Annotated in this window: 166 protein-coding genes and 2 tRNA genes (2 of these 168 only partly in view); 77 read left to right on the top strand and 91 right to left on the bottom strand. The window is 72.0% G+C overall.

Annotation, left to right across the window (positions count from 1 at the left end):
- Positions 1–12, top strand: partial view of a sigma 54-interacting transcriptional regulator gene (locus tag WME79_RS16475; RefSeq protein ID WP_437536434.1) — the 3' end only. It extends 4,476 nt beyond the left edge of the window; 12 of the gene's 4,488 nt are visible here — the last part of the coding sequence; the start codon falls outside the window, past its left edge; it ends in the stop codon at positions 10–12.
- 16 nt (positions 13–28) lie between these two features.
- On the opposite strand, the gene WME79_RS16470 is transcribed toward WME79_RS16475, so the two are convergent.
- From WME79_RS16470 to WME79_RS16440, 7 genes are all read right to left on the bottom strand, one after another.
- Positions 29–763, bottom strand: coding sequence for an SCO family protein (locus WME79_RS16470; RefSeq protein ID WP_437536431.1), 735 nt, complete (start codon positions 761–763; stop codon positions 29–31).
- 52 nt (positions 764–815) lie between these two features.
- Positions 816–1,814, bottom strand: coding sequence for a heme o synthase (gene cyoE, locus WME79_RS16465; RefSeq protein ID WP_437539858.1), 999 nt, complete (start codon positions 1,812–1,814; stop codon positions 816–818).
- A 364-nt stretch (positions 1,815–2,178) separates the two neighbouring features.
- Entirely contained in the window at positions 2,179–3,069 is an 891-nt protein-coding gene (locus WME79_RS16460) for a carboxypeptidase regulatory-like domain-containing protein (RefSeq protein ID WP_437536428.1), read from the bottom strand.
- 321 nt (positions 3,070–3,390) lie between these two features.
- The gene (locus tag WME79_RS16455; RefSeq protein ID WP_437536425.1) at positions 3,391–4,668 is read right to left on the bottom strand and encodes a hypothetical protein; all 1,278 of its coding nucleotides are present in this window, start codon (positions 4,666–4,668) and stop codon (positions 3,391–3,393) included.
- Between the two features lie 20 nt (positions 4,669–4,688).
- Positions 4,689–5,192, bottom strand: a complete 504-nt coding sequence (locus WME79_RS16450) for a T3SS (YopN, CesT) and YbjN peptide-binding chaperone 1 (RefSeq protein ID WP_272098114.1) — start codon at positions 5,190–5,192, stop codon at positions 4,689–4,691.
- 44 nt (positions 5,193–5,236) lie between these two features.
- A complete protein-coding gene (locus WME79_RS16445; protein WP_437536422.1) occupies positions 5,237–6,997 on the bottom strand; it encodes a hypothetical protein in 1,761 nt (586 codons plus the stop codon).
- A 281-nt stretch (positions 6,998–7,278) separates the two neighbouring features.
- Entirely contained in the window at positions 7,279–8,124 is an 846-nt protein-coding gene (locus WME79_RS16440; RefSeq protein ID WP_437536419.1) for an SDR family NAD(P)-dependent oxidoreductase, read from the bottom strand.
- Positions 8,125–8,394: 270 nt separating this feature from the next.
- On the opposite strand from WME79_RS16440, the gene WME79_RS16435 reads away from it, so the two are divergent.
- Positions 8,395–9,183, top strand: a complete 789-nt coding sequence (locus WME79_RS16435; RefSeq protein WP_437536416.1) for a J domain-containing protein — start codon at positions 8,395–8,397, stop codon at positions 9,181–9,183.
- Between the two features lie 4 nt (positions 9,184–9,187).
- Here the strand turns inward: WME79_RS16435 and WME79_RS16430 are convergent, their stop codons facing one another.
- From WME79_RS16430 to WME79_RS16420, 3 genes are all read right to left on the bottom strand, one after another.
- Complete coding sequence (locus tag WME79_RS16430; RefSeq protein WP_437536414.1) at positions 9,188–9,922, bottom strand: OAM dimerization domain-containing protein; 735 nt, start codon at positions 9,920–9,922, stop codon at positions 9,188–9,190.
- A 317-nt stretch (positions 9,923–10,239) separates the two neighbouring features.
- Entirely contained in the window at positions 10,240–10,731 is a 492-nt protein-coding gene (locus WME79_RS16425; protein WP_437536412.1) for a hypothetical protein, read from the bottom strand.
- 28 nt (positions 10,732–10,759) lie between these two features.
- Positions 10,760–12,304, bottom strand: a complete 1,545-nt coding sequence (locus tag WME79_RS16420) for a lysine 5,6-aminomutase subunit alpha (protein ID WP_437536409.1) — start codon at positions 12,302–12,304, stop codon at positions 10,760–10,762.
- A 217-nt stretch (positions 12,305–12,521) separates the two neighbouring features.
- Here WME79_RS16420 and WME79_RS16415 point away from each other — a divergent pair, with 217 nt between their 5' ends.
- The 4 genes from WME79_RS16415 (at position 12,522) to WME79_RS16400 (ending at position 17,473) form a co-directional block, all read left to right on the top strand.
- Positions 12,522–13,118 carry an FxsA family protein gene (locus WME79_RS16415; protein WP_437536406.1) on the top strand — a complete coding sequence of 199 codons (597 nt, stop codon included), beginning with the start codon at positions 12,522–12,524 and terminating at the stop codon, positions 13,116–13,118.
- Positions 13,119–13,593: 475 nt separating this feature from the next.
- On the top strand, positions 13,594–14,136 hold the full coding sequence (locus WME79_RS16410; protein ID WP_437536403.1) for an NUDIX hydrolase: 543 nt from the start codon (positions 13,594–13,596) through the stop codon (positions 14,134–14,136).
- A gap of 400 nt (positions 14,137–14,536) precedes the next feature.
- Positions 14,537–15,229, top strand: a complete 693-nt coding sequence (locus WME79_RS16405) for an oxidoreductase (RefSeq protein WP_437536400.1) — start codon at positions 14,537–14,539, stop codon at positions 15,227–15,229.
- A gap of 93 nt (positions 15,230–15,322) precedes the next feature.
- Positions 15,323–17,473, top strand: coding sequence for a RecQ family ATP-dependent DNA helicase (locus WME79_RS16400; RefSeq protein WP_437536397.1), 2,151 nt, complete (start codon positions 15,323–15,325; stop codon positions 17,471–17,473).
- 13 nt (positions 17,474–17,486) lie between these two features.
- Here the strand turns inward: WME79_RS16400 and WME79_RS16395 are convergent, their stop codons facing one another.
- The 4 genes from WME79_RS16395 to WME79_RS16380 all read right to left on the bottom strand — a co-directional run bounded on the left by WME79_RS16395 (position 17,487) and on the right by WME79_RS16380 (position 22,172).
- Positions 17,487–17,699, bottom strand: coding sequence for a hypothetical protein (locus tag WME79_RS16395; RefSeq protein ID WP_437329659.1), 213 nt, complete (start codon positions 17,697–17,699; stop codon positions 17,487–17,489).
- 338 nt (positions 17,700–18,037) lie between these two features.
- A complete protein-coding gene (locus tag WME79_RS16390) occupies positions 18,038–19,147 on the bottom strand; it encodes a tyrosine/phenylalanine carboxypeptidase domain-containing protein (RefSeq protein WP_437536394.1) in 1,110 nt (369 codons plus the stop codon).
- Positions 19,148–19,258: 111 nt separating this feature from the next.
- Complete coding sequence (locus WME79_RS16385; RefSeq protein WP_437536391.1) at positions 19,259–20,578, bottom strand: PhoH family protein; 1,320 nt, start codon at positions 20,576–20,578, stop codon at positions 19,259–19,261.
- Positions 20,579–20,810: 232 nt separating this feature from the next.
- Entirely contained in the window at positions 20,811–22,172 is a 1,362-nt protein-coding gene (locus tag WME79_RS16380; protein ID WP_437536388.1) for a sigma-54-dependent transcriptional regulator, read from the bottom strand.
- 387 nt (positions 22,173–22,559) lie between these two features.
- Here WME79_RS16380 and WME79_RS16375 point away from each other — a divergent pair, with 387 nt between their 5' ends.
- From WME79_RS16375 to WME79_RS16350, 6 genes are all read left to right on the top strand, one after another.
- Positions 22,560–24,239, top strand: a complete 1,680-nt coding sequence (locus WME79_RS16375) for an aminotransferase class I/II-fold pyridoxal phosphate-dependent enzyme (protein ID WP_437536385.1) — start codon at positions 22,560–22,562, stop codon at positions 24,237–24,239.
- A gap of 117 nt (positions 24,240–24,356) precedes the next feature.
- Positions 24,357–25,064, top strand: coding sequence for a hypothetical protein (locus tag WME79_RS16370; RefSeq protein WP_437536382.1), 708 nt, complete (start codon positions 24,357–24,359; stop codon positions 25,062–25,064).
- A gap of 232 nt (positions 25,065–25,296) precedes the next feature.
- A complete protein-coding gene (locus tag WME79_RS16365; RefSeq protein ID WP_437536379.1) occupies positions 25,297–26,094 on the top strand; it encodes a hypothetical protein in 798 nt (265 codons plus the stop codon).
- Positions 26,095–26,208: 114 nt separating this feature from the next.
- Positions 26,209–27,663, top strand: coding sequence for a serpin family protein (locus tag WME79_RS16360; RefSeq protein ID WP_437536376.1), 1,455 nt, complete (start codon positions 26,209–26,211; stop codon positions 27,661–27,663).
- 117 nt (positions 27,664–27,780) lie between these two features.
- Positions 27,781–29,004 carry an acyl-CoA dehydrogenase family protein gene (locus WME79_RS16355; protein ID WP_437536374.1) on the top strand — a complete coding sequence of 408 codons (1,224 nt, stop codon included), beginning with the start codon at positions 27,781–27,783 and terminating at the stop codon, positions 29,002–29,004.
- An 82-nt stretch (positions 29,005–29,086) separates the two neighbouring features.
- A complete protein-coding gene (locus WME79_RS16350; RefSeq protein WP_437536371.1) occupies positions 29,087–30,151 on the top strand; it encodes an LNS2 domain-containing protein in 1,065 nt (354 codons plus the stop codon).
- 89 nt (positions 30,152–30,240) lie between these two features.
- On the opposite strand, the gene WME79_RS16345 is transcribed toward WME79_RS16350, so the two are convergent.
- Positions 30,241–31,440, bottom strand: a complete 1,200-nt coding sequence (locus WME79_RS16345) for a vWA domain-containing protein (RefSeq protein WP_437536369.1) — start codon at positions 31,438–31,440, stop codon at positions 30,241–30,243.
- A 322-nt stretch (positions 31,441–31,762) separates the two neighbouring features.
- On the opposite strand from WME79_RS16345, the gene WME79_RS16340 reads away from it, so the two are divergent.
- Positions 31,763–32,371, top strand: a complete 609-nt coding sequence (locus WME79_RS16340) for an HAD family hydrolase (RefSeq protein ID WP_437536366.1) — start codon at positions 31,763–31,765, stop codon at positions 32,369–32,371.
- A gap of 27 nt (positions 32,372–32,398) precedes the next feature.
- Here WME79_RS16340 and WME79_RS16335 read toward each other — a convergent pair whose 3' ends face one another.
- Positions 32,399–33,067, bottom strand: coding sequence for a DUF2293 domain-containing protein (locus WME79_RS16335; protein ID WP_437536363.1), 669 nt, complete (start codon positions 33,065–33,067; stop codon positions 32,399–32,401).
- A gap of 172 nt (positions 33,068–33,239) precedes the next feature.
- On the opposite strand from WME79_RS16335, the gene WME79_RS16330 reads away from it, so the two are divergent.
- On the top strand, positions 33,240–33,824 hold the full coding sequence (locus WME79_RS16330; RefSeq protein ID WP_437536361.1) for a class I SAM-dependent methyltransferase: 585 nt from the start codon (positions 33,240–33,242) through the stop codon (positions 33,822–33,824).
- 133 nt (positions 33,825–33,957) lie between these two features.
- Positions 33,958–34,767, top strand: a complete 810-nt coding sequence (locus WME79_RS16325; protein ID WP_437536358.1) for a fumarylacetoacetate hydrolase family protein — start codon at positions 33,958–33,960, stop codon at positions 34,765–34,767.
- 51 nt (positions 34,768–34,818) lie between these two features.
- On the opposite strand, the gene WME79_RS16320 is transcribed toward WME79_RS16325, so the two are convergent.
- The 5 genes from WME79_RS16320 to WME79_RS16300 form a co-directional block, all read right to left on the bottom strand.
- Positions 34,819–35,979 carry a glycoside hydrolase family 11 protein gene (locus WME79_RS16320; protein ID WP_437536356.1) on the bottom strand — a complete coding sequence of 387 codons (1,161 nt, stop codon included), beginning with the start codon at positions 35,977–35,979 and terminating at the stop codon, positions 34,819–34,821.
- A 716-nt stretch (positions 35,980–36,695) separates the two neighbouring features.
- Positions 36,696–38,156: a serine/threonine-protein kinase gene (locus WME79_RS16315; protein WP_437536353.1), complete on the bottom strand. Its 1,461-nt coding sequence runs from the start codon at positions 38,154–38,156 to the stop codon at positions 36,696–36,698.
- Between the two features lie 79 nt (positions 38,157–38,235).
- On the bottom strand, positions 38,236–40,500 hold the full coding sequence (locus WME79_RS16310) for a DUF2169 domain-containing protein (RefSeq protein WP_437536350.1): 2,265 nt from the start codon (positions 40,498–40,500) through the stop codon (positions 38,236–38,238).
- A 187-nt stretch (positions 40,501–40,687) separates the two neighbouring features.
- Positions 40,688–41,554 (bottom strand): hypothetical protein, encoded by an 867-nt coding sequence (locus tag WME79_RS16305; RefSeq protein WP_437536347.1) that lies wholly within the window; start codon positions 41,552–41,554, stop codon positions 40,688–40,690.
- A 9-nt stretch (positions 41,555–41,563) separates the two neighbouring features.
- Positions 41,564–43,180 (bottom strand): hypothetical protein, encoded by a 1,617-nt coding sequence (locus tag WME79_RS16300; protein WP_437536345.1) that lies wholly within the window; start codon positions 43,178–43,180, stop codon positions 41,564–41,566.
- 125 nt (positions 43,181–43,305) lie between these two features.
- On the opposite strand from WME79_RS16300, the gene argJ reads away from it, so the two are divergent.
- From argJ to WME79_RS16270, 6 genes are all read left to right on the top strand, one after another.
- Positions 43,306–44,481: a bifunctional glutamate N-acetyltransferase/amino-acid acetyltransferase ArgJ gene (argJ, locus tag WME79_RS16295; protein ID WP_437536342.1), complete on the top strand. Its 1,176-nt coding sequence runs from the start codon at positions 43,306–43,308 to the stop codon at positions 44,479–44,481.
- A 328-nt stretch (positions 44,482–44,809) separates the two neighbouring features.
- Positions 44,810–45,685 (top strand): hypothetical protein, encoded by an 876-nt coding sequence (locus WME79_RS16290; protein WP_437536339.1) that lies wholly within the window; start codon positions 44,810–44,812, stop codon positions 45,683–45,685.
- A 158-nt stretch (positions 45,686–45,843) separates the two neighbouring features.
- Positions 45,844–46,452, top strand: coding sequence for an OmpH family outer membrane protein (locus WME79_RS16285; RefSeq protein WP_437536336.1), 609 nt, complete (start codon positions 45,844–45,846; stop codon positions 46,450–46,452).
- A gap of 41 nt (positions 46,453–46,493) precedes the next feature.
- Positions 46,494–46,961 (top strand): 3-hydroxyacyl-ACP dehydratase FabZ, encoded by a 468-nt coding sequence (fabZ, locus tag WME79_RS16280; RefSeq protein ID WP_272098066.1) that lies wholly within the window; start codon positions 46,494–46,496, stop codon positions 46,959–46,961.
- A gap of 20 nt (positions 46,962–46,981) precedes the next feature.
- Positions 46,982–47,596 (top strand): TlpA family protein disulfide reductase, encoded by a 615-nt coding sequence (locus WME79_RS16275; protein ID WP_437536333.1) that lies wholly within the window; start codon positions 46,982–46,984, stop codon positions 47,594–47,596.
- 28 nt (positions 47,597–47,624) lie between these two features.
- Positions 47,625–48,725, top strand: a complete 1,101-nt coding sequence (locus WME79_RS16270; protein ID WP_437536331.1) for a dipeptide epimerase — start codon at positions 47,625–47,627, stop codon at positions 48,723–48,725.
- Here the strand turns inward: WME79_RS16270 and WME79_RS16265 are convergent.
- Together WME79_RS16265 and WME79_RS16260 are read right to left on the bottom strand one after the other, a co-directional pair.
- Positions 48,691–49,401: a pseudouridine synthase gene (locus tag WME79_RS16265; RefSeq protein WP_437536328.1), complete on the bottom strand. Its 711-nt coding sequence runs from the start codon at positions 49,399–49,401 to the stop codon at positions 48,691–48,693. The two genes, WME79_RS16270 and WME79_RS16265, sit on opposite strands and share 35 nt — an antisense overlap.
- A gap of 11 nt (positions 49,402–49,412) precedes the next feature.
- Positions 49,413–50,639 (bottom strand): protein phosphatase 2C domain-containing protein, encoded by a 1,227-nt coding sequence (locus WME79_RS16260; protein ID WP_437536325.1) that lies wholly within the window; start codon positions 50,637–50,639, stop codon positions 49,413–49,415.
- Between the two features lie 289 nt (positions 50,640–50,928).
- On the opposite strand from WME79_RS16260, the gene WME79_RS16255 reads away from it, so the two are divergent.
- Positions 50,929–51,078: a hypothetical protein gene (locus tag WME79_RS16255; protein WP_157906681.1), complete on the top strand. Its 150-nt coding sequence runs from the start codon at positions 50,929–50,931 to the stop codon at positions 51,076–51,078.
- Positions 51,079–51,337: 259 nt separating this feature from the next.
- A complete protein-coding gene (locus tag WME79_RS16250; RefSeq protein ID WP_437536321.1) occupies positions 51,338–52,303 on the top strand; it encodes an FHA domain-containing protein in 966 nt (321 codons plus the stop codon).
- Between the two features lie 122 nt (positions 52,304–52,425).
- Here WME79_RS16250 and WME79_RS16245 read toward each other — a convergent pair whose 3' ends face one another.
- The 7 genes from WME79_RS16245 to WME79_RS16215 all read right to left on the bottom strand — a co-directional run bounded on the left by WME79_RS16245 (position 52,426) and on the right by WME79_RS16215 (position 59,105).
- On the bottom strand, positions 52,426–53,565 hold the full coding sequence (locus tag WME79_RS16245; protein ID WP_437536318.1) for an acyl-CoA dehydrogenase family protein: 1,140 nt from the start codon (positions 53,563–53,565) through the stop codon (positions 52,426–52,428).
- A 79-nt stretch (positions 53,566–53,644) separates the two neighbouring features.
- A complete protein-coding gene (locus WME79_RS16240) occupies positions 53,645–53,788 on the bottom strand; it encodes a hypothetical protein (protein ID WP_437536316.1) in 144 nt (47 codons plus the stop codon).
- On the bottom strand, positions 53,788–54,066 hold the full coding sequence (locus WME79_RS16235) for a CcmD family protein (protein WP_437536313.1): 279 nt from the start codon (positions 54,064–54,066) through the stop codon (positions 53,788–53,790). The genes WME79_RS16240 and WME79_RS16235 overlap by 1 nt, the downstream gene beginning before the upstream one ends.
- A gap of 4 nt (positions 54,067–54,070) precedes the next feature.
- A complete protein-coding gene (locus WME79_RS16230; RefSeq protein ID WP_437536310.1) occupies positions 54,071–54,862 on the bottom strand; it encodes a cytochrome c biogenesis protein in 792 nt (263 codons plus the stop codon).
- A gap of 106 nt (positions 54,863–54,968) precedes the next feature.
- On the bottom strand, positions 54,969–56,240 hold the full coding sequence (locus WME79_RS16225; RefSeq protein ID WP_437536307.1) for a TolC family protein: 1,272 nt from the start codon (positions 56,238–56,240) through the stop codon (positions 54,969–54,971).
- A 203-nt stretch (positions 56,241–56,443) separates the two neighbouring features.
- The gene (locus WME79_RS16220; protein WP_437536304.1) at positions 56,444–57,907 is read right to left on the bottom strand and encodes a sigma-54-dependent transcriptional regulator; all 1,464 of its coding nucleotides are present in this window, start codon (positions 57,905–57,907) and stop codon (positions 56,444–56,446) included.
- Positions 57,908–57,929: 22 nt separating this feature from the next.
- Positions 57,930–59,105, bottom strand: a complete 1,176-nt coding sequence (locus WME79_RS16215) for a diguanylate cyclase (protein WP_437536301.1) — start codon at positions 59,103–59,105, stop codon at positions 57,930–57,932.
- Between the two features lie 190 nt (positions 59,106–59,295).
- Here WME79_RS16215 and WME79_RS16210 point away from each other — a divergent pair, with 190 nt between their 5' ends.
- Positions 59,296–60,264: a COX15/CtaA family protein gene (locus WME79_RS16210; protein ID WP_437536298.1), complete on the top strand. Its 969-nt coding sequence runs from the start codon at positions 59,296–59,298 to the stop codon at positions 60,262–60,264.
- A 53-nt stretch (positions 60,265–60,317) separates the two neighbouring features.
- On the opposite strand, the gene WME79_RS16205 is transcribed toward WME79_RS16210, so the two are convergent.
- Entirely contained in the window at positions 60,318–61,001 is a 684-nt protein-coding gene (locus WME79_RS16205) for a hypothetical protein (protein ID WP_437536296.1), read from the bottom strand.
- A 60-nt stretch (positions 61,002–61,061) separates the two neighbouring features.
- Between WME79_RS16205 and WME79_RS16200 the strand changes: the two genes are divergently transcribed.
- On the top strand, positions 61,062–61,637 hold the full coding sequence (locus tag WME79_RS16200) for a DUF99 family protein (RefSeq protein ID WP_437536293.1): 576 nt from the start codon (positions 61,062–61,064) through the stop codon (positions 61,635–61,637).
- A 45-nt stretch (positions 61,638–61,682) separates the two neighbouring features.
- On the opposite strand, the gene WME79_RS16195 is transcribed toward WME79_RS16200, so the two are convergent.
- Positions 61,683–63,146 carry a hypothetical protein gene (locus WME79_RS16195; protein ID WP_437536290.1) on the bottom strand — a complete coding sequence of 488 codons (1,464 nt, stop codon included), beginning with the start codon at positions 63,144–63,146 and terminating at the stop codon, positions 61,683–61,685.
- A 244-nt stretch (positions 63,147–63,390) separates the two neighbouring features.
- On the opposite strand from WME79_RS16195, the gene WME79_RS16190 reads away from it, so the two are divergent.
- The 4 genes from WME79_RS16190 to WME79_RS16175 all read left to right on the top strand — a co-directional run bounded on the left by WME79_RS16190 (position 63,391) and on the right by WME79_RS16175 (position 72,674).
- Complete coding sequence (locus WME79_RS16190) at positions 63,391–63,987, top strand: bactofilin family protein (protein ID WP_437536287.1); 597 nt, start codon at positions 63,391–63,393, stop codon at positions 63,985–63,987.
- A 169-nt stretch (positions 63,988–64,156) separates the two neighbouring features.
- A complete protein-coding gene (locus WME79_RS16185; RefSeq protein ID WP_437536284.1) occupies positions 64,157–64,987 on the top strand; it encodes an SRPBCC family protein in 831 nt (276 codons plus the stop codon).
- 506 nt (positions 64,988–65,493) lie between these two features.
- A complete protein-coding gene (locus WME79_RS16180; RefSeq protein WP_437536282.1) occupies positions 65,494–68,640 on the top strand; it encodes a PD-(D/E)XK nuclease family protein in 3,147 nt (1,048 codons plus the stop codon).
- Positions 68,637–72,674, top strand: coding sequence for a UvrD-helicase domain-containing protein (locus WME79_RS16175; protein ID WP_437536279.1), 4,038 nt, complete (start codon positions 68,637–68,639; stop codon positions 72,672–72,674). Before WME79_RS16180 ends, WME79_RS16175 begins: the two co-directional genes overlap by 4 nt.
- 71 nt (positions 72,675–72,745) lie before the next feature.
- Here the strand turns inward: WME79_RS16175 and lon are convergent, their stop codons facing one another.
- The 4 genes from lon to WME79_RS16155 form a co-directional block, all read right to left on the bottom strand.
- Positions 72,746–75,160, bottom strand: coding sequence for an endopeptidase La (gene lon, locus WME79_RS16170; RefSeq protein WP_437536277.1), 2,415 nt, complete (start codon positions 75,158–75,160; stop codon positions 72,746–72,748).
- A 52-nt stretch (positions 75,161–75,212) separates the two neighbouring features.
- Positions 75,213–76,070, bottom strand: a complete 858-nt coding sequence (locus tag WME79_RS16165; protein WP_437536274.1) for a hypothetical protein — start codon at positions 76,068–76,070, stop codon at positions 75,213–75,215.
- Positions 76,071–76,146: 76 nt separating this feature from the next.
- Entirely contained in the window at positions 76,147–78,105 is a 1,959-nt protein-coding gene (locus WME79_RS16160; RefSeq protein WP_437536272.1) for a hypothetical protein, read from the bottom strand.
- 5 nt (positions 78,106–78,110) lie between these two features.
- Positions 78,111–79,136, bottom strand: a complete 1,026-nt coding sequence (locus WME79_RS16155; RefSeq protein ID WP_437536269.1) for a PEGA domain-containing protein — start codon at positions 79,134–79,136, stop codon at positions 78,111–78,113.
- Positions 79,137–79,321: 185 nt separating this feature from the next.
- On the opposite strand from WME79_RS16155, the gene WME79_RS16150 reads away from it, so the two are divergent.
- Together WME79_RS16150 and WME79_RS16145 are read left to right on the top strand one after the other, a co-directional pair.
- Positions 79,322–80,566: an OmpA family protein gene (locus WME79_RS16150; protein WP_437536266.1), complete on the top strand. Its 1,245-nt coding sequence runs from the start codon at positions 79,322–79,324 to the stop codon at positions 80,564–80,566.
- A 61-nt stretch (positions 80,567–80,627) separates the two neighbouring features.
- Entirely contained in the window at positions 80,628–82,742 is a 2,115-nt protein-coding gene (locus WME79_RS16145; RefSeq protein ID WP_437536263.1) for a thrombospondin type 3 repeat-containing protein, read from the top strand.
- 18 nt (positions 82,743–82,760) lie between these two features.
- Here the strand turns inward: WME79_RS16145 and WME79_RS16140 are convergent, their stop codons facing one another.
- The 4 genes from WME79_RS16140 to WME79_RS16125 form a co-directional block, all read right to left on the bottom strand.
- Entirely contained in the window at positions 82,761–83,609 is an 849-nt protein-coding gene (locus WME79_RS16140) for a hypothetical protein (RefSeq protein WP_437536260.1), read from the bottom strand.
- Between the two features lie 770 nt (positions 83,610–84,379).
- The gene (locus WME79_RS16135) at positions 84,380–85,288 is read right to left on the bottom strand and encodes a hypothetical protein (RefSeq protein WP_437536257.1); all 909 of its coding nucleotides are present in this window, start codon (positions 85,286–85,288) and stop codon (positions 84,380–84,382) included.
- Complete coding sequence (locus tag WME79_RS16130; protein WP_437536254.1) at positions 85,285–86,436, bottom strand: PEGA domain-containing protein; 1,152 nt, start codon at positions 86,434–86,436, stop codon at positions 85,285–85,287. Before WME79_RS16130 ends, WME79_RS16135 begins: the two co-directional genes overlap by 4 nt.
- A complete protein-coding gene (locus WME79_RS16125) occupies positions 86,433–88,058 on the bottom strand; it encodes a protein kinase domain-containing protein (protein WP_437536251.1) in 1,626 nt (541 codons plus the stop codon). The genes WME79_RS16130 and WME79_RS16125 overlap by 4 nt, the downstream gene beginning before the upstream one ends.
- 168 nt (positions 88,059–88,226) lie before the next feature.
- Here WME79_RS16125 and hisB point away from each other — a divergent pair, with 168 nt between their 5' ends.
- Together hisB and hisH are read left to right on the top strand one after the other, a co-directional pair.
- Entirely contained in the window at positions 88,227–88,814 is a 588-nt protein-coding gene (gene hisB / locus WME79_RS16120; protein ID WP_437536248.1) for an imidazoleglycerol-phosphate dehydratase HisB, read from the top strand.
- Between the two features lie 3 nt (positions 88,815–88,817).
- Entirely contained in the window at positions 88,818–89,495 is a 678-nt protein-coding gene (gene hisH / locus WME79_RS16115; RefSeq protein ID WP_437536245.1) for an imidazole glycerol phosphate synthase subunit HisH, read from the top strand.
- A gap of 12 nt (positions 89,496–89,507) precedes the next feature.
- Here hisH and WME79_RS16110 read toward each other — a convergent pair whose 3' ends face one another.
- On the bottom strand, positions 89,508–90,437 hold the full coding sequence (locus tag WME79_RS16110) for a sensor histidine kinase (protein ID WP_437536242.1): 930 nt from the start codon (positions 90,435–90,437) through the stop codon (positions 89,508–89,510).
- Positions 90,438–90,818: 381 nt separating this feature from the next.
- On the opposite strand from WME79_RS16110, the gene WME79_RS16105 reads away from it, so the two are divergent.
- Positions 90,819–91,295, top strand: coding sequence for a pyridoxamine 5'-phosphate oxidase family protein (locus tag WME79_RS16105; protein WP_437536239.1), 477 nt, complete (start codon positions 90,819–90,821; stop codon positions 91,293–91,295).
- Between the two features lie 52 nt (positions 91,296–91,347).
- Here the strand turns inward: WME79_RS16105 and WME79_RS16100 are convergent, their stop codons facing one another.
- The 5 genes from WME79_RS16100 to WME79_RS16080 form a co-directional block, all read right to left on the bottom strand.
- Entirely contained in the window at positions 91,348–92,790 is a 1,443-nt protein-coding gene (locus WME79_RS16100) for an HAD family hydrolase (protein WP_437536236.1), read from the bottom strand.
- A gap of 106 nt (positions 92,791–92,896) precedes the next feature.
- Positions 92,897–93,640 carry a haloacid dehalogenase-like hydrolase gene (locus tag WME79_RS16095; protein WP_437536233.1) on the bottom strand — a complete coding sequence of 248 codons (744 nt, stop codon included), beginning with the start codon at positions 93,638–93,640 and terminating at the stop codon, positions 92,897–92,899.
- Between the two features lie 135 nt (positions 93,641–93,775).
- Entirely contained in the window at positions 93,776–94,813 is a 1,038-nt protein-coding gene (locus WME79_RS16090; protein ID WP_437536230.1) for an aldo/keto reductase, read from the bottom strand.
- 285 nt (positions 94,814–95,098) lie between these two features.
- The gene (locus tag WME79_RS16085) at positions 95,099–95,668 is read right to left on the bottom strand and encodes a non-canonical purine NTP pyrophosphatase (protein ID WP_437536227.1); all 570 of its coding nucleotides are present in this window, start codon (positions 95,666–95,668) and stop codon (positions 95,099–95,101) included.
- The gene (locus WME79_RS16080; protein ID WP_437536224.1) at positions 95,665–96,507 is read right to left on the bottom strand and encodes an SIR2 family NAD-dependent protein deacylase; all 843 of its coding nucleotides are present in this window, start codon (positions 96,505–96,507) and stop codon (positions 95,665–95,667) included. The genes WME79_RS16085 and WME79_RS16080 overlap by 4 nt, the downstream gene beginning before the upstream one ends.
- A 215-nt stretch (positions 96,508–96,722) precedes the next feature.
- Between WME79_RS16080 and WME79_RS16075 the strand changes: the two genes are divergently transcribed.
- From WME79_RS16075 to WME79_RS16040, 8 genes are all read left to right on the top strand, one after another.
- Positions 96,723–97,889, top strand: a complete 1,167-nt coding sequence (locus WME79_RS16075; RefSeq protein WP_437536222.1) for an FAD-dependent monooxygenase — start codon at positions 96,723–96,725, stop codon at positions 97,887–97,889.
- A gap of 169 nt (positions 97,890–98,058) precedes the next feature.
- Complete coding sequence (locus WME79_RS16070) at positions 98,059–99,177, top strand: formylglycine-generating enzyme family protein (protein WP_437536219.1); 1,119 nt, start codon at positions 98,059–98,061, stop codon at positions 99,175–99,177.
- Between the two features lie 109 nt (positions 99,178–99,286).
- Positions 99,287–100,870, top strand: a complete 1,584-nt coding sequence (locus WME79_RS16065; RefSeq protein ID WP_437536217.1) for a protein kinase domain-containing protein — start codon at positions 99,287–99,289, stop codon at positions 100,868–100,870.
- A gap of 76 nt (positions 100,871–100,946) precedes the next feature.
- Positions 100,947–101,939 (top strand): hypothetical protein, encoded by a 993-nt coding sequence (locus tag WME79_RS16060; RefSeq protein ID WP_437536214.1) that lies wholly within the window; start codon positions 100,947–100,949, stop codon positions 101,937–101,939.
- 74 nt (positions 101,940–102,013) lie between these two features.
- A complete protein-coding gene (gene hisA, locus WME79_RS16055) occupies positions 102,014–102,739 on the top strand; it encodes a 1-(5-phosphoribosyl)-5-[(5-phosphoribosylamino)methylideneamino]imidazole-4-carboxamide isomerase (RefSeq protein WP_272098023.1) in 726 nt (241 codons plus the stop codon).
- 37 nt (positions 102,740–102,776) lie between these two features.
- Entirely contained in the window at positions 102,777–104,465 is a 1,689-nt protein-coding gene (locus tag WME79_RS16050; protein WP_437536211.1) for a tetratricopeptide repeat protein, read from the top strand.
- Positions 104,455–105,111, top strand: coding sequence for a CDP-diacylglycerol--glycerol-3-phosphate 3-phosphatidyltransferase (gene pgsA, locus WME79_RS16045; RefSeq protein ID WP_437536208.1), 657 nt, complete (start codon positions 104,455–104,457; stop codon positions 105,109–105,111). Before WME79_RS16050 ends, pgsA begins: the two co-directional genes overlap by 11 nt.
- 44 nt (positions 105,112–105,155) lie before the next feature.
- Positions 105,156–105,638 carry a hypothetical protein gene (locus tag WME79_RS16040; protein ID WP_437536205.1) on the top strand — a complete coding sequence of 161 codons (483 nt, stop codon included), beginning with the start codon at positions 105,156–105,158 and terminating at the stop codon, positions 105,636–105,638.
- 154 nt (positions 105,639–105,792) lie between these two features.
- Here WME79_RS16040 and WME79_RS16035 read toward each other — a convergent pair whose 3' ends face one another.
- Positions 105,793–108,054, bottom strand: coding sequence for an MYXO-CTERM sorting domain-containing protein (locus WME79_RS16035; RefSeq protein WP_437536202.1), 2,262 nt, complete (start codon positions 108,052–108,054; stop codon positions 105,793–105,795).
- A gap of 235 nt (positions 108,055–108,289) precedes the next feature.
- On the opposite strand from WME79_RS16035, the gene epmA reads away from it, so the two are divergent.
- From epmA to WME79_RS16020, 3 genes are all read left to right on the top strand, one after another.
- A complete protein-coding gene (gene epmA / locus WME79_RS16030; RefSeq protein WP_437536199.1) occupies positions 108,290–109,615 on the top strand; it encodes an EF-P lysine aminoacylase EpmA in 1,326 nt (441 codons plus the stop codon).
- Positions 109,612–110,163, top strand: coding sequence for a hypothetical protein (locus WME79_RS16025; RefSeq protein WP_437536197.1), 552 nt, complete (start codon positions 109,612–109,614; stop codon positions 110,161–110,163). Before epmA ends, WME79_RS16025 begins: the two co-directional genes overlap by 4 nt.
- 66 nt (positions 110,164–110,229) lie before the next feature.
- Complete coding sequence (locus WME79_RS16020) at positions 110,230–110,622, top strand: DUF423 domain-containing protein (protein WP_437536194.1); 393 nt, start codon at positions 110,230–110,232, stop codon at positions 110,620–110,622.
- A gap of 27 nt (positions 110,623–110,649) precedes the next feature.
- On the opposite strand, the gene WME79_RS16015 is transcribed toward WME79_RS16020, so the two are convergent.
- The 6 genes from WME79_RS16015 to WME79_RS15990 form a co-directional block, all read right to left on the bottom strand.
- Positions 110,650–113,970, bottom strand: a complete 3,321-nt coding sequence (locus WME79_RS16015) for an efflux RND transporter permease subunit (protein ID WP_437536192.1) — start codon at positions 113,968–113,970, stop codon at positions 110,650–110,652.
- A 1-nt stretch (position 113,971) separates the two neighbouring features.
- Positions 113,972–115,240, bottom strand: a complete 1,269-nt coding sequence (locus tag WME79_RS16010) for an efflux RND transporter periplasmic adaptor subunit (protein WP_437536189.1) — start codon at positions 115,238–115,240, stop codon at positions 113,972–113,974.
- A gap of 187 nt (positions 115,241–115,427) precedes the next feature.
- Positions 115,428–116,306 (bottom strand): hypothetical protein, encoded by an 879-nt coding sequence (locus WME79_RS16005; RefSeq protein WP_437536187.1) that lies wholly within the window; start codon positions 116,304–116,306, stop codon positions 115,428–115,430.
- Between the two features lie 305 nt (positions 116,307–116,611).
- Positions 116,612–116,824 carry a hypothetical protein gene (locus tag WME79_RS16000; protein WP_437536185.1) on the bottom strand — a complete coding sequence of 71 codons (213 nt, stop codon included), beginning with the start codon at positions 116,822–116,824 and terminating at the stop codon, positions 116,612–116,614.
- A 129-nt stretch (positions 116,825–116,953) separates the two neighbouring features.
- The gene (locus tag WME79_RS15995; RefSeq protein ID WP_437536183.1) at positions 116,954–121,414 is read right to left on the bottom strand and encodes a DEAD/DEAH box helicase; all 4,461 of its coding nucleotides are present in this window, start codon (positions 121,412–121,414) and stop codon (positions 116,954–116,956) included.
- A 108-nt stretch (positions 121,415–121,522) separates the two neighbouring features.
- Positions 121,523–124,024, bottom strand: coding sequence for a protein kinase domain-containing protein (locus WME79_RS15990; RefSeq protein ID WP_437536180.1), 2,502 nt, complete (start codon positions 124,022–124,024; stop codon positions 121,523–121,525).
- Between the two features lie 350 nt (positions 124,025–124,374).
- On the opposite strand from WME79_RS15990, the gene WME79_RS15985 reads away from it, so the two are divergent.
- Positions 124,375–129,312: a hypothetical protein gene (locus WME79_RS15985; RefSeq protein ID WP_437536178.1), complete on the top strand. Its 4,938-nt coding sequence runs from the start codon at positions 124,375–124,377 to the stop codon at positions 129,310–129,312.
- Positions 129,313–129,337: 25 nt separating this feature from the next.
- Here the strand turns inward: WME79_RS15985 and WME79_RS15980 are convergent, their stop codons facing one another.
- The 4 genes from WME79_RS15980 to WME79_RS15965 form a co-directional block, all read right to left on the bottom strand.
- Positions 129,338–133,204, bottom strand: a complete 3,867-nt coding sequence (locus tag WME79_RS15980) for a protein kinase domain-containing protein (protein ID WP_437536175.1) — start codon at positions 133,202–133,204, stop codon at positions 129,338–129,340.
- A complete protein-coding gene (locus WME79_RS15975) occupies positions 133,201–134,979 on the bottom strand; it encodes a sigma-54-dependent transcriptional regulator (protein ID WP_437536173.1) in 1,779 nt (592 codons plus the stop codon). Before WME79_RS15975 ends, WME79_RS15980 begins: the two co-directional genes overlap by 4 nt.
- A gap of 816 nt (positions 134,980–135,795) precedes the next feature.
- The gene (locus WME79_RS15970) at positions 135,796–136,698 is read right to left on the bottom strand and encodes a hypothetical protein (protein ID WP_437536170.1); all 903 of its coding nucleotides are present in this window, start codon (positions 136,696–136,698) and stop codon (positions 135,796–135,798) included.
- Between the two features lie 184 nt (positions 136,699–136,882).
- A complete protein-coding gene (locus WME79_RS15965) occupies positions 136,883–137,620 on the bottom strand; it encodes a 2TM domain-containing protein (RefSeq protein WP_437536168.1) in 738 nt (245 codons plus the stop codon).
- Between the two features lie 75 nt (positions 137,621–137,695).
- Here WME79_RS15965 and WME79_RS15960 point away from each other — a divergent pair, with 75 nt between their 5' ends.
- The 6 genes from WME79_RS15960 (at position 137,696) to WME79_RS15935 (ending at position 145,047) form a co-directional block, all read left to right on the top strand.
- Positions 137,696–138,892 carry a serine/threonine-protein kinase gene (locus tag WME79_RS15960; RefSeq protein ID WP_437536166.1) on the top strand — a complete coding sequence of 399 codons (1,197 nt, stop codon included), beginning with the start codon at positions 137,696–137,698 and terminating at the stop codon, positions 138,890–138,892.
- A 68-nt stretch (positions 138,893–138,960) separates the two neighbouring features.
- A complete protein-coding gene (locus WME79_RS15955) occupies positions 138,961–139,719 on the top strand; it encodes a CDP-alcohol phosphatidyltransferase family protein (RefSeq protein ID WP_437536164.1) in 759 nt (252 codons plus the stop codon).
- A 149-nt stretch (positions 139,720–139,868) separates the two neighbouring features.
- Positions 139,869–140,273 (top strand): hypothetical protein, encoded by a 405-nt coding sequence (locus WME79_RS15950; RefSeq protein ID WP_437536162.1) that lies wholly within the window; start codon positions 139,869–139,871, stop codon positions 140,271–140,273.
- A gap of 133 nt (positions 140,274–140,406) precedes the next feature.
- Positions 140,407–141,804, top strand: coding sequence for a hypothetical protein (locus WME79_RS15945; RefSeq protein ID WP_437536159.1), 1,398 nt, complete (start codon positions 140,407–140,409; stop codon positions 141,802–141,804).
- A gap of 77 nt (positions 141,805–141,881) precedes the next feature.
- Positions 141,882–143,570, top strand: a complete 1,689-nt coding sequence (locus tag WME79_RS15940) for a L,D-transpeptidase (protein WP_437536156.1) — start codon at positions 141,882–141,884, stop codon at positions 143,568–143,570.
- A gap of 175 nt (positions 143,571–143,745) precedes the next feature.
- A complete protein-coding gene (locus WME79_RS15935; RefSeq protein ID WP_437536153.1) occupies positions 143,746–145,047 on the top strand; it encodes a UDP-glucose dehydrogenase family protein in 1,302 nt (433 codons plus the stop codon).
- A 43-nt stretch (positions 145,048–145,090) separates the two neighbouring features.
- On the opposite strand, the gene WME79_RS15930 is transcribed toward WME79_RS15935, so the two are convergent.
- The 6 genes from WME79_RS15930 to WME79_RS15905 all read right to left on the bottom strand — a co-directional run bounded on the left by WME79_RS15930 (position 145,091) and on the right by WME79_RS15905 (position 154,594).
- A complete protein-coding gene (locus WME79_RS15930) occupies positions 145,091–146,701 on the bottom strand; it encodes a sigma-54-dependent transcriptional regulator (RefSeq protein ID WP_437536150.1) in 1,611 nt (536 codons plus the stop codon).
- Positions 146,698–149,061, bottom strand: coding sequence for an ATP-binding protein (locus WME79_RS15925; protein ID WP_437536147.1), 2,364 nt, complete (start codon positions 149,059–149,061; stop codon positions 146,698–146,700). The genes WME79_RS15930 and WME79_RS15925 overlap by 4 nt, the downstream gene beginning before the upstream one ends.
- Positions 149,062–149,275: 214 nt before the next feature.
- Positions 149,276–151,246, bottom strand: coding sequence for a S8/S53 family peptidase (locus WME79_RS15920; protein WP_437536145.1), 1,971 nt, complete (start codon positions 151,244–151,246; stop codon positions 149,276–149,278).
- Entirely contained in the window at positions 151,243–152,346 is a 1,104-nt protein-coding gene (locus WME79_RS15915) for a hypothetical protein (protein ID WP_437536143.1), read from the bottom strand. The genes WME79_RS15920 and WME79_RS15915 overlap by 4 nt, the downstream gene beginning before the upstream one ends.
- A 156-nt stretch (positions 152,347–152,502) precedes the next feature.
- Entirely contained in the window at positions 152,503–152,811 is a 309-nt protein-coding gene (locus WME79_RS15910; protein WP_437536141.1) for a hypothetical protein, read from the bottom strand.
- 310 nt (positions 152,812–153,121) lie between these two features.
- Positions 153,122–154,594 (bottom strand): DUF4178 domain-containing protein, encoded by a 1,473-nt coding sequence (locus WME79_RS15905; protein ID WP_437536138.1) that lies wholly within the window; start codon positions 154,592–154,594, stop codon positions 153,122–153,124.
- Between the two features lie 107 nt (positions 154,595–154,701).
- Here WME79_RS15905 and WME79_RS15900 point away from each other — a divergent pair, with 107 nt between their 5' ends.
- The 3 genes from WME79_RS15900 to WME79_RS15890 all read left to right on the top strand — a co-directional run bounded on the left by WME79_RS15900 (position 154,702) and on the right by WME79_RS15890 (position 159,005).
- On the top strand, positions 154,702–156,306 hold the full coding sequence (locus WME79_RS15900) for a polyamine aminopropyltransferase (protein WP_437536135.1): 1,605 nt from the start codon (positions 154,702–154,704) through the stop codon (positions 156,304–156,306).
- A gap of 4 nt (positions 156,307–156,310) precedes the next feature.
- Positions 156,311–157,948, top strand: coding sequence for an FAD-dependent oxidoreductase (locus WME79_RS15895; RefSeq protein WP_437536132.1), 1,638 nt, complete (start codon positions 156,311–156,313; stop codon positions 157,946–157,948).
- A gap of 238 nt (positions 157,949–158,186) precedes the next feature.
- Positions 158,187–159,005, top strand: a complete 819-nt coding sequence (locus tag WME79_RS15890) for a PP2C family protein-serine/threonine phosphatase (protein WP_012235416.1) — start codon at positions 158,187–158,189, stop codon at positions 159,003–159,005.
- A gap of 191 nt (positions 159,006–159,196) precedes the next feature.
- On the opposite strand, the gene WME79_RS15885 is transcribed toward WME79_RS15890, so the two are convergent.
- From WME79_RS15885 to groES, 4 genes are all read right to left on the bottom strand, one after another.
- Positions 159,197–159,964, bottom strand: coding sequence for an MBL fold metallo-hydrolase (locus WME79_RS15885; RefSeq protein WP_437536129.1), 768 nt, complete (start codon positions 159,962–159,964; stop codon positions 159,197–159,199).
- 4 nt (positions 159,965–159,968) lie between these two features.
- On the bottom strand, positions 159,969–160,625 hold the full coding sequence (locus tag WME79_RS15880) for a Crp/Fnr family transcriptional regulator (RefSeq protein WP_437536126.1): 657 nt from the start codon (positions 160,623–160,625) through the stop codon (positions 159,969–159,971).
- A 196-nt stretch (positions 160,626–160,821) separates the two neighbouring features.
- Positions 160,822–162,501 carry a chaperonin GroEL gene (gene groL / locus WME79_RS15875; RefSeq protein ID WP_437536123.1) on the bottom strand — a complete coding sequence of 560 codons (1,680 nt, stop codon included), beginning with the start codon at positions 162,499–162,501 and terminating at the stop codon, positions 160,822–160,824.
- Between the two features lie 68 nt (positions 162,502–162,569).
- Positions 162,570–162,869 (bottom strand): co-chaperone GroES, encoded by a 300-nt coding sequence (gene groES, locus WME79_RS15870; protein WP_437536120.1) that lies wholly within the window; start codon positions 162,867–162,869, stop codon positions 162,570–162,572.
- 603 nt (positions 162,870–163,472) lie between these two features.
- On the opposite strand from groES, the gene WME79_RS15865 reads away from it, so the two are divergent.
- From WME79_RS15865 to WME79_RS15855, 3 genes are all read left to right on the top strand, one after another.
- A tRNA-Gln gene (locus WME79_RS15865) sits at positions 163,473–163,546 on the top strand.
- Between the two features lie 39 nt (positions 163,547–163,585).
- Positions 163,586–163,660: transfer RNA gene (locus tag WME79_RS15860), tRNA-Glu, on the top strand.
- A 145-nt stretch (positions 163,661–163,805) separates the two neighbouring features.
- Positions 163,806–164,516, top strand: coding sequence for an NUDIX hydrolase (locus tag WME79_RS15855; protein ID WP_437536117.1), 711 nt, complete (start codon positions 163,806–163,808; stop codon positions 164,514–164,516).
- Positions 164,517–164,548: 32 nt separating this feature from the next.
- Here WME79_RS15855 and WME79_RS15850 read toward each other — a convergent pair whose 3' ends face one another.
- Positions 164,549–165,520: a hypothetical protein gene (locus tag WME79_RS15850; RefSeq protein ID WP_437536114.1), complete on the bottom strand. Its 972-nt coding sequence runs from the start codon at positions 165,518–165,520 to the stop codon at positions 164,549–164,551.
- A gap of 547 nt (positions 165,521–166,067) precedes the next feature.
- Here WME79_RS15850 and WME79_RS15845 point away from each other — a divergent pair.
- The gene (locus tag WME79_RS15845) at positions 166,068–166,955 is read left to right on the top strand and encodes a DNA adenine methylase (RefSeq protein ID WP_437536111.1); all 888 of its coding nucleotides are present in this window, start codon (positions 166,068–166,070) and stop codon (positions 166,953–166,955) included.
- 34 nt (positions 166,956–166,989) lie between these two features.
- Here WME79_RS15845 and WME79_RS15840 read toward each other — a convergent pair whose 3' ends face one another.
- A complete protein-coding gene (locus WME79_RS15840) occupies positions 166,990–167,256 on the bottom strand; it encodes a hypothetical protein (RefSeq protein ID WP_437536108.1) in 267 nt (88 codons plus the stop codon).
- A gap of 295 nt (positions 167,257–167,551) precedes the next feature.
- Here WME79_RS15840 and WME79_RS15835 point away from each other — a divergent pair, with 295 nt between their 5' ends.
- From WME79_RS15835 to WME79_RS15820, 4 genes are all read left to right on the top strand, one after another.
- The gene (locus WME79_RS15835; protein WP_437536105.1) at positions 167,552–172,111 is read left to right on the top strand and encodes a DUF2339 domain-containing protein; all 4,560 of its coding nucleotides are present in this window, start codon (positions 167,552–167,554) and stop codon (positions 172,109–172,111) included.
- A 77-nt stretch (positions 172,112–172,188) separates the two neighbouring features.
- A complete protein-coding gene (locus WME79_RS15830) occupies positions 172,189–173,427 on the top strand; it encodes a choice-of-anchor L domain-containing protein (RefSeq protein ID WP_437536102.1) in 1,239 nt (412 codons plus the stop codon).
- Positions 173,428–173,562: 135 nt separating this feature from the next.
- The gene (locus tag WME79_RS15825; RefSeq protein WP_437536099.1) at positions 173,563–174,456 is read left to right on the top strand and encodes a LysR family transcriptional regulator; all 894 of its coding nucleotides are present in this window, start codon (positions 173,563–173,565) and stop codon (positions 174,454–174,456) included.
- Between the two features lie 62 nt (positions 174,457–174,518).
- Entirely contained in the window at positions 174,519–176,210 is a 1,692-nt protein-coding gene (locus WME79_RS15820; protein ID WP_437536096.1) for a right-handed parallel beta-helix repeat-containing protein, read from the top strand.
- Positions 176,211–176,245: 35 nt separating this feature from the next.
- Here WME79_RS15820 and WME79_RS15815 read toward each other — a convergent pair whose 3' ends face one another.
- Positions 176,246–177,139, bottom strand: coding sequence for a helix-turn-helix domain-containing protein (locus WME79_RS15815; protein WP_437536094.1), 894 nt, complete (start codon positions 177,137–177,139; stop codon positions 176,246–176,248).
- A gap of 156 nt (positions 177,140–177,295) precedes the next feature.
- Between WME79_RS15815 and WME79_RS15810 the strand changes: the two genes are divergently transcribed.
- Positions 177,296–178,351, top strand: a complete 1,056-nt coding sequence (locus tag WME79_RS15810) for an aldo/keto reductase (protein WP_437539856.1) — start codon at positions 177,296–177,298, stop codon at positions 178,349–178,351.
- Positions 178,352–178,390: 39 nt separating this feature from the next.
- Here WME79_RS15810 and WME79_RS15805 read toward each other — a convergent pair whose 3' ends face one another.
- From WME79_RS15805 to WME79_RS15795, 3 genes are all read right to left on the bottom strand, one after another.
- Positions 178,391–179,107 (bottom strand): type II toxin-antitoxin system RatA family toxin, encoded by a 717-nt coding sequence (locus WME79_RS15805; RefSeq protein WP_437536091.1) that lies wholly within the window; start codon positions 179,105–179,107, stop codon positions 178,391–178,393.
- Between the two features lie 220 nt (positions 179,108–179,327).
- The gene (locus tag WME79_RS15800; RefSeq protein WP_437536088.1) at positions 179,328–180,893 is read right to left on the bottom strand and encodes an aminopeptidase; all 1,566 of its coding nucleotides are present in this window, start codon (positions 180,891–180,893) and stop codon (positions 179,328–179,330) included.
- 192 nt (positions 180,894–181,085) lie between these two features.
- Positions 181,086–182,198, bottom strand: coding sequence for an S-(hydroxymethyl)glutathione dehydrogenase/class III alcohol dehydrogenase (locus tag WME79_RS15795; protein ID WP_437536085.1), 1,113 nt, complete (start codon positions 182,196–182,198; stop codon positions 181,086–181,088).
- A gap of 429 nt (positions 182,199–182,627) precedes the next feature.
- Here WME79_RS15795 and WME79_RS15790 point away from each other — a divergent pair, with 429 nt between their 5' ends.
- The gene (locus WME79_RS15790; protein WP_437536082.1) at positions 182,628–183,845 is read left to right on the top strand and encodes a hypothetical protein; all 1,218 of its coding nucleotides are present in this window, start codon (positions 182,628–182,630) and stop codon (positions 183,843–183,845) included.
- 9 nt (positions 183,846–183,854) lie between these two features.
- Here WME79_RS15790 and WME79_RS15785 read toward each other — a convergent pair whose 3' ends face one another.
- Together WME79_RS15785 and WME79_RS15780 are read right to left on the bottom strand one after the other, a co-directional pair.
- Positions 183,855–184,739 carry a serine/threonine-protein kinase gene (locus WME79_RS15785; RefSeq protein WP_437539854.1) on the bottom strand — a complete coding sequence of 295 codons (885 nt, stop codon included), beginning with the start codon at positions 184,737–184,739 and terminating at the stop codon, positions 183,855–183,857.
- 766 nt (positions 184,740–185,505) lie between these two features.
- A complete protein-coding gene (locus WME79_RS15780) occupies positions 185,506–185,928 on the bottom strand; it encodes a tellurite resistance TerB family protein (RefSeq protein ID WP_437536079.1) in 423 nt (140 codons plus the stop codon).
- 194 nt (positions 185,929–186,122) lie between these two features.
- Between WME79_RS15780 and WME79_RS15775 the strand changes: the two genes are divergently transcribed.
- Positions 186,123–187,166, top strand: coding sequence for a serine/threonine protein kinase (locus WME79_RS15775; RefSeq protein ID WP_437536076.1), 1,044 nt, complete (start codon positions 186,123–186,125; stop codon positions 187,164–187,166).
- 37 nt (positions 187,167–187,203) lie between these two features.
- Here WME79_RS15775 and WME79_RS15770 read toward each other — a convergent pair whose 3' ends face one another.
- The 11 genes from WME79_RS15770 to WME79_RS15720 all read right to left on the bottom strand — a co-directional run bounded on the left by WME79_RS15770 (position 187,204) and on the right by WME79_RS15720 (position 202,391).
- Positions 187,204–188,604, bottom strand: coding sequence for a GNAT family N-acetyltransferase (locus WME79_RS15770; RefSeq protein ID WP_437536073.1), 1,401 nt, complete (start codon positions 188,602–188,604; stop codon positions 187,204–187,206).
- Positions 188,601–189,737 carry a D-alanine--D-alanine ligase family protein gene (locus WME79_RS15765; protein ID WP_437536070.1) on the bottom strand — a complete coding sequence of 379 codons (1,137 nt, stop codon included), beginning with the start codon at positions 189,735–189,737 and terminating at the stop codon, positions 188,601–188,603. The genes WME79_RS15770 and WME79_RS15765 overlap by 4 nt, the downstream gene beginning before the upstream one ends.
- 512 nt (positions 189,738–190,249) lie before the next feature.
- Positions 190,250–191,977, bottom strand: a complete 1,728-nt coding sequence (gene ftsH, locus WME79_RS15760; protein WP_437536067.1) for an ATP-dependent zinc metalloprotease FtsH — start codon at positions 191,975–191,977, stop codon at positions 190,250–190,252.
- A 397-nt stretch (positions 191,978–192,374) separates the two neighbouring features.
- Positions 192,375–195,287, bottom strand: a complete 2,913-nt coding sequence (locus WME79_RS15755; protein ID WP_437536064.1) for a PAS domain S-box protein — start codon at positions 195,285–195,287, stop codon at positions 192,375–192,377.
- A gap of 240 nt (positions 195,288–195,527) precedes the next feature.
- Complete coding sequence (locus tag WME79_RS15750) at positions 195,528–195,953, bottom strand: DoxX family protein (protein WP_437536061.1); 426 nt, start codon at positions 195,951–195,953, stop codon at positions 195,528–195,530.
- 129 nt (positions 195,954–196,082) lie between these two features.
- Entirely contained in the window at positions 196,083–196,931 is an 849-nt protein-coding gene (locus tag WME79_RS15745) for an ABC transporter ATP-binding protein (RefSeq protein ID WP_437536059.1), read from the bottom strand.
- Positions 196,928–197,875 (bottom strand): ABC transporter permease, encoded by a 948-nt coding sequence (locus WME79_RS15740; RefSeq protein ID WP_437536057.1) that lies wholly within the window; start codon positions 197,873–197,875, stop codon positions 196,928–196,930. The genes WME79_RS15745 and WME79_RS15740 overlap by 4 nt, the downstream gene beginning before the upstream one ends.
- Entirely contained in the window at positions 197,872–199,311 is a 1,440-nt protein-coding gene (locus WME79_RS15735) for an ABC transporter substrate-binding protein (protein WP_437536054.1), read from the bottom strand. Before WME79_RS15735 ends, WME79_RS15740 begins: the two co-directional genes overlap by 4 nt.
- Before the next feature lie 4 nt (positions 199,312–199,315).
- Positions 199,316–200,311: a HEAT repeat domain-containing protein gene (locus WME79_RS15730; protein WP_437536051.1), complete on the bottom strand. Its 996-nt coding sequence runs from the start codon at positions 200,309–200,311 to the stop codon at positions 199,316–199,318.
- A 21-nt stretch (positions 200,312–200,332) separates the two neighbouring features.
- A complete protein-coding gene (locus tag WME79_RS15725; RefSeq protein WP_437329529.1) occupies positions 200,333–200,617 on the bottom strand; it encodes a 4Fe-4S dicluster domain-containing protein in 285 nt (94 codons plus the stop codon).
- Positions 200,618–200,657: 40 nt separating this feature from the next.
- Positions 200,658–202,391, bottom strand: a complete 1,734-nt coding sequence (locus WME79_RS15720) for a fumarate reductase/succinate dehydrogenase flavoprotein subunit (protein WP_437536047.1) — start codon at positions 202,389–202,391, stop codon at positions 200,658–200,660.
- Between the two features lie 497 nt (positions 202,392–202,888).
- On the opposite strand from WME79_RS15720, the gene WME79_RS15715 reads away from it, so the two are divergent.
- The 4 genes from WME79_RS15715 to WME79_RS15700 all read left to right on the top strand — a co-directional run bounded on the left by WME79_RS15715 (position 202,889) and on the right by WME79_RS15700 (position 210,172).
- Positions 202,889–207,373: a serine/threonine-protein kinase gene (locus tag WME79_RS15715; RefSeq protein ID WP_437536044.1), complete on the top strand. Its 4,485-nt coding sequence runs from the start codon at positions 202,889–202,891 to the stop codon at positions 207,371–207,373.
- Entirely contained in the window at positions 207,370–208,656 is a 1,287-nt protein-coding gene (locus WME79_RS15710) for a patatin-like phospholipase family protein (RefSeq protein WP_437536041.1), read from the top strand. The genes WME79_RS15715 and WME79_RS15710 overlap by 4 nt, the downstream gene beginning before the upstream one ends.
- 161 nt (positions 208,657–208,817) lie before the next feature.
- Positions 208,818–209,210 carry a hypothetical protein gene (locus WME79_RS15705; RefSeq protein WP_437536038.1) on the top strand — a complete coding sequence of 131 codons (393 nt, stop codon included), beginning with the start codon at positions 208,818–208,820 and terminating at the stop codon, positions 209,208–209,210.
- 260 nt (positions 209,211–209,470) lie between these two features.
- Positions 209,471–210,172: a hypothetical protein gene (locus tag WME79_RS15700; RefSeq protein WP_437536035.1), complete on the top strand. Its 702-nt coding sequence runs from the start codon at positions 209,471–209,473 to the stop codon at positions 210,170–210,172.
- Between the two features lie 78 nt (positions 210,173–210,250).
- Here the strand turns inward: WME79_RS15700 and WME79_RS15695 are convergent, their stop codons facing one another.
- Positions 210,251–212,509 carry a PilZ domain-containing protein gene (locus WME79_RS15695; protein WP_437536032.1) on the bottom strand — a complete coding sequence of 753 codons (2,259 nt, stop codon included), beginning with the start codon at positions 212,507–212,509 and terminating at the stop codon, positions 210,251–210,253.
- Positions 212,510–212,844: 335 nt separating this feature from the next.
- On the opposite strand from WME79_RS15695, the gene WME79_RS15690 reads away from it, so the two are divergent.
- Positions 212,845–213,201 carry a hypothetical protein gene (locus tag WME79_RS15690; RefSeq protein WP_437536029.1) on the top strand — a complete coding sequence of 119 codons (357 nt, stop codon included), beginning with the start codon at positions 212,845–212,847 and terminating at the stop codon, positions 213,199–213,201.
- 8 nt (positions 213,202–213,209) lie between these two features.
- On the opposite strand, the gene WME79_RS15685 is transcribed toward WME79_RS15690, so the two are convergent.
- Positions 213,210–218,360 (bottom strand): AAA family ATPase, encoded by a 5,151-nt coding sequence (locus tag WME79_RS15685; protein WP_437536027.1) that lies wholly within the window; start codon positions 218,358–218,360, stop codon positions 213,210–213,212.
- Positions 218,361–218,582: 222 nt separating this feature from the next.
- Between WME79_RS15685 and WME79_RS15680 the strand changes: the two genes are divergently transcribed.
- The 3 genes from WME79_RS15680 to WME79_RS15670 all read left to right on the top strand — a co-directional run bounded on the left by WME79_RS15680 (position 218,583) and on the right by WME79_RS15670 (position 220,978).
- Positions 218,583–219,224: an RNA polymerase sigma factor gene (locus WME79_RS15680; RefSeq protein ID WP_437536025.1), complete on the top strand. Its 642-nt coding sequence runs from the start codon at positions 218,583–218,585 to the stop codon at positions 219,222–219,224.
- Positions 219,217–220,590, top strand: coding sequence for a FecR domain-containing protein (locus WME79_RS15675; RefSeq protein ID WP_437536022.1), 1,374 nt, complete (start codon positions 219,217–219,219; stop codon positions 220,588–220,590). Before WME79_RS15680 ends, WME79_RS15675 begins: the two co-directional genes overlap by 8 nt.
- Positions 220,591–220,720: 130 nt before the next feature.
- Positions 220,721–220,978: a hypothetical protein gene (locus tag WME79_RS15670; RefSeq protein ID WP_437536021.1), complete on the top strand. Its 258-nt coding sequence runs from the start codon at positions 220,721–220,723 to the stop codon at positions 220,976–220,978.
- Positions 220,979–220,995: 17 nt separating this feature from the next.
- On the opposite strand, the gene WME79_RS15665 is transcribed toward WME79_RS15670, so the two are convergent.
- Together WME79_RS15665 and WME79_RS15660 are read right to left on the bottom strand one after the other, a co-directional pair.
- Positions 220,996–223,833, bottom strand: a complete 2,838-nt coding sequence (locus tag WME79_RS15665; protein WP_437536019.1) for an RICIN domain-containing protein — start codon at positions 223,831–223,833, stop codon at positions 220,996–220,998.
- Positions 223,834–224,622: 789 nt separating this feature from the next.
- Positions 224,623–224,757 carry a hypothetical protein gene (locus WME79_RS15660; RefSeq protein ID WP_437536016.1) on the bottom strand — a complete coding sequence of 45 codons (135 nt, stop codon included), beginning with the start codon at positions 224,755–224,757 and terminating at the stop codon, positions 224,623–224,625.
- Between the two features lie 51 nt (positions 224,758–224,808).
- Between WME79_RS15660 and WME79_RS15655 the strand changes: the two genes are divergently transcribed.
- Entirely contained in the window at positions 224,809–225,852 is a 1,044-nt protein-coding gene (locus tag WME79_RS15655) for an MBL fold metallo-hydrolase (RefSeq protein ID WP_437536013.1), read from the top strand.
- 52 nt (positions 225,853–225,904) lie between these two features.
- Here WME79_RS15655 and WME79_RS15650 read toward each other — a convergent pair whose 3' ends face one another.
- A complete protein-coding gene (locus WME79_RS15650; RefSeq protein WP_437536011.1) occupies positions 225,905–227,803 on the bottom strand; it encodes a hypothetical protein in 1,899 nt (632 codons plus the stop codon).
- Between the two features lie 305 nt (positions 227,804–228,108).
- Between WME79_RS15650 and WME79_RS15645 the strand changes: the two genes are divergently transcribed.
- Both WME79_RS15645 and WME79_RS15640 read left to right on the top strand, forming a co-directional pair.
- Positions 228,109–229,236 carry a hypothetical protein gene (locus WME79_RS15645; RefSeq protein ID WP_437536008.1) on the top strand — a complete coding sequence of 376 codons (1,128 nt, stop codon included), beginning with the start codon at positions 228,109–228,111 and terminating at the stop codon, positions 229,234–229,236.
- Positions 229,237–229,416: 180 nt separating this feature from the next.
- Positions 229,417–230,686, top strand: partial view of a hypothetical protein gene (locus WME79_RS15640; protein WP_437536005.1) — the 5' portion only. 257 nt of this gene lie beyond the right edge of the window; the window shows 1,270 of its 1,527 coding nt (coding positions 1–1,270); its start codon is at positions 229,417–229,419; the stop codon falls past the right edge of the window.

Below are 230,686 nucleotides of genomic sequence, written 5' to 3'. Positions count from 1 at the left end.
ATCGAGGCGTGACGAGGGCCCGAGCGGGTCACCTCGACTTCACGAGGGCGCCCGCGTCGCGCAGGATCGCGTCGATCCCGTCGTCGTTCGCCTCGTAATAGCCGCGGATCACGCCCTGCTGGTCGACCAGCACGAGGCGCTCGCCATGGAAGATGCTGAAGAGGCCAGGGCTCGACTCCTTCTTGCCCATCGCGATCTTGAAGCCGTCGAGGACCGTCGACTCAATCTGATCGAGGGGGCCTGTCAGGAACGTCCAGCGCTCGAGCGGGAGCCGCTGCGACGCCGTGTAGGCCGCGAGCACCGCCGGGGTGTCGTTCTCCGGATCGACGGTGAATGTCACGAGGTGGAGCGCGTCACCGAGATCGCGGCCTCGGCGCTCGATCTCGCTCATGCGCTGCGTGAGCTTGGGACAGACGGTCGGGCAGGTCGTGAAGATGAAGTCCGCGATCCACACGCGGCCCCGGAGCTGCTCCAGCCCGAACCGCGCGCCACGCTGATCCGTGAGCTCGAAGGCGGGCAGCGGGATGCGGATCGCGGGCGGCTCCGTGGCCTGGCCGTGGAGCGCGCGCCCGGCGACCCCCATGGTGATGAGCGCCACGAGCCCGACCAGCGCGAGGAGCGCGGCCCAGAACACCGGCGTGCCCACGAGCCCGCCGCGTCGAGGCCTCCCCGCGTCGCCGCGGTCGGACGGAAGTGATTGGCCGGTCGGCTCCGCAGGCGGCAGAGCGCCGCTCGCGTGGCGCGTGGGCTCCGTTGAGACCATTCGGTGACGCTTAAGGGCCTGTCTCCGGTGCGTCAAGGCGACGAGGCGCCGCTCAGGCGCCGATCATCAGCGCAGCGAAGAGGAGCACCAGGTAAACCATGGAGGCGAAGAAGACCTGACGCGCCCAGCGAGCGCCGGTGCCCGCGCGGAGACCGTAGACGCCGAGCCCGAAGAACGCCCCGCCGAGGAGGACCGCGGCGCCGAGGTAGACAGGGCCCGCCACGCCGAGCGGGACGAACAGCACCGAGGACAGCACGAGCAGCGCGAGGTAGCCGACGATGTGGCGCCGTGTCGTGAGATCGCCCTTCTCGAGCGGCAGCACCTTGAGCCCAGCGCGCTGGTACTCGTCCTGACGGAAGAGCGATATCGCGAGGAAGTGCGGGATCTGCCAGAGAAACATGACAGCGAAGAGCAGGAAGCCGGGCGCGTCGATCTGCCCTGTGACGGCCGTCCACCCGAGCAGCGGCGGGATGGCGCCGGGGATCGCGCCGATCGGCAGCGACAGCGTCGTCCGGCGTTTGAGCGGGGTATAGACGAGGACGTAGCTGAGCAGCGCCACCGCGGCGAGCACGCCCGTGGTCGCGTTCACCCCGACGAACAGCACCGGAATCGAGGCGGCCGAGAGCGCGATCCCGAACCAGAGCGCCAGCTCCGGCGAAAGCCGCCGCGCCGGCAAGGGACGGCTCCGCGTCCGCTCCATCAGCAGATCGGTGTCGCGCTCGATGTACATGTTGAGCGCGTTGGCGCCGGACACGACGAGCGCCGTCCCCAGCAACGCCAGCGCAAGCTGCGCCGGCGGCACCGCCGCGCGCTCGATCGCGGCCTCTCCCGCCAGTCCGGCGCGGAGGTAACGGCTCGCGACCCACATGCCGCCGAGCATCGTCGCGACCACCATCCTCGTGATGCGCGGCTTGGTGAGGCTCACGAGATCGGCCGCTCCCTTGAGCAGCGGGCGCGCGCTCGTGGGGACCGCACAGCCGCCCCCCTCGGACGGCTCAGCCTGGCGAACGTAGGGGACCGGGGCGCGCTCGGCGGCCTGCTCGACGCTCATGGTCACGCGTGCACCTCGCTGCTGTGCCCAGCACCCGCGCCGCGCGCTCGCGCGACATCTCCGAAGATCCCTGGTCTCGGGACAGCTAGACTGAAAAACGGCGTCATCACCGGAGCGCGGGAGGCGGGAGAAAACAGCATCGGGGCCGGGAGACTAGCGCGCACAACACGTCTCGGGGAGTCGAGTTCGTCAGTTGTCGCCCGCCTCCCTTTAGGGCACGAGTCGCCTTGCGGCAACCGTCGTGGCGTGCTCATCCGTTCTTTGCGCGTCGAGCGAGCCTGGAAAGGTCGCTCCCCCGCGCCGCTCGCCGCCAGCCGGGCGGCCCGGGGCGGGGCGACGCCTGCCCCAGGCGCTGCCGTGGATCTCACCAAAGGCCCTTGAGCTCGTCCTTGTTTTCCGCCGGCTCAGGCTCGGTGCCGGCGTACGTGAACGTGACCTGGGCGGGCTTGTCGTCCGCGACCGCGACGTCGGCCGTCTTCAGGCCATAGTGAGGGTGCCACGCCTCGAGCTTGTACTTGCCGGCAGGGACCTTCTCGATCGTGAACGAGCCGTCATCGCCGCTCACGGCGAAGAACGGGTGATCCGTCACCACGACAAAGCCGCGCATCCATGGGTGGACGTCGCAGGTGAGCTTGATGATGCCGTCCTTCCACGTCTTCGTGAGCGGCGCGGCGCCCCCCGGCTGCGCCTGGTTGAACAGCGTCTCAGAGCCCTTGTACGTGTGCACGTTGTGCAGCGTCCGGTCGCTGTTCTTGATGTCGACCTGCTGCTCGGAGACCACGCCCTGGATGCGCGGCACATACATGCAGTCCTGCTGGTCGACCACCGCGTGCGCGTCGGGCGCCTTCCAGCTGCCCGGCACGCCCCCGACCGCGATGCGGACGAAGGTGTCCTTGAGCTTGCCATCGGTGACGACAACAGCGTTGTACAGGACATCTTTGTCCTGGCAGACCGGGGCGTCCTTGCGCGCGGTGGGAACCTTCATCTCGACCGGCTTGCCCGTGAACTTGACGACCCCCTTGATGATCCCCTTGCCCTCGGGGGCAGCCGGGGCGGCCGCCTGCGCTGTGGCCTTCGGCGCTTCAGACCCCTGCGGAGCCGCTGCGGGCTTCTCGACCGAGGCCACCGGGGGCGCCGCGGTGGTGGCCGTCGCGGCCGTGCCGCCGCTGGGCTTCGAGGGCTCCTCGGGGCACCCTGCGAGCACCAGCGCGGTGAGCGCGAGAGCAGAGAGCGAGGCGAGATCGCGACGATACATGAGGACTCTCCCGCGCCCGCGGCGCGCCACGCGAGCCTGGTTCGTGCCCCTCCGAGCCTGACCTGGCTAAGCGGGCCGCATCTTCGTGCGCTACGGGCTCATCCGCGTCGTTCGGCTCGCTGCGGCGTACCTTCGTACGCCTCACTCGCCTGACTAGCGGCTGAGCCCGTATCACACAAACCTGCACCCCACTATTGGAAGGAGGGACCGTCTGGACCGGGCGGCGGCTCCCCCCGCGTCCTTCTGGCGAGCAGCGGGTGCAATGCCGCGCGCTGTTCTTCCGCACAGCGAGGGCGTGCTTAACGAGTGTCGTCGCTCGCGTCAACCTGACGCGCCGCCGGTGATGTCCGGTTTCCCGGCGCCCGGGAGCGAGCTCGAGGTGCGCTCGCGCTCGTTCGCGAGCATGGCCGCCCACAAGCCGCGCTCGTCGCGGGCCGCGAGCGCAATGCAGAGGGCGGCGATCACCAGCGACAGCGCGCCGAGCGGCACCTCCGGGGCGCTGCCCGCGACGAGCAGCAGCGCGAGCGCGCCGCCCAGCGCCGGCAGCCGCGGCGGGGCGACGAGCGCGAGCGCGGCGATCACCACCGAGAGGGCGGCGACGAAGAGCTGCATCGAGAGCGGCACGACCGGAGCGGGGCGGGTGAGCAGCCGGTCGAGCGCGCGGCGGAAGAGCGCCTCGACCATGGATGCGTCGTCGGCGGCGCCCGCGAGCGCCGCCCGCGTGGCGAACAGCGCCGACGCGAGCGCCACCAGCGAGAGCGGGCTCACGAGGCGCGGCCGCGATGGCTCGGCCTCACGCGGCCGCGCCTCGCGGCCCGCGCCGAGCGCGACCGTCGCCACGAGGACGGCCAGCGCGTCGAGCGCGAACGCGGCGGTCGCGACAGAGCTCGTCGCGCCGGCGAGCGCCTTCGAGCCACGGTCGTTCGCCCACACGGCCAGGAGGACGCCGGCGAGCCGCACGAGCGCAGAGGCGCCGACGAGCCCGAGCGCGGCCGCGACCGGCCGCACGAACGGGACGCGGAGCGCCTCCCACGCGCTGGCGAGCGCGAGGATCGCGGCGCTCACGCCGATGAGCGCGGCGGACAGATCGGGCACGCGCTGCACCGTCGCGTGCAGCACGACCAGGATGACGAAGCTGCCCGCGACGATCGCGCCGATCCGCAGCGCGTACGGGACGCGGCTCCGCACGACCGCGCTGATCAGCGCCATCGCGACGACGATGGCGCCGATCGCGAAGAGCTGTGAGGCGCCGGCGCCGGCGAGCTCGATCATGTGGACAGCGCGCTCGATGCCCACCGCCAGGCCGACCATCGCGGGCGCGACCATGCGGCCAAGGATCATCGCGAGCAGGGCGAGGACGGCGAGCGGCCGGATGAGCGCGAGCACAGGCAGGCCGGCGAGCGGAGGCCGCCCGGCGGCGGAGGACCGGCGCTCGGCGGGCGGAGGCTCGCCGCCCTCCTCGCGACGGGGCGAAGCGACGGTGTCCGGCGCGGCGGAGGGAGGAGGCTCACCGCCCTCCCCGCGAGGAGGCGAGGCAGCAGCGTCCGGCGCGGCGGAGGGAGGAGGGCCTTCGGGTGGGAGATCGATGTTGAGGAGCATGAAAGAAGAGCGCCCGTCGCTCAGCCCTTGTCCCAGGCGCGGGGGGCGTCGAGATCGGTGAAGACCGCGGCGGTCGCCGAGGCGTCGATCAGGTCCTGCATCCGCTGGCCGCCGGCCTCCTCGACAATGCGGTCGTCGTACTCGTCCGCGAGCACGGACAGATCCCGGAGGGCGACCAGGATCTCGTCGGCGTCGAGCGTCTCGCCACCGAGGAGCGTGTGGACGATGACCACACACGAGCCCTGCGCGACGTAACCGAAGGCGCCGAAGCGGATGCGCGCGTTCAGGCGGAGCAGCTTCATCGCGAGGTCCGGCGTCATCTCGACGCCGCGGGCGAGCTGCGCGACGAGCCGCACGAGCGCGCGATCGGGCGCCCATGGAAGGACATGAAGGTAGACGTACGCGGTCCCCTGGCGGACGACGTAGAACTGCGGCTCGACTCGGGTGAACGCCGGGGAATCCGCGAGCGCCGCCTCGATGCGCGCGTTGGTCACTCGAACGGCCTCGTCGGAATCCTTCGGCATGACGCGGAGGATACATCGCCGCGGTCCCGGTGCAGAGCCGGGACCTAACGCCCGAGCGGAAGCAGCGGACCTGGCGGCGCTGGCGCCCCCTCGTCGCCCGGGACGAGGCGCGGCCCCCTGCGCACCGGCGCCGGCTCGATCGGGGCGGCGCCGGAGGGCGCCTTCAGCAGGAACGGGCGGGCGTTGCGGGTCGAGCACGCGTCGTACGGATCCCGGTGGAACTCCCAGTGCAGGTACACGTTGCCGTCCGGCGAGACGATCGCGTCCGGCGCCTTGCCGAAGGGCGACGCGCGGTGCACCGAGTTCAGCGCGACGATGTCGAAGGCGGTCATCCCGCTCGGCCTCGTGACCCCGAGGCGCACGACGCTGCCGCTGTCCTTGTTCAGGACGATCTCCACGTGCGTGACCCGGTTCTGGTTGAACGCGTGCCCGGAGGGCAAGCTCTCGAGCGACGCCAGGAACTCCTCCGCGAAGATCGGGTGGAGCCGGTTGTGGATCATGTTGATGTACGTCGCGAACGGCACCCGCGCGGCGTTGAGCGAGGTCTGGTTGCCGGGCTTGACCGAGGGGTCGTAGTTCTCGATCGCGGCACGCCATTTCTTCCACTTGTCCGTCGTCTCCCACGAGCCCCGGTGTGCGCTCCTGCGGGAGGCGCCATCCGAGGCCCGCTCCGCCCTGAGCTTCTCGTTGCCGACGGCCGCCTGCACGCCGGCCATGTCCAGGTTGAGGTTGGGCCCGCCGGGGAGCCCCGGCGCGCCGAGGCCGATGGATCCGACACGGACCGGGCTCTGGTAGGGCTGCGGCGTCGCCTTCTTGCCGGCCACGCGGCTCTTGCCGTCGCCGCCCGGGTTCGCCGGATTGAGGGTGTAGCCGCCGCGCGCGCCGTCGATCACCTCGGGCGACGCCGGGCCGGAGCCGCCCGCGGCGCCCTTCTCCGGCGGCGGAAGCGCGGGAGATGCCTGCGCGACGCGAGCGCCGCCGCTCGCCCCCGGCACGCTCGGGGGGGGCGCCGACCGGGAGGCCTGCGCGGCCTGCGCCGGCGACGCCGGGCTGTGGTGCTCCGCGCTCTCGCTCTCGGGGTTCCCCTCGCCGGGCGCGTGCTTCTCGTTGCCGGCGCGCTCCTCGCTGTGGCCGCTGTGATCGTGGTCGCTGTCGCCGACCATGTCCGTCGGCGCCTTCGGCCCCGACGGCGTCCCGGGCGTCGGCTCGGGATCGTCCTGATCCTTCGAGCGGATCTGCGCCATGGTCTCCTCGTCGACCTTGTTGGCGTCGTCCGCGATCCGGTTCGCCTCGGGGTTGTCCTGCTGGTCCTTCTGGACGTGCTGACGGATGGCGATCCGTTGATCTGCCGGCGGCAGCGGCGGCGGCGGCGCCGGCTGGACCGGTACGATCTTGGCCACCTCTTCCTTGGGCGGCTCAGGCTTTGGCGGCGCGGGCGGAGGCGCCTTCGCCTGGCGCGGCGGCTCGGCCTTCGGCGGCTTCCGCGGGATCGTCGCCGCCTTGGTCGGCTCGGGCTTCGGCTGCTGCGGATCCGGCGTCGCGTCCTTGTCCGGCTCGCTGTCCGACGGTCGCTCCGGCGGCGCCAGCGGGGCGGGGGGCGGCGTGAGCGTCGCGCCGTCGGTCAGGATCTCGAACGTCGTGTCGCCCGGCCGAAGGCCATCCCTCACCGCGTGGACCATCTGGCGGAGCTGGGCGCGATCCTCGATGACCTGCGCCACCTCGACCGCGCCGCCGCCGCCCGCCATGTGCGCCACGATCGCCGCGCAGATCCACAGGGCGAGCGGGATGTGGGCGTCACGCGACACGGCGCTCAACGCCTCCGCGCTGCAGAGGCCGCACCGCGCGACATGGCGCAGCCGTAACAGCAGCGAAAGACGGTCACCGGTGGCACCTCCAGACTCCGCGTGAACGACCTGCTCGAACAGTGCGCCGATGCGCCAAACGTACCCCGGAAGCGGTTCGAACCTAGCATCCAGGGATCAGCGCAGCAACGGTCGGCTCGCGCGCAGCCCTGGGCGGGCGCGCCGGCGCCCCGGCCGCGCCCGCCCTCGGCGAGGCGCCCTGCGCCGTCGCGCCGGCGTCACGATCAGACCTTGATGATCGCGTCCCAGTGATCCGCGATCTCCTGCGCCGTCCAGACGCCGCCCTCGTCCTTGAACTTCCCGGGGCTCTGGACGACCTTGTAAATGTACATCTGCGCACCGGCGACGGCGAGGACGTTGCCGGTCTTGTCGGCGCACAGATCGGACGCGAGGAACAGCGCCGCAGGCGCCACGTGCGCCGGCGTGAGCGTGTCGCCCGCCGATTGGAACATGGGCAGATCCTCCGTCATACGCGTCTTGGCGATGGGCGCGACCGCATTGACGGTGATCCGTTGCTTCTGCAGCTCGATCGCGGCGGTGCGGGTCAGGCCGTAGATGCCGGCCTTGGCAGCCGCGTAGTTGGCCTGCCCGAAGTTGCCGAGCATCCCTGAGACGCTCGTGGTGTTGACGATCCGCCCTCCCCCGCCCTGCGCGACCATCTGCTTCGCAGCGGCCTGCGTGCAAAGGAACGTCCCCTTCAGGTGAACGGCGATGACGACGTCCCACATGCCCTCATCCATCTTGAGGAGCGTCTTGTCGCGGACGATTCCCGCGTTGTTCACGAGGATGTCGACCCGGCCGAACGCATCGACAGCGGTCTTCACGATCTTCGCCGCGCCCTCGGGCGTCGCCACGCTGTCGAAGCTCGGCGCGGCCTGCCCGCCCGCGGCCTTGATCTCCTCCGCGACCTGCGCCGCCATCGCGTCGCTCGAGCCCGACCCGTCGCGCGTCCCGCCGAGGTCGTTGACGACGACCTTCGCGCCCTCCCGGGCGAAGAGCAGCGCTTCCTCGCGGCCGATCCCGCCGCCGGCTCCCGTGATGATCGCGACCTTTCCGTCGAGCAAGCCCATCGCAGATTCCTCCTGATCCGCGCGCCGGCGCGGTGCGCCGTGCCGTTTTCGCGCGGAGCTTCGCACGGCGGGCCTCGGCCCGGGCACACATTCGTGCGCGCAAGCGCGCGCAATCGAGCGAGGGCCGAGCGAGGGCCGAGCGACGGCCGATCGCGGGCCGAGCGACGGTGCGCGCGAGCGGGCCCGTCCGGCGAGGGCGACGTCCGCGCTCCCGAGCGCCCGCGCCGCTTCCTTGGCCGATCGAGCGCGGCAGTGATAACGCCGCGTTCGATGCAACTGCCCAGCCGCCTTTCCACGTCGACCCTGGGAGACCTGCTCGGCGCGCTGCACCGCGAGAAGACCACCGGGCTCCTGGAGCTCTGCGAGCTCCGGACGCCGAGCGGCTCGACGGTGCCGGGCCGCCAGCACAGGATCCAGCTCTTCTCGGGCCTCGTGACGGCCGTCGACACGCCGCTCCGGGTGCCCCGCCTCGGCGAGATCCTCGCGAAGGAGGGCTCTGCGCCCGAGCCGTCGATCCAGCGGCTCGCCGCGCTCGTCGCCGCGCACCGGGGGCGCCGGACCGGCGAGGTGCTCGTGGCGGCGGGGCTCATCCCGGCGAGCGCCGTCGACCGCGCGCTCCGGATCCAGCTCCGCGCGCGCCTCGAGGCGCTCTTCAGCATCGAGGAGGCGACCATCTGCTTCCACACGGCAAGGCCCCTCGCCGGGTCGCTGCGCCAGACCGGCCCGCTCTCGCCGAGCGATTTCCTCCACGGCCGCCCGCGCGCGCGGGATCAGCAGCGGCGCAGCGGCGCGTCAGCGCGCGCCGCGCACAGCGGGCCGGCGAGCGCGCCGCCGCGGAGCGCTCCGCCGCGCGCCGCTCGCGTGGACGAGCCGCGTCGCCGGGCGCTCGAGGTGCTGGGCCTGCGCGAGGGCGCGACCGAGGCCGAGATCCGCCGCACGTTCCGCCGCCTGGCCGCGTCCCTGCACCCCGACCGCGCCGCCGCGCACGCCAACGACGGCGCCCAGCGCACCGCGCGGTTCGCCGAGCTCTCGGCCGCCTACCACCTGCTCGTCGCCTGACCGCCTACGCCCGGCCCACGAGGCGCTCGATCAGGAACGACGCCACGGTGATCGGCTTCGTTCCCGGGCCGAAGCCGGCGTCGAAGCCGAGCTCGACGGCGAGGTTGTGATCGATGCGCGGGCCACCGAGCAGCAGGATCACCTTGTCCCGGAAGCCCTGGCGCGTCGCCAGGTCGACGAGCGCCGCCGCGTTCTCCTTGTGGCAGTTCCGCTGGGTGATCACCTGCGAGACCAGGATCGCGTCCGCGCCGAGCGCCTTGGCCTTCTCGCAGAGCTCGGCGTTCTCGACCTGCGCGCCGAGGTTGTGGGCGTCGAAGCACTTGAAGCTCTCGAGCCCCTTCTCGCCGGCGAACCCCTTGTAGTTCAGGATCGCGTCGATGCCGACCGTGTGCGCGTCGCTGCCGGTGCAGGCCCCGACGACCACGATCTTGCGGCCGAGCTTCTTCGCCTGCGCCTCGATGTCGTCCCGCGTGAGCGGCTGGGCGGCGAGCTCCTGGACCTCGATGTCCGAGACGTCGACCCCGTGCTGGGAGTGCCCGTAAACGACGAAATACGTGTGCTCCCGGCTGGCCTGCTCCATGGCCGTGACCAGCGGATCGCGCAGGCCGTGCGACTCGGCAAAGCGCTTCGCCGCCTCGCGCGCGCGGTCGCCCGGCAGGACGCGGAGCGTGAACGACATCTGGACCATCCCGTCGCCCTCGCGGTCGCCATACGCACGCAGGATGTTTCGCGGTGTCATGCTCACCTCCGTCTACAGGCTACAGGGGGCGGACTGCGCCGATCCCTCGTTGACAGTAGCGCCAGGCGGCCTCGCGCGGCTAGGGCGATCGCGTCGCAGAGAGCGAGCGAAAACGACACGAAAGCTCAGAGAGCATGCCTTTTGAAGACTCCAGTGACGTGGCTTCCCCGAGCGGTTCGAGCCCGACTCTGGCGCTGTGCTGGGACGAGAAGGGAGTGAGACGCCAGGATGTAAGGAGGAGAGATCCAGGGGTTCCTGGCGTCCATGGCGCCTCGGCGGTCCCTTTTCCGATCGTTCCGTTCCCCTCGATCGGCGCGTCAGCGCTGGAAGGAGAGGGGCTCGTTGCAGCGCGGGCATCGACCCGACCAGTACCGCTCGTGGTGGGCCGGCTCGCTGGGGTCCGGGCGTCGGATCCGCCGCGCGCAGCGGGCGCAGTGGACCCGATCGACGAGCTCCTCGATGAAGCCGTGCGACGGGTGGGCGTCGACCAGCTTGCGCAGCTCGGAGAACACCTCGGACGAGGGAAGACGACCCGCGCGGCGCAGGAGATCCTCGGCAGCGCGGCGGACGTCGTCCCTCTTCGGCGGCTTTGCCTTCGCGGGGGGCGCGGGCGCCGGGAGGTGAGCGAGCTGAGCGCGCATCCGCTCGAGCTCCTCCCTGAGCTCGTCGATCGCGCGCTGCTGTCGGTCGAGCGCCTGCCGCTGCTCCTCGACCCGATCTGCGAGGATCTCGAGGCGCACCGCATCGGTCGCGTCGCTCCGGTAAGGCGAACCGCCGCGCCGTGTCCCCTCGGGCGTCCTTCCGCTCATGCGCCCATGCTCGCAGATTCCGGTCGGCTTATGGCCGCTCCAGCACGTCGAGGATCGGATTGACGTACTCCGGGTGCCGCACCACGACGCCCGCGTACCCCTTTCCCCCGGTGCGCGTGCGCTTGACGTCGCCGAAAGCGCCGCGCCCGATGGCGTCCCAGAGGGTCTCCCGATCGACCTCGTGCAGCAGCGCGTGCGCCTTGTCGAGGACCTCGCGGGCGCGCCGCTCGACGATGCCGCCCGGCTTCCACTGGATCTCGTCGCCGAGGTGGCGCGCCGCAGTGAAGACGTAACGGGCGCTCTTCAACGAGAGGTACCGGTCCATGAGGAGCGGTGTGTGGACCGCCTCGCTGAACATCCCGAGCAGCTCGATCGACTGGCCGGTGGTGATTCCGACCAGATTGAACATCGCGTCGTGAACATGGCTGTGGAAGATGTCGCCTGTCTTGAACTTGGTGGGCGGCATCCACTTGATCGGGTGCCGGTCGAAGATCTGCCGGACGAGCTGGGCCTGGGCGAGCTCGAAGAGGAGGCTGTCCTCGAGCCAGGGGTTGATCTCGAAGGCGTGGCCGAGGCCCATCTGCTCCTCGCGGAGGCCCGCGCGCCGCGCGAACGCCTCGTTGATGAACTGCGACGCGAGCACCGTATGGGCCTTCTCGACCGCGTCGGCGGTCGTGAGGTAGTTGTCCTCTCCCGTGTTGATGACGATGCCGCTCCTCGCGATGATCCTGCGGGAGAAATACTGATCGATGAACGTCCGCTGCATGTTGATGTCGCGGAACAGGATCCCGTACATCGCGTCGTTGAGCAGCATGTCGAGCCGCTCCACCGCCGCCATCCAGGCGATCTCGCTCATGCAGAGGCCGGACGAGTAGTTCGTCTGCGCGAGGTAGGTGCCGGTGTCGCGGGTCGCCTCGTCGGTGGCGCGGCGGATGATCCTGAAGTTCTCCTGGGTCGCGTACGTGCCGCCGTATCCCTCGGTGGTCGGCCCCTCCGGGACGTAGTCGAGGAGCGACTGGGCGGTCGCGCGGATCACCGCGACGATGTCGGCGCCAGCGAACCCGGCGGCCTTGGCCTGCACGGCGTCGTCGTAGATGTTGCCCGTCGCGACGATGACGTACTTGAGCGGCGCGACGCCGACCCGGTGCGCCGCCTTGTTGGCCTCGCGCTCGTCGCGGGCCCTGTCGATCCGGGCGATCGCCTCCCGCGTCGCGGCCTCGAGCGCGCCGCGCGCCTCGGCCGCGGAGGGCCCCGGGCCGAGGTCGGCCGCCTCGCTGAACGCCAGCATCTCCGCGGCCTCCTGCACCGAGCCGGCGCCCTCACAGAGCGCCCGGCCGAGGTGGTACGCGACGCCGCGGCCGGCTTGCCCCGCCCTGTGGATGCGATCGACCAGCGCGTTCACGAGCGGCGTCCCCTCGGCGTCGGCGCCGACCACGCCGTAGGCGCGGGCGACGGTGCGCTCGACGCCGACCGTGGTGTGGCGGTCGATGAAGCGCTGCACCTCGTCGGCGATGTCGGCGGCAAACGCGCGGCACGCCTCCACCTTTTCCTGCTCCACGGGGACAGTCGTCATGGATTTCTCCGGGGCAAGCGCTCTTAGCGCACTCTCACCGCGGCCGGTACTCCGGCGCAGGATCCATGGCGAAGCATGGAACAGCCGGCCTCGCGGGACTCAGCGGCGGCCGATGACGGCGTGCCGCGGTGCGCGATGATGGCGCTCGGGAGCGACGCCGGCGGCGGGCGGCCCCACGCGTGCGCGGCGCGACGGGCGGCGCTAGACGACGGGGGTCATGGGCAAGCTCATCCTGCTTTTCACGGCGCTCCCGATCCTGGAGCTCTGGCTCCTCCTGTCGATCGGCGACGTCATCGGCTTCTGGCCTACCGTGGCGATCGCGCTCGGGACGGCGGTCCTCGGCGCAGCGCTCGCGAAGCGCGAGGGGCTCAAGGTGCTCGCCTCGTGGCGCGGCGCGATGGCCGCGGGCCGCGTCCCGGACGAGGGGCTCACAGGAGGGCTCCTTGTGCTCCTCGGGGCGGCCCTGCTCGTCACGCCGGGGGTGCTAACCGACGTGGCAGGGCTCCTGCTCCTGCTCCCGCCGGTGCGCCGCCGCATCGCGGCGGTGGTGCGGGAGCGGTTCGAGCGGCGGGTGGCCGCGGCGAGCGCCGCCGGCATCGGCGTGGACGGCCCCGGCAACGGCGCGTTCTTCAGCATGAAGGTCATCGATCTGGGCGGCGGGCCGTTCGTCGAGCGCGCCGAGGGGCGCGCTGGCGCGTCCCGCGGGCAGCCGGCGTCATGGCAGGTCATCGACGTCGAGGCGGAGGTGACCGAGGGCGCCGAGGAGGATGAAGCCGGCGGGCCAGCGCGGACGACGCGACGACTGCCCGGCTGACACCGCGATGTCATCGAAGCCCCGGCGCAGGCATGCGCGCTCGCGCTGCCCTGAGCACCAGCGACTCTCACCCACGACACCCGAACACCGGCGTCAGGCGCTCGGCGAGACACGCGAGCAACAACGCAGGACAATGATTCACGTCCGAGCTGCATGACTGAAACGACAAAGAAACAGAGCGCATTGTACGCTCCTCAACGTCGTCGGCGCAGCCCGACATCCCAGGAGAAACGACATGAAGATCTGAACCTGCGCAACATCATGCAACAACGCACAACGACACCAACGCAGCAACCTCTATGAAAGATCCAACTCGAACCTCGATCCCATCGACCCGGCCGCGCCGCCCCGGCAGCAGCGCGAAGAACGACCCTGGCACGACGTCCAGCCCTGAACAGCGCCGACGCGCTCGCCTGAACGCCCGGCAGGCGGTGCCCCAGCGGCCCTGCCGCACGCCCTCGCGGAGGGTGCCGAGATGAGGCTCATCAAGTCGATGGCCGGCTGGCTCCTCGGGTACGTCGATCCACGGGAGCCGCTCGGCAGCTCGCTCATCAACGCTCTTTCACGGCTCCCCATCCACCTCGCCGCGGACGCCGTATGCCTCCGGAGGAACGCGGACTCTGGCGCCCTCGAGGTGCTCCTGACACAGCGCGGAGCGTCGGCGGCAGGCCCTGGAGAGTGGTGCTGCCCCGGCAGCGTCCTCTCGCCGGGCGAGCAGCCCGAGCACGTCCTCCACCGGGTCGGGATGACGATCTCCGACTTCACGTTCGTCGGCGACTACTTCTCGGCCGCCACGCGCGGCTGGATGCTCTCCCGGGTCCATCAGGCGAAGCTCGCCGAGGTCCCGGCCACGGGCACCTGGTGGCCAGTCGAGCAGTTGCCGAACAACCTGGTACCCAAGCACCGAGAGCTGGTCATCCCGATGGCGGTCAAGGCCTTCCACGCCCAGCGCGCGAAGCGCTCGCAGGCCCAGCGCGCGAAGCGCTCGCAAAAGGCCACCAGCGCGCCGCTCACGTGACGTGAGGCGCCGCGCGGGGCCCCGCGCCGCCGCGGCGCAGGAGACGGGCGCCCCGCTCAAGGCACATCTCGCACGCTCGCTCCGAGAGGCGCCCGCGAGATCACAGGAGATGTGCGATCATCCCCCCTTCAGCGTACAGCCATCTCCAGCGCCGGCAGCTCGATGGAGCTCTACGGTCGTCCGTCTATGCTGCTCCGGGCGAGCGCGGCGCGTGACTGCCCAGGGACAGCGCATGTAGCGCCCGGACACACCAGGAAAGGAAGCGTGGGGGGGCCGCGCCGTCGGTCCGCTCGCGCCGCGCACGGCCGGCCGCTATGGTTCGCGCGCCGCTTGCGTTACGCTGCGTGGTACGGCTGTGGATCCCCGCGGCGGCGCTCTCCGCGGGTGATTCCGCACGGACATGGAAGACATGACGGTCGACAAGACAGCTCTCATCGTGGGAGGAACGGGCCTCGTCGGCGGCCACTGCCTGCGCCTCCTCGTGCAACAGCCAGCGTACACGAAGGTCGTCGCCCTGCTCCGCCGCCCGGCCCCGATCGAGGACACGCGGCTCTCCCAGCGCATCGTCGACTTCGACCGGCTCGAGGGCGCGGACTTCGCCGGCGTGAGCGACGTGTTCTGTGCGCTCGGGACGACGATCGCCAAGGCCGGCTCCGAAGAGGCCTTCTACGAGATCGATTATCGCTACCCCATCACCATCGCCAGGCTCGCCGAGAAGGCCGGGGTGAAGCAGTTCGTCCTGGTCTCCTCCGTGGGCGCCGATCCGCGTTCGACCAGCTTCTACCTGCGCGTGAAGGGCGAGCTCGAGCAGGAGCTCTCGGCGGCGAGCTTCGCGGCGGTCCACGTCCTCAGGCCGAGCCTGCTCCTCGGCGAGCGGGGCGAGGTCAGGAAGGGCGAGGCCATCGGCGTCGCGGCGGCGCAGACGCTCCGGTTCACGATGAAGGGCGGCCTGCGCAGGTACCGGCCTATCGACGCGCGGACCGTCGCCGGCGCGATGGTCGCCGCCGCGCTCGACGGGCGCAGCGGTCGCCACGTCTATCACTTCGACGACATGGAATCGCTCGCCAAGGGCATCGGCGTCGTCCAGACCTGATCTCCGCCATGGCGCCGCCACCCCCCGGGCGACGCAAGCGCACGAAAATGCTAGGGCTCGCGGCAGGCACGGCGCTCGCTCGACGACGCCGCCATGGTCTTCGCTGAACGCCCCTCGCCGATCGTGACCGAGCGCCTCGCCCCCTCCCCGCTGCGCCCGCCGGAGAGCCCGCCCCCGTCGCTCGACGCCGTGCTCGCTGAGCGGTTCGGCATCGCCGCGTTCCGGCCGTGGCAGCGCGAGGCGATCGAGGCCCTGCTCGGGGGCGCGGGCCGCGTCCTCGTGGTCGCCCCCACCGGCGGCGGCAAGTCGCTCTGCTACCAGCTCCCGGCCGTCGCCCTGCCCGGCACGACGCTCGTCCTGAGCCCGCTCATCTCCCTGATGGAAGATCAGGTCCGCGCCCTCGAGGCGCGCGGCATCCCCGCGACGTTCATCGCGTCCAGCCTCGCGCGCGAGGAGAACGGCCGCCGCCTCGCCGCCCTCCGCCGCGGCGAGTACAAGCTCGTCTACGCCGCGCCCGAGCGCCTCGCCCTCGACGGGTTCCTCGAGGCGCTCGCCGCGAGCCGGCTCTCGCTCGTCGCCGTCGACGAGGCGCACTGCATCGTCCAGTGGGGGCACGATTTCCGGCCCGACTACCTGCGCATCGGCGCTGCGCTCGCGCGGCTCCGGCCGCCCCGGGTCCTCGCCTGCACCGCGACGGCGACCCCCGACGCGCGCGACGAGATCATCCGCCGGCTCGGCTGGCCGCTGCCCGCGCCCGACGGCGCGGGCGACGGCGGCGGCGACGCGGTGAGCGGGCGCGGCCCCGAAGAGCCGCCGCCCAAGGTGATCTTGCGCGGCTTCGCCCGACCCAACCTCCACCTGCAGGTCTCCGCGGTCGACGGCCCGCGCGAGGCCGGGCGCCGCACGGCGCGCGCGCTGCTGGAGGCCCTCGGTGATCCCGGGCGGCCCCGCGGGGCGGGCATCGTCTACGCGGCCACCCGCAAGGGAGCCGAGCGCCTCGCCGAGGCGCTCCGCGACGCCGGCTGGAACGCGGAAGCGTACCACGCCGGGCTCGCCCCCGAGTCCCGCGCGCGCCTCTCGGCGGGCTTCGCCGATCGCAGCCTCTCCGTGGTCGTGGCCACGAACGCCTTCGGCATGGGGATCGATCGCCCCGACGTCCGCCTCGTGGTGCACGCCCAGCCGCCGTCGTCGATCGAGGCCTACTACCAGGAGGTCGGCCGCGCCGGGCGGGACGGCGACCCGGCCCGCGGCCTCCTCTTGTTCGCGCCCGCGGACATCGCGCTGCGCCGCCGGCTCTGCCAGCTCGGCGAGGGGGGCGTTGAGGCGAACGCCGACGACGCCGCGCGCGCCTGGGGGCTGTTCCGCGAGCTGCTCCGCTACGTCGACGCCGCGACGTGCCGGCACGACTTCATCCTCCGCTACTTCGGCGACGAGGCCGAGTCGCTCGGCGGCTGCGGCCACTGCGACGTCTGCCTGGAGGTCGACGCCCTCGAGGCGAGCGACCCGGCCGCGCTCGCCCGCGACAACGACCTCGTGCGCCGCGCGCTCGCCGGCGTCGCGCGGGTGAAGGGCGGCGCCGGGATGCAGGCGGTCGCGTCGATGCTCATCGGCGAATCGAACGAGCGCGTCCGCCGCATGGGGCTCGACCGGCTCTCGACATTCGGCGTCCTCGAGGGGAAGAGCCACGACGAGGCCATGTCGATCCTCCGCGCGCTGCTCGCCAACGCCTGGATCGATCTCACGACCGGCGAGTTCCCCGTCCCCCTCATCACGCCGGCGGGCTGGCGCGTGATGCGCGGAGACGTGCCCGCGCGGGTGCGGCTCCCGGTCCCCGCCGCGCGCCGACGACCGCGCCGCGCGGCGCTGGCGGCCGCGTCCTCCACGCGGGCGCGCACGCAGCCGGCCCCGCAGGCGTTCGCGTCCGCAGCGACCCACGACGACGCGGCGCGCCCTGCGCCGGGCGCCCCCCTCCCCGCCTCGCGCGCGCAAGCGGAGCCCGGCGTCGAGCTCGAGGAGCGCGACGTGCCGCTGTTCGAGGCGCTCCGCGCCCACAGGGCCGCGCTCGCCAAGGAGAAGTCGCTGCCCGCCTACGTCATCGCGCACGACCGGACGCTCCGGGAAATCGCGCGGATCCGGCCCGCGTCGCTCGACGACCTCGCGCTCGCGCGCGGCATGGGGCAGGCGAAGATCTCGAGCTACGGGGAGGGCATCCTCCGCGTCGTCCGGGAGTTCTCGGGCCCCTGATCGGCCCGGGACCTCAGGCGAGACCCGCGACGCGGAGCTCCGCGATGAGCTGGCCATCCAGGCTGACGAAGGTCGTCAGGCGCCCCTCGACGTTGATGAACACGTCGAGCATCAGGCCCGCGCCGAGATCCAGGACATGGAGGTCCCCCTTGAGGACCACCGTCGGGGCCTCGCCTCCCCTCGGCGGCCGTCTGGGTTCCCTCTCCATGGCCTTCTTCGAGTTCATGCCCGCCTCCGCACGCCGGCCCGTCCGCGCCGCGCGCTCCCAGGACCGCCACCGCACGCCGCGCGGTCGACCTGGATGCGACCCCACGCGCGAGGCAGCCCGCCCGCCGGCCACCACGTCAAGCGCGTTCCATGCCGTGCTCGCACGGCTGGAGTGATCCTTCCCTTCACGCAGCCCCCTTTCTCGCCCGCTCCTCACCCGACCGGGGCTGCCTTCATTTCATGGGATCGGTTTCACAGGAAGGCATGAAGTTCAGCGAGGATCGGACTTTTCTTCCCGGCTTCCCATTCTCCTGGTCGAGCCGGGCAACACCAGTCGAGCTGGGCAACCGCCGTCCATCACCTCTCCGTCGCCCAGGACGAAAGCGATGCTGCGGCGCCCACCGAGACCCGGCCGGAGGCGAGCACCGGCCCCAGCGCTGGCTGCTCCACGAGCAGCGCCTCGACCCGCAGCAGCGCTGGCAGGTAGACGACCTCCCGCGCGAGGCCGCCGCCCCGGTGGACGCGCGCCGCGATGCGCAGGGCGTCCGCCGTGGAACGCGCGCCACGCGCCTCGAGCAGCCGCGCGGTCTCGACGAAGCCTGCGCCGCGCTCGACGCTCCGCGCGGCGAGGTGGCGCAACGCGAGCTCGATCCGGCGGGAGCCGACCAGGTACCCCGCGGCGCGCTCGCGCGCGAGCGCCCAGCCCTCCTGATCGTCGCCCCCGTTCGCGGTCCCGATCGCGAAGATCCCGAGCGGGAGCGCCGCGGCGCGCACGCTGGGCGCCGCGTGCCCCTCGATCTCATGGAGCACCGTGCGCTCGACGTCGTCGCGCGTGAGCATGCGCCCCCGCGCGACCTGGATCACCCCGTCGCCCGTCGCGGCGAGCGGCGCGATGTCGGCGATCACGACCCGGAGGGGCAGGCGCCGCTCCCCGATCTCGCGGCGCATCCGCGACACGAGCGACCGGGGCGAGCGCGCGTCATCGCTCCGCACCTGCTCCTCATCGCTCGGAGCGGCGCCCGCCTCCTGCTCGACCCAGGTCGCGGCGAGCGCGTCCGCCTGCTCATCGAACGCGTCGCGCGCGGCGTAGCGGCGGCGCGCGGCGGCCCAGCACCCCGCCCCGCCCGCGGCCTCGCAGATCGCGGCCTCTGCGGCCAGCTCGCCCGCGCGGCCAGCGTAGACCGCGCCGAGCTCCCCTTGCCCCGCGAGCCGCTCGGCCGCCGCCTCCATCGCCCTCCGGAGATCGCTGTGGTCCTGCGCGGGCGCGTAGGCGAACCGCGGGACCTCCCCGCCGCTCCGAGCCCAGGAGTTGGCGAGCCGCGCGAGCTCCTCGACGAGGTTCACCGGCGTGCTCGACCCGACGACGCGGATCCGCCGCGCCGCGGCGCCGAGGAGCCGATCCGCGTCCGGCACCCACGCCGGAGGCGCTGGCCGCTCGGCCGATCTAGCTCGATGACGCCGCGCCACGGCCCGCCGCTCCTTCCACGTACGCCCCCGCCCCGTACGCCCCCGCCCCGTACGCCCCCGCCCCGTACGCCCCCCCGCCGTGAGCGCGCCGCGCGCCCGGTGCCGCTCGCCTCAGAGCAGGTTCGCCGCGAGCTCCGCGAGCTCGCTGCGTTCGCCCTTCGCGAGCACCACGTGGCCCGCGATGCGCTCGCGCCTGAACCGCTCCGCCACCACGAGCAGGCCGTTCGACGCGTGGTCCACGTACGGGTTGTCGATCTGCTGAGGATCGCCGGTCAGCACGATCTTGGTCCCCTCGCCGCACCGCGTGATGATCGTCTTCACCTCGTGCGGGGTGAGGTTCTGGGCCTCGTCCACGATGAGGTACTGGTGCGGCAGGCTGCGCCCGCGGATGTAGGTCAGCGGCTCGACCTGGATCCGCCCGCTCTCCAGGAGCTCCACGAAGCCGCGCGCGTCGCGCCCCGGCTTCGTGCCGCCGTTCGAGAACAGGAACTCGAGGTTGTCGAAGATCGGCTGCATCCACGGGTTCAGCTTCTCGTCCACGTCGCCCGGAAGGAAGCCCAGATCGCGCCCGAGCGGCATGATCGGCCGGCTCACGAGCAGCCGGCTGTAGGCGTTGTCCTCGGTTGTCCGCTTGAGCGCCGCCGCGAGCGCAAGGAGCGTCTTGCCCGTCCCGGCCTTACCGATCAGCGTGATCAGCCGGACCGAATCGTCGAGCAGGAGGTCCAGGGCGAACGCCTGCTCCTTGTTGCGCGGCCGGACCCCCATCACCCCCTCCCGCCCGACGCGGAGCGCGACGATCTGCCCGCGCGCCGCGTCGAACCGGCCGAGCGCCGTGTGGCTCGGCGCGCCCGCATCGCGGAGCAAAACCGCAGAATTCGGCAACAAATCCGCGAGGTTGGCGCCGGCGAGAAAGCCGTTCTGGAAGAACGCGTCGACCTCGGCGCCGGGCACCTCGAGCTCCACCACCGACTGCTCGATGGCCGGGTCGTGCACCCGCTGGTTCTCGTACGTCTCCGCCGGGACCCCGAGCGCGTCGGCGCGGATCCGGAGGTTCGTGTCCATCGTCACGAAGATGGTCGGCCGGTCCTTGTGCCGATCGCGGAAGTCGATCGCCGTCTGCAGGATGGCGTTGTCCTGCGATCCAGACTCCAGCCCCACGAGCAGCTCCGGCCGCCGCTCCGGGATCGCGATCCGCAGCGTGCCGCCGCTCTCGAGCAGCACCCCGGTCGCGAGCGTCCCGGCGCCGCGGACCTCATCGAGCAGCCGGGCGATCGTCCTCGCGTTGCGCCCGCGCTCGGAGCCCTCCCGCTTGAACTGATCGATCTCCTCGATCGCGTAGATCGGGATGATGACGTCGTTGTCCTCGAACCTGAAGATCGCGTGCGGATCGTGGAGGAGGACGTTCGCGTCGAGAACGTAATTCTTCTTCATGGGGGAGCGGGACGACGTAGCCGCCTGAAGCGACGGGCGCAAGAGAGCTGTTGTGCCGCCCGCGCTTGGTTGCGGTCACGCGTGTGGTCACGCGTTCACCCATGCATCGGCGCGAGCCTCTCCCGGACATCTGGAGAAATAACGACCTTCGACTCGGCCGGATCTGGAACATCGCCCACAGTCGTCGCGCCGTCCGCGCCGTCACCGTCGACTCCCAGCCGGCCCGCCGTCGTCAGAGATCGATCCGGTAGTCCTTGATCTTGTAGAGCAGCGCCCGGTGGCTGATCTCCAGCACCTCGGCCGCCTTGGTCCGGTTGCCCTTCGTCTTCTGGAGCGCGCGCCGGATGAGGATCTCCTCGATGACGCGGGACGTCTTCTTGATCGACAGCTCGCCGCTCGTCAGCTGCATCTGGATCGGATCACGCGCCTCGCGGATCCGCTCGGGCAGGTCGGCCTCGCCGATGCGCTCGCCCTCGCAGAGCACCATGGCGCGCTCGACGGTGTTCTCCAGCTCCCGCACGTTGCCCGGCCAGCGGTACTCCAGGAGCAGCCGCCTCGCCTCGGGCTCGAAGCCGCGGATGTTGATGCCGAACCGCGCGTTGTTCCTCGCGAGGAAGTGATCCATGAGGATCGGGATGTCCTCGCGCCGCTCGCGGAGCGGAGGGATCGCGATCGGGAGCACGTTGATCCGGTAGAAGAGGTCCTCGCGGAACCGGCCGGCCTGCGTCTCGGCCATGAGGTCGCGGTGGGTCGCCGCCAGGATGCGGACGTCGACCTTGATGTCCTTGCCGTCCCCCAGCCGGCGGAGCGTCTCCTCCTGGAGCACCCGGAGCAGCTTCACCTGCAGCGCGAGCGGCAGCTCGCCGATCTCGTCGAGCAGCAGCGTGCCGTGGTTGGCCTGCTCGAACAGCCCCGCCCTGTCGTTCACCGCGTCGGTGAACGCGCCCCGCTTGTACCCGAAGAGCTCGCTCTCCAGCAGGTTCTCCGGGATGGCGCCGCAGTTGACCGCGACGAACGGACCGCCGCGGCGGCTCGACCGCCGGTGGATCGCCCGGGCCACGAGCTCCTTGCCGACGCCGCTCTCGCCCGTGATGAGCGCCGTGGTCTTGTAGTCGGCGACCTTCGCGATCGTCTTGAAGATCACCTGCATCGGCGGGCTCTTCGCGAGGATCTCCTCGAAGAGGTTCTCCCGCCGGATCTCCTGGCGCAGGACCCGGTTCTCGCGGCGGAGCGCCTCCCGCTCCTCGGCCTTGCGGAGCGTGAGCAGCACCTCCTCGGCCTTGAACGGCTTCTGGATGTAATCGTACGCGCCCGCCTTCATCGCCTCGATCGCCAGGTCGACGTTGCCGTAGGCGCTCATCACGATGACCGTGGCCTCGTTGCCCTTGGCCTTCAGCGTCGCCAGCAGATCGAGCCCGCCCATCCTGGGCATCCGGACGTCGGTCAGGATGACGTCGGGCCCGAACGACTCGACCATCGCGAGCGCCTCCTCGCCGCTCGAGACCGCCTCGACCTCGTAGCCATCCCGCTTGAGGAAGGTGCGCACCACAAGGCGCAGGTTTTCTTCGTCGTCAACGACTAGGACACGGCGCATACACCCTGAAAACTTTTCCTACACCGGCGCGCAGCACTCCGCAACGAGTTGCGCCTTTGCCCTTGCCGCAGCCTGTCATCCGCGGTGTTTGGGAGTCGGGTGAAGCGCGCGCGGGCCCCCGGCGGGCGAGCTCTGCGAACGTCGCCGCGCACCACGCGAACGCCCCTGCGCGACGCGGAATGCGCGTGCGCGGCGACGGCGCTTCGCGGCGGTCGTGGCACGCCCGGACGACGCGGTTGTGGCAGTTGACGCGGCTCGCGCAGGCTGCTTTAGCGGCGACACGCGCAGGGAATCAGCTGGGGCCCGAGAGGCCTCGATCCTGCACACCGGAGCGGCTTTCGCGGACAGGACCGCGCCCCTTAATTCGATCGCGTGAGGAGCCAGGGCATGAGGATGAAGGATCGTCTGGTCGACCAAGCAAAGAAGCTCACCTCGTCGGGCGTGGTCGTCCGTGTCGTCAGCAACGATCGCGTGATGCGGCTCGCCACGGGGGTCATGGACGCGAAGAACCGCCTGCGCGCCGCCCGGGAGCGAGCGGCGGAGGCCTGGGACATCCTGCTCAACGGGCACGCGCTCCCGAACATCGATCCCGCGCTCGACGACGAGGCCGGCGTCCACGGGGCGACGCCGGCGCGCGCGCCAGCTCGCCAGCCCGCCGCGCCCGCCGCAGGCGGCGCGGGGCTGTCGGTCGTGGAGGACACGGCGAGCAGCGAGTCCCCTCGCGAGCGCACCGCCGCCCGCCCGCACGTGAACGGCGTGGGCGCGAACGGCGCCGGCACGAACGGCGCCGGCACCTACGTGGCCGCGGCGGCCGAGCAGCAGCTCGCGACCCAGATGGCGGCGCGGACGTCGCTGTCGCGGATCGGCGGGCGCGACGTGTTCGAGAAGGCGTACAAGTTCATGACCGCGGACAACGCCCGCGCCATGGGCGTCTACCCCTTCTTCCGCCCGCTCGACTTCAACAACGGCCCCGAGGCGCAGCTCGAGGGACGGACCGTGATCATGCTCGGCTCGAACAACTACCTCGGGCTGACGACCCACCCGAAGGTGCGGGAAGCCGCGCGGAACGCCATCGACAAATACGGCACCAGCATGACCGGCTCGCGGCTCGTGAACGGGTCGATGCGCCTCCACAACGAGCTCGAGCAGAAGCTCGCCGCCTACCACGGCAAGGAGGCGGGGCTCGTGTTCACGACGGGCTATCAGGTGAACATCGCGACCATCTCGGCGCTCCTCAGCAACAAGCGGAGCGTCGCGATGATCGACAAGGACGATCACGCATCCATCTACGACGGCGTGCGGCTCGCGCAGGCGTCCGGCGCCCGGATGGTGCGCTACAAGCACAGCGATCCCGCCGCGCTCGACAGCGCGCTCTCCGAGATCGCCGACACCGAGGGCGCCCTCGTGATCACCGACGGCGTCTTCAGCGCCCAGGGCGAGATCGCGAGTCTGCCCGGGATCGTCGAGGTGGTGAAGAAGCACAAGGCGCGGCTCCTCGTCGACGACGCGCACGCGCTCGGCGTCATCGGCCCGGGGGGCCGCGGCACCGCCGCGCACTTCGGCCTCGGGAAGGAGGTCGACCTCATCGGCGGCACCTTCTCGAAGTCGCTCGCCTCGATCGGCGGCTGGCTCGTCGGAGAGCGCAAAGTGCTCGATTACATTCAGCATTTTGCCTACAGCTTCCTCTTCGCGGCGAGCGCCGCGCCGCCCTGCGTGGCCGCCGCCATGGCCTCGCTCGAGGTCATGCAGGAGGAGCCCTGGCGCCAGGAGAAGCTCCGCGAGAACTTCACGTACATGCGCACGGAGCTGCAGCGGCTCGGCTTCGAGCTCGGCAAGACCGAGACGGCCGTGATCCCCATCTACATCCGCGACGACCTCAAGACCGTGATGATGTGGAAGTCGCTCCTCGACGACTACTCGCTCTACGTGAATCCGTTCATCACCCCCGGCGTCCCGCCCAAGCAGCAGGTCCTCCGGACGAGCTACATGGCGACCCACGAGCGCAAGCACCTCGATCACGCGCTCGAGGCGTTCGAGAAGGTCGGCAAGAAGTTCGGCGTCATCTGAGGCGGGTGAGGCGGGAGCGGCGCCCTCCGGGCCCGCTCCCCGTGCTCAACGTGATCGACGCGCGCCCGCCATGTTCGGCATTTTCGCCGCGCGGCGGGCGTGGTCAGCTGAGCGGTCATGGATCTTCGACCGTTCGTGCAAGGTGTCGCCGGTGCGCTGGGGCCCGCGCTCCGCTCTTTCTTCCTGACCGCTGCGGCCATGTCGTTCCTGGCCCTCGTCCTCGCCGCCTCCTCGTACGCCATCGCGGCCGACGGCTCGGCGATGCGCGGGGCGCTGGCGGCCGTCGCGGCGCTCGCGCTCTCCGCTGTGATCGGCTTCACGCTGTCGTGGAAGCGGGCGCTCGGCACCGGCATCCTGCAGATCGTGCGGGCGAAGCGCCTCGGCGGGATGCTCGTCACCGCCGTGTTCGAGCGGCTGCTCGGCCTCTCCGATCAGGCCGAGGCGGGGGCCCGCGGCGGGCGGATGGCGCAGGCGGTGGAGCGCGTCCCGCTCAACGAGGCGGTGAAGCGCCTGCGCCTCGCCGTGATCCACAGGGTGCAGGCGGCGCCGACAGGGGGCGGCGTGCGAGGGTTCCTGCGGCGCAGGATCGAGGCGCAGCTGCTCGGGACCATCGAGACGCTGACGCTGGCGCGCTTCCGCAACGAGGCCAACCAGGCAGGCGGCATCGACATGCTGAAGGTGCGGGACGAGCTCGCCCAGGGCGTCGACGGCCTCGTCACGGACCAGATCGAGGGGACGCTGCTGAAGGTGACGCTGCTCCTCGTCGGGGCCGCCACGGTGGCGTCGCTCGGCGCCGCCGCGGGCATCCAGTACATCCCCCTGTGATCCTCCTCTCAAACCAGGTGGGGTCTTTTGAACCGCCAAGCGCGCCGAGGACGCCAAGGTGCGCCGGCGCGGGCAGGCCACGCCGCCGCGCGCCGCTCGGGGGCTCCCCGTGCACATCGGCTTTGCCTAATTGCTCTCCATTACGTTAGTGTCACCCGACTGCCGTTACGTTTCATGTTGCTCTCACGTTTCATGTTGCTTTCACCTCATGCTGCGCAGAGGAGGCAATTCGATGATGGAGAACGATATGCGGAGATGTTGCTCGGCGCTCGCTTGCGTCGTCGGGTTGCTCGCGTCGCCGGCCGCCTGGGCTCAGGATCCCGCGCCGCCCCCGGCTGATCCGGGCGCAGCGGCCGCGGCCGGGGCGACGGCCGCGGCGGAGCCCGCCGCGCCGGAGCCGCAGGCGAGCCAGATCCCGAGCTGGTTCCGCTTCGACGCAGACAGCCTCGGTCTCCAGCTCTGGGCCGGCGCCACGCACCAGGTCGGCTCCATCAGCCTCTCGAGCGACATCTACCTCACCACGCTGGGAACCGCGGAGTTCGACATCGGCCCCGCCTTCACGATGGGTCCTGTCATCATCAACCCGATGGTGGGTTTCTCGTTCAACTTCACGACGATGGAGCCGGCGGCGCTGGTCGCCCCGCAGCTGTTCACCTTCGTCGACTCAAAGCCCGTTTACTTCGAGTCGTGGATCCTGGGGTCGTTCTCCAGCATATTCAACGAGAGCGTCCAGAACTACGTCTACACGCGGGACTTCCTGCTCTACTACCCCATCGACGACTTCGGCATCGGCCCGCACCTCGAGGCCACGATCGACCTCAACGAGGTCGCGCTCGAGGACGACCCATTGACCGCCGGTGCGGACGTCGACGAGAGCGGCCTCGCCAGCCTGCAGGTCGGCGGCGTGATCGGGCTGAACTACGGCACGGGAAACAAGCTGCTCCTTTACCTCGGCTACGAGACGCAGGAGGAGAGCCAGATCGGCGGGAACAAGCTCGCTGGCCGGTTCACGTTCGTCCACAACTTCTGACGACGCGCGCCGCGCGGCGGCGCCCGCCGGCGCGGTAGAAACACACGCGCTCTCCTGCCTTCCGTCCTTCCGGTCGAGCTTCCCACCGGCCTCGCGCGCTGGTACCGCAGCGCCATGGCCAGACCGATCTCGTTCTTCACGACCGCGCTGTGCACGCTGCTGGGGCTCGGGTGTCAGGCCCGGGATAGCGTCCCGCCGGCCGCGCCGGCCCCGAGCACGTCCGCGTGCCAGCCCGCCGACTGCGGCCCCCTCGCGATGATCGCCCGCGTCTGCGACGATGGCTCCACCGGCACCCCGCAGTGCACGCGCGCCGAGGGCGGGGCGTGCCGGTGGGAGCACGTCTGTCCCGGCGCGAAGCCGGCCTCCGAGGCGGCGGCCCCTGGGCCGAGCGAGCCTGCCCCGCCGGACGCTCAGCAGCCCGACCCGCCGCCGGCTCCGGCGCTCGCCGACACGAACGCCGCGTTCGCGCAGCGCCTCTACGGCAAGCTCGCCGCCACGAAAGACAAGCTCTTCTTCTCGCCTGCGAGCATCTCCACGGCGCTGGCCATGACCTACGCCGGTGCCCGCGGCGAGACCGCGGCTCAGATGGCGAAGACGCTCGAGTTCACCCTCCCGCCCGAGGCGCTCCACCCCGCGTTCGCCGGGCTCCTCAAGGAGCTGGCGCTGGCGACCGGGCCCAAGGGGCCCGAGCTCCGGATCGCCAACCGGCTGTGGGGCCAGGCCGGGCTGCCGATCGAGCCCGCGTTCCAGAGCACCACCCAGCAGCACTACGGGGCGGGGATCGAGCTCGTCGACTTCAAGGGCGGGAGCGAGCCGGCGCGGGGGCGCATCAATCAATGGGTCGAACAACAGACGAACGGGAAGATCAAGGACCTGATGCCCGCCGGCAGCATCACCGGTCTCACACGGCTCGTCCTCACGAACGCCGTCTACTTCAAGGGGAAGTGGGCGACGCCCTTCGACAAGCAGGCCACCAAGAACGAGCCGTTCACGGTCAAGCCCGGGACGGCGCCGGCCGTGCCGATGATGCGCAAAACGCTCCTGGCGGGCTTTGGCAAGGCCGCTGACGCGTCGGTGCTGGAGCTCGCGTACGAGGCGCAGAGCCCCGAGCGCCGGCTGGCCATGGTCGTCGTCCTGCCCGCGCAGGTGGACGGGCTGGCGAAGGTGGAGCAGCGCCTGGCAGCGGGGGAGCTCAAGACGTACGTGGAGGCGCTCCATCCGGCGCGGGTCGACGTGGCGCTCCCGCGCTTCAAGATGACCGCCGAGCTCGAGCTGTCGGCGACGCTGAGCGCGATGGGCATGCCGCTCGCGTTCGACGAGAAGAAGGCCGACTTTACCGGGATCACGAGGGCGGAGCCGCTCTACATCTCCCAGGTGCGCCACAAGGCGTTCGTGGAGGTCAACGAGGAAGGGACCGAAGCCGCCGCGGCCACAGGGGTCGTCGTGGCGACACGCTCAGCCCCGGCGCAGCCCCAGGTGTTCCGCGCGGATCACCCGTTCGTGTTCCTGATCCGCGACGTGGCGACTGGCACCGTGCTGTTCATGGGCCGCGTGACCGACCCGCGATGACGTTCCTCCCGGCGGAGGGGGCCGAAAGTCCGCGCGGAGCTCCAGAACCGCCGTACGATGAGCCGTTTTGCCGGGCCTTCACAGGCTCCCCCGACCCCTGATCTCAAGGAGCGAGCGATGAAGAACGAAGACGCCGCGAAGCTGCTGCATGCCGTCCGTGACCTGGCCCCCGCGATCGCCTCACGGAGCGCGGAGATCGAGGAGGCGCGGCGCCTCCCGGCGGATCTCCTCGGCCAGCTCAAGGCCGCGGGTTGCTTCCGGATGTTCCTGCCGAGGAGCCACGGCGGCCACGAGGTGGATCTGCGCACGGGGATGGACGTCCTCGAGGCGCTCGCCCGGGCGGACGGGGCCACCGGCTGGACCGTGATGATCGGCTCGGAGAGCCCGCACCTCTTCTCGCTCCTGCCGCGCGAGCGCTTCGACGCCATCTACACCGGCGGGCCGGACGTGATCATCGGCGGCGGCTTCAACGCGCAGGGGGAGGCCCACGCGACGGACGGCGGCTACCGGGTCACCGGGCGCTGGAGCTTCGCGAGCGGCTGCGAGCACGCCAGCTGGCTGTTCGGGAACTGCGTGATCATGGACGGCGGCCGCCCGCGGATGGGCCCGGCGGGCGATGCGGGCGAGGTGCGCGAGGTGCGCGAGGTGCGCGAGGTGCGCGAGGTGCGCGAGGTGCCAGAGATGCGGGGCATGCTGTTCCCGGCGAGCGAGGCGCGCATCATCGACACCTGGTCCGTGCTCGGCCTGCGCGGCACGGGGAGCCACGATATCGCGCTGGAAGGGGCCTTCTGCCCCGAGGCGAACACGTTCGATATCTTCCGGGGCCTGCCGTCGGTGACCGGGCCGGGCTTCGTCGCGCCGGTCCTGCACTTCGTGCTCCACATGGGGGCCGTGGCGGTGGGGATCGCCCAGGGAGCGCTCGACGACATCGTGACGCTCGCGAGCTCGGGCAAGAAGCGGCTGTATGCGCGCGCCCAGCTGGCAGACTCTCCGCTGTTCCAGGTGAACCTCGGCCGCGCCGAGACGAGCGTCCGCGCCGCCCGTGCCCTGCTGCGCGACACGGGGGACGAGTTCTGGGACGCGTGCGTGAACAACCCTGGCGCCACCCTCGCGATGGCGCCGCGGATCTCGGGCGCCCTGGCCTGGGTGACGGAGGTGACCGCCCGGGCCGTGGACGCCTGCTATCAGGCGGGCGGAGGCGGCGTCGCCCGGAACACCTCGCCCGTGCAACGGCGGTTCCGGGACATTCACACCTTCTCTCAGCACGCCGCCGCCGCAGAGGGCTGGTTCGGCCAGGTCGGCGCCGCGCTCCTGGGGCAGCCGACGGGCTTCTGGACCTGAACCTGAGCCTGAAAGGGGCGCGTTCCCGCGGGCGGCCGCGGCGCGCGACCTGGTCGCGTTGCGGCGCGCCGCCGCGGTATACGTGGACGTATTGCGCCCCTCCCCGCTCGCCCCGCTGGTCCTCGCCGCCGTCTCGTTCGTCGCCTGCGCCGGTGCTCCGCGCCAGGCTGATCCTCCCGCGCCGTCGCGGCCCCGGGCGGGTGCCTGCCCGGCCCGTCCGGCCTGCGACGCGCCGCCGCCTGCCGCCCTGCCGCGCGGGTTCAGGCACACACGCTCGCGCCTCGTCGCGGCCGGGTGGCCGCGCCACCGCGGACGCGACCTCTTCGCCCGCGCCGACGGGCCCCAGTGGGCCATCGCGAAGTTCGCTTACGGGCCGCAGGACGACGATCTCGAGGACGAGGACGTCGAGGCCTATCTGCTCCGCGGCTGCAGCGGCGCCTGGGAACGGCTCGGCACCTTCCGGACGAGCGACGATGACCACCCGCACCCGACGACGGAGGGGATCCCGGACACGGGCGGGCGCGTCTACATCGACCTCGCCGCGGGTCGGCACCTCGAGGTCGGCCGGCACCGCGTCCACCTCGCCGTGGCCGGCGACGCCACGAGCGCGGACCTGTTCATCGAGGTCCTCCCGTCCGGCGCCCAGGTGGCCGTGACCGACGTCGACGGGACGCTCACCTCGAGCGAGGTGGCGGTCGTCAGCGAGCTGGTCGGCGGCGCGCCGCCGGCCGCCCACCCCGGCGCGGCGGACGCGATGCGCGCCCTCGCCGAGAGCGGGATCTACCTTTTCTACGTGACCGCGCGCCCCGAGTGGCTCGTGGGCAGCACGAGGGTCTGGTTGCGAGAGCAGGGCTTCCCGCCGGGCATCCTCCACACCACCATCGGCGTCACCGGCGCATTCGGCGGCGCAGCGGCCGAGTACAAGACGATCGAGCTTGGATGGCTCAAGGCGCGCACGGGCATCGTGCCCGCCTTCGGCTTCGGCAACATGCCGAGCGACGTGGCGACGTACACGGCCGCCGGGATCCCCGCCTCGCGGTGCTACTATTACAAGCTCGGCGGCGATCTCCGCGGCGGCGTGCCCCACGACGACTACCGGGGCCTCGCCCCGGCGCTCTTCAGCCCCCACGCCGCCTGCGCGCCCTGAAGGAAGGAAGCGCTCGCGACGCGAGCCTGCGCGCCCCGCGCCACGGCAGCGGCGGGCGCCCCCGGCTCAGGGAGCGCCCCCGCCGCCGATCACTGCGGGATGTCGATCACGTCCTCGCAGGTGAAGTCGACGCCCAAGGAGGCCTCGGGATCGGACTGTATCGCGTTACACACGCTCTCGCAGAGCTCGATCTGCGTCGGGTTCGATGGATTGTCATAGCGCCAGGCGTCGTCGCTCGCGCACTCCTGATCGTAGGCGACGGCCTTTGGCTCGCCTCCTCCGCTCGTGTACGTCACGCGCACCCGCTGCTTGTCGAACGTCCTCCCATCGGGCGCCGCCGGGATCGCGACGTTGCACGTCACGGCGGCGCCGCGGATCTGGTCGATGGCCGCCCTGAACGCGGTCGCTGTCGCGTCGGGGTTACCGGTCTCGATGATGAAGGCCTGCCCTGTGCCGCCCGCCACGGCGATGTCGCGCAGGTTGTCGACGTTCCCCGGCTCGTCGTCCGGCGGGTTCGCCACCCCGATCACGTAGGTCGGGACGTTGTCCTGACGCGCTCCCTCGACGCGCTCGACGACGGCCTCGATGCTGTCTGCATCTCCGCCGCAGCGCTGCGGGTAGCCGTCGGTCACGAGCACGAGCGCGTACTTCCCGGGGTTCTCCTGGCGCTGCTCCTCGATGAACGTCACCGTCCCATCGACCACGAACGCTGTCGGCGTGCTCGTGCCCCAGTCGTCGTCGTTCTCAGGCGTGACGTCGTCGATCGCCGCACCGAATGTCTCGGAGGGCAGCGGCGTCATCTCGACGTCCGGCGTGCGGTAGGTTCTAGCCTCGCACATCCTCCGCTCGCCGGGGAAGAACGTGAGCGAGGCGGTGAGCCCCGCGGACGCCGGATCCATGAAGAACTGCTTGGTCGCGGCGACGACGGGATCCCACTTGAGCTCCTTGCTGTGCGAGGGCCTATCGTTCATCCCCATGCTGCCTGATACGTCGAACGCGACAGCCAGGTACACGGGCTGGAGCCCGGCCTGGGCCGTTTGCGTGGCGCACGCCTCGCCAGCGCCGGTCGAAGGGCCTGCGCCGCTGCTGGGGCTGCCTGCGCCGGCGCCGCTGCCCGAGGTCACACCCGCTGAACCGAAGCCGCCGTCGTCGCCTCCGCTCCCATTACCCGAGCTGTTCCCGGCGCCCGAGCCGCTCTGAAAGAGATTATCGCCGTCATCGCCGCCGCCGCACGCCGCGCTGGCCACGGCGACCGTGAACAAGGCAATGCCCATCGCAGGCAATCTCATGGCCTGACTCCTTTTTAAGTAAGTGCCGGCGCTGCGCGCCGGTAGATAAAGCAGACCACCACACGATTCCTCAGGAGCCGGCGCATCGCCGGACCACGCTCCTGAGAACTCGCCACCCATGCCGAGTATAAGCCATCGCGCAGCGCATGGCGAGATGCGCTTTCTCAAAGTTCGTATCAGTTTCGTGACATCGTGTCGGTTCGCGCCGGTTCGCGCCGGTTCGCGCGCCCTCAGCGCAACTCACCCGTGTGGCCGCACGCCTGTGCGCCGGTGTGACCTGCGTGCGCACACACACGCGCGCCGGTGCTACGGTTCGTGCCTGATGGTCCGCGCAGTGTGTTTCGATCTGATGGATACCGTCCTCTACGACCCGTACCGGGAGGCGCTCGCCGCGGCGATCCGGTCCGCCGCGCCCGCCGCGCGCGCCGAGATCGCGAGGCACCGCGATCCCACGTGCTGGCCTGCGTTCGAGATCGGCGAGATCGATGAGGCCGAGTTCGCTCGCCGGTTCTTTCGTGAAGGCGCCGAGGGGTTCTCGTTCGACATCGACGCGTTCAACCGGGTGCGCCGCGCGGGATATCGCTTCTTGCCCGGCGTGCGGGAGATCGTCGCGTCGCTCGAGGGCAACGCGCTCAGGTTCGTGGCGAGCAATTACCCCGTGTGGGTCGAGGAGGTGCGCGAGGCGTTCGCGCTCGACGCCCTGTTCGAGGGTGTCTATTCGAGCCATCACCTGGGCGTGCGCAAGCCGGCGCGCGAGTTCTTCGATCGGCTCATGACGCGCATCGGGGTCGACGCGGGCGAGTGCCTGTTCGTCGACGATCGCGCGGAGAACTGCGAGGCGGCGGTCGCGCTCGGGATGCGCGCGCACGTGTTCGACGGGGCCGCGGGGCTGCGCGCGCGGCTGGTCGGGGAGGGGCTGCTCGGCGCGTGACGGGCTCGCCCCGCTCCGCCCCGCGCGTCAGAGCGCCGCGCAGAGCGGGCACGACGCGCCCGCGTGCGGCGCGTCGCCGCGATGGAGATCGAGGATGGCGCGGGAGATCTGCGCGAGCTCGCGCCGCACCTCGCGGCGCATCCCCTTCACGCGCGGGATGGACATCGAGTCGTAGGCCGTGGTCTGGTGCCGCATCCAGGCGATCACGGCCGACTCGGCGCGCTGCGCGACCGGGATCCGCTCCGTGCGTGCGACGGTCCCGCTGCCCACCGGCGTGGCGTGCAGCGTCACCTTGGTCGCGACCGCCCGCGCGAGCGCCGCGTAGTGCGGCGAGAACCGGAGGAACGCGGCCACGGCGGCCTCGAACTCACGCACGTACTCCTCCTGGTCGCGCTCCCTCCGCCGGGCGTCCGCCTCCCGCTTCTTTGCGTATGCAGGCGTGCTGCGCTCGGCCTCGAGCGCCGCGCGGGCGGCCTCGATGGTGGCGGCCGGCGCCCAGAGGCCCCGGGAGAACGTCTTCCTCCCGCGCTTCTCGACGACCATCCAGGACGGGCCCGCCAGCTTCACCCGGCGGGTGAGCCCGGCGTCGCCCGGGGGCAAGCACGCCCAGCCTTCGGGCGGCGAGAGCAGCGCGCCGTCGGGCGCGCGGAAGCGGCGGGGATCCGGGGTCGGGGCCAGGGTCAGGGACTCGGACATGGCAAGCGGCCGGCGTGCTAGGCCAGGTCATGCCGCGCGTCCAGCAGCCAGCCGCCGGCCGGCGCCGTCGCCCCGCGCCAAAGCGGCCTCGCTGGAGGATGGTACGCTCCGCGCCAGCGAGGGCGCTCGCCGGTGTCCGCGCCGGCGCGACCAATGAGGACAGGAGGACAGCGTGTCCGATGACGATCGCACGAGGTGGGACGCCCGCTATCGCGACGGCGGCAGCGATCCGGGGGAGCCCTCCGCCGTGCTCACGGCGCTCGATCCGCTCCTGCCCCGGCGCGGGCGCGCGCTCGACCTGGCGGGCGGCGCGGGTCGTCACGCCCTGTGGCTCGCGCGGCGCGGGCTCGACGTGACGCTGGCTGACATCTCCGAGGTCGGGCTCGGCATCGCGCGGAGCGCCGCGGCGAAAGAAGGGCTCGCGCTGCGCACGGTGGCGCTCGATGTGGAGCGCGACCCGCTCCCTGCCGGGCCGTGGGACCTCCTCCTGATCTTCTACTTCCTCGAGCGCAGGCTCGCCGCCTGCGCGGCGGAGCTCGCCCCGGGCGGTCACCTCGTCGTCGTGCACCCGACGCGGTCGAACCTGCTGCGGCACGCGCACCCGAGCGCGCGCTGGCTGCTCGATGACGGCGAGCTCCCGGGGCTCCTCGGCGAGGCGCTCGAGGTGGTCCGTTACGAGGAAGGATGGCTCGAGGAAGGGCATCACGAGGCTCGCCTCGTCGCGCGACGCCGGGCCGTCGCGGCGCCTCCTCCGTGACGGCGGCCCGCCGCCGACGTCGCGCGACGACCACGACACACGAGCTCCGCGCTGGCGGGCGCCCTGCGCTCGTGCGTCGCGGTGCGCGGGTCCCAGGCTTGCCGCGACGCGAAGATCGCGCTTTGCTCGCGCCATGCGCTTCGCTCGCCTCGCACCTCCGGATCAGGATCGTCCAGCCTTCTTCGCCCGCCTCGACGGCGCAGCCGCGCTCGTCCTGGACGCCCCGCCCTGGCTCGGCGGCAAGACCACGGGTGAAGCTGTGGCGTGGACCGACATCGATCTCGCCTGCCCCGTGGTCCCCACGAAGATCGTGTGTGTGGGGCGCAATTACGCAGCGCACGCGGCGGAGCTAGGCAACGACGTCCCGGTCGAGCCGCTCCTCTTCCTCAAGCCGCCCTCGGCGCTCATCGGCCCTGGCCAGTCCATCGTGCTCCCTCCGGAGAGCCAGCGGGTCGAGCACGAGGCGGAGCTCGGCGTGATCATCGGCCGCCGCGCCCGGGCCGTGCGGCCGGAGCACGCGCTGGATCACGTGCTCGGGTACGCCTGCCTGGGCGACATCACCGCGCGGGATGTGCAGCGGAAGGACGTGCAGTTCACGCGGGGCAAGGGGTTCGACACGTTCTGCCCTGTGGGGCCGTGGATCGAGACGGAGCTCGATCCTGGGGCGCTCCGCGTGCGGGCTGTCGTGAACTCCCAGGTGCGGCAGGACGGGATGACGGCGCAGATGATCTGGGGAGTGCCTGAGCTGGTCGCGTACATCAGCCGGGTGATGACCCTGGAGCCTGGCGACGTCATCGCGACCGGGACGCCCCAGGGCGTGGGGCCGCTCGTGTCCGGCGACGAGCTCGTCATCGATATCGCCGGCGCCACGGCCGAGGCGCGCGGCATCGGCGCGCTGCGGGTGTCCGTGGCCGCGCGGGGAGACGGCGCGAACGGGCGCTAGCTCAGCGAGCGGCCCGGGGGCGGGCCGGGATCGACGCTCGAACCCCGGCGCTCATCTCATGGTCATGCTCACATCAGCCCTTCCATTGCTCTGATACCCTTCCACGAGCATCGAGACCTCGTACAAGCTCCCCAGTTTCATCCCCAACTTCTCCCATGCGTCGAAGTGGTTGGCGACGGTGATGGTCCCGCTCGTGCGCTTCTGCGTACGGACGCTCCAGAACTGATAATACGTATTGATGCCTTCGATGGAAAGATGGTTGACTCGCTGGGTCCGATAGATGTCATAGGTGCCGCCGTCGGTCGTGACGGTGCCCATGCGTCCCGGTTCGCCCGGGGGACGCCATGTGCCCCAGCTATCGACGATGTGGTATTCCACGAGCGGGCTCTTCGTCCACCCGTAGACACCCAACCAGGAATTGCCCCCTGGCTGGAAGTCAGCCTCGTAGGTCACGATCTGATTCCGTGACCCGGGCCTCAGCCCCTTGCCACCCAGCAAATTAAAGATATCGCTCCATTCCACGCTGAAGCCATCCGCCGTGTTCGTCAGGCATCCGGTCCCCTGGTCCTTCCAGATTTGGTAGGTGAAGCCGCAGTGGCTTCCAGTTTCATTGCCACAGACCGGCTGTTCGGATGTCGTGCACGTGTCCGGCGTGCCGCCGGCCCCACCCTCCCCGTCGGCGCCGCCCGCCCCGCCGCCGCCCGTCCCCGAGCTGCTGCTCGATGACGAGCTCGCGCTGCTGCTCGATGACGAGCTCGCGCTGCTGCTCGATGACGACGAGCTGCTCGCGCCTCCGCTGCCGCTGACCGAGACGAGCGAAGGCTTGCCGGAGCCGTTCGCGCAGAATCCGAACGTCGTCGAAGCGCTCGGCGACAGATTCCCGTTCCAGCTCATGTTCGAGGCGGTGAGCTGCCCGTTCGATGAGGCGAAGGTCGCGTTCCACGTGTTGGCCACCTTCGTGCCGTTGAGCCCGACCACCACACGCCAGCCGGTGGTGGTCTGCTGGCTCGTGTTCTTGACCGTCACGTTCGCGCAGTAGCCACTCTGCCACTGCGACGGAAACGTGATCTCCGCGGACATCGTGCCGTCCGCGCTGTTCAACGCGGAGTTGCGGGCAGCGAGGTCCTCTTCCATGGTGCGCTCGACGTTGCACGCCAGCAGGCTGCATGCGATCGAAGCGGATAAGTAGCCAAGCAAGGGAGCGACGCGCATTGAAGGTTTCTCCATGATGGACCGGTGGAGCCGCGGGCCTCTGCTCGAGATAAATTGTTGAACCGTCGAGACGCCTGGGCGCCCTCGAACCATTGGTTAATGTTCAAGATTTTCGGCCAGCGCGCTCGTGCCCCCGGCGATCACGAATGCACCCGCTAGCCTGCGCCGACCCCACGCCTGGCGCTCACGACGCTCATCAAACAGACGCTCACACACGGATACGCCGCGTGAGGACGCCGGGCATCACCTTGGAGAAAGCGAGAGCGACTCGGACGCGCAGTCTCAAGAAGCAAGCAATCCCGGCAGTAGCTTCACTCGGAGTCGGCCCTTGAGCGATCCTGCAACCGACCGCGGCGCCCAGCCGAGAGGTCCGGACCACCAAGGGAAGTCTGGAATACTCTTACAACCATGAGGCGAAAGTCAAGGGTCCTTTCTTCATCGCGGCCGCCTCGCCCCCCGCTCTTCTCGCTCCTCCCGCAGCGACTTGTGACTTGTGACTTGTGACTTGCAAGATACAGTCACGCTGCGCGCGTGGGTTCGATCATCGACCATCGACCCCTGATTCGTAGGATTCGTTCACTCTCCTGAAAAATCGACGGTATCTCGACAATCGATCCATGCCGTCGCGGAGCCCTCTCCTGGGAGCTCGCGACCTCACGAGCAAGGACCAACGAGCGCCGCGATGACGCCGCACCACCTCCCGAGAGGACGATCGCTCAGACCCCAGCGCCCTCCCGGAGCACGATCGTCACGTGCGATAGCCCGGTCCCGCCGAGGAGCATCGCCTTCACGAGGAACTCGACCATCGTGTCGAGGCACTCGGCGGGTGAAAAGCCCGCCCTCCCCGCCCCGAGCAGCGGCAGCGCCATGCTCCGGAGCTTCATCGTGTCCGCGTGATAAAAGCACCCTTCCAGGAGCCGCAGGATGAGGTCGCGCGTCGGCCTGTAGGTCGCCACGTGATCCCAGTCGAGCGTGATCGCGTGGAACACGAACCGCGCGGTCAACCTTCCAGCGGAGCTGACCACCACCCCGCCGTGACGCACGGGAACGTACTTTCGCGTCTCCATGTGGCACACGCCGCCGCTCGCGTGGTTCAGGGCGAGCGCCACGCCGCCTGACATGGTGAGCTGCCCGTCGTCGGCGCTCACGAGCGCGTCGGCCGACACGCCTGCGATGTTCGCGCGCACGATCGAGAGCGTCCTGTCCCCGTGGAACTGGAAGGCAGTGACCGGCCCTGCAGGGCCGCCCGACAGGAGGGCGGGCCGGAAGCGCTTGTACTGCTCCATGTACACGCGGAGCGTCAGGTCGTGCGGGTCCCCCCAGCGGGTGCTCTGGGCGCCCACGAGGGCGGTGTCGATCTCGTCGAAGGACTGGAAGCGGTCCTTCGGGTCCTTGGCCAGGCAGCGCTCCAGGACGATCTGCACGTCCTCGTCGAGCTCGGGGCGGAGCGCCCGCGGCCGGGCCGGGATGTCCTGCCGGTGCGCGAGCAGGAGCGGCAGGAGCTCCTGCTCCTCGAACGGCCGCTGTCCCGTGGCCGCGTGGTAAAACGACGCGCCATAGCTGTAGATGTCCGCGCGCGTGTCGCTCTCCTGCGGGCTCCACGCCTGCTCGGGCGCCATGTAGAACGGCGTCCCCAGCACGGTCCCCATCGCGGTGAGGGGCTGCTCCCGGAGCGCGGACGGCCCCGTCGTCGCGGTCAGGCGCGCCAGGCCGAAGTCGGCGACCTTCAGCTCTCCTGACGGCGCGATCAGCATGTTCGACGGCTTCAGGTCGCGGTGCATCACCCCGAGCTCGGTCGCGGCGGCCATCCCCCGCGCCGCATGCAGCATGTAGCGCCGCAGATCGTCGAGCGGCAGCGGCCCGCTCTGGAGCCGCGCGGCCAGCGACGGGCCGCCCACGTACTCCATCACCATGAACGGCGATCGGCTCGAGAGGAAGCCGAAGTCATAGCAGCTCACCACGTGCGGCGACTTGATGAGCGCCGAGATGCGCGCCTCGCGCAGCATCCGCTCCCCGGCGTTCGGATCCGTGTGCCCGGTGAGCACCTTGATCGCCACGACCCGCGCGAGCGCGAGGTGGCGCGCGCGGAAGACGGCGCCCATCGAGCCCACGCCGAGCAGCCCCTCCACGCTGTACCGGCCCGCGAGCTCCTTGCCCAGCGTCGACGCGTCGATCATGAATGGACCATCGCTTGCACCAGCGATGATGTTCGGAACCCCGCGCGCCGCGGTCAAGGGGCACGGCGCGCAGCGCAGATCAGACGGCGTACGCCGCAGGAGCGCCGCCCTGCGCGCGTTGGCGCGGCGCCTCGCGCAACCTCGCGATCTCGGCCTCGACACGGGCCCTGAGGCGCGGATCGTCGGCGAGGCGCCTGGTCCAGTGCCGCTTCATGCGCACCCACACGGTGCGTCGGATCGCGCGCTCACCGAGCGCCGCCGCGCCGCCGCTGCGCTCGGTCGCGACGATCAGCCGGGCATAATCGGCCGCATGCAGCGGGCCACAGACGGTTTCCCACGCGCCGACATAGGCCGCGTCGAACCTGTCGCAGAGCGCTCGCTCGCGGCGCCTGACCTCGTCGGCCATCGACTCCCGCCATCGCCGCTCGGCCTCTGCCCAGCGCGCCTCCGACAGGCCGTGCGCCCTGAGCACGTCGGCGCGGGGGACCGGCTTCTCGGCGAGCTCCGCCGTGACGATCGCGCACCGCTCGAGGCTCACCTCGTCGCCGTCGCCGAGCGGCGGAAGCGACGCGGAGGGCGTTTCGTCCTCGCGCCGGAGGACATGAAAGAAGCGCGACGCGGCGGGTCGCTCAGGCTCACGCGCGAGCACGCCCGAGGCCGGGGCGGCGTAGGACGAAGACTCGACGGGCGGCGGCAACACCTCGGCGGACGGCGGTAACACCTCGGCGGATGGCGGCGGAGCATCCTCCAGCGCGAGCGTGGCGAGCCCCATGGACGGGCCGGGCGCCGGTGAAGCGAGCGCGCCAGACCAGGGCGCGCCGGGGATCGGCGCGATGAGCTCGAGGCGCGGCGCCAGCCTCGGGTCGAAGAAGAACGGCATCGCGGGCCGCTCGCCAACGCGCACCTCCTCCTCGCTCGACAGGGCGAGCGTCGCGCTCGCGACGGCATCGATCTGCGGTCGCGCTGGCTCGGGCCGGCTCTGCCTCGCCGATCCCGGCGCGGCCGCAAACGGAAGCGCCGGCGCGCGTACCCCCGCCTCGCCCTGCTCGTCGATGAGCGTCGCGCTCGCGATGGCATCGATCTGCGGTCGCGCTGGCTCGGGCCGGCTCTGCCTCGCCGATCCCCGCGCGGCCATAAACGGCAGCGCCGCCGCGCGCACCACCGCCTCGCCCTGCTCGTCGGAGAGCGCGACCGTCTGCAGCGGCGACGGGCGCTGGATCAGGTCGATGATCTCGATCTCGTCGTCCGAGAGGTGGATGGTGCGCCCCGGATCCACGTCCCGCTGGCGCGCCTGGCCGGGTGCGTCCTCGATGTGCACGGTCCCTTGCGGGCCGATCGGGAGCGCATCCGGAGCCGCTCCCGCGGCGCACGAGGCTCGCCCGGGGCGCAGTTCGGGCCACGCGAGCTCCTCGCCGTCGACCGCGACGCCGGCGGCGATCCGCACGGCCGCGAGGGCGTGATCGTCAGGGACGGGGACGATCTGACGCCACACGACCGTACAGCGCTGCTCGGCGCCGTCGATCCGCAGCGTGTCGGCGTTGAGCTCGATGACGTCGCCCCCTGTCGCAGGAGGCGTGGCGAGCCCCTGGATCCGCGCCATGCCGCGCGCTCGGGGCAGGCGCATCTCCAGCCGGCGAGCGGCCGGGTGCAAATTCTCGAGCACGATCCACTCGTCGCCACGCAGGTAATCGATCCGCTGGTCTGAGGGCGCCGCCTGGAAGTACGACCAATCGAAGCCAGCGGGGATCTCCGCGTTCGGGCCCTCGAGCGTCTCGCGCCGGAGCTTGCCGAGCAGCCGCTTGCGCACAGGCCAGGCGCGCGCGATCGGGCCTAGCCCCGCGGGCCGCGCGGGGTCCTGGGGATCGAGGACCCTGGCTTCGCCGTCGCTCGCGTCGATGCCGAAGGGGTTCTCCCACCCGTTCGCGCCGCGCGCTGCCTTCTCGTACACGAGGGGCATCCGCTGGAACGGCTTCTTGTCGCGGACGAAGAGGCGTTTGTCGAGCGCGCAGCCGCTCGCGCCGAAGACCGCGAGCCGCACCGGCAAGGACTCGACGTGCGCCCCGTCAGGGGCGTGCGCGTCGCCCGTGAAGAGCACGTCCGCGCGGCCCAGGTAGGGCGCGAGATCGCCGGTGAACCGCACGCTCCGCGCGGGGTTCTTTCCGTGATGGACCTCGGCGCGGAGGATCTCCTGCGGCTCCGTTCGCCACATGGCCGCGCCGGGCGTGAACGCGAAGCTCGCCTTGACGATGATCGTGATGTAGCGCTGGCCCTGGGTGCGCCATGAGACAGCGGCGGCCTCGGCGCCCGGGAGCGACGCCACGGCGTCGGGCGGCAGCGCGCTCACGACCGCGTCCTTCTGCAAAAGTACCTCACCACGGCTCGCATCGCGTAACGCATCGCTCTGCGACAATTGAACCCGCTCAACGTGAACACCGCGTTGCAGTCGCGTGATCCGCGTGTGGAGCCAGCGCGGCGGCGCGGGCGTGGGCGGGCGTGGGCGGGCGTGGGCGGGCGTGGACCGGAGCCGCCGCTCACCCGCGGCGCGGTACCGCCCGGCATACCCGGACGAAGCCGATCTCGCTGTGCCCCGCCTCGATCCGGTCGATCCACCAGGCGAGCCCCGGGGCCCTGGTCCGGATGAGCTCCGCCTGCTCCGCGACGCGCGCGGCGTCTCCCCGCGCGGCATACAGCTCGGCGCGGAGCGCGCAGGCCTCCGGCTCGTAGACCCCATCGAGGACGTCGAGCACGGTCGGGTCCACCTCGCAGAGCGACTCCGGCCCGTACATCAGGTCGCGCAAGATGCGGTTGAAACGGAGCGGATCGCCCCGCTCGACGCGGCCCGGGGCCGGCGCGGCGCGCGTGTCAGCCGGAGGGAGGCTCGTCCAGCGGCCCCACGATCCTGCGCGGGCGATCTCGGGCGCGAGCCGCGTGAGCTCGCGCTCCTCCTCGGGGCCCGGCGCCGCGAGCTCGATCGGCACCTCCGGGCTCTCCACGAGATCGAACGGCCCCGCGTAGACGATCACCAGCCCGTAGCGACCGGGCTCGATCCCGGAGGGCAGAAACGGGGAGACGTCGACGAGCATGCGCCGGCTCACGCCCGGCGAGAGCTGGAACACCGGCGTACCGACCTCGTGGACGACGATCCCCGAGGGCTCGGCGCTCACGACCTCCTCGCCGGAGCTCGCCCTGGCAAGGCGGATCCCGATCGCGCCGGCGTTTCCTGCCCAGCTCGGGCGCAGCAACCCCCGGATGCCGGCCCCGGGGTCGTCGGCGCACACGGTGATGGCCACGTGCAGGGGAAAGCCGAGCACGTAGCGGCGATCGTGATCGATCGAGCACAGCGAGAGGCCCGGCGGACGGGCCGGCTCCCCGCCGCTCCACGCGCGGTCATCCGACATGGCGGCCCCTCATCTCCATCGGAGTCCTCTGTTGTTCTCCAGGCGCACGCGCCGCGTCTCCTTCATATGGCGCCCGCAGAGACCTTCACCGACCTGCCCGGCGGTCCCCGGAATGAGCTGCTGGTCGGCGCCGATCATCCAGTGGGAGCGATAGTTCATGCAGCACGTCGTCTGGCGCGGCGTCCGATAATCGAAAAAACCGCACTTGTGCGGCATTCCGAACGCGTGGGTGAGCTCATGGACGATGGTGTGGAGCGTGCGCTGCTCGTAGCCGCTCCGCGGCTGCGCTCGCTCGGGATCCCAGAAGGCCCTGTGATGGGTGAAGAGGATGGTCCTGCCCGCGAAGTACCTCGTCGACCCGAGCTCGATCGTGGGGCTCATCCCGGCGGCGTAGGCGGCGCCTTCACCCCGCACCTCGACCTGGACACGCGCCGGGATGCCGTAGCCCGGGGGCTCCCACGCCGCGCCGCTGCGGCGGGCGCGCGGGAAGAAGAAGAGGCGGTCACGGTACGCGTGGGCCAGGGACCCGTCGCCGGCAGTGAACTGGCTCTGGATGTCGTGCGGCTCGAGCCAGAGCCGGGTCCGCGGCGGATCGGACAGGGCGATCGCGCTCGCGACCCCGAAGGCGATCTGATAGCCGTCCCAGCGGAAGCTGACGGAGCTCGCGTCCGGGTGATCGCCGGGGATCTCCACGAACTCCCTGCGCCTCTCGCCCTCGCCGCCGTCCAGGATCGCGACCGTCCCGCGGAACAGCACCTCGCCAGGCGCATCGGGCAGGGGGTGCGGCTCGAGCGCGGCGATCAGGCAAAACCAGCCAGGCTCTCCGGCGTGAGAGAAGATCTCGCTCACGAAGCGCGAGGCCTGCTCGCCGAGCGCGCCCGCGTCGGGCGCCAGGTGTTGCCGGTCCTCGATCACCCGCTCCTCGGAGAAGTCGAACTGGGTGAAGACCTGGTCGAGGTGCGCGGGCACCTGCTCGAGCGGCAGCGCCGGCGCGCTCTCCATCCTGATGTACTCGACGTCGATCCGGCGCCAGAGCGTCATGATCCCGGTCTCGTCGGCGGCGCCTTCCGCGAGGCCCTCGGCGTCGATCTCGGCGCGGAGGATCAGGTTGTCTCCGGCGATATCGGTCATGTGGCGCCGGATCGTGCTCCGCCCCCCCACGATCGCCGTGCTCGCCGTGGTCTCCGTCGCGTCGGACAGCGCGTAGCCCTCCACTTCTTCCCAGCCAGGGCTCGAGTCCTCCGTCCCCTCGTTGTCCTCGCCGGTCGGCCCCACGTAGGCTCCCTCGGCGCTGTAGTCGTTCTCATCGAGGGTAGGAGCCCAGTCCGGGTGCACCTCCGGCCGCTCGTTGAACGGATCGTCAGGATCGCGCGCTCTCCAGCGGATCCGCGCCCCCTGCGCGAGTTCGCCATCCGGGCTCGTCACCTCGGCCGTGATCTCGATGAGCTGTGTATTCCTCGTCCATCGCCCGTCGAGATCTCGATTGATGTAAACGCGTCCCTGGTTGTCGAGGCTCGTGTATCCGGGGCTGTATCCCGCCGCACGCGTCGTCCCTGGCGACGCCGAGCCACCTGGAAAGCCCGGGGAATACAGCCCTTTGATATCGACGATCCGGACGGCGATCATCGGGACGAAGCATTGCAAATGCCGCGCTCAGCCCGGCCGCCTCCAGGCGTCTCATCCCCCCGGGCGCGTGCCCTCCGCTTGTCGCTTTCTCCCGGCGCGCGTTCGTGCGTAGACTCCGCGCCCTCATGAGCTTCGAGCCAGTTGCAGGTTTTCGTTTCGGCGCCATCAGCGCCGGGATCCGGAAAGACGGGCGCATCGACGTCGCGCTCGCGGTGGCAGATCAGCCGGCGGTCGTGGCCGGGATGTTCACGCGGAATCTGGTGCGCGCGGCGCCCGTGGACATCGCCATGCAGCGCGTCCGGTCGGGGCGCGCTCGCGCCGTCGTCGCCAACAGCGGCTGCGCGAACGCCTGCACAGGCGAGGCAGGCTGGAAGGCGACGCTCGACACGACGCGCGCCATCGCCGAGTCCATCGGCGCCTCGGAGGACGAGGTGCTCCCCGCCTCGACCGGCGTGATCGGCGCCGTCCTGCCCGCGCACAGGATCATCGAGCGTGTCCCCGAGCTGTCGGCGCGCCTGTCGCCGAAGGGCTACCTCGATTTCGCCCAGGCGATCTGCACGACCGACCGCTGGCCGAAGCTCGCGCAGCGCAAGCTCGGCGCGGGCGCGACGCTGCTCGGCATCGGCAAGGGCGCCGGGATGATCCACCCCGACGTGGGCCCGCCCCACGCGACGATGCTGGTCTTCCTGTTCACCGACGCCGTGCTCGACGCCGGCGAGGCGAACGACGCGCTGGCGGCCTCGTGCGACGTGACGTTCAACGCGTGCAGCGTCGACGGGGACACCAGCACCAACGACACGGTGCTCCTCTTGTCCTCCGGCGCGTCGCAGCGCCGCGTCTCGCGCGACGAGCTCTCGGCGGGCCTCACCGAGGTCTGCGGCGAGCTCGCGCGCTCGATGGTGGCCGACGGCGAGGGCAGCACGCACGTCGCCGAGATCCGCGTCCGCGGGCTCGCGACGCGCGACGGGGCGCGCGCCGTCGCGCGCACGGTGGCCACGTCGATGCTCGTGAAGACAGCGCTCTTCGGCAAGGACGCGAACTGGGGGCGGCTGCTCGCCGCCGCGGGCCGCGCCGGCGTCCCCTTCGACCCGCGCGAGGCCCAGATCCTCGTCGGCGGGATCCCGATCGTGCGGAACGGCGCGCCGGTCGGGGCGGAAGCCGAGCTCAAGGCGAACGAGGTGCTCGCGCGCGACACCTACGTCATCGAGCTCGTGCTCGGCAGCGGCCCCGGCGACTTCGCGTACCTCACGAGCGATCTCGGACACGGCTACGTCGACGTGAACGCGGGGTACCGCTCCTGATCCTCGCGGGGTGACCGGCCGGGCCGCTCGCAGGGAGCGCCCCGCGCCTTCGCCCTGACCGGAAGCGCCCGCTGCAGCATTCCACATCACTCCCGGGCCCAGAGCGCCGGCCGTCCCCCGCCTCACGCCGCACGATCCCGCCGATCAGTGAACCTCGCGCGACGAGCGCAGGTGAACGCAGGTTCACAAGCGGGTTCACAAAATGAGCGCCTCGTCGGGCTTCCCGGCGCTCCTCTCCGGCCGCCCCGTGGCACGCTGCGTGTTAGCGCGCGTCATGGTAGTCGTGCGGGAAGGCCGCGCCGGTGCCGGCCGCCGCTGGAGGACTTCGATGCTTCTTCATTCCCCCCTTGCGAAGATCCTGGGTCGAGGCGCGCTGTTCCTGATGATCGGCGCGACCGCGACGGGCTGCGGCGGCTGTGGCGATGCGTCGCTCCAGTGCGACCCCGATGGCGACAACTGCTTCCTCTGCGACGGCTACGGGTGTCGCCCCGTGGAGCCGGACATCGACGGCGCCAGCAGTGGGGGGTGGGGCGGTTCGGGTCCGGCAGACCCGGGTCAGGGCGGCGCGGGCCAGGGCGGCGCGGGAGGCGCGGAGGCCGAGTGCGACGCCGAGCTCACCACGTGTCCCTGTGACGGCGACGGCGCGTGCGAGGACGGCACGCGGTGCGTCGACGGGCTCTGCATCGCGGCGTGCGAGTTCAGCTACGAGTGCGGCGACGGCAGGGTGTGCGTGAATGGCGAGTGCGCTGACGGCTGCTCCAACGCCTCGCCATGCGCGGAGCCCGGCACGCGCTGCGACCGCGGGGTCTGCGTCCCCGACCCCGCGAACCCCGCGTGCAGCGACGCGGCCCCGTGCGAGGGCGGCGCCGTCTGCGTCGACGGCGCATGCACCACCGGCTGCGCGACGCACGCGGACTGCGCTCCCGGCGAGGTGTGCAACGCGGCCACCGGCGCGTGCATGGACGACCCCTCTCCTCAGCCCGGCTGCGGCGCCAAGGCCTGCGCGGCGCAGGGCCAGGAGTGCATGGATGACGGCTACTGCCACTACCCGTGCGAGAACACGCGGGCCTGCCAGCTCATCGACAGCCGCTTCGTCGGCTGCACGGACGGGTTCTGCAAGACGCGGGAGGAGGTCGCGCCGGAGTGCTCGCTCGACGAGCCTTGCCCCGACGGCGAGAGCTGCATCTCGGGCAAGTGCCTCTGATCCCCGGGAGGAGGCCGGGCCCCTCGCGCCGCCGCTCCGGCGGCTGCGGCGAAACGATGCTCGATGCCGACGGACGAGGGGCCACCCCCGCCCCTCACCTCCCGCGCTCCCGCCCCGCACACCTTGACCGTCCGTCACGCGGCGGGTAATCGCCTCCAATGGTCTCCCGCTCTCCTGTCCATCGGCCCGCGCATCGGCCCGCGCCGTTCTTCGCCCGGATCGCCCGCGCCGCCGCCGTGTCGCTCGCCCTCGCCGTGCCGGGCGTCGCCGCCGCCGAGACCCGGATCGCCGTCGTCGACGTGCAGCACGCCGTCATGCAGACGGAGGACGGCATCCGAGCGCAGGCCACGCTGAAGAAGCTCTTCGACCGGCGGCAGCAGGAGCTCGACGCGAAGCAGACCGAGCTCCAGCGGGCGCGCGAGGACATCGAGAAGCAGTCGCGCGTGCTCTCGCGCGAGTCGCTCCAGAAGCGGATGGAGGACTGGCAGCGCCAGATGGTCGAGCTCCAGACCGTGTTCGTCGACTACAACAAGGAGCTCCAGAAGAAGCAGGGCGAGCTCACCGGGCCCATCCTCAAGAAGATGATGCTCATCGTCACCCGGATCGCGAAGAAGTCGGGCTACGAGATCATCTTCGACAAGCAAGCGGCCCCGTACGTCCGCGCCGATCTCGACCTGACGGAGCAGGTCATCCAGCTCTACAACACCGGCGGCGGCGAGGACGACGCCAGCGGCGACAAGGCGGAGAAGAAGGACGACGCGAAGTAGCGCGCCGCCCGCGCGCTCCCCACCGCGGAAAGGAGCAGGCCTTGCCTGACCGAACCCAAGCGCCCGTCACGCTCGACATCCACCAGATCCTGTCGATCCTGCCGCACCGTTACCCCCTCGTGATGGTCGACCGGGTGACGGAGATCACCGCCAACAAGTGCATCCGCGGCTACAAGTGCGTCGCTTACAACGAGCCCTGGTTTCAGGGGCACTTCCCCCAGCGGCCGATCATGCCCGGGGTGCTGATCCTGGAGTCGCTCACGCAGCTCGGCGGCATCCTCGCCTATGCGTCGGATCCGTTCGACGCCACGTCGAACCTCATGTTCTTCCTGGGCATCGACAAGGCGAAGTTCCGCCACACCGTGACGCCCGGCGACCGGCTCGATCTCTACGCCGAGGTGCTGCACCACCGCTCGAACGTCTGGAAGCTGCGCGGCGAGGCGAGCGTCGACGGGACGCTCTGCGCCGAGGGAGAGATGCTCGCTTCCATCGTCGATCGCGAGCCCTGATCGGGGAGGGAGATCTCGTCATGAGCCCCAGTCCATCGCCGTCGTTCGCTCGTGTCCTCGCGGCCCTCTGCGCCTCGCTCGCCCTCTCGCTCGCAGGCGGCTGCGGCGGCGCCGCGCCCATCGCGCCCCCGGCGCCCGAGACGGGCGGCGGCCTGATCGGCTCGGCGGCGCCCGAGCTCGCGGCCGAGGTCGTGAGCGGCGAGGGGCCCTCCACGCTCAAGGACGCGCGCGGCAAGGTGGTGATCGTCGATTTCTGGGCGACCTACTGCCGCCCTTGCAGGAAGTCGTTCCCCAAGTACCAGGCGCTCGTCGACCGCTTCGGCGGCAATCTCGCCGTGCTCGCCGTCTCCCTCGATGCACCCGAGGACGTCTCGACGGAGCAGATCGCGGGGTTCGCGGACGAGGCGGGGGTCAGGTTCAAGATCCTCTGGGACAAGGACCAGAGCGCGGAGAAGGCGTACAAGCCGCGGAGGATGCCGACCGCGTTCGTCGTCGATCGGGGCGGCGTCGTGCGCCATATCCACGCGGGCTACGAGGACGGCGAGGAGGACAAGATCTCCCGGGAGATCGAGGCGCTGCTCGGCCCGGCCGGGGCGCCGCCCTCGCCGAGCGACGGCGACCGCCGATCTCCTTGAGGTTCCCGAGGAGGCGACGCTCGTCTTGATGACCCCCACGCTGATCCGGCGCGTCTCGGTCGAGGCGCTCGACATCCCGCTGCACGAGCCGTTCGGGATCGCCGGCGGCGCGCAGGAGCGCGCGGCGAACCTCCTCGTCACCGTGGAGCTCGCCGACGGGACGCTCGGCTTCGGCGAAGCGGCGCCGCTGCCCGCCTTCAACGGCGAGACGCAAGACGGGTCGCGCGCCGCCGCCCTCTCCCTGCGAGAAGCCGTGGTGGGCTCGGACGCGCGCGCGTGGCGCGCCGTCGCGCGCGCGCTCCGCGCGGCGTCCGGCGGGGGCGCGGGGGCGGCGCGCTGCGCCATCGAGACCGCGATCCTCGACGCGCTCGCCACGCGCGCGGGCATGCCGCTCTGGGCCTTCTTCGGTGGCTCCGGGACGGCGCTCACGACCGACATCACCATCACCACCGGCTCGCCGGAGCGCGCCGAGGAGGCCGCGCGGCGCGCCTCGGCCATGGGCTTCCGCACGCTCAAGGTGAAGGTCGGCGGCCACCTCGCCGCGTCGGACCCAGCGCGCATCGAGGCGATCCACGCGGCCGCGCCCGGGGCGTCGCTGATCCTCGACGGCAACGGCGGGCTCAACGCGGGCGAGGCGCTCGCGCTCGTCGCGCACGCGCGCCAGCTCGGCGCGGACGTCGCGCTGCTGGAGCAACCGGTGCCGCGGGACGACTGGGACGGCATGAAGGAGGTCACGCGGCGCGCCGGCGTCGACGTGGCCGCCGACGAGAGCGCCGCCTCCGCGGAGGACGTCCTCCGCGTCGCGGCGGAGCGCGCGGCGACCGTGGTCAACATCAAGCTGATGAAGGGCGGCATCGCCGAGGCGCTCGACATCGCGGCGGTCGCCCGCGCCGCGGGGCTCGGGCTCATGATCGGCGGGATGGTCGAGTCGGTGCTCGCGATGACGGCGTCGGCGTGCTTCGCCGCAGGCCTCGGCGGGTTCTCGTTCGTCGATCTCGATACGCCCATGTTCCTCGCCGAGAACCCGTTCGACGGCGGCTTCGTCCAGCGAGGTGCGGCGCTCTCCCTCGAGGGGATCCGCGCCGGCCATGGCGTCACCCCGAAGCGCCGCGATCCAGGGGCGGGCTAGCGGTCGCGTCAGCGACGGCGCCGATCCACGCCGGCACGCCCAGCTGATCGAACGGGCCTCGCAGGTCGTCGGGCAGCGGCGCGGAGAGGCGCAGCGGCGCGCCCGTCTCGGGGTGGGCGACGGCGAGCTCGGCCGCGTGGAGCGCGAGGCGGTGCAGCGCATACCGCTCGCGGAACAGGCGGTTGTGCTCGCCCTTGCCGTAGTTCACGTCGCCGATGATCGGGTGGCTGATGTGCTTCAGGTGCCTCCGCACCTGGTGCAGGCGGCCCGTGCGCGGGCGCGCCTCGACGACGGCGTAGCGCTCGAGCGCGTGGAGGCGCTCGAAGTCGGTGACGGCCGGGACGCGCGGGCCCCCCTCGCGCCGCGGGATCGGGTGATCGATGCACCCGCGCTCGGGGGGGACGCCGCGGACGAGCGCCAGGTAGCGCTTCCGCGCGAGGCCCTGCTCGAACTGCGCGCCGAGCAGCGCGGCGGCGGCGGCGTCGAGCGCGACGAGCAGCACGCCGCTCGTCGCCCGATCGAGGCGGTGGACCGGATAGACCTTCCGGCCCAGCGCGCGCTCGGCGAGGTCGACGAACACGACCGGCGCGTCGCCCCAGCCGCGGTGCACGAGCAGCCCGGACGGCTTCGCGAAGGCCGCGACGCGATCGTCCAGGTGGAGCAGGGAGAGCTGCATCGCGGCCGCGCTCATCCGGTCCCGAGCGCGAGGTACCGCGCGAGCCGCTGGTACAGGGCGGCCGCGAGATCCGCGTCGTGCTCGCAGACCTCGGCGAAATCGTCCTTGCGGATCCGGATGAGCCGCGTCCGCGCCGCGGCGACGGGCAGATCGCCCTTGCGCCGCGCGCCCACGAGCGACTCGGGGAAGAGCAGCCCGGAGGACACGACCCGCCGCCCGTCCGGCAGATCCACGGCCCCGTCGAGCACCAGGTACGCGACCAGGTCGCTGGCGACGTCGCGCGGGATCCGATCCCCCGCGCTGAGCTCGACCTCCACGCCGGCCGCGAGCGCCCCGAGCACCGCCGCGGGGCTCATGCCGGCGAGGAGCGGGCACGCGGAGAGCACCGACAGATCGCGCGAGGACGGGCCGGCGTCGTCCGCGCGCTTCACGAAGCGCTCCTTGATGTCGATGACGATCGCGCTCGCGTTGTCGTGGCCCCCCCGCTCGCGCGCGTGGCCGAGGAGGCCGGCGGCGACCTCCTCGGGCCCGCCCTTCGAGCAGAAGCGGGAGAGCGACGCCTCGCTGTCGACCGCGTTGTGCACCCCGTCGGTGCAGAGGAGGATGCGGTCGCCGCGCGAGAGATCGACGAAGACAGTGTCGACCGCGACGGTGCCCGCGAGCCCGATCGCGTTCACGAGCGGGTTCCGTTGCGGCTTCCTGGCCGGGGTCGGGTTGCCGGCCGCGCGGAGCGTATCGTAGAGGGCGTGGTCCTGGGTGAGCTGGACGGTGGTCGTCGGGCGAACCAGGTACGCGCGGCTGTCGCCCGCGTGGGCGAAGAACGCCCGGCTGTGCGCGAGCACGACGAAATCGAGCGTCGTGCCCATCCCCTGGTAGCTCGGCTCCATGCGGCGCGCCTCCAGGATGGCCGCGTGCGCGGCCTCGGTCACGCGCCGGAGCAGCGCGAACACCTCGCGCCGCGCCTCGATGTTCGGGTCGGCCACATACGCGTCGAGGATGGCGGCGGCGGGCGGACGCAGCACCTCGGCGCGCACCGTATCGACGGCGATCTGAGCCGCGACCTCGCCCGCGGCGTGGCCGCCCATCCCGTCGGCGATGCCGAAGAGGGCGAGCTCAGGGCAACAGAGGATCCGGTCCTCATTGCTCGGGCGGACGAGGCCGACATCGGTCGATGCGGCGAACTCGATGCGATAGTCGAAGCGTGGGAGGATCCGGGACACCGCGACCAGGATAGACACCGTGCGGGCGGCGTCAAAATGGCGCTTCTGTTGACGACCGCGCGGAGGCTCCACGCCCGCTCGCCTGCGTCCGCCAGCGCTCGCCCCGGGCCCCTGCCGCGAGCGCGCTGGGCGCCGCCCCGCTGCCCCCTGGCGCGGCGGCGCCCAGCGCGGGCATCGCCGTGGCCCCGCCGACGCGGGCCGGCGCGCCCTGCGCACCGGCCGCGGCGAGGCCGTGCCTCCGGCGGACACACCAGCGTGCAACGCGCACGGATCCACCGTTGGCCCGACTCTCGCGTCTTCGGGGAGCATGCAACTCATCGAGGTGGACGTCGGGCGCTTTCGGCTCGAATTCGGCGGAGGGCTCGGGCTGGAGGTCATCGTCCTGTTCAGCCGCTCGGTGGCCTTCTGGCGCTGGGGCGGCGAGCTCGTTGCGGAGGTCAGCGTCGGCGTGAGCTGAGCCGGACAGCCGTCGTCTCGACCTGAGCCCCGCCGGCCACAGCAGATTCGGGGCGCGCAGCGAAAGAGCCCCAGACGAAAAATTCCGGTAGGATTCGGCTCGACCGCATGAGGCCTCGCTGCTGTCTGACATCCACCACGCTCGCTCCTGCCGCGGCTCTGCCGGAGGCCTGCGCAGCGACTCCGCCGTTCACGCTCGAGCTCGGCGGTCCGACGCGGACTGCGGGGCGCGCGACCTCGCGCCGCTCGTGGAGCGCGCGATGACGGTAGAACCGAGGATCGACGTCGCCACGATGCGGCGCGCCCTGTCCACCGCCGAAGCGGTGATGGCGCTGAACCCTCCCGAGTCGCCGATGAGCGAGGGGTACCGGCTGTTCCGGGTGTCAGGCGGTGACGTCGCGTGGCTGGACCTGCCCGCGAACAGCGGCGCGTATGCCGTCTTCGGCTCGCACCCGCGCTGCGACATGAAGTTCGCGTCGGGCGACGATGTCTGCGTGCGCCACCTGGTCGCCACCTGCTGCAACCTCCCCGACGGCGGCTTCGGCCTGCGGCTCATGGATCTGCAGACCTCGATCCCCTTCTTCGTGGACGACGACGTGCCGCGGCGGTCGATCGTCGTCAGCGGCCCGCTGCTCGTGCGCATCGGCAAGCACGTGGTCGGCGGGCTCCCGGTCGGGCCGCGCGCCTCGTCGAGGGCGCTGGAGGTGAGCTCGTGCGGGATGAGCGAGCCGCCGCGTGGCCTCGAGAGCATCGCGGACAGGGCGATCAGCGAGGGCGCCGCGCCGCCGCCGGCGACCGAGGGCATCACGACCAGCCACCGCTTCGCCCGCGGAGAGATCTCGCACATCACATCGGTGCGCCCCGTCTCGCACATCGAGGAGATGGTGGCTCCGCGCGCGAAGAACGGGTACGTGCGGCTCACGCTGCAATCGAGCGAGCGCAGCGCCGCGGTCGAGCTGCCCCAGCAAGCGCTCGACGACGGCGTGCTGCTCGGGCGCGCCGACAACTGCCTGGACCGCGGCCTGCGCGCCGTCCTGAGCACGCACATCTCGCGGACTCACCTGCTGCTCCTGCGGGACGGCGCGGAGATCATGGCCCTCGATCTCTGCTCGACGAACGGGACGAGGTTCGCGGGCCAGAAGGTCCGCCGCGTGATGGTGCCCGCCGAGGGCCTCGCCCTCACGCTCGGCCCCGAGCTCACGCTGATCTGGCACCCGCAGACCTGACACGCTGGCCGCGCCTGGCGGCCGCTGGCCGCCCTCGCGGCGAGGGGCCCGGTGGTCCCCGAGGTGCGGCACGTTCAGCCGAAGTACCGCACCCCAGGCCGCGCCTCGCGGCGCGCTACACGCTACGCTAGCAGCTGGCGCGCGATGACGAGGCGCTGGATCTGGCTCGTGCCCTCGTAGATCTGGAGGACCTTCGCGTCGCGCATCATCTTCTCGACGGGGTACTCCTTCACGTAGCCGTTGCCGCCGAACACCTGCACGGCGTCCACGGCCGTCTGCATCGCGCTGTCGGCGCCGTAGGCCTTCGCGAAGCTCGAGACGATCGGGTCCCGCACCCCGTGATCGAGGTTCCACGCGGCCTTCTGGTAGAGCAGGCGCGTCCCCTCGACGCGGATCGCCATCTCCGCGAGCATCCACTGGATGAGCTGGTGGCTGCCGATCGGCTGGCCGAAGGTCTTGCGCTCCTTGGCGTAGGCCACGCACTCGTCGACGCAGCGCCGCATCAGGCCTGTCGCGGCCGCGCCGATGTCGGGGCGGGTCTGGTTGAAGGTCTCCATGGCGAGCTTGAAGCCCTGCCCCTCGGGCGCGAGCAGGTTCGCCTTCGGCACCTTCACATCATCGAGGAACACCTGGGCGGTGTCGCTCGCCCGCTGGCCGAGCTTGTCCTCCTTCTTGCCGACGCGGAGGCCGGGCGTGTCGCGGTCGACGATGAACGCCGCGATCCCCTTGTGCCGCAGCTCCGGGTTCGACGTCGCGAAGATCACGTAGTAGCGCGCGTAACTCGCGTTCGTGATCCAGCACTTCTGCCCGTTCAGCACGTAGTCGTCCCCGTGCTTCGTGAAGCGCGTCTTGAGGCCCGCGACGTCGCTGCCCGCGTCCGGCTCGCTCGTGCAGTAGCTCGCCATGATCGGCTCGGCCGTGAGCATGCCGAGGTACTTCTTCTTCTGCTCCTCATTGCCCGCGAGCTTGATGGGCGTGAGCGCGAGGCCGTTCGCGAGGAAGCTCGTCTGGATCCCGGTACACCCGTACGAGAGCTCCTCGGCGAGGAGGGCGTTCTCGAGCTCGCCCATCCCAGGTCCGCCGTACTCGGCCGGGCAGGTCGGGTTGACGAGGCCGATGTTCCAGCCCTCCACGAAGACATCCATCGGGAAGTACGATTTCTGATCGCACTCGGCCGCGATCGGGAGGATGCGCTCCTTCGTGAAGCGACGCGCCGTATCGATGAGAGCCTTGTGCTCTTCGCTCACAGAGAAATCGACCACCTTGTGACCTCCGGCTAGTGGGGCGGGGACGGCGCTCACCGGGCCCGCCAGCTACGCGGGACGGGGGCCTGCGCCCCCGTCACTCCTTCATTCTGCGCCTGCGTCGATCGAGCTCGGCGCGCACGGCGCGGCTGCCCAGAATGTAGCCGACGATCAGCCCAAGCATCAGCACCACGGGGATGTAGAGCGCGTGCTGCGGGGTCATCTCCCCCAGGTTCGGCATCAGCTCGCCCCCTGGCCTGCCCCGGCCCGCGCCTTCTGCACGGCGGCCTCGAGCGCGTCGATGCGCCGGTCGATCTGCTTCTGCCGGCGCCAGGAGAGGAAGACCAGCGCGAAGAGGATGAGCCAGATCGCGGCGTACGCCTCGACCAGCAGCTTCTCTCCGCTCTGCATGTCGTTCCCCCCTTGAACGGGGCGGAACGCCTGCGCCCGGTCGTCCGACGTGGTGCTCGTCGGCTGCTGCAACGCCGCATGGGAGAACAAGGAATGATTGGAATTCACGTTGTCAGTCCTCTCCGATGCCGGCTTCGAGGGCATCTTGCTCGATCTCCGCGAGCCGCGCGGACGCGAGATCGACGCGGTAGCGCGCCCACACGAGCGCGAGGGTGAGCAGGGTGAACGAGAGGAAGCCGAAGCCGAGCGCCATCTTCATGTCAGGGTGCCCGAGGCCGCCACCTTTGCCCGTGATGACCGTGGGGTGGTTACCGCCCCACATCTTCACCGAATAATGGATGATCGGCAGGTTGGCCGCGCCGAGGACGCCGAGGGCCGCCGCGAACTTGCGCTCGGCGTCGCTGTCGCCGGTGAAGGCGCGGAGCACGACGTAAGCGATGTAGATAAGCACGCTGAGCAGCGACGTCGTGAGGCGCGGATCCCACGTCCAGTACACGCCCCACGCCTTGGCGGCCCACAGCGGACCGGTGACGAGGACGATCAGCCCCATCGCCACGGCGACCTCGGCGCCGGCCTTCGCCAGCGAATCCCAGCGCTGGGTGCCGCGCGCGAGGTAGCCCGCGGAGCCGATGAAGCAGACGGTCGCGCCGATGTACATCGCGTACCCGGCGGGGGCGTGGAAGTAGAAGATCTTCTGCACGATCCCCATCGTGGCCTCGGTCGGCACGACGTACGCCACGAAGTGGAGAGTGCCGATGATGGCGAGGGCCGACGCCGCGAGCAGGACGTAAAACGCGATGCTGGCGCCTGCGGAGACCCCGCTCGTCGCGCGCCGCGCCGCATCACCGTTCGCTGCCAAAGCCACCTTGTCCGGCGCCCGCTCGACGTTGACGTTGGCTCCCATGCTGTCGCGCACCGTACTGCCAAGGACGGTCGCGTTCAAGCCGGGGTGAAGCAGAGCCGAGCGACGCAGCGCGTACCTCAGCGCGGCCGCCCCCTCGCTCCGTCGCTCAGGTGCCGTCCGGCGCGATGGCGTCCCAGCCGGTCGCCTTCGCGAGCCGCGACATCGCCATGTCGAGATCCATCGTCGCGTTCAGCTGGTTAAATCGGTTCGTGGCATATGCCTTGGCCGGATCGATGAGATCCTTGTCCGTCATCGTCCCGACGTCGATTCCTTGCTGCACCATCACGAGCCAGCGCTTCCCGTACTTGGCCGCCTTGGTGTAGGCGTCGAGCCGCTTCTGGGCCTCCACGACCTCGGCATAGGCGGTCTCGACCTCGGTCGCGACCCCGCCCATGGCGAAGCGCTGCGTCGCGGCCATCTCCTCGAGCTGCGCCTCGGCGGCGCGGATGCGCGCGGATTGCGGCAAGAGGTCGAGCTTCCACTGCAGCGCGAGCGCCGCGCTGTAGTGGAAGAAATTGCCGGGGTCGCTGGTGAACGGGTTCAGCTGATCCGCGACCTCCGGGGCGGCGCTCACCCCGACCTGCAGGGCGATGCCGATGTCGGGGAACAGCTGCGCGCGCGCGAGCCGCACCTGCGCGGACCTCGCGTCGAAGCCCGCGCGCGCCTGCGCGAGCTCCGGCCGGTACAGGCGCGCCGCGGTCAGGTAACGGGTGACGTGCCCGAGCCGGTGCTTCGGCGGGCGGATCGGGAGATCGGGGATGTCGAGATCCGCGACGCCCGTATAGAAGCGCAGCCCCGCGAGCGCGACCGAGATGTATTTGTCGACCTCTGCCCCGCGCGCCTCGAGCTCGGCCCCGAAGGTCTGCAGCTTGAGCAGCTCGATGGGATCGCCCTCCTCGCGCTCGACCTGCTCCTCCAGGCGCCTGAGCGCCTTGTCCATCTCGGCCCTCACGTCCACGAGCAGGCTCCGGGAGTCGCGCGCGAGCTGGAGGCCGAAGTAGGCCTTGCGGACGTCGAGGCGCACCGCGTCCCGCTCCTTCTCGACGCTCGCCTGGTTCACCCGGACGTTCGCCTCGGCGGCGTCCCAGAGGTTCGTGATCTTCCCGAACGTCCAGAGCGGGACGACGCCGTCGATGTTCACGCGCCAGCCGACGCCGAGGCTCGAGGTGAGCGAGACGTCGGTGTTCGGGCTGAAGACGTTGTTCCCGCGGACGGTCGGCGCGAGCGCGACGCCGCCCGTCAGCTTGAACTGCGAGAACGGGGCGTACCGCGCCTCGTCGAGCTGCGCGCGGACCTGGTCGAGCTTCGCGCGGGCGACGGCGACGTTCGGGTGATTGCGGTCGGCGAGCGCGAGGACGCCGGGGAGATCGTGGACCACCGCCGCTCGCCGCCCGGGAGCCCCGCCGGCGTCGGCGGCGGCAGCGGGGAGCGGCGCGAGCCGGACCGCGAGGGAAACGGCGGCGGCAGCAAGGGCAGCTCGTGCAGCGCGTCGGGCCATTTTCGGCGCAACGTAGCACGAGCCGGCCGCGCGCTTGCGCGAGGTGCGCGCGCGACGTGCGCCTGGCGCGACGTGTCCGCGCGTCAGCCCGCGTCGCCCTTGCTCGGCCCCGCCCCGTCGCTCTCCCCCTGCGCTGCCTCGTCCCCGCGCGACGCGACCTTCTTCTTCAGCCTCCGGAAGTTCGAGCGATCCATCCCCGCCTGCCGCGCCGCCTCGCTGAGGTTGTTGCCCGTGCGCTCCAGCAGGCGGCCGACGTAGATCTGATCGAACGCGTCGACGGCGCGCTCCTTGGCCTCCGCGTAGGGGAGATCGCAGAGCTCGGCCGGCAAGACGAGCGCGTCCCTCGGAGGGCGAAGCGGCGGCCCGGAGCGCCCCGACACCGAGGGCGGCAGATCCGCGGGCAGGATCGCCTCGCCGCGCGCGGAGATCACGGCGTGCTCGATGGCGCTCTCGAGCTCGCGCGCGTTGCCCGGCCACGCGTGCTCGCGGAGCAGGCGCGCCGCCTCGGGGCCGATCCGCTTGACGTCGCGCCCGTGCCTGCGCGCGCACCGGTTCAGGAAGTGGCTCGCGAGCAGCGCGACGTCCTCCCTGCGCCGCCGGAGCGGCGGCAGCTCGACCACGATGACGCCGAGGCGGTACGCGAGATCCTCCCGGAGCTGGCCGGTGGAGGCGAGCTCGCGGAGGCCTTCGCACGTCGACGCGATCACGCGCACGTCGACGCGGCGCGGCTCGCCCCCCGCCCTCGCGATCTCGCCGTGCGTGAGGACCCGGAGCAGCCTGGCCTGGGCCGCGAGCGGCAGCGCCGAGACCTCGTCGAGGAAGAGCGTGCCCTTGTCCGCCGCCTCGATCAGGCCGCCGCGGGCGCGCCCGTCCTGCGAGGCGTCGCCGCCTTCGCCGAAGAGCTCGTCCTCGGCCCGCGACGCCGGCAGCGCGCTGCAGTCGACGTCGACGAACGGCCGCGCGGCGCGCGGGCCGCGCCGGTGGACGGCGCGCGCGACGAGCTGCTTGCCCGTCCCGCGCTCGCCCATCAGCAGGAGGGGCGCGCCGACGGCCGCCACGCCGAGCGCCTTCCGGTAGGCGTCCTGCATCGCGGCGGAGCTCGTGATCACCTCGCCGAGCTGCTCGTGCTCGTCGACCCGCTCCTCGAGGGCCCGCGCGCGGCTCTCGAGCCGCCGGCGCTCGATCGCGCGCTCGATCGCGATCGAGACCGCGGCCTCCGCGTCGACGGGCTTCGTCACGAACCCGTATGCGCCGGCGCGCACGGCCGCGATCGCGGCGTCGAGGTCGGCGTGACCGGCCATCACCACGACCTCGACGTCGGGGTACGTGGCCCTGATCCGATCGAGCACCTCGGCGCCGCTCATGCGCGGCATGGCGAGGTCGAGCAGCACCGCCTCGACGCGGGTCGTCGCGAGCAGCCCGAGCGCCGCGGGGCCGTCCTCCGCGGTGAGGACGTCGAAGTCGCGCACGAGCGCGCGCGCCAGGCCGCGGCGCAGGGCCGGCTCGTCGTCGACGAGGAGGATACGGGCGCGATCTGCGGCGTTCACGAGGCGGAGCGGCGAGACAGGACTACAGCGGCTTGCGTGAGGGGAAGGGCGGGAGGTCGGTGCCCCGGCGTGTCTGCGGCTCCCTCGGCTCGTCGGTGGTCGCATGCGCCGCATGCGCCGCGTGCGTCGCGGCGAAGGCGGGATCGCTCGAGCGCCGGAGCTTCCCTGGCGGGGGCGAGGACTGCGGCTCGCCGCTCGCCGTCGGCGTGTAGATGTGGCCGTGCTGCTGGAAGACGCAGATCCGGTTGCCGCCCTCGCGCTTCGCCTGGTTGAGCGCGCTCTCCGCGGCCCGGATCAGCGCGTCCTTGGAGCGGACGTCGCGCGAGGGGTAGAGCGAGACGCCGATCGAGACGCTGCACGGCCTCGCCTCTCCGCCGAACTCGACCGGGTTGCCGGCGGCCTCGCGCCAGATCCGCTCGGCCACCGTCAGCGACCCGGCGAAGTGGGTGCTCGGCAGGACGATGAGGAACTCCTCGCCGCCATAACGCGCGACCACGTCCACCTCCCGGACCGAGCGGCGGATCCCATCGGCCACGCGCCGGATCACGGCGTCGCCGAGCGAGCGCCCCCCGGTCTCGTTCATCACCTTCAGCCGATCGATGTCGACGAGCACGCAGGCGAACGGCTCGTGGTAGCGCTCCGCGCGCTTGAACTCCTCGTTGAGCCGCGTGAAGAGGTAACGGTAGTTGTAGAGCCCCGTCAGCTCGTCGTGGATGGAGAGCTGCTCCAGGTAGGCGCGCTGCGCCGCGACCTGGTCGTGCAGCCGCTTGATCCGGAGCATCGCCCCGACCCGCGCGAGGAGCTCCTCCTCCTCGAACGGCTTGCAGACGTAGTCATCGGCGCCGATCTTGAGCCCCTCGACCCGGTTCGCCGTGTCGCTCTTCACGGTGACCAGCACCACGGGGAGGAACGACTCCGAGGTCATGCTCTTGAGCAGCCTGCACGCCTCGAGGCCGGTGAGCCGGGGCATCACGATGTCGAGGAGCACGAGATCGACCCCTCCCCGCCCGATCAGCTCGATCGCCTCCTGACCGTCGTCGACCGCCTCGACCTGGAAGCCCGCCTTCTGAAGGATGCTCACCAGCATCTGGCGCGCGAGGCGGTCGTCGTCGGCGACGACGATCCTGGCCGGTCGACCGCTCGGGAGCTCGATCGGCGCGGAGAGCGGAGCGCTTCGGATGTCGTCGCTGTTCGGCACGGGCACATCCTCCCTTCAGCCGGGGCCGGGCGCAACGAGATCGCGCTGCGGCGGACGCCGCCTCGCCGCCGGTCGCGCGCTGTCGCGCGCGATGGCGCCGACGATCGCAGGAGTTGCCCGGGCAAGTTGCCCGTGCATCGCCGATCTCGCGCGGGCTGCCGTCGCGCAGGTTTCGCGGTAAGGACCCGGCATGACTCAAGCGCGGTTCTGGAAGCTCGCGGCGCTCGCGCTGGCCTTCACGCTCGGCGTGATCCTGTGGGGCGCGTTCGTGCGCGCGACCGGCTCGGGGGCCGGCTGCGGCAGCCACTGGCCGACGTGCAACGGCGACGTCATCCCACGCTCTCCGAGCGCGGCGACCTTCATCGAGTTCACGCACCGCGCCACCTCGGGCGTCGCGTTCCTGCTCGTCGCGCTGCAGGTCGTCTGGGCCTTCGTCGCTTATCCGTCGGGCCACCCGGTGCGCGGCGGCGCGGCCGCGTCGATGCTGTTCATGATCACCGAGGCGGCGGTCGGCGCCGGGATCGTCCTGCTCGAGTACGTCGCCCACGACGCGTCGGCGGCCCGCGCGCTCTGGATGGCCGTGCACCTCATCAACACGTTCCTGCTGGTGGGCGCCATGACCTGCACCCTCTACTGGGCGCGCGGGGGCCGGCGCGTCCGCTTGCGCGGCCAGGGGGTGACGGGCGCGCTGCTGGGCGCCGGGCTCGCAGGGGTCCTCGCGGTGGGCGTGACCGGGGCCATCGCCGCGCTCGGGGACACGCTCTTCGCCGCGGCCTCGCTCCGCGAGGGCCTGGCGCAGGACTTCTCGCCCGCAGCGCACTTCCTGCTGCAGCTGCGCGTGCTGCACCCGACCGTGGCGGCGGCCGTCGGCGTCTACCTCCTCTTCGCCCGCGGCGCCGTCGCTGCCCGGCGCCCCTCGCCCGAGGTCGCGCGGCTCTCGGCGGCGACCGGAGCGCTCGTGCTGCTACAGATCGGCGCGGGGCTCCTCAACCTCCTCTTGCTCGCGCCGGTGTGGATGCAGCTCGTCCACCTCCTGCTCGCCGATCTCCTGTGGATGGCCCTCGTCACGTTCGCCGCGGCGGCGATGGGCGAGCAGGCCTCGGCGGCGGACGCGGGCCCGCCCGGGGAGAAGGCCCGGCGGGAGGCGGTCGCCATCTAGTTGCCCTCTGGCGGTGAGCTCGGCCGCGGCCCGGGCCCCGGCCAGCCGGAGTTCTAGAGATCCGAGCTCTCGTCGCTCCCGGGGTCCTGCGAGATCGTGCGGCGTTCCGAGCGCTTGCGCGCGCCCTCGGCCGGCGCCGCGGAGCGCTGCTCGGGGATGGACGGGGGGAAGTCGACCTGGAGCACCATCCCTTGATCGGTCTCGAGCACGCGGTAGGTCGCGTCGGCCTGGGTGCGCAGGTCGATCACCATGTCGAGATCGTTGCCCTGGCCGACGAGCTGCACCTGGGTCACCGGGGTCGCGAAGAACGACGTCACGAGCGGGAAGCGGTTCGTCTGGATCGCCCCCGCGCCCTTCAGCCGGTAGACGAGGCGTCCGGCGGCCTTCGACTCGGCGACGTCGACCTTGCCGCCGTGGATCTGCACGAACACGCGCGAGCCGCCGGCCGGGAGCATGCGGAAGCCGGGGAAGGTGGCGACCGGCCGCCCGACGAGGCTCGCCTGCGTGTCCTTCTTGGGCTTGCGCGCGCGCCCGGGGCGCTTCCGCGCGGCCGCCGGCGCGCCGGCGCTGCCGCCGCGCGGCTTGTTGACCGCCGGCTTCTGCGGGGCCGCGGCCTTCTCCGGCGCCGCGGCGGCCTTCGGGGCCGGCTGGGCGGTGGCGCCCTGCGCGAGGGCGAGCGACGAGGCGAGGCCGAGGGCCAGCGAGAGGCTCAGCGAGAGGTGCCTGGGAGGTCGCATCCTACCAGTACAGCACGACCGCCTGGCCCGGCAAAGACGGCAGCACGTTAAGCTCCGCGTGTGCCGGCTCGCGCTCCACGCTTCTCCCACGTCATCGGCGTCGACGACGCGCCGTTCGCCCGCGACCACCGCGGCGACGTGCAGGTCGTCGGGACCGTCTTTTCGGGGCTGCGCCTCGAGGGCGTCCTCTCCACCCGCGTGAGGCGGGACGGGCGGAACGCCACGCCCGCGATCGCCGCGATGATCCGCGGCTCCCGCTTCTACCCCCAGGCGCAGGTGGTCATGCTCCAGGGCATCGCGGTCGCGGGCTTCAACGTCGTCGATCTCGCGGCGCTGCGCGAAGCCCTCGCCCTGCCGGTCGTGGTGGTGGCGCGGCGCCGCCCGGACCTCGACGCGATCCGCGACGCGCTGCTCTCCCGCGTCCGGGGAGGGCGCCGCAAGTGGGCGCTCATCGAGCGCGCCGGCCCCATGGAGCCCGTCGCGGGCGTGTACGTGCAGCGCGCCGGGATCTCGCTGGACGACGCGAGCGCGCTCATCGCGCGGCTCTCGGTGAACGGCCACCTCCCCGAGCCCCTGCGCGCCGCGCACCTCATCGCCGGCGGGGTGACCACCGGCGAGAGCCGCGGGCGCGCGTAAGGGGACGCTGACGAGCCGCTGACGGGCCGCGACGGCTCGCGCGCGTCAGAGCGTCTGCCGGCGCGAGGCGCTCGCGGTGCCTGCCTTCTCGGCCTTCTTCCCGCGGCCGGTGACCTTCGAGTAGATGACGTCGAGGTTGGCGTTGATGTCGAGATAGAACTGAGCGTCAGGGCTATAGAAGAAGTTCCTGCGCTGGCCGTCCTCCCCGAGCTGCCCGGTGGTGTTGTTGTAGCCGAGCGTGACGTCGACGACCTCGTAGACCGGGTGGCTCACGTTGATGTCGAACGCCGTGTTCGGGAGGTAGGTGGCCCCGTGGGAGTCATACCCGGCGCAGCCGGTGCTGATCTCGACGCATCCCTCTCCGAGCTCGGGCTTGAACCGGCTGAGCAGCGCGAAGCTCGCCCCCAGCGAGAGGTCCTTGTAGAGCGGCACGTCGAGATCGAGGCTCGTGGTCAGGCGATTGAGGGCCTGAGCATACCCACTCAGCTGTTCGTCGCGCGCGACCTCGCCGCTCGGGTTCTGCCGGAGTCGTCGGATGTCCGGGTTCACACGCATGATCGATCGGGAGAACAGGTGGGCGTACGTCACGCCGAGCGTCGCCGTCACATGGCTGAGCCCGTCGGCCTTCGAGCCGAGCACCTTGATCTTCTGGGTCACCTGCGGGCCAAGGGACACGGTGAAGTAGTCGCCTGAGTTCCAGCTCTGCGGCGAGGTCGGCAGGGTCACGCGCAGCCGCATGGCCGCGTCCGTCTTGTACTCGCCTTTGTTCGCGCCGCCGCTCTCCCAGAGCGCGCGGCTGTACCGGGCGCCGAGCGTCGTGTCCTTGAGCTGCGGCTCCCGGTACGTGGCGGTTGTGTCGCTGTTCGTGAGCTCGACGAGCCAGCCGATCTCGGCCGACAGCGACACCTTCTCCTTGGGGCGGTCAAGCAGGTAGTAGTTCGGCCGCAGCGTGAAGTCCCAGCCGTAGACCTGGATATCGGGCGTGTACTCGCCGCCGACGCCGAAGAGGGTCGTGCTGCCGGCCTGGTTCCAGGTGAAGCTCGTCCCGCGCCAGCGCAGGTTCGTCGCTTCGTCCTCCTCCTGCACGGCATCGGCGCCGGTGGCCAGATTCGACCGCACCACCAGGGGGACCGCCGCTGCGTCCCGCCGCGGAGTCTCCGGGGCGGACGGCGGCTCCGCCGGAGGCTCAGGCTGCGCGGGGGGCGCTGGCTCAGCGGGCGGAGCGGCAGCGGGCGCAGCAGCCACGCCCGGCGCAGCCGCAGGGGCGCCGGGAGCCGCGGCAGGAGCGCCGGGCGCAGCAGCGGGAGCGCCGGGCGCAGCAGCAGGCGCTCCAGGCGCAGCAGCAGGAGCGCCGGGAGCGACCGGCGCCGGGGCGGCCGGTTGCTGCGGCGGCTGGAGCGGCGTGGGATCGGCCGGCGGAGCTGCCGGCGGCGCGGGCGGCGTCTGCGCGGACGCCACCGAGATGCTGCCCAGGACACCGGCAGCCACAAGCAACGATCGGAACGTCATCTCCACTCCCTCTCCTGGTCGCCTCGGACCCTCACGCTCCCACCGCGCGCTCGGCCAGACGTCGGCCGAGGCTCCGCGCGCCCCCCAGCGATCAGCACGCCGGGACACCAGCTCGGTCCGCCCCCTCTGCAGAAAACGTACCCTGCCGCAAATCGGACCCAAGCATTGGAAATAATTGGACAACCACGGCCACTGCCGCGCGCCCGTTACGCCACTGACGCGCACCCCCGTTGCGAATGTGACGATGCCTGAAGTAAGCCAGCAGGCGATGGAGCCGATGTCCTTCCCGGGCGACAGGGATTCGCCCCTCTCGCCGCGATCCCCAGGAAGCCCCCGCGGCGACGACGGCGGGGGCCACCGGCCCACCGAGATCAACGCCCTCCTGGGCCGCGGCACGCACTTCGAGGGCAAGCTCTTCTTCGAGGGCCGCGTGCGCATCGACGGCAGCTTCCGCGGCGAGATCCGCGGCGAGGACGTGCTCGTGATCGGCGAGGGGGCGCTCGTGATCGGGGAGATCCACGTCGTCACGTGCATCGTCACGGGCGGGGAGGTCCAGGCGAGCATCCGCGCCCGCGATGCCATCGAGCTCTACGCTCCATCCAAGGTGACCGGCGCCCTGCACGCGCCCGCCATCTTCATCGACCGCGGCGTGCAGTTCGACGGCTCCTGCAAGATGGCGCCGCTCGACGAGGAGCCAGGCGAGCGGCCCCTTCGGCCGCCCGCGGTGTCGTCCGAGTCCGACGCCGACGCTGCCGGACAGCAGGCAGCGAGCGCTGGCGAGGACAGCGGCGGCAACGCACAGCGCGGCGCGAGCGCGAAGCGCGCCGACGCCGATCGCTGAATTCCGACCTCGTCCGAAGAAAGCATGTTTTCTGTAGTGCGCAGGCGTGCGGCCGCGTGCTCACCGAGTTACATGTAGCGAGGGGCTGCGGTCTCGCCGCCCGAGGCGCATGTCCGCGACGTGGGGGGGAGCCCGCGTGCCGACGGACGTCGCTCGAACAGGAGAGTCCATGAAGAAACTGTGGTCCCTGTCCTTGATCGCCTTCTCGCTCGCCGTCCTCGCCCTCTCCCTCTCGCCGCGCGCGGCCCGCGCCGCCGACGCCGAGTCGGAGAAGCTCGCGTCGCTCGGAAAGGCGCTCCGGTACACGCTGAAGACCACCGGGCCCGTCGCCGCGATCGACACAGGGGGCGCGGCGATCCTCGTGAAAGCGCCCCTGCCGACGGTGCGGAAGATCATCACCTCCTACGGCAACTACAAGACGTTCATCGGCTCCTTCGATCAGAGCCGCGTGCTCGCGAAGCGCAAGGGCACGAGCGAGGTCTATCTCCAGGTGCCGATCCTGAACGGCGCCGCGCACATCTGGACGGTCGCCGACATGTCGCCTCCCACCAAGGACGGCGCCGACGAGGTCATCTCCGGCCGCCACAAGCGCGGCAACGTCTCCGACTTCCGCGCCCGCTGGCGGCTCCGCGCCGTCGACGAGCACCACACGATCCTGAAGCTCGAGCTCTTCGTCGCCCCGAAGCTCCCTTTCCCGCCGTCGGTCGTGACGACACAGCTCGTCAAGGCGGCCGACAAGGCGGTGACCGCTGTGCGGAATCGCGCACAGTCCGAGGCGCCCCCCGGCGCGCGGGCGACCACCGCTGCCGTCCCCGATGCGTCGCCGGGCGCCGCGGCGAGCACGCCCGCCGCCGCGTCCGCTGACGCTGCCGCCGCCGCGCGAGGCGGCGACCAGAGCAGCGTGACGCCGGCCTCCGCCCTGCTGCCAGCGAGCGTGTCCGATCTGCCGCCGGCCGACGACACCAGCGTCCAGCGCGACAAGGACGTGGCGCGCCGCTAGCTCGCCTCGCAACCGACGCAACCGACAGGGCGCCTCGCGACGGAGCGCCCAACCCCCTCCTCCCCCTCCCTTCTTCCGTCCGCCCTTCCCCGCTCGGTCTACCGAGGGGGCTCGCGCCCCCGTCGTGACCCCCGGTCGCCCCGCTCGCCGCCGCCCACCGCTGAGCCTGTTGAAAACTGCAGAGCGCCCCGGGCGTGCTCTAGCCCGACCTCACTGCGTGCAATTCCGCAGGTCTACGGGGCGCTACGGCCCGGACCGTCCGGGGTTCTCAACAGGTTTTTCAACACGCATTCCCATTTCCCCACAAGAATTCCCACATTCCGCGTGACTTTTTCAACAAGGCGCGCCCCCGGCGGAGGTTGCGAGGGGACGGATGCATGAAGTAAAGCGTCTGCCGTGAGGTACCCCTTGCTGGACGTGCATTCAGATGCGCCGGCGCCCTCTCAGCCTCATGCCGTGGCAGGCGCCTGCGCTTCCCGGGAGCGGCGCTCGGCCGTCTCGCGGTGGTGAGCAGAACATCGCTCCTCGTTGTCCCGACCGAGCGGCACGTTGAACGCGAGCTCGCCTCTCTCGATCTGCGCGACGCGCGCACCGCAGGTCTGGAAATCCGCTCACGGTGGAGCTTCGTCTCCGAGGCGCTCGCCCTGCTGGCGCCGGACGCCGCCATAGCGAGCCCTCACACCACCCGCCTCGCCACCCGGCTCGCCCTCGACGCCCTGCCGCCGGATCGGCTGCGGCAGCCGGCCGAGCCCGCCGCGCGCGTCGCGCTCGCGCACGCCCTCGACCGCGCCCTCGGGAGCTTCCGGCGCGCCGGGACCTCCCCGGCGGAGCTGCGGGCGCTCGGGACCACGTACGCGATCGCCATCGCCGAGGTCCTCGATCGGGCGGACGCCGCCCTGCGGGCGGCGCGCCTCGTCGACCCGCGCTGCGCGGGGTTCGTGCTCGCGCGGGCGCTCCGCTCGGCCGGCGCGTCCGCCGCGCTCCCGCTCCCGCGCAAGGTCACGATCCGCGGCGCCGTGGCCTGGGAGCCGGACGATCTCGCCTGGGTCGAGGCGCTCCACGCTGCGGTTCGCGCCCGCGGCGGCGCGGGCGTCACCGTCGAGCTGCCCGCCCTCCCGGACGACCGCGCGGCGCCGATCGCCGACGCCCTGGAGCGGCGCTGGGCCTCGCTCGAGGACGCGCCGGAGATCGCGTGGTTGCCCGACGGGGGAGCGGAGCCGCTCGCCGCCATCGCAGCGAAGACCCCGGAGGGCGAGGCGCGCGCCGCCGCCGCCGAGGTGGCCGCCGCGCTCGGCCGCGGGATCCCGCCCGAGCGGATCGCCCTCATCGTGCCGGCGCTCGACGACGCGGCGCTCGAGCCCCTCCGCGCCGCGCTGGCCGACGCAGGCGTCCGCTCCTCCGAGCCGCGCGGCCGCGCCGCCGCGAGCTGCCCCGACGGGCGCGTCGCGCTCGCCATCCTGCGCCTCGCCGTCGGGCCGGTGCGCCGCGAGCAGGCGATCGAGATCCTCCGCGCCCCGGGGGTCCACGCCGGCGCCTGGATGGACCGCACGTCCGCCACGGAGGCGGAGCGGCGATCGACCGACCTCGCCCACCGGCTGCGCGACGTGCCGGTCGAGGTGGATCGCACGGGCCGGTTGCTCATCGACGGCCTCATCTCGGTCGTGGCAGCCCGCCGCGCGGACCGCCGCGCGGGGACGGCGCGGACGCCGCCGGCGACCGCGCAGGAGGCGCTGAGCGACGCGGAGCTCGCCCTGGGCCTGGAGGTGCTGGGGGGCCTGGGCGGCTCGCCCGTCGAAGACGACGGCGACGACGAGGCGTGGATGCCGCACGCGCTGGAGCGGCTGCTCGCCAGCGCCCGCTGGATCGGCGAGGCGACGACGCGGCCCGAGATCGTGCGGCGCTTCCTGTCGCTCCTCGACAAGCTGGGCTTCGGCGAGCCCGGGATCGAGGAGCTCCGCGCCGCGCTGCGCGGCGAGCGGCGGAGCGGCGGCGCGCTCGCGCTCGAGGCGATGGGGGCGATGGGTCAAGGCGCGCGGGCCGCGCGCGCGGTCCGCGAGCAGGCCGAGGCGCTCGCGCGGGCCGCGTACGACCTCGGCTGCGAGGAGCGCCCCGCCACCGTGGCCGAGATCTACGCGGAGCTCGAGCGGGCCGCGGCCGAGCAGGGCGCCGGGCCGCGCGGCGACGCCGGCCGCGCTGGCGCGGTGCGCATCGACGTCGCCGCGGGGTTCACGGCGCTCGATCACGACGTGGTGGTGGTGACCGGGCTCGACGCGCGCGCCTACGGCGGCAGCCCCGGCGCGGACGAGACGTTGCTCGGCGAGCCGCTCCGCGCGAGGCTGCCGGCGCCGAGCCGCCCGGCGTCGGGGCGCGAGCGCCAGGCGGCCCAGCGCGCGGAGCTCGGCTGGGCGCTCGCCGGCGCCCGGCGCGTCGCCCTCTGCTTCACGCGGGGGGACGACGACGAGCCGAACGAGCCGCACCCGCTCTTCGTCGCGGCCGCCACGGCCGGCGCGCGCCAGCGGACGGAGCCCGCCTCGCGCGTCGCCCCGGACGCGGCGCCCCTCGGCCCGCGCGACGCGGAGCTCATCGCCCTCGCGGGCGGAGGGCGGCCGGCGGCGGACCTCGCGGAGCGGATCCGGATCGAGCGCGCCCGCGCGGACTTCTTCCTCGATCCGCGCGCGCCGATCGACCTCCACACGGGCCGCGTCCTCGTCGACGGCGATCCCGCGCTCGCCGCGCAGCTCAGGGCCGCCATCGGCGGGGCGCACCCCGACAGGCCGATCGCCGTCACCCACATCGAGCGCGCCGTGGGCTGCGCCTTCGCCGCGTTCGCCCGCCGCGTCCTGCACGTGCGCCGCGACGAGGATCTCGCCGAGTCGGCCGACGCGCGCGAGCGCGGCACGCTGATCCACCGCGCCCTGCAGGCCTCGTTCGAGGCGCTGCGCGAGCTCAGCCCGGAGCGCGATCCGGCCGAGCAGCTCGCGGCGGCGCGCGCCGCGGCCGAGGCGGCGCTCGGCGTCTCGGCGCCCATGGCCCCGCTCCGCCGCGAGGCGGTCGAGAAGGCGATCTCGGACGTGATGGAGGTCGTGGTCCGCACGCTCGACGGAGACGGGGAGGACGCGTCGCCGGAGCTCCGCTTCTTCCTGGCCGAGCGGCGCTTCGGCGCCGGAGAGCCGCCGCCCTGGCAGCCGCTCGAGCTCCCCCCGTCCGACGACGAGGGCGGCCCGAGCCTGTGGGTCGACGGCCAGATCGATCGGCTCGATCGATCGACCGACCAGCGCGTCGTGCGGGTCGTCGACTACAAGACCGGCAAGCTCCCCGACGCCAAGGAGCGGCGGAGGGCGCTCCAGCTGCCGCTGTACAGCGCCATCGCGGCGCGCGCGCTGGGCGCGGAGGAGGTGCGCGCCGTCTACATCGGCGTGCGCCAGCGCGGGCTCATCGAGCTGTGGCCGCACACGGCCGACGAGCAGCGCGCGCTCGCCGAGGGCTGGGCCGAGGCCGCGCGCACGGCGCGGGCCGCGGTCGTCGCGCTCTGGGAGGGCAAGGCCGCGCCGCGGCCGACGCTCTCGACGATGTGCGCGCGGTGCGACGCGCGCGACGTGTGCCGCCGCCCCGCGGTCGTGCCGAGCGACGAGGCCGCGGAGGAGGTCGCGTGAACGCCGCGCTGCGCGGCGCGGAGCTCGCCGAGGGCGACGCGCTCATCTACGCCTTCCGCCGCAACGTCGTGGTCGCGGCGAGCGCAGGCACCGGCAAGACGCACCGCCTCACGGCGCTCTACGTGCTGCTCACGCTCGGCCTCACGTCCCTCGGCCTGCCCGACGCCGCGTCCGCCGCGCCGCCGGTGCCGCCGGACCGCATCGTCGCGACGACGTTCTCGCGCGCCGCGGCGCGGGAGATCGCCCACCGCGTCGAGCGATCGCTCCGCGAGATCGCCCGCTGGAACGGCGAGGCGGACATCCCCTTCGCCGACATCCTCCGGGCGCGGCAGGCGGCCGTCGCCGGTCTCCCCGGCGCGTCGCTGCCCGTCGCCGAGCTGCGCAAGCGCGCGGAGGAGGCGCTCGCCCGCCTCCCCGCCGCGCGCATCGACACGCTCCACGGCGTCGCCAAGCAGATCGTGGACCGGCACGCGATCGCGATGGGGCTCTCGCCCTCGGCCCGGATCCTCGACGAGGAGGAGGCGCAGGCGCTCAGCGACCTCGCGGTCGACGAGGCGCTGAGCCGCGCGCTCGCCGAGGGGGGCGAGCGCGCCGAGGCCGCGCGCGCGCTCATCGCCGCGACGGGCGGCGTCGAGGCCGCGCGGAGCGAGGTCACGCGGCTGCTCGACCGGCTCGACGAGGACGGCCTCGCGCCGCGCCGGCTCGCCGTGACCGACCACGCCGCCGAGGCCAGCGCGCTCGCGCGGGAGCTCCGCCGCCTCGCCGCCGGGAGCGCCGCGCTCGGCAGCGCCGCCTTCCGCGCGCCGGCGGCGGCGCTCGTGGCGGCGCTCGGCCGCGAGGACGGCGGCGCGCCCTTCCCCGCGAGCGCGGCGAGCGCCCCGCTCATCGAGCTCCTCACGCAGCGCAAGCCGCACAAGAGCAAGTCCACGCCCGCCGACGAGGCGCTCATCGCCTTCCGCGAGGCGCTGCCGGGCGAGAAGCACCGCGACAAGGCGCAGCAGCTGATCGGCTTCCTCCGGGAGGCCCCGGCGCTGTCGCGCCGCGAGGCGCGGATCGTCGAGCTGCTGGAGGAGATCCGCGAGCGGCTCTCGGCGATCCGCCGCACCGAGGGCGGCCTCGGGTTCGGGGATCTCCTGCGCGCCGCCCGCGACGGCCTGCGGGACGATCCGGCGATCGGCGCGGCGGTCCGCGGCTCGGTCGACGTGCTGCTCGTCGACGAGTTCCAGGACACGAGCGCGGTGCAGCGCGATCTCGTGTACCTCCTGCGGGAGCGAGACGACGCCGCCCTCTCGCGCCCGGCCGGCGTCGCCCCGACGGCGGCCAGCCTGTCCGGTCACGGCCTGTTCCTCGTCGGCGATCGCAAGCAATCCATCTACGGGTTCCGCGGGGCCGACGTCTCCATCTTCTGCCGCGTCTGCGCGGAGCTCGCCGGCGCCGCCGCGGGCCGCGCGCTCGAGCTCGCGCCCGCGCTCTGGTCGCCGGATCCGAGCGCCGATTTCGTGGCGCTCCGCGAGAGCCGCCGGTCGACGCCCGAGCTGCTCGCGTTCATCAACGCCTTCTCCGTGCGCGATTTCGCCCAGGATCGCGGCGCGGGCGACGGCGGCGCGGGCGACGGCGACGCGGGCGCGCGCGAGGCTGGAAGTCCGCCGCGCGAGTTCGAGATCGCCTACAGCGCGGCGGAGCACCTCGTCGCGGCGCCGGGCCGGGCCGCGGAGGGCCCGACGGACGTCGTGCTCGTCAGCGACGGCGGCGGCGCTCCGGACGGGGTCGACGCCCTCGTCCGGGACGCGCGCGGACAGCTGCGCGAGGCGCTGATCGCGGCCGCGTACATCGCGCGGCGCGTCCGCGGCGCGGGCGGCGAGGCGACCTGCGATCTGCGCTTCCGCGACGTCGCCGTGCTCACCCGGCGGAGGAGCACCATCCCGCTCGTCGAGCTGGCGCTCGCGCGCCTCGAGATCCCGTACGTGGTGGCCGGCCGCGCGCTCTTCGACGCGGCCGAGGTCCGCGATCTGGCCGCGATCCTCCGCCTCCTGCTCGATCCGCGCGATCGCCTGGCCCTGGCGACCGTCCTCCGCGGCCCGGTGGTGGCGCTCTCCGACACGTCGCTCGCGCTCCTCGCGCCTCCTGGCCGCGGCCTCGCGGTCCCGTTGCTCGGCCGCTGGCCCGCCGCCGCGCTGGCGCACGGGCTCTGGTCGCCCTCCCCGGACGAGGCCGAGCTCGACGACGGGCGCCCGCTCCCCGTCCTCGCGCGCCTGCCCGCGGGGGATCGAGAGCGCCTCGAGGCGTTCCGCGCCCGCTATGCCGGGCTGCGCCGCGCCGCGCTCCGCTCGACGCCTGGCGAGGCGATCCGCGCCGCGGTCACCGCCTTCGATCTCGACCGCGTCCTCGCGGCGCTCCCTCGCGCCCAGGCCCGCCTCGGCAACGTCGACCGCCTGGTCTCCATCGCCCGCCGCCGGGGCGGCTCGCTCGCGAGCTTCGTCCGCTGGCTCGATCGCCGCATCCGCGACGAGGCGGACGAGCCCGAGGCCGCTGTCTTCTCGCCCGACGACGACGCCGTGCGGCTCACGACGATCCACGCCAGCAAGGGGCTCGATTTCCCGGCCGTCGTGCTCCTGGATCTCAACGCGGAGCCCCGCGCGGCTCACCCTGGCCTGAGCTACGTCCCCGCCACGGGGGACCGCCCTGCCGCCCTGCTCGTGCGCCACTACGCGCGGGTCATCGACGGGCGGTCGCGGACCGGCTCGCTCCACGACGCCGAGGCGTCGGCGCGCGGGCCGGCGTGGCCCGTCAGCACGCCCGCGCTCCAGGCGGCGCGCGCCGAGGTGCGGGCGCGGGAGCGCGCTGAGCGGCAGCGGCTCACGTACGTCGCGATCACGCGCGCCCGCCGCGAGCTCGTGCTCGTCGGCGCCGAGGCGAAGCCGCGGAGCGGCTCGGCGTGGCTCACGCTGAAGACGGCTGTCGACGCCGAGCCCCGGGCCGCGGCGGCGGCCGACGCCGAGCCCCCCATCGCCGCGGCGGACCTCGACGTCCAGGCCCCCACGACGCTCGCCGGCACCCTCCGCGCGACGCTCGACGCCAGCTCGCTGCTCGCCGGGGCGAAGGCGCCCGCGCCCGGCACCGACGCGTACGCGCGCGCCGCGCCGGCCCCCCGGGCGCCGCCGGCGATGGGGCCAGCGCGCGCGCAGACCGTGCTGGTCGCGGCGGCGTCCCTCGCGGCGTTCCAGGCGTGCCCGCGCCGCTTCCGGCTGCGCCACCTCCTCGGGATCGGCGAGCCTGCCGGCGAAGGCCAGCTCGGCCTGTTCGACGTCGAGGGCCCGCCCGAGCTCCCGGGCGAGGAGCGCGTCGAGCTCGAGGACGGCGCGGACCCTCGCCCTCCCGGTCGCGCCGTGCACCGGGTGCTCCAGCGCTGGCCTCGCGCGCGCTGGGGTGAGCCGACCGAGGCCGAGGAGGTCGTCGCCCGCCTCGCCTTCGAGGGGTTCCCGCCGCACGGCCCGGACGTGCTGCGCACCGCGGAGCGCGTCGCGCGCTTCCTGGACGGCCCCTACGCGCGGCAGGTGCGCGGCGAGGAGGCGTCGCTCCTCCGGGAGGAGGCGCTCGTGCTCGACGTCGAGCCCCAGCGCACCGGACGGCGGCGCGGCGCGAGGCTCGCGCTCTCGCTCGCCATCGATCTCGCCGTCCTGCACCCGGACGGCCTCATCGATGTCGTCGAGTACAAGCGCGCGCGCCCCCGGGCGGATCTCTCGCCGTACGAGCTCCGCCTGCGCGCGTGTGCGCTCGCGCTCAAGAGGCGCCACCCCGACCGCCCCGTCCGCGCAGGCGTGCTCTTCGTCGGCGCCGAGGTCGAGCCCGTGTGGCTCGCGGCCTCGGGCCCCATGGGGACCCTCACCGACGACGAGCACGCGCGGTTCGAGCGCGAGCTCGCGCGCCTGGCCGAGCGCTTCGCCGAGGCGAGGGCCGAGGATCGCTTCGACGGCGTCCCGGTCGAGGCGTGCCGCAAGCTGCGCTGCGGCTTCGTGCGGGCCTGCCACGGCTAGCGTCGCCGCGGGCCCCAGGACGCGCTCGAAATCGGACGAAGGCGGGATGGCGCTCGTGAAGCGCCCTCCCGCTACACCCCCGCCTGCTCCTCGAGCTCCTCCGGCGACGCGCTCTGCGCCGGAGCGCGCCGCGGCGGCTCCAGCACGAGCGGCAGGATCTCCTCCATCGACGACACCATCGTGATCTTGATCTGATCCTTGACGTCCTGCGGCACGTCCTCGAGGTCGCGCCGGTTCTTCGCCGGGATGAGCACGTGCCGGATCCCGGCGCGGTGGGCCGCGAGCAGCTTCTCCTTGACGCCGCCGACCGGCATCACCCGCCCGCGCAGCGAGATCTCCCCCGTCATCGCGACGTCGCTGCGCACCGACGCCCCGAGCAGGAGCGACGCCACCGCGGCGAACATCGTCACGCCCGCGCTCGGCCCGTCCTTCGGCGTGCCGTGCTGCGGGATGTGCACGTGCAGATCGATCTCCTTGAGCCACTCCGGATCGAGGTGCAGCCGATCGGCCTTGCTGCGCACGAAGCTCACCGCCGTGCTCGCCGACTCCTGCATCACGTTCCGCATGTTGCCGGTGAGCACCACGTTGCCCTTGCCAGGCATCTTCGTCGCCTCGATGAAGAGGATCTCGCCGCCCGCCGGCGTCCACGCGAGGCCGGTCGCGACCCCGGGCTGGAGCGTCCGCTCGGCGATCTCGGGGCGGTGCTTGTGCGGGCCGAGCACCTGCTCCACGTGCTCGGGCGTCGCCACCTCGCGCACGTCGTGGCCCTCGGCGACCTTCACCGCCGTCGCGCGGCACACCGCCGCGATCTGCCGCTCCAGGCCGCGCACGCCCGCCTCGCGCGTGTAGTGGTCGACGACCGCCTCGATGCCCGGCTCGGTGAACTCCAGGCGCTCGTCCGTGAGCCCGTGCGCCGACAGCTGCTTCGGCACCAGGAACTCCCGCGCGATCCCCAGCTTGTCGGTCCGCGTGTAGCCGGGCACCTCGATGACCTCCATGCGGTCGACGAGCGGCCCCGGGATGCCGTCCCAGTTGTTCGCGGTCGCGAGGAACATCACCTGCGACAGATCGAACGGCAGGTCGAGGTAGTGGTCCTGGAACGTCGAGTTCTGCTCCGGATCGAGCACCTCGAGGAGCGCCGCCGCCGGATCGCCCCGCAGGTCGACGCCCATCTTGTCGACCTCGTCGAGCACGAGCACCGGGTTCTTGGTCCCCGCCTTCTTCAGCGCCTGCAGGATGCGCCCGGGCAGCGCGCCCACGTACGTGCGCCGGTGCCCGCGGATCTCCGCCTCGTCGCGCACGCCGCCGAGCGCGATCCGCTCGTAGCGGCGCCCCATGCTGCGCGCGATCGACTTGCCGAGCGACGTCTTGCCGACGCCGGGCGGCCCGATGAAGAGCAGGATCGGCCCCTTCTTGTCCGTGCGAAGCTGCCGGATCGCCGAGTACTCGACGATCCGCTTCTTCACCTTCTCCAGCCCGAGGTGATCCTCGTCGAGGCAGCGCCGCACGCTCTCGACGCTCAGCTTGTCCACCGTCGTCTTGGACCACGGCAGATCCGCGATCCACTCGAGGTACGTCTTGGTCACGTTGAACTCGGCCGACTGCTGCGCCATCGAGCGCAGCCGGCTGAGCTGCTTGCGGACCACCTTGTCGACCTCCGCCGGCACCTTGGCGCGCCGGATGCGCTCGCGGAGCTCCTCGATCTCGTCGTCGTCGCCGCCCTCGCCGAGCTCCTCCTTGATCGACTTCATCTGCTGCCGGAGGATGTACTCGCGCTGCGACTTGCCCATCTCCTCCTGCACCATGGAGGAGATCTCCTTCTTGACCCGCAGCACCTCGAGCTGGCGGCCGACCATCGCGAGCACGAGGCGGACGCGCGCCTTCACGTCGAACGCCTCGAGGATCTCCTGCTTGTCGCCGACCGAGGCCTGCGCCTGCGGGAAGTTCGAGGCGATCAGATCGGCCAGCGCGCCCGGCTCGCGCACGTTGTCGAGGATGCCCGCCGTGTCGCGCGGCAGGTTGGGCATCAGGCCGAGCACCTCGCGCGTCGCCTCGCGCAGGCCCGCGCCGAGCGCCTCGAGCTCCACGTCGCGCACGAGCGACTCCGGGATGCGCTCGATCCGCGCGCGCATGTACGGCTCCAGCGAGAACGCCGACTTCACCCGGAAGCGGCCGAGCCCGTTCAGCACGACCGAGTAGTTGTTCGGGCCGAGCCGGATGACCTTCACAACGCGCGCGACGGTCCCGACGGAGTAGAGCTCCTTGAACGTGGGCTCGTCCACGTCGGGCGACCTCTGGCTGATCACGCCGACCAGCGCGCGCTCGCGGCCGAGGAGATCCTCGACCAGGCGCACGCTCCGCGGCCGGCCGACGTTGATCGGCACGACCGACATCGGGAACAGCACCGAGTTGCGCAGCGGGAGGATCGGGACGCTATCCGCGTCGGGCGAGGGAGGCGTTCGCGAAGAAGGATCGCCGGTCGGCATGCAGACAACCCTAGTACAGCGCTCTTCTCGAAGCCATGACGCGGGCGCGCCGCTAGAAGTCCTTGATCTTCCAGACCCCGTGCTCGCGCGTGAAAGCGACCGTGCCGCCGGCGCCATAGGCCATGGACGCGCTGTCCCCGGTCTCCTCGATGGTCGCGGTCGGCAGCGCCGCCTTGATCGCCTGGACGACCCGGTTGATCTGCTCTTTCTGCGGCCCCTCCCAGGCGCTCTTCAGCTTCTCGGGCGTGAGCTGCGCCGCGGCGGCCGCGGCCTTGACCGTCCCGGGCCGACCTCCCGGCTTCTGCGCCGCGTCAGCTCCCGCGGTCCCCGGCGCGGCTGCGGCTCCAGGTCCGGCGGGCTGCGCCGGGCTCTCGCCGCTTGCGCGCGCAGAGCCCGCCTCGCCGGGCGCTCCTGCCTCATCGGCCGCGGCGCCCGCGGGCTCGACGAGGCCTTCCTTCTCGGCGTCGGGAACGTAGCGCATGATCACGTCGTAGCGCCTCCGCTCGAAGGCCCGCAGGAACCCCACCAGCGCCTGCCGGGGCGTCGCCTGACCGTAGAGATCGACCGCTGCCGCGTCGAGCCGCCAGCGGCCGCCCTCGAAGACGAGCAGGAGCTCCTCGCCGTTCGGCATGGTGACCGTCGCGGTCACCACCGGATCGGCCGCGGGCCGCGCGATGGCGCGGGCGATCTCGAGCGCGTCGTCCGGGTTGTCCCGCACCGCGCGCCGGAAGGCCTCGAGCGACATCGACCGCTTGGCTTCGTCCGAGAGCAGCCGGTACGCCGCGTCGACGCGCCCCTCCTGGAGCGCCTGCGCGTAGGCCCGGAGCGTGTCGCTCGGGCCCTGCTGTGCGTAGCTCGATCCGCACGCGGGGAGCGCGAGGGCGACCAGGAGAAGCGCCGTGCGTTTCACGGATCGGCCCATAGCACACGCGGCGGCGAGCGCGCAGACGGCGCGGCGCCGCCCCCTGCGCTCTCCGCCGCCCCCGTCACTTCGCGAGCTTCAGCACCGCCCCGTCCTTCACCGGCGCGCCGCCGCTGCCGTCCGGCGATCCCTCGTTGATCCAGTAGACGGTCGCCTCGTCCACCGCGATGTCGCCCGGCCGCGCCTGCCCCGAGGCCAGCACCTCCTGCTCCCCGCCGCCCTTCGGCATGCGCACGACCGCCCCCGCGTCGCGCCGCGTCCAGTACACGTGCCCCTCGTCCACCGTGAGGCCGTTCAGCTGGCCCTGATCCGACACGATCTCCTCGGGCGCGCCGACCTCCGCCCCGCTCAGATCCGCCCGGAAGACGCTGCCGCCCTCGAAGCTCGCCCAGTAGACCGCCGCCGCGTTCCCCTCCCCGTCCACGTCGAGCGCGATCTCCCGCGGGGTGAGCTGCTCCGCGGCGATCGTCACCGAGGCCTCTCCCACGCGGCACGCCACCGCCCCGTCGGTCCTGCCCAGCGTGCCCTGGTACGTCCAGCACACGGTGTCCCCCGCGCTGGCCACGCGGTAGGGCGACGAGAACGCCGTGCCGGACGGCGTGAGCTCCTCCGGCGCGCCGAGCTCGACCTCCGCGCCACTGCCGCTCAGCTGCGCCCGGAACACGCCGCCTCCCCAGAGCTCGGTCCACGCGAGCGCGCCGCCCGAGAGCGCGAGCCCCTCGGGCTGCTGCAGATCCGCGAGCAGCACGCGCGGCTCGCCGCCCGCGAGCGGGACCACCATCAGCGTGCCGTCCTCCGCGTTCGTCCAGAAGGCCACCTGCCGCGCCTCGTCGATCGCGAGATCCCGCGGCGACGCCTGCGTCGCGCCGAGGACCAGCGGCTCGCCGCCGTCGACGGGCGCCGTCTTCAGCTCCCCGTCCTCCTGGGCCATCCCATCGCCGTCGAACGTCGCGCCCGCGATCCACGTCACGCCGCCCGCCGCCACCTGCAGCGACACCGGGTGGACCTGCGCCACCGCCACGGGGACGGGCGCCGACGCGTCGGGCTCCGTGGACTCCCCGCCCTGCAGCGCCGACCACGGGCCGCACGTCGGCAGGTCCGTGCCCTTCCTGCGGCACGTCCCCTCGCCCGCCGTCGCGATCGCGAGCCCCGCGAGCTTGCCGCTCTGCGCCCGCCGGCACACCTCGACCGGCAGCCGGAGCACGTTGCCCTCCTCCACCCGGAAGCCCGCGTCGCTCTCCGCGTCGAGCGGCACGAAGCACGCGCTCTCGCCGCAGATGCCGCCGCCCTGCGTGAGCAGCGCGACGTTCACGTCGCCGCTCGGCGCGGCGGCCCGACAGACGGTGCCGTCCGCGGCGAACGCCTCGAGATCGACAGGCGCCGACGCGGCGGCGGCGAAGCACTTCAGCGTGTCGAAGCAGAGCCCATCGCCGTCGCCCGCCCCGCCGCCGAACACGGCCACGGCCTCGTAATCGGGCAGCTCGCGCGAGTCGACCTCGCGCGGCACGCACGAGCCCGCGACGCAGCTCTGCCCCTCGGGACAGCTGTTCTTGACGACCACGTTGCCCTCCCCGTCGCGCAGCGCGTTGCCCTGCTCGTCGCGCTCGACCTCGGCCGAGCCGTCGCACAGGAACTGGATGGGCATGTGCAGCGTCGCCGTGCGCCCCTCGGGCACGGTCGTCAGCACCTCGCGGAGCAGGCGCACCCCGTCCTTCCCGCCGCGGCTCGCGATGACGCGCACCCGGAGCGACTGCGACGGGTCGTCGGGCGTGAGGAAGCCCAGCGTCGCCGGCAGGCGGATCGCCCCATCGGTCCCGAGCCGCTCGAAGGTCTCGTCGTAGACGACGGACCCGTCGAGCGTCGCCTCGATCCGGACCGTATCGATGTCCTTCGGCAGCGACATGTCCGTCTGGAAGACGACCATGAGCTGCCCCTTCTCCCCGCCGCAGGCCGAAAGCCCCGCCGCCGCGAGCGCCAGCAACGCCACCGCCGACATCGACCTGGTCCGCTTCGTCCGTTTCATCCGCATCAACGTCTCCCTCCGAAGCCGAGCGGGACCGTGCCCAGGCTGCCCTGCTCCACCGGTGTCCCCGGCTCGAAGAGCAGCGCCCCCGCGACGAGCGCGCCCGCGAAGATCGCCGCGCCGCCGCCGATCCAGAGCCACTTGCTCGCGCCGCCCCGCGCCGCGGCGCGCTCCAGCGACACGTCGATCCGCCGGCGCTCGTCGTCGCGGACCAGGATCTGCGCCTCGTGCGGCGTCATCCCCGGCGCCGTCACCCGCAGCGCGTGGGTCCCGCTCTGCACCGAGCCCTCCCAGCGGCCCTTGCCCACCACCTTGCCGTCGATCGCGATGAGATCGTCCTGCCCCGCCGCGATGGCGAGCCGCCCCCGGTGCAACGCCCGGTCGAGCCGCGCCACGAGCGCGACGCTGCCGCCGCCCACGACCTTCTCCTGCCGGACGAAATCGACGAAGCCCGGCTTCGACACGCGGATGCGGCGCTCGCCGATGTCGATCGGCACCGGCGCCGCGAGCGGCGTCGTCCCGACCGGCTCGTCGTCCACGAACACCTCGGCCCCCGGCTCGCTCGCCGTGATCTCGAGGAGGGACACGAACGCCCCGGCCGCCTGGATCAGGTCGGCGATGTCCTGCTTGTCGCGGGCCGACAGCGCGGCGCCCGCCTCGGCCTCCATCCGGCGCAGCGTCGCGATCATCTTCGCGTAGCGCCGCAGGTTCTTCTGGCAGAGCGCCACCTTCCAGAGCAGGCGGTGATCGCGCGACAGCTCGTAGGCGCGCTCGTACCGCGCGAGCGCGCCCGCGTAGTCGCCGTCGTCGAACAGCGCGGCGCCCGCTCCATGCTCGGCCCTGGCCATCCCGGTCAGCGACTCCGCGAGCGGCGTCTCCGCGGGCGGCGTCGCGGCGGGCGGCGTCGCGGCGGGCGGCGTCGCGGCGGGCGCGGTGCGAGCCGGCTGGGCCGCGGCAACCCCCGCCACGAGCCCCACGCCGAGCGCGGCCGTCATGGCGCGCCCCCAATGGCCCAGCTGCTTCCCTCGCATCGATGCTCCTTGCTGGCGGAAGCACACCGCGATGGCCGTGCTCCGACTCTCCGACTCTCCGAGACGCTCCACCTCGGATTACCGCGATGCTACCCGATGCACGCGCCGCGCAAGCAACTGTTGGAAACGTCTCGGACAAATCGGCTTTGCTCCGCTTGCGGTGGCGGGGATACCATCCGGCGCCCATGAGAGGCTTCATCACGGTGGGCGCGGCGCTCGCGGGCGCGCTGCTCGGCATCGCCCTCGGCCCGTCCTCCGCGCGCGCGGAGGGGCCCGGCGCCGTCGCGCTCAGCCGGTTCGAGCCGACACCCGCGGGTGATCCGCTCTTCGGTGTGCCGTCGCCGTTCATCGGAGGGCACCTGGTCCCCCGCGGGCTCGCCCTGTTCGACCACGCGGAGGATCCGCTCACCCTCTCCAACGGCGCCTCGTCCGAGCGGGTGATCGTCGGAAGCCAGTCGCTCCTTCACATCGGCGGCTCCCTCTCGCTGTGGGATCGGCTGCTCGTCTCGGCCTCGCTGCCGCTCGCGCTCTCCCAGAGCGGCGACGGCGCCGCGGCCGCGGCCGGCGCGGGTGCGCCCGAGGCGCCCTCGTCGCCTGCGCTCGGCGATCTGCGCCTCGGCGTGCGCGTCCGGCTGCTCGGCGACGACGGCGACCCCTTCCAGATCGGCACGAGCGCGTCCCTGCACCTGCCCACGGGCAACTCGGACGCGTACGTCGGCGAGGGCGCGGTCCGCGTCACGCCGCAGCTCCTGCTCGGCGGGCGGGTCGCGCGCGTCGTGTGGAGCGTCGCGGCCGGCGCGGTGATGCGGAGCTCCGAGAGCCCCTCGACGCTCGCTTATGGCGGCGGCGCGGGGGTGCTCCTCTGGGACGAGCGGCTGCAGGTCGGCCCGGAGGTGTACGCCGAGACCATGCTCCAGGGCGGCTCCCTGTCGCTCACCGCGCGCGAGCGGGTCGAGGTCGAGAGGACGACGAGCGCCGAGCTCCTGCTCGGCGCCCGGCTCCGCCCCCTCGCGGGCCTTGTCGTCGGGGCGGCCGCCGGGCCGGGCATCGGCGACGCGATCGGCACGCCGTCGTTCCGCGCGATGGGGACGGTGGCGTGGGCTCCCCCGGCGCGGCCGCCCGCCGGCGCGGCGGCGAACACCGACGCGAACGCGGACCCGGACGTGGACGGCATCCCCGGCGCGCGGGACGCGTGCCCGTACGCGCATGGCCCCGCCAGCGCCGACGCGAAGAGGAACGGCTGTCCCGTCGAGGACGAGGACGAGGACGGCGTCGCCGATCAGGACGACCTCTGCCCCCGGGCGGCCGCGGGCTCCGGGGGCGGCGACCCGTCGCGGCGCGGCTGCCCGGCGCAGGCGCAAGGCGAGCAGCAGGAGCCGGCCGCGGGCGGCGCGGTGCAGGAGCCGGCCGCGGGCGGCGCGGCGCGGTGACGAGGACGAGCGCGATCGGGCCATGCGACGCGGCCCCGTGGGGCGAGAGAGGGTGAAGAGGATGAAGCGAACCGTCATGGCCACCGCGCTCGGCGTCACGCTGGCGCTCGCTGCGGCGCCGCGGAGCGCGGCCGCGCAGTGCGCCGCCGTGGGCCCCTTGCAGGACCTCATCGATGGTCTCTCCTTCCGGTGGGACGTCGGGATGGACGGGGTGATCGGCGACGGGACGAACGACGCCTTCGACACCGGCATGGTGCTGCGGGTGGATGGGAGCAGCTTTCCCTCCTCGACCCGGGCCGAGGAGATGGACGGGCGGCAGCTCGTCCACGGGCCGGCGCTGATGGGCGAGCTCGAGGTCACCCGGAAGATCTACGTGCCGACCGACGAGGGCTGGGCGCGCTTCCTGGAGATCCTCCGCAACCCCACCGCCAGCGAGCGGACGGCGGTCGTGCGGATCGAGACGAACGTCGGATCCGACAACAGCACCACCATCACGCAGTCGACCACGGGCGATCTGGAGTTCACGCCGGCGGATCGATGGCTCGCCACGGACGACTTCGACGCGGGGGGGGATCCGAGCCTCCATTTCAACTTCTACGGGCCTTCCGCGGCGATCCCGCCGGGGAGCGTCGGGATGACCACCTTCGACTGCGCGGCGACGCAGGGGCCCGTCGTCGAGTTCACCCTGAAGCTGCCCCCCGGGGGGACGCGGATCGTCATGCACTTCGGCGGCCAGCGCGCGAGCCGGGCCGATTCCCACGCGGGTGCGGCCCACCTCGACGCGCTCCCGGCGCCGGCGCTCGCCGGGATGTCGGTGCGCGAGCGGGCCTACGTCGTCAACTGGGACGCGGACGGCGACGGTGACGACGACGACGACGGCGTGAAGGACCTCGACGACAACTGCCTGTCCGCGCCGAACCCGGATCAGGCCGACGCGGACAGCGACGGCGCGGGCGACGTCTGCGATCCCGACGACGACGGTGACGGCGTGCTCGACGGCGACGACAACTGCCCGCTCACGCCGAACCCCGATCAGGCGGACCTCGAGGGCGACGGCGCGGGCGACCCCTGCGATCCCGACGACGACGGCGACGGCGTGCCCGACGAGGCCGACAACTGCCCGTCGACGCCCAACGCGGGACAGGAGAACAACAAGGACGAGTCGCCGCCGGACGAGAGCGGCGACGCGTGCGACGACGACGACGACAACGACGCCCTAGGCGACGAGGTCGACAACTGCCCGCTCGCCCCCAACCCCGATCAGGCCGACGCCGACACGGACGGCCGGGGCGACGCGTGCGATCTGAACGCGCTGGACCGGGACGACGACGGCGTCGAGGACGGCGTGGACAACTGCCTCTCCGTCCCGAACCCCGACCAGTCCGATCTCGACCGCGACGGCGAGGGCAACGCGTGCGACAGCGACGACGACGGCGACGGCGCGCCCGACGACGGCGACAACTGCCCGCTCATCGCGAACCCGAGCCAGAGCGACGGCGACGACGACGGCTACGGCGACCGGTGCGACGACGACGACGACGGCGACGGCGCGCCCGACGCCGCCGACAACTGCCCGTTCCTCTCGAACGAAGGGCAGGAGGACGCGAACGGCGACCACGTGGGCGACGCGTGCGACTGCAACGCGCCGGCGAAGCCCGACGGCACGCCCTGCGACGACGGCGACCCCTGCACCCGGACCGACGCCTGCGACGGCGGCGTCTGCAGGGGCAGCGATCCGGTCGTGTGCGCGCCTTCCGGGAACGTCTGCACCTCCGCGCAGTGCCACCCGAAGCACGGCGAGTGCGCGCTCTTCCCCAACGAGGGCGCCCGCTGCCCCGGCGGCACCTGCGTGGCCGGCGGCTGCGTGCCCGATGACGCCGGCAGCGGAGGCGGCGGCGCGGGCGGCGATGCGGGTGTGGGCGGCGGCGACGCCGGTGCGGGCGGCAGCGACGCGGGCTCGGGCGGCGGCGACGCCGGTGCGGGCGGCGGCGGAGGCCACGGCGGCGAAGACGGCTCGGGCGGCGAGGGCGCCACCCCCAGGCCGCTGCGCGGCGACCCCCGGGCGCACGGCAACGGCTGCGGGCTCGCAGCGGGGACCGACGGGGCGACGGGCTCGGCTGCGGCGTGGCTCGCCGCCGCGGCGCTCCTCGCGCGGTGGCGGCGGCGGCGCGGGTGACGCGCGCCGCCGGCCGCGTCACTCCACAGGCGGGCTGACCCCGGCCGCGCCGCCGGCGGCGGCGCCCCCCTCCCCCGCTGCCGCAGGCTGGCGAGGCCCTTCGGCGCCGGCGCCCCCGGTCTTGCCGCTGGCGTAGCGCCTCCCAGCTCGCTCGGACGCCTTCAGGATGGGGCCGCGGATCGTCTCGATGGCTTCCGCGGGAGCGCTGGAGATCTCGAGGTTGGAGAGCACCGCAGCGACGACGCGGAGCCATTGATTGCGCGCCGCCAGGATCGTCGCGTTCACGACCGGCGCGGTCTTCTCCTTGGCGGCGAGCGCGTCCCGCCGGTGCTCGATCGCTGCGAGCTCCTTGCCCGACGCGATCCACCGCTGGACGGTGTGGAGCAGCGTCGTCTTTCCCGGCGCCGGGATCGCCTTGAGGAACGCCGCGGTCGCGGGCTCCTCGTCGAGGAGCAGGGCGATCCGCGCCGTGTTGCCCGACTCCGCGGTGGGCGACGCCTTGATGATGGCGAGCCCGGTCGGGAACAGGCTGGCCTGGGCCCGATCACACGCCTCCGCCCCCCCGACGTCCGGCGGCTCCTCCGCCAGACAGTGCTCGCGGTGCGCGTCGATGCCGTACGAGACCGCCTTGGCCAGGTGATCGTGCCGCTCGTCGACCTTCACGAGCTCGTCGTTCAAGGCCGTCATCCCGGCCGACACGCCCGTCTTGCTCGGACGAACCGCCAGCACGGCGCCGTGGACCTCGACCACCTTGTCGTGCAGCCCGGCGATCTCCGGGATCGACAGGAACAGCCGCTTCCGCTGGGCATCCTCGATCCACGGAGCGACGAGGGCGACCATCTCTTCAATCATCAGGTGTTTCAACATGGGACAGACCTCCACGTGGGGGACAGCGCGTCGTGCCAGGGAAGCGCCGGTCTCGTGTCCTGTCGATGACACCCGATTACAGGAGCAACCGCGAAGCGCGCAGCGTGGCCCCAAGGCGCGTCTTCGGGGTGACCGACGTGTGGTGACGGCCCTCACCGGCGCCCGTCATGGGCCGAGGCTCACAAGAGCCGGGGGGAAGGCGGCCCCGATCTGGCGCGCAGCGTAATTTTGAAGGGAAGCCCAGGTGTGGATCTGGGGTCCGCGATCCCAGCAAGGTCCTGGGAAGGTCGCGATCTTGGCGACACGTTGAGCTCCGGCGCTCGGGCTGATCGCGACCTGGGCGAGCGCCTGATCACAGGCGTCAGCTCAGGTCACGTTCTCGACGGGACACCCGATATCGAGCGTCCTCCCAGAACGCGACCTGCCGGAACGCCCGACGACGAGCGTCAGCTCAGGTCACGCTCTCGACGGCACGTCGATATCGACCGCTTTCCCAGATGGCGACCTTCGGGAACGCCGGACGATGAGCGTCAGCTCAGGTCACGTTCTCGACGGCAGGTCGATATCGACCGCTCGCCCAGGTCGGGACCGCCATCGGTGTTAACCAAGCTCGTTCGGTCGCACTCAGGGCCCCAAGCCCGCCCCCCTCCACCCCCCAGCGGTCACCAACGTGAACGTGGTCGTGGACGTGGACGTCCACGTCCACGTTGACGACTACGACCGCAGCAGGCGCTGGCGGTCGCATCCCACCGGGGGATGCGACCGCGCCATCACGGCTTCGCGGAGCCCGACGCCGACCACGGCCCGCACGTCGGCAGGCCCACGGTCTTCTGGACGCACGCGGTCGTCACCGGTGACGTCACGACGGCCGCGATCTTCCCCGCGGCCACCTGATCACACACGGCGGTCGGCAGCTGGATCCGCCCGTCCTCCGCCACCCGGAAGCCATCGGCGCTGCCGGCGTCGAGCGCCACCAGGCAACGGTCGGCGTCATCGCAGATCCCGTCGCCCGCGGCGGTCTCCAGCGCCACGTTGAGCGGGACTCCGGCCTCGCCCGCGATCGAGCACGCCGCGTCGACCTCCGCAGGCGCCGTGCCCTGGAAGCAGGCCGTCACGTCGAAGCAATCGCCGTCGCCGTCGCCGTCACCGCCGCCATAGACGTCCCCGGGCGCGTAGTCGGGGAGCGCGCCCGCATCGACCTCGCTCGATGCACACGCCCCCGCGACGCAGGTCTGCCCTTCCAAGCAGTGCTTGTTCACCACACCGCCGCTCTCGTCGCTCTCGCCCGAGTCATCGCAGAGGAAGTTGAGCGGCAGCGTCAGCAGCGCGACGCGGTTCTTCGGGATCTTCGTGACCGCCTCGCGCAGGATGCGCGGCGCGCCGAGCTCGTCCCCGATGAGGGCGCTGACCTTGATCCGGATCGAGTCGCCCCCGCCGCTCGAGGAGTAAAAGCCGATCGTCGCCGGCAGGCGCGCGGCGGCGTCGGACTCGCCGAGCCGCTCGTAGGACGACGAGAACTTGGGGGTTCCGCCCTCGAACACCTGCACCTGGAGGGCGCTGAAGTCCTTGGGCATCTCGAGATCCGTCGAGACGGCGAGCATGATCTCGTCCGGCGGAGAGCACCCGCAGGCCACGACAGCGGCGAGCGCGGCCAGCGCCGCCCGGGAGACGGCGCTCATCGGCCACCCCCGAAGGGGATCGTGAACGTGGCGCCGCCCTTCCGGGACAGGGAGACCGAGCCGGGCGACGTGCGGCCGTTGACCGGCGGCTCCGGCCCGAAGACCCCCGTGGCGACAAGGACCGCGCCCGCGAGCACCAGCACACCGCCGCCGATCCAGAGCCAGGTCTCGACGTTGCTTTGCTTGGGCTGCGGCACCAGCGTGACCTGCACGCGGCGCGTCTGGTTGTCCTGGATCATCACCTCGGACTGGTGCGACACCATGCCGGACGCCGTGACGCGGAGCGCGTGACCGCCGCTCGGCACAGGACCGTCGTAGCCGCCGCGGCCGACCACGCGACCATCGATGGAGATGACGGCGTCCGGCGCCGCCGTGACGATGAGCCGCCCCTGGTGGACCTCTTTCTCCAGCGTGGCCGTGACCGTGACCTCGCCGCCGCCCGTCACCTGCTGGGAGACCTCGACGTCCTTGAAGCCCTTCTTGGTCACCCGGATCTTCCGGGTGCCGACGTCGAGCAGCACGGGCTCGCTCAGCGGCGTCTGGCCGACCTCCTCGCCGTCGACGAAGACCGTGGCGCCCGCCTCGCTGGCCTTCAGATCGAGCCGGCTCACGTAGGCCTTCGTCGCCTCGATGAGCGCAGCGGCGTCCTTGCGATCCTGCTCCCCGAGCTGGGGGCCGGCGTCCCTGAGGAGCTTCTCGACCGTCCCGAGGAGGCGCGCGTAGCGCTTCAGGTTCTTCTGGCAGAGGGCGATGTTCCAGAGCAGCCGCGGGTCGCCGGAGAGCTCGAAGGAACGCTCGAACTTGATGATGGCGTTGCGGTAGTCGCCGTCGTTGAAGAGGATCCGCGCGGCCTCGTACTCGGCCTTGGCCTCGCCGGTGAGCGTCGCGGACAGCGGCCCCTGCGCGGCAGGCGCACCCGCGGCAGGCGCGCCAGCGGCAGGAGCGGGCTGCACCGCCGCAGGCGCCGGCTGCGCTCCCGCAGGCGCCGGCTGCGCTCCCGCAGGCGCCGGCTTCGCTGCCGCCGGCGCCGGCTGCGCTCCCGCGGGCGCGAGGGCCGTCAGCACGGCGCCGCCGAGCGCGACCGCGGCGCCGACGCGCCGGCTCCTGCTGCTCCACAGCGGGAGCCGTTCGCTTCCTGGCCAACTCATCTGGGCTTACCTTTGTCGTTCAGCACATCGAAGATGCTCCCCGGCTGCGCGGCGGTCGCGGTCGCGGTCGGCGCGGCGGTCGCGGCCGGTGGGACCGAGGGCGCGGCGGTGGGCTTCGGCCGAGGCCCCGTGGCGACCGGCGTCGCGCTCGCCGGCGCCTTCGGCCCGGCGGTCGAAAGCGGCGCCATGGTGGCCACCGGCGCAGCGGTCGCCACCGGGGACACGGTCGCTGACGGCGCCGCGGTCGCGGGCGGCTGCGGCTCTGCGGTCACCTCCGGAGGAGCGACCGGCGGGGGCGGGGCCGGCGTGGCGGGCGCCGAGGGCTCGGCGGAGGCGGTCGCCGACACGGCCGACGGGTCGGCGGGAGGAGCGTCCGCGCCGCCATGGAACGTGACGAAGCGCAGGATCCCGCCGATCACCACGGCGACGCCCACCACGGCCAGCGCGAGCACAACGCCGCTCCGCGCGCGCGCCCCGGGCGCGGCGCCCCCGGCCGTCCAGCCAGGCGCGGTGCCCGCCGGGCCGGCGGTGTGGCCGACCGCGCCGCCCGCGCCGCCCGCCGTCGCGCCAGCAGGCGGCGCCGCGCTGTGCCGCGCCGTCGCCGCGGGGACGCCGCTCGCGCGGTCCTGCGACGTCTGCCAGGCGGGCGGCGTGCTCATGCGCTCGCGCACGGAGCTCGCCCGGTCCCGGAAGGAGACCGCGGGGACGAGCCCCAGCGTCCGCTCGATCCGCTCCAGCGAGGCCAGCGCGAGCGGAGGCCCGAAATCGACGATCGCGCCCGCGAGCTCGGCGATGGACTTGAAGCGCTTCGCGACGTCCCTCTCGAGGCAGCGCAGGATCGCCGCCTCGAGGCCCGGCGGCAGGTCGCTCCGGAACGTGGTCGGGGGGGGCGGCGACTCGGTGTTGATCATCAGGATGAGCTCGGACAGCGAGCTCGCGTCGAAGGGGACGCGCGCCGTGAGCAGTTGGTAGAGGATGGCGCCGAGCGACCAGATGTCCGCGCGCGCGTCGACCGAGCGCGCGGAGCGCATCTGCTCGGGCGCCATGTAGAGCGGCGAGCCGAGCACCATCGCCGTCTTCGTCAGCCCGAGCTCCGGCTCGGCCCCGGCCGTCGACGGGTCCGCGAGCGCCTTCGAGATGCCGAAGTCGAGCACCTTCACCATGCCGCTGCCGTCCGCCGCGCGCGTGAGGAAGAGGTTCGCCGGCTTGAGATCGCGGTGGATGATGCCGGCCGCGTGCGCCTCGGCGATGGCCTCGCAGGCCTCGAGCACGTAGCCCACGGCCTCCTCCAGCTCGAGCGGGCCGCGCCGCCGCAGCGTCTCCTGGAGGTCGCTGCCATCCAGGTACTCCATCACCATGAACGGCGCGCCCGTCTCGAGCGTCCCGACGTCGAGCACGCGCGCGACGTGCTCGCTCTTCAGGCGCACCGCCGCGCGCGCCTCGCGCACGAAGCGCTCCACCATCTCTTCGTTGGCGCCGGGATGGAGCAGCTTGATGGCGACCCGCTGGTGGAGCTGCTCGTGCAACGCGGCGACGACGACGCCCATGCCCCCTTGCCCGAGGATGCGCTCGACCCGGTATTTTCCCGATAGAATTTGACCTTCGGTGACCGGTGAGCTCACGGACGCTCCTGCGCTGGGGCCGCCTCAAGGGCGCCACCACCGCCACGTTATCCAGGGGGCCACCTTATGCCATCCGACGCTGGCATCCAAGGCCATTGCCGCGTTACCTGCCGCGTCATCGGGCTCACGGCGCTTCCCTTGCCGCGAAGGGCGACTACCCTACGCGCCATGCCCCGCATCGCCAATGTCGAGCGCAAGACGCGCGAGACCGACATCCGCATCGAGATCGATCTCGACGGCCAGGGCCGCTCGTCGATCAAGACGCCGCTCCCCTTCCTCACGCACATGCTCGATCAGATCGCCCGCCACGGCCTGTTCGACCTCACCATCCACGCCGAGGGCGACGTCGAGATCGACGGCCACCACACGACCGAGGACTGCGGCATCACCCTGGGCACGGCCGTGCAGAAGGCGCTCGGCGACAAGGCGGGCATCGCCCGCTACGGCGAGGCGACGCTCCCCATGGATGAGGCGCTCGCGCAGTGCGCGCTGGACCTCTCCGGCAGGCCCTACTTCGTCTGGCGCGTGCCGCTGCCCAAGGCGAAGCTCGGCACCTGGGACGTCGAGCTCGCCCCGGTGTTCTTCGAGGGCTTCGCGCGCGGCGTCGGCGCGAACCTCCACGTCCGCCTCATCGAGGGGGACAACCTGCACCACATCGTCGAGATCTGCTTCAAGTCGTTCGCCAAGGCGCTGATGAAGGCGACCCGGATCGAGCCGCGCGTCGCCGGCATCCCGTCCACCAAGGGGAGCCTCTGAGCCATGCAAGCCATCGCGCTCGTCGATTTCGGGATGGGCAACCTGCGCTCCGTGGAGCGGGCGCTCCTCCAGGCCGCCGAGGACGCCGGCGTGCCGTGCGCGGTGACGCGCACGGGCGACCCGGAGATCATCGGCCGGGCCGACAAGGTGGTGGTGCCCGGCCAGGGCGCCTTCCGCGACTGCGCCGCGGCGCTGCAGAACGGCATCGGCGACGCGCTGCGCGCCCAGATCCGGAAGGGGACGCCCTACCTCGGCATCTGCCTCGGCATGCAGGCGCTCTTCGACGGGAGCGAGGAGGCGGAGGGCGCGCGCGGGCTCGGCGTGTTCCCGGGCACCGTCAAGCGCCTCACCCCTCAGCCGAGCGCGGCCGAGGCGGACGCAGCCCCCGGCCAGCCCTGGGTCGGGATCAAGATCCCCCACATGGGCTGGAACCGCATCGCGTTCGCGCGCGAGGTGGCGGGCCCGCTCGGCGTGTTCGCGGGCGAGCGCCCCTTCGTCTACTTCGTCCACAGCTACCACGCCGTCCCGCTCGACCCCGCGCTGGTCGCGGCGACGACGGAGCACGGCCCGCACCGCATCACCGCCGCGATCGAGCGGGACAACGTCACCGCGACGCAGTTCCACCCCGAGAAGAGCCAGGCCGCCGGCCTGCGCCTGCTCGCCCGCTTCCTGAACGGCTGACCCGCCCGCGCGTCAGTGCGGGCGCAGCAGGCGCTGCTGGTGCACCTGCTTGACCTGCGCGAGCTTGAGGTGCGCGCCCAGCGGAAGCTCGGGCGCGCGCGCCGCGCCCACGCCGCGCCCGCGCCGCGCCCGCGCCGGGCTCGAGGGGGGGATCGACGAGGAGCGCCGCGCCGCCCTCACCCGCTGCGGCCGCCGCGGGGCGAGCGGGAGATCGACGATGAACACCGCGCCGCGGCCGAGCTCGCTCTCGACGCGGATCGCGCCGCCGTGCGCGCGCGCCGCGACGTGCGCGATGTACAGGCCGAGCCCCAGGCCGCCGAACCGCTCCACGGGGACGGCCCGCTCGAAGCGCGCGAAGATCCGCTCGTGGTCCTCCCGCGCGATCCCCATGCCGTGGTCGCGCACGATGAGCCGCGCCCGCGCGCGCGTCGCGCGCACCTCGATCGAGATCGGCTTGCCCTCGCCGAAGGTGAGCGCGTTCTTGATCAGGTGGAACGCCATGCGCTCGAGGTGGGACCGGTCCCACCAGCCGATCACCGGGCCCTCGGCCGTGACCGAGATGGCGCCGCACGCGGCCGGCCGGTGCGCGACCGCCGTCGCGACCACCTCGCGGATGAGCCCGACGAGATCGACCGGCTCGCGGGTCGGGGCGCCGTGGGCCAGGCCGCCGTGCCTCGCCTGGAACATGTCGTCGCAGAGCCGGGCGAGACGGCCGAGTTGACGATCGAAGACGGCCAGCATCGCCGCCGCCCACGCCGGGGTCTTCTCCGGCTCCTGCTCGCTCATCCGCTTCGTCAGCTGGAGCTGCAGGAGGAGCGAGGTCACGGGCGTCCTGATCTCGTGCGCGGCAAGCACGAGGAAATCCTCCCGGATCCGGGCGGTGTCGTCCCGGATGGAGACGGCGGGGATACGAGGGTCGAAGTCGTCCAAAAACGCGGTCATGGCAGAGCCTGCTGGGCGGAGTTGTGGTGTGCCCCCGCGCCGGCGAAAGCATGGACTGTGCCGGCCCAGGAGGGCCCGCGGATTGGCACTTCTGGCGGCAGGAGAGCGCCCCATCTGCCGAGCGGACGCGCGTCAAGGCGTCGCATCGCGCCGTCCACTGCGCAAAACCCCGCGAGGTGAGCCGGACCGCCTGGACCGTCCCGCAGCGCGCGGCGCCTCGGGTCACGCCGGAGCGCCGCCAGGCCACGGCGGTACACGGGTCAGGGCGCGCCCCTGCTTGCGGGCCAGGGTCCGCGGAGCAGCTTTGTCCGCATGCAACACCAGAGTGAAGAGCAACACCGGAGTGTAGAGCCGGGAGCCAAGGCTCAGGTCCGCGGATCCATGAGCGAGCTGCACGCGCTCCTCAGGGAGTTCGACACCGCCATGCTCGTCACGATGACCCCGGAAGGGCTGATGCGGGGGCGGCCGATGGAGATCCAGGAGCCGGCCGAGGTGATGGACTGCGATCTCTGGTTCGTGACGGAGGACGAGGCGGCGAAGACAGGCGAGATCACCCGCGAGCACCAGGTGGCGGTCTGCTGCTACAGGCCGCGGGATCGGGCGTACATATCGATCTCGGCGCGCGCGAACATCGAGAGGAACGAGGAGAAGATCCGGAGCCTCTGGAAGCCCTCGTGGAAGGCGTGGCTGCCGGCCGGCCCCACCCACCCTCACGCCGCCTTCCTGAAGCTCTATGTCGAGCGCGCCGAGTACTGGGAGCCCGAGGGCGGCCGGCTGCGGGTCCTCTACGAGAAGGCCAAGGCGCTCGTCCAGCGGAGGTCGGCGGAAGACAAGCTGAACCCGCCGAAGCACATCTGAGCGGCGTTCGGGCTGCGGAGCCGCGGGCCGGGGGCGGCCGGTGCGTTGCGCGTCAGTACACGTTGTCGGCCTGGTCAGGGATGACCGCGCCGGCCTCGTCGAGGCATGGGCCGGCGGCGCCGGCCTCGTCGACGCAGGCGGTGGTCGAGCAGGCGTACCCCGAGGCGAGATGGCCCTTGGGGAGGATGAACATCGGGTTGATCAGCCAGGTCCCGGCGTGGTTCCGGTAGGCATTGCACATCAGCTCCTTCTTGTTGCGGTTGATCGCGAGACGGAGCGCTGTGGCGTCCTGGAGGAAGCTCAGATCGGTGTCCGAGTCGCCGGCCCCGAAGACCGGCCGCTTCGACGCGTCCGGGTTCTTCTCGAGCGCGGCCGGGCCCGATTCGCCGAAGATCACCTTGTTGATCCAGCACCGCTTCCCCTCGATGAAGGTGATCAGGCTGTTCCCGGTGAACTCGCCGTCACCCGCGTTGGTGCCGTCGGGCACCGGCCCGCACCCCTGCAAATCGTACGTCAACACCCCCTCTTCGGTCGTCACTTGACGGATCCCGATGACCCGATCCGCGGCGATGTTCACCCGCTCCGCGAACGGCTCGACCACGGATTGCGGAGAGGCCGACACCACCCAGACGTCGAAGCCGTTCTTCTGCATCGCGCCGATGAGATCCCGGATCGGATCGTAGATCCGGAGCCACGCCGTCAGCCCCGCGCGCGTCCCCACCGTCTGGACGGCGCCCTCCTCCGCCGCCAGGCTCTCGCGGATCGCCGAGCCGGCGAAGGCGGTGATCTCGTCCGCCGAGTACCCTGCGCCGAGCTGCGCGAGCCACGCGTACGCGGGCTCCATCGTGCGGTGATTGTAGCCGGCGAAGGCAGGCTCGCCGGAGGTGGTCTCCCCGTCGACATAGACGCTCAGGATCTCGTCGGCGCAGGCGGGCGATGAGCCCGTGGGCAGCGGCTCGCCCGGCTCGGCGGCCGCGCCGCACGCCTCGCCGAGCGACGCGACCGCGGCGGCCGTGAGGTAGGGGCTCGTCAGCGCCCAGTTCCCGCCCGGGGGCTGGAGGATCTTGTCGTGCAGGAGCATCCAGAACATCGTCGCGTCGCCGACGTCGTTCTTGATGACGGTGTTGTCCCAGTCGAACACGGCGACCGGCTTTCGATCGGGATCGTAGTCGGGGCCCGAGGCGCCGTGCTCGTCGATCATCCCGTCGAGCCGTTGCCGGTTGTCGCCGTACCAGTCGAGCGCTGGATCGAGATCGGGCAGCGCGCCGCCGCCGCCGGCTTCGTTGCCGCCATTGCCGCCGTTACCCCCGCCACCGCCGCTGCCGGTCGACCCGCCTCCGCCACCAGCACCCGTCGTGGCGCCGACGGTCGTGGCGGAGCCCGCGGTGGTCCCCACCGGATCCACGGACTCGTCGTCACCGCAGTGAAGGAGCAGCAGCGAGAGAGGCGCGAGGATCCATGCGGCCAGGTGCGTATTCAGCGCTCGTCCAAGCATATCAACTTACCTCCTGCGATGAGATCTCCCATAGCAGAGGAGGGGCGTTTCGCCGACGACGATGCACAGGCCAGGACGCGGACGCGCGTCACCCGAGCCCGGAAGATCAACCAGTTGCGTCGGCCGCGGCCTGTGTGCGCGCCCCGTGGGGGGCGCCGTCGCCCGAGAGCGCCGCGCAGATCTCGGCAAAGCTGTCAAAAGGTGTGCACGGTATCCCGTCGCGAGAGCAGAGCACGTGGAGAGCGCTGTCCCGCACCGCGAACACGCGATCGCAGCACCGCGCCGCGGGGTAGTCCAGCCGGCCGTCGCCGATGTAGACCGTGGAGGTCTCGCCGGTGGCCGCCTTCAGCTGATCGAGCACGCGGATCTTGAAGTCCTCGCCGGGACGGAGCGGCACCGTCTCCGGCACGGTCACGCGCCAGCGCCCATCGAAGGCGGCATCGAAGCAAGAGAACGCGGTGCCCGGCGGCAGGAACTCGCGGATGTAGAACGGCAGGCCGTGGCTGATCACATGGAACACCCACGAGCGGTGGGCGCACAGGGCCAGAAGATCCTCGAAGCCTGAGCGCAGATCGGCGTGCGGGCGCAGCTCGGCCAGGAGCTCTGCGGCCGGGCGATCCACGTCGGCGTAGCCGCGGCGGAGGAGCTCGAACGGCGTGAGCTCGCCGCCGACGGCAGGCGTGAGCAGCACCTGCCGCCAGTCATAGCGAAGGTGGGCGTCCCAGATCCGGTTCGTCAGATCGTCGCAGGTGATGGTCCCGTCGAAGTCGCAAAGAATGAGCACGACCGCTGATTTGCACGCCGCCACGCCGGACGCCACCGCCGCGCTGCCCTGAGCGGCCCTCGCCACGGGATTGCCTTCCACGGCGAGGGCGCGGTGCGCGCCCGGCGCTGGGCCTCCGCGCAGGAGCGGCGGCCCGGGTGGTCACAGGTCGTCCATGACCGCAGCCGCCGTCAGTCGCCGATCGCGGCCAGGCCGCGACCGTCACAGCGCGACAGGGAACGGATTGCGCTCGCTGAAACCGGCCTGGTGAAAGTAGGGATACGGCAGCTTCGTCTTGCTCGCGGCATCCAGCTTCGCGATGTGCTCGGGCGCGAGGTTCCAGCCGACGGCCCCGAGGTTCTGTCGGAGCTGCTCCTCGTTGCGAGCGCCGATGATCACGTTCGCGACGCTCGGCCGCTGCAGCAGCCAGTTGAGCGCGATCTGCGGGACGGTCTTGCCCGTCTCCTTCGCCACCCCGTCGAGCGCGTCGACGACATCATAGAGGTACTCGTCGTCGATCTGGGGCCCCCCATCGGTAGACAGCTTGTTCCGGAGCCGGCTGACCTCCGGCAACGGCTGCCCGCGCCGGATCTTCCCCGTGAGCCGCCCCCAGCCCAGCGGGCTCCAGACCACCGCGCCGACCTTCTGATCGAGCGCCAGCGGCATCAGCTCCCACTCGTAGTCGCGCGCCACCAGCGAATAATACGCCTGGTGCGCCACGTACCGAGAGAGACCATATTTCTCCGACACCGCCAGCGACTTCATCAGGTGCCAACCGGAGAAATTCGAGCAGCCGAGGTAGCGGATCTTCCCCGCTCGCACGAGATCGTCCAGCGTGCCGAGCGTCTCCTCGAGCGGCGTGACCGCGTCGAAGCCGTGCAGCTGAAAGAGATCGATATAATCCGTCTGCAGCCGGCGCAAGCTCCCCTCGATCGACCGGATCAGGTGATACCGCGACGAGCCGACGTCGTTGGGGCCCTTACCGCTCCGGAAGGTCGCCTTGGTGGAGATGATGACCTTGTCGCGCCTGCCCTTGATCGCATGGCCGAGGATCTCCTCGGCCAGCCCGTCGGAGTAGATGTCGGCCGAATCGAACATGTTCATCCCGGCCTCGAGCGAGACGTCGACCAGCCGAGTCGCCTCGGCCACGTCGCTCGCACCCCACCCCCGGAAGAACTCGTTGGAGCCACCGAACGTCCCCGTCCCGAGGCTCAGCACCGGTACCTTGAACCCTGACCCGCCGAGCTGCCTGAACTCCATGAATCGCCTCCGCGCCAAATGGGGACAACCTATGAGCGCAGCGGAGAGGAGCGCCGGACATCAGGCTCTCGCCCCCTTGCCGCGGTCGTGTGCGGTTAGGAACTCCAAAGCGATCCGGAAGTCAAGCCCCACCGCGTCCAGCGCGCGGAGGTGTAGGGAGCGCCGCAGCGGCCCGCCAGCGCGGCCCGTCTGGCGCGAGGGTCCGGCGACGTGAGGAGGAGCCGGCGCCGCGGGAGGGGCGTCGCGGCGGCACGCGTCGACGAGCGCGAGCGCCGCGCTCCGCGATCACAGCCCGAGATCGAACCGGAACGCCCGCAGCGCCTCCGCGCTCGCAGAGCACCGGAGACGCTCGTCACGAGGCATCTGCCCCAGCGTGCGCGTGTGCCCGGCCGGGATGAACATCGGCTCCCAGTGGATGCCCTCGTCTCCCCTCCGCTCGACGGCGATCTCGCCGAGGATGCTGCCCGTGTAGACACGGAGCGTCCGGCCGTCGCAATAACAGACCTTCTGGACAACGTGCGCTGCGCGCGACTGCCCTGGAGGGATGAGGGAGCAAATCCGGTCCTGCAGCCGCTCCCAGAACGGCATCACGAGCGGGCCCGGGAAGCCGTTCAGGTGCTCGATGAAGAGCCCGCCGTGCTCGACGAAGAGCGGCACGAGGGAGAGCCGGTAGGCGGCGAGGGCCTCCTCGCGTACGACGGTGTCGAGATCCGACGAGAGGATCTGGGGCACGTCGAGCCGGAGGACGCGGAGCGGCGTCGGGGCGTCCTTCCATACATACGTCATGTCCGCGACCTTGCGGTGGCTCGAGGAGACGAAATAGACCGTGACCATCGCCCTCACCCGTCCCCTCACGCGTCCAGAGCGTCGAGCAGGTCCACGACGCTCTTCGTCTTGTCGTTCGGATCGAGCTCGATCACGTCGATGTGCCAGTCCTCGAGCAGCGCCGGCTGGACGAGCCCGGCGCCGAAGGTCGCCCAGTAGCCGCGGCGGTTCGACACGCGCTTCGCGAGCTGCGGGCTGCCCTCGATGCGCATCTGCTCCATGCGGTACCAGATGTACCGGATGTCGACGTCGCCGAAGCTGTAGCCGAGGAAGAGGAAGCTGTTGCTGAGCAGATCGGCGCGCAAGCGCTGATCGGGCGCCGCCTCGAGCCGGAGGCGGCTGAAGTACTGGGATTCGGTGAGCACGACCGTCTCGGGCCACTCGAGATCGCCATGAAACTTGATGACGTGGCACGCCCCCTGCGCCGGGCACCGCGCGAAGTCGTCGAACCTGGCGAGCGCCACGGCCTGCTTGCCTGCGTCCCGCAGCGCCTCCTCGATGTGGTGCTCGAAGTTGGTCGTGTAGATGGTCGAGAAGTCGCGGCGCGCCAGGGCCTTGTGCTGGCACGAGCTCCTGCGCCGCTCGTCGACCTCGCGCGCGTGGAAGCGCGCGCGCATCTCGGCGATGAAGCTGTCGAGGCCGCCCGCGCACTCCCGGGCGAAGAAGCCGGCGAGCTGCGGGGGCAGGCCGTGCAGCTCGAAGAGCGCTGGCTCGAAGCCGAGCGCGGCGCCCATCCACCCCATCAGCTCCTTCCACATCGGCAGCCGGAGCGGGGCAGAGAAGCCCGCCCCAAGAAAGGGAATGAGGCGGCCTTCCCGGTACGCCTGCCGGAGCGGGATCGCCGCTTGCTCGAGCGTGAGTACAGCCATCTTCAGCGAGCGATGGTATCTGCCCGACGACCTCGCGCAACCAGCGCCCGCCCGGCCGGAACGGCTCGCCCCGAGCGGATCGGCGGCAGAGCGGGCCCTCTCGCGGGCCGAAATGTCAGTAGACTCCTGCGCATGGAGATCCTTGGGACGGTGGCTTGGCGTCCGCTGCGCGCGGCCCGGTCCGCTCTGGTCGAGCGCCTCGGAGCGCGGCGCTGATGCCGATCGCAGCGCGGGCGCTGGTGATCGGAGGAGGGATCGGCGGGCTCGCAGCGGCGCTCGCGCTGGTCCGCCGGGGCGTGGCCGTCGATCTGGTCGAGAAGGCGGCGAGCTTCGAGCCGGTCGGGGCGGGCATCATCCTCTCGGCGAACGCGGTGGCCTGCCTCCGCGCGCTGGAGGCCGATCCGGTCGGGCAGGGACGGATCCTCGAGGAGATGTGGTTGCGCGATCGGCGCGGGAGGCCGCTGCAGCGGCTCGCGGTCGGCGAGCTGGCCGAGCGCTGCGGGCCGTCTGTGACGCTGCGCCGCGCGGCGCTGCACGCGCTGCTCCTCGACGCGCTCGGGGGGCGCGCGACGCTGCGCCTCGGCACGACGGTGGCGTCCCTCGATCCCACCGAGGCGGCCGTGTCCGTGGTGCTCTCGGACGGCGCCCGGGAGCGGTACGACATCGTCGTCGGCGCCGATGGGCTCCGCTCCGCCACGCGCGCCCGGCTCACGGCGCGCGATCCGATCCGCTACAGCGGCACGACGTGCTGGCGCGGCCTCTGCCCGAACCCAGGCGTCGAGGAGGTCTGCGAGTACTGGGGGCACGGCGCGCGCGTCGGGCTCGTCCCGCTGCCGGAGGGGCAGATCTACATCTACCTCGTGCGGAACGCGCCGCGCGGGACGAAGGGGTCGTCAGGCGGTGCGGCCGAGGTGGTGTCGCGCTTCGCCGACTTCGGCCACGACGCGCCGCGGGCCCTGTCGGCGCTGTCGAGCGCGCCGCTCGTGCAGCACGACCTCGAGGACCTGGACGCGCCGACGTGGGGCGAGGGGCGCGTCTTCCTGCTCGGCGACGCCGCGCACGCGGCCCTCCCCAACCAGGGTCAGGGCGCCGCGATGGCGATCGAGGACGCGCTCGCGCTCCGTGACGCGCTGGGGGAGCCGACCGTGGCGCGCGCGCGGGAGGCCTACGTCGGCGTGCGGCACGCGCGCGTCGCGGCGCTCATGCGCGACGCGCGGAGGATCGGGCGCGCCGCGCACTGGGAGCATCCGCTCGCCTGCGCGCTGCGGGACGGGCTGCTGCGCGCCACGCCGCGCGCCATCGGGAGCGCCCAGCTCCGGGCGCTGGTCGAGCCGGGCGTGCGGCTCGCGGCGCAGCGCGATCTCCCAGCTCCGGCCTCCTGATCGCCCCGGGATGGCGGGGCGAGCTTCTCGACACCGGCCCGAGCAGCCGATCGACGGCGCGCGTCGCGCCCTGAGCCCTGCCTCAGGCGCGCCGCGGTCCGCTGCAGCAGGCCGCTCGGGCCGCGATGATCCAGGCAGCAGACGGAACGATGGCCGTAGGGAGAGAGAGATGACGAAGAGCAGGTCTGCGGTGGCGATGTGGACGGGGGCATGCCTCGTGATCGGGGGCTGCACGGCGATCGTGGGCGTGGACAAGCCGTACCACCTGGCAGACGGCGCAGGCGGCGGAGGCGGAGGCGGCGTCGAGACGTGCACGCCGGAGGAGGTGCGGTGCGCGCAGAACAGGCCGCAGACGTGCGACGAAGCCGGAGCGTGGCAGGATGACGCCGAGTGCCCGGCGGAGGCGCCGTTGTGTGACGATGGGCGCTGCACCGTCCCTCGGAGCTGCGCAAAGATGGAGGCGATCTGCGGGCCGCGCGGAGACGAGGGCTGCTGCGGGAGCCTTGTAGTGCCCGGAGGCACGTTCGATCGGGGCGACGCCGAGCCACGCCTGGCGACGGTGAGCGACTTCCGGCTGGATCGATTCGAGGTGACGGTGGGGCGGTTCCGGGCGTTCCTGTCGGAGTACCCGGCGAGCTGGCCAGCGGTGGGGGCAGGAGCGCACCCGAAGATTCCGGACAGCGGGTGGCGCGCCGCGTGGGACGCCAGCTTGCCCGTGGACCGGGCGGCGCTGTCGGCGTCGCTGCACTGCGAGGATCCCTATTTCTCATGGACCGACGAGGTGGGCGACCACGAGCTCCTGCCCGTGGCCTGCGTGAGCTGGTACGTGGCGTTCGCGTTCTGCGCCTGGGACGGCGGTCGGCTGCCCACGGCAGCGGAGCGGCGCTACGCGGCCGCCGGCGGGGACGAGCAGCGCACGTATCCATGGTCGAGCCCGGAGAGCGCCCCGGAGCCCGACGAGAGCTACGCGGTGTACGGGTGCGGCCTCGATGGGTCGTGCGAGATCGCGGACCTCCAGCCGGGCGGGTCGAGGTCGCCGCGGGGAGATGGGCGGTGGGGACAGGCGGATCTGGGGGGAAACGTGTGGGAGTGGGTGCTGGATTCGTTCGCGGCGGACACCCCGCTCGATTGCGAGGACTGCACAGTCCTCACCCTCGACACGAACCACATGATCTGGGGCGGAGGCTGGCGCAGCGAGAAGGCGACATTGCTCACCTCTGCCTTCCAGGAGCGCTCGCCGGACGGCCACTTCGCCGGCGCAGGGCTGAGGTGCGCGCGAGCGCGGTGATGCGCGTAGTCGGACGTCGCGGCGTCGCGGCCGCGGCTCCGCGCAGCGCGCGCCCTCCGCGGGTCCCTGGATCCTTGACGCGACAGCCGCCGCGCGCGACCCTCCCGCCGTGTCGGGCCCGCTCGCGGACGGAACGGTCTTCGCGCACCGCTATCGCGTGGCGCGCCTCCTCGCCGTGGGCGCGATGGGGTCCGTCTACGAGGCGGTGCACATCGAGACGAACCGCCGCCGGGCGCTGAAGGTGATGCACGCGTACCTCTTCCAGAGCGAGGAGATGCGCAGCCGCTTCAAGCGCGAAGCGCAGATCACGGCGGACATCGAGAGCGAGTACATCGTCGACGTCTTCGACGCGGGCATCGACGAGGCGACAGGCATGCCGTTCCTCGTGATGGAGCTGCTCCGCGGCGAGGAGCTCGGCCAGCGCCTCAAGCGCCTCGCCAGGCTGCCTCCCGGCGAGGTCGCGACGTACCTCCAGCAGACGGCGTCGGCCCTCGACCGGACCCACGCGGCGTCCATCATCCACCGGGATCTCAAGCCCGAGAACCTGTTCGTCACCCACCGGGACGACGGGACGCCCCGGATGAAGATCCTCGATTTCGGCGTGGCGAAGCTGCTCGCCGAGGGCGGGACGGCGGCCGGCATCACGCGGAGCCTCGGGACGCCCATCTACATGGCGCCCGAGCAGTTCCGCGTCGACACGAAGCTCACCAGCGCCGTGGACATCTACGCGCTCGGGATGATCGCGTACACGCTGCTCGTGGGGACGCCGTACTGGAGCCCGGAGGCGCTCAGCGCGAGCGACGTGATCGCGTTCGCGCTCGTGGTCGTCCACGGGCCGCAGGAGCCGCCGGTCCACCGGGCGATGTCGCAGCGGGTGGTGCTGCCGCCGAGCTTCGATGGCTGGTTCGCTCGGGCCACGGCCGTCGATCCAGCGGCGCGGTTCCGCCTCGCGAGCGAGGCGACGCAGGCGCTCTCCGAGGTGCTCGGCCTCGCCCCGGCCAGCAGCGGGCGTTCACCCCGCCCGAACACACCGCCCTGGGCCATGGCGAACCCCTCGGCGCACGCGCTCGCCACGCCAGCGCCCGCGATCACCGCACCGTCGATCACCGCGCCTGCGCTCACTGCGCCCGCGATCGCCGCGCCTGCGCTCACCGCGCCCGCGATGATGCCGCCGGTGGCGACGAGCATCGGCCCGATGGGGCCGGAGCACCCGTCTCGCTCCCCGGCCGCGCCCCTCGCGGCGACCATGGAGACGTCGGTGACGTCCGTCCCTTCAGGGAACATCGCACCGAGTGCGCCAAACCGAGCCCCGCTCGTCGCCGCCGCGGTCGTGCTCGGGCTCGGGGTGCTTGGCGCAGGGACCTGGCTCCTGATCCGCGCCGGGGCCCAGGCCGAGCCGGCGGCGGCCGCACCGCCGGAGGGCCTTGCGCAGGACGCCGGCTCGGCGAGCGCCGCCGCCACCGCCGCGCCGAGCACGACGGCGTCGCCGGAGCCGTCGGCGCCGACGCCCATCGCCTCCGCGCCAGCGCTCGCCGCGGAGCCCACCCAGCCTGCGTCCAGCGCGAGCGCCAGCGCGAGGCCGGCCGCGCGCGGGGCGGCGGGCGCTCCCCCGAAGGCGACGCCGAGGCCCGCTTCGACCGAGCGAAGAGGCGCCTCCGCTCGCCCCAAAGTCCCTTTGCTCGGGCGAGATTGAGACCGATGTCCGCCGCGCTGCCGGTCCGATCCTCGCCGACACCGGTTGACACCTTCCTTTGTGGATGCCCCAGAACATGACACGTCGCCTGCGCCGATTGGCTCCTCTCGCTCTCATCCTCTGGCCGCTCGCCGCCGCGACGCCCGCCGCGGCGCAGGACAGCGCGACCGCGGAAGCCCTCTTCGACAGGGGCCTCGCCGAGATGGAGGCAGGCCGGTACGAGGCGGGCTGCAACGCGATCGCCGAGAGCCATCGGATCGAGCCCAAGCCGGGGGCGCTCTTCACGCTGGCGATCTGCGAGTCGAGGTGGGGCCGCGTCGCGACCGCGTTCGCGCACTTCGGGGAGTACCTTGCGCTCCACGAGCAGCTGACGCCGGAGCAGAAGCGCCGGCAAGGAGAGCGGCCCAAGGTCGCCAGGGAGGAGCGCGAGAAGCTGGCCCCGCTCGTGCCGGAGCTCGCGCTCTCCCTCCCGCCGGGAGCCCCCGCGGGCACGGTGGTGAAGCGCGACGGCCAGACGGTGGACAGCGCCGCGCTGGGCGCGAGCGTGCCGGTGGATCCGGGAGAGCACGTCGTGTCGACCCAGGCGCCGGGAGGGCCTGTCCAGGAGACGCATATCCACCTCGCTCACGGCGAGAAGAAGCGCGTCGAGCTGCAGGTGAGCGGCGCCCCGGCGCCGCCCGCCGAGAGCCCTTCAGGCCGGCGGGCGGCCGTGTACGCGGCCGGCGGCGTCGGCATCGCGGGGCTCGTGCTCGGCGGGGTGGCGGGCGCGCTCACGCTCGGCAAGAAGAGCGTCGTCCGCGACCACTGCGGCAGCGGGATCGGCCTGAGCGACCCGACGGCCTGCGACCCGACGGGCCTGGACGCGGCGGAGAGCGCGAGCACCACCGGGCTCGTGAGCACGATCGGCTTCGGCGTGGGGCTGGCCGGGCTCGGGGTGGCGGCGGTCCTCTACCTGACCGAGCCGAAGCAGAGCGACATGACCGCCGGCGCGACGTCAAGGCGGATCCGCGCAGGGGTGCTCGCGGCAGGCCCGGAAGGGGTCGTGCTCGGGGCGAGCGGGTCGTGGTGACGCGGCGGCGTCACCGACCTTCGCCGCCTTCACCGCCTCTACCCACCGGCGCAGAGGCGCGCTAGACCCGCCGCGTGCAGCTCATTCCCGCCATCGATCTCCTCGGAGGCCAGGCCGTGCGCCTCCATCAAGGGCGCTACGATCAGGTCACCGTCTACGACCAGGACCCGGCGGCGCTCGCCGCTCGCCTCCGCCGTGCCTGCGCTCGGCTGCACGTGGTCGACCTGGAAGGGGCCCGCGCCGGCCTGCCCGTCCAGGCCGACGCCGTCCGCGCCGTCATCGCGGCCTTCGGCGTGGAGGGCGGCAGCGTGCAGGTGGGCGGCGGCATCCGCTCCGCCGCCGCGGCCGAGAGCTACCTCGCGCTGGGCGCCGATCGCATCGTGCTCGGGACCGCCGCGGTGAACGATCCCGCGCTCGTACGCGACCTCGCCGGCCGCTTCCCGGGGCGGGTCGTGGTCGCCGTGGACGCCAAGGACGGGCGCGTGGCCGTGCAGGGCTGGGAGCAGGTCTCCTCCGTCACCGCCCTCGACGTCGCCCGCGCGCTCGCCGGCGCCCCCGTCGCGGCGCTCCTCTACACCGACGTCTCCCGCGACGGCACGCAGGTCGGCCCCAACCTGGAGGCCACCCGCGAGCTCGCCGCCTCGTGCGGCTTCCCCGTCCTGGCTTCCGGCGGAGTCGGATCGCTCGCTCACCTGCGCGCGCTCGCGCAGATCCCCGGCGTCAGCGGCGTCATCGTGGGCCGCGCGCTCTACGAGGGGGCCTTCACGCTCGCCGAGGCGATCGAGGCGGCGAGCGCCTGACGGCGTGTGTGCGTTTTCGTGTACGATCCCTCCGACAATGCACGAGCGCGACGACCCACGGCCCTCCACACGCGAAGTCGCGGCGGAGGAGTTCCTGTTCCACCTGCACCGGGGCAGCGAGCTCCTGCAGGACAACCGGGTCCACGCCGCGAAGGCGGAGCTCGAGCGCGCGCTGTCGCTCCAGCCGAGCGATCCCAAGGGGCAAGACCTGCTCGGGATCGTCTACTTCCGGCTGGGGCTCTACCCGCGGGCGATCGCGATCTATGAGCGGCTGATCCAGGCCCACCCGGAGGCCGTCGAGCCGCGCATCAACCTGGCGCTCTCGTACCTCAAGACCGGGCAGCCGGCGCAGGCGCGGTCCGAGCTCGAGAAGGCGCTCGAGCAGAACCCGAAGCACCAGCGCGCGTGGGGCTACCTGGGGCTCGCGTTCCAGCGCATGGGCGACTACGAGCGCGCGAGCCACGCGTTCGCGGCGGGCGGCCACGACGCGATGGCGCGCCGCCTGCTCGACATGACGGGCGGCGGCGCCACGGGCCGGTACTCGATGGAGCCGCCCGACACCGAGGATCAGCCGCCGATCGAGGCCAAGGCCGAGGTGCAGCGCGCCGCAGGCGAGGCGGTGCAGGCGCTCGATCGCGCCGGCGCGGGCTTCCGGCACGACTCGGATCTGCCGCGCATCCCGTCAGGGACATGGTCGGCCATCGAGCCTGGCCGCGAGATGATGCCGACCATCCCGGCGCCGCCGTCGCTCAAGAGCCTCGGGGCGGACGGCCGCCTGGGAGGCGCGACGAGCCCGCCCGGCGCGAGCAAGGCGCCCGGCTCCCGGGTCGGCGCGGCGCCGACGGTCCCGTCGATGCCGGCGGTGCAGGCGCCGCCTGGAGGGAGCGTGGCCCCGACGGTGCGCCGCAGCACGGTGGCGCCCGAGGAGCCCTCCGCGACGGGCCGCTTCGCGATCGCCGTCCCCGCGGCGGCGGACGCGGCGGCGGCGAGCAAGAAGGCGGCGGGGCGGCCGTCATCGTCCTCGCTGCCGCCTCCCACGGCGGCGCCCGCCGCGACGCCGCCGGCCGCGACGCCATCCGCAGCGCCGCCGCTGGAGACGCTCTCGGCGCTCGCGCGCGAGCGGCTGCTCGTCTTCCCGCGCGAGGCCGCGGTCACGCGGCACCCGAGCGGCGTCGTGCTCGTGCAGTCAGCGAAGGGCTTCGTCGCCCGGCTCGACGCGCTGCGTACGATGAGCGTGCACTCAGGGACGGCCACGCACGTGCTGAAGCGGCAGGCGCGCGGGCGCATCTTCGACGAGCCGCTCGGCGGGCCGAACACGCCCTTCGTCGAGATCGGCGGGCGCTGCGAGCTCGTGCTCGGCGCGCCAGAGGGGCGGCGGCTCCACCCCGTGACGCTCGGGGAAGAGCCGATCTACCTGCGCGAGGACGTCCTCGTCGGCTTCGATCTGCCGATCGGCTACGAGAACGGCCGCCTGCCGGCCGGCGAGGGCGAGGCGGTCGCGATGGTGCAGCTCCGCGGCCGCGGCCACATGGTCCTGTCGGTGCCCGAGCGCGCTGCCGCGCTGGAGATCACCCCGTCGCGGCCGACGTCGACGCGCGCGACCGCGGTGCTCGGGTGGATGGGCCGGCTCCTGCCGCGCACGCTGCCCGCCTCCGAGGCGCCTGGAGGGATGCAGGGCTTCGTGACGTTCGGCGGAGAGGGGATGGTCCTCGTCGATGGTCGCTAGCGCGGGCACGTCTCTGCGGGGCATCAAGGCGCAGCGGCGGCGCACGCTCTGGGAAGACGCGCGGAACCTCCCGAACCTGCTCACGTTCGCCCGGATCCTCATGATCCCGGCCGTCCTCTTGCTCCTGTCGAGGGGCGCGCCGCGCGACTGCTTCTGGGCCGCGGGCGTCTACTCGCTCGCGGCGATCACCGACATGCTCGACGGCTACCTGGCGCGGCGGCAGGGCCTCGTGAGCGTGCTCGGCAAGTTCCTCGACCCGCTCGCCGACAAGCTCATCGTCGCCGCCACGCTCGTGTGGCTCGTGCCGATGGGCCGGATCCCGGCGTGGGCGGTGGTGCTGCTCATCTCGCGTGAGATCACGATCACGGCGCTCCGCTCCATCGCCTCGACCGAGGGGCTCGTCATCGCGGCGGGCGACGGCGGGAAGATCAAGACAGCGCTGCAGATGATCGGGATCGTCTGCCTGATCCTCGGCTACCCGTACCGCATCCACCTCGGCGTCGACTTCGGAGAGGTCGACGTGGTGCACGTCGGACGTCTGCTCATCTATCTATCGCTCGTCTTCTCGATCACGAGCGCCGCGCAGTACATGGGCCTGTTCATCGACGCCATCGACGCGAAGAACCGGTCGGCCCCTCCGCAGTAGATGGGCAATAGGCAAGCCCGCCTGGTTCTGCTAGACCAGCGCGCGTGAAAGCCCCGAAGACATCGCGCAACGCCTTGCGCCCCGCGCTCCTCCTGGCCGCGCTCGCCGCGGCGATCGTCGCCTCCGCCGCGAGCTGCAGCCGGCAGCAAGAGGGCGAGCCCTGCGAGATCGCGAACGGCAACGATGACTGTGCCGATGGCCTCGAGTGCATGGGCATCGGTCAGCAGCAGCAACAACATCGTTGCTGCAGACCGGATGTGACCACGCAGGTCTGCGATCCCAACCAGAATCCGACGACGAGCGGCGCGACCAGCACGAGCGGCGCGACCAGCACGAGCGGCACGACCAGCACGAGCGGCAGCGGCGGTGGCACCGGCGGCGACGGGACGGCCGGGGGCGGCGGTACAGGGGAGGGCGGAGGCGGCGGCGGTACGGGCGGCGCCGGTGGTACGGGCGGCGCCGGTGGTACAGGTGGCGCCGGTGGTACGGGCGGCACGGGCGGCACTGGCGGCGCAGGCGGGCGCTAGCGCAGCGAGGGCAGCCCCCGCACCACACCCACAGAAGCGATACGCGCGAGCGCTCCAAGCCTCGCGCTTCTGTAGAGGGCAGGCGCCACGGCGGCGCGCGTCGACACGTCGCCCGCCCCGTGACGCCAGCGGCCTCAGGCCTCAGGCCTCCACTTCAGCCCACCGCGCGACGCGCCCGCGCACGCCGCCTGAGCACGGCAGCTCCGGCGAGCGCGACCCCGGCGAGCGCCGTCCACGGCGCGACGGGCGCGCTCGGCTCGGCGGCGCGGCAAGCGCACCCCACGACCGTCGTCTCCGGTCCGGGATCCTCGATCGGATCCGTCGGATCCGGCGTCGCGCCGCCCGTGGCGCCGGCGGGCTCCGGCTCGACGGGCTCCGTCGGATCGACCGGCGGCTCCACCCCGAGATCTTCGCTCTCCACCGTCACGGACGACGACGGACAGTTCTTGTGACCGATCACCAGATAGTACGTCTGCGTGGGATCGAACGGCGGATCGGAGGTCTCGTCGATGACGAGCTCACCGCTCGTCTCCGTGATCCCCTCGACGCTGTAATCGTAGTTCGTGGCCTCCGGCAGGAGCTCGCCCAGCGTGAAGCCGACGTGCCGGCCGGCCCTCACGTAGATGCTCCACTCGACGTCGTTCCCGCGGTCGGGATCGAGGTCCACGGTGAAGCGGATGCCCTTCGCGGCCCGATCCGTCTTGCTCTTGAAGTGGAAGAGGCTCTGCAGGCTGAGCTGCGAGCGGTAATCCGCGCACGACGCCCCGGTGCCGAAGACCAGCGAGTCGATCCCGAACATGTTCGTCGTCTGCGACTTGCCCCCGGTCAGATCGAGCACCTCCTCGCAGTCGTTGAGGCCCCGGCTCTCGATCAGCGCGTCGACGGCGCTGGCGTCCGCCGCCGTGAGCTCGCCCGCGGTCACCAGCTTGTCGGTCGCCCTCTTCAGCGCCTTGGCGAAATCGCCGAACGAGGCGTTGGGGGTCAGCAGCGTCACCGTGCCCCAGACGAGCTTGTCGCCCACCTTGGCCCCGAATTTCTCGCGCAAGGACCACGCGAGGCTGCCGATCAGCTCGCCGTCCTCGTGCACCTCGCCCACCAGATCGCCGGGGCAGGTCTTGGTGTCCTTCGCGAGGTCGCGCGCCATGCCGAAGGGCGCCAGCGTCGCCTCGCCGAGCGTGGAGTCGCCGTTCACGGTGCAGGCGAAATAGTCCGCGATGCCCTCATCGATGCTGCCGGCCCAGGGGGAGAGCCCGTATTCGTTGACCGCGAACTGGCCCCCATTGTAGCCGACCGCGTTGGCGGAGACGTAATGGGTGAACTCGTGGAGGAACACGTCGGAGTCGTCCGAGAAATCGAAGAACGAGCCCTGTCCGATGGCGATGAGGTTCGGCGCGCGGAAGGGCTCGCCCACGCCCTCTCCCGAGAAGAACGCGTTGTCCATCGGCCGGCCCGCCTCCAGCATGTTGGCGACCGCGACGAGCTTCCAGCCAGGCGCCCCCATGTCGATCTGGTGGGTCGACACGAAGTAATCGCGCATCCGGGTGAGGTGGTAATAGATGCCGACCTGCGCGAACTGGTCATGCGCATCCTCCGCGCTCGTGGGCGGATCGTAGAGGAAGTCCTCCCCTGCGTTCGGCCCGACGCTCTGCTCCAGGGTGAGCGGGACGCCGGCGGCGAGATCGCCATCCACGTAATTCACCACCTTGAAGTTGCCGTTCCAGCCGCTCAAGGTCTGGGGATCCGCCACGTCGAGGCTGCTGAGCTCGAGATCCTGGACCTCGGGCGTGACCGCCGAGCTGATGGGGTAAACGCGCCCTCGCGCATGCACGGCCAGCGAGCGCCTGTGGACGAGCTTGCCTGTGTGCGCGTCCACGAGGTAGCGCTCCCCGCCGCGATCCGACCGGACATCGACGACCCAGACGAGCTTGCCGCCCGTCTCGGCCTCGGGAAACACAGCGAGCGCCGCGTTCGGCCGCTCCGCGAGCGTCATCCCGTAGGTCGCCTCGACCGCGCGCCGCGCGGCCTCTTCGCCGTACGTCGGCGTCGTCGCGACCGACAGGTCCCGCGCCACGTCGAGCACCACGACCTCCGCGCGGTTCTCCCGAGTGACGTCGATCGCCACCGCGGCGCCGAGCACGGGCAGTCCGGCGTGGACCTGCGCAAACCGGACAGTGCGGTGATCGCCATCCACGAGCTCGCTCTGGTAACGCAGCGAGACGCCCTGGAGGCGGAGCTCTGAAGCGGCGGACTTCAGAGCCGCCTCCGCCGCGCCCTTCGCGCCATCCGCGCCGCGGAGGGACAGGGCCGTTGCTGGCGAGCCCTTCCGTAGCGTGTGCCACTCGGACGCGGCGGCGGGCCCCGCAGAGGCCAAGGCTGCGAGTGCGGTCAACGGAAGCAAGAGCGGCAGTCGTCTCATGGGTTCATCTCTCCGGCTGGATTTCTGCTGGCTTTCTGCAAGCAGCGCTCGCGTGAGGCGCGGCAGGGCCGGACCGACGAGCGCGACCAACGTAACGAGTTGCGTTGGCTCATCAAGGAGAAGCGACGCGACGTCCTCGCGGAAAATCAAGGAGTTGTAGCCGTGGTTGCCTCGTTACGTGACCTCCTTGGTCAACCTGCGTGGTATGTCTCCGGCACCTTCAACGCAGGCTCCCGTGGCTCTCTCTGAAACAAACACCTCGATTGGGTTCCCGGCGACGTTCGCCCCGAGCGACATCGTCTCCGCCTGTTCCCCGTGCTCCGCCGGTCCCTCCGGTGCGCCGCTGCCCAGCAGGGTTCGCGTCGGCGGCCGCGTGCTCGAGGTCGCGGAGGGCGCGGTCGTCCTCGGCGACGCGTTCAGCGCGCTGCGCGTCACGCTCGAGGGCGCGCTCGCGCCGCCGCTCGAGGTCGGCGATCTCGTGATCGTCGAGGGCGCGCCGGCGCCGGCGCCGACCGACTGCGCGCTCGCGTCCGCGCGGCTCGTCGAGCGGATCGCGCCCCGGAGGCCGCCGCGGACGCGCGCGGGCGCCGCGGCGCCGCCGTCGAGCGAGACGGAGCGCGCGATCCATCGCGGGCGCGGCGCGGCGCTCGCGCAGCGCGCGGCGGCGCTCGCCGCGGTCCGGGCGCTGTTCGCCGAGCGCGGATTCCTCGAGGTGGAGACGCCGAGCATGGTCCCCTCCCCCGGGCTCGATCTGCACCTCGACGCGTTCGCGGTGCAGGCGGCGCGCCCGACGTTCCTGATCACGAGCCCGGAGTACCAGATGAAGCGGCTGCTCTCGGGGGGTGTCCCGCGCTGCTTCCAGCTCGCGCGCTGCTTCCGGCGCGGGGAGCTCGGGGACAGGCACAACCCGGAGTTCACGATGCTCGAATGGTACCGCGCCTTCGCCGACGTGGACGAGGTGATGTCCGACACCGAGGCGATCGTGCAGCGCGTCGCGGGCGCGCTCGGCGCGGATGGCACGATCTCGACGTCCGGCAAGCAGGTACGTTTGGAGCGGCCGTTCCCGCGGATCTCGATCGGCGAGGCGTTCGCGCGCTGGGCGGGCGTGACCGCGGACGACGCGATCGCGCTCGCGTCGAGCGACGAGGAGCGGTTCTTCCGCCTGCTGGTGGACGCGGTGGAGCCGGCGATTGCCGCGCTGCCCCACCCGGTGTTCCTGGTCGATTTCCCTGCGCCATTCGCGTCGCTCGCGCGGCTCAAGCCGAGCGATCCGCGGGTCTGTGAGCGGTTCGAGCTGTATGTCGCGGGCGTCGAGCTCTGCAACGGCTTCGGTGAGCTGACCGACCCGGTCGAGCAGCGCGCGCGGCTCCTCGCCGATCAGGCGGCGCGGGCCGCTCAGGGCAAGCCGGTCTATCCGATCGACGAGCGCTTCCTCGACGCGCTCGAGGAGGGGATGCCGCCCGCGGCGGGCAACGCGCTCGGGGTCGATCGCCTCGTCGCGCTGTGCCTCGGCGCCGCGTCGATCGGCGACGTCCTCGCGTTCCCCCACGGCTGGCTGTGACCGGCGCGGCGGTCCCCGACGGCGACGCGCGCCTCTCACAGGAGGTCCTGTCGCAGCTCGCCCGCAAGTACCTCACGCTCGCGGAGCTCCGGCGCGCGCGGGCGGCCGGGGAGCCGATCCCGGGCAAGGAGGTGTTCCGCGCGCTCGCGGGGGAGTTCCCCGGCGCGCTGAACGAGCTCGACAACCTGCCCTTCGACGAGATCGAGCGGCGCCACGACGCGCTCTCACGGGCCCTCGCCGGCGGCCCGGAGGAGCGCTGGATGGCGTGGATGCACGGCTACCACACGCTGATGCGGGCGGCGCTCTACGTGAAGATCCGCGTCGCGCGTCGTGAGGAGCTGTCCGACATTGCGGCGGCGGCGCTCGCGGAGCGGGCGGCGAGGCACGCCGGCACCCCCGTCGACGTCGCGTTCGTGATCGCGGTCAAGGCGCCGCCGGACGGCCGGCTGAACCGCCTCGTCCTCGGTCGGCTCGCGACGACGTTCGGCGCGTCGATGGCGGAGATCCGGGGGACGATCTTCCCGCGGCGGCGGGCGGAGGGCGGCTGACGCGCCGCGCGCTCAGCCGAGCGCCCCTCGTGACGATCGCCGGCCATCGGCTAAGCTCCGCGCCCGATGGAACGTCTCTTCTTCCTGCTCTCGGGCGTCTACGGGTTCCTCGCGGTGGCGCTCGGCGCCTTCGGCGCCCACGGGCTCAAGTCGACGCTCGACGCGCAGGCAGACGGCGCGCTGCGCCTCTCCTGGTGGCAAACGGGCGCCCAGTACCACCTCGCCCACGCGCTCGCGCTGGCGCTCGCCGCCCACCTCGCCGCGCGCACCGGCGGCGTTGCGGCGACGGTCGCGGGCTTCTGCTTCGCGGGCGGCGTGCTCCTCTTCTCCGGCAGCCTCTATGCGATGACCCTGACCGGCGTCCGCGTCCTCGGCGCGGTCACGCCGTTCGGCGGGCTGCTCATGCTCGCGGGCTGGGGCGCGGTGGCCGTGGCCGCGTTCGGGATGGCGAAGGGCTGAGGCGCCCGCCGGAGGGCGGCGCCGCGCCTACGTCGTCCTGCGCGCGAAGAGCCGGCCGAACCGCGCGGACGCGCGCTCGCGGAGGGAGGCCACGCGGGACCGGACCCGCCCCCAGCGCTCGCTGCGCGCGAGATCGTCGAGCAGCGAGTACGAGACCGGCGTGACGATCAGGGTGAGCAGCAGGCTCAGGGACTGGCCGCCGATGACCACGACGGCGATCGTCTGGCGCTCCTCGGCCCCGGGCCCCGTGCCCAGCCACAGCGGGAGCATGCCGGCGACCAGGGCCAGCGTCGTCATCAGGATGGGCCGCAGCCGATCGCGGTTCGCCTGGAGGATCGCCTCCTCGCGCGGCACGCCCTCGCTCCGGAGCTTGTTCATGTGGTCGACCTGGAGGATCGAGTTCTTCTTCACCACGCCGAACAGCACGAGGAAGCCGAGCGCAGAGTACAGGTTCAGCGTGTTCCCGGTCGCCCACAGGCTGAGCAGCGCGAACGGCACCGACAGCGGCAGCGAGAGCAGGATCGTCACCGGGTGCACCAGGCTCTCGAACTGCGACGCCAGGATCATGTACATGAGCACGATCGACAGGAGGAACGCCCAGATGAACTCGCCGAACGTACGCTCGAGCTCCGCGCCGCGGCCGCGCACGCTTGTCGTGTACGCCGCGGGCATGTCCATCTCCCGGGCGGCGCCGCGCAGCGCCTCCAGCCGGTCGGCGAGCGCGTAGCCGGGGGCGACGCCGGCGCGCAGGCTCGAGACCCGCTGGCGATCGAGCCGGTCGATGCGCGACGGGCTCCTCGCCTCCTCGATGCGCACCAGGTTGTCGAGGCGCACAAGGTCGCCCCGGAGCAGCGGCGTCCCGACCGAGGGCGCCGTCGCGCCGCCGGCGCCGCCCGGCGACGGCGCAGCCGACGCGCGCGCCGTCCGCGGCACGTACAGGCGGCGGACGGCCGCCACCCGATCGCGATCCTCCTCGATAAGGCGCAGCTGCACGTCGTAGTTCTCGTTCTCGGCCTCGTCCCGGAAGCGCGAGACCGCCTGATCTCCGCCCACCATCAGGCGCAGCGCGGTCGCGATGTCCTGCGTCCGGACCCCGAGCTGCGCCGCGCGATCACGCTCGATGAGCACCCGGAGCTCCGGCCGGTCGATCTTCAGCGTCACGTCGGCGTCCACGATGCCGCCGAGCTTCGCGGAGCGCTCGCGGAGCTCGTTCGCATAACGCTCGAGCTGCTCGATGTCGGGGCCCTGGATCGCGAAGTCGATCTCGAAGTTCCCGCCGCCGATGTTGAACGACGGCACGTTGCGCACCGAGATCCGGAGATCGGAGTACTTGCGCAGCTTGCGCCGCACCTCCTGCATCACGTCCTTCTGAGAGTAGTTGTCCTTGAAGGCGCGCCATGGATGGCCGGAGAACGTCTCCCGGAGCAGCCGTGTCAGGGAGAACGTGCGCTCGTCGTGCGGGGCGATGCGCACGAAGGCCTCGCCCGCGCTGACGCCGCCCACGAAGCCGCCGCCCGCGGTGGCGAGCACGCTCCGCACCCCGCGCACCCCGCGGACGTCGTCGCTGATCTGCCGCATCACGTCGTCCATCGCGCCGATGCTCGCGCTGAGCGGGGCCGTGACGCGGATCTCGAACTCCGCGTCGTCTGCGCCCGAGGGGATGTACTCCTGCTTCACGAGCCCGTAGAGCGGCACGGCCGACGCCATCACCAGCGCGCCCGAGACGGCGACGAGCGCCCGGTTCCGCATCGCGAACGCGAGGGCGCGCGTGTACCTGGCCTCGAGCCTCCCGTAGAAGCCCTCTCGCGTCGCCGCCTCGCCCCCGCCGCCCGGCCCCCCCGCCTCGCCCGCCCCGTGCGCGCGGGCGCCCTCCTCGCGGAGCAGGCGCGCGCTCATCATCGGGGTCAGCGTGAAGCTGACGAGCAGGCTCACGAGGATCGCGACCGTGGCCGTGATCCCGAACTGGAACAGGAACCGCCCCGAGATCGACGACATGAACGACACGGGGACGAAGATGACGACGAGCGACAGCGTCGTCGCGAGCACGGCGAGCCCGATCTCCTGCGTCGCGGCCCTGGCCGCCTCGAAGGAGTCCATCTTCTTCTCCTCGACGAAGCGGAAGATGTTCTCGAGGACGACGATGGCGTCGTCGATGACGATGCCCACCATCAGCACGAGCGCCAGCATCGTCACGCTGTTCAGCGTGAAGTCGAGCAGCCACATCATGCCGAACGTCGCGACGACCGACGTCGGGATGGCGACGCCCGCGATGATCGTGGACCGCCACGACCGCATGAAGAGCAGCACGACAGCGCACGCCAGGATACTGCCGAGGACGAGGTGCACGTTGATCTCGTGCAGCGCCGTGTAGATGTAGCCCGACTGATCGCGGATCACCTCTAATCGCACGTCCTCGGGCATCTGCTCGGAGAGCTTGGCCAGGTTGGCCTTCACGGCCTCGATCACCGCGACGGTGTTGGCGCCCGACTGCCGCACCACGTCGAGGACGACGGTGGGCTTGCCGTCGAGGCGGGCCAGCGAGCGCTGCTCGTAGGTGCCGTCCTCGGCGCGGCCGATGTCGCGCACCCGGACGGGCCGCCCGTCGACGGTGGCGACGACCAGATCGTTGAACGCGCCCGCGTCCTCGATGCGGCCCATCGTGCGCAGCGTCCGCTCCTCCTCCTTCCCGGTGACGTTCCCCGCGGGGATGTTCGCGTTCTGCTGCACGATCGCGTCGCGGACGGCGGTGATCGGGAGGCCGTACGCGGCGAGGCGATCGGCGTTCAGCCAGATCTTGATGGCGCGCTCCTGCCCCCCCACGACGCGCACCTCGCCGACGCCCGACGACCGCTCGAGCTGCAGCCGCACGAGCTTGTCGGCCAGCTCGGTGAGCTCCCGGATCGATCGATCGGCCGAGAGGGCGATCGACATGACCGGGGTCGAGTCGTTGTCCTGCTTCGCGATGACGGGCGGCTCGGTGCCCACGGGGAGGCGGCGCAACGCCGCCTGCACTCGATCGCGGACGTCCTGAGCCGCCGAGTCGATGTCGCGGTTGAGGTTGAAGGTGGCGACGACGACGGAGGTGCCGCTCGTCGAGACCGACCGGAGCTCGGTGATCCCCTCGACGGTGTTGACCGCCTCCTCGATCTCCTCGGAGATCTCCGACTCGACGTCCTCGGGCGCGCCGCCGGGAAGCGTAGTGCGGACCGAGACCGTCGGCAGATCGACGGCGGGGAAGCGATCCACGCCCAGCTTGAAGTACGCCACGGCGCCGACCACCACGAGGGCGAGCGTCAGCATGGCGGCGAAGACGGGCCGCTGGATGCAGATCCTGGCGAGCGCTTGCACCCTAGCCCCCTTCCACCACGCGCACCGGCTGCCCTTGCTGGAGCGACCCGGGCCGGGCGACGACGGACTCCCCCGCTGCGATACCGGACACGATCTCGACCCGATCCCCCGCCGTCTTTCCGGTGGTGACTTGCTTCTCCTTCGCCTTGCCGTCCTCGACCGTGATGACCTTCGCGAGGCCGGCGAACCGGACGACGGCGGTCGCCGGCACCGTCGGCACCGGCCTCGAGCTCACGACGATCTGCGCGCTGACGAGGCTTCCCGGCCGCAGGTGACCGGGGTTCTTGATGTCGCTCTCCACGAGCAGGGTGCGGCTCTGCGGGTCGAGCGCGGGCGCGAGGCGCGCGACCGTCCCCGGATAGGTGGCGCTGTCTCCCTGGAGGGTCACGCGCACGGGCTGGCCCGCGCGCACGCCGGCCGCCTCGAGCTCGGGGATGGCCACGCGCAGCCGCAGCGGGTCGATCCGGACGACATCCACGATCGGCGCCCCGGCGGCGAGGTACTGGCCGACGTTCGCTCTCCGTATCTGGACGACGCCATCGAGCGGCGACCGCACCTGGGTGTCGGCGAGCTGCTGCCGCGCCATGCGCAGCTCGGAGCGCCGCTGGCGGACCGCGGCCTCGCGGATACGCACCTCCTCCCGCGCCGACTGCACGGCGGTCTCCGCGCGGACCGCCGCCGCCTCGGCCGCGTCGAGGTCCATGCCCGACATCAGCCCTTCCCTGGCGAGCCCCCGCGCCCGGACCTGGTTGGCCTGCGCTTCCTTGAACGTCGCGAGGGCCTGCCTCACGATCGCCGTGCCCTCGATATCGAGCTCGCTGTCAGGCCCGTCCGGGGGCAAGCCGAGCTGGGCGCGGCTCTGCGCCAGCGCGGCCGTGGCCTGCTCGATGCGCAGCTCGTAGTCCCGCGCCTCCAGCTGAGCGATGACCTGATCTCGCTGGACCGGGCTCGCCAGGTCGACCGAGATCGAGGCGAGGCGTCCGGCCACCTTGGCCCCGAGCGTCACCTGCTCGTCGGCGTCGAGGGTCCCCGAGATGTCGACGGCCTGTTCCATGACGAGCTCCGTCACGGGGGCGAGCGTCACCTCCTTGACGCTGGCCGCAGGCTTCTCCGGCTTCGCGCCGCCGGGCTGAGACGCTCCCTGGTTGCATGCGAGGCACTGCAGAGCGGCCGCGAACGCGACCGGCAATGTCCAGAACACCCTTGGCGGGCCGGAGGCGCGGTGACGGGAATTGGCGGGCTGGCGAAGCTCGGGAAGGACAGTCCACATGGCGGCGGCCTCAGATGACCAGGAACGCCCCCCCGAGCGCGTGTTCGCCGCAGGATATTGGACGCATCAGGGCTGCAGCGCAACGTGCGCTCGGGCACGCCGAGGCGGTGCCCGCTTCACGAAAGCGGCTGGGATCGGGCTCTCGACGTGTCGGATCGGCCTCCCGGCGTGTCGGATCGGGCTTCCGTCAGGTCGATTCCGGCTCAGGCGCTGCCGGTGTCGGGTTTGAGCCGCTCGTCTCGGCCTCATCCCGCTTCACTGTGCGCTGACGCGCGCGGGCGCGCGCCCCCGAGGCGCGGAAGAGCGCGAGCACCTTGCGTTCATCGCGGTAGACATAGCGGCCTGCGGCGCGGATCTCGTCCATGGCCTCGCGCAGCCACCAGAAGGCGCGATTCCGGAGCGCCATCGCGGCGTTGCCCTCGGGATCGACGGCGCGCTCCGCCGCGCCGCTGCTGAGCGCCGCGGCGAGCTCGCGGGCTCGCTCCGGGGCGCGCTTGGGAAGATCGGCCCTGGCCAGCGCGTCGCGGTGCTGCTCGAGGAGCTCGGCGAGCTGATTCAGATCGCTCACCAGGTCGGCGACGCCGGCGCCAAGGACGATCCCGTCGACACGCCGCTCCACGTCCTCGTCCGCCGCGAGGAAGTAGCGGAGCGCCGCGATGGCGTCGCGCTTGAGGGCCTCCGCGTCCTTGCGCTGCGCGCGCAGGTCCGAGGAGAGCGGGAGCGTGCGGACCTCGGTCCAGGCGGACTCGGCGGCGGCGAGCAGGTCGCGCCGGGCAGAGATCGAGGTGCCGACCTCCTTCGAGAGCCTGCTCTTCTTGTAGATCTCCTTGCCGAGCTTGCTCAAGGCGACCTCGAGCTCCCGCGCCTCCTGCAACGTATCGGAGACGGGGTGGTCGATCGGCGCTTCATAGGCGGGATCGAGATCGAGCAGCTCCTGCCGCTGGGCGGCCGTGAGCGCCGATTTCTTCTTGCCGCCGCGCGGCGGCTCGGAAGAGGGCTTCTCGCCCTGCGTGTCCGCGTCCGATGCGGCCTCGGTTCGTGATTTCTTTTTCTTTTCGCTGGCCATCGGCGTGAGAGTACGGCAGCTCGCGCCATGCGGTCGAGCGTCAAGGACGCCTGCGGCCCGGCGGCCTGCTACGCGCCTCGATGCCCACCGCGGAGAGACTCGCGCTCGGCTCGTTCATCGCACCAGGTCAAGGTGCTCCGGCCTGGCGCGCGTCGGCTGCCTGCGCGGCGCGCGTGTGACGAACACATCACACGTCCATCTCGCGAAGCTTGCGCTGCCGGCGCGGGTGAAGTTGCCCCGGTGCAGCAGAAAACCGCCATGACGCCAAGAGAAGAGAGGGAGAGTCGTCACGGCATTTTCCGCGCCTACTCCCCTGGTTCCTTGGCGCCCTTGGCGCCCTTGGCGTCATGGCGGTTCGCTTCGTCGCCCGACTTCCCGCAGTGGTGATAGCTGATCCGGATAGAGGAGATATCCCGGGCGTCGTCGATCGAGAGGTGAACGAGCCGCGCCGCAGCAAGGGATTCGCGTTCGGGCCCAAGCCCGCCGAGCAGCGCCGAGTTGCGCTCCGCGTCAGCCACCCTCTCTCTCAATCAATCGCCCAGCCCCGAACCAGACCATCGCAGGCGAACCCGCGCTCCCCGTTTGTGTCAATCTCGAGTCCATCCCAGGCTTCCTTGATCGAGACGAGAAGGCTGGGACGGTCGCCCTCACATCGCTGCGCCCTGGGCCGCGGCCATCCCCTGCCCCAGCCCGCCCGGCGCGGCCGTGGCCACGGGCAGGAGCGGCACGCCGTCGCGGTAGATGACCACGTTCCCGAGCGCGGCCGGCACCCTCGGCCCCGGCGTGACGATGCCGACCAGGTTCAGCGGGTCACACGCCGAGAGCTGCACGATCTCGCCGGACAGGGGCTCTCGCCGGACGGCGCGGAGCGCGTCGAGCGCCTCGGGCAGCGCGAAATGCTCGCCCACGAAGCCGGCGATGAGGTGCCCTCCCCGGAGCTGGCCCGCCATCTCGAGCCGCCGGTAGACCCGGAGGAGATCCCGCCACGCGGGCGGCCGCGGCTCACGCGCGAGCAGTTCGCGACAGACCACGCCGTAGCGGCGGAGGTACTGGTGCGCGAGCGCCTCGACGGCGTCGGGGCCCTCGGCGCCCTCGCCGGCACCGCCGGCAGCGGGCGCGAACGCGTCCGGGCGCGATCGCAGGAGCGCCCACCTGCCCGACGCGACGGGGCCGCCCCGGCGCGCCCCGCCGCGAAGGCGGCCCGCGCCCAGCGCGACGGCCGCGCCGCCGCCGCCCAGCAGGAAGCGCAGCGCCGCGAAGCCGTCGCCGGTCACGAGCCCCGCGGCGACGAGCTCCCAGAGCGCCTCCTCGACCTCGTCCCGGGAGCGGGCCGCGCCGCCCACGCCGCCCACGCCGACAGCGAGGTCGTCGAAGAACGACGCGCCCGCGCGCGTCAGGAACGACAACACGCTCTGCGCCGCCTCGGAGAGCGACGCTGGCGGCGGCGCGCCGTCGGCCTCCCGCGGCGCGAGGAGCCACGGGAGATCGCGGCGCAGCGCCAGCGTGATCGGCGCCGCGCGCGTGGGCGCCGCCGCGTCGCGCGGGACCACGCGGCCCCACGCCACCTCGCCAGACAGGCAGAGCGCGTCGAGCAGCCCCTCGTCGTAGCCGGCCACGCGCGCGGGCAGCACCGCCTGCTCCCACGCGCCGGCGGCGAGCTCGAAGCCCTGCAGCTGCTCGATCACCCGCCCGAGGCCCCCCGGCCCGCGCGCCTGCGTGCCCGGCCGGACGCCCTGCCACGCAAGGAGGAACCGGAGGAGCTCCGCCGCGGTCGCGGGCTCGATCGCCTTGCGCAGGCCGGTGACGGTGCGGCGGTGGATGCGGGCCAGGAGATGTCGGTCGCACCACTCGATCGACAGATCGCACAGATCGCCCGCGCCGCCCGCGACGGCCTGCGCCGGCCGCGACGGCGCGCTCGGCAGGAAGCGCCCGCGAAGCGCGCCGCCGGCGAGCTCGATCCGCGCGAGCGCGGACAGCGCCTCGTACGCGGGCACGTCGAGCCGCGACGCGAGATCCTCGGTCGAGATCGGCCCCGCGGCGCTCAGGAAGCCGCGGACGAGCGCCGTGATCGCGGCGCCGCGATCGACCGCCCCGGCGGCCCCGCGCACGGCGGGCGGCACCGCGACGTCGGGCGCAAACAGCGCCTCCGGCCAGATCACCTCCACCAGCGGCCGCCGCTCGGTCGCCACCCAGCGCGGCGCGCGCGGTACGCCGCCGCCCGGAGCCGCGCCCACCGCGGCAGCGCGCCCCGCGGCGCAGAGCGCCTCGAAGTGCCTCGCGAGGCCGCACCGGATCCCCTCCTCCGCGGGGAGCGCGACCCGGTCGAGCAGGAGCTCGTGCAGCTCGTCCGCGTCGCGCACGTCCGGCCGCGCCTCGGCGACCACCTCGGCGACCACCTCCGGATCGAGCCCGCCCAGGCGCTCGGCGACCTCCGCCGGGAGCCCGCGCCGCACCCGGACCGCCCTCGCGCGGCGCTCCTCCAGCGGGGCGTCGTCGAGGAACGCGTAGGGGTTCGCGTTCAGGATCTCGTGCGAGAAGACGCTCGGCTCCGGCGTGTCGAGCGCGACGACCCGGATCGCCCCGCTGCGCAGACCGACGAGCAGCGCGCGCAGCCCCTCGACATCCATCAGCTCGGTCAGGCAGTCGCGCAGCGCCTCGCGGACGAGCGGGTGATCCGGCGGCTCGACGTGCGCGAAGAGCCCGTGGTTGTCCTGGCAGCCCTGCTGCTCGGGGAAGATCGAGAGCAGGAGGTCGTCGGCGCGCATGCGCTGGAGCGCCGGCGGCACCCGCCGGCCCCCGCGGAACCGGAGCAGCGCGAGCGCGCGGGACGCGGCCCAGCGGAAGCGCGTGCGGAACATCGGGCCCTGGAGAGCGGCCTGGACGAGCACCTCCTCGAGGCCCTCGGGGCGGACCAGATCGAGCACCTCGTCGATCGGGAGCCCGTGCTCCGCCGACAGCGAGAGCAGCACGCCGTCGTCGGTCGCCGCCGCCTGGAGCTCGAAGTCGAACGAGCGGCAGAAGCGCTTGCGCAGCGCGAGCCCGAGCGCGCGGTTCACGCGGCCGCCGAGCGGCGTGTGGACGACGATCTGCTGCCCACCGGCCTCGTCGAAGAAGCGCTCGACAACGACGGTCGCGCCGCCCGGGACCGCGCCGAGCGCCGCGCGCCCCGCCTCGATGTAGTCGCGCACGAGCAGCGCGCCCCGCGCGTCGAGCGCGCACGCCTCCATGAGCCAGCGCGCCGCCCGGGACCGCGCCGCCCGCGCCTCCTCGCCGCCCTGGCCCCGCTCGGCCACCTGCCGCGCTCCATCGGCCCGCTCCTCGTCGAGGCGCGCGGCGACGTCGGCGCGGAGCGCTGCGACCTCGGCGGAGAGCTCCGGCGTGCGCGCCGGCGCCTCTCCGAGCCAGAAGGGCACCGTCGGCGCAGCGCCGTGGGCGTCCTCGACCCACATCTGGCCGCCCTCCAGCCGGAGCACCCGCCAGGAGGTGTTGCCCAGCAGGAAGACGTCGCCCCCGGACGACTCGATCGCGAAATCCTCGTCGAGCGTGCCGACCTTGGTGCCGTCGGGCTGGAGCACCACGTCGACGGCCGCGATGTCCGGGATCGCCCCGCCCGAGGTGAGCGCCGCGAGCCGCGCGCCGCGCCGCCCGCGCAGCCGGCCGCCGATCGCGTCGCGGTAGACGAGCGACCCGGCACGCTGCCGCGCGCCACGGGCGGCGGACGCGCCGTCGTCCGCCGCGCCCGAGGCGCCGCCCGAGACCATCGCCACCACCGCGTCGAAGTCGCGGCGCGAGAGGCCTTCGTAAGGCGCGGCCCGGCGGACGAGCGCGTAGAGCCCCTCCTCGTCCCGCTCCTCGCACGCGCACGCGGCGATGATCTGCTGCGCGAGCACGTCGAGCGGCCCCTCGCGCGACGTCATCCGATCGAGCTCGCCGCGGCGCGCGGCGCGCACGATCGCCGCGCACTCGACGAGCTGGTCGCGCGTCAGCGGGAAGAGCCGCCCGCGCGGCGTCGCGGCGAGGGCGTGGCCCGAGCGGCCGATGCGCTGGAGGGCGACGTTGATCGACCGCGGCGAGCCGACGAGGCAGGCGAGGTCGACCGCGCCGACGTCGATGCCGAGCTCGAGCGACGCGGTCGCGACGACGACGCGGAGCTCCCCGGCCTTGAGGCGCCGCTCCGCCGAGAGCCGCCGGGCCCGCGAGAGGCTGCCGTGGTGGGCGGCCACGACGTCCTCGCCGAGCCGCGCGCCGAGCGCGTGCGCGACCCGCTCGACGAGGCGGCGCGTGTTGACGAACACCAGCGTCGACCGCGCCCCCTCCGTGAGCGCCGCGATGCGGTCGTAGATCTCGGTCCACTGCTCGTGCGTACAGACCGCGCCGAGCTCGTCGCGGGGCACCTCGATGGCGAGGTCGAGATCCCGCCGCTGCCCGACGTCGACGATCTGGGGCAGCTCCCGCGCGCCGGCGACGAGCCGGGCGGCGATCTCGATGGGGCGGACCGTGGCGCTGAGGCCCACGCGCTGCGGCCGGGCGCCGCCCTGGCCGACCACGAGGTCCTCGAGCCGCTCGAGCGAGAGCGCGAGGTGGGCGCCGCGCTTGTCGCCGGCGATCGCGTGGACCTCATCGAGGATGACCGTGCGCACCCCGGAGAGCGCGCGCCGCCCCGACGCGCTGGTCAGCAGGATGAACGCGGACTCCGGCGTCGTGACGAGCACGTGCGGCGGCCGGGCCGCCATGGCGCGCCGCTCCTGCGCGGGGCTGTCGCCCGTCCGCACGAGGGCCCGGATGCCCGGCGCGGGCAGGCCCGCCGCCTCCATGGCCGCCGAGATCTCGGCGATCGGCTGCTCGAGGTTGCGGTGGACGTCGTGGGAGAGCGCCTTCAGCGGCGAGATATAAAGGACGTCCGTGCGGTCCTCGAGGGCGCCTCGCGCCGCGTCGCGGACGAGCCGGTCGAGGCAGAAGAGGAAGGCGGCGAGCGTCTTGCCGGCGCCGGTCGGCGCGCTGATCAGCGCGTCGCGGCCGGCCGCGATGACCGGCCAGGCGCGCTCCTGCGCGGGGGCGGGGGCGCCGAAGCGGCCCTGGAACCACCGGTCGACCACGGGGTGAAACATCCCGTCGAGGGTAGCCCGCCGGGGGGAGAGGCGGAAGCGAGAGGGGGCAGCGCCGCGCGCGTGTGGCCCACGAGCGACCGCGAAGCCGTCGCTGGAGCGGCCGGCGATCTACGATCCGGTCGTGCGGCCGATGAATCTAGTTTTCCCTACCGGGCCCAATCTCCGATGACTGGCGAGCACCGTCGAATCCTGCTCGCCTGCCATTTCGAGCCACGCCGCGGCCAGCACGTGTCCGCGCGCGCGGTCTGCCACCGTCAGCGTGCTGTACGTCGCCTCACACACGATCGTCTGTCGAAATGCGAGCTCCTCCTCCCCCGGAAAACGGCTCGTCGCGTGGCGCTCAACCAGCTTGTGCGCAAGGAGCGTGTCGAGCGCGCTCTCCGCAAGGGTCACGGAGCCGCCCTCGCCGAGCAGGTGGAGCACCCCGCTCATCCAGAACACGTCCCCGAAGATGCTCGCCGCGCGCAGAAAACGCCGTTCCACCGGCGGGAGCGCGACGAGCCGCGCCTGCTCCATCGCGAGCACCGCCTCGGGGAGCTCGCCGTGGCGCCCGTCGCTCGCGGACCGGAGGAGCTCCTCGAGGTAGAACGGGTTGCCCGCCGCGCGCTCGACGAGCATCGCGACCTCGCCTGGGTCCAGGCTGCCGAGCGCATCCTGGACGAGCCGGGCTGTAGAACGCGGCGACAGCGCGCGGAGGTGAATCTGCTGGGCGCCGCGCTCGGCCCAGAGCCCGGGGAAGCGCTCCTGGGCTTCCGGACGGGCGAACGCCAGCACGAAGAGCGGGCGGTCCTGGAACGTTCGCAGTGCACGCTCGATGACTTGCAACGAAGGCTCGTCTGCTCGGTGCAGATCCTCGATGACCAGGACGAGCGGCCGCGCCTCGACGACCGCCTCGACGAGCTCGACGAACTCGTGCCCGAGCGACGAGGGCTGCGGCGACGACCCTCGGGCCCCGCGGATCAACGAGCCGAGCACCTCGAACGGCGCTCCCGTGTCGGCGCGACCCGCCCAGACCTCCGGGGCGGTGCCGGCCTGCGTCCGGCTCTCGGAGATGCGCTGCATGGCTTCGTGGCGCAGCCTCGACTTGCCGATGCCGGGCGGACCGAACACGAGCGCGGCCCGGGCGAGCCCCTCCTCGGTGCACTCCTCGAAGAGATCCACGAGCTGGCGCAGCTCCACGTCGCGATCGAGAAATGGGCCGGGACGGCCCAGCCCCCAGAGCGCGTCGCCGCCGATCTCCCGCTCGCCGCAGAGCACCCAACCCGAGGGCTCGCGGCGGAAGTCGAAGCGGGTGCCCAGGAGCGCCCGCGTCACGTCGTCGACGTAGGCCACCCCGGAAGCAGGCACCGGCGCGGCGAGCAGCGCCACGGCGCGATCCAGCAGCTCGCCGGCGGGGGGCTTGCCGGTGATCTCCGTGCTCCCCGTGACGACCGCGATCCTGGGCTTCGCTGCGCCTTCGCTCTCGGCGAGCGCCGGGCCGAGCGCGAGCGCGTGCCGCGCCGCGCGTACGGCCTGCTCCGCCGGGCTCTCGGCCTCCTTCTGCGTCACGAGCAGCCGGCCGCCCGCGACCAGATCCACGCGCGCGCCGAGACGCGCGAGCGCCGCCGCGAGCCGCGCGCGCCGGGCGACATCGGCGTCGACGCTCACCGTCTCGGCGAGCCTGATCTCGGCGGCGGGCTCCCGCTCGGCGACGACGATCGAGCACACGCGCTGCTCGGCGCTCGAGATCGGCCCGAGGCGTCGGGGCTCTCCGGGGCGCGCTGAGGTGGCGGCGGCCTCGCCTGCCAGCGCGCGGAGCGCCTTGGCGACCGCCGCCGCGCTCTCCGGCCGCGCACCCCGGTCCTTCGCGATCATCCGCGCGACGAGCGACGCCAGCCCCCGGGACACGTCGTCTCGCAGCGCGCACACGTCAGGCGGTTCGTCCAGCATGGTCCGCGTGAGCACGGCCAGCATGCCGCCACCGGCGAACGCGGGCCGGCCGGCGAGACATTCGAAGAGCACGGCTCCCAGCGAGAACACGTCCGACCGCGCGTCGAGCGGATCGCCGTTGATCTGCTCCGGGGAGAGGTATCCCGCGGTGCCGAGGATGGTGCCGCTGCGGGTGAGCGCCCGTGTCGCGCCATCACGGCGAGCGATGCCGAAATCGACGAGCTTGATGTGTCCCGGATCGCCGCCGAGGAGGAAGATGTTCGACGGCTTGACGTCGCGGTGGATCACGCCGGCGGCGTGGGCTGCGTCGAGCGCGTCGGCGGCCGCAATACCGAGCGTGAAGGTCTCTTCCATCGCGAGGGGGCCCCGATCGAGCCGGGCCAAGAGATCCTCGCCCTCGAGCCATTCCATGGCGAGCCACTCTCCGGCGACCGCGTCGTGGCCGGCGCCGACGAACCGGACGATGCCGGGATGCTCGAGCTGGGCGAGGATCCGGGCCTCCCGCGCGAGGCGGGCGGCGTGCTCCGGAAGCGCGTCGCTCAGGAGCTTGAGCGCGACGAGGCAACCGCGCTCCTGATCCAGGGCCTTGTAGACGGTCCCCATGCCTCCTGAGCCGGCGAGGCATGCGGTCTCGAAGCGACCCGCGACGACGGCTCCTGGCTGCAGCTCCGACGAGGTCATCGATCCGGACATGCTACACCATGACGGAGCGTAGCACACCGCACATCCAACCAGACGAGGCGACCCCCGGCGTCGTTCCCGTGCCCGCCTCCCTCGGCGACAGCACGCGTCTTTCAGGGAACTGGCGCCTCCCGGCCGGACCACCCCGGAGCGCCCACGCGCGCCGGCGTCGGGGAGCTGGGCTGGGCATCGCGCCGGCTCGGCGTGAGATTTTCTGCGGGAAAACCGGTGCGAGCCGCGCGGCCTCGGGCCCGGACCCCCGGGGCGGCATGGCACGGCACGACACGTGCTCTAGTGCTCAACGACGGGACCGGCAGCGTCGTGGTGGGCTGCCGATCGAGGAGGAGCAGATGAGAGGGCGTCGATGGACGGAGATCTCGGTGTTGGCCTGTGTGGCGCTCGCGGGATGCAGCGAGCCTGAGGTGGCGCGGGATGAGAGCGAAGACGTGGGGCACGTCTCGCAGGCGGTCATGACAAACAATACCCTGTCGACCAACACGCTCACCGACAATGCACTCGTCGCGAACACGCTGTCGCAGAACACGCTGTCGCAGAACACGCTGTCGCAGAACACGCTGTCGCAGAACACGCTGTCGCAGAACACGCTGTCGCAGAACACGCTGTCGCAGAACACGCTGTCGCAGAACACGCTGAACGACAGAACGATCGCGTACGACACCGTGTCAACGCGAAGGGGCCACCTCTCGCGCGAGCTCCTGAGGTACATCTACAAGTGCGCGATGCCCAAAGACAAGACGATGACGCTCACCCTCGATGATCTGGAGCATCCGGGAGAGACCGAGCAAGTCGATTTCTATGGTGAGCTCGGGCTGGCGCCGGAATGGGAGACCAGCGCGTGCGACGAGGACTGCGAGCAATGGGTCTCGGCCTGCGTGCTCGCACGGGTGAATGGCTACCACGTCAAGGTCGACATCTCGCTTCGAGGCGACCATCCGCGGCTCGGGGCCTCGAACGCAGAGATGGCCGAGTACAGGAACTTCGAGGGGCGCTTCTGGGGCAATATCTTCGACACGTCCACGCAACAAAACCACCGGGCATGCAAGGGCCCCGGCGCCACCCTCGGCCACATCACGGGCCGCATCTGCGCATCCAACGGCGGGAACTGCTCGTTCAGGGTCGATGAGGATTGCAGCCAAGCATGTCCGGACGGCAACACGTGCGAGGGGATGCGCTCGGTCGAGGTGTGGCTCAAGGATCCACCTCCCTCCGATTGCGGCAACGGCGTCTGCCAGACGGGTGAGGACAGCAGCGAATGCTCCGTGGACTGCCCGGCGAGCGTATCGATCATGGATCATGAGACGGCCGGCCACTATGTGAAGGTGGTCGCGGCGGACGCCTTCGACACGGACACCGTCATCTACGCCGGGTTCACCGATGCACCCACGATCGCCGGGCTCGGCGCGCTCGATCCGAACCAGGAGTCGAGCAAGGACATCTTCGTGATCAAGGCCAAGGCGAACGGCACGTACCTGGCTGCGAGACGGTGGGCAGCGGGGGACGGCGATACAATCACCGGCGTGGATGCAAACCCTGAGAACGGGTATGTCGCGATCGCGATCAACAACGAGAGACGACTCCTGGACCCCACCACGCTCGTGGATCTCACCACGCCGGAACTCGGCGATCCGGAGGCAACCATCCTTCTGGACGACGTGCGAGCTATTTTCACGACAAGCGACGTTCCGGAGATCGCCGACCCCATACTCGTGGCTACCCTGCCGGGGGGCGTCGTCGCCGCCACCAATGGGACAAAGACGCGATCCTTCATCGGGCGGGTGGCGTCTGGCAGGCCCTACTATAGTAAGCCCTCCTGGGCATGGGTCAAGCGATTCGAATCGCCGAACCCGGAGGGCGAGGTCAAGATCACCTCCGCCGAGGTGCATGGCCAGTTCGTGGTCGTCGCGGGGGAGTTCAGGGGTCCGATCGATTTCGCAGACGCGATTTTCTCTCCCGGCCCAGACAGACGGTTCGGCGTGAACGCGAAACGAGACGCGTTCATCGCCGCCTATGACCTCACCACGGGCGCGCCGCACTGGCTGCGATCGTATGGCGGCCCAGACGACGACGATGCGCTCGATGCGCTCACATTCGATCACAGCGGCCGGCTGTGGGCCTTCGGCACCCTCGAGGAGACCCGCATCTTCGACAGCAGCAGATGCTTCCCGGAGGACTGTCCGCCGAGCATATGGTTCACGAATCATAGGACGGCCGGCCATTATGTGAAGGTGGTCGCGGCGGACGCCTTCGACACGGACACCGTCATCTACGCCGGGTTCACCGATGCACCCACGATCGCCGGGCTCGACTACCTCAATCCGAACCAGGAGTCGAGCAAGGACATCTTCGTGATCAAGGCCCAGGCGGGCGGCAGGTACCTGGCTGCGAGACGGTGGGCAGCGGCGGACGGCGACAAAATCACCGGCGTGGATGCAAACCATGAGAACGGGTATGTCGCGGTCGCGATCAACAACGAGAGACGACTCCTGGACCCCACCACGCTCCTGGATTTCACCACGCCGGACGTCCGCGATCCGGACACAACCACCGTTCTGGACGACGTGCAAACTATTTTCACGACAACCGGCGTTCCGGGGATCGCCGACCCGATACGCGTGGCTACCCTGCCGGTGGGCATCGTCGCCGGCACCGATGGGACAAAGACGCGATCCTTCATCGGGCGGGTGGCGCCTGGCACGCCCGACTGGCCGTATTATAATCGGCCCTCCTGGGCATGGGTCAACCGATTGGAATCGACGGACCCGGAGCACGAGGTCAAGATCACCTCCGCCGAGGTGCATGGCCAGGTCGTGGTCGTCGCCGGGGAGTTCAGGGGTCCGATCGATTTCGCAGGCACGATTCCCTCTCCGCTCCCCGACAGACGGCTCGGCGTGAACGCGAATCGAGACGCGTTCATCGCCGCATATGACCTCACCACGGGCGCGCTGCGCTGGGTGCGATCGTATGGCGGCCCAGGCGACGACGATGCGCTCGATGCGTTCACATTCGATCACAGCGGCCGGCTGTGGGCCTTCGGCACCTTCGAGGGGACCCCCACCCTCGAGGGCCAGGTTGCGCCGGGCACCGACGGAGATCAGGGGACCGACTCGATGCGATTGATCGTGGGACCGCTCCCCTTGAACGAACAGCAAGCCCTCGCGGTCACGTGGTCTGGGATGGTGGCGACCCGGACGGACGGCACGCTTTGGGCTTGGGGTTCTAACTACCCGTCTACGCTTGGTCCCAACGGTGCAAATAGCCCATGGAGCCCGCTTCCCATCGAGGTCCCCTTCTCCCGTGCCGTCGTCGGTACGGCTGCCGGCAGCTTCCATAGACTTGCGCTGGACGGCGCGGGTGTCGTATGGGGCTGGGGCGACACTTCGTTTGGCCGGATCGGCTACCAGGGTTTTTACTCAGTGCGTTTGTGGCCCTCGCCGATTCCTGGGCTCGATGGCATCGTGGCCATTGCGGCCGGCGATTCGCATTCGCTCGCGCTCAGGGGCGACGGCAAGGTGCTGGCCTTCGGCGATAATCTGCATCGCCAACTCGGCAATGACGCGGCGTTCTTCAACGAGACCCCAACCGTGGTCTCAACTCTCGACCGCGTCGTAGCCATTGCAGCCGGCTATGAGCATTCGCTCGCACTCAGGAACGACGGGACGGTCTGGGCCTGGGGCAGAAATCTGGAGGGTCAGCTCGGCGATCTCACGACGATGGATAGACAGGTTCCGGTAAAAATCAGGCTAGATGATGTTACAGCCATTGCGGCCGGTGCCTATCACTCGCTGGCGGTGCGCCGGGACGGGACGGTCTGGGGCTGGGGCAGTAATTCGTATGGTCAGCTCGGTGGGAATGACCAGCCCACCAGGCCGCAGCAGGTCTGGGGGCTCAACCAGGTGCTCCGTGTCGCCGGGGGCATCCACCACTCCCTGGCATTGAAGGCAGACGGCACGGTCTGGTCGTTCGGCTATGATTTCTCGAGGGGCTCTTACAACAACTCGCCGGCGCCGGTCAGCGGCATCTCCCGCGCTATCGCCGTCGCTTGCGGCGGACCTAGCTCGGCGGCGCTCCTGTCGACGGGTGATATCCGCACGTGGGGCGAAAATTGGTATGGGCAGCTTGGCATCGGCCTCTCCCAACAGGGTCGCTTCCTCCCCGCTCGCGTGAGGGGGCCCTTCAGCTCTCAGAGAGTAGGAATAGGCAACCAAGCCGTCGCGCTAATGAAAGACGGAACGATCGAATCGTGGGGACAAAATGGCGTTGAACAAATTGAAGATGACGCCCAGCACACTAGCCGACCCGAGCCCAAGCGGGTACCTGGAATAAGCGGCGTCAGAAGCATCTACGTCAACAATTCATCTGCGTTTGCTATCAAGAACGATGGATCTGCTTGGCTTTTGGGATCGAACAACGAATTCAATGAAAATTTCGAGGCATACAACAATCAAGAATTGATACACTCACCCGCACCAACACGATTAGACACTAATTCATACAAGATCCTCGAGATTAAACAATCCGATTCTCTCAGGATAGCTCTAACGGATTCCAATCGCGTGCTTACATGGGATCTATCATACCCACATGAAGACATAGAACATGGGAGCATGGCAATCAGCTCACTTGACGGTACCGTCTCCATCGATGCTGGCAGTGGGTTTGGGCTGGCGCTCGACGATTTGGGGAATCTAAAGGCATGGGGCAAAAATGATCATGGCATGCTCGGCGATGGCACTCGCATAGATCGAGATCAGCCGGAACGAGTCCGTATTGAGTATGACATGCAGGTTGTTCAATTTGGCGCAGGCAAACACTTCGCCGCCGCGCTCACGACGGATGGACAAATCTGGACTTGGGGGGATAATTCTTTTGGACAACTCGGCCGCGGGCGCCGTTCCGATGACGATGATTGCTATTATTGTGAGTACCCATATCCCATCTCCCGCATCGAAAATGAAAATAGGTTGCCGTTCGTCGATCTCGCCGTGGGAGAGAATCACGTATTGGCAATCAGATCAGATGATACAGTGTGGGCCTGGGGCCGAAATCATGCCGGGCAGCTTGGCGACGGCACATTCAAGGATCGTTACGCGCCTCAGCTGGTGCTGTCCTCCGTCGGAGCAGCGAGGGTCTATGCGTCTTCGGCCAATTCCGTGATCGTCACGACAGACGGGAGCATCCTGACGTTCGGCGACAACACCTATCAGCAGCTCGGACGCCGGGTGAGCATGGACCCGACGAGGCCCCTGAAGTTGCTAGATATCCAGTAACCAGCAACGCACGCTCGCTCTCCCCTCAGCCCGGCCCGAGCCGCTGTCGCGCGAGCGCCCGCGTCCGCGCATGCTCGGGGACCCGCTCGAGGAAGCTGTCCCGCCACCGCGGATCCTGGAACCTGGCCGCGCGGGCCATGAGCGCGTCCGCCGCCGTCGCGATCGCCTCGTCCGCCTCGTCCCGACGCCCCGCCGCGGCGAGCGCCTCCGCGTAAACCAGCCGAATCAACGACTCCCCCTCCTCCACACCGCCGAGCGAATCGAGGGCAGCTTGCGCTTCACGCGCCCGCTCCAGCGCCTCGTCCGGCCGCCCCAACCCGAGCAGCGCCTGCGCCAGCCGCGCCACCGCCGCGGCGCGCAGCGGCGGCGCCACCTCGAGGACGTCCACCGCAGCGCGCGCGTGGCGCTCGGCCGCCTCGACATCGCCGGCGAGCACAGCGATCTCGGCGAGATAGGAGAGCGTGTTGCCCATGACGCGGGTCATCCCCATGCGGCGCGTGGCTTCCAGCGAGGCTCGCTCGGCAGCCTCGGCCTCCACGAGCTTGCCTGCCTGGGCGAGCGCATAGCCGAGGTTGTTCTGGATGATCGCCTTGACCTCGTGGAGCTCCATCAGCTCCGACGCCGCGAGCGCCGTGCGCAGGAGCGCCTCCGCTCCGGCGAAGTCCCCGAGCTCTGCATGGAAATGGGCGAGGTTCATGCGCGCGGTGCAAGCGTTCCGCCGGTCGCCGATCTGCTCGAACGCCGCGAGGACGTCGCCGAAATTCCGCAATGAGGCCTCCGGATCGCCCGCGAATGCCGACCGCAGCGCGCGCGCTTGATGGTACAGCGCGAGCGCGTCCGGATCCGGCGCAGCCGCGCCGCGCAGCCCCTCCTCGGTGGCCCCGAGCAAGGCGTCGGCGGTCGCATACTCGCCTCGAAAGACCATCGAGCCAGCGCACTGGCTGAGGCACGCGGTCCTGGCGCCGAACGCCCCGGCGCCCATCGCCGCCTGCAGCGCGACGGCGCTCCAGCGCACACAGTCGTCCCCTTTGCCGAGCTTCTCGCATGAATTCATGACGTGCGTCACCGCGAGGAACCAGCTCGCGCTCCCCGCCTCGACCCGCCTCGCCGCCTCCGTCCCCCGCTCCTCCGCGAGCGCGAGCTCTCCCCGCCACACATGCGCCTCGGCCTGCGCCAGCCGCAGCGCGCCCACCACCTCCTCGGACGGTGCGCACGCGATCCCCCGATCTGCCCGCTCGATCGCCGCGACAAGGTCATGCCCGCGCAGCGACTGCTGCGCGGCTCGCAAATAAGCCGCCGCCGCCCGCGGCGGCGCCGCGCCGCGCTCGAAATGCCCCGCGAGCACCATCGGGTCCACGTCCCCCGTCCGCTCCAGCCAGTCGCCGGCGAGCGCGTGCCCCGTCCGCCGATCCTGGTCCGTCAGCATGCGATACGCCGCCTCCTGCAGCAGCGCATGCCGGAACCGATACTCCACGTCCTCCTCGCGCCGGTCGCCCGCGCGCCGCACGAGGAGCTCGCGCTGCTCTAGATCGTCGAGCCGCACGGCCACCGCCGCCGCGCCGACCAGCGCCTCGACGCCGCCTTGCCGGAACGCCTGCCCGAAGATGCTGGCCGCGCGCAGGAGCTGCCGTGCGCTCGGATGCAGCGCCTCGATCCGCGCCTGCACCATCACGAGCACCGTCTCCGGCAGCGCCGCGCCCGCGTCCTCCATCGCCGCCCGGATGAGCTCCTCGAGGAAGAACGCATTGCCCTCGGCGCGCTCGACCAGCCGGGCCACCAAGCCGTCGTTCGCCCCGCTCCCCAGCGTCTGCCGCACGAGGCGCTCGCTGGCCCGCCGGGCGAGCGGCATGAGGCGGAGCTCTTGCCGCAAATAGCCATCCCAGAGCCTCGGAAAAAGATCGTGCACCTCCGGGCGCGCGAGCGCGAGCACCAGGAGCGGCTGGTCGCCGATGCGATGCAGCGCCGCCTCGATCAACGTCACCGTCGGCAGATCTCCCCAGTGCAGATCCTCGAGCACGAGGACGACCGGCTGCACCGCGCATTCGGCGCGCAGGTACGTCACCAGGGCGACCCGGAGCTGATCGGCCATCAGCATCGGGCTGCGCCGCGCGGCGCGGAGCTGGACGTCGTCTTCGTCGGGGAACGGAGCGCCGACGATCTCGCCGAGAAAGGCGGCGACCCTCGGCGCGTCCAGGCCCGCGTGACGCGAGACGCGCGCGAGCACCTTCTCGCGGCGCCGGGCGAGCGGCTCGCCCTCGACGATGCCGAAGCCGCTCCGGAGCGCGCGCGAAAGCAACGCGAAGGCCGAGCCGGCGCTCATCGGGTCGGCCAGCCCGACCCAGATCGCCGGAGGCGCCTCGGCGCTCCGCGCCCTGCGCAACAGCTCGTGCCGCAGGCGCGACTTGCCCATCCCCGGGGCGCCCGTCACGAGCACCGCCGTCGGCGCCCGGTCCTCGACGCAGCGCTGGAGCTCGGCGAGAAGCGTGGAGAGCTCCCGATCCCGCCCCACGAACTCGGTCGCCTTCCCGTGAACGCCGGCGGCTGGCCTGTCGCTCCGCTTGACGTCGCGGAGCGCGCGCCCCGCCGCCTCGGGCGAGAGCTGGAACCGCGACTGTAGAAAGGGCGCGACCACGTCGTCGACGAGGATCTCCCCCGCCGCCCCGCGCTCGCGGCTGTCCGAAAGAAGCCTGACGGCCCGCTCGATCAGCTCGCCCGTGTGCAGGAGCGCGTCGGCCTCGGATCGACCGAGAACGACGGCCATGGGGGCATCGCCGATCACCTTCGCCATCGCGAGCGCGCAATGCGCCGCGCGCGCGGCCAGGTCCGTCGGCGCGACAGCGCCCGAAAACGAGGCGAGGAACCATCGATCCTGCAGGCGATCGAGCCTTCCCCCGTGGCCCTCCGCGATCTCGCGCAGCGCGTGGTGGTGGCCGGCCCCCACGCCCTCCGGCCCGGAAGTCGCCGGCGCGTCGTCCGCGAGGACGAGGCAAAGGAGCCTTCGCTCGCCGGTCGTGATCCGCGGGTCCGCGGGCGGCGGCCAGGAGCGCGCCGCGCCCGAAGCGAGCGCTCCTCCCGCCGCGCCCCGGATCCACTCGGCCACGACCTTGGCGTCCGCGGGCCGGCGGTCCGGCTCCTTGGCGAGCATCGCCGCGACGAGCTCCTCCAGCCACGCAGGCACGGACGCGCAGAGCTCGCCGAGCGGCGGAGGGTCCTCCAGGACGACCTTCATGAGCAGCGCGAGCGGGTCGTTCGCGAGGAAGGCCGGCCTGCCGGCGATGCACTCGAAGGCCACGCACCCGAGCGCAAAGACGTCGGCCCGCGCGTCGATGTGCTCCTCGGCGCGCACCTGCTCGGGCGCCATGTAGCCGGGCGTGCCCAGGATGACCCCCGGCTGCGTGAGCTCCCGCCGTAGCCCGGAGACCCGCGCGATGCCGAAATCGAGCAGCGTGACGCGCTCGATCGCGCCGTCCAGGAGCATCATGTTGCTCGGCTTGAGGTCCCGATGGACGACCCCGAGCCGGTGGATCGCGCCGAGCGTCGCCGCGGCTCGCGCGAGCAGATCCACGGCCTCGGAGACCGTCAGCGGCCGCTGTTCCAGCCGCTTTGCGAGGGTCTCTCCGGCGAGCCATTGCATGGCGAGGTAAGGTCTGCCCGCGCCTGTCGCGCCGTGCGCGAGGTACCGGACGATGCCGGGAACCTGAAGGGCCGCGAGCGCCCGCGCCTCGTGCTCGAAGCGCGCGCTGTCCGCGAGGTCCGAGCCGATCAGCACCTTGATCGCGACGGGCTCGCCGGACTGACCGTCGCGCGCGAGGAAGACCTGTCCCATGCCGCCGGCGCCGACGTGGCGCTCGATCGTGAAGCGGCCGTCGATGACGTCTCCCGGGCGCGTCACGCCGGCTCCTCCGGCGCGTCGAGCAACGCGGCGAGGCCCTCGTCGACCGTGCCGCCGACGAGGCTGACGAGCTCACGCACGCGCTCGATCTCGCGCCTGTAGGCCCGATGATGGTTGCGGCTCTTCACCAGCGGATGCTGCCCGAGCAGCGAGAACGCCGCGTCCCGGCCGCCGCGGCGCGCGACCGCGGCGGCGAGCACGAGACCCCGGATGGCCTCGCTCATCTCGAGCGTGAGCGGCGCGCTCTCGCCGCCCTCGCGGCGCTCTGCCTCCGCGACAAATGCCTTCGCGGCGCGCCAGAGCAGGTCGATGAGCGCGGCGTCCTCCGCGGCGGCGTCGTAGTCGAGCGCGCGCTCGAGATGGCGCCGCGCGAGCACGAGATCTCCGCCCCCGCCCCGGCGTTCCGAGAGGGCGAGCGCGTAGCCCCGGCGCACGATGTTGTCGAGCTGGCGCAGGTTGCCGGGCCATGGAGTCCTCGACAGGAGCTCCAAGCCCTCAGGCTCGATCCGCGCCGCGCCGTGGCCCCCCGACTCTCCATGCCTGCGCGCGAGCATGTACTCCGCCCACAGGGGGAGCTCGTCCAGGCGCTCTGATAGCGCGGGCAGCCGCACGGGCAGCACATTGATGCGGTAATACAGATCCTCGCGGAATTTCCCTGCGCGCACGCACGCGCGCAGGTTGGCGTTGGTCCCGATGATGAACCGCACGTCCGCCCGGCGTGCGCCTCCTTCGTCGCCGAGCGGCCGATAGCGCCGCTCCTCGAGCACGCGCAGGAGGCCCGCCTGGGCCTTGAGCGAGAGTTTGTCGATCTCATCGATGAAGAGCGTTCCGTTTGCGGCGCGCGCGATCGTTCCGGCGGAGTCTTTCATCGCGCCGGTGAAAGCGCCCCGCTTCCATCCGAAGAGCTCGGCCATTTGCAGGTCCTCTGGCACGCTCAGCAGGTCGAGCGTCTCGAAGCAGCTCCCTTTGCGCGGTGATTGCTCGTGGCACCAGCGCGCGAGCCGCGATTTTCCGGCGCCCGTGGGGCCGCTGATGAGCACGGTCTCTTCCTGCGCGGCGAAGACCCGCACGAGGTCGATCAGGCCCGCGGTGGCGCGTCCGATGACGGGCAGGAGCTCGTCCGTGGCGACCTTCGGGGCGGCGCGCGGCGGCAGGGCGCCGAGGTGCGGCGCCGCGATGCTGGCCAGGAGATCGAGCATCTCACGGCAACCCTCCCAGACCGCCGCTCGCTCGATCGCGCCCTTGCACCTGGCCTCGAGCGTGATCATGCCGCTCACGCTGCCGCCGGGAGCGCACAGCGGGACGACGTGCACATGCGTGACATCGCGGCCGAGCATCTGGTTGCGGGTCGCCAACCCGATCACGCCCTCCGTCTCCGGCGGCTCGTCGTGCAGGGTGGCGTCCTCCGGGCGCTCGGTGGCGCCCTCCGGTAGATAGGTGCTGAGAACGCCGAGCTGCACGCCGATGGAGACCGCACAGCGATGCTGGTTGACCCAGCGCCAGACATTCGCGGACGTGACGTACCCCGTGCTCTCGAGCGCCGCGCCCGTCGGATGCTCGACACCGAAGAGGCGCTGGTAGCCGTCATCGGGCCGGAGATGGACCGTCGCGCGGAGAAGGCGGGGGCTCTTCACAGCGGGGTTCCCGGCGAGCGCCGGCGATGCGCAATCGAGCATGGCCTTGAGCGCGGTGGTCGCGGCGTCCTCGAAGGAGGTCGCCGCCCTCAGGCGGGTCACGAGCGTCGCGACCAAGGCAAAGGCGGCGGCGTCAAACATGAGGAAATCCTAGCGGAAAGGAGAGAAGGAGCGGTAGGACGCACGAAGCTCGGTGACGGCCGCGTGAAGCTCGTCCAGGGCCACGCCAAGTTCGGCGATGACGGATCCAGCAGCGGCGAATCCTCGGTCGCGCGCGGGTGGGCCGCATCACCAGCGGGCCGTCGACGGGGGCGGCGGGCCGCGTCGCAGCAGGGACAGCGCGCCCGGCCGCACGTGCTCAACCGGCGGCGCCGGGCGTAGGCGCGTGAGATCTGCGGCGAGCTGGGCGAGCTCCTGCAGAAAAAATCGACCGACCCCTGTCGGGTTCTTCTCTGGCCCTTCGGATGAAGGAGTGAAGCGCGCAGCAGGCGGGGTGAGACGCCCCCGAGACCGCTCATGCTGCCGGAGCGAGACGCACGGAAGGCCTCTCTCCAACCCCGAGAGGAGAACCGCGATGTCTACCCCCACCACGGCCGAAGTGAAGCTCCCCGATATTCAGCCCCAGCGCACCGAGGCCGTGTACCTCGCAGCCGATGAGTCGCTGATGCAGTTCGTGGTCGACTACTACTACCGTCGTTATGACGAGTACTTCGAGCAGCAGGGCACGCTCCCGGAGCTCGGCGTGAGCTATCTGTACTCCATCCCGGAGTCGCCAAGGCTCAACCTGGCGCTGCTTCCGCCCCAGGTCCATGCCGGCAGGTACAACACGCTCTATGGACAAGGCCGTGGCCACCACACAGGGCCAGGTGGATCCCGTCGCGACCCAGGTGCTCGAGAGGATGTCAGCGGGCAAAGCCCCTTTGATTCATCGCCTTGTTGGGCCGCATCCGTCGGCCATCACGAGAGCACGTCGGTGGCGGTCTTCGCCCCAAGGACGTTATCGCTCCAGCGATCGAGGGTCGCGATGTCCGTGCATGCCTGGATGCGCGCGCGCTCGCTCTCGGTGAGCACGATCCCTGCACGCGCAAGAAGCCGAAGCAGCGTGTCCCTCTTGCCCTCACGTATGCCCTCGAGCTTGCCCTCCCGTAGGCCCTTGAGCTCGCTGCGATCCATGAGCTCCCGCACGAACGGAAACCTCACCTCGTCTTCGATCTGCCGTTCCATGACCAACGCCTCCAGAGCCCGCCGCATGGGCTCACGCAACCCGCTCCAGATGACCTGAAAGTAGACCATGGCGTGCTCCTGGTCGAGCCGGCCAAGCGCAAGGAGCGCGGCCTTGAGCACGGTCAGCCCGTTCGGCCCGTTGCCGTGCGCCACCGCCGAGAGCACGGCCAGCTCGGTGTCCTTCTCCGCGTCGGCTGGGTCGGTGATCTCGGGTACGACGGCCGGGCCGAGCACCAGCGGCTCGACATGGCCGAGGCCCAGACCGAGGTCGATGTTCTCCGCCGCCCAGGCAGCCACACCGGCATCCGGCGCGATCACGAGGACGACCGTGCCGCAGCGCTTCTTGGCGCGCACGACCGTGACGTACGTCGGCCACGAGAACTTCTTGTCCGGATCCACGTCGCGCTGGACCTCGAGGACAATCGCCAGCGCGAGTTTGCCATTCGCGTCTCGGAGCTCGAGCACCAGGTCAGCCCGGAACTCCACCGGGATAAGCTGGTCGAGCGACGACTCGACAACCGCGACCGACGCGTGCGGCGGCACCTCGACGTGGAAGAGCGTCGCGAGCAAGTGAGGCGCGAGCTCCGGGCGCTCACGGAACATCTCGACGAGGGCGTTGTGCTCGAGCGTCGGCATGACGCTCGCCCACGAGCACACCCCACGCCAACACGAAACGACGGGAGAACGCGAGGAGAGGGCCGGCGCAGGGGTGGCGGCGCCATGGCGGAGAACGGCGGCCTCCACGCCCCACTCCATGGCAGGCCGGCCCAACGAGGCACTGCGCCACAAAGGCTACCGCCACACGTGCTGTGCGGCGCCGTCAGCGCCCGCCGCGGCCTCGCCGGGCCGCGCGATCCGCCTCTTCCTCGCCGAGCTCCTCGAACTCCGCCTCTTCCGCGTCGAGCGGCGCGACCCGCCGCCTCCGCGGCGCGTCTTCGACCGGCGCCGGCGGCGGCGGCGGCGCGCTCCCGCGGATCTCCTGAGCGATCCGCGAGAGCACCGTCGCGACGCCCTCCTCGACGGCGTGCCCGAAATCCTCCGCGCTCTGCTCGAGGCGCTGCTTGCGCTCGAGGCTCTCGGCCCTGCGCTGCTCCATCAGCCGCCGGTGCTGCTCTTTCCGCGCCTGCGCGGCGCTGCGCTCGATCTCCCGGCGGATCTGCCGCGGGGACACGTCGCTGGAGAGCGCGCCGAGCGCATGGAAGGCGAGCCCCAGGCCGCACCCGAGCAGCGGCCAGAAGAACCACCACGGCCCGTCCGTGAGCGCGTTCACCGCGAAGAGGAACGCGTTCACGAGGAGGTACGAGAACAGGTGCGTCCGGAATCCCTTGCGCCGGCGCGCGAGGAGGGTCGCGCGCGCCTCCTCCTCGCCCCGGACATGCTCGATGTCGCGCGACGCGGCCTCGATCGCGCCCCGGGAGATGCCGATCTCCGCGGCCGCCGCGACCAGCTCGTCATGGCTCACGTCGGGCGTCTGCGCCTCCCGGAGGGCGCGCTCCAGGATGGCCCGCACCTCGGCCTCTGTGTACTGCCGCCCGCTCTGCTTGCCCGGTTTCGTCATCGCTCTCCTCGCGACCGCGCGGAGCATACGCTTGACCGCGTGCGGCCGCGCCGCTTCCATGAACGCAAGGACCCCATGAGCAGCGAAACCGCCTCACAACGCGTGGGGACCACGATCCGCAACAAGTGGACGCTGGAGCGGCTGCTCGGCGCCGGCGGCATGGCCGCCGTCTACGTCGGCGTCCACCGGATCGGCCGCCGGGACGCGCTCAAGATCCTGCACCCGCAGGCCGCAAAGTCGAAGGAGATCTGCGACCGGTTCGAGCGCGAGGCCCAGGCCGCGAACCGCTTCCGCCACCCGGGCGCCGTCGAGATCCGCGACATCGACGTCGCCGAGGACGGGGCGCCGTTCCTGGTGATGGAGCTCCTCGAGGGCGAGTCGCTCGCCGAGCGCGAGCGCCGCCTCGGCGGCCTCCCGCTGGCCGAGGTGCTCCGCTTCAGCGCGCAGGTGCTCGACACGCTCGCCGCGGCGCACGCGCAGGGGATCATCCACCGCGACATCAAGCCGCCCAACCTGTACGTCGTCGGCGACGGCGCAGGGGACACGCCCGCCCACGGCGGCGGCCCGCGCATCAAGGTCCTCGATTTCGGGCTCGCGCGGATCCGCCAGGACTCCAGCCTCCAGGGGGAGCTCACGCGGATGGGCCTGGTCCTCGGCACGACGCCGTACATGCCGCCGGAGCAGGCGAAGGGCCGCGACATCGACGCCCGCGCCGATCTGTTCGCGGTCGGCGCCACCATGTTCCGGCTGATCGCCGGCCGCCACGTCCACGAGGCGAGCACCGACTTCGACCTCCTGCTGAAGATGGGCAGGGAGCCGGCGCCGCCGCTCGCGCAGCGCGCGCCGCACGCGCCGCGCGACGTGTGCCTCGTCGTCGATCGCGCGCTCGCCTTCGACCGCGATCAGCGCTACCCGGACGCGCGCCAGATGCTGGAGGACGTGCGCGCCCTCCTGCGCAGCGAGCCGCCGCCGTGCGCGTCGCGGTTCGCGCACGCGCTCGCTCCGGACGCGATCACGCTGCGAGAGCAGCCGTCGCCCCGAGGCGCCGCGGACGAGAGCGGGCCCGCCACGATCCCGGTGCACCACGCGAGCGTCTCGACGTCCCTCGATGTCATCGCCGTCGACTGGAGCGACGAGCCGCCCGTGAGCGGCGGCTCCATCACCAAAGAGTGGGTGCGCCCCGAGGCCGCGAAGGAAGACTCGATCGCCGTCGACTGGAGCGACGAGCCGCTGGACGCGGGCGCGCCCGCCTCGCGCCCGGTGCGGCGCTGACCGGGCGGCGGGGCGAAGGTGCCGCCGCCCGAGCAAGACGAGAGCCGCTCGGCTAGGATGCGCCGGCCATGCTCGGCGAAGCGAAGCAGATCTACCTGGCCACGCGGAAGAAGCACGATCAGCTCTTCAACACGTACCTGATGCGGCCGCTCGCCGGCGGAGTGGTCGCGCTGCTCGCGCGGACCTCGATCACGCCGAACCAGGTGACGTTGCTCAACCTCGCCGTGTTCGTTGTCGCAGCGGCGCTGCTCGTCGCGCTGCCCACGGCGGCGGGGGGCGTCGTCGCCATCGCCGTGCTCGAGCTGAGCTACCTGCTCGACTGCGCCGACGGGATGCTGGCGCGCCACAAGCAGCTCGCGTCGAAGGAGGGCCACCTCTTCGACTTCTTCACGGACGAGCTCAAGGCGGTGCTCCTCTCGGGCGCCCTCTCGATGCGCCTCTTCAGCGCCGGCGGCCTCGGGCTCGACGGCGGCCGCTGGCCCGGGGGAGACCCGCGCTTCCTGGTCGCCGGCGTCGTCGGGGTCGCGGTGATCGCCTCGGCGATCTCGCTGACGAACTTCGTCCGCCGCCCGGAGATCAGCGGCAAGGAGACGTCGGTCTCCGCCTATTACGAGACCGCCACGGAGGAGCGGCCCCGGTCGCCCGCCGCCCGGGCGGCGGCGCTCGTGATGACGTTCCTGCGCTTCCTGAACCACTACCCGAGCCACATCTGGGCGTTCGCGCTCGCGGACCGGCTCGACGTGTTCTTCTGGATGTATGTGCTGATCAACCTCCTCTACCTGGCAAAGGGCTGGCTCGGGCTGCTGCTCAGGTTCGGACGGTCGTAGCCCCTCATCGCCCCACGCCGCAGGGCCATGTCATAGGGCGAATGCGTCGAGACAACCTACCCTGCGTTCATGTGTACGATGACCGAGCAGCGTGATCTGCCTCGACGGACTGATGGAGATCCTGGGCCCGTTTGCGGTATGAACGCGCGATGGAGATCCAAGATCTGTCCGACTTCCTGCGCGCCGATCCTCGCTTCACCACCCGTCGCAAATGGCTGATCCTGAGCGAGTTCGTGTACACGTCCACGGGTGAGAAGGTGGAAGAAGGCTTCCGCTACTTCACCTGCCCGATCGGAGCGCTCACCGCCGCCCTGGAGAGGCGGGACTTCGCCGCCATCGCGAAGCTCCCCTTCGCCCTGGACGAGGAGGGCGACCCGGACACCTCCGCGGTGCGCCTGGATCTCGCCTACACCGCGTCCGGTGCGCTTGCCGCCTTCCAGCCCGTGGAGTTTCGCGACCACGCGCCCACGCCCCTCTCGGCGCCCGTGATCCTGGAGCGTGCCGAGGCCCAGGCGCTCCGCGAGATGCTGCGAGAACTCGACCAGTCTGCCTAGTACTTCAGCCCCGGTTAGACGGCAGCACCTTTGGCGCGCACGCAGCCGGGTGCTGCTCCACCGCTCGCGCCGCGCGGCTCTGCTGGCAGCCGCTCCTTGCAAGCTCCCCGGAGGCTCGATTAAAGCGCCTTCGATGCGGAGATCCCTTCCCTGGCTGGCTTGCTTCACCCTCGGCCTCGGTCCTGTCGGCTGCGGCACAGAGCGCGATGACACGACCCCGGCCACACCTTCGGAGTACAAGCACCCTTTGCCGGAAGGCGAGAGCATCTGTGGGCGAGCCGACTTCGAGGAGATGTTTCCTTTCTCCCTTCGATCCTCGACGCTCCCCGTGCTCGTCCACCATTACAAGGCGGAAGAGCGCGACACAGCGCGCCAGGTCCTCGCGTTCGTCGAGGAGGGCTGGGACTATCATGTGCACCAGATCGGCATGCGCCCGCCCCTCGGCGATGGTGGAGAGTGCGGGCCGGACGACGCGCTCGATGTGTTCGTGTGGAGAGGCCACCGCAGCTGCCTCGTCGACGTCCTTGGAGGCGAGCCGTCGACCTCATGGGACGACCGGCACCCCTACATGATCGTCGATCCGTGGGGGCCTTACGGCGGCTCCGCTCTCGAGGAGACCGTGGTGCATGAGATGGCGCACGCCTCGCAGGCCGCCGACGACTGGAGCGAGAGCCCCGTCGTCTTCGAGATGTCGGCGACGTTCCTCGACCAGGTCCGCGCAGATCGCTATACGGGCGAGGGCCTGGCCGATTTCCAGAGGCACCCGGACTGGGCGATCGACCACAACGACCATTACGAGACATGGTCCATGTACGGCGCCTCCATGGTGCTTCTCTACCTCAAAGATCGGTTCTTCGACGGCGATCCGAGGTTCGTCTCACGCATGTGGCTCGGGTCGCGCGACGCCCCCGCCGCAGGCGACGGCGCGCAGCCCAACGAGCCTGACTTTGTCGATGCGCTCGATGCGATGCTCCGAGAGGCGGCGGGCATGAGCTATGTCGAGGCCGTCCCCGAGCTCGCGCGCTGGCGCTGGTACACCGGTGATCACATCGACGACCGCCATTTCCGGCACTTCGCGGGCGGCCTTCAGAACCTCGCGGCGGCCAAGCTCTCGCTGGCGGCCCAGGTCGAGGCCAGGCCGGGCAGGATCGACATCCGCGAGCGCGCGCCGATGCTGCTCGGCACCAGCTATATCGAGCTCTCGGCGGGCGCGGACACGCCACGCTCGCTCCGGGTGTCGCTCGAGGCGCCCGACGACGCGAGGCGCCGCTTCGTCGTCCAGGCCGTCCCCGGCCTGACGCCCGACTCGGACGGCGAGCTCCTGGACGTCTCATCCGGCGCCGCGGAGCTGAAGCTCGCAGCGGACGGGAAACGAACGCTCGTGGTGACCGCGCTGCCCACCGGGGCCTACGATCCCGACGCGAGAGGTGAAGAGCGGTATCCGTTCACCCTGATCGTGCGCGACGACGCGGCCGCCGATCCCGCCGTGGAGGCGCAGCGAGGGCGGCTCTCGACGCCTGATCCGATGTGAGGCGCCGAGAGCCCACCTCCATCCGATCGCCGAAAACTGGCCCTCCTCCCCCTCCTGTGCACTAGGGTCGGCGCGCCATGGACACGCCGCCTCGAACGCGCGCCGCAGCCACGCTCGCGGCGAGCCGCCATGCGCTCGCGCTCCTCACGCTCGCCGCGTCCCTCTCGGCCTGCGGCCGCTCCGGGAGCGCCGCCGACGCGCCCATCGAGCTCCCCGGCGCCGCCGGAAGCCAGAAGGCCCAGGGCGCCTCCGCCGCCCTCGCCTCCCCCGCGGCCCTCGCCTCCCCCGCCCCGGCCGAGGATGAGCCGCCGCCCGGCCTGCCCGCGAGCCCGCCCCTCGTCTCGCTCGGCGGCGTCGCCACCCCGCCGACGCCGATCCCCGAGGGCCGCCCGCGGCTCGCCAGCACCTCGATGCTCACCCGCGTCCATGCGCGGCCCAGCGCCGACGCGAAGCCCGTCGGCTTCCTGCGCGCCGGCGCGGTCGTGGAGATGGATCCCGAGCCCGCCGGCACGTCCGGCTGCCCCGGGGGCTTCCGCAAGATCAAGCCGTTCGGCTACGTGTGCGTCGGCCCCGATGCGACGCTCGACCTCAACGACGAGATCGTCCGCGCCACGGCCCGCCGCCCCGACGTCACCCACAAACTCCCGTACATGTACGGGACCGTCACGCGCGGCGGCCCCGCCTACGCGCGCATCCCGACCGAGGACGATCTCGCGCGCTTCGAGCCCAACCTCAAGAAGCACCTCGATCGCTGGGCCAAGGACGAGGAGAGCGGCGCGACCTACGGCCTCGACGTCTGGCTCAAATGGAGCGCCGAGCCCGCCCCGGCCGCGCTCGACGCGCTCGCGCAGCGCATCACCGATCGCGAGATCCCCTGGTTCTTGCGCGACGGCCGGCGCGCCCCCAACCTCTCCGGCCGCATCAAGGCCGACGACGCCGTGAAGATCGACGAGGTCTCGCGGCGCAACGGGATGGCCTTCCTCGAGTCGTTCCTCCACGAGGGCCGGCGCTACAACGTCACCACCGATCTGCGCGTCGTCCCGGCCGACAGGTTCCGCCCCATCCGCGGCTCCGAGTTCCACGGCGTCGAGATCGGCAAGGAGATCGACTTCCCGTTCGCGCTCGTGCGCCGCGCCGGCGGCAAGCGATGGCGCGTCGTGGGCAAGAAGCTCGTCGAGGGCGGAGAGCTCGAGTGGCGCTCCGCCGTGCCCCTCACCGGCAAGCAGCAGTTCTTCGGCGGCAAGCTGCACTACGAGACGAAGGACGGCGACTGGGTCGACGACCGCCACGCCGGCCGCATCGACCCTGCCAAGAAGATGCCTGCCTGGGGCAAGAACGGCGAGAAGTGGCTCGACGTCAACATCACGAAGCAGGTGCTCGTCGCCTATGAGGGCACGAAGCCCGTCTATGCGACGCTGATCTCGAGCGGTGAGGCGGGGCTCGAGGACCACGAGTCCAGCACAGCGACCAAGCGCGGGATCTTCCGTATCCACACGAAGTTCGTCACCAGCACCATGGACTCGGACGCCGTCGGCGAGGAGTTCGAGCTGCGCGACGTGCCCTACGTGCAGTACTTCGAGGAGGGGTATGCGCTGCACGGCGCGTACTGGCACGACAAGTTCGGCCGGCCCAAGAGCCACGGTTGCATCAACCTGTCTCCAGAGGACGCCCGCCGCCTGTTCTTCTGGACCGAGCCGGCTGTCCCGCCGGGATGGCACGGCGCAGCGCGCTCGCTGACCGGCACCGTCGTGTTCGTTCACCCCTGAGCCGCGCGGCGCCTGGGCAGTAGAGCGCGCGGCAGCCCCCTTTGCTCAGCGGGGCAAGGGCAGCACGAACGCTCGACGCGCTCGCACGCGAGAGGAGCGGGACAGATCGATCGGGGGTCACACTCCGTGCGACTGCCGGCTCGAACGGCGCCGGGGTCGTGGTAGCGTCCCGCCCATGCAGCTTGCCGTCGTGGGAACAGGGTATGTCGGCCTCGTCGCCGGCGCGGGGTTCGCGGATTTCGGGAATGACGTGGCGTGCGTCGACGTGTCCGCTGCCAAGATCGAGATGCTGAAGCGCGGAGAGGTGCCGATCTACGAGCCCGGCCTCGACGTGCTGATCGCGAAGAACACGCGCGACGGCAGGCTCCGGTTCTCCACCGACGTCGCCGGCGCCATCCGCGACGCAGAGATCGTCTTCATCGCCGTCGGGACGCCCCAGGCGGACGACGGCTCCGCCGACCTCTCCGCCGTCGAGGCCGTCGGCGAGACGATCGGCAAGAACCTGAATAATTTCAAGGTGATCGCCACGAAGAGCACGGTCCCCGTCGGGACGGCGGACCGGCTCCGGCAGATCATCGGCGCGAACGCCACCCAGCCGTTCGCTGTCGCGTCGAACCCGGAGTTCCTCAAGGAGGGTGACGCGGTCAACGACTTCATGAAGCCCGACCGCGTGATCATCGGCTCGGACGACCCGAAGGCCCGCGAGATCCTGCGCCACCTGTACAACCCGTTCGTGCGGGCGAGCGACCGCATCCAGCTCATGGACGCGCGCTCGGCCGAGCTCACCAAGTACGCCGCCAACGCGCTGCTCGCGTCGCGCATCTCGTTCATGAACGACCTGGCCGTGCTCGCGGAGAAGCTCGGCGCGGACATCGAGCTCGTGCGCAAGGGCGTCGGGGCGGACCCGCGCATCGGCACGAAGTTCCTGTTCGCCGGCCCGGGGTTCGGCGGGTCGTGCTTCCCCAAGGACCTCTCGGCCATCCTCTACACCGCGGGTTCCGTCGGGCACGATCTGGAGATCGTCCGGGCGACGGAGCGGATCAACGCGCGGCAGAAGCGGCTGCTCGCCAGCAAGGTGAGCGCCCACTTCGACGGCGCGCTGAAGGGGAAGACGATCGCGGTCTGGGGGCTCGCGTTCAAGCCGCAGACGGATGACATCCGCGAGGCGCCGGCGCTCACGCTCATCGACGCGCTGCTCGAGGCGGGCGCGACGGTCCAGGCGCACGACCCGCAGGCGATGCCGAACGTGCGCGCCATCTACGGGAGCCGCATCCTCCTGAGCGACGGCATGTACGGCGCGGCCGAGGGCGCGGACGCGCTGGTCGTCGTCACCGAGTGGCACGAGTACCGGCGCCCGGACTTCCACCGGCTGAAGCGCATCCTGAGCTCCCCGACGCTCTTCGATGGGCGCAACATCTGGGAGCCGGACGAGCTCCGCGGCATCGGGTTCATCTACACGGGCATCGGCAGGAAGTAGCGCGCGACCCCGAAGGCGCGGCGCGCCGGTGGCGCCGCGCCGCTCAGGCGTCGTCGTGGCCTGGCGGCAGCACCTGGCGGCGGGTGGTCGGCGCTTCCTCGCCGACGTACCGCGGCAAGTTCGCGGGTGTCTGGTTGCGGTTGCCCGATAGCTCCTCGCCGAGGTGCCGCGTCCCGTTCGCGGGCGTGTGCCGCCGGCTGCTCGGCGGCTCCTCGCAGAGGTGGCGCGCGGCGGTCGGCGTCGGCAGCGACATCCGCCGGCTGCTCGGCGGCTCCTCGCCGGTGTGCCGATCCCAGCGCCGCTCGAGCATCTTCCGATCGACGCCGATGAGGCGCGCCGCGGCCGCCTTGTTGCCGCCGCAGCTCTCGATCGCGTGGTGCAGCACCGCGCGCTCGATCACGCGGAGCTTCGATCCCAGCCGCTCGGGCAGCGCGAGCAGGGCGCGCGCCAGGCGGTCGATCTCCGCGGTGGCGTCCACGACCGGCCGCTCGCGCGCGAGCTCCTCGAGCGTGGGGACGTCGATGAGATCGTCGTCCGCGAGAAGCGCCAGCCGCTCGACGACGTTCCGGAGCTCACGCACGTTGCCGGGCCAGGACCGCCGGACCAGCCACGCGATCGCGTCGTCGGTGTAGCGGAGCTTGCGCGGGAGCTCCGCGCTGAACGCGAGCAGGAGCTCGATGAGATCGGCGTCGCGCTCGGCCAGCGACGGGACGTGCACCGTGACGACGTTGAGCCTGTAGAAGAGGTCCTCCCGGAAGCGCCCCTCGCTGATGCGCTTCTCCAGGTCGACGTGGGTCGCGGCGAGGACGCGGGCGCGCAGCGGGATCTCCGACTCGGCGCCGAGGGGGCGGAAGCGGCGATCCTCGACGACGCGGAGGAGCTTCGCCTGGAGCTCGCCGGGCATCTCGGCGATCTCGTCGAGCAGGATGGTGCCCGCGCCCGCGAGCTCGAGCTGGCCGCGCATGCGCTTCTCGGCGCCGGTGAAGGCGCCGCGCTCGTGCCCGAAGATGAGCGACTCGATGAGCGTCCCCGGCAGCGCCGAGCAGTTGACCGCGACGAACGGCTCGCCGCGGCGCGAGCTCATCTCGTGCAGCGCGCGGGCGACCATCTCCTTGCCGCTGCCGGTCTCGCCGCGGATGAGCACCGTCTTGTTCGACTCGGCGACCCGCTCGATGATCCGGCGGACGCGCTCCATCCCCGCGGACGAGCCGAGGAGCGCCTTCGTGCCGAACGTGCGGTCGACCCGCTCGCGGAGCCGCACCACCTCGCCCTTCAGGAGCAGCCGCTCGCGCTGCCCCTCGATGATCGGCAGGAGCATCTCCGGGCAGAGCTCGTCCTTCAGCACGTAGTCCTGCGCGCCGAGGCGCATGGCCTCCCGGATCTCGGAGAGCTCGCTGACCGACGTGACCATCAGCGCAGGCGTGCTCCGCCCGGAGGCCCGCACGCGCCGCAGGATCTCCAGGCCGCCGCGGTCGCGCGGATCGTCCGACAGGCGCACGTCGAGGAGCAGGAGGTCCGGCGCGCTCCGCTCCACGACCGCCATCGCGTCGTCCAGGCCGACCGCCTCGAGCACCTCGACCTCGTCGAGCGCGGCCAGGATCTGCCGCAGCGTGCGGCGGCCGCTCCGCTGATCATCGACGATCAGGATCTTCACGCGACCTCTTCCTCCGCGGTCATGGAGACATCGGCGGCGGGGATCGAGATCACGAACCGCGTCGTGCCGTCGCGCCGCTCCGGCTCGATCAACCACCCGTGGGCCCGGACGATGCGGTGCGTGATGGCGAGCCCGAGCCCGGTCCCACGGGGCTTCGTCGTGTACCAGGGCGCGAAGAGGCGCGACGCGTCTCCCGAGATGCCGGGCCCCGTGTCCCACACGACGAGCTCGGCGCCGCTCTCGGTGGTCTCCCAGATGACCCCGATCGTCCCTTTGTCGCCAGCCGCGTCGAGGCCGTTCGAGAGGAGGTTGACGAGCACCTGCGTGGCCTGATCGGGATCGCAGCGGAGCCTCGATCCCGCGCTCACGCGCGCCTCGATCCGCCGCTTGCCGAGCTGATCGCGCAGGAGCATCTCCGCCCGGCTGACGAGCTCCTCGACCGCGAGGCGGCGGCGCTCGAGCTTCCTGTGCGTCACCCGGCGCAGCCCCATCACGAGGCGCTCGAGGCGCTCGACCTCCTCGCAGCCGATGTCGACCTCCTCGGCGTCCAGGCTCTGGTTGCTCGATCCGCGCTTGAACACGGAGCGGAAGAAGTTGATCGGGTAGCGCACCTCGTGGGTGATCTCGGCCGCGAGCGTCTCGATGAGCGCCGCGCGCTCGTCGCGCCACGCGGCGGCCTGCTCCCGCCGCCGCCGCTCCAGCTCCGCGTAGCTGTGGGCGTGCGCCATGGCGAGCGCGGCCTGGTTGCCGATCGTGCGGAGCAGGTCGAGATCCTCGCTCGTGAACAGGGCGCCGCCGCGCTTCTTGCCCACCTCGAGGACGCCGAGCAGCTGGCCTCGGAACATGACGGTCAGCGACAGCTCGCTCGCGCTCGCGCTCGCGTCGGAGCGCTCGACCTCGATGACCCGCTCGCCGCTCGACTCGTCCGCCCTCGGCGCCGGCTCGCTGGGCGCGGCGCCGGCGTTGCCCGCGCTCGCGCCGTCGGCCGCGTCGACCGCGATGCGACGGAAGGTGACCCACTCGCAGGAGAGCCAGCGGGCCACCGTGCGCTCGACCGCGAAGGCGACCTCGTCGGGATCGGCGACGAGCGTCAGCTCCTCGCTGAGCTGCTCGACGGTGGGCTTGTACTCCGCGCGCGCCGGGAAGAGCTTCCGATCGCCGGCGCCGAGCGCAAACACGACGAGCGCCGCGCTGACGACGGCGGCCGGCGCCGCGACCTTGATCGCGCCGAGCAGCGGGAGGCCGGCGTACCCCGCGCACGCGGAGCAGAGGATCACCGTGAGCGCGACCATCATGCAGGCGATGATGACGCGCGTGAGCGGGCGCGACAGGAGCGCGCGGCTCCCCCAGAGGTCGTAGCGGATGAACGCGACGACGCTCGAGACGGGCGTGAGGGCGAGCGCGGGGATCGCGAACCACGCGAGCGTCGACGCCGGGGCGCCGAGCATGGCCAGCATGAAGCCGAGGGCGATCACCACGTGCGGCGGCGCCATCGCGAGGAGCAGCGCGCGCAGCGTGCGGCGGCGATCGCCCTCCGCCGCGACGAAGCGGAGGATCAGCGTGGTCGCGAAGAAGAAGAACGACGCCACGAACAGGATCGCGCAGACGCTCCGGAGCGCGACGGTGGTCCAGCCCATAGCGTGCGAGGCGAGCAGGGCGGCGGCGAGCAGGCCGCCCAGCCCGTGCGCGATCCGCGCGAAGACGGGGTAGCGCGCGATGAGCGGGACGTCGTCCGGCAGCCGCAGCGCCAGCGTGAAGAAGCTCATCGGGACGAGCGCGTAGGCGACGTGGAAGAACGGAACGAGGTGGCGCGAGCTGTGGTAGTCGAACAGCGCGAACTGGAAGAGCGCGGCGAACAGCGCGGCGCTCGCGAAGGCGCGGGCGAGCTTGCCGTGGGGGCTCGCGCTGAGGGCGATGAGCGCGGCGCCCACGTAGAGCGACGCGACGACCATCAGCCCGCCAGCGTAGAACCACCAGGCGAGCGCGTCGAAGGGGACGAGGGAGAGCTCGACGTCGCGCAGCCCCTCCGCCGTCTCGACGCGGGCGTGCACCGAGCGGTGCCCCTCGCGCGCCGCCCGCTCGACCGCGGCGTCCCAGGCGCTGGCGCGGTAGCGCCCCGCGGTGCTCTCGAGGCGCCAGCCGTCGACCTCGACGACGCGATCCGGGTACCGGAGGCCCTTCTGGAAGCCCTCCCAGGACGGCAGGCCCACGCTCGAGACCACGCCGTCCGGATCGACGAGCACGCCAGGGAACGGGCGCTCGTACCAGCTCAGAGCGCTCCTCATCCCCGAGCCGCCCAGCACGAGCGCCGCGAGGACGACCACCGCGAGGAGCCAACGCCGATTCTCGATAGCGGGCATCGGGAGAGCCGACGGCGCGCAAATTGCGCCGCCAGCCACTCACGATACGCTGGAACTCCGGGTGAACCAACGGGGCTCGCGCGCCGGAGGGGGCGCAACGCGCCCGTCACCGGCGATCCCGGCGCCCCAGCGGGGCTACTACGCAATGATTATTACGTTTTCCCGCGAAGATGAGAGCGGGATCACGCCGCGACGGGACGGGACGGCAGCGCGTTCAGGCGGCGCCCTCGTGCGCGTCGCCGTCCGTGGCGTCCGCGAACACGATGTCTGCCAGCGCTCCGAAGCGCGACTCGACGTAGGCGACGGCGGCGGCGTCGGTCGCCGATCGCTCGAGCCGGTCGAGCAGGGCGGTGATTTCGTCCCGCACGCGCGGCGAGGGCGGCGGGGCCGCGCGGCTCGCGGCGAGGGCGCGGACGAGGAGCGAGAGCTGCCGCAGCACGGCGCCAGCGCCGTGGGCGCGCCGGCGCCGGGGGTCGCCCGCGGTGAGGCGGGCATGGCGCACGAGCGCGCAGACGCCGTGGCAGAGGCTCGGGTCGGCGAGCAGCGCCCGGACCGCCCAGCGCGCGAGGCGGCGCGAGTACAGGCGGCGGACGAGCGGGCCCTCGGCGCGGGCGTCGTGCCAGATGCGCGCGGCGCCGTCCTCGCCGACGAGCACCAGCGCGAGCGCGATCGGATCTCCGGCGGCGAGGCAGGCTCGACCGGCGTCGATGCGACCATAGCCGTGCTTGGCGTTGTGGCCGTCGCGATCGCGTCCATCGGGGAGCACGTCCCACGGGTCGGCGATCGGCTCGGCCGACGCGGGCGCCGCGGGAGGCACCGCGGCGAGCGTGCGCATCACGAGGGCGTCGAGCTCGGGCAGGCGGAGCGACGGGTTCTGCGACAGGATGAGGAGCAGCGAGCCCGCGGCGAGGGCCGAGGCCCCGCTCGACTCGGCGTGGCAGAGCCGCTCGAGCGCGGGGGTCGCGCTGGACGCGGACGGGAGCGGGCAGGCGAGGTCGTCCCCTGGCGCGAGCCACCGCACCGCCGGGCCGCGGTTGGCGAAGGGGCGGCTCCGCCCCCGGCGGTCCCGCCAGAGGAACCACCCGTCGCCGCGGGCGCCCGGGCCGACGCAGAACACGCGCGGGTCGCTCGCGGGCTCGCCGAACCCGAGCGAGAAGCTCGCGTGCAGCGACTCGGGCGGGCTCGATGCTTCACGGCCCGTGGGGAACACGACGGGACAGCCCCGGCCGCGGCGCCCGAGGCGGGCGGCGAACTCGAGCGCGTCGTCGAGCATGGGCGTCGTCGAGCCCTCGACGTACGCGGCGCACACCACGACGTCGGCGCCGTCGCTGACCGCCCGGACGATCGCGACCGGGAGGGCGAGGATGCACGATCCAGGCTTCGGGATCAGGTAGAGCCGGGGCGACGCGTCCGGCGCGACGCCGCGGAACCCGCCGGGGCGACGGCCCCCGACGGCCCACGCGACCATGAACGCGCCGTGCGCCTGGCTGCGGGGCGGCTGCTCCATCATGACGAGCACCTCGCGCTCGAGGCCGAGCTCGTCAGCCGTCCAGGCGTCGTCGTCGATGACCCCGAGGCGCATCCCGGCGCCGCCCCCGCAGCGGCGGCGATCGACGCCGATCCCGCCGCCCTCGTCGCGCAGGAACCAGCGGCCCGGGGTGACGAGCTCGTCCTCGACCGACGCGCTGCGCGCGGTCCAACCCTCCGGGCGCGCCGCGGCGCCGGCGGCCGCGTCGAAGCGCGGGGCGACGGCGGCGCTCGGGCGCCGGGCCGACGCGACGTAGCGCACCGGCAGCGCCGCGGCCGAGAGCGCCGCGGCGACGTCGGCGCGCCGCCCGCGGTCGGGGGATCGGACGCGGAGCCAGAAGATGGGCGTCCGTTCGATGACGCGCTCGACCGCGACGCCAGACCAGCGCGCGCCGAGCGCCGCGGCGACCGCGTCGGGCGCGATGGCGCACCGCGAGGCGACGACGACGTCGAGGGGACCGCCGTCGTCGTCGCCGGCGGCGGTGGGGACCGGGGCATAGCCGAAGTCCCACGGCGGGCGCCGCGGGCGGGCCCTGGGCGCGGCGGATGACGCGGGGGGCGGCGCGCTCTTGCGGCCGGGCGCCGGACGCGCGCGCGCGGACCCCTCCTCCGGAGAGCCCGCCCCCCCTCGCGCGGCCGCGCCGCGGCCGCGGCTCATGCCAGCACGGCCTTGGCCCAGGCGTTGAGCGCGTGGGCGCGGTTGGCGAAGCCGGGGCTCTCGGCCTCGCACCGCGCGAGCTCCTGCGCTTGCCCCTCCCTCCCCTCCGCCCAGGCCGCGACGCGGCGAGCGCCGAGCACCGCGGCGCGCCGCCGCGCGGCGCGGAAGCACCGGCGCTCGCCGTCGAGCATCGCCGCGAGGACGCCGGACTCGAGGACCATCCGGCGGACGGGGAGCAAGGACGAGGGCGCGTCGGGGGTCGGCGGCTCGCTCTGCGCCTTCGGCGTCACCGCGATCCCCCAGGGCGGCGTGCCGAGCGGTCCGTACGCGACCGCGCCGCGGTGGCGCGGATCCGAGGCAGGCTCCCGATCGCGCTCTTCGGCCCGGGGCTCTCCGTGCGCGCGCGATCGGAGCTCCGAGGCCAGGACGACGGCCCACGCGCCGCCTCGCTGGTAGTCGTCCTGCCAGTCCATGACATCGTCGTGGAGCTGCAGCCCGAGCCACACCGATGACAGCAGCCGCGCGAGCACCTCGCGCCGCTCGGCCGTCCAGCCGGCGGCGTGCGCGAGGGCGATCGACGCCGGGAAGCCGACGCTCTGCTTGCCGAGAGAGAGCGCGTAGTAGCGGCTGAAGCCGGCGGGCCCGCCGCTCGCGAGGAGGCTGCGCTCGGTCTCGATGGCGAACAGCGTCGCGTCGTCCGCGCGCGCGAAATCGATGGCTGGGTCGTCGACGCCTGGCGCGACGCGGCGGAGCGCCTCGTCTCGCGCCCGCCGAGCGTGCGCCAGGATGGCCTCGAGCTGCCAGGTCGGGCGGACCTGCTTGTCCTTGATGCGATCGGTGCCGAACGCCTCGATGACGGCGAGCAGGTGCGCGAGGAGCGCGTCCTGCACCGTGGCCCCGCGGACGCCCGGCATGGCCTCCGCGAGCAGCGCGGGCGCGGCCAGCGTGATCTCGTTGCTGAACACGGCGCTCCAGGGCACGTCGCGCGACGGCGACAGGCCGAGCGTGTAGGCCAGCCCCTGCGCGTCGGCGTGCAGCATCCCGGGGAGGGTCCGCCAGAACGCCTTGTAGAGCTCGTCCACCCAGAGGGCGTCATCCATGCGCGGGCACCTCCCTTGCCCGGCGCGGCGCGCCGGGCTCGGCGCTCGCGGTGCGTGGCGCGCTCCGGGCGCCGGTAGATGGCACCGGGGCAGAGCCGCGCCGGTGAGACGTACGCCGATGGCGGTGCAACCCCGCCTGTCGCCTGCGCCGCAGCATCAATAGACGTTCGACTCCTTCCAGGGCGACAGGCACACGTTGAAGCGCTCCTCGACCACGATCGCGCGCCACTGGAGCACCTGGGAGGCGCTCAGCCCATCAAAGAAGCCGCCGATCCAGGAGCGGATGCGGCTGTTGAGCTGCGCGCGGATCCGGGCCGCGTCCACGGGCTCCTCATCTGCCTCGGGCGCGACGACGTAGAGGGCGAGCAGCTGCTTGAACTCGTCGAAGTGCTCCTGGTGTCGGAGCAGGGAGATGTAGAGCGCGCGCAGCTGTGCGTGCGGGTCGATCGAATTCACGGTTTGCATGGGCCTCCGCCGCCGGTCCACCGCCGGCGTCGGACGGCACATTGCACGTCACGGGCCGCCGTGGGCCAGCGTGTAAGCCATTGAAATTACTCGATCGTCAGCGGCGCCCGGAGCTGGGCGATACCCGAAACCGACCATCATCTGCCCGAATCCGACCGCTCCCCTCGACGCGATGTCGCCTTTCCACGGAGGTGGACATAGACATGTCCAGTGCTGCACGTGCCCGACTCGACACCAGCCGGGATCGCAAAAGATGCACCGGCACAGGCCGTTCATTTCACACGTAGCCGAATCGAGCAGTGAAGCTGGATCACTTCCCGCCGCCGAAGCTCGGGCTGCCCCCCCCGCTCGGAATGAAGATGACGCCGCCGCCGCCTCCACCGCAGTCGCTGAGCGCGATGAGAATGAGGAGGACGACGATCAGGACGACGACGATGACGACGACCCTGCCGGCGCTGGCGCCCGTCCCGTCGCCGAACGAGGGGCTCGGCGGGGGTGGCAGGTTGAAGGCGGCGGCGAGCTCCTTCCCTGGAAGCGGTGAGCAGAACGACACGCTCACCTCGGTCGGGGCCTGCTCGATGCTGACCTTGCCACCTTCGCCCTGGTACTCCGTGGCCTGCACCGCCTCGCCGATCTCGACCTTCCAGTAGAACTCGCCGATGACGTACTCCACCTCGGCGTGGACGCTCTGCTTGAGCGCATACGTCCGCCCTTGATAGCTCGCCGTCGAGCCCATCGGCTGGACCTCGCCGGGTGAGAGGGGCGTCACGAGCTGCCACGCCCCGTCCTCTTCCATGAGCCACAGGTAGCCGACGCTCGGTCCGCCATAGAGCAGGTACTCGCGCCAGCGGTAACGCTCGCCCTCCACGGTGCAGCCCCGGATGACGAAGCCGATGCAGAGCACGCGCATGCCGCGGAGCTGGCCCTCGGCGCCGAGCGGGACGTACGGCTCCATGGGCGGCCTGGGGACCTGGCCGAGCGCGACGAGCGCGCCCTTCGTGAGGTCGCTCGCCGTACCGCAGTACCGGCAGACGATGCGCTCCGTGGTGCCGGGCGCGGCGAGCGGCAGGTTGCCGCCGCAGTTCGGGCACGCGACGGCCGACACCTGCGCTGTGGGCTGGTCCACAGGGGCGCCGGTGTCGAGCTTCATGATGGCCGGGTCGATCTGCCGGCCCAGGTAGAGCTTGGGCGGGGTCGTCCGCCCGTCGCCGTAATCGAGCGTCCCGAACTCGCCCCTCGGCCCCGCGATGTCGACGAAGCCCGTCACAACGCCCGGCGCGGCGACGTAGGGCATCTCTCCTTCGGCGGAGATCACGCGGCGGCGGCCGACCTCGACGACGGTGAACATGCCGTGCCCCTCGAGATGGACACGGCCGCCCGGCTGGAGGGAGCTCCACTGCGGCAGCCCGTTCAGCGGGAGCGGCGCCTCGGTGGTCGCGTACCAGCGCCCCTGGGCGAAGGCGACCCACGTCCAGCGGCCGCTGGCCGGGAACGCGATGAAGATCTCCTGCCAGGGCGCGCCCGGCGCGCTGGCCCGATCGAGCTGGACGCGGCCGTCGACCACGAACGGCTCGTTGCCCCAGCGCCCGGTGACCCCGAGCTGGAGGGGCGTGGGAATCTCGACCAAGTCGGCGACGCGCCCGACGGCGCGGAGGTCCCGATCGGTGCGCGCGATGACGAACTTGCAGTGCTTGCACACCTGCGCCATCGCGCCCGCGAAGCGAAAGGTGATCGGCGCGCCGCAGGAGGGGCACGCGGCTGCTCGGTCGAAGGGCGTGCTCACGCGAGCACCATACTAGAAGCCTCGACCACGGAAGAGGAAGCGTTTCAGGCGCGCCCGCGAGCCCGAACAGGCTGTGGTCCAGCGCGAGCGGTGCTAGGACCGCGCCGATGTCGGCCATCGAGGAGAGCCCTGTGGGAGCTCGGGGCGCGCCTCCCGGGGACGCTCCGGCGCCCTTCCCTGCAGCGCAGCCGCTGCCCCGGCTCGTGCACCCGGCGCTCCTCGCGAGCGTGTTCGTCATCGCCACGTCGGGGCTCGTCTACGAGCTCATCACCGGCACGCTCGCGAGCTACGTCCTCGGCGACTCGGTGACGCAGTTCAGCTTCGTCATCGGCCTTTACCTGTTCGCGATGGGGATCGGCTCGTACCTCTCCCAGTACATCGAGAGCCGGCTCCTCGAGCGCTTCGTCGAGATCGAGCTCGGCCTCGCGCTCGTCGGGGGGCTCTCCGCGCCGATGCTCTTCCGGGTCTACACCGCGCTCGGGGCGTTCCGCGCGCTGCTCTACTCGCTCGTGCTGCTCATCGGGATGCTCGTGGGGCTCGAGATCCCGCTGCTCATCCGGCTGCTCAACTTCTCGCTGGATCTCAAGCGGCTCGTCGCGCGCGTGCTCACGCTCGACTACATCGGCGCGCTGGCCGCGAGCCTGCTCTTCCCCTCGCTCCTCCTGCCGCGCCTCGGGATCCACCAGACGAGCCTGTTCTTCGGCATGCTCAACGCGGCCGTCGCGCTCACGAGCACGTTCCTGTTCCCGCTCGATCGCGCCGTCGTCGTCCGGCTGCGGGCGCTCTGCCTGATCGTGATCGCCGGGCTCGGGGTCGCCTTCGCGCTCGTCTCGCGGTTCGTCGAGCGCTCGGAGGCGCTCTATTTCGGGGCGCCCATCGTCTACGCGGCGCAGTCGCCGTACCAGCGCCTCGTCATCACGAGGAGCCCGCGCACGACGCGCCTGTTCCTGAACGGCAACCTCCAGTTCTCGTCGGACGACGAGCACCGGTACCACGAGGTGCTCGTGCACCCGGCCGTCGCCGCGCTGGGGCGCGAGCCGCGGCGCGCGCTGATCCTCGGCGGCGGCGACGGGCTCGCCGCGCGCGAGCTGCTCCGTTACCCATCGGTCGAGCAGATCCTGCTCGTCGACCTCGACGGCGCGGTCACCGGCGCCTTCCGCGATCTGCCGCTCGCCGCGGACCTGAACCAGGGCTCGCTCCGCGACCCGCGCGTCGCCGTCCGCAACGAGGACGCGTTCAAGTACCTCGAGGAGTCGACCGAGTCGTTCGATCTCGCGATCGTCGACTTCCCCGATCCGGGCAACTACGCCGTCGGCAAGCTGTACACGGACGCCTTCTATCACCTGCTCCGGCAGCGGCTCTCCGTGCGCGGGCTCGCCGTCGTCCAGGCGACGTCGCCCCACTACGCGCGCGAGTCGTTCTGGTGCGTCGTGACGACGCTCGAGGCGGCCGGCTTCAAGACCGCGCCGCTCCACGTCTACGTGCCGAGCTTCGGCGAGTGGGGCTTCATCCTGGCGGGCGGCGAGGGGCTCGCCGCGCCTGGCGCCCTCCGGATCGATCCGTCGAGGCTCCGCTACCTCGACTCGAGCGGCCTGCCGGAGCTCTTCCGGTTCCCCCGCGATCTCGGCCGCGTCGAGGCGCCGATCAACCGGCTGAACGACCAGAAGCTCGTCTCCGTGTACACGCGCGAGTGGGCCGAGTGGACCCGGTGATCCGGTGAACCGCCGCGGCTTCCTGAGCTCCGTGGCCGCGGGCTGGGTCGTGCACACGGCCTCGCCGGGGCGCGCGCCGCTCGCCGGCGAGATCGTGGGCGCGGCCCACGGCGCGGGCCACCTGCTCCGCGGCGGCTCGCTGCCCGCGGCGAGCGGCCCCGCCGAGCGCGCAGACGTCGTGATCGTCGGGGGCGGGGTGAGCGGGTTGTCGGCCGCGTGGCGGCTCGCCGGCGCCGGGCTCGATCTGCGGGTCCTCGAGCTCGAGCCGAGGCCGGGCGGCACGAGCGCGTGGGGCGACGACGGCGTCGTGCCGTATCCGTGGGGCGCGCACTACCTCGCCGCGCCGAACATCGAGGCGCGCGCGACGCTGCGGCTGCTCGAGCAGATGGGCGTCGTCACCGGGTGGGACGCGGCGGGGCGCCCCACGTTCGATCCGCGGCGGCTGTGCCACGCGCCGGGCGAGCGGCTGTTCTACGAGGGCGCGTGGCACAGCGGCCTCGCGCCGATCGACGCGCTCTCGAGCGAAGCGCTGGACGAGCTCGAGAGGTTTCACGCGCTCGAGGAGGAGCTCACGGAGCTCACCGGCAGCGACGGGCGACCGGCGTTCCAGATCCCGATCGAGCGCTCCTCGCGCGACCCCGAGCTCCTCCAGCTCGACCGGATGAGCATGGCGGCGTGGCTCGATCGCGAGGGGTACCGCACGCCGTTCCTGCGCTGGTACGTGCGCTACGCGATGCTCGACGACTTCGGCGGCGCGCCTGAGGAGATCTCGGCCTGGGCGGGGCTGCACTACTTCGCGGGGCGCAAGGCGCGCACGCCCGAGCTCGCAGGCAGCCGCTATCTCATCTGGCCCGAGGGCAACGGCCGGCTCGTGAAGGCGCTTCTCGAGCGCGCGGCGCCGCGCGTGTCGCTCGGCGCGCTCGTCACGTCGGTGCGCCCGCAGCCGAGCGGCCGCGTCGAGATCGACTACGTCGACGTGCAGCGCGGCGAGGCGCGCCGCGTCGAGGCCCGCGCGGCGATCGTCGCGGCGCCGGCGTTCGTCGTGCGCCGGATCTTCGCGGGGAGCGCGGCGGGCGAGCTGCCCGAGCGGGTCGCGTCGGCGTGGCTCGTGGCGAACCTGCACGTCGAGCGGCCCATCGATCCCAACCACGCGTGGGATTCCGTCCTCTACGGCGCCGAGGGGCTTGGCTACGTCGACGCGCGCCACCAGCTCACCGATCTCGCGGCGGCGACGACGCAGCGGTCGCGCCTCGCGACGCCGGTGCAGCGCACCGTGCTGACCTACTACCGCGCGTTCGGCGGGCCGGACGTCACCGCCGCGCGCGCGGCGCTGCTCCGCGCGCCGTGGGAGTCGCTCGCCGACGGCGTGCTGCGCGATCTCGCGCCGGCGCACCCGCACCTGCGCGACGACGTCGAGCGGATGGACGTCATGATCTGGGGTCACGCGATGCCGCGCCCGCGCCCAGGCTTCCTCGGCCCGCGGCCGTTCGAGCCGCGCTGCGCGCTGTCCGAGCGCGTCGCCTGGGCTCACGTCGATCAGCCGGGGATGGCGCTCTTCGAGGAGGCGCACGCCTGCGGCGTGCGCGCCGCCGAGACGATCGCGGCCTCGGCGGGGATCGCGATCGGCGAGAGCTGGCTCTGAGCTCGAGCGCTCGTCGCCTCGGCGCATGCCGCGCGGCGGGGAACCCCACGTCCTCTCCCATCTTTCAAGAGCAAAGTGTGTCCGGCGAGCGGGCGCCTCCGGAACGGTCCTCTACCCCTGCCGCCGGCCGCTTCCAGCGGCCATGGAGCGGCCGCTGTGGGAGATCCGGCCCAGGATTTCAGCTTTGCCCTCGCCTTGAACTTGCGCTGCCCCCCTGCTCCGCGTCTACTCTCTGCCCATGTTGCGGACCCGGTTTGCCGGGATGACGGATACCGGGCTCCTCCGGGACCACAATGAGGACAACCTCCTCGTCAGCGAGGAGTACCGTGTCGTGGCCGTGGCGGATGGAATGGGCGGACACCGCTCGGGCGACGTCGCGAGCCAGCTTGCCGTGAGCACCCTCTCGGACTTCTTGTCCGTGACGGTGGGGAGGGACGCCACCTGGCCCTTCCCTGCCGATCCGAACCTGACCGAGGAGGAGAACTACGTCGTCACCGGCCTCAGGCTGGCGAACCGGCGCATCTTCGATCGCTCACTGAAGACGCTCGCCGACTTCGGCATGGGCACGACGATCGTGGCGGCGATGTTCTCCAAGGACGCCGAGCACGTGACGGTGGGCCACGTCGGGGACAGCCGCTGCTATCGCCTGCGCGACAGCCAGATCACGCAGCTCACGCGCGATCACTCGCTCGTCAGCGACGCGGCGCACATGGCGCCGTGGATGACCGAGGAGGAGGTCCGGCAGCTGCCGGCCAACGTCATCACGCGCGCGCTCGGCATCCGCGAGGACGTCCTCGTCGATCTCGTGACGGACGAGACGCGGCACGGTGACGTGTACCTCCTCTGCTCGGACGGCCTGTCCGGGCTGGTGAGCGACGATCAGATCCTCGAGCTCGTGATGTCCAGCGGCTCGCTGGACGCCGCGTGCAAGGCGCTCATCGATCGGGCGAACTACTTCGGCGGCACCGACAACATCACGGTCGTCCTCGCCCGCGTCGAAGAGGTGCCCGACGGCAAGCGCCCCTTCAACGACGAGCCCACCCAGGAAAGCCGCTAGCCCGCGCCGCCGCGCTGCGGTCGCGCGCGAGCCCCCGACGCCGCCGCGCAGGCCTCACCTCCTGCGCGGCTCGCTCGGAGCGGCGAGCCATCCCCCTCGGGCCGCGCAGCTCGGCGCCACACTCCCGTCGAGCGCAGCGCCACCATCACCCGCGCGCGACGCCCCGCGCCGATGCGTTGGCTACGCGTCGGCTACAGGACGAAGTGATCCATGAGCTGAAGGACCTCCAGGTTCAGCCCCTTCAGCGCGGCGCACTCCCGCTCCACCTCGGCCTGGAAGACCGGCTTGATGTGGTAGAGCATCGTCGGCAGATCCCTCGGCGCGCGGAACTTCTGGAGCTCGACGGCGAGCGTCTGCGGCGTGTGGTGGCCGCTCACGGTGGCGAGGCGCTGCTCCCGGTTGGGGAAGCTGACCTCCATCAGCAGCGCGCGGAGGTCCTGCTGCTGGTTCAGCACCTCCCACAGCCGCTCCGTGGGCCCGGTGTCGCCGCTGTACGCGATCGCGCCGCCGTCCCCTTCGATCACGAACGCCGACGCGTCGATCGTGTGCGTCACGTGGACCGCGCGCACGAGCCGCCCGGCGACCGGCGTGGGGCGCTCCGGCTTGAGCTCGAGGTACTGGATGGTCGGCTGCCCGGCGCTCGGGATCACCGCGAAATCGGGCCAGAGCACGTTGTTGAAGAAGTGCTTCTTGAGCGTGCGCAGCGTCTCGCGCGTGCCCGCGATCACGAGCGGCGGGCACCCGAGCTGGCAGCGGTTGTCCGCGATCGTGGCCAGGTCGCGGATGTGATCGAGGTGCGCGTGGCTCACGAGGCACGCCTCGATCCGCGCCTGGTCCTTCACCTCGAGCCCGCTCGTCAGCGAGCCGGCGTCGATCGCGAGGATGTCGTCCACGACGAACGCGCACGTGCGATGCCTGGGGGTCTCCCCGCCGTGGCAGCCGATGACACGCAGCTCCACTGGTTCAGCTCTCTCCGCCGAACTTCTGCGGCATGTCCAGGAACTCGATGAAATCCCGGAACCTGCGCATGTCGGTCACCATGATCGCCGCGGGTCCAGGCGGCCCGTACGAGAGGAGCTTCAGCCGGCGGAGCCGCTTCATCACCTCGTCCACCGTCTCTTGCTCGACGTCGACCTCGCGCGCGATGTCCTCGGGAGAGGAGCGGACGCGTATGCCTTCAGGCGTCTCCTCCCCGAAGGCCTCGGCGTGACGCGCGAGCGCGAGCATCACGCGCGCCTTCGGGTCACGGTGCATGAGGATCTCGACGAGCGAGTTCGCCGCGTCGAGCCGCTTCGCCAGCTTCTTGAGGAGACGGAGCGCTATCTCGACGTCGCGCTGCAGCATGACCTCGAGCTTCCGCGCGTCGATCACGAGGCAGCGGGACGGCTCGCTCACGGTGGCCGTCGCGTTCCGCGGCTTGCCGTTCAAGATCGCCATCTCGCCGACGAACTCGCCGGGCCCGAGCACCGCGAGCACCTTGTCCTCGCCGGCGACCGACTTCGTGATCCGCACGGCGCCCGACTGGATGACGAACATGACGTCGCCGGAGTCACCCTCACGAAAGAGCACGTCGCCCGGCACATACTCGCGGCCATAGCGGGCGAACGACGACTCCGACATTGCCCGGGAGTCTAGCGCCCCACGTGACCGCGGGTCAAAAACCCGGGCAAGAGCGCTGGCCCTCACAAAACGCGAAGGGCCCCCCAAGCCAGCATGCTTTGGAGGACCCCTCGGCCCGCTTCGTCGGGCGCAGCGCGCTCAGCGGGCCGGCGCCGCGCGGAGGCGGCGGCAGCCCGAGAGCGGCGCGGACAGGCGATCAACCCATGTCGAAGTCGCCCATGCCGCCCATGCCGCCCATGCCGCCCATACCCCCCATGCCGCCCATGCCGCCGGGAGCCCCGCCGGCCGCGGCCTTCTCCTTCTTGGGCTTCTCGGCGACGAGGGCCTCGGTCGTGAGCATCAGCCCGGCGACGCTGGCCGCGTTGGTGAGCGCGTGCCGCACGACCTTGGCCGGGTCGATGACGCCGCCGGTGAGCAGGTCCTCGTACGCGTCGGTCGCGGCGTTGTAGCCGAACGTCGGCGCGCCCGACCGGACCTTCTCCGCGACCACCGTCCCGTCGACCCCCGCGTTCTGGGCGATCTGGCGGAGCGGCGCCTCCACGGCGCGGCGCACGAGCCGCACGCCGGCGTCGCGCTCGTCGTTGAACTTGAGCGACTCCAGCGAGGCGGCCGCGCGGAAGAGGGCCACGCCGCCGCCGACCACGATGCCTTCCTCGACGGCCGCGCGGGTCGCGTGCAGCGCGTCCTCGACGCGCGCCTTCTTCTCCTTCATCTCGGTCTCGGTCGCGGCGCCGACCTTCACCACCGCGACGCCGCCGGCGAGCTTCGCGAGCCGCTCCTGGAGCTTCTCGCGATCGTAGTCGCTCGCCGTGTCCGCGATCTGCTTGCGGATCGTCTCGATGCGGGCCTTGATGCCGACCTTCTCGCCTTGGCCGTCGACGATGACCGTGTTGTCCTTGTCGATCTCGACCCGCTTGGCGGTCCCGAGGTCGCGCACCGTGGCGCTCTCGAGCTTCTGGCCGAGGTCCTCCATGAACGCCGTCGCGCCCGTGAGGGTGGCGATGTCCTTCAGCATGTCCTTGCGGCGATCGCCGAAGCCGGGCGCCTTCACGGCGGCGACCTTGATCGTGCCGCGCAGCTTGTTCACGACGAGCGTGGCGAGCGCCTCACCCTCGATGTCCTCCGAGAGGATGAGCAGCTCGCGCCCCTGCTTCACCACCTGCTCGAGCAGCGGCAGGAGGTCGGCCATGGCCGAGATCTTCTTCTCGTGCACGAGGATGAGCGGGTTCGTGAGCACCGCGGTCATCTTCTCGGGGTCGGTCACGAAGTAGGGCGAGAGGTAGCCGCGGTCGAACTGCATGCCGTCGACGGTCTCGAGCTCCGTCGTCATGCGCTTGTTCTCCTCGACCGTGATCACGCCCTCCTTGCCGACCTTCTCCATGGCGTCGGCGAGGATCTGGCCGATCTCCTTGTCGCCGTTGGCGCTGACCGTGGCGACCTGGGCGATCTGGTCCTTGTCCTTGGTCGGCTTGGCCGCCTTCTGCACGGCCTCGATGACCTTGACGACAGCCGCGTCGATGCCGCGCTTCAGATCCATCGGGTTGTGGCCAGCCTCGACGAGCTTGAGGCCCTCGCCGAAGATCGCCTGGGCCAGCACCGTCGCCGTCGTCGTGCCGTCGCCGGCCTTGTCGCTGGTCTTCGAGGCGACCTCGCGCACCATCTGGGCGCCCATGTTCTCGAGCTTGCCGGCGAGCTCGATCTCCTTGGCGACCGTGACGCCGTCCTTCGTCACGACCGGGGAGCCCCAGCTCTTCTCGATGACGACGTTCCGCCCCTTCGGCCCGAGGGTCACCTTGACCGCATCGGCGAGCGTGTTCACGCCCTTCAGGATCGCGGCGCGGGCGCCACGGCTAAAAACGATCTGCTTCGCAGCCATTTCTCAATCCCCTCGCGGCCGCGCGGCCGCGTGTACTAACGCTTGCGTTCGGTTGCCTCAGACTTGGTTCACGTCGCGGCGGACTCGGTCACGGCGAGCACGTCGTCCTCGCGGATGAGCACGTGCTCCTCGCCGTCGAGCTTCACCTCGGTGCCGCTGTACTTGCCGAACAGCACCTTGTCCCCGACCTTCACCTCGAGCGGGCGAACCTTGCCGTCCTTCAGGACCTTGCCGTTGCCCACCGCGACGACGCGCCCCTCGATCGGCTTCTCCTTCGCGGCGTCGGGGATGATGATGCCCCCCTTGGTCTTCGTCTCGCTCTCGACGCGCTTGACGACAATCCGATCCTGCAGCGGCCTGATTTTCATGCTGGCTCCCTCGTCCTCGCCTTGTTGACTGACCATCGGCTCGCCGGAGGTCCAGTTCGCCCCCCCGCTGGGGCATTCCGCCCGCACGACGAGAGCCAAGTGCCTGAGATCGCAGTGTCTTGGCACTCTCCTAGGCCGGTGGCTAAACCGCGGCCGAAAGTAAATCAGTCACCCGGCGCGTCAAGGGCGCGCAGCAGGGAGCTGCGACTTTTCCGGGGCCGAAAGTCCCGAGCGGCGAAGCCGAGATGCCTGGAGAAGCGACGGCGAGGGGCGCGGTCGCGACGTCGGGATGCTCGTCCAGGGACGAGCCCCTCTCCGACGGCACGCAAACAATCTGGACGGATCATGGCGACAGCGTGACGACAGCAACGCGGCGAGCGACTGACAACGGACGGCATGCAACGAGGACGGAGCGGGTTGCGCGAGACGCTGAGCAAGGGGGGGCCTTGCTCAACCCGCGAAGCGCGCGAAACATGCGAAAGTTGGGCGATTTTTGGCGGTGAGCATTTTTCTTCGGCGGGTCCGATTCTGATCGCTTGACAATACAGGCAGCCCGAGTAGATTCCGCGGCCCGTGGCGCTGATGAACACGGCGCTGACCCCTTGGGGGATCGTCTAACGGCAGGACGCAAGATTCTGGCTCTTGCTATCAAGGTTCGAATCCTTGTCCCCCAGCCAGGCCGCTCAGCTCTGCTGTCGGTCTTCTCCACAGAACCAGGTCCCATCGTCTAGCGGTTAGGACATCGGCCTCTCACGCCGGTAACGCGGGTTCGATTCCCGCTGGGATCGCCACTTTCACCCCCCTCGCCTCGTTTCCTGCTGCTTCCGCTTGATGTCGTGCCTCGAGCACGACGCGAAGCACAGCGTCATCTGACGAGCGAGCACGTAGAGCAGCCAAGACGTCTTGCTCCGTTCACGTTGCGCTACCCTCTGGCGCATGGCGGCGCAGGACGGAGAGGAGCTCTTCGACATCCTCGATGACGGCGGCCGGCCGCTCGGCGTGCGCAAGGCGCGCAGGCTCGTCCACCGCGACGGCGACTGGCACCGGAGCGTTCACGTGTGGGTGCTCCTCGAGCGGGGGCCCGATGGCCTGGAGCCGGACAGCCGCCAGAGCGCCGCGGAGCCCTGGGTGCTCTTCCAGCAGCGCAGCCCCGACAAGGACACCTGGCCCGGCGCGCTCGAGGTCGCCGTGTCGGGGCACTACCGCGCCGGAGAGGATCTCGCGGGGGCGCTGCGCGAGGCGGAGGAGGAGATCGGCCTGCCGCTCTCGCCGCGCGACGTGGTCCGGCTCGGCACGCGCCGCAGCCAGGACGATCACGCGCGGGGCATCGTCGATCGCGAGCTGCAGGACGTGCTGCTCGCGACGACCCGCCGCGCGCTCGAGGAGCTGCGTCCCGATCCGCACGAGGTGACCGCGCTGCTGTCGCTCCCGCTCGGCGCGGCGCTGCGCCTCGTCCGAGGCGAGGTGCCCCGCGCGAGCGGCCTCGTGCGACGACCGCCGGACGCCGCGGGCGCCGTGAAGGTCGAGCCGCGCGACGTGCGGCTCGACGAGTTCGTGGTCGCGCGCGACGGCTACTTCGAGCGCGCGCTCGACACGATCCGCCGGCGCCTCGCGGGCGAGGTGCCGGCGCCGTGGCTCCTCGGCTAGGACGCCGGCGCTCTCTCCTCGCGCCCGTGCTGTCAGCCTGAGCCGCGGCGCCCGTCCGCCGGCCGTCGGGGCTTCTCGGAGGGCACCGCCGACGCGACGAGGAACCCTTCGGCGCGGTGCGGGGCGAGCCCGCAGCGCGCGTTCATGCGCTTGGCGATCTCGTCGCCGGCCCTGACGAGCGCGTAGAACCACCGGATCCCGAAGCGATCGTGCCCTTCCCGGAGCGCCGCCGCCTGGAGGGGGGCCCCGAGCCCCCGTCCGCGGTGGTCCTCGCGCAGACAGGTGCAGATCGGCATGGCCGTCCACGAGGGCGCCTCGCCCACGTCGGAGATCCAGAGCGGCGGGGCGCCCAGCAGCCCGAGCTGGGCGAGCGCCTCGCGCCCGCCGATCTCGGCAGGCTGCGGCCGCGTCACGACGCACAGGGTGGTGCAGCCGATCAGCGCCCCCGCGGCGTCGCGCAGCGCGAGCGTCAAGGAGCGCCCCTCGCCGCCGCGCAGGTACCACCCCGGGAGCGGCGCGTGGCCGCCCTCGGCCTGAAGCTCCTGGATCGCGCGGATCGAAGCGTCGTCGTCGTCCGGCGACACCCTGGACAGGCGCAGGCCCGGCGGGAACGTGCGAAACCGGCTGAGCCCCTGCACGGCGGCGCGCACCTCGCCAGCCGGGGCGCCCATGATCGAGAGGTCCTCGTCCACGGAGAGCCCCGCCTGGCGCAGCGACGCGGAGAGCGCGGCGAGCTCCGGCCGGGGGGCGTGCAGGATGACGCGCTCGAAGCAGCGCACGAGCGCCTCGCGCCGCTCCGGCGGCGTCCGCTGGGCGTGCAGCAGGATCAGCGAGCGACCGTCGGTGGTGATGCCGTCCTGCTCGCCGATCCAGTCGCGGGCGGCGTACAGGATCCGCTGAGCACGGTAGTCCGCAGCTTCACCGAAACAACCCGGTCCGTCCGCCGGACCGGGGCCGCGCTGCTGCGGGGCGTCGTCGCGATCGAGGTCGAAGGCAAGCATCATGGCGGCATCCCTCCTGTCGAGAAGCAACGGCGGCTTCCACGCATGGCGGCCCGTCGAGGAGCCGCCACCCGGCGCGGGACGCCCGCGCCCAGCGCCCGAGCGAGCCCCTGCCGCGCCGCGCAGGTCCACCGGCGAGATGGCCTGACGCGGCGGTGCGCGAATGCGGGAGAACTCCGCTCCACCAGCGGCTGTTCAGCCCGCGTGTCGAGACTTCAACTTATCCCTGCTCGGCGATCGCGCAAGCGGCGACATGCCATGATCCGGGCAGCGCTCCAGCCGGGACACGCGCGCTCACGCGTGCTTACAAGCAATCGGAATCACTAATGAATCAGACCAACATCCACCGTTGCCCACAAGGCACCTCGCGGCCCGACGGGGCCGGGGCGTGGACATAGAACGACCTAGCCTGGAGAGACGCATGGCCCCGGGCACCCGCGCGTCGGGGGCGGACCGGCGAGGCGCGTCGGACCAGGATGGTCGCTCGCGGTGGCCTTCGGCGGTTGAGGACGATCGCGCGCCCTGGTAGGTTGGCGTCCAGTATTGCGCGATGACCACCGCCCTTGTCACCGAAGCCGACGACGACGCGCCCGTGACGCCACGCCCGTTCCTCAAATGGGCGGGCGGCAAGGGCCAGCTGCTCCGACAGTTCCAGCCGCTGCTCCCCGCGTCCTACGGGCGCTACTTCGAGCCCTTCACGGGGGGGGCCGCGCTCTTCTTCTGCTTGCAGCCGAAGAGCGCGGCGCTGACGGACGTCAACGCGGAGCTCATCGACTGCTACCGGGCAGTGCGCGATAGGGTCGAGGAGGTGATCGCCGCGCTGGGCGGCCACGCCTACGAGGAGGCCCACTACTACAAGGTTCGCGACGTCGATCCCGCCTCGCTCACGCTGCCCGAGCGCGCGGCGCGGACGATCTTCCTGAACAAGACGGGGTTCAACGGGCTCTACCGGGTCAACAGCGCCGGCCGCTTCAACGTGCCTTTCGGCCGCTACGTCAACCCGTCCATCTGCAACCCGCCCCAGCTGCGGGCCTGCTCGGCGGCGCTGCAGGGCGTCGAGCTCGAGGTCCGCGACTTCGAGCGCGTGCTCGACCACGCCAAAGAAGGCGATTTCGTGTACCTGGACCCGCCGTACTCGCCGGTCTCGTCGACCGCGAACTTCACGTCCTACAGCGCGGGCGGCTTCGGCTTCCGCGACCAGGAGCGCCTCGCTGCCCTCTTCGCGGAGCTCGACGGGCGAGGCGTCCAGGTGATGCTCTCGAACTCCGATGTTCCGGAGATCCCGCCGCTCTACAAGCGGTTCAAGATCGACCGCGTCGCGGCGCTCCGGAGCATCAACGCGAAGAGCGATGCCAGAGGCCGCGTGGGGGAGATCGTGATCCGGAACTACGGGGCCAGGCGGAGCCGCAAGGCGGCGCCCGCGGACAAGGCGGGCTGAGCCCGGCGCCGCCGCGCGGCGCGCGGCGCGCGGCTCAATCGACGGTCTTCCCCTCGTGCTTCTTCGGATCGGGGGCCGCGCGCTCCTCGGCGTACGCCATCGCCACCTCGATCTCCTCGTGGATCTCGCGCGAGGTGACCTTGTTCCCCGAGGGATCGACGGCCTCCCACACGAAGCCGCGGAGCTCACCCGGGCGCTCGGGTATCCAGCGGACCCGCAAGGTCCAGCCGTGCAACTCGGCCGTATAACCACCTTCCTCGTGATCCCGCTGCCATGCAGAGACCGTCGGGTGCTTCACCATCGCGAGGTCTCCGGCGCAGAAGGTCGAGAGGACAGAAGAACTGTTCCCGAATGGCCGCGCTCCCCCCCCGAGCAACGCCGCCGTCCGGGAACACGGGGAAGATAGCAGGCGCCCGACGCGCGGCGATCAGGCAGGCGTGTGTTCCTCATGCGGATGCACCTTACCCGAATCCCAGCGCGCGCCGAAAGGTCCTCGCCTTCCGATGGGGCCGTCAGCGCGAGCAGCGTGAACAGCACAGGCATCATCGCGCGGACGGGCGGCGCCTGCGATGCGCACCCCATGCTACGAAGCATGCATGGGGGCAGGAATCGTCGTCTTCTTCGGGCTCGCGCTCGTCGCCTATCTCCTGGTTGCCCCGCTCGTCGCCTTCGTGTTCGCCGTCCGGGCCAACCGGCGCAACGAGGACCTGCTGCTGCGGATCCACGCGCTGGAGCACCGGGTGGCCGAGCTCTCCGGGCAGCGCGGCCGCGCAGCGCTCACCGCGGCGGCGGAGACCCCGCGAAACACACACGGCCTGGAACAAGAGCGGATTGCCCAGGGCACGATCCCGCCCCCAGCGGCGGCGCAGCCCGCGCTCGACGCGGCAACCGCCAGCGCGCCGCCCGCGCTCGATGCGGCAACCGCCGGCGCGCCGCCCGCGCTCGACGCGGCAACCGCCGGCGCGCCGCCCGCGCTCGACGCGGCAACCGCCGGCGCGCCACCCGCGCTCGACGCGGCAACCGCCGGCGCTCCTCCTGAGATCGCGCATCCGACAGCCACCGCGCCCCCAGCGGTCGCGTCCACGGCGTTCGCTGCCGCGGAGGCCGCGGCGCCCCCAGCGGCCGCGTTCCCGGGCCCCGCCGCTCTTCCGACGCCTCGCCCCGCGGCGACGCTCGACGCAAGCGCGTTCGGCGCCAGCTCGCCCGCGCACCGCGACGCCCCGGAGCGACCCTCCATCGAGGAGCGGCTCGGCCTCACCTGGCTCACCCGCGCAGGCGCGGCCACCTTCTTGCTCGGCGCGCTTTTCTTCTTCAAGTACGCCTCGGACAACGCCTGGATCGGGCCGTTCGGTCGCGTCGCGATCGGCGCCGCGATCGGCGCTGCGCTCCTCGCGATCGCCGAGGTGCTCCGCGGGCGCGCGCAGCGTCGCTTCGTCCACACGCTCATCGGCCTCGGCCTCTCGGTCCTGATCGCGTCGGTGTGGGCGAGCGCCGCGCTGTACGAGCTCGTCCCGATCCCCGCCGCCTTCGCGGCGGACACGGTGCTCCTCCTGCTCGGCGCCGGCCTCGCGCTCCGCCACCGCGGCGAGGCCATCCTGATCCTCAGCCTCGTCGCCGGCTTCCTCAACCCCGTCGTGCTGTCGACGGGGCAGGACCGGCCGCTCGTCCTGTTCGGCTACCTCCTGCTCATGACGAGCGTCGCCCACGCCGTCGCAGCGAGGCTCGGCTTCCGCGTCGCGCCGTGGCTCGCGCTCGCAGGCCACACGGCGCTGTTCTGGGGCTGGTACGCCACGCACTTCGACGCCAGCGCCCCCCCGGCCGGCGGAGACCCGGACGTGGCGCCCTGGCTCGACTCGCCCGCGCAGGCGCTCCCGGGGCCCTACTTCCCGCTCGCGGCGCGCGCGGCGCCCCTCGCGTTCGTCGCGCTCGCCGCGGCGCAGGGCATCCTGCGCGCGCTGTGGCTGCGCCGCGCGCCCGCCCCGAGCCCCGACCGAAGCGCCGCGCCGACCGGCGCGGCAGCGACCGGCGTCCTCCGCGTCGCGGCGCGCGCGGACGCCACGGCGACCGGCGTCGCCGCGCTCGTGCTCGCGCACGCGGGCGCGGCCGCGCTGCTCTTCGACGCGCCGCGCGCGCTGACAGCCAGCGCGATCACGCTCGCGCTCGCGGCGCTGGTCGTCCTGCGCGCGCCCGACGAGAGCAGCTGGCTGCTGGCGCCGATGGGCGCCGCCTTCCTCGCCTTCGCCACGACGTTTGCGGACGCGCCAGCCGCTCACCGGACGACGCTCGTCGCGCTGGTCGCGGCCTGGACGCTCGTCTACCTCGCGGGGTGGCTCCGCGGCGCCGGGCTCACGCGTTCGCTCGATCGGAAGACCGCCGTCGCGTGCTCCGCCGGCGCGGCGCTCTTCGCCTGCACGGCGGGCATGCTGCTGATCGAGGCCGATGCGGCGCTCTTCGCGCTCGCGCTCGCGAGCGCGGCCGCGCTCGCGGCGTGGACGGCCGCGCGCGCCGCGCTCCCCGCCCTGCTCCTCGCCGCGGCGATCGTCTCGGCGGGCGCGCTCGCGGCGGCGGCGCATTTCGCGCTCGCGCCGGCGGACGCGGGCGCCTCGGCGGCCGTCGACGCCGCCGACGCCGTCAATGCCGTCAACGTAAGCTTCCTCGGCGCGTCAGCGCTCGTCATGCTGGTGTTCCTCGGCGCCGCAGGCGCCTCGGCGCGGCGCCCGCGCGAGCCCGGCGCGCCGGCGCTCTCGTGGTCCGACGCGCTCGCCGCGTGCGTGGCGACGCTCGGGTTCGTCGCGGCTGCGCTCGGCGCCACGCCTGAGGACACGCCGACGCTCCGCGCGCTGCTCACCGCGGGCGCCGGCGCCCTGGACCTGGCGCTCGGCGCCGCGCTCCTCCGCGCCGGCGTGACCCGCGCCGGCGCCGCGCCCCCCGCCGATCGCATCGCCCTGCTCCTCGGACAGTCGCTCGCCCTGTTCGCCGCGGCCGTCGCGTTCGGGCTCGGCGGCGCGACGGTCACCGTGGTCTGGAGCATCCTCGCGGCCGTGGCGGCCGCGATCGCGGCGCGCACCGGCGAGCGCGCCTGGCTCGCCATCACCCTGCTGCTGTTCGCCGCCGCCCTCACGCGGGCGCTCGTCGTCGATCGGGCCGAGGCCGAGGCGCTCGTGACGACCTGGTTCGCGACGCACGGCCGCGACGGGACCATGGCGGTTCCCGTCCTGCTCAACGCGAGGACCTATGCGTTCGCGGGCGTGAGCGCCGCCCTGCTCGCCGCGGGGCGGCTGCTGTCGCGCGGGGCGTTCGCCCGCCCCCCGGACGCCGCGCGCGCCGAGCTGCGCGGCGCCGCGGTCGCGGCGCTGGGCGCAGGGTATGCCCTGCTCATCACGACCGTCGTCCTCGAGGTGCGGAGCGCGATCACCGCGCTCCCCGCCGCCCCCCCTGCCCCGCTCGACGCGGCCGAGTTCGCCGAGCTCACCGTGCAGCACCGCGCCGCGCTCGAGGGCCAGCAAGGCAGCCTCGCGATGGCGACGACGCTCGTGCTCGCCCTCGCGGCGATCGCGCTGCTCACCGCGGGGTTCGCGGCGCGCGACGCCTTCCATCGTTACGCCGGGCTCTCCCTGTTCGCGGTCACCATCGCGAAGCTCGTGACGTGGGACGTCTGGCACGTCGAGCGCATCTACCAGATCGCCCTCTTCACGGGCGTCGGTGCGCTGCTCGTCGGCGGAGGGTTCCTCTACGCGCGGTTCGGCCGGCGCCTCGTGACGCTCCTGCGCGCCGGATCGCGGGGCGCGGCCGGGCCGCTCGCGCTGCTCGCGGCGATGAGCCTCGCGCGGCCCGCCGAGGCGCAGACCGCCGCGGCGCTCCCGACCGAGAAGTACGCGCTCGTCCGGCCCATCGAGGGCGTGGACGCCGCCGGCGACCACCGCGTCGACGTCGATCTCGACCTCTACCGCGAGAGCCGCGCAGAAGAGCTGCTCGCCGACGTCCGCATCGCCGGCCCCGACGGCGCCGAGGTGCCCTACGTGATCCGCGAGCCAGGCGCCGCGCACGCCTCCGGGCGGATCGCGGCCACGATGCTCGATCCGGGCGTCGACGCCGCCGGCGTGGCGCACGCGACCTGGGCGCTCGACGCGCCCGGCACGCGCCACTGCCGCGTCGAGCTCAGCGTCACCGGCGGCAGCTTCCTCCGCGAGGCGCGGGTCGAGACCGGCGCGGATCCGAGGGCGCTCAGCGAGGTCGCGCGCGGCGCCTACGTGTACCGCATCCCCCAGGGCTCGGAGACGGTCGAGCACCTGTCGGTCCGCTATCCCCTCTCGCGCGCCGCGCTGGTCCGGATCCGCCTTGTCCCCGAGGGCGCCCCGGCGCGCGACGCGGCAGCGGACGTCCGGATCACGGGCGGCGCCGTCTCGTGCGAGCCGCAGGCCCCCACCGAGTCCCCCGCGCTGCTGCCGCTCGCGATCGTCGAGACGCAGCGGGACACCGAGGCGAAGACGACGCTCGTCACGCTCGACGCCGGCGCCGACGGCGCGCCGCTGGAGGCCGTCCTCCTCGACGTCGCCACGCCGGAGTTCAGCCGCCGCGTCGACGTCGCCTCGACCACGTACCGCGCGGTCTGGCCGGCCGTGGGGAGCGGCATGATCCATCGCATCCGTCCGCACGGTGAGTCAGGGCCCTCGCTCGCGTCGACGCGGATCCCGCTGAACCCCACCCGGAAGCGCTTCCTCCGGCTCACGATCCACGACGGCGACTCGGCGCCGCTCTCCCTCTCGGGCGCGCAAGGCGAGGTGCGGGCGCGCGAGGTCGTGTTCCGCGCCGCGCAGCCGGGCCCGCACCGGCTCTACGTCGGCGACGCGCTCGGCAAGCGCCCGAGCTACGATCTGGCTGACCTCCTCGACCACACCGTGCGCGAGCGTCCCCCCGCCGCGAGGCTCGGCGCCGCAGCAGCAAACCCGGAGCTCGGCGCCGCCCCGGTCGCGCGCGACCTTCCGTTCACCGAGCGGCACCGCGCGCCGATCGGGGGCGCGCTGGCCGTCGGGCTGCTCGCGCTCTCGTTGTGGGCCGCGCAGCTCCTGAAGCGAGGAGAACGGGAGCGAGGCGCGCCGCCCGACGACCCCGCGCCGCCACGGCAGCGCACAGCAGACAGCGAGCCCAGGCCGTGATGTGCTCGCATGTTGCCGCGGGTCGCCGGGAACAGGGCGCTCCGGCGGTCCGGACCAACCATCGAGGTGGATGCACCATGAGAGGCGGGCGCTTCGTCTACTTGGGTCTCTGCGCGAGCGTCGGGGCGGCGCTCTGGGCCTCGGGCGCGTGCTCCGCGACGGCGCGCGACCAGCAGGCGCCTGGCGAGGGCGGCGGCGGTGGCGCGACCAGCGCCACGACGGCGGAGGCGGGCGCCGGTGGACGGGTAGAGTCGACGGGCTCCTGGGCTGATTTCGGCGGCGGCGCGCCGGCGGAGGAGGGCCCGTCGCCGGACGAGGACGGCGACGGGTTCACCATCGAGGACGGCGACTGCAACGACGGCGACACGAACGTCAACCCAGGCGCCGTCGAGGTCGTGATCACGGAGCCTGACCAGAGCGGCGCGGTGCCCGAGCCGGCCGACGAGGACTGCGATGGCGTGATCGACAACGCGCCGCCGGCCTGCGACAGGAACATCGCTCCCGCCGACTTCGACGCCATCCACGGGGCCCAGGCGATCGACCTCTGCGCCAAGGCGTCGCCCGGCGACAGGAAGTGGGGCGTGCTGAGCGCGGCGTATGTGCGCGGCGACGGCTCGCCCGCGGCGCCCTCGCCCGCGGTGGGCGTGCTCGACTCCTTCGGCCCCAACGTGCACCCGCAGGGCGGGACCCGCCTGCTCGTCCTGTCCTCGGGCCGCGCCCGGATCGCCCGCTGGCCGGGCGCGTGCAACGCGGACAGCTGCAAGAACTACGGGCCAGGCGAGGCGCCGCACGGCTTCCCGCAAGACAACCCCGAGTGCCCTCCCTCGGCGAACATCAACGACGACATCGCCCTCGAGCTCGTCCTCCGCACGCCGACGAACGCGACAGGCTACGAGTTCGCGTTCAAGTTCTACACCTTCGAATACCCCGAGTTCGTCTGCGACAGCTTCAACGACCAGTTCCTCGCGCTGGCGACGCCGGCCCCGCCAGGGTCGCTCAACGGCAATCTGTCGTTCGATAGCGTGGGCAACCCCGTCAGCGTCAACATCAGCTTCTTCGAGGTCTGCGAGGGGTGCCCGCTCGGGCCGGACGAGCTCGATGGCACCGGCTTCGGGCTCTGGAACGACGCCGGCGCGACCGGCTGGCTGCGCACGCGGGCCCCGGTGAACGGCGGTGAGGAGCTCAAGCTCCGGTTCATGATCTTCGACACCGGCGACGAAAGGCTCGACTCGACAGCGCTCGTCGACGGCTTCAAATGGGTCGCGAACGGCGGCACCGTCCCGCTCGAGACCACGCCCGTCGAGGATCCCCGGTAGCGCCCCGGAGTCCGGACCACCCGAGCCCTCCGGATCACGCGCGCCGGCCGCGGCGCGAGGTGGACCGCGCGCCGTGGCCGGCGCGATCCCGTATTTCGTGGCCGGGATTGTTGCGCTGGACGATACAATGCCGCGATGCTGCTCCCTTCCTTGGAGAACCTCGCCTGCTTCGAGGCCGCGGCGCGGACGCTGAACTTCCGGACCGCAGCGCGCGCCGTCGCGCTCAGCCCCGCCGCGTTCGGCCAGCGCATCCGGCAGATCGAGGAGCAGGTCGGCGCTCCGCTGTTCGTGCGCACTACGCGCCGGGTGCAGCTGACGCCGCGCGGGCTCGCCTTGCTGCCGCGCGCCCGCCAGTGCCTTGCGCTCGCCGAGGACTGCCTCCGCAGCGCGATGGGCCCCTCGCCCGCGCCGATCGAGCTGACGCTCGGCACGCGGTTCGAGCTCGGGATGTCGTGGATCGTCCCCCAGCTCGGCGCGCTGACGCGGCGGCGCCCCGAGCTGACGCTCCACCTCTATTTCGGCGCCTCCGACGACCTGCTGAAGCGCCTCTACGACCGCAGCGTCGATTGCGTCGTCACCAGCGCCCGCTGGAGCGCCACGAGCCTCGCGGCGGAGACGCTGCACGAGGAGCGCTATGCGTTCGTCGCCTCCCCCAAGCTGCTCCGGCGCGAGGCGTTCGCCCGCCCGGAGCACGCGTCGCGGCACTGCCTGCTCGACATCGACCCGACCATGCCGCTGTTCCGGTACCTCGCGGATCAGGCGGGCGGCGTCGGCCGCTTCGCGTTCGCGCGGCACCGCTGGGTGGGGCTCGGCGCCGCCATCAAGGCGCTGGTGCTCGCCGGCGAGGGCGTCGCCGTGCTGCCGCGCCACATGGTCGCCGCCGAGCTCCGCGGCGGCAAGCTGAAGCGGCTCCTGCCGTCCGCGCCCCTCGCGCGCGATGATTTCCGGCTCATCTACCGGCGCGACGACCCGCGGAGCTCGCTCTACGCGAAGCTCGCCGAGTCGCTGCGCGCGGTGCCGATCCAGTGAGGCGCGCGCTCTCCAGCGCAGCGTGGCGCGGGGTGAACGGCGTAGACTCCCGACCGAGGACCATGAGCGAGCTCCCCGGCGCCAGCGCGCGCCTCCCCGCGACGCCGATCACGGCGCAGGACATCAACGGCGGACCGGACCCGGAGCGCCGCGTCCCCTTCGTCATCACGGCGCCCGGCGTGTACACGCTCGTGGAAGACGTCGACTGGGTGGCGCAGGACGCGAACGCGCGGGCCATCACGATCGCGAGCGACGACGTCACGCTCGACCTGCGCGGCAGGACGCTGCGGCAGATCGACCCTCCGGCGCCCGTCGTCGCCCCCGACCCGGGCGCGAGGCCTTGCCGGGGCGAGGTCGTCTCCGGGAACGTGGGCGTGTTCGCCGAGGGGAGGACGCGGCTCGTCATCAGGAACGGCAGCGTGCTCGGGATCCAGGGGGTGGGGATCGCCGCCAGGGCGTGCAGCCAGCTGGATCTGCTCGATCTGTCGGTCCGGCGCTGCGGCGGCGACGGGGTGATCGACACGGGCTTCCTGTGCCGCAACGGCGGGATCTTCGTGATGGGCGCCCGGGACGCGACCGGCGACATCGCCTTCGCGGAAGGCATCCGGATGATCAACTGCGTGTGCTCGGAGAACACGAGCCGGCTCGACTTCGTCGTGACGCTGGGCGCGCTCGTCCTGTTCTGCGACGACGTGCAGGTCAAGGGGTGCGTGTTCAACCGCACGGCGAACACCAGCGCCCAGCCGAGCGGCGTCCAGTTCAACGTCGTCGGCGCCGACTTCGTCATCTGCCGCAACGTGCTCGTGGAGGACTGCGAGGCGCACGACAACACGTCGGGCGGAGAGCCGGCCGGCTTCTTCGCGTGGGGAGAGAACTACAAATTCCTGCGCTGCAGGGCGAACCGGAACTTCACGCTCACCGGGAACCGCGCGTGCGGGTTCAACATCTCGACCACGAACAACCTCGAGATGGTCGAGTGCGAGGCGGACGGGAACTACAACGCAAACCCGGCCGCGTCCGCCGATGCGGTCAAGGACTTCTCCGCGCTCGGCTTTCGCATCGGCAGGGCGGTGTACCGCGGGCTGCTCGAGGGCTGCCGCGCGATCGGCAACCACGGCGCGAGCGCGAACGCGCCCGCCGGCGGCTTCGCGCTCCACTCGACCCGCCACGTGGTGCTGAGGCGCTGCGTGGCCGTGGGGAACAGGAACGCGAGCGGGACCGCCGAGGACGACGGGCTCGCGGCCGGCTTCATCGCCTCGACGCCGCTCGCGGATCCGCAGGGCGGCCTCGTGGGCGGCGAGGGCAACGCGTTCGTCGACTGCATCGCCGACGGCAACACGGTCCACCGCACGCCCCTGTTCGTGCAGCCGCCGGCCCCCCCGGTCGACGACGGTCCGTCGCGCGGCGACCCCCAGAAGGGCGCGGGGTTCCTGCTCGAGAGGCAGAGCGACGCGAGGATCATCGGCTGCCAGTCCGCGAACAACGACGGCAAAGGGATCTGGCTGAGGGCCTGTGCGCGCGCGCTGGTCGAGGGAAACACGCTGTCGAGGAACACGCTTTATGGCATCCAGAACGAGGATCCCGCAGGGCTCAGCGCCTTCACCGGCAACCGGGCGCACCTCAACGGGTCCCGCCACCGCCACAGCTACGTCGGCCTGCCGCCGGGCACGCCGGTCCGCAAATGGACGCTCGGCTCCCCTCCCCTCGACGGCCCTTCGGACGGGATAGACAACCTCAGCATCCGGCTGCCCTGAGGGGCCCGCGAGCGCCTCGCGCCACCGGGCGGCGATCACCGGCCACGGGCGAGCGCGCCCGGGGTGATCCCGAACCTCCGCTTGAAGAGCCGTGTCAGGTGGCTCTGGTCGGCGAAGCCGAGCGCGCGCGCCAGCTCCCCGATCGGGCGGTCGCCGGCGAGCAGCGCCTCGCGGGCGCGATCGAGCCGCCGCCGCGTCACGTAGGCGAGCGGCGGCTCCCCCAGCGCTCGCTTGAACTCCCGCGCCATGTGCGCGGGGCTCAGGCCGGCCACGCCGGAGAGCGCCTCCAGCCCGAAATCGTCGCCGAGGTGCGCCTCGATGTGGTCGAGCAAGCGCCGCAGCGTCGCAGGGGAGAGCCCGCCCCGAGCCGGCCGCTCCGCCCGGGCCGCATGGCGGGCGCCGAGGCGCGCCGCGAGCCCGGAGAGCATCGCGTCCGCAAAGAGCGCGCCCGTGGCGCCGCCGCGCGAGACCTCGACCAGGAGCGCGCGGAGCACGTGCTCGATCTGGGCGTCCACGAGCCCCACGCAGGGCTCGAGCGGCAGCTCCCGCACCCCTGCGAGCCGCGCGAGCCGCGCGGGGTCGAGCACGAGCGCTCCATAGATCGTGGGCTCGCTGACGCGATGGGAGAAAGGCACCTCCGCGGGCTGGAGCCAGAGGCTGCCGGGCGGCATCTCCACGCGCTCGAAGCCGCGCTGGCCCTTTCGCTCGAAGCGCAGCGGCGCATCCGCGAGGTTGATGGCGATGTAATGGCCGGCGACGGCGAGGTGGTCTGTCTCCCAGGACGGGTTCACGCCGAGCTCGGCCACCATGCCGGTCCAGCGCAGCGAGCGGCTCGACGCGCGGATCTCCGCCTGCCGGAGCGCCTCGATGGGCTCGCGGGTGCCGGCGCGGACGAACGGGATGGCGCTGCGGGAGGCGCGGGAGATCATCAGAGAGCCGGCCCCAGCATGCGCCCGCGGCGCGGGGCCGGTCAACGCAGCAGCCCGGTTCCAGGGAGCGCAGCGGCGTTCTATAGCGCCCTTCCCGCCCGCCCTACGCTGCCGGTCGCCGGGCGACGACTTCGCCCGAGGAGGACGACCATGGACATGCGTTACAAGCTGCTCGGCGGCAGCGGGCTCAAGGTCTCGGAGATCAGCCTTGGCACCATGACCTTCGGCGAGGACTGGGGCTTCGGCGCCTCGGCCGAGGCGTGCCGCGGCATCCTCGAGGCGTACCGCGCCCGCGGCGGCAACTTCATCGATACCGCCAACAAGTACACGAACGGCAGCGCCGAGCGGATCGTCGGGGAGCTCGTCCGCGGCGACCGCGGCGCGTGGGTCATCGCGACGAAGTACTCGCTCTCCATGAACGACGCCGATCCGAGCGCGAGCGGCAACGGCAGGAAGAACCTTGTCCAGTCCGTCGAGGCGAGCCTCAAGCGCCTGGGGACGGACTACATCGATCTGCTCTGGGTCCATGCGTGGGACTGGACGACGCCGGAGGCCGAGCTCATGCGCGCGCTCGACGACGTGGTGCGCGCGGGCAAGGTGCTCTATGTCGGCATGTCCGACGCGCCTGCCTGGGTCGTCTCCCGGGCGAACGCGATCGCCGAGCTCCGGGGCTGGTCGCAGTTCATCGGCATCGAGATCGAGTACAGCCTGATCGAGCGCACGGTGGAGCGGGAGCTCGTCCCGATGGCGTCCCGGCTCGGCCTGGGCGTGCTCGCGTGGGCGCCCATGGCCGGCGGCGTGCTGACCGGCAAGTACACGCGGGGGGGCGGCAACGACGCCGCGCGCGCCGCGATGAACCAGGGGCGCCTGGACGAGCGGGGCCTGCGCGTCGCGCGCGCGGTCGACGCGGTGGCCGAGGAGCTCGGGTGCTCCTCGGCGCAGGTGGCGCTCGCGTGGCTCAGGTCGCGCCCGGCGCAGGTGATCCCCATCATCGGCGCCCGGAAGCCCGAGCAGATGCAGGACTGCCTGGGCTGCCTCGACGTCGTCTTGCCCGCCGCGGCCCTCGACAGGCTCGACGCGGCGAGCCGCGTGCCGCTCGGCTTTCCTTACGAGTTCCTGGGCACCCCCGGCACCGAGCGGGTCGTCTACGGCGCCACGGCGGCGCGGCTCGACGTGCCCAACCCCGTCCGGCGGCTCGCCTCGGGCGGGTGACGCCGGCCGCCCCGCCTCGCCGCCTCGCTCGCGCGCGCGTCAGCGATTCCCGTCCTGCGCCTGCTCGACGCGCGCCCGGATGGCTGCGACGGCGCGCGCCGACCCGTCCAGGTTCTCCGCGTTGAGGAGGCTCTTCGGAAGCGGCAGCTTCGGCCGGAGGAACACCTCGAGGGACAGGCGCGTCGACTGGGCGTCGATCTTCTCGAGCCGCCAGGTGGCCTGGAGATCTTGCACATTGCCGGAGATGAAGCGGGACGCGTAGGTCTCGACGCCATCCTCGACGACCGGCTTCTGGATCTCGATGCGCGCCCACATCGTGACTGCGCCCGAAAGGGCCTCGACCTCCATGTAGAGATCCCACCCGCCCGCGGGCGTGCGCCCGAGCAGGCGGCACTTCTTGTAGTGCGGCATGAACTCCGGATAACGCTCGAACGAGAGCACCGCGGCGCGCACGCGCTCCAGCGGGCCCTTCACGACCACCGTCGACCGTCCACGCGCAAATCCGGTGCTTCCGATCGGGACTGCCATGCTCGTGATCCCGGTCGTATCGGGCGCCGGCTGCGCGCGTTCGGCCTGCTCGCCGTCGCTCGCCGGCAGGACGTCGCCTCTGTCGCGCTGTGCCGGCAGGCGCGGTACATCCAGGTTGATCCCCCGTTCCCCCGTGCTGCACGCGGTGGCCGCGAGGGCGAGTCCCCCGGCGAGCGCGCGCGGGATCGGTGCGCGATGGCCGGTCGTGGTCGAGCGAGTTCTCCGCATGACGGCCCAGCTTGCCAGCGACGTGCCGGCCGCCCCCATCGCCCCGATGATACCGCGCAACACATCCGCTCGGGCCGCCCCCACCCGGCCACCAAGAACGGATCACCCGCCCATCGAGCGCTCCCGATTCTCCACGAGAGCGCGGATCCCCCATCTGGTCCTTCCCGTCCTCCCGCCTCTCGCCCCCTTCCCCTCGACCCAAACGTCGGCGGGTCAGCCCCTAGGACTCACCAGATAGATAGGCTGTTAAGCTTGGAATGGGGACGCCGGTCGGGCGGCCGAACTGCCAGTCCGCCGACTCGACGCCGACGCCGCCGATGTCGAGGTGGATGAACGGCAGCGCGCCCCCCTTGAGCCCCGAGGCGATGTCGAGGAACGCGAAGGGGAACTGGTGCCCGCGCGGCGTGTTCACCGAGGCGAGGCGGTTCGAGGAGACAACGTCCTCGGCGCTCGACCGGGGCGCCACGAACGCGTAGTCCTCGCGCCGCGGCCGGACGCGCTCCATCGGCTCGCCCCAGCGCTCTGCGAGGACGTCGAGCCTGTCGAGCTCCGGCCGCGCAGCGGAGTTGCCGATCGCGCCGGTATAAGGCCCGTGGGCCCGGTAGACGTGCCCGGTCAGCGTCGCGACCGAGAACACGATAGGATCCGGCGCGCCGCTCATGGCGAGCTCCCGCCCGAGCGCGAGCAGGTCCGCCAGGATGAGGCGCCCCTCGGCGTCGGTGTTGCCGATCCGCACGCGCACGCCGGCGCGGCTGCGGATGATCTCGTCGCTCACATAGGACTCCTCGCCGATGCTGTTGCGCACGAGCCCGAGGAGCCCGACGATGCGCACGCCCTCCAGGCCGAGCGCCGCGGCCGCGCGCACGAGGCCGGCGACCGCGCCGGCGCCGCCCTTGTCTCGGGACATCCCGGCCATGTGCCCGTCGGTCTTCAGGTCGACGCCGCCCGTGTCGTAGGTGACGCCCTTGCCCGCGAGCAGCACCGTCCGCCGGATCTCCCCGCGAGGCCTGTAGTCGAGCCGCACGACGCACGGCCGGTGCCGCTCGACGACCCGCGACGCCCGCGAGACTGCGCTGATGAGCGGATAGTCATCGACGTTGCGCTCGATCTTGACGAGCACCCCCGTCCTGGCGAACGCCGCCTCGCACAGCTCGGCGACGCGGCGGGGCGCCATCCGCTCCGGCTCGGTGCCCGTGATGTCGCGGCAGAGCGCCCGACCGACCTCGATGGCCGCGATCTCGCGGGCGCGCGCCTCCGACAGCCCGAGCACCGCGACCGACTCGGCCGAGCGCGGGGCCATCTCGGCCTCCCGCGCCTCGAGCGGCGTCCACTGGCTCCCGAGCGCGGCGAGCGCGCCCACCTCCACGGCCCGCGCGAACCGCGGCGCAGCGCCGACCGGAGCGCGCACGACGAGCAGCGGCCGGCTCGCCCCCGCGTCCACCGCCCGCGCGAAGCCGGCGGCCGCGGCCTCCGCGACGGAGCGGACGTCGTCGACCTCTTCCGAGAGCGGCCCCATCGGCGCGAGCACCAGGCGCCCGCCAGGCACCCCCGGCGCCGGCAGGACGAGCGGAGCACTCTTGCCCTCGAGCGCGGAGTCGACGCGCGCCGCAGCCTCGACCACCGCGCCCACGGCGGACCCGAGCCCCCCCGCGTACTTCGCGATGGGCGATGGCGCGACGAGGACGACAGCATCGCAAGCCGCGATCGCCGAGGTCGACTCCGCGAGGGCGTTGGCGGGCAGCCCCGCCAGGGAGGTGACATGGACCATGGCGGCGAATGATGTCACATGGGTCAGCATTTTTGCAGCACCCGTCGCCGCCGATAGGGCACTGACATGGCACCGACATGCGCCCCGAGGAGCAGGCCTGGCGCACGCGCCGCGCTCGGCGCGCGCCATGCCCGCGCGCCGAGCGGCCTAGTGGGCTCGTCCGCCCCTGCGGTCACGCGCGAGACGGCCGGCGTCGAGCTCCGCGCCGCTTCAGGAGAAGAGCACGACGCTGCGGATCGACTCGCCTTCGTGCATGAGGTCGAAGGAGTGGTTGATGTCGTCGAGCGGCATCGTGTGGGTGATCAGCTCGTCGATCTTGATCTTGCCCTCCATGTACCAGTCGACGATCTTGGGAACGTCGGTGCGCCCCTTGGCGCCGCCGAACGCGGTGCCCTTCCAGACGCGCCCGGTGACGAGCTGGAAGGGGCGCGTGGCGATCTCCTCGCCGGCCCCCGCGACGCCGATGATGATGCTCGTTCCCCAGCCCTTGTGGCAGCACTCGAGCGCCTGGCGCATCACCTTGACGTTGCCGATGCACTCGAAGCTGAAATCGGCGCCGCCCCGGGTCAGGTCGACGAGGTAGGGCACGAGATCCCCCGCCACCTCGCTCGGGTTGACGAAGTGGGTCATGCCGAACCTCTCGGCCAGCTCGCGGCGCTTCGGGTTGATGTCGACGCCGACGATGATGTCGGCGCCGGCCATCCGGGCGCCCTGGATCACGTTCAGCCCGATGCCGCCGAGGCCGAAGACCACGACGTTGTCGCCGGGCCTCACCTGCGCCGTGTTGATGACGGCGCCGATACCCGTCGTCACGCCGCAGCCGATATAACAGACCTTGTCGAACGGCGCGTCCTCGCGGATCTTGGCGACGGCGATCTCGGGCAGGACGGTGAAGCTCGAGAAGGTCGACGTGCCCATGTAGTGGTGAATCCGCTCCTTGCCGATCGAGAATCGGCTCGTTCCGTCCGGCATGAGCCCGCGCCCCTGCGTGGCGCGGATGGCCTGGCAGAGGTTGGTTTTTCCGCTCGTGCAATACGAGCACTGCCGGCACTCGGGCGTGTAGAGGGGAATCACGTGATCGCCTTTCTTGAGGCTCTTCACGGACGGCCCGACGTCGACGACGACGCCCGCGCCCTCATGGCCGAGGATCGCAGGGAAGAGGCCCTCCGGATCCTTGCCTGAGAGCGTGTAAGCGTCGGTGTGACAGACGCCCGTTGCCTTGATCTCGATGAGGACCTCGCCCTCGCGAGGGCCCTCCACCTGAACGTCCTCGACCGTCAGCTTCTCGCCGGCCTTGTGGGCCACGGCTGCGCGCGCTTTCATGATCGGTGGTTCTCCTCCCGCAAGCGGGGCGTTCGGGGCCCGAGCGGCGCCCGAGCCCCTCCAATAGCCGGGCGGGGAAGCAGGTTTCAAGGGGAACCCCGCTGACGCCGCCCCGCGTCGCCCGCCGTCCAGCCTGCCCGCATTGCGCCGCCCAGCCTGCGCAGCCCGCTCGCTGCCCGCGCGCCCATCCGAGGCGAGCCCAGTCCGTGGGCCTGGCGCCCGCCTCTCACTCCATCCCACAGGCGACGCACAACGGACGACACGCACTGTTCGTGGGGCGGACAACCGGTATCGCGAGGGCATAGCGAGAGCGCCTTCTCGCGACGTCGCCAATCTCGCCAATCTCGCCAGGCGCTGTCCTCGACCGGCGCAACAGGGAATCCGATGGCGTTCGCGTGACAGCACGCGTACCATCACTCCGCTGTCGTTATGAACACACTCCGTTGCCCACCCGGTCTCCGCGCGCTCATCGCAACAGCCGCGCTGGTCCTCGTCGCCTGCTCTGGCGTGAGCCCGCCCGCTGGCGGGGCGGCCGGCAAGGGCGCTGGCGGCGCTGGCGGCGGCGGTGGGGAGAGCGCCTCCTCCGAGGGTGGCCACGGAGGACAGGGAGGCGCTCCGATCGACACCATGGAGTGTGTCGACGAGTGCCCCGCTGAGAGCGCTGGTATCACGATCGGCTGCAAGAAGCGCTTCATGTTCGGAATGAACTATGCGTGGCACAACTTCGCCGGCGACTTCGGCGGCATCGCCGCGTGGGACAAGCACGGCGTCACGGCCGAGGCGGAGACGCACGCGAAGAACCTCGCCGACATCCGCGCTCACGGGGCCAGCGTCGTGCGGTGGTGGATGCTGCCGGAGATCCGGGGCGAGAGCGTCGTCTTCGACACGAGCGAGAACCCGACCGGCCTCGGCGGGACGACGCGGCGCGACGTCCAGAAGGCGCTCGAGCTCGCCGAGCAGGCGGACATCAACCTGGTGTTCTGCCTGTTCTCCTTCGACAACTTCCACCCGACCCGGCTCGACGCCGACGTGAAGACCGTCGGTATCACCCCCATCGTGAAGGACGCGAAGCGGCGCGCGAAGCTGATAGACAAGGTCGTCCGGCCGATCGCCAAGGCCGTGGCGCAGAGCCCCTACCGGCACCGGATGGTCGCGTGGGACGTCATCAATGAGCCCGAGCTGGCCATGACCGGACCGAGCCCGGACGAGGGCCCCCGCTACGAACCCGACGCCCAGGTGGATCCGATCGAGCACGCGCAGATGGCGGCGTTCCTCGGCGAGACCATCCAGGCGCTGCGCGCGGAGAGCACGGCGCTCGTCACGATCGGCTCGGCGTCGATGAAGTGGGCGCGGTCCTGGCGAGACACCGACGTCGATTTCTACACGTTTCACATCAACGACAAGGTCAACCTGTACTGGCCCTACAACCAGTCGCCCGAGGACTACGGCATCACCGACAAGCCCGTCATCATGGGGGATTTCCCCATCGCCGGCCTGGCGACTGCCGCTTTGCCGACGCTCCTGGAGAGCTGGTACAGCCAGGGATACGCGGGCGCGATCAGCTGGGCTTACAGCGACGCGACCACGACCGAGCTCGAGGCGATCAAGGCCTTCGCCGACGCGAAGGGCTGCGACGTGAAGTACTGAGAGGCTCTCTCAAGACAGCCAGTAGTCGACGAGGGACGCGCCCGTCACGTCGTGGGCGACCCCGGCCGCGATCGCCCACTGGGCCAGCGCGCGGCCGAGCGCCGCCATGGTCGTGAAGCGCCCGTCAGGGTCCTTGGCCAGGCCGCGCTCGATGATCTCCCAGAGCCGCGGGTGCAGCTCGAGGGCCTCCGGGCGCGGCGGGGCGGCGCGCAGCACGTCGTGCACGATGGAGATGCTGCTCGGGCCGCCGAACGGGCGGCGGCTGCTCACGAGCTCGTAGAGCACGACGCACGCGCTCCACACGTCGGCGCGCGCGTCCGACTCCTGACCGCCGCGGACCTGCTCGGGCGCCATGTAGGCCGGGCTCCCGACCAGCGTTTCCCTCCGCTCGTTGCCCGCCGCCGTGAAGGCGATCCCGAAGTCGATCAGCTTGGGGACCGTGCGGCGGCCCTCGCGCACGAGGACGATGTTCGCCGGCTTCACGTCCCGGTGCACGACCCCCGCGCCGTGCGCCGCGCCGAGCGCGCCGATCACGGGAAGGAGCAGCTGGACCGCAGAGATGGGCGACATCGCGCCCGACTCGGCGAGCACCTGGGCGAGCGACCGGCCCTGGAGGAGCTCCATCACCGCGAACGGCTCTCCCTCCTCCGTGAAGCAGAGATCAAAGATCCGCACCGCGGCGCGGTGCGACACCCGCGCCGTCGCCTGCGCCTCCCGCATCAGCCGCGAGGCGGCCTCGGGGACGGCGCAGTCGCGACGGATGAGCTTCAGCGCGACATCGAGGCTCAGGGCGAGATTCCGCGCCTTCCACACGGCGCCCATGCTGCCCTCTCCGAGGAGCTCTGTGAGGCGATAGCGCCCCCCGAGGACGTCGCCTGGGGCGTAGCGCCGCAGCGCGGCGGAGCGGGGGTCGATCGCAGGAACCGCCCGGGCGGCAGCGGGGGGCGCGCCAGCAAGGCCGGTCCGCAGCGTGGCGGGCGGTACGCTCGCCGGGGTGGCCGGAGCGTCGCTCGGCGTCTCCAGCGGCGCGACGTCCCCGCCGTGACGAAAGGCCGAACCAGACGGCCGCGACAGGCGGCCCGACGTCCGGAGGTCGACGGGCTCGAACGGAGGGCGGTGAGAGGAAGGCCAGCGCGGAGACCGCGGCGAGCGGTACGCACGCTGAGAGGCTCGGCCCCCACTCGGAGGGCGGGATCGATTCGATGCGGGATCCATCGAGGCGCCATGTGGCGTCGTGGAGCTGTCAATTCGGTGGCTGTCCATGTCCTGTGCCCACACGTGCTGCAAGGAGCAGGCCGATGAAAATCGCCGCAGATCCGCCTCTTTCCCGCCCGTCGCGGCGCCGAGGTTGCGGTGTGGAGGCATCAGATCCGGCGCCCGCGGCCATCGGCTTGCCCGGGGGAAGCGCCGTCCACCGCAACGGGCGCGGCTGGCGCGGCTGTTGACCAGCGCGCGGCGCGCCGTCCGCCGGCGCGGTCCCGGGACGAGCGCGACCGATCCGCCGGCGCAACGGTCGTCGCACGGCGCATTCCCTGCGCGCCACACCGGCGCTCCACGGGTACATCGACAGCGGATGTCGGTCAGGATCGCCCGATAGCCAGCGAGGCACCGCGCGGGGCGCGCGCCGAGGTCGCCGAGGCGCGGTCGCCCCTCGCGACGCTCAGCGGGCGGAGCCGGGCACGACGCGCCCCTTGAACGCGATCGGCACCTCGAGGGCCCTGGCCGCCTCGACGAGCAGCGCGTGCTCGCTCTCGTGGATCACGCCGTCAGCGGCCACGAGGCGGACCGCCAGCTCGATCGCGGCCTCGCGCATCCGCACGTCGGGCAGGCGGACACGCAGCGCCGCGAAGCGGCCGCTCCTGCCTTCGTCGCGCACCGAGCGCTCGATGATCGAGATGAGCGACTCGACGAGGTCGGCCCCGACGCGCCCCTCGCTCATGGCCGCCACGTGCCGCGCGAGCTCGGCGCGCTCGGCCTCGTTGATGGATCCGTCAGCGTATGCGGCGAGGAACATGATCTCGACCATCGCCTCGAGCCTGCTGATCTCGAGGTGACGAAACGAAAGCTGCGTTTCTTCCATCATGAGGTCCTCAGGATAGCGTATCACGGCCGCGCTTGACACAGCGCCCCTGGGCCCGCCCGGCAACGGCGCTCGCCCGCGCGGCAACGGCGCTCGCCGCGGGGTAACGGCGCTCGCCGCGAGGCGACGGCCTCCAGGAGCGCGCCGCGAAAGTTCTCGTCGAGCGCGACGCCGGTCGGTGCTCAACTCTCCCCACCATGAGCACCACCACCCCGACCGACCTCTTCCTGTCGCTGACTCCGCACAAGGTGATCGAGGCCGTCGAGGCCGCGGGCGTCCCCTGCAACCGCGTCTGCTACCCGCTGAACTCGTTCGAGAACCGCGTGTACGAGGTCGAGCGCGAGGACCGCACCCGCGTCATCGCCAAGTTCTACCGGCCGGGGCGCTGGACGCGGGAGCAGATCCTCGAGGAGCACCGGTTCCTCGCGGAGCTCGCGGACGCCGAGATCCCCGTCTGCCCGACGCGCATGTTCCCCGACGGCGAGACGCTCAAGCAGATCGACCACATCCCCTACTGCCTCTTCGAGCGCATGGGCGGCCGCGCTCCCGACGAGCTCGGCGACGAGCTGTTCGTGCGCCTCGGCAGGCTCGCGGCCCGCATCCACAACGTGGGCGCGGCCAGCGCCGCCGAGCACCGCGTCCGGCTCTCCGCCGACACCTACGCGCGCGACGACCTCGGCTGGCTCGTCGAGCGCAAGCTCATCCCCGCGACCGTCGAGCGGCGGTACCTCACGGCCGCGCGCGCGGTCGCGGACGCGGCCGAGGAGCGCCTGCGCGGCGTCGACGTGCACCGCATCCACGGCGATCTGCACCCGGGCAACCTGCTCCTGCGCGACGGCGCGCTCCGCGTGCTCGACTTCGACGACATGGTCGTCGGCCCCGCCGTGCAGGACCTGTGGCTCCTCCTCCCCGGCCGCGACGAGACCGCCCGGCAGCAGCGCGAGCTCTTCATCGAGGGCTACGAGGAGCTCCGCCGCTTCGACCGCTCGACCCTCGGGCTGATCGAGCCGCTCCGAGGGCTCCGCATGATCCACTACGCCGCATGGATCGCGCGGCGATGGCACGACCCCATCTTCCCGAGGACCTTTCCGCACTTCGGCACGGAAGCGTACTGGCGCGAGGAGACGAGCTCGCTCGAGGAGGTGCTCCAGCTGACGCGCGACGGGGACGCGGGCGGCCCCGGCGGCGGCGCGGACGAGCCGCCGCCGAGCGGGGGCAAGTACTTCTGGGATCTGAATTGAAGCTGACCCCGCTGAAGGCAGCCGCGCGCGGCGTCGCTCAGAGGCGCTTCAGCACCAGGATCAGCCGCCACGCCGCGGCGTGCTCGAACGGCACGTCGACGTTGAAGTCGCCGAGCGTCGCCACCAGCGAGAGCTCCGGCACGCGCTCCGCGACGCGCCGCCACCCGGCGAGGTCCGGGACGTACCACGTCGCCTCCTGCCGGATCGACGAGAGCTCCCTCGGCGCGCCGCCGTTGCGCCGGGCCGAGCACACCACCTCGAGGGTCACGGGCACCACGCGATCGGGCGTCGACCGCTCGATGTGGATGCGGAACCGCGCGTCGATCGACTGCTCGCCGCGCAGCTCGGTCCACTCCGTCCTGTTCACGCCGGACGGCGTGAGATCGGTGGGGTGGGTCGCCTCGATGACGTGGACGCCCCCCGGCAGGAGGAGCGAGGCGGCGAGCCGAAGGTGGCGCTCGAGCGCCGCCGGCGTGGCCAGCTGGTGGATCGCCGAGAGCGGCACGAACGAGAGATCGACCGGCGCGACGTCCGGGCGCTCGTCGAGCTCCGCGCACGAGAAGCGGATGCCCGCCCCGGCGCCGCGGGCGCACGCTGCGCGCTCCGCAAAGGCGATCATCGCCGCCGAGCCGTCCGCGCCGGCGCAGCCGACGCCGAGCTCCGCGAAGGCCTCCAGGTGCCGCGCGGGCCCGCAGGCCCACGAGAGGACGCGCTGGACCGGGCGGCCGCCGAAGCGGCGCGCGCACGCGAGCAGGAAGTCGCGCTCGGCGGCGTAGTCGCGGTAGCCGAACGCCGCGTCGTAGAGCGCAGGCTCGCCCGGCGGAGGCGTATCGCTGCGCGCGGCCGCCTCGCCGCGCGCAGGCGCCTCGCCGCGCGCCGGTGCCTCGCCGCGCGCGGACGTCTCGCCGGCCGAGGGCGCCGCCGAGGCGCGCGCCGGGGCGACCCGCTTCGTGTAGATCATGAGATCGTCGCCCGGGGCGTAGAAGTCGTCGAGGACCGCGGCCCGCGTGAACTGCACCGCGTCGTAGAAGCGCACCGCCGCGCCGTGCCCCTCCCGGCTGCCGGTCTCCACGCGCACGAGGCCGCCGCCCTCGCGCGCGATCTCGCTCTCCATCGTGGACACGAGCCCCCGCGCCACCCCCGACCGGGAGAAATCAGGCGAGGTCGCGATCCAGTACAGGTCGTACGTGGACTGCGTCATCGGCGTGCGGCCATAGCAGAGGTACCCGAGGAGCCGCGGCGCCCCGTCGCCGCCCGGGGCGCCCTGGAAGCTCAGCACGAACCGGTAGCCATAACCGTCCGTCGAGGGCTGGCTGAGCGTCACGTCGACGAGCTCAAGCGCCACCGCGCGCTCGTCGTCGGTGAACGCCGGGACCGACTCGAGCAGCGCCGCGATGAGCGGCCGATCTTCCGCGCGGAGGCCGCGCTGGCTGATCACGGCGCCTCAGGGGCGGCGGCGAGGGCGCCGCGGGCAGCGGAGCGCGCCGCGGCGCGGCCGCGCGCCGGCGCGCGGCCCCGCGCGCGGAGCAGATCGTCGTGGCGCGCGCCGCGGGCGAGCGCCGCGCGGAGGATCTCCCAGATGACGTCGGCGTACGACAGGCCGGCGCGCGCCGCCGCCCGCGCGAAGCCGGCGTCCGGCGAGAGATCGCAGTTCGGGTTGACGTCGATGACGTACGGCGTGCCGCGCTCGTCGAGCCGCACGTCGACGCGGCCATAGTCGCGCAGCCCGAGCACCTCGAAGGCGCGGCGGCCCACGGCGACGACCCGACGCAGCTCCAGCGGCCGCAGCACCGCAGCCGAGGAGGGCGTCCCGATCGACGCGGCGGTCTCCGGGCGCCACTTCGACTCGTACGTGACCACGTGCGGGTGCCCCTCGGGCAGGCCCTGGAAGGTGATCTCGCCGGGCGGCAACACGCGCGGCGTCGGCCACCCGAGCAGCGAGACCGAGATCTCCCGCCCGTGCACGTAACGCTGCACCACCACGGGCTGGCGGCACTGCGCGACGACCGCGGCGACCTGGTCGCGGAGGGCCTTGCGATCGTGGACGACCGAGCCCCGATCGATCCCCATCGAGCCGTCCTCGCGCTCCGGCTTGACGATGACCGGGAACGCGACCTCCGGGATGTGATCCGGGCATTCGACCCGCACCGTCGCCGGCACGCGAACGCCGGCGCGCGCGAGGATCCGGTTCGCCTCGGCCTTGTGCAGGCAGCTCCGGAGCGCGACGTGATCGCTGCCCGTGAAGCGGAGATCGAGCCCCGCGAGCAGCCACGCGCACATGACCTCGTGGCGGCTGTCGCCGTCGAGCGCCTCGCACAGGTTGAAGATCACGTCCGGGCGATGGTCGCCGATGGCCGCGAGCACCTCGCTCGGCCGGAGCACAGGCCGGTGCGCCACGCGCACGCCCGGGGCCGCGGCGAGGGTCGCGAGCACGCTCTCCGCGACCACCGCGCTGCCGTCCTCGCGACCCATCCGGAGCCGCCCGCTCCCCACCCGCTGCGCGAGTGGCGGCTCGTCGACGGCTTCCTCCGGATCTCTGTTGGACAGGATCAGTATCCGAGGCTCAGGCACCGCACGCCTCCGAGCCTACGCGGGGCAGGAGAGCCCGCGACGGACGCGCCGAGCTCAGGGAGCGGCCGGAGAGAGGCCTGGCCATCGGAGAACGCTGAGAGGGTGCCCTGTCGAGAGACACGCGAACGAAACGGAATCCATGCATGCAAGTGGCCACACTTCACCAGCTTGCCCGGCAATCGCAAGGGGAGATTTGCCCTCTCCGGACGGAAAGGAAGGCGCGACGCGCCGCGGCTCAAAGCCCCGCGCTGGATCGGATCCGGCGCGCGCGGCCGGGAAGCGAGCTTTCCGAGCACAACGTATCTCGGACAACAGGCTCTTCACACGCCAGCCACACGCGCGGGAGCGTCGGAGACGAGAGGAGACGGCTGGGCTGCAGGGGGATGGTTCGAGTCCGGCGGGCGAGAGGGGAGAGCGGAGAGCGCCGGACGCGCTCGCGGCGAGCGGGGCGGCCTGTCGCCGAGGACGCCAGAAAAGGACTTCCCTTCCCGGCGTCCTCGAGCCTCCGCCGGTCAGGCGGCCTGGCCTTCGGGGCGCGGCCTGCGATCGGCCGGGAAACAGGCCTGGATCTCGTCCACGCCGAGCGTCTCCTTCTCGAGGAGCGACTTGACGAGCGCCTCGATCTCGCCTCGCCGGGAGCTCACCATCTCGATGGCGCGCGAGAGCTGCGCTTCCGTGAGCGCCCGCGCCGTCTCGTCGACCCGGTCGAGCAGGGCCGGGCTCCGCGAGGGGTGCCCGTCGCCGACGCAGATGGGGCCGAGGTGGCTCATGCCGAGCTCCGCGACCATCTTCCACGCGATCGTCGAGGCGCGCTGGATGTCGTCCGAGGCGCCCGCCGTCATCGTCCCGAGGATGACCATCTCGGCGGCGCGGCCGCCCATCAGCATGCAGATCTGATCCTCGAGGTACTCCTTCCGGTACATCAGCCGATCCTTCTCAGGCAGCGCCTGGGTCACGCCGAGCGCGCGGCCCCGCGGCAGGATCGACACCTTGTGCACAGGATCGCAGCTCGGCGCGAGGAGCCCGACCGCGACGTGCCCGGCCTCGTGGACGGCTGTCGCATAACGCTCGTCCTCGTCGACAAGCACCCCCTTGCGCTCGAGCCCCATGAGCACCCGGTCGCGCGCGCGGTCGATGTGCGTCGGGTCCACCGCGTCGGCGCCCTCGCGGGCCGCGAGGATGGCCGCCTCGTTCAGGAGGTTGGCCAGATCGGCGCCCGAGAAGCCCGGCGTACCGCGGGCGATGTAGCCGAGGTCGACCTCCCCCTGGAGCGGGATCGGCCCGGCGTGAACGTTGAGGATCTCCTCGCGGCCGCGCACGTCGGGGAGCGGCACGGTGACCTTGCGGTCGAAGCGCCCGGGCCGGAGCAGCGCCGGGTCGAGCATGTCGGCGCGGTTGGTCGACGCAATGACCACGATGCCGGTCTCATGGTCAAACCCGTCCATCTCGACGAGCAGCTGGTTCAGCGTCTGGTCGTGCTCCGCGGAGGCGGAGTCGCCGTGCCCCTTCGCGCGAGCCCGCCCCACGGCGTCGATCTCGTCGATGAAGACGATGCACGGCGCGGACTTGCGCGCCTCGGCGAAGAGCGCGCGAACACGGGAGGCGCCCACGCCGACGAACATCTCCTGGAAGCTCGACCCCGACGCCGAGAGGAACCGCACGCCCGCCTCGCACGCGACGGCACGCGCGAGCAGCGTCTTGCCGGTCCCGGGCTCGCCGGTCAGCAGCACGCCGCGCGGCGGGCGGCCGCCGAGGCGCGCGAAGCGATCGGGGCTCTTCAGGAACTCGACCGTCTCGGCGAGCTCCTGCTTGACCTCGTGCATCCCCGCGACGTCGGCGAAGCGCACGGCCGCCCGCGCGGCCCCTGCCTTCACGTCGGAGAAGACCTTCGGGCTGCGCCGCCGGCTCACCGTGAAGAGCGCGAAGCCGACCGCGGCCAGCACGACCACCGGGAGCACCGCGGACGCGGCGCGCGACGGATCCTCCCGAGAGGCGAAGTCGACCGAGGCGCCAGCGCCCGCGAACCGGGAGACCAGCTCCTGCCGGAGCGTCGGCTCGTCGACGACAGCCGTCACCACGGCGCCGCCCGCCTGACGCACGAGGAAGCGATCCCCGCTCACCTCGACCGCGGTCGCCTGCCCCGCCTGCGCGATCTGGAGGAGCTCGGTGTACGTCGCCGCACGCTCCTCGGGCGCCGCGCGCAGCGCGAGCCCGAGCGTGACCGCAAGCACCACCCCCATGAACCCAAGCACCCAAAGCCGGCGCCCCGCGGGCCCCAGCCGCTTACCCACCTGCAAGAACCAGGAATTCACTGCTGCGCCACCTTACTGCTCCGGCGTCGGGCCGGAGCGGATCTCAGGTGTAGCAAGGATACGAACCTCAGGAAGTTCCTTCTGCAATCATTCTGACGATCTGAGCCGTAGAAACCTGCGAAAGGATGGCAGCACCGCAAAACGAAATAGGGAGAACGGACAGCGACAGGACAAACGTCTCTTCAACCTTGGGAGGATCGGGAGGACCGATTGACGAGCTCGACGTTCGCGGATTGACGAGCTCGCCTGAGAGCCCCCTTCTCGGGATGCGGTCGCCGGTGGAGCAGAAAGCAGGAGAGAGGGGCAGAGAGGCGCTGCCTGCGCGCTATGCCCCGGCGGTTCGCGCGAACTCGGGCGCGAACGGCAGCGAGAAGCGGAATGTCGTCGCGCCGTCGGGGCTGCTCGCGACGGAGATGCTGCCCCCGTGAGCCTCCACCAGGCCCTTCGTGATGTAGAGGCCGAGGCCAACGCCGCGGACGCTGCGCGGGACGGCGTCGGGCGCGCGCGAGAAGCGCTTGAACAGGTGCGGGAGGGACGCCTCCGGGATACCGCCGCCCCAGTTGGTCACCGCGACGTGCGCGCTGGCCGACCCGGCGTTGACCGCGACCACGATGTCGCCCTCCGGTCGACCGTACTTGGCCGCGTTGGAGAGCAGGTTGGTGACGATCTGCTCGAGCCGCCCGGGGTCCGCCAGGACGGCGGGCACGTCGCCCTGCACCACCAGGCGCACGGCGTGGCCCGCGGTCACATCGGCCGATTTCTCGAGGATCTCGCCGAGCTGCGCGCAGAGATCGACCGGCGAACGATCCAGCGTGAGCTGCCGCGCCTCGATGCGCGAAGCGTCGAGCAGGTCGTCAATCATGCGGCGCAGCCGCTCGATGGACGAGGTGATCCTGTCGAGCTGTTTTCGGCAGTCCGCGACGGGCTTCTCGCCGGCCGCGCGACCCAGGAGCTGGCTCGCGGTCGCGATCACCTGGATGGGTTGGCGAAGATCGTGAGCGATGACGCCGATCCACTCCCGGCGCTGCCGCTCCATCTCCTTGAGCACCGAGATGTCCTGGAAGACCGCGACGGCGCCCTGGAGCTCGCCGTCGTCCGAGCGCACCGGCGCGGCGTTGACCAGCACGGGCACGAAGCCCGCGTCGTCGCGCCACAACAGCCCCTCGGCGCCCGTCACGACCTCTCCGCGCTGAAGGGCCCGGATCAGCGGGCGCTCGTCCCAGGCGAGGGGCCTCCCCGTCGGCGTCCTGTGCTCGAAGCGCACCGGGTTGCCCCAGGGATCGGGGTTGTCCGCGGCGCTGGACGCGTACTGGAGCGCGACCCTGTTGCACGTGATGAGCCGCCCCTTGGTGTCGACCAGGATCGCCGCTTCAGGCAGCTGCTCGACGACCGCCTCGAGCCGCTTTCGCTCGTTCGCCTCGGCCCGGTACAGCCGCGCGGTCTCGAGGACACCGCAGGTCCGGTCGGCGAGCAGCTCCGCGACGCGCTCGTCGTCCTCGGTGAACGACGGGAGGCCGGGGCGCTTGCCGAGGTACAGGTTGCCCACGCTCCGGCCGTGAAACCGAAGCGGCACGCCCAGGAATGCCTCGATCGGGTGGTGGTGCGGCGGCAGGCCGATATAGGCGGGGTGCGCGCGGACGTCGGCGAGCCGGATCGTTCGGCCCTCGCGGACCACCGCGCCGAGGACGCCCACGGGCCGCGGGGGCGCGCCGATCTGTGCGATCCGCTCCGCAGGGACTCCGCTCGGGACCCAGGCGTCGAACGGCCGCTGGCCGTCCTCTCCGATGCCAAGCGCCGCGTAGTCGGCGCCCACGATCTCCTTCGCGTGCCGCGTCAAGACCTCCAGTACGGAGCGCACCCCCGGCTCGGAGCGCGGCAGGTTCGCCAGCGCCTCCGAGACCGCCGCGCTCGCGGTGCCGATGGCCTCGAGCTGCGAGCGGATGCGCCGCTCCGCCTCGTGCGCGCTCGCGATCTCGGCCTCCATCGCCTTGCGGCTCCCGATGTCGCGGCAGATCATCGAGACGCCGGTGACGCGGCCCGACGCGTCCACGATCGACGACACCGTGACCTCGATATCGATGCTCTCGCCGCCCTTGGTCCGGCTCACGGCCTCGAAGCGCTCGACGCGCTCGCCGCGGCGCAGGCGCGCGAGGACGGCCTCCGCCTCGCCGGCGCGCTCGGGCAGGCACAGGAGGGGCAGCTTCTTCCCGATCGCCTCGCAGATGCAGTAGCCGTAAAGGCGCTCCGCCGCCGGATTCCAGCTCAGGATGGTCCCGTCGAGGGAGATGCCGATCACGGCGTCGTCCGAGGCCTGCGCGACGGTCGCGAGGAAGACGCGCGCCTCCTCGGCGCGCTGCCGCGCCTCGTCGAGCAGGTTCATGCGCGCCGCGCTGACCCAGAGCATGGCCCCGAGCAGGAGCGTCGTGATGGCGGAGGCGAGCGATAACGACGCTGCGATGGGGTATGCCCCGCGATCCGCGCCGAACAGGAACAGGCGGCCGATGACGAGCGGAACGAGGACGACGTAGGGCAGGAAGCGCCGCAGCAGGATGCCTCCGGACCGGCTGGCCGTCAGCGTGGCGAACGCCGTGCAATCGGGCCGCGCCATGAGGAGCCCGGCGCAGAGGGCGAGGAACGCGATCGCCGCGTGGATCGCCATGCCCGTGAACGGAAATAGCGGCGGCAACCCGTAGAAGTAGCCGACGCCGAACACGTAGCCGGTCAGCGCCGTCAGCGCGAGCGCCGCGGCCAGGAGCGCGCTCCATTCCGAGATCAGGCACGCTCGCCGCGTCTTCACGCGCAGCGAGAGGAGCGAAGAGCCGATCAGGACGCAGCAGAGCGCGGTGTTCGGCGGGGGCCTGCCGGGGAACTTGCTCGGGAAATCCACGCGCCCCGCGAACAGCACGCGATCGATGCCGAGATCCCAGGCGAAGATGTACTGAGCGAGGACCGCGAGGCCGAGCGCGAGGATGACGGCGGCGCACCCCTGGCCCAGCCAGCGGAGCGGCGCCGGACACTCTCGCACGCCCAGCGCCCAGAGCGACACCCCCGCCAGAATGAGGGCGAAGGCGGTGTTGGGCACCATGCGCGGCAGGCCGGCCACGATGGCAACGAGGGCGGTCGCCCCGATCCACCAGCCGAGCAGGGTCACGCACCCAACGGCGAACGAACAGGTCGCTGCGATGACGACACCGCGCCGCGCGCTGCTCGACGACGCCATCGCCTCGGCGCCTCTCATCGGGTCCTCCCGACGGGAGCATAGTGCCGGGCCACCGGGACGGCGCGGCTTCACACGCGCAATTCAAACGCGCAAACCGGCCGGCGCACGCGCTGTCCGACCCAGATGGATCAGGGCGCTCCAGCGCGTGCCGACCTCATCCGCCATGCAGAACGCAGCAGGGCAGCGCGTCTCAGATCGGCCGCGCGAGCTCGGGCGGCGACGCCCTCGCGCGGGCCGCGCGAGGGCGCGCGCGAGCGCTCAGCGCTTCGTCCCGAAGATCGCCGCGTCGGCGGAGAGCCTCCCTGGCCCGACGAGGAGGAGCGCGAGGGAGATGCCGAGGTAGACCGCCGCCGGCTCGTAGGAGTGTCCGCTCATCGAGACGAACGGATCGCCCTGCGACACGTGCATCAAGGTCGCGACGGCCATGGTGACGGCGAGGCCCAGCGACGCGACCGGCGTCAGGAGGCCGATGATCCAGGCAAGGCCGCCCCCGAACTCCGAGAGCGCGGCCAGCGCCTGCAGGAACCCTGGAACGGGCGCGCCGGCGGGCATCCAGCTGAAGGGGTGCTGGATCTTCCCCCAGCCGTGAAACATGAACGCGACGCCGATAACGACGCGAAGCGCGAGCAGCCCGACCGAGGCCGAGAACGGCACGTCGGTCACCCGCAGGAATCTCTTGAGCATCGGGATCACTCCTCTCGGCTCGGTAGTAAGGAGGAACGCCCGGGACATCAAGCGCGACCGCGAGGGCTGGTGCCGCCGGCCCCGAGGCGCCGCGCCCCCGCGGCCCGGGCCCGGCGCGCCGGCCCGGCCTCACGCGCTGGTCTGGGCCTCCAGATCGTGGCGGTGCGCGGCGGCCGCGCGCTCGTCGCGGAGGGCCTCTAGGCACCGCCGCTTGATCGCCGCGAACTCGCCGGAGCCCACGATCGCCGCGGTCCTCGGCCTCCCGAACGGCACGGCGATCTCCGCGCCGACGCGGCAGGGGCGGCGGGTCATCAGGGCGATGCGGTCGGACAGGAAGATGGCCTCGTCGATGTCGTGCGTGACGAACAGCACCGTCGTGCGCACCTGGCGGAAGACGTCGAGCAGCAGCTCCTGCATCGAGAGCCTGGTCTGGGCGTCCAGCGCGCTGAACGGCTCGTCCATCAGCACGACGCGCGGCTCCGTGATCAGCACGCGCGCGATCTCCACGCGCTGCTGCATGCCGCCGGAGAGCTGCGACGGATAGGCGTCCTCGAACCCCGACAGCCCGACCAGCGAAAGCAGGCGCCGGGACGCCTCCCTGCGCTCGCGCTCGGGGACGCCGCGCATCTTGAGGCCGAAGCCGACGTTGTTCAGCACCGTCTTCCAGGGGAGCAGCGAGCTCTGCTGGAAGACCATGCCGCGCGCCGGCCCCGGCCCGTCGACCCGCTCGCCGCCGACGACGATGCTGCCGCGCTCCGGCGCCACGTACCCGGCGACCGCGTTCAGGATCGTCGACTTCCCGCACCCGGAAGGGCCGAGGAGGCTCACGAGCTCGCCGCCCTCGACGCGGAGGTCGAGATCCCGCACCGCCTCGACGCGGCGGGCGCCCGTCCCGAGGGCCACGGACAGGCCGCGGATCTCCACGGCGCCCCCCGGGCTCTCCCGGCGCGCCGCCGCGCGGCTCGCGTCGAGCGTCATCGGCCCTTCTCCTGGGGCTGCTGCCACGGGGTGAGCCACGCGCCGGCCCGCAGGACGAGCGCGCTGCTGAGCATGCCGAGCAGGCCGATGAGCAGCATGCCGAGGACGATGTCCGGATAACGCTGCAAGTTGTACGACTCCCAGGTGAAGTAGCCGATGCCGTACTGCCCCCCGATCATCTCGGCGGTCACGAGGCAGAACCAGGACGTCCCCATGCCGATGCTCATCCCCGTGACGATGCTCGGCAGCGCGCCCGGCAGGACCACCTCGAGGAACAGGCGGAACGGGCGCGCGCCCAGGCTGCGGGAGCTCGCGATGAGCCGCGGATCGAGGGCGCCCACGCCGTGGATCGTCGCGATCAGGATCGGGAACAGCGCCCCCATGTACGTGATGAAGATCATGCTCAGCTCGGCCGACGGGAACATCAGGATCGCGAGCGGGAGCCAGGCGACGCCGGGGATGGGGCGCAGGATCTCGAGCGGCGGCAGGAGGGTGTCCTCGGCGAGCCGCGACCTGCCGATGAGGAGCCCGAGCACGACCCCCGTGGCGCCCGCGGCCGCGAACCCCGCGAGGACGCGGAACACGCTGTTCCCGAGGTGCTGCCAGAGCTTCGGCGAGGCGAAGAGCTCCCGCGCCGCGACGAGGACGTCGGTCGGCGCGGGCACGTTGAGGAACGTGACGACGCCGAGATCCGCGCGTGTCATCGACGCCCACTGCCAGAGGCCGACGCACGCCGCCACGGACAGGGCGCGCAGGACGGCGCGGCGGAGGTCGCGGCGCGGGCGCGCCTCGCGGGGCGCGCGGCCCGGCGCGGGGGACGCGCCCCGCCGGGCCGCGCTCGGCGGGGCGGGCGCAGCCTTCGCGCTCGGCGGGGCGGGCGCGAAGGCCGCGCCGCCGGCGAGCTCCGCCCCGGCCGGCGCGCTGCGCTCGGAGATCATCGTCATGGCGCCGCCGCCGTGAGCTTCGCGCGCTCGGCCCGCAGGGTCGCGAAGTCGACGACCGCCGCGCCGTTCTCCGCGGCCCACCGCTCCGCGTCTTCCTTCGCCAGGAACGCCGACAGGCCGCCGTCCGGGCGCCTCGCGTACCACGCGCGATCGGCGAGGAGCTTCACCCCGCTCGAGCGATCGTGCACGAACACCGCGCGGATCTCCTTGCCCTCGGTCTTCAGCTGCCCCAGCGCGGCCAGCGCCGTGCCCGGGCTCGCGTACGCGCGCACCTTCGGCTCGCCCGCGACCCAGATCTGCGCGGCCAGCGTCGGCTCGGCGATCGGCTCCCCGGACAGCGCGTCTTTCCCGGACAGCGGGAGCTTCGCGTAGCTCGCGAGCCGCGCCTCGTAGTCGAGCCCGAGCTCCGCCGCCGCGCGCCGGATGTACCGGTCGTCCACGAACGTCCCCACGTCGAGGGTCGTGTCGGTGCGCTTCAGCAGCGTGAGCGTGTCCACCGCGACCTGGAGGGCGCGCCGGGCCTCGGGCTTGATCGTGAAGTCCCGCGTCTGGATGCCGAGCGGGCCGTGGAACATGTAGGCGACCTCGGCGTCCACGCCGGTCACCTTCTCGATGAGCTCGCTGTACTTCTCGGGCTCCTCCGCGAACAGGCGGTCGGCCTCGAGCGCCGCCTTGAGGAAGGCCACGACGATCTCCGGGTATTTCTCCGCGTATGCCTCGCGCACCAGCACGCCGTGCACCGTCGGCACCTTCACGCTGGAGCCGTCGTAGATCTTCCGGGCGAAGCCGCGGAAGGGGAACAGCTCCGCGAACGGGACGAAATCCGCGTGCGCGTCGATCTTGTTCGCCTTGAGCGACGAGCCGCCCACCTCCGGCGACTGCGAGACGAGCGTCACGTCCTTGTCCGGATCCCAGCCGAGATCGCGGATCGCCCGGAGCAGCATGCCGTGGGCCGATGACCCGAACGGCACCGAGATCTGTTTGCCCTTGAGGTCCTTCAGGCCCTGGGCGGGGGAATCGCTCGGCACGACGATCCCGTTGCCGCTCCCCAGCGCGCTGCCGGAGAGCGTGGAGATGAAGTGGCTGCGGCTCCCCTGCTTCTGGAACGCGACGCCGTTCAGCACGCCGGGGAAGTCGGCCATCGCGCCGATATCGAGCTTCTCGGCCACCATCTCGGTCGTCAGCGGCGGCCCGGAGGTGAAGTCCTTCCACTCGATCTCGTAGGTGACGTCCTTGTACTTGCCGTCCCTCGGCAGGTGCTTCTCGAGCAGCTTGAGCTCCCGGATGAGCAGCCCGCCGGTGGCGCAATTGATGGTCGTGTCCTGCGTCCCGATCGCGATCCGGATCGTCTGCTTCGCCTCTGGCTTGCACGACAGCCCGGCGAGGACCGTTGCGAGCAACGTGAGGAAGGCGAGCACGCGAAGTGCCTTGGTCATCGGTTCAATCCCTCGCAAAGGTCTCATGTCGTGCGTTTCCTCGTCCGATTCCCTCCCGGATGGCCTCGAGCGCGCGGCCGGCCGCCTTCCGCACCTCGACGTCGGCGTCGCCGAGCAGCCGGCGGAGCGGCGCCTCCGCGGCCGCCGCCTCGATCTCGCCGAGCGCCTGCGCGGCCGCCTTGCGCAGATCCGCGAGGTCGCTCCCGAGCAGCCCGATCAGATCCTCCGTGGCCGAGGCGGCCCGGAGCCGCCCGAGCGCGAGCGCCGCCTCCTTCCGGACCTGCCAGGCGCTGTCGTCGAGCGCGCTCCGGAGGTGCGGCGCCGCGAGGCCGTGCGCCGAGCGGCCGAGCACGATGGCGGCCTCCACCCGGACCCGCCAGTCCGGATCGGAGAGCAGCCCCACGAGGTCCTGGACGAACGCGGTGTCGCCCCGCGCGCCGAGCGACTCGAGCGCGCCGATCGCGACCTGCCGCACCCGCGCGTCGGGATCGCGCAGGCTCGGGCGGAGCGCCGGCGCCGACTCGGGCCGCCGCAGGTAGGCCAGGGAGAGGACCGCCTCGCGCCGCACCTCGGGATCCGGGTCGCCCAGCGCCCCTTCGAGGGGCGCGAGCGCCCGCGGATCGCGGATCTCGCGGAGCGCCACGATCACCGAGGTGCGGACGAACGGGCTCGTGTGCCCCAGCGCCTTGATGAGGTGCGTGGCGGCGTCTGCCCCGCGGATCTCGCGGAGCGCCGTGGCGGCCGCCTCCCGCACGCGGGCGTCCTCGTCGTCGAGCGCCCCGACGACGGCGGGTACCGCGCGGGCGTCGCCGAGATCCTCGAGGTGCCCGAGCGCGAGCGCCCGCACCGTCGGATCCTCGTCGCGGACCGCCGCGATCAGGGGGTGGATGATCTCCGGATCCGAGAGATCCTCTATCTGCGTCAGCGCCAGCTGGCGCGCGCCGGGGTCGGGATCCCCGAGGATGCCCTCGAGATCCTGCGCGAGCGAAGACTGTGTCATGTCGTCTCTGCCGTGGTGTCGCTATCGGATAAGAAAGGGGATCTTCACGGTGATGGCCTCTTTGGGGCAATCGATCTCGCACGCGAGGCAATACCAGCACTCGTCGTAGGCCATGTGGGCCTTCTTCGTCTCGGGATCGATGGCAAGGCAATCGACCGGGCATGAGTCGATGCAGATGCGGCAGCCCTTGATGCACGACGCCTCGTCGATGACGACGGGCAGATCGAGCCGCACGGCGGCCTCGGCGTGGCCCACGGACCTGGCGCTCTGCGCCTTGACGGATTCGCGGTTGAGCAGGTGACCCATCGCTTGATTGACCTCGTGTTCTCGCGTTCTCGCGCGCTCGTCAGACCGACGCGCGCTGCTCTTCGGCCGGGATGCGCAGCCGGTGGTAGGCCGTGCGCTCGCCGTCGTCGATCGGGAAGAGATAAGGATCGATCGGCCTCTTGAAGGCGACCATCTCGCCGCGCTCGTCCTTCTTCAGGTTCACGTGCGTGAACCAGTTGCGGTCGTCCATCTCGGGGTAATCGAGCCGGTAGTGGTAGAGGCCCCAGCGGCTCTCGGTCCGGTACAGCGACGCGCGCGCCGCCATCTCCGCGCAGTCGCGGATGAAATGGCACTCCATCACCCGCATGAGCTCGTGGGGGCTCTCCGCGGTGACCTCCTCGAGCTCCTCCTTCGCACGCAGGAAGTACTCGAGCCCGAGCGTCATCTTGTTCCCCGTCTTGGGCGGCTGCAGATAATCGTTCACCAGGCGCCGCACCTTGTATTCGTACTGGTGCGGCGCCACCCCGCTTCGCCGCGAGAGGGGGGCGAGGATGCGCTCTCGCTCGGCGTCGACCGCGGCGGCGAGCGGCTCGACCGCGGGCGCGCGCTCGAGGTAATCGAGCGCGCTCTGGGCGCAGATCTTCCCGTAGGTGAGCGCGCCGAGCAGGTAGTTGTGCGGCACGCACGCCATGTCGCCGGCGGCGTAGAGGCCGGGCACCGTGGTCTCGCCCTTCTCGTTGACCCAGACCCCCGACGCGCTGTGCCCGCTGCACAGGCCGATCTCGGAGATGTGCATCTCGACGAGATCGTTCGCGTAGCTGTGCCCCCTCCCCTCGTGGAAGCGCCCGCGGCTCGGGCGCTCCGTCTGGTGCAGGACCCGCTCGACCTCGGTGATCGTCTCCGGGGCAAGGTGGGTGAGCTGCAGGTACACGGGGCCGTTCGCGGAGTGGAGCTCCCGGTAGAACTCGAGCATCATCTGCCCGCTCCAGTAATCGCTCTCGATGAAGCGGTGCCCGTTCGCGTTGACCGTGTGCCCGCCGAGCGGGCCTGTCACGTACGCGCACGCCGGACCGTTGTAGTCCTTGATGAGCGGGTTCACCTGGAAGCACTCGATACCCGAGAGCTCGGCGCCCGCGTGGTACGCCATCGAGTAGCCGTCTCCGGCGTTCGACGGGTTCTCGTACGTGCCATGGAGGTAGCCCGACGCCGGCAGCCCGAGCCGCCCCGAGGCGCCGCAGCACAGGATGACCGCCCTCGCCTTGATGATCTCGATATGCCCTTCCCGGGTGTCGAAGCCGATCACCCCGGCGACGTGGCCGTCGGTCACGAGGATCCGCGTCGCCATCACGCGGTTGACGACCTTCACGCCAGCGCGCTTGACCATGCGCGTCAGGATCTTCTTGAGATCGTAGCCCTCGGGCATCGGGAGGACATAGCTGCCGTTGTGGTGGACCTTCTTGACGTCGAAATCGCCCGATCGCGTCTTCTGGAACTTCACGCCCCAGGAGTCGAGCTCCTGGATCATCGCGAAGCTGTTCCGCGCATATTCATAGACGGCGCGCTGGTTCACGATGCCGTCATTGGCCACCGTGATCTCCTTCACGTACTGCTCCGGCGTCGCGTGCCCTGGTATGATGGCGTTGTTCAGCCCATCCATGCCTATCGCGATGGCGCCGCTCCGCTTGATATGCGCCTTCTCGAGGAGGACCACCCTCCCCCGGGGCAACCGCTGTTGCGCCTCCACCGCTGCAGTGGAGCCTGCGCTGCCGCCGCCCACGACGACGACGTCCGCCTCTGTCACGCGAATGTCCATTACAAGCCCTCAAGGTTTCAGGCGCGCGCACACGACGACCCCACCGCCTCTCGGCCCAGTGGCCAATGGCCAGCGGCCGGGGTCGGACGCCCGGCGTCTCTCATCACAGACGCGACATCCGTTTTAACAGACGACCTCTGCTTCGGCAACAGCTTTGTTGCTGCTGGCGCAGCACCCGCCGGACGTCACGTGCCGCGCGCCGTGGGCGGGCGTCTTGCAAGCGAAACGTCAGGGCCGGGGGCCGGCGGCGCCGCTATCGCGGATGTGCGGCGCGCGGGCGGGCTCACCCCCGGCGGGGATCCCCGAGCCACCCAGAAAGATTCGCCTTTCCACCCTGGTTGTCTCCCCGGAGACGCGGGCGGGACGCTACCATGCGGGTCAACCCGTAGTCCTCCCATGGATCGGGGGAACCGAGCGCGGACCTTGTTCATCACCGGTCACCCGATTCACCGCGCCCGGCGCCTCCCAGCCAGGGCGCCCGCGCGCCGCTTCGCTGCATGGCCAAGCACCCATCCCAGCTCGCCGACCTAGAGATCCAGCGCCGCCTGGGCGCTGGCGGCATGGCGGAGGTCTTCCTCGCCAAGAAGCGGGGCGCCGAGGGGACGTACAAGCTCCTCGTCGTCAAGCGCATCCTCCCCGCGCACGGGGCTTCGCGGCGCTTCCGCGCGATGTTCGTGGAGGAGGCCCACCTCGCCACGCGCCTGAACCACCCGAACATCGTCCAGGTCTACGAGTTCTCCGACCACGGCGAGGACGGGCTGCTCCTCTCGATGGAGTACGTCGAGGGCTTCGACCTCGGCAAGCTGATGCGGGCCGCCCAGCAGAAGGAGTCGCGGATCCCGCCGCTCGTGTCGGCGTTCATCGTCTCCGAGGCGGCGAAGGGGCTGCACTACGCCCACGAGCGCAAGGACGAGGGCGGCATGCCGCTCGCCATCGTCCACCGCGACGTCTCGCCGCAGAACATCCTGCTCTCGCTCGAGGGCGTCGTGAAGATCGCCGACTTCGGCATCGCCAGCGCCAACCTCTTCCGCGAGGAGCCCGGCGTGCTGAAGGGCAAGTTCGGGTACATGTCGCCCGAGCAGGCGCGCGGCGAGCGCGTCGACCGGCGCAGCGACATCTACGCCCTCGGCGTCGTGCTCTACGAGATGCTCGCCATGCGCTCGCCGTACGGCAAGCTCGACGACGAGGCGCTCCTCCTGGCCGTGAAGGAGGGCCGGTTCGACCCCCCGTCGTCGCACGCGCGCGACATCCCCGCGGAGCTCGAGACGATCGTGATGCGCGCCATGGAGCGCGAGCCCGAGGCCCGCTTCCAGACCGCGCGCGACCTGGCCGGGGCGATCGCGCGCGCGCTGCTCGCGAGGCAGGAGCTCGTCGACAACGCCTCGGTCGAGCAGACCGTGGCCCACCTGCTCGGCCGCGACCGCGCGGAGGAGGCGCGCGAGGGCGCCGCGCGGCGCGTGGAAGGCGTGGAGGGCGCGGAGGAGCAGCCCGCGGACGACGGATCGGTGGCGCAGCCGCAGACGCTCGCGGCGGTGCCGGCCGCGCGCACGGGCGGCGACGTCGAGGGCACCGGCGCGCCGCGCGCCGTGCGCGAGGTGCGCCACGTCGCCGTGGTCACGCTGCGCATCGAGGGCGTCGACGCGCTGCTCGGGGCGCAGGGCCGGCTCGCCGGCAAGCGCAGCGGGCGCTCGATCCGCACGACCCTCGACGCGATCGCCTTCAAGCACGGGGCGATCTGGTCGTGGGAGTCGCACGCGAGCGCGCGCGCGGTGGTCGGGCTGCTCGCGAACCCCTCGCGCGCCGCGGCCGACGCCGCCTCGCTGGCGGTCGACGTGCACGAGGCGCTCGCGGGCGCGTCGGAGGACCTGCCCGTCGAGCTCCGCGCCGCGATCGGCATCGTCCGGGGCATCGCGTACGGCGAGCGCGACGAGCAGGGGCACCTCATCAACCACGCGCTCAAGGAGCCCGCGAACTTCCTCGCCGAGCGCATCGGCAGCCGCACCCCGTTCGGCAAGACCTGGGTCGCGGGCGGCGTCTACCGCCTCGTCCGCCGCGACTTCCGCTGGGGCGACGCGCCCTCGCTCGACCTCGACGACGCCCGCGGCTACCCGGTCCCGCACCAGATGCGGCTCTACGCGCTGCAGCGCCCGCTCACCCGCGAGGAGCGGATGGCGGAGATCGCGCTCTCGCCGAACGACCTCGTGGGGCGCGACGCGGAGCGGGCCGATCTGCACGCGGCCTACCACCGGGCGATCTCGCCGCCCGTGAAGGGCAACGTCGAGCCGCCCGCGCGCTTCGGCGAGAGCGAGCCGCCGGGGAGCCGGCAGAGCAAGCCCCCGAGCCGGCCGAGCAGGCCCTCGAGCCCGCCGATCGGCGCGCTCCGCGGCCAGTCCGTGGCGCGCGTCATCGTCGGCGAGATGGGCATCGGCAAGAGCGCGCTCATCTCCACGTTCCTCTCGGAGCTCCCGGGCGACGCGCGCGTGCTCCACGTCGAGTGCTCGCCCGTGAAGAGCGAGCTGCCGCTCGCCACGGTCTGCGACGTGCTCCGCGACGTCACCGGGATGGGGCTCGACCACGCGATCGACGACGCGTCCCACGTGATCCGCGCCCTGCTCGGGCCCATCGCGCGCTCGCCGCTCGGCGCGCGCATCGTCACGCGGCTCGCCGAGCTCGTCACGGGCAAGCAGCTCGAGCACCCCGAGGAGGACGCGGCCGCCTACGGCCGCGACGTGGTGGTGCGGGGCGTGAAGTACCTGCTCGGCTCGCTGGCGCGCCACCAGCCGCTCGTCGTCGTCATCGACGGCCTCCAGTGGGCCGACCGGCCGAGCCTGGAGCTCCTCTCGGAGCTCCTGAAGCAGCGCGCGGAGCGGCTCCCGGTGCTCGTGCTGCTCCTCACGCGCCCCGAGGAGCGCGTGACCCCGTTCATCGAGGGGCTCGTGCGGATCGAGCTCCGCGGCCTCAGCGCCGAGGAGCAGATGCGCCTCGTCGAGGCGCGCCTCGGCGTGCGCGACGGGGTGGCGGCCGTCTGCGGCGAGCTCGTGCCGCGCGTCGCCGGCAACCCGTTCTTCCTGCTCGAGATGATCGACGCGCTCCTCGAGCGGGGCACGCTGGAGATCGTCGAGCACCCGGGCGGGCAGCACGAGCTCGTGCGCCACGACCGGACGGGGGATCGCGGCGAGCCGCTGCCGTCGACGCTGGAGCAGCTCATCGGCGACCGCCTGCGCGAGCTGCCGCCGGCGGAGCACGACGTCGTGAACTGGCTGGCGGTCGCCGGGGGGCCGCTGCTCAAGGACGACATCCTGAACCTGACGCGGCTCGCCGACGACGAGGCGGTGACGCGCCTCTGCGCCCGCGGCCTGTGCGATCGCCGCGCCGGGGCCGTGGACTTCCGGCACCCGCTCGTGCGCGACGTCGCCTACCTCGCGCTCGACGGCGCGAGCCGCGTGCGCATGCACCGCCGGCTCGGCGAGCACCTGTCGACGACGCCGCTCTCGCAGGGGCTCTCGGCGGCGATCGTGGCGCAGCACCTCGCGCGGGGCGAGGCGCCCGGGCCGGCGGCGGAGCTCTACCTCGACGCCGCGCGGGCCGCGCGGGCGGGGCACCAGGCGCAGCTGTCGCGGCGGTACTACGAGCGCGCGCTGTCGCTCCTGCCGGCCGGCGACACCCGCGTGATGATCGCGCACGAGGCGCTGGAGGCGGTCTTCCGCCACCTCGGCCGCCGCCGCGACCGGCGGAGGCACCTCGCGGCGCTGCGCCAGCTCGCGAAGGACAGCGGCCAGGCGCGCTGGGCGGCGCTCGCCCTCGTGCGCACCGCGCGGTTCGACCTCGACGACGGCTACCTCGCCCGCGGCCTGCCGGTGGCGCAGCGCGCGGCCGAGATCGCGCGCATCGCGCGCCGCCCCGCGCTCGAGGTCGAGGCGCTCACGATCCTGTCGGAGGTGCTGCGGGAGCTCGGCGACGTCCAGGGCGCGATCAGCGCGGCGGATCGCGCGCTCCGGGTGACGCAGGCGGGCGGGCTGACGCCGCGGGCGCGCGCGGAGGTGCTGCGCACGAAGGGCGTGCTCCTGCGCCGGGTCGGCCGCGTGCAGGAGGCGGTGGAGGCCTACGCCGAGGCGATCGCGGTGTTCCGCGCGGTGGGGGCGCGCCGCAGCGAGGCGCGCGCGAAGAACTCGCTCGCGGTGGCGATGTTCGTGCTCGAGCGCTTCGAGGACGCGATCGCGGTCGGGCTCTCGTCGATCTCCATCGATCTCGCGATCGGCGGCCGGTTCCAGATCGCGAAGACGCTGAGCAACATCGGCCACGCGTACGCGAAGCTCGGGGACGTACCGCGGAGCCTCGCGTACATGAAGCGGGCGCGCGAGGCCCACGAGCGCTATGACGATCAGGATGCGCGGGCCGACACGCTCCTCTGCTCGGCAGGGATCCTCCTCGAGGCGGGCGACGTGGACGCCGCGCACACGCTCTGCGCCGATGCGGGCGCGCTCATCGCGGTGACCGGCAGCGTTTACGACATGATCCACGAGCGCAACGTCCGCGGCCTCCTGGCGAGGGCGCGAGGCGACATCCAGGGCGCGATCGCGAACGCCTCCGAGGCGCGGCAGCTCGCCGAGTCGCAGGGGTTGATGAGCTACCACGCCCACGCGACGGCGATCGAGGCGGCGTCGCGGGTGGACGCGGGCGAGGTCCACTCCGGGGTGCTGCTCGCGCGGACGGCGCTCGGCGCTGTCGAGGCGGGCAGCTCGGAGTACGGCATCGAGGTGCGCGATCTCTGCTGCGAGGCGCTGCAGAAGGGCGCGCCGGCGAGCTCGACGGACGCGTACCACCGCGCCGCGGCGCACGTGCGGCGGGTGGCGGGCTACATCCGCGACGCGCGGCTCAGGGCGCTGTTCCTGGAGCGCACCGTGGTGCGGCGGGTCCTCGCCGCCGAGGCGGACGGGCCGGCGGCGGGGCACGACCCGCTCCGCCGCGGGGAGATGGCATGACGGGAACGGGCGCGAGGACCGGGGCGAACCCGCGGCGCAAGGTGGCGGTGATCCTCTCGGGCGGCGGCGCCCGGGGCGCGTACGAGGTCGGGGTGCTGTCGTACGTGCTCGACGCGTTTGCGCGGCTCCGCGGGGCGCCGCCGCGCATCGACATCCTGTGCGGCACGTCGGTGGGCGCGGTGAACGCGTGTTACCTGGCGGCGCACCTCGACGATCCGACGCTGGGGGTGCGGCGGCTCGTCAACCTGTGGACGCAGCTGAAGCTGGAGACGGTGCTCGGCTTCGGGGTCCGGCAGGCGATCTCGATGCCGAAGCTCCTGTTCGGGGGCGGGTCGGAGGGGGTGGGCCTGTTCGACGTCTCGCCGATGCAGCGGCTGGTCGAGCGGGAGATCCCGTGGCGCGCGATCGCGCGGACGCTGCGCCACGGCTACCTCTCGGCGGTGAGCGTGTCGGCGACGGAGATCGCGACGGGGCGGACGGTGATCTTCATGCAGACGGGCCCGGATGGGGCGCTGCCGACGACGGCGCCGCCGCGGACGATCATCCGGGGGGCGCTGATAGGCCCGCAGCACGCGCTCGCGTCGGCGGCGATCCCGATCCTGTTCCCGCCGGTGCGGATCGGCCGCGATCTGTACATGGACGGGGGCGTGCGGCAGAACACGCCGATCGCGCCGGCGCTCCGGCTGGGGGCGACGCACGTCCTGGCGATCGGGCTGTCGCGGGAGGTGCGGAGCATCGACGCGGGGGACAGCGGGAAGCCGCCGGGGATGGCGCTCGTGCTCGGCAAGGTGCTGAACGCGTTCCTGCTCGACCACATCCAGACCGATTTCGAGGTTCTGACGCGGGTGAACCACATGATCGAGGACGGGGAGCAGGCGTTCGGCCCGGATTTCCTTCAGTCGATCAACGGGGCCGCGGCGCTGCGCGGGGCGCTGCCGTACCGGAGGGTGGAGACGCTGGTGGTGAGGCCGAGCGCGGATCTCGGGCGCCTGGCGGCGGAGCACGTGAGGGCGGGCAAGCTGCAGGGAGGGCCGGCGATGATGCGGAGGCTGCTCTCGCTGGTGGATGTGGGTGCGGAGAACGACGCGGATCTCGCGAGCTACCTTCTGTTCGATGGCTCGTTCACGCGGAAGCTGATCGAGCTGGGGCGCGCGGACGCGGAGGCGAGGCGGCACGACGTCGCGGACTTCTTCGGGAGCGCGGCGGAGGAGGCGGAGCCGAGGCTGTCGGACAGCGCGGAGTGGTCGATCCCGCCGCCGGTGGGGCCGGGGAGGTCGGTGTAGCGCGGCAGCGGCGGAGGTCGCCGCTGAGGGGGTTGGAGGGAGCGAGGGAGGGAGTGCCGAGCTGCCCGGCCCCCGTGGATGGGCAACCAAGGAGGACCTTCGGCGACGTGGGCCCTTGGCGCGGGCAGTCGGCGCGTGTCGCGGCCCCGGCAGCCCCCTCCATGGACTCGATCCGTTGCGACCCCCCGGGCGACGCCCCCTCCCAACGGAGCCGGTGCGCCACGACCCCCGGCGGAGCCTCCAGGCCGAAGGCGAAGTATCTCGGAGACAACGATCTCAACGAGATCGTCGACGATATCGCCCTTGTGAGTGACATGCTTGTCGAGGGGCATGGCCTCGACGTGCAAACGCTGGCCGACAGCCCGCATCGTCACGGCGTCGAGGCCGGCCTCATCGGCGAAGCGAAGCACCGCAACACCCGATCCCGCGACAGAGGCATGCGCGGATCGGCCCCACCGCCACGCTCCTGCGCATCCATCGGCCGAGCCTTGCTCGGCGTCCGTGGCGAGCGCTCCCGGGAGTTCGACCCACGCCTGCTGGGTATGCCTTCATGACGCCATGACCTCTCCCTGCTTCGCCGTTGACAAGATTTCACAATAAACCCATTGTCTATCGCCTCGTCACTCGAAGGCTCACACAACGCCAGCACGCGTGTCCTTCACCGAGGCTGACGCCGCGCCGAGTGCCGGTGTGACGGCGTTCAGAGGCTGCACGACGTCGGGAAGAGCCGCGCTGGCGAACGCGTACTCGTCGGCGTGCGCGGCACGATCGTCATTGCCGTCACCGGCTGACGGCTCGGATTGGAGCGAGAACCATGACCATCAACTCGAAGATCCTGATCACGGCGCTGGGAGTGGGAATACTAGGTTGGTCTTCCGTGGCGCGCGCCGAGGCTCCCTCCGCAGCACCCGAGGCGGATAGCGCTCCGAACGAGTTCGCCCCGGCCCTGCGCCGCGGGGAATGGCTCTCGTCTCTGGGATTGCACGCTTCGCTCGGCCTCGCCTTCGGCGGCGATGAGCTCGCCGAGCTCACGTACTCGGACGGCTCCACGACCACCGTCGACGCCGGAGAAGGGGTCTCCCTCTCCGGTGGACTGACCTGGACGCCGCTCTGGCTCGGGGATCGCGTGGGACTCGGTCTCGGGCTGGACGCCGGGTGGAAGTACAAGAGCACCCTCGTCGACGCCGATGGCTCGATCAAGCTGGAGCGCATCCCCTTGATGGCCTCCGTCCGAAGCCTGGTGGCAATCGACAGCTCGTGGCACGGCGTCGTGGCCGCGGGCGGGATCCTGGAGCTCAACCCGCACCTCTATGGCGACGGCGTCCTCGGCGGCGCCGACGTTCGGTTCGACGACGCCGTGGGCGGCATGCTGGAGCTGGGCGTTCTGTGGGGTCGTCCGAAAGGCTTCGGATTCGAGATGACCGGGCGCTGGACAATCCTGAGCTACGAGTACATGGGCGAGAGCAGCAACGCCAGCAGCGGGTCCGTCAACCTGACAGCCCACTTCTTCCTCTGAGGAGGAGAAGAAGGAGCCGAGCCCGGATTCGACCGGTTCAGGGCTGCCAACCCGGCTGGTTCCGCCCGGCCGCGCCCCTCAGCGCTCCTTGTCCTTCTTGCCGCTCCCCTTCTCGCTCTTCTTCTTGGCGTCGTCGCCCTTCTTCTTCTCGTGCTTCTCGTTCTTCTCGGGCTTCGACTTCGACGCGACCTTCTTCGATTCGCTGCGGCCGAGCGAGATCTCCAGGCGATCGCCGCGCGCCTTCGCCTTGTAGGCGGGCACGCCGTCCTTGAACTGCAGGGTGACCTCCGCGCCGTGCGCCGTGTTGACCACGCGCACCGACGCGATGCGCTTGTCCTTGCGGGCGAGGCCGCTGCCCGACGACAGCGCGCGCCGATCGGGCAGCGATACGGTGAAGCCCATCGCGCCAGCCGCGCCGTTCAGCTCCTCGATCGGACCGTCCATCTTGAGCTTCAGCACGATGGGGTTCCTCACCGACCCCTGCCCCCACTCCCGCGGCCCCTCCTGGTCGCCGTCGTCCGCCGCTTCCACCTCGTCTTCTTCGCCCGGGCCGCCCGGGACCGCCGCGCCGGGCGCGAGCGCGTCTCCTGCCAGCGCGCTCGGCTCCGCCGGCGGCGTCGGCGGCACAGGCTCCGTCGTCGACAGCGGCGTCGCGCCGAACAGCGGGACGTTCGCCGTCAGCGCGCCGCCCGGCGCGCCAGCCGTCCCCGCGGCCGCCGCGAGGGCAGGCGCTCCAGAGGACGCCGGCAGCGCCGGCGCACCCGCGGCCGACTCGGCCCCGGTCGAGGGCGCGTCGCCGCCCCGGAGGCCGAAGAAGCGCGCCGCCCCGAACACCACGAGCACCGCCGCCAGCCCAAGGAAGCTGCCGACCGCGGCCGCCTTCTTGTTGAAGCGCGGCGGCTCGCCGCCCTCGCCCGCCGCCTCCTCGGGGTCCTCGCGCACCAGCCGGCGACCGCCGGACTTCAGCGCGCCAGCCGGCGGCGGCGCCGTCTTGCGGCGCGGGCCGCCGTCCTTGCCCGATCCGTCGCCTGCGCGCGCGGCGCGCCGCGCCTTGATCCCCGCCACGAGGCCCGCCATCGCCGTGGCGGCACGCGCCCCGGCGCCGGCGAGCGCGGGCGCGATCTTGCCCGCCACCGCCTTGCCCGCCATCGCGGCCTTCTCGCCAACCTCACGCAGCCGGCCCGGCTGCGCGTCGGCAGCCGCCTCGGCGCCCGCCTCCTCGGCCGCGCTCCCCGCGGAGGACGGCGCCCCGTCGTCCGCAGAGGGCGGCGCCCCGTCGGCGCCAGCGCGCGCCTCGCGGGCCGAGAGCGCCGGCGACACGTCGCTGTCGTGATCGTCGTCCGCGTGGGCCGCGGCGCCACCGCTCGCGCCCGAGGGGGCGCGCTCGCCCCGAGGCTCGGCCGCCGGCGCCGAGGAAGGCCGCGCCTGCGCGCGTTCGCCTTGATGATCGCGCGCCGGAACGGTCGGCGCCATGGAAGGCCGCGCAGCCGCGCGCTCGCTTTGATGATCGCGCGCTGGAACGGTCGGCGCCGACGACGGCCGCGCCGCCGCGCGCTCGCCCTGCGGCGGCGACGACGGCGCCCGCGCCGCCGCGCCGGCGTCGTGGGAAGATCGCGCCGGGGGGAGCGCCTCGGGCGACGAGGGCCGCGGCCGCGGCGCCTTGGCCGCGCGGGGCGCCTCGTAGCACAGCGTGACCACGAGCTGCGGCACGCTCGTCGCCGGGTCGACCTCGACCTTCACGTGATCGATGTACGCCTCGCGGCGCGTGCCCTGATCGACCTCCTCCAGCTCGAGGGAGCGGCCCACCTTGAGGAACTCCAGGTTGGAGCCGACCTCGAGATCGTCGAGCCCGCCGCCGCGCACGCGCGCCTTCATGGGCGAGCCCAGACCCTCGATGTGGAGCCGCACGCGGGAGCCCCGCTGCGCGGCCCCGGGCGACGCGGCGCCGGCCTGGACGGCGAGCGCCGGCGCGGGGCCCGCGGCGCCTGCGCCGCCCGCGTCGATCGACGAGCACATCGCGCGCACCGCCTCCTCCGACTCGGCGTCGAGGCCAGTGAAGCGCAGGCCGAACTCGCCGCCGCGCGCCTGCTCGGCGCGCCAGCAGACCTCACCCTCGACGACCAGCTCCTTGCCGAGCCCGTCGAACCGGCAGATCAGGGCGTCGCCGATCCGCGGCAGGTACGCCGTGCGCAGGCGCATCCCCTCGGGGGACATGTCGATCGACTCGGCCTCGAAGCCGCCGCCCGACGTCTCGCCGACCGCGACGAGCGCCTCGATGCGGACCCGCTGCCCGGCGCCAGCGCGCCGCTCACCGCCGCCCTCGCGCTCTCTGTCCAAGGATTCCGGCGCCTTGCGAACGCCCTCTCCCTCTGCGCCTCGACCGTTCATACGCCCATTCCTCCGCCGCGAAGCCGCGTCCGCCATCGCGAGCCCTCCGCGGATGCAGAGGGCCCATTGGCCGGCAGTACGGCGTAAGCCCCGCGCTGGCCAAGTTTTGGAGGCCCCGGCCACGCGCCACGCACGACGTGCCATGTCAACGCGCGCCGCCGTGATGCGCAGCGTTGCGGCGCTGGGAGCGGCGAGAGCGGGGGCGGTGTGTGATGGGCAGCGGGCGGCGATCGATCGCCCGCTTCACCTGGCGCTCCGGGGGGCAAACGTGGGAAACTCTCCCGATGGGCAAGGACGAGCCCCCGCAGAACCAGGACACGCCCGCGCCCGCCGCGAATCAGGATGTCGTCTTCATCCACAGCCCCGTCGAGCAGGGGGAAGGCTTCCGGGTGATCCGGAGCCGGGAGGACCGGCTCGAGATCGGCGAGCTGCGGCCCACCGAACACGGGCGCCCGCTGAACGGGGAGCTCGTGAAGCTGACGCAGCGGTCCGATCACGCGCGGCTCTTCGACGTGGAGGTGCTCCTCCCGGCGGCGCGCGAGTCGTCCCGGTCAGGCCCCGCGCAGGTCGCCACCGACGCCTACCGCTCGAACTGGGAGGCGATCTTCGGCCCGCGAGAGGCGAACAAGCTCGCCAACTGAGCGGGCAGTCAGCGAGGGGCCATGACGGCGAGCTGCCTCGCCTGGCCAGTCTTCCGGAGCGCATACGCGATCCCGCGCTGGAGCGTCCCCTGGACGACGGTCTCGCGGAGGTCGATCCCGAGGCCGACCAGCGTCTGCGACACGTGGCCTCGGATCCCGGTGATCACCGCCTCGGCGCCGAGCAGCCGCAGCGCGGTAGCGGCCCGAACGAGCGTCGCCGCGACGGTGCTGTCCACGCCCTTCACGCCCGTGATGTCCAGGATGACGACCTGCGCCGACGTGTCCGCCACGCCGCGCATCGCCGTCTCGAGCGCCTCGTCCGCTCGCTCCGCGTCCAGGGTCCCGATGAGCGGCATGACCATGATCCGGTCGGTGATCGGGATGAGCGGCGTCGACAGCTCGGCGAGCCGCTCGCGCTGCACGCGGATGAGATCCTCCTGGAGGGCGGCGCGCTCCCGCTCGGCGCTCTCCCGCTCGACGAGCTCCACCTCCAGCTGCACCTTCGCCGCGGAGAGCTCCGCGGTGCGGGCGACGACGGCCGCCTCGAGCGCGTCGTTGGCCCTGCGGAGCTCGTCGCTCGCGGCCTGGACCCTCGCGTAGAGCAGCGCGTTCTTCACGGCGACGGCGGCCTGCGCGGCGACGAGCTCGAGCACGTCGAGGCGGGCAGGAGAGAAGATGTCCGGCGCGGCGTTGTTCTCCAGGTAGAGGACCCCGGAGAGCTCCCCCTGGCTCGCCATGGGCAACGCGAGCACGGATCGCGGCTTTCGCCCCGCGACGTAGGGATCGCCCGTGAACCGCGCGTCCTGCGCGGCGTCCCCCACGACGACGGAGCTCCCGGTGCTCATCACGAGCTCGATCACGGAGGCGGCCGCGGCGCCGCTCTCGTGGACGGGCAGGGACGGGCCGACGCGCACCTCGCCCTCGTCCTCGACGACGGCCTCCACGCGCGGCCCGGCCTCGTGCGCCAGGATCAGCGCGGCCCGCTGGGCGCCGACGCTCTCGGTGGCGAGCCGGAGCAGCCGCGTCATGACGCGGCCGAGATCGACCTCGCGCGCCACCGCCTGCGCAGCCCGGATCAACGCCGCCGCGTCGAGCAGCGCCACGCGCCGCGCGACCGTGTCCGTGGTCGCCGAGACCACCGAGGTCAGGTTGAGCAGCAGGTTCGCGGGCGCGGGCTGCGACGTGCCCACGCGGGGCAGCAGCTCCACGTACGCCTCCTCCATCTGCCGCAGCTTGGCCGTGGCGCCCCAGCGCGCGTACGCCTGGTACGCGTCGACGAGGCACGATCGCGCGAGCCACTGCATGCGCCTCGAGGCCAGGAACCTGCCGCAGAGCTCGCTGACGAGCGCCCGGTAGCGCACGTACCCCGCCTGATCCGCTGCGTCGATCGCCTCCTGATAGAGCGCGAGGACCGGCTCGAGCCCCTCGCCGGCGACGCGCGCGCGCTCCGCCCGGACGAGCAGCTCCAGGTGCCGGAGCTCCGGGCAGTCCCGCGCGAGCACGGCGAGCTTGTCGTGGTTCGAGGCGAGCAGCTCGTCGAGCCGCTCGCGCTTCTCGCCGGCCGTTCCAGCCGTTCCGTTCGCTCCGTTCGCGCCAGGATCGAGCGCCAGGATCGAGAGGCAGGTATAGAGCGGCAGATCGACGATGCCGCTGTACTGGCCGGTCAGGGCGAGGGCCCGCTCGTGCGCGCGGCGCGCCATCCGGAGCGCGGTCTGGTGGTCGCCATAGAGGAACGCGAGCGAGAGCCTGGCCGTGTAGTAGATGGCGGCCGGGCTCGCGAACCCCGGCGCCTCCAGCGTCGGCTCGAACGCGTCCTCGTCGAAGCCGGCGTCGCTCAGCGTGCCGCGGGCCAGCGTGCGCCCCTCGAGGTTGAGGATCACCTGCCGCGCGGCGGTCTGAACCGCCGTCGCCCCCGCGTCCTTCGTGCGGCAGGCGAAGCGCAGGTGCCCGCCGATCTCCTCGCGCACGCGCCGGAGGTCGTCGGCCACGCTGAGCTTCATCTGCGCGAGGATGTTGCATGCGGCCGACGCGAACATGAAATCGCCCGTCTCCATCGCGGTGATCCGCGCGCGCTCGAGGTGCTCGAGCGGCTCGCGCTGCGGCCGGCAGAGGTTCATGATCGCCGCGAACAGGAAGTCGAGCCTCGCCCTGAGGCCCTCGACCCGGTAGCGGTCGTTCAGGGCGACGCCCATGCGCGCGATCCTGTAGCCCTCGCGCGGCTTCCCCATGGTCGCGGCGAGGTGGAAGCCGTAGTTCACGTAGGCTTGGCCGGCCAGCGGCGAGCTCCCGTGCCGGAGCGACAGGTTCGTCATCTTGACGGACAGGAGCGCCGCCAGCACCGGGTTGAGGTAGTAGGCCGACGGCGTGAGGTGGGCGAGCAGCTCGATCGCGGCCAGGATGCGTGGATCCGCGAGCTCCGGGCCCGCGCCGATGTCCTCGATCGCCTGGTCGCTGAACCTGCTCGTGGCCTCGGCGAGCTCTTCCTGGAGCGCGGCGTCGAGCGCCGGGCCCTCGGTGGGGATCGCGATGCCGAACAGCCCGAGGCCCCAGAGCGCCACCGCGAGCGTGTCGGTCGGGCGGTGCGTCGCGTTGTAGAGGGTCATCCTGAGGACGCACACGCGCGCGCGCTCCCGGTCCGAGGCGGCGCTGCCGAGGAGGACGTCGAAGAGCGCCTCCGCCTCGTCGTAGCGGCCGCTCAGGGACGCGCACTCGGCCTGCGCGGCGCGGAGGTCGAAGGCGAGCTCCGGCTCGCTGGCCAGGAACGCCGGGTCGAGCGCGGACGCCGCGGCGGTCAGGTAGCCGAACGCGGCGTCGTACGCGGTCGCCGCCTGCGCGCGCCGGCCTGCCGCCAGGTTGAGCCGGATGAGCTGGCCGCGCTCGGCCGGATCCTGGATCAGGGGCGCGCCGAGGTTCAGGTGGCCGGCGATCGCGAACAGCTCCTCGTCGCTCGGGTCGTGGCCGGCGCTCGCCGAGAGGAGCCGGCCGATGCGGTGGTGCAGCCGCGTCCGCTCGGCCTCGCCGATGAGCGCGTACGCGGCCTGCTGGACGTGGTCGTGCTGGAACCGGTACGACACGCGGAACGCGAGATCCGCGAGCAGCCTCTCCACGGCGATCGCGTCGCCGTCGTGGAGGAAGCGGTAGTCGGGATCCAGGGGCACGACGAGGCCCTCCCGCAGCGACTCCCAGAGCGCCGCGGCCACCTCGGCCGGGGGCCGCTCGTCCACGAACGCGAGCGTCCGGAGGTCGAACCGGTGGCCCACGCAGGCCGCGAGCCGGAGGGCGCGCTGCGCGTCGGGGCCGAGCCGCCGGATCTTCGCGGCCACCAGGTCGACCACGCGGTCGGCGCCCGCCGCGGTGCGGGCGCGATCGAGGCTCCACGTCCACGCGCCCGCGGCCGGATCGAAGCGCACGATCCCCTCCGCGGCGAGGGCGTGCAGGAACTGGTGGAGGAAGAACGGGTTGCCCGCGGTCCTCTCGAGGATCAGCGCCGCGAAGGCGTCCGCGTCCTCGGGGCGGCAGCGCAGGGCGTCGGCGACGAGCCGGCGGATGTCCTCGAGCCCGAGCGGCCCGAGCCACACCTCGCGGACGGGCGCGCTCGCCGCGCGCAGGTCGCGGAGGAGCCTCGGCAGCGGGTGGGCGTCGTCGACTTCCTGGTCGCGGTAGGCGCCGATCACGAGCGCCCGCCGGCCCTCGGGCTCGGTCATCAGGAGCTCGAGGAGCTTGAGCGAGGCGGGATCGGCCCATTGCAGGTCATCGATGAAGAGCACGAGCAGGCGCTCCTCGGTGATGGCGCGGACGAAGGCCTGGAAGGCCAGGCTGAAGCGGTTCTTCGACTCGGTCGGCCCGAGCGGCTGCACGGGGGGCTGTGGGCCGATGATGCGCGCGAGCTCGGGGATGACGTCGACGACGACCTGGCCGATCGATCCGAGCGCGGCGCCCAGCCGTGCCTTCCAGCGCGTGAGCTCCTCCTCCCGCTCCGATCGGATGCGCTCGCACAGGTCGCCGAAGGCCTGCGCGATGGCCGAGTAGGGGGTGCGCTGCTTGAGCTGGCCGAACTTCCCCGAGACGAAGTACCCGGGCCGCTGCGCGAGCACCTTGTAGACCTCGCGGACGAGCGCGGATTTGCCGATCCCGGCGTGGCCGGAGATGACGAACAGCTCGACGGCGCCGGCCGCCGCGCGCTCGCAGGCGGCCATGATCGCCTGCGTCTGGGCCTCGCGCCCGTAGAGCTTCTCGGGGAGGCGGAGCCGGCCGCCTGCGTCGTGCTCGCCGAGCGGGAAAGGACCGATGCGCCCGTCGGCCTCGTACCGCCGGAGGCACTCCTCGAGATCGGATCTCAGCGCCTCGGCGCACTGATAACGATCCTCCGCCGCCTTGGAGAGGAGCTTCATGACGATGTCGGAGAGGACGCGCGGGACCTCGGCGCACGCGATGTGCGGCGGCGCCGGCGACCTGGCGAGGTGGCAGTGCACGAGCTCCATGGCGCTCGGCGCCGTGAACGGCGGGGCGCCCACCAGCATCTCGTAGAGGGTGACGCCCAGGGAGTAGAGGTCCGTCCGGCAGTCGAGGCTGCGGTTCATCCAGCCGGTCTGCTCGGGCGACATGTACGCCAGGGTCCCGTCGGCGGCGTCCGGGTTCCCGGCCCTCGGCGCCTCTTGCGACAGGCGCGTGGCGATGCCGAAGTCGGCGACCTTGACCAGGAGCGGATCGAGGCGGACGAGGAGGTTGTGCGGCTTGATGTCCTTGTGAATGACGCCAGCGTGGTGCAGCGACGCGAGGGCATCCGCGACGTGGATGCCGATGCGCAGGCTCGCAGACAAGGTGAGCCTTTTCCTCCGGAGGAGGATGTCGAGCGACGTGCCGCCCAAATCCTCCAGCACGAGCACGGGCAGGCCCTCGACCTCCTCGACGTCGAGGACGCGGAGGACGCCCGGGTGCGCGATCTCCCTCGTGATCGCCTGCTCGTGGCGGAGCCTCACGATCGTGCGCGGCAAGGCCCGCCCGGGGATGGGCCCCTTCAGCACCACGGGCAGCCCGTCCGAGGCGCGGAGCGCGCGGCAGACGATGACCTCGGGCCCCTGATGGAGGGTGTCGCTCACGACATAGCCTTGCAGCGGGCTCTCGGATCCAGCGCCCGAGGCCGCACCCAGTTTCGTCATGAACGCATCCTATCGCCGCCGCAGTACCTCCAGGGCCGACGTTCCGCGTCGCATCGACGGCCACCGTGCCGCATGACGCGGTAGCGCCGCGCACCGCGCGCCCCTCGTGCCGAATCTTGAGCCGCGGAGGCCTCCCGGGGAACACTGCTGGGCGTGGTCCAACCCCGCCGGTCGACCGTCCCGCCCTTGACAGCGGTCGCGCCCTTCGCGCAAAGGCGGGGCGTGCAGGCGCTACCGCTGACCGCGACCGACGACGAGGCGCTCGCGCGCGCCGCCGCGCAGGGGCACCCGGGCGCTGCGCCCATCCTCTGGCAGCGGTTCGCGCCGCTCGTGCGCCGGATCCTGACGCGCACCCTCGGGCCGGGCGACGAGGTCGACGACCATGTGCAGGACACGTTCCTGCGCTTCTTCCGCGTGGCCAAGGACCTCAGGGACCCTTCGCTGCTCTCGAGCTTCATCGTCGGCATCGCGGTGCGCGTGGCGCGCGCCGAGCTGCGGCGCAGGCGCGTGCGGCGCTGGCTCCAGCTGTCGCCGTCGGGCGAGCTCCCGGACATGGGGGGCGCGCATCAGGATCCGCAGGGGCGCGCGGCGCTCACGCGGCTCTACCGCATCCTCGACCAGGTCGACGACAAGTCCCGGACGCTCTTCGTGCTGCGGTTCATCGAGGGGCTCGAGCTCACCGAGATCGCCGCCGCGCTCGGCTGCTCCCTGGCCACGACGAAGCGCCACCTCGCGCGCGCGTCCCACCGGATCCTCACCGCCGCGGAGCGCGATCCCGCGCTCTCGGCCTACCTCACCAAAGCCCCGCAGGACCTCGATCGGCCTGGGACCCTCCCCGCCGACGGAGGAGATCGCGATGAATGAAGCGGAGAAGCTGAGTCGGCTCGCGGACCTCGTGCGGAGCGGCGTCCCCGCGGACGTCGACGCGGCGCACGACGCCGCCGAGCGCGCCCGCTTCGTGGAGGCGGTGAGCCGCGGTACGGGCCGCGCGGGAGCCCTGGGCCGCGTGGGCGCGTGGCTGCGCTCCTTGCCCGTGTGGAGCGCGCTCTCCGGGCGGCCGCGGTGGAGCTTCGCGCTCGCCGGCGCGGCGGCGCTCGCGCTCGCGCTCGTCGCGCTCTGGCCGGCGCGGCCGCTCGACTACGCTGTCGAGGGCGCGCCCTCGACAGCGGGCCGGTACATCGCCGCGACGGCCGGCGGAGAGGCGCGGCTCCGCTTCACGGACGGCACCTCCGTCGCGCTCTCGCCGGGCAGCGCCATGCGCGTGGTGGACGTCGACGCGGCCGGGGCGCGCATGCTGCTCGAGGACGGCCGCGCGTCGCTGCGCGTCACGCGGCGGCCGAAGGCGCGCTGGTCCGTCGAGGCGGGGCCGTTCGCGGTGCTGGTCACCGGCACGGTGTTCGACGTGTCCTGGAGCCGCAGCGACGGCACCCTGCGCGTCGATCTGCGCGAGGGGAGCGTGACCGTGCGCGGGCCGCTCGCGCCTGACGGGCTGCCGCTCCGCGCCGGACAGCGGCTCGTGGCGCGGATGCGCGAGGGCGACGTGCAGATCTCGAGCAGCGACGCCGCGAGCGCGGCGGATCCGGCGCAGAAGGGGCTGCCGCCCGCTGGCACGGCGGCGCAGCCCCGAGAGGAGAAGACCATCGGACCTGGCGACGCCGCGGACGGCGCCGCTGGGGCCGTACGGCCGGAGGGCTTGCGGGCAGAGGGGGCGCCCGCGAGCCCTCCGACGGACGGTGCGGGGCCGGCGGCGCCGGCCGGCGCGGCGGCGGCGCCGAGCTGGGCCCAGCGCGTGGCGGCGGGGGATTTCCGGGCGGTCCTGGCCGAGGCGGAGCAGCGCGGTCTCGGGGGGGTGCTGGAGCGCGGCTCGCTGGACGACCTGGTCGCCCTCGGGGACGCGGCGCGGTACGCGCGGCGCGGCGACGTGGCGCAGCGCGCGCTCTCGGCGACGCGCAAGCGGTTCCCGGGGACGAGCCATGGCAAGGCGGCGGCCTTCCTGCTCGGCCGCCTGGTCGACGACGGCGGCTCGCCCGAGGCGGCCGTCGCCTGGTACGACACGTACCTCGCCGAGTCGCCCGGCGGCCCGTTCGCGGCCGAGGCGCTCGGCCGCAAGATGGTGGCGGTCGAGCGCACGGCCGGCCGGGCGGCGGCGCGCCCCATCGCGGAGCTCTACCTGAAGCGCCACCCTCGCGGCGCGCATGAGCCTGTGGCGCGCGATCTGCTCACACCGTGACGCCCGGCGGGTGACTCACGCCGTTCTGGCATCCATCGGTTGATCCGATCGGGAGAACGTTCAGCGTGGGCTTACCCCCACAAGCGTCAACCAGGCTTCGCGCGGCGTTCTCCTACATCCGAACGTTTACGTGGACGTAGACGTAAACGTTTACGTGGTCGTTTACGTGGTCGTGGTCGTTTACGTGGTCGTGGTCGTGGTCGTTTACGACCTATCGTTGACGACCACGTCCACGTCCACGTCCACGTTCACGTTCACGTTGGTGAGCGATGGTGGGGTGGAAGGCCGAGGCCCGAGGGGGGCAATCCGGCACGCCCTCTCGCGCGCCGCGCTGCCCACTTCGGGCCGGTCGGCACGCCGCGCCCTATCGCGCGGCGTGCACGGATGAGCTCGGGCGTGAAGGTGCTAGTTCGAGCGGCTCAGCGGGTACTTGTAGAAGTTCTGCGCCCACTCGATGGTCCAGATCGTCGGCTCCACGTACACGTTCTTGTCCGCGCCGAGGGCCATGCCCCGCTTCATCTTCGCCATCGCCGTCAGGAAGACCTTGCGATCGTCCTCCATGCGCGGCCGCATCACGGTCGACGGCGGATACAGCTCCTTGACCTGAGCCACCGTCGCAGCGTCGTTGATCCACCCGTCGACCCCGTGCTCTCCCTTCGGGAGGCGCGAGCCGCCGGCGTCCAGCCAGTCGCGCAGATCGTTGTTGCCTCGGTTCATGCCGTCGGCATGGCAACCGATGCACGAGCTGCCGGTGTTCAGGCGGCGGTCCTGGGTGGCGAAGCCCACCGTGCTGTTGATCTGCGCGTCCGAGGCGGTCTTCTGGAGGCGCGGATCGCGCACGATGTTGACGAAGGCGTCGACGCGGCGCTGGTTGATGCCGCCCCAGAGGGAGTATCCCTGCAGGCCGTTCGGCAGATCCCAGATCACCTCTTCCGCCGACTGCTGGAGGCCGTCGGTCCCGGTGTAGTAGCGGCAGTTCAGGTAGCTGCCGCCAGCGTAGCTCGGCTGCCCTTCGCACCCCGCCGGCTCCGTGCCGTTCGGCTGAGCCAGCGTCGCGATGAAGCTGAAGTTGTTCGCCGAACCGCCGGCGCCGCTGATGAACTTGGGGATCGGGTGCGCCCAGAAGGGGAACCGGATCTGGCCCGTCTCATACGCCTGCTCGATGGTGTTCACGCCGGCGTCGAGCTGCCCGCTGAAGACGTCCCACGTCTTCCAGTAGTACCCGCCGCTCTTCGTCTTGGCCCTGAAGTACATGCGAGAATCGACAGTGATGGCCTGCTTCGTGAGCATGTACTCGTACGACTTCATCCCCGCGTCGTGGTTGACGCCGAGCTCGGCCTCGAGATCCTGCGCGTACCAGGGGATCGCCATGATGGAGTTGTAGACGTCCGGGCGCGTCAGCGTGTAGACGAGCTGGCTCGCCTCGATGTAATCCGTCTTGAAGCCGTTGACGTTGGGCGGGAGCACCTGGCTGTCCGTGGCGCCCTCCACATTGCCGGCGAGGACGCGCCCCCAGACGAGCCTGGCGAAGCTCGGATCCACCTGGACCGTCGAGGTGTATCTGTAGCGCTCCCTGAACGTGACGTCGGAGCCGACGGGCTCACCCAGGTAGTTGACCGACGTCCTCCCGAAGAAGACGTCATCGTCCGATCCGCCGAAGTGGAGCTTCGTGACCCCCTTGTTGTAGCCCCAGTAGTTGCGGGTATCGAAGCGGTAGACCATGCCCTTGCCGTTGATGTCCACCGGATTGACGATCGTCGGGGCCCAGCGCGCTGTCGAGTTCAGGGCCTTCGACAGCCCCACGCGTGCGACGTTGAGCTCCTCTGCGCTGACTCCCGCGTTGTGGAGCTCGTGCAGCGAGGCGTACTTGATGAACTCCGCGTCCGCCGCGGCGACGGTGGCCTTGTCCGTCGCGATCCACGCCTTGACCTGGTCCTCGGTGACCTTCTCGCCGGCCGCGACGGGTCGCGGGGTGACCGGCAGGGTCGGCGCGACGGCGTTTGCCCACGCCGTGACGGCGCTGAGCATCTGCGTGTTCGCGTCCTTGCAGCTCGTCCCGAAGCAGTTGTGCCGATCGATGCCCATCCGGACCACGAGCTTGGAGTCCGCCGGCTTCTTGAAGTTGACGCGCGTGAGCGCGTACTCGTGGGCCAGCGCCGGATCGACGTCGGAGTGCATGGGCGCCTGGGCCTTGCCCGTCGAGCTGTGGCAGCCAGAGCAGTTGGCGGTCAAGAGCGGGTAGACCGTCGTCTTGAAGGCCTCCAGCGACGCGGCCATGTTGAAGTTCATCTCCTTCGGAAGGCAGACGGCCTCGACGTTCTTGCCGCCCTTCCCGTCCGGGATCTGGCTATAGCCGAGCGTGCACCCCGACGCCGGGTTGACCCCCGTGTCCGCGTCGCCGCCGCCCGAGCCACCAGCACCGCCGGAGCCGCCCGAGCCGCCAGCACCGCCGGAGCCGCCAGCGCCGCCCGAACCACCGACGCCGGTGCTCGCGCTGCTGGAGCTGGTCGAGCTGCTGGAGCTGGTCGAGCTGCTTGAGCTGGTCGAGCTGCTTGAGCTGGTCGAGCCGCCAGCGCCCCCCGCGCCGCCGGACCCGCCAGCACCACCGCCGCCGGTGCTCGCGCTGCTGGAGCTGCTGCTCGCGCTGCTGGAGCTGCTTGAACTGCTGCTCGCGCTGCTTGAGCTGCCCCCCACGACCTTGAACGTGAACTTCTGGTTGTCGCCGTTCGCCCAGCTGTACTGCTGGAGGCCGGCGCCATCTGCGGTCGACCGCCCGATGACGTCGAGCGCCTTGTTGCTGTTTCGGGCCATGATCCGCTGGGCGTTGTTGCCGACATCCACGAACGAAAATTGCTGGCTCGTGGCGTTGCCGCAGCTGGATTGGACGACGCTGGCACCGTTCGCCGTCGATCCACCGTTGATCCCGAGGCAGAGGCCGCTGTTCACGTTCCGCAGCCGGAAGTATCCACTCCCTGCGGACTCCGCCCGGAACTGCTGTCGCGTGGCGCCGTTGCACGTGGCGATCTGCGCAGCTGCCGAGCTCGCCGTGCTGCCCCCGCGTATCTCGACGCACTTGTTGCTCTGCACGCCGACGAGCGTGTAGACCGCGTTCGGGTCGATCGTGAGGCTCTCCTCGAGCGCGTCGCCATCCTCGCTGCCGGGGTCGTCCAGACCAGCGATGCATGAGACGGCGAGAAGGCTCGTCGCGGAGGCAAGCAGGGCGCTCCTTGATGCGAATCTCATGTTGTTCTCCTCTGTCAAGTAAGAAATACGGTCTATCTACAGCTCGACGCTGCCCTTGCGTTGGTCAGGGGCTCTCGACACGCAATGCGCGATGGAGGCTCCGGAGGGACGGCCGCGATGGTCATCGGTCATCGTCCCTCCAGGGGATCTCGATCACGAGGTGCGGAGCTGGAGGACTCGTTCGACAGGCGGTCAGGCACCGCTAAGAGGATTACTCATGTCCCGTATCGGGTTGCGAGTCAAGCCAATCATGCGTCCCGCCGCGTCATTTGTGTGGTGGTTTGCGTGGTGGTTTGCGTAGCCGTTTATAAATCCAGGCAAATTCGCACAAGTTTGCGCATCTCTGCGCCGGTCTCCCGCCGTCGTTCACCTTGCGATCCCCTTCCGATCCCCTTCATTTTGCCGCGCATCTGTCCATCTCGTTCAATTTGCCGGCATTTATGAACGACTATTTACAAAGCGGCGACCACGGCAGTTGCTGGCCAATGACCTGTGCCGCGATGTCCCACATTGACCGAGACATTTGGCTTCTCTCGCCCTCTTCGCCCGTGTCACTGAACGGGTCGAGTCTCGCCTGAACGAGAGTCGCCGTGGCACCCCTGGATCATCCGGTGACCAGGGGTTCGCCGTGCGTTGATTCCTGCACAAATCCAGGCAGGTCGCTCCCCCGAGACGGTACCCGGAGGGACACGGGGCGAATCGCCAAGGGGCCAGGGCGAGAAGCAAGGCGTCAGGCGTCAGGCGTCAGGTGATGGTCAACATTGACAAGTTTAGAACAATTTGTCAAGTTCAGGCCTTGACGGTCTGCTCGCCGATCACAAAGCTCGTCCGGTGCGCGAGCGAGCCACCCTGGCTGAGCTCGCGCTCCACCAGGCGGCGCCCACGCCTCCTCCGGCGATCGGGCCGCGGAATGGTCGCCTTCAAGATCGTCTTCTGTCTCGCCAGGCACCGCGCCTGGCAGGAGATCGTCCCCTCATGAACGATTCACGGCGTCGCAAAGGGCTGCGGCTCGAGCGGGCCCGCGCTTCAGCTCAGTTCAAGGACGGCAAGTTCCACAACCCGTCGGGCGCCGGGCCCACCATGACCAAGGGCTCGACGCTGCCCGTGCTCGGCGAGTTCTTCTTCCGACGCGGCCGGCGGGAGCCGCCCGCGCCGCTGCCCGTCGTGCGGCCCCACGAGACCTGGGCCCGGCAGATCGACACCGGCCTGCGGGTCACCTGGCTCGGCCACAGCACCGTCCTCCTCGAGCTCGATGGCCGCCGGGTCCTCACCGATCCGGTGTTCGGCGATCGCGCCTCGCCGGTCTCCTTTGCCGGCCCGCTGCGCTTCCACCCGGTCCCGGCCGCGCTCGACGAGCTGCCGCCGCTCGACGCGGTCCTGCTCTCTCACGACCACTTCGATCACCTCTGCGCGCCGACGATCGAGGCGCTGGCCCGCACACGCGTCCCCATCGTCGCGCCCCTCGGCGTGGGCGCGCACCTCGAGGCGCTCGGCGTCGACCCGGAGCGGATCACCGAGCTCGACTGGCACGAGCGCGCGGAGGTCGGCGGCGTGCGCTTCACCGCGACGCCCTCTCAGCACTTCTCGGGGCGCGGGCCGACCAGCCGCAACGCGACGCTGTGGGCTTCATGGGTCATCGAGGCGGAGCGGCGCAAGGTCTTCTTCTCCGGCGACACCGGGCTGTTCCCCGGGTTCGAGGACATCGGCAAGCAACACGGCCCCTTCGACCTGGTGATGCTCGAGGTCGGCGCGTATCACCCTGCGTGGGGGACAATCCACCTCGGCCCCGAGAACGCGCTGACGGCGTTCGAGATGCTCGGCGGCGGCACGCTCCTGCCCGTCCACTGGGGCACCTTCAACCTCGCGCTCCACGACTGGGACGAGCCGGCCGAGACGCTGCTCTCCCTGGCCACCGAGCGCGGCGCGCGCGTCGTGACCCCCCAGATCGGCGCCGCGTTCGAGCCCGAGCGCGTCGGCGCGCCGACCCCATGGTGGCGAGCGGTCGCCGGCCCGCGGTGACGGAGGGCGGCCAGCCCGGTTCACCCGGAAGGCCGCGCCACGTCACGCGCCGTCAGGCCGCCCGGGGCCTGGCCTCGGGCGAGGGCGGAGTGAGCTGCTCGACGGTGTAGGCGTATTCGTAGGTCTTGCGGAACTCGCGCCAGCTCCGGAGCTGCGGCATCCACTCGTCGTCCCGCAGCGCGCTGAGCAGGAGCAGGATGCGCGACTCGGAGGACAGGCGTATCACGGCGTCGCGCGTCTCCTTCGCAGCCATGCAGAGCTCGAGATCGGTGGCCGTGCGGATCCCATGCGCCTTGAGCTTCGAAAGGATGCTCGACGGCGCGTTCCGGGACGGCTCGGCCTCGTCTCGCGCGTGGAGATACAGGATCGCCTGATCCACGAGGTCGACCAGGCGCGGGGCCGGGATGCGCGTGCGCAGGATCAGCTCGATCAGGTTGTGGTGCGCGAGGTTCTCGATGTTCTCGATGCCCTCCTCGAGCAGGCGCGCCTTGTCGTAGAGCGTGATGCCCTCGAGATGTGTCAGCGGGTCGCGGTCCTTCAGGGTAGGGACGAAGAAGGTGACCATGCGCGTCTTGAGCAGATCATGGAGCACGGCAAGCCCGGTGTCCGGGACGATGCCAATGAAGAAGGCGAGCAGGAGCAGGTGCCAGGGCGCGTTGTCGATGGGCGCCGCGCCGCCCGAGAGCGAGGCGCCCTCGAACATCTTGCTCATGACCCAGGCCAGGATCGTGGCGATGATGATGCGCACGGAGATGTGGCTGTACGCCTTGGGCCCGAGATCCGCCCGCACATAGCGGCGGAATACCATGTTGAGCGCGAAGAAATACGTCCCGAGGAACGCGAACGTGAAGGCGGTCCGGTTGGGGATGAACAGGGAGTGAAGCTCGACCGGCTTGTCCCCCAGCGTCTCCGCCACGGACGCCACCGTCGGCAGGGCCGACATCACCCAGCCGACCGAGAGGAGGAACGTGCTGAGGATGATCGGGACGAAGAACAGCGGACCGCGCCGGGTATCCAACGCGTCCTTCATCAGCGGAGAATAGGCCCGCTCCGCCTCGTCGATCGTGCGGAGCGCGGGGTCGAGCCGCAGCACGTCGCGGTGAAACTGCTCTTTCACCACGTTCCGGCGCTGCTCCGCGAACAGAAAGAACAGGAGCGCGGGCAACGTCGCCGCGGCGCCGATGAACAGCGCAAAGAGGAGCAGCAACGCCATGCTGCGCATCGATAGCGTGAAGATCTCGTGAAGGCGCTTCTCGGCCTGCAAGAGGACCGTGGCGGCGGGGATGCCGAACCCCACCAGGCACACTCCCAGCATGCCGATCGCGCGCCAGAACTGGTCGCGCAGCATCAACGCGGTGCTGCGATGGCGACGCTGGGCCCAGCGCTCCAGCGACGGGAACACGGTGAACGCGATCATCCCGACGCCGACCGTGCCGAACGTCAAGCGGGCCCAGCCGTCCAGGGTGACCATGAACAGCGACGTGAGCCCCCCGAGGACCAGCACCCCCGCCATGGCGGCGGCGTCGAGGCTCGGCTCTTCGGCCTGGGCCGGGGCGCGCTTCTCCACATAACCACGCTCGAGCCAGACGCTCAGATCCAGCGCCTGTGCCGCCGCCTCGGTCGTGCGCACAACGTCGAACGGCGCCACGACGAGATCGCTGCCATCGCGCCTGATGCAGATCCGGCGAGCCGTCTTGTTGACGAGCTCGATCTCCTCGGCGGGCGGCGGCTGCCGTAGGTCCCCTCGCCCGGAGGGCGGCCGCCATGCTTGCTCTCGCCTGGAGGGTGGCTGCCCTGCCTCCGGCGAGGCCTCCGGATGGCCTGACTGCCCCTGCCGCCCCCCGGTCGTCGGGCTCACCAGCGCCAGCGGACCGTCGTCGCGCTTCGAATCCGAGCCGTTGTGTTGGCGCGACGGCAGCTGCTGCAGATCCTCGATCTCCCCATCTGCCATGGCGTTTCCCCCTGAATCGGCGCGGTCGCCCCTGCTCCCTGCCGCGGCGTCTCGACGGCAGGGTGGGGCCCAGTCGAGCATATTCACATCGACGCTCCTCTGCGAGAGCGCGCCGCATCGTGAAGGTGCTCCCGGTCTTGGCCCGTCCGGACGGACGCTGCCGGATGCCGTGGTTCGGCTCCTCGGGTACGTCGCCGGGCCCCGTGCACCCTCCCCTCCCCCTGCCCCCTCCCCTCCCCCTGCCCCCTCCCCGTTCGCTGCGATGCGCCTCCACCCGCGCCAGCGATCTGATAGAGCCCTGGCCAGTGCGCTCCCTCACTCTCCTGCTCGGGCTCCTCCTCGCGTCAGCGCCCGCCGTGGCGCGGGCCGACGCGGCGCCGCCTGGCGCGCCCTCCCGGAAGGCGGAGGCGGCCGCGTCGCGGGTGGTGATCGTCGAGGCCGGCGTGGACGACCCGCTCGTGCTCGAGGCGGCCACGCGGCTGCGGGCCGAGCTCGGCGCGGCGGGGTTCGAGGTGGTGCGCGTCGTGCGAGCGCCCGAGGGCGATCTGCGCGCAGGGCTGGAGCGCGCCGCGAAGGAGGCGGGCGCGTTCGCCGCCGCGACGATCGTCCGCTCGCGGACGGGCGCGACCGCCGACCTCTGGATCGTCGATCAGGTGACGCAGAAGACGGTGGTGCGCGCCGTGGAGGCATCCGGCGCGGCGGCGCCCTCGGTGATGGCCGTGCGCGCGGTCGAGCTCCTGCAGGCGAGCCTGCTGGAGGCGAGCCTGCAGGAGCCGCGCGGGCGCGCCGCGGACGAGGGCGGCGCCGCCGTTCCCGACGACGTGAAGCGGTGGATGGCGCCGGTCCAGAGGCGGGCCGGGATGACCCCTGCCCCAGGGCGGGCCGGGATGCTCGCGGGCGTCGGCGTGGAGGCCGGCTTTGGGGCGCTCCTGAGCGTGGACGGCGTCGGGCCGGCGCTGGGGCCCGCGCTGCGGCTGTCGTACGGGGTCGGCGCGGACGGCCACGGCGGCGCGCTGCCCGCGGGGCTCGCGGCGCGGCTGACATTCGCTGGGCCGACGCTGGGGCCGAGGCTCGAGGGCGAGCACGGCACGGTGTCCGTCCGTCAGGAGATGGCCTTTCTGGAGGCGGTATGGGCGCTGGACACGGGCGGCGCGATCTCGCCTGTGCTCTCGGCCGGCGTGGGCGGAATTCACCTGTTCGTCAGCGGTGATCCCTTGCCGCCGCTGCGGAGCGCGACGGGCGATGTCTGGTCGGTCGCCGCGGCCCTGGGCGGGGGCGCCGGGCTGCGCCTGACGGAGCGCGCGGCCCTCCTTGTGGATGCACACGCGATCTTCGCCGAGCCCCGCGCCGTCGTGACGCTCGGCGGCGAACGGCTCGGCACCGCGGGGAGACCGACGTTCGCCGGGTTTCTGGGGCTGCTCGTGCGGCTCTGAGGCGGGGCCGCGCCCGGGTGGCCCGGCGGGGGGCTGAGAACGCCGGCAAAAGGCGGTTTGCCGATGTTGGAGAGGCGCCGATTCCGGTACCGTCTGTGAATCAGTCGATGGCGCGCCCGATGGGGGCACGGCCTCCTGGTTCGGGTGACAGCGATGAGAGTGCGAAGAATTGCGGCGGCTTTGCTCACCACGGTCGCCGTCTCGACGGGATTTCTCGGCTGCTCTGACGATTCCGACGACAGCGCGGGAGGCACATCGACGAGCGACGGCGCGGGCGCGGGGAGCGACGGCGCGGGCGCGGCGGGCCATGGCGGCTCCGGCGACGGCGGCTCTGGCGACGGCGGCTCCGGCAACGGCGACGGCGGCTCCAGCGTCCACAGCGGCGCTGGGGGCGGCGACGGCGGCTCTGGCGACGGCGGCTCCGGCGACGGTGGCTCCGGCGACGGCGGCTCCGGCGAAGGGCGGGGGCTCGGCGCCCGATGCGAGAAGGACGCGGACTGCGGCCGGCGCGGCATCTGCTTCACGGAGTCAGGTGACGAGTTCTTCGGCGGAGGCCCGGCGGGCGGGTACTGCACGACCGCGTGCACAGGAGACAGCGATTGTGAGGGCGAAGGCAGCGCGTGCTTCGACGGCCTCTGCCTCCTCGGCTGCACCTCGGGCGAGCCCCCGCTCGACACCATCGTCGACGAGCTCGATCCGGCGAAGTGCCGCGGCCGCGAGGAGCTGCGCTGCGAGGACATCGACGATGTATCCGTGTGCCTGCCGAACTGCGGTTCGGACAGCCAGTGCGGCGGCCGGGTGTGCGATCCCCGCATGAACATCTGCGTCGACGAGCCTACGCAAGGGCTACCGGCAGGCGCCGCGTGCGAGCTTGAAGCCGACGGCACGGATCCCTGCGCGGCGTGGTGCATCGACATCGGCGCCGACGTCGGCGTGTGCGCCGAGCTCTGTGGGCTCGGCGGTGACGTCGCCAACGAGGACTGCGGAGGGCTGGAGAACGGCCTCTGTGCGTATCCTCTGGCAGCCGAGCCCGGGGTGGGTGACCTCGGAATGTGCGCGCCCGCGTGCAACAGCCACAGCGACTGCCTGCTGCCGTACTCCTCGTGTGTGTTCCTTGGCGTGGAGACCAACGGATTCTGTCTCTTCGACGTGACGAAGTGTCCGAAGGGCCAGAGGGCCTGCGCGAGCGGCGAGGTCTGCACCGTGACGCCTGAAGGCCGTTTGTGCCTCGACGAGAATTACCCGCTGGAGGACCCGGGCACAGGCGGTGCGGGTGGCAGTGGCGGCGCCGGTGGAACGGGCGGCGCCGATGCCACGGGCGGCGCCGATGCCACGGGCGGCGCCGATGCCACGGGCGGCGCCGATGCCGCGGGTGGTGCAAGCGGCACAGGCGGCACGAATGGCGCTGGCGGCACGGATCCCTCGGGTGGCGCTGGCGGCACGAATGGCG

The organism is Sorangium sp. So ce726 (assembly GCF_051521405.1).
Classification (GTDB): domain Bacteria; phylum Myxococcota_A; class Polyangia; order Polyangiales; family Polyangiaceae; genus Sorangium.
The sequence above is the reverse complement of the archived record's forward strand: the minus strand, read 5'-3'. Positions and strand labels throughout refer to the sequence as shown.

What these genes read in the sequence shown, in the direction of transcription:
- WME79_RS16340 (WP_437536366.1), top strand. Translation starts at nt 31,763, where the DNA reads ATGGTCCGCGCAGTGTGTTTCGATCTGATGGATACCGTCCTCTACGAC.
- WME79_RS15705 (WP_437536038.1), top strand. Translation starts at nt 208,818, where the DNA reads ATGGACTCGATCCGTTGCGACCCCCCGGGCGACGCCCCCTCCCAACGG.
- WME79_RS16005 (WP_437536187.1), bottom strand. Translation starts at nt 116,306, where the DNA reads ATGGCCAGCGAAAAGAAAAAGAAATCACGAACCGAGGCCGCATCGGAC.
- WME79_RS16130 (WP_437536254.1), bottom strand. Translation starts at nt 86,436, where the DNA reads ATGAGTTGGCCAGGAAGCGAACGGCTCCCGCTGTGGAGCAGCAGGAGC.
- WME79_RS16325 (WP_437536358.1), top strand. Translation starts at nt 33,958, where the DNA reads ATGCGCTTCGCTCGCCTCGCACCTCCGGATCAGGATCGTCCAGCCTTC.
- WME79_RS15710 (WP_437536041.1), top strand. Translation starts at nt 207,370, where the DNA reads ATGACGGGAACGGGCGCGAGGACCGGGGCGAACCCGCGGCGCAAGGTG.
- WME79_RS16010 (WP_437536189.1), bottom strand. Translation starts at nt 115,240, where the DNA reads ATGTGGACTGTCCTTCCCGAGCTTCGCCAGCCCGCCAATTCCCGTCAC.
- WME79_RS16365 (WP_437536379.1), top strand. Translation starts at nt 25,297, where the DNA reads ATGATGGAGAACGATATGCGGAGATGTTGCTCGGCGCTCGCTTGCGTC.
- WME79_RS16150 (WP_437536266.1), top strand. Translation starts at nt 79,322, where the DNA reads ATGAGAGGCTTCATCACGGTGGGCGCGGCGCTCGCGGGCGCGCTGCTC.
- WME79_RS15925 (WP_437536147.1), bottom strand. Translation starts at nt 149,061, where the DNA reads ATGCCCGCTATCGAGAATCGGCGTTGGCTCCTCGCGGTGGTCGTCCTC.
- WME79_RS16355 (WP_437536374.1), top strand. Translation starts at nt 27,781, where the DNA reads ATGAAGAACGAAGACGCCGCGAAGCTGCTGCATGCCGTCCGTGACCTG.
- WME79_RS16070 (WP_437536219.1), top strand. Translation starts at nt 98,059, where the DNA reads ATGACGAAGAGCAGGTCTGCGGTGGCGATGTGGACGGGGGCATGCCTC.
- groES (WP_437536120.1), bottom strand. Translation starts at nt 162,869, where the DNA reads ATGAAAATCAGGCCGCTGCAGGATCGGATTGTCGTCAAGCGCGTCGAG.
- WME79_RS16110 (WP_437536242.1), bottom strand. Translation starts at nt 90,437, where the DNA reads ATGACCGCGTTTTTGGACGACTTCGACCCTCGTATCCCCGCCGTCTCC.
- WME79_RS16380 (WP_437536388.1), bottom strand. Translation starts at nt 22,172, where the DNA reads ATGCGCCGTGTCCTAGTCGTTGACGACGAAGAAAACCTGCGCCTTGTG.
- WME79_RS16140 (WP_437536260.1), bottom strand. Translation starts at nt 83,609, where the DNA reads ATGTTGAAACACCTGATGATTGAAGAGATGGTCGCCCTCGTCGCTCCG.
- WME79_RS16300 (WP_437536345.1), bottom strand. Translation starts at nt 43,180, where the DNA reads ATGATCGCCGTCCGGATCGTCGATATCAAAGGGCTGTATTCCCCGGGC.
- WME79_RS15665 (WP_437536019.1), bottom strand. Translation starts at nt 223,833, where the DNA reads ATGAGATTCGCATCAAGGAGCGCCCTGCTTGCCTCCGCGACGAGCCTT.
- WME79_RS16190 (WP_437536287.1), top strand. Translation starts at nt 63,391, where the DNA reads ATGCCTGAAGTAAGCCAGCAGGCGATGGAGCCGATGTCCTTCCCGGGC.
- WME79_RS16050 (WP_437536211.1), top strand. Translation starts at nt 102,777, where the DNA reads ATGCACGAGCGCGACGACCCACGGCCCTCCACACGCGAAGTCGCGGCG.
- WME79_RS15725 (WP_437329529.1), bottom strand. Translation starts at nt 200,617, where the DNA reads ATGGGTCACCTGCTCAACCGCGAATCCGTCAAGGCGCAGAGCGCCAGG.
- WME79_RS15965 (WP_437536168.1), bottom strand. Translation starts at nt 137,620, where the DNA reads ATGACGAAACCGGGCAAGCAGAGCGGGCGGCAGTACACAGAGGCCGAG.
- WME79_RS16195 (WP_437536290.1), bottom strand. Translation starts at nt 63,146, where the DNA reads ATGACGTTCCGATCGTTGCTTGTGGCTGCCGGTGTCCTGGGCAGCATC.
- WME79_RS16205 (WP_437536296.1), bottom strand. Translation starts at nt 61,001, where the DNA reads ATGCGACCTCCCAGGCACCTCTCGCTGAGCCTCTCGCTGGCCCTCGGC.
- WME79_RS16420 (WP_437536409.1), bottom strand. Translation starts at nt 12,304, where the DNA reads ATGACGACTGTCCCCGTGGAGCAGGAAAAGGTGGAGGCGTGCCGCGCG.
- WME79_RS16075 (WP_437536222.1), top strand. Translation starts at nt 96,723, where the DNA reads ATGCCGATCGCAGCGCGGGCGCTGGTGATCGGAGGAGGGATCGGCGGG.
- WME79_RS16240 (WP_437536316.1), bottom strand. Translation starts at nt 53,788, where the DNA reads ATGCCGAACCTGGGGGAGATGACCCCGCAGCACGCGCTCTACATCCCC.
- WME79_RS15880 (WP_437536126.1), bottom strand. Translation starts at nt 160,625, where the DNA reads ATGTCGGAGTCGTCGTTCGCCCGCTATGGCCGCGAGTATGTGCCGGGC.
- WME79_RS16400 (WP_437536397.1), top strand. Translation starts at nt 15,323, where the DNA reads ATGGTCTTCGCTGAACGCCCCTCGCCGATCGTGACCGAGCGCCTCGCC.
- WME79_RS15970 (WP_437536170.1), bottom strand. Translation starts at nt 136,698, where the DNA reads ATGCCGACGCTCGAGCACAACGCCCTCGTCGAGATGTTCCGTGAGCGC.
- WME79_RS15910 (WP_437536141.1), bottom strand. Translation starts at nt 152,811, where the DNA reads ATGCAAACCGTGAATTCGATCGACCCGCACGCACAGCTGCGCGCGCTC.
- WME79_RS16410 (WP_437536403.1), top strand. Translation starts at nt 13,594, where the DNA reads ATGAGGCTCATCAAGTCGATGGCCGGCTGGCTCCTCGGGTACGTCGAT.
- WME79_RS15805 (WP_437536091.1), bottom strand. Translation starts at nt 179,107, where the DNA reads ATGCGGAGAACTCGCTCGACCACGACCGGCCATCGCGCACCGATCCCG.
- groL (WP_437536123.1), bottom strand. Translation starts at nt 162,501, where the DNA reads ATGGCTGCGAAGCAGATCGTTTTTAGCCGTGGCGCCCGCGCCGCGATC.
- hisB (WP_437536248.1), top strand. Translation starts at nt 88,227, where the DNA reads ATGCCCCGCATCGCCAATGTCGAGCGCAAGACGCGCGAGACCGACATC.
- WME79_RS16305 (WP_437536347.1), bottom strand. Translation starts at nt 41,554, where the DNA reads ATGTCGGATGACCGCGCGTGGAGCGGCGGGGAGCCGGCCCGTCCGCCG.
- WME79_RS16290 (WP_437536339.1), top strand. Translation starts at nt 44,810, where the DNA reads ATGCTTCTTCATTCCCCCCTTGCGAAGATCCTGGGTCGAGGCGCGCTG.
- WME79_RS16315 (WP_437536353.1), bottom strand. Translation starts at nt 38,156, where the DNA reads ATGATCGACGCGTCGACGCTGGGCAAGGAGCTCGCGGGCCGGTACAGC.
- WME79_RS15890 (WP_012235416.1), top strand. Translation starts at nt 158,187, where the DNA reads ATGTTGCGGACCCGGTTTGCCGGGATGACGGATACCGGGCTCCTCCGG.
- WME79_RS16230 (WP_437536310.1), bottom strand. Translation starts at nt 54,862, where the DNA reads ATGGGAGCCAACGTCAACGTCGAGCGGGCGCCGGACAAGGTGGCTTTG.
- WME79_RS16370 (WP_437536382.1), top strand. Translation starts at nt 24,357, where the DNA reads ATGGATCTTCGACCGTTCGTGCAAGGTGTCGCCGGTGCGCTGGGGCCC.
- WME79_RS16145 (WP_437536263.1), top strand. Translation starts at nt 80,628, where the DNA reads ATGAAGCGAACCGTCATGGCCACCGCGCTCGGCGTCACGCTGGCGCTC.
- WME79_RS15750 (WP_437536061.1), bottom strand. Translation starts at nt 195,953, where the DNA reads ATGCTCAAGAGATTCCTGCGGGTGACCGACGTGCCGTTCTCGGCCTCG.
- WME79_RS15790 (WP_437536082.1), top strand. Translation starts at nt 182,628, where the DNA reads ATGAACACACTCCGTTGCCCACCCGGTCTCCGCGCGCTCATCGCAACA.
- WME79_RS15675 (WP_437536022.1), top strand. Translation starts at nt 219,217, where the DNA reads ATGAATGAAGCGGAGAAGCTGAGTCGGCTCGCGGACCTCGTGCGGAGC.
- WME79_RS15945 (WP_437536159.1), top strand. Translation starts at nt 140,407, where the DNA reads ATGCGGAGATCCCTTCCCTGGCTGGCTTGCTTCACCCTCGGCCTCGGT.
- WME79_RS15900 (WP_437536135.1), top strand. Translation starts at nt 154,702, where the DNA reads ATGTCGGCCATCGAGGAGAGCCCTGTGGGAGCTCGGGGCGCGCCTCCC.
- WME79_RS16105 (WP_437536239.1), top strand. Translation starts at nt 90,819, where the DNA reads ATGAGCGAGCTGCACGCGCTCCTCAGGGAGTTCGACACCGCCATGCTC.
- argJ (WP_437536342.1), top strand. Translation starts at nt 43,306, where the DNA reads ATGAGCTTCGAGCCAGTTGCAGGTTTTCGTTTCGGCGCCATCAGCGCC.
- WME79_RS16255 (WP_157906681.1), top strand. Translation starts at nt 50,929, where the DNA reads ATGCAACTCATCGAGGTGGACGTCGGGCGCTTTCGGCTCGAATTCGGC.
- WME79_RS16435 (WP_437536416.1), top strand. Translation starts at nt 8,395, where the DNA reads ATGCAACTGCCCAGCCGCCTTTCCACGTCGACCCTGGGAGACCTGCTC.
- WME79_RS16020 (WP_437536194.1), top strand. Translation starts at nt 110,230, where the DNA reads ATGGAACGTCTCTTCTTCCTGCTCTCGGGCGTCTACGGGTTCCTCGCG.
- WME79_RS15915 (WP_437536143.1), bottom strand. Translation starts at nt 152,346, where the DNA reads ATGGATGACGCCCTCTGGGTGGACGAGCTCTACAAGGCGTTCTGGCGG.
- WME79_RS16275 (WP_437536333.1), top strand. Translation starts at nt 46,982, where the DNA reads ATGAGCCCCAGTCCATCGCCGTCGTTCGCTCGTGTCCTCGCGGCCCTC.
- WME79_RS15730 (WP_437536051.1), bottom strand. Translation starts at nt 200,311, where the DNA reads ATGACACAGTCTTCGCTCGCGCAGGATCTCGAGGGCATCCTCGGGGAT.
- WME79_RS15990 (WP_437536180.1), bottom strand. Translation starts at nt 124,024, where the DNA reads ATGACCTCGTCGGAGCTGCAGCCAGGAGCCGTCGTCGCGGGTCGCTTC.
- cyoE (WP_437539858.1), bottom strand. Translation starts at nt 1,814, where the DNA reads ATGAGCGTCGAGCAGGCCGCCGAGCGCGCCCCGGTCCCCTACGTTCGC.
- WME79_RS15755 (WP_437536064.1), bottom strand. Translation starts at nt 195,287, where the DNA reads ATGAGAGGCGCCGAGGCGATGGCGTCGTCGAGCAGCGCGCGGCGCGGT.
- WME79_RS16135 (WP_437536257.1), bottom strand. Translation starts at nt 85,288, where the DNA reads ATGAGCGCCGTCTCCCGGGCGGCGCTGGCCGCGCTCGCCGCTGTCGTG.
- WME79_RS16375 (WP_437536385.1), top strand. Translation starts at nt 22,560, where the DNA reads ATGAGGATGAAGGATCGTCTGGTCGACCAAGCAAAGAAGCTCACCTCG.
- WME79_RS15815 (WP_437536094.1), bottom strand. Translation starts at nt 177,139, where the DNA reads ATGATCTCCCGCGCCTCCCGCAGCGCCATCCCGTTCGTCCGCGCCGGC.
- WME79_RS16450 (WP_272098114.1), bottom strand. Translation starts at nt 5,192, where the DNA reads ATGCCGAAGGATTCCGACGAGGCCGTTCGAGTGACCAACGCGCGCATC.
- WME79_RS15715 (WP_437536044.1), top strand. Translation starts at nt 202,889, where the DNA reads ATGGCCAAGCACCCATCCCAGCTCGCCGACCTAGAGATCCAGCGCCGC.
- WME79_RS15840 (WP_437536108.1), bottom strand. Translation starts at nt 167,256, where the DNA reads ATGGTGAAGCACCCGACGGTCTCTGCATGGCAGCGGGATCACGAGGAA.
- WME79_RS15735 (WP_437536054.1), bottom strand. Translation starts at nt 199,311, where the DNA reads ATGACCAAGGCACTTCGCGTGCTCGCCTTCCTCACGTTGCTCGCAACG.
- WME79_RS16440 (WP_437536419.1), bottom strand. Translation starts at nt 8,124, where the DNA reads ATGGGCTTGCTCGACGGAAAGGTCGCGATCATCACGGGAGCCGGCGGC.
- WME79_RS15920 (WP_437536145.1), bottom strand. Translation starts at nt 151,246, where the DNA reads ATGAGCCGCGGCCGCGGCGCGGCCGCGCGAGGGGGGGCGGGCTCTCCG.
- WME79_RS15655 (WP_437536013.1), top strand. Translation starts at nt 224,809, where the DNA reads ATGAACGATTCACGGCGTCGCAAAGGGCTGCGGCTCGAGCGGGCCCGC.
- WME79_RS15935 (WP_437536153.1), top strand. Translation starts at nt 143,746, where the DNA reads ATGCAGCTTGCCGTCGTGGGAACAGGGTATGTCGGCCTCGTCGCCGGC.
- ftsH (WP_437536067.1), bottom strand. Translation starts at nt 191,977, where the DNA reads ATGGGGGTGGTGCTTGCGGTCACGCTCGGGCTCGCGCTGCGCGCGGCG.
- WME79_RS16460 (WP_437536428.1), bottom strand. Translation starts at nt 3,069, where the DNA reads ATGTATCGTCGCGATCTCGCCTCGCTCTCTGCTCTCGCGCTCACCGCG.
- WME79_RS16360 (WP_437536376.1), top strand. Translation starts at nt 26,209, where the DNA reads ATGGCCAGACCGATCTCGTTCTTCACGACCGCGCTGTGCACGCTGCTG.
- pgsA (WP_437536208.1), top strand. Translation starts at nt 104,455, where the DNA reads ATGGTCGCTAGCGCGGGCACGTCTCTGCGGGGCATCAAGGCGCAGCGG.
- WME79_RS16060 (WP_437536214.1), top strand. Translation starts at nt 100,947, where the DNA reads ATGACACGTCGCCTGCGCCGATTGGCTCCTCTCGCTCTCATCCTCTGG.
- lon (WP_437536277.1), bottom strand. Translation starts at nt 75,160, where the DNA reads ATGCCGACCGGCGATCCTTCTTCGCGAACGCCTCCCTCGCCCGACGCG.
- WME79_RS15700 (WP_437536035.1), top strand. Translation starts at nt 209,471, where the DNA reads ATGACCATCAACTCGAAGATCCTGATCACGGCGCTGGGAGTGGGAATA.
- WME79_RS16320 (WP_437536356.1), bottom strand. Translation starts at nt 35,979, where the DNA reads ATGCGCGTCGCTCCCTTGCTTGGCTACTTATCCGCTTCGATCGCATGC.
- WME79_RS15745 (WP_437536059.1), bottom strand. Translation starts at nt 196,931, where the DNA reads ATGACGCTCGACGCGAGCCGCGCGGCGGCGCGCCGGGAGAGCCCGGGG.
- WME79_RS16035 (WP_437536202.1), bottom strand. Translation starts at nt 108,054, where the DNA reads ATGAGACGACTGCCGCTCTTGCTTCCGTTGACCGCACTCGCAGCCTTG.
- WME79_RS16335 (WP_437536363.1), bottom strand. Translation starts at nt 33,067, where the DNA reads ATGTCCGAGTCCCTGACCCTGGCCCCGACCCCGGATCCCCGCCGCTTC.
- WME79_RS16395 (WP_437329659.1), bottom strand. Translation starts at nt 17,699, where the DNA reads ATGAACTCGAAGAAGGCCATGGAGAGGGAACCCAGACGGCCGCCGAGG.
- WME79_RS15810 (WP_437539856.1), top strand. Translation starts at nt 177,296, where the DNA reads ATGCGTTACAAGCTGCTCGGCGGCAGCGGGCTCAAGGTCTCGGAGATC.
- WME79_RS15855 (WP_437536117.1), top strand. Translation starts at nt 163,806, where the DNA reads ATGGCGGCGCAGGACGGAGAGGAGCTCTTCGACATCCTCGATGACGGC.
- WME79_RS15795 (WP_437536085.1), bottom strand. Translation starts at nt 182,198, where the DNA reads ATGAAAGCGCGCGCAGCCGTGGCCCACAAGGCCGGCGAGAAGCTGACG.
- WME79_RS16185 (WP_437536284.1), top strand. Translation starts at nt 64,157, where the DNA reads ATGAAGAAACTGTGGTCCCTGTCCTTGATCGCCTTCTCGCTCGCCGTC.
- WME79_RS16455 (WP_437536425.1), bottom strand. Translation starts at nt 4,668, where the DNA reads ATGCTCCTCAACATCGATCTCCCACCCGAAGGCCCTCCTCCCTCCGCC.
- WME79_RS15985 (WP_437536178.1), top strand. Translation starts at nt 124,375, where the DNA reads ATGAGAGGGCGTCGATGGACGGAGATCTCGGTGTTGGCCTGTGTGGCG.
- WME79_RS16425 (WP_437536412.1), bottom strand. Translation starts at nt 10,731, where the DNA reads ATGAGCGGAAGGACGCCCGAGGGGACACGGCGCGGCGGTTCGCCTTAC.
- WME79_RS16285 (WP_437536336.1), top strand. Translation starts at nt 45,844, where the DNA reads ATGGTCTCCCGCTCTCCTGTCCATCGGCCCGCGCATCGGCCCGCGCCG.
- WME79_RS15720 (WP_437536047.1), bottom strand. Translation starts at nt 202,391, where the DNA reads ATGGACATTCGCGTGACAGAGGCGGACGTCGTCGTCGTGGGCGGCGGC.
- WME79_RS15995 (WP_437536183.1), bottom strand. Translation starts at nt 121,414, where the DNA reads ATGTTTCACCCCGTGGTCGACCGGTGGTTCCAGGGCCGCTTCGGCGCC.
- WME79_RS16405 (WP_437536400.1), top strand. Translation starts at nt 14,537, where the DNA reads ATGGAAGACATGACGGTCGACAAGACAGCTCTCATCGTGGGAGGAACG.
- WME79_RS16415 (WP_437536406.1), top strand. Translation starts at nt 12,522, where the DNA reads ATGGGCAAGCTCATCCTGCTTTTCACGGCGCTCCCGATCCTGGAGCTC.
- WME79_RS15850 (WP_437536114.1), bottom strand. Translation starts at nt 165,520, where the DNA reads ATGATGCTTGCCTTCGACCTCGATCGCGACGACGCCCCGCAGCAGCGC.
- WME79_RS15955 (WP_437536164.1), top strand. Translation starts at nt 138,961, where the DNA reads ATGCTCGGCGAAGCGAAGCAGATCTACCTGGCCACGCGGAAGAAGCAC.
- WME79_RS15825 (WP_437536099.1), top strand. Translation starts at nt 173,563, where the DNA reads ATGCTGCTCCCTTCCTTGGAGAACCTCGCCTGCTTCGAGGCCGCGGCG.
- WME79_RS16080 (WP_437536224.1), bottom strand. Translation starts at nt 96,507, where the DNA reads ATGGCTGTACTCACGCTCGAGCAAGCGGCGATCCCGCTCCGGCAGGCG.
- WME79_RS15690 (WP_437536029.1), top strand. Translation starts at nt 212,845, where the DNA reads ATGGGCAAGGACGAGCCCCCGCAGAACCAGGACACGCCCGCGCCCGCC.
- WME79_RS16210 (WP_437536298.1), top strand. Translation starts at nt 59,296, where the DNA reads ATGACTCAAGCGCGGTTCTGGAAGCTCGCGGCGCTCGCGCTGGCCTTC.
- WME79_RS15950 (WP_437536162.1), top strand. Translation starts at nt 139,869, where the DNA reads ATGGAGATCCAAGATCTGTCCGACTTCCTGCGCGCCGATCCTCGCTTC.
- WME79_RS15650 (WP_437536011.1), bottom strand. Translation starts at nt 227,803, where the DNA reads ATGGCAGATGGGGAGATCGAGGATCTGCAGCAGCTGCCGTCGCGCCAA.
- WME79_RS15960 (WP_437536166.1), top strand. Translation starts at nt 137,696, where the DNA reads ATGAGCAGCGAAACCGCCTCACAACGCGTGGGGACCACGATCCGCAAC.
- WME79_RS16430 (WP_437536414.1), bottom strand. Translation starts at nt 9,922, where the DNA reads ATGACACCGCGAAACATCCTGCGTGCGTATGGCGACCGCGAGGGCGAC.
- WME79_RS16345 (WP_437536369.1), bottom strand. Translation starts at nt 31,440, where the DNA reads ATGAGATTGCCTGCGATGGGCATTGCCTTGTTCACGGTCGCCGTGGCC.
- WME79_RS15940 (WP_437536156.1), top strand. Translation starts at nt 141,882, where the DNA reads ATGGACACGCCGCCTCGAACGCGCGCCGCAGCCACGCTCGCGGCGAGC.
- WME79_RS15820 (WP_437536096.1), top strand. Translation starts at nt 174,519, where the DNA reads ATGAGCGAGCTCCCCGGCGCCAGCGCGCGCCTCCCCGCGACGCCGATC.
- WME79_RS16160 (WP_437536272.1), bottom strand. Translation starts at nt 78,105, where the DNA reads ATGAAACGGACGAAGCGGACCAGGTCGATGTCGGCGGTGGCGTTGCTG.
- WME79_RS16155 (WP_437536269.1), bottom strand. Translation starts at nt 79,136, where the DNA reads ATGCGAGGGAAGCAGCTGGGCCATTGGGGGCGCGCCATGACGGCCGCG.
- WME79_RS15775 (WP_437536076.1), top strand. Translation starts at nt 186,123, where the DNA reads ATGAGCACCACCACCCCGACCGACCTCTTCCTGTCGCTGACTCCGCAC.
- WME79_RS16090 (WP_437536230.1), bottom strand. Translation starts at nt 94,813, where the DNA reads ATGGAGTTCAGGCAGCTCGGCGGGTCAGGGTTCAAGGTACCGGTGCTG.
- WME79_RS15975 (WP_437536173.1), bottom strand. Translation starts at nt 134,979, where the DNA reads ATGTTTGACGCCGCCGCCTTTGCCTTGGTCGCGACGCTCGTGACCCGC.
- WME79_RS16385 (WP_437536391.1), bottom strand. Translation starts at nt 20,578, where the DNA reads ATGAAGAAGAATTACGTTCTCGACGCGAACGTCCTCCTCCACGATCCG.
- WME79_RS16250 (WP_437536321.1), top strand. Translation starts at nt 51,338, where the DNA reads ATGACGGTAGAACCGAGGATCGACGTCGCCACGATGCGGCGCGCCCTG.
- WME79_RS15845 (WP_437536111.1), top strand. Translation starts at nt 166,068, where the DNA reads ATGACCACCGCCCTTGTCACCGAAGCCGACGACGACGCGCCCGTGACG.
- WME79_RS15780 (WP_437536079.1), bottom strand. Translation starts at nt 185,928, where the DNA reads ATGATGGAAGAAACGCAGCTTTCGTTTCGTCACCTCGAGATCAGCAGG.
- hisH (WP_437536245.1), top strand. Translation starts at nt 88,818, where the DNA reads ATGCAAGCCATCGCGCTCGTCGATTTCGGGATGGGCAACCTGCGCTCC.
- WME79_RS15830 (WP_437536102.1), top strand. Translation starts at nt 172,189, where the DNA reads ATGAGAGGCGGGCGCTTCGTCTACTTGGGTCTCTGCGCGAGCGTCGGG.
- WME79_RS15835 (WP_437536105.1), top strand. Translation starts at nt 167,552, where the DNA reads ATGGGGGCAGGAATCGTCGTCTTCTTCGGGCTCGCGCTCGTCGCCTAT.
- WME79_RS16100 (WP_437536236.1), bottom strand. Translation starts at nt 92,790, where the DNA reads ATGCTTGGACGAGCGCTGAATACGCACCTGGCCGCATGGATCCTCGCG.
- WME79_RS16470 (WP_437536431.1), bottom strand. Translation starts at nt 763, where the DNA reads ATGGTCTCAACGGAGCCCACGCGCCACGCGAGCGGCGCTCTGCCGCCT.
- WME79_RS16265 (WP_437536328.1), bottom strand. Translation starts at nt 49,401, where the DNA reads ATGCAGCTCTCCCTGCTCCACCTGGACGATCGCGTCGCGGCCTTCGCG.
- WME79_RS15740 (WP_437536057.1), bottom strand. Translation starts at nt 197,875, where the DNA reads ATGACGATGATCTCCGAGCGCAGCGCGCCGGCCGGGGCGGAGCTCGCC.
- WME79_RS16270 (WP_437536331.1), top strand. Translation starts at nt 47,625, where the DNA reads ATGACCCCCACGCTGATCCGGCGCGTCTCGGTCGAGGCGCTCGACATC.
- WME79_RS15685 (WP_437536027.1), bottom strand. Translation starts at nt 218,360, where the DNA reads ATGACGAAACTGGGTGCGGCCTCGGGCGCTGGATCCGAGAGCCCGCTG.